The organism is Listeria sp. MAN/IMW/UF464 (assembly GCF_058683955.1).
Window position 1 is genome coordinate 346,030 of the sequence record NZ_JBZWZP010000001.1, and the last position, 230,686, is coordinate 576,715.

Consider the following 230,686-nt stretch of genomic DNA (forward strand, 5'->3'; position numbering starts at 1 on the left):
GTTTTTCCATTTCAGTACTAATTTCTTTTTCATACTGAATAATATCTTCAATGGTTTTACCGTATTTACGTTTCAGTTGATTTAAATCATTCAAGCGTGATTCAATTTGATTCAGTTCTTCTGGTTGGAATTCAAGCTGATCAAGCGATTGTCTAATTTGGCTCATACTGTCTTCAAGCATATAGTAACTGGATGATATTGCTTCACTAACTGCTTTATAATCAGTATGAATACTCGCAGCGGCTTCCATCTGGCGCATTGCTTCTCCAATAAATTCAAGTCCGCCCGGTTCTCCTTGGATAGCTGTATACGCTCCTTGCAAGTTTTCATTTAACTTTTCAAAATTGGCTAAAACATTTTTTTGTTCTAATAAACGATCTTCTTCTCCAGCTTGCAAATTTGCATTTTCGATTTCTTGTTGTTGAAAACGAAGCATATCGAGCCGCTGTGCAAGTTCTCGCTCATTTTTCGTCCAATTTTGCCATTCTCTCAAAATAGTTTGGTACTCTTTAAAATTAGTTTGATATTTCGTTAAAGCGGGTTTAATTTTATCAGCAGCAAACCTATCTAGTAGCGATAAATGAAATTCTTCATTCATTAATTCTTGGTGTTCATGTTGACTATGAATATCTATTAATTTAGAACCGATTTGACGTAGCAACACCGTAGTTACTAGTTTTCCGTTAATACGGCAACTATTTTTACCGGAGCGAAATAAGCTACGTTCCAAAACGACCATATCATCCGAAGCATCTATTCCATTTTCCAAAAGCGCATTGCGGCAGGCAAGATTATCTTCTGCTAGGGCAAATAAGCCTTGCAGTTCCAAACGTTCCTCACCGTGGCGAATAAAATCAGTCGATCCCCGTCCGCCAACAAGAAGACCAAGCGCATCAATAATAATTGATTTACCTGCGCCGGTCTCCCCAGTTAATACCGTCATCCCTTCTTGAAAAGTTAAAGAGAGTGATTCGATGATAGCAAAGTTTTTAATTGTCATTTCTTGAAGCAAAATCCTTCACCTCCAACAATTTTTAAAGCATATCTATAAAACGATCTGTTAATGTTTTTGCATTTTCTTCTGAGCGACAAATGATTAAACAAGTGTCATCTCCGCAAAGTGTTCCTGCTTTTTCTGGCCAGTCTAAGTTATCTATTAGCGCACCAACAGAGTTCCCATTCCCTGGCATTACTTTTAAAATAATCATAAATTGCACTGTATCGATACCAATAAAGCAATCAATTAAAGCGCGTTTTAATTTTTGATGGGGGTTAAAGCTATTATCGGCAGGGAGACTATATTTATAGCCACCAGTTTGTGTTGGAACTTTGACTAGATGAAGTTCTTTAATATCACGGGAAACGGTTGCTTGGGTTACTTTAACATCGCGTTCTAACAGAAGTTCTACTAAATCTTCTTGCGTGTCAATCTCATTAGATGTAATCAATTCTCGAATAATAATATGACGATGACCTTTATTCATTCCTTCTTCACCTCACGATAATTTTCTACTTACATCTTATCCGAAAAAACGCATAAAGTCACGGAATTAATGCAAAATTATGCAATAAAGTCTAGTTTAATACTCTATACATTGAAAATACATGCTTAAATGAGTATAAACAGCATAGTAAAAGCAAAAACCGGAAAACATCGCTGCTTTCCGGTATACATTATTTATCTAATTTAGTATGTGCTTTTTTAATAAGTCTTGTAATTGCAGCTGGCTCTAAATGATTTTCACCAGTTTCTTTGCCAGTCCATTTAAGATGCGCGATAAATTCAATGTTTCCTTCTCCACCAGTTATTGGTGAAAAATCAAGCCCCATCAAGTCATAACCATTATCAAGCGCAAATAGAGCAATGTTTTCAACAACAGCTTCATGTACAGCTGGGTCGCGAATTATTCCTTTTTTACCCACCTGTTCACGCCCTGCTTCAAATTGTGGTTTGATTAAAGTCATCACATCGCCGCCTTTTACGAGCACAGTTCTAAGTACAGGTAAAATAAGTTTGAGTGAAATAAAGGAAACATCAATCGTTGCGAATTCCGCTAAGCCTTCCGTAAAATCAGCTGGCGTCACATGGCGAAAGTTAGTCCGCTCCATGACTGTAACCCGTTCATCATTACGTAATTTCCATGCAAGTTGATTATAGCCAACATCAAGCGCATACGAATGTCGTGCCCCATTTTGCAAAGCACAGTCTGTAAAACCACCAGTAGAAGCTCCAATATCAAGCATTAGTTTATCTTTCACATCAAAATTAAATACTTGTAATGCTTTTTCTAATTTCAAGCCACCACGACTCACATAAGGCATTTGTTTTCCTTTGACTTGCAGTTCGCTATCTGCTGGGATTTTTTCTCCAGGTTTATCGACACGTTCTTCTTTACGGTAAACAATTCCAGCCATAATGGCACGCTTTGCTTTTTCTCTTGTTTCAAATAGTCCTTGTTCTACTAGCAGAATATCTGCGCGTTCTTTTTTTATTGTCATAGTTTCTTCGCCCTTAACTTACTCGCTTTGTGCGAGCATTTCGTTTATTTTTAATACAATACCAGCTGGAGATATACCATATGATTCAAGAATTAGCGGGACAGAACCGTGACCAATGAATTCATCTGGCAATCCAATTCGATGGATAGTAACATCCGTATAATTATTTTCTTCCATAAATTCTAACACACTTGCGCCAAATCCGCCTTTTAATAATGATTCTTCTACTGTTAAAATAGGGATTTTTTGCTTGAAAATTCGGTGTAATAAAGCTTCATCTAGCGGTTTAATAAAACGTGCATTAATGACACCCACACGCTGACCTTGCTCCTCTAATTGTTCAGCTGCTTTAAGTGCCTGTTCGAGTGTTGGTCCAAAAGTTAAAATGACAGCATCAACAGGCTGAATAATCGTTTCCCATTCGCCAATTGGTATAAGCTTATTAGATTCAGAAAGCTCTTTACCTGGTCCATTTCCACGTGGGTAACGAATTGCAAAAGGCCCATCATCATAAGCAAAAGCAGTGTCCATTAATTGTCTAGCTTCTTCTTCATCTTTCGGCATCGTGATAATCATATTTGGAATACTATTTAGAAAAGAAATATCAAAAATACCTTGATGTGTTTCACCGTCTGCTCCAACAAGGCCAGCACGATCAATCCCGATAACGACATTTAATTTTTGCCGACAAACATCGTGAACCAACTGGTCATAAGCTCTTTGTAGAAATGTCGAATAAATAGCTAGAAAAGGCTTCATTGCTTGCGTTGCTAAACCAGCCGCCATTGTTGTTGCATGTTGCTCTGCAATTCCAACATCAAAAAAACGTTCTGGAAAAGCTTTAGCAAATTTTTCTAATTTTGAACCTACAGGCATGGCAGGAGTTATGGCAACGATACGTTCATCATTCGCTGCTAGACGCATTAATTCATTACTAATAACAGAACTCCATGAGGCGACAGTCTTAGCAGGCTTAATAAAGCTCCCTGTTTCGACTTTATATGGCCCTGTACCATGCCAGGTGCCACGGGAGTCTAATTCGGCAGGTTGGTACCCCTTTCCCTTTTTCGTGATGATATGGAGGAGTACAGGCCCTTTAGTCCGCTTAGCTATTTCTAAGTTGGTAATAACATCTTCTAAATTATGCCCATCAATCGGTCCTAGATACATAAAACCTAATTCTTCAAAAAAAGTACCCTCTACAAGCAAATGTTTTATGCTATCTTTTGCTTTTTCAGCAGTATCAGCTAACTTTTCACCGGCAGTTGGAATTTTTCGCATTAATTTATCTATATTTGTTTTTGTTTGTTGAAATGTATTCGACGTTCTTAATTTTCCAAGGACATTGTGGAGTGCTCCTACATTAGGCGCAATGGACATATCATTATCATTTAAAATAACGATCATATCTTTTCCCATGTCTCCTATATGATTCAAGGCTTCAAATGCCATCCCCCCAGTGAGCGCCCCGTCACCAATTATCGGAATAACATAAAAGTCTTCTTTTTTTATATCTCTAGCAATAACCATACCGGCTGCAGCAGACAAGGAAGTCGAGCTGTGGCCAGTTTCAAATACATCATGAATAGATTCTTTTCGTTTTGGAAATCCGTCTAGTCCGCCGTGCTGACGTAATGTACCAAATTGACTCGCCCTTCCAGTTAGGATTTTGTGCACATAAGACTGGTGGCCCACATCCCAAATAAATTTATCATTTGGACTATTAAAAGTATAATGCAGCGCAATCGTTAGTTCTACCACACCAAGATTAGGACCAATATGCCCCCCTGATTTGGAAGTAGAAGTAATTAAAAAAGCGCGAATATCCGCCGCAAGTGCTTCTAATTCTTGTATATCCAATTGTTTCATAAAGGAAGGATCCTTTATTTTTAAAAGATCCAAATAAAAACAACTCACTTTCCAAAGAGTCCACGCATGAATACGTGCAAAGTCTTTTTTCTCGATTAATTGTTCTTATTATAGCAAATAATTCTAGTTATACCAAACAAGGAAAGATGATTTTAGGCAAATAAAAAAGCAAATCACCGAAATGATTTGCTTTTTCTTATTCAAAAAATAGAATTACGCTTTTTGAACGTTAGCTGCTTGAGGTCCGCGTTGGCCTTCTTCAACGTCGAAAGTTACTGCTTGACCTTCGTCTAAAGATTTGAATCCGTCGCCTTGGATAGCGCTGAAATGTACGAATACATCGTCACCGTTTTCGCGTTCGATAAAACCAAATCCTTTTTCTGCGTTAAACCATTTTACTGTACCTTGTTCCATGTTCATGTTCCTCCTCGTGTGTTATGCACACTAATTATTTACTATTCTTGCTTAACGGCACGAGATGGAAAGTTGTTCACAATCGTATCTTTCACCCACAAAAATAATCTTACATTAGTATAACACGGTATTTTAAGAAAAGCAAATCAATTTGAATTATATATGTGAAAAATTTTTGAAATTACTAGATAATTATGATTAATTTTCTCTAAGTGCGATTAAATCAGCAAGTTTAAGGAGAATTTCATCGTCGAAATCATGTCCTGAAAGCGCTGACTTTGCAATTGAAACATGCTCATTTAATGCCCGTTTAGCACCTTCGAGTGTGAGTAATCCGGGATAGGTACTTTTATTCAGAAAAGCGTCCACCCCTGTCTTTTTACCCATTTTTGTTTCATCGCCAATTACGTCTAAAATATCGTCGCTAATTTGAAAACCAATGCCGATATTTTCTGCAAAAATTCGTAATCGTTTTGTTTGTTCTGGAGTTGCTTCAGCGATTTTTGCGGCTGAGGTTACTGCGAAAATTAATAGTTCACCAGTTTTGCGAGCGTGGATTGATGCTAGTTCTTCTAATGTGACTTGTTTATTTTCAGCTTCCATATCGGCTTGTTGCCCACCTACCATGCCTTCTGCTCCACTGCTATAACTAATTTGATTAATTAAAGCAATACGCGTTTCGAAAGATAGATTTTCATCTTCAGCTAAAATAGAAAAAGCGAGTGTTAACAAAGCATCTCCTGCTAAAATGGCTGTTGCATCACCGTATATTTTATGGTTCGTCCATTTCCCGCGTCGATAGTCATCATCATCCATTGCTGGTAAATCATCGTGAATCAAGCTATACGTATGAATCATTTCAAGTGCCGTAGCTGTTTTTAAACCGCGCATTGGCTCAATATTTAAGGCTTGAAGTGTTGCAAAAACAAGCATTGGACGAATTCGTTTTCCGCCAGCTTGTACTGAATATAACATTGATTCTTTCAACTTAGGTTCGATATTGCGCATATTTATTTCTTTAAAAAGCGATTCATCAAGTACTTTTTTATAATGATCTAGAAAAAGCGTCAAATCTTGCAAATTTATTCACCATCCGCTTCAAAAGGAATTTCTTCTCCTGCTTCTGTGACTACTTTAGCCATTCTTTGCTCGGCTGATTGCAATTTATCTTGGCATAATTTTGTTAATTCGATTCCTTTTTGATACATATCAAGAGAATCTTCAAGTGAGGCACTACCGTTTTCGAGCGCTTCTACGATTGTTTCTAGTTCTGCGATTGCTTCTTCAAAAGTTTTCTTTTTAGTTGCCACTTGTATCTTCCTCCTTTGCGGTAATGTGTGCGTCTATGTGTCCACCTTGCATTTTTACTTGAATATTATCGCCAATTTCCAATTCTTGAACGGTTTTAACTAACTCTCCTGCTTTATACGTTACACCAAAACCACGTTTCAATAAAGCGAGCGGGCTTAAATGTTCTAAAGCCTCGACTTGTCTAATAAAAGCTTGTTGTTTATCTTTAAGTTGTTGTTTCATTGCTTTATCTAGCGCTTGCTTACGTAATATTATTTGCTCTTTTTGTAAGGCTATTTCTTTCTTAGGATGGTAATAGTGTAAACGATCATTTAGTCGGTTAAAAGTAGTTTGTTTTAGCAATACTTGCTTGGAAAAAGCATTTTTTAGTCGTTCAGCAAAATAATCTGTACGTTCCATTTGCTGTTCTAATTGATGTTTTGGCCCATTTAAGATTAAATGTTGTTTTAGTTGCTCAAGGGTTCTTTCTTTACGTTCTAACAACTGCCTTGTAACTGCTAATAAGCGATATTTACGTTCTGCAAGTCGTTCTTCTAGATCGCGATAATCTGGAACCGCTAGTTCGGCTGCCGCGGTTGGTGTCGCTGCTCGAACGTCTGCTGAAAAATCACTGAGCGCAAAGTCTGTTTCATGTCCTACCGCAGAGATTACAGGTACATCAGAATCATAAACTGCTCGAACAACTGGCTCTTCATTAAAAGCCCATAGTTCTTCGAGAGAGCCACCACCACGACCGATAATCATTACATCAATGTCATTTCGTTGATTGATTCGACCAATGTTTTCTACTATTCGCTGTGCTGCCTTATCTCCTTGAACAACTGTAGGGTACACGATTACTTCCACCGAGGGCATTCTACGATGAATCGTTGTTAAAATATCCCTTACAGCAGCACCTGTTTTAGATGTAACTACCGCAACTTTGGACGGGAAAGAAGGAAGCACTTTTTTATGCGCTTCCGCAAAAAGTCCTTCCTTTTCTAATTGTGATTTCAGCTGTTCTAATTGAATATACAGTGCACCGACGCCATCTGGTTCCATATGTTCAGCATAAAACTGATAACGCCCAGCTTTTGTGAAAACGCCAATTCGCCCCGTGATAAGTACATTCATACCATCTTCTGGAACAAAACCAATCTTTTGAACTGCTTTTTGAAACATGACAGAACGAAGCATAGCAAATTCATCTTTCACCGTAAAATACAGATGTCCACTCGCTGGTTGTTTTAAATTTGAAATTTCTCCGCGCACGAATACTTGTTTCATATACGGATCAACTTCAAATTTCTTTTCAATATATTTGGTTATTGCGGCTACCGTTAAATATTTATCTTGTTCCATCATTTCACATCCAATTAATCAATTCATCTTCCAAATGCGTTTTGCAGCTTTTAATGTATTAGCAAGAAGCATGGTAATTGTCATTGGCCCAACGCCTCCTGGAACTGGAGTGATGAATCCTGCTTGCTCTTTAACATCATCAAAATCTACATCGCCACATAATTTATTGTTTTCATCGCGGTCCATACCAACATCAATAACAATTGCGCCTGGCTTAATGTATTCTTTTTTAACAAATTTAGCTAATCCTGTTGCAACAACTAGAATATCGGCTTCTTTTGCCACTTGAGGTAAATCTTTTGTACGGCTATGAGCTATTGTTACTGTAGCATTTTCATTTAATAATAATTGTGCTACTGGCTTACCTACAATATTACTTCTGCCAATAACGACTGCTCGTTTGCCTTCTATTTGAGTGCCGGTTGATTTAATTAACTCAATGATTCCTGCAGGTGTGCACGGAACGAAAGAATCTTTACCAATGAATAAGTTACCTACATTCACTGGGTGGAAACCGTCAACGTCTTTGTCAAAACTAATAGCATCAATGACTTTTTCTTCTGAAATATGTTTTGGTAAAGGTAATTGTACCAATATACCATGAATTGTATTATCTTCATTTAACTCTTCTACTACTTTTAGTAATTTTTCTTCTGTTACTGTTTCAGGGAGTTCAATTAAAACAGATTTCATTCCTGCTTCTTCTGTTCGCTTTTGTTTATTTCTAACATATGTACGAGAGGCTTGGTTATCTCCTACGAGCACAACTGCAAGACCCGGTTTTTTACCTTGTTTTACTAATTCAGCTACTTCTGATGTTACTTTCTCTTGGATTTCTTTGGCTAACTTTTTGCCATCAATAATTTCTCCCATGAGTTTGGCCCCCTTAAAATACTTTCCACGCTATTATGCTTAAAAATCGCGAAATAAGGGAGTGCAAGGAAAACCTTGCACTCAATCAAGTTTATTTATCTTCAGGTGCAATATTAGCAAGTACGCCATTAATAAATTTACTTGATTTTTCATCACTGTAAATTTTCGCAATTTCTATGGACTCATTTAAACTAACTCGATTTGGTACGTCATCCAAGTACTTAATTTCGTAAACGCTTAGTCGTAGCAAAGAAAGATCTACTTTGTTCAAACGATCGATGCGCCAATTATCCAAGTTAGGCTCAATAATTGCATCGATTTCAGCTTTATTTGCCATAACTCCTTCAACTAATTGCTCCATATAATCGTCTTGTTCGTCTTCCATGATGTTTTTAATGGCTTGATCTAACGACATTTCGTTTAATTCGATTTGGAATAATGCTTGAAGTGCTTTCTCGCGCGCTTCTCTTCTTTTCATGTTAAGGCTGCTCCTTTTTTTCCTTGAATTTTAAAGCTCAAAATCATCGAAGGAAAGTGTTTCTGTTTTTTCAAATTGTACGCCAACGATATGCACGTTGATTTCAAGAACATTCAACCCTGTCATATTGAAAATAGTATCTCGGACAGCATCTTGAATATTTTGAGCAACAAGTGGAATAGTTGCACCGAATAGTACAGAACAATAAAGTTCGATTAGAATACCTTCTTCAGTTAGCTCTACCTTTACACCTTTACGGTAGTTAACGGCACCACTGAATTTTTCGCGCATTTCTGTAGCAAAACCACCTTGCATATACGCAACGTTTTCGATTTCGCTCGCAGCAAGACCAGCAATTACACCAATAACCTCAGGCGCAATTTCAATTTTACCAAGTGGTGCATCATTTTGTTTTCTTAAATCTTTTGTGTAAGCCATTTTTAGCCCTCCTTAGAAAGATTCATTACATCATTTTGCTCCAAGAATTTTGTATTAAAGTCTCCTGACAGGAATACATCGTTATCTAACACACGTAAATGGAATGGTATTGTGGAAGGAATGCCATCAATAGCAAACTCCGAAAGTGCCCGTTTCATTTTTTGAACAACTTCTTCACGTGTTTCTGCATAACAGATTACTTTTGCAATCATTGAATCATAAAATGGCGGGATTTTGTAGTTTGGATATGCTGCTGAGTCAATTCGAACGCCTAAGCCACCTGGTGGAAGATAAAATTTAATTTCTCCTGGTGCTGGCATAAAGTTTTTCTCAGGATTTTCAGCATTAATCCGACATTCCATCGCCCAACCGGTTAATTTAACATCGGCTTGTTTGATTTTCAGTTCTTCACCTGAAGCCACTAAAAATTGTTGTTTTACTAAATCAATACCAGTAACAAGCTCTGTTACAGGATGTTCTACTTGGATACGAGTATTCATTTCCATAAAATAAAAATTATTTTCGTGATGATCAAAAATAAATTCGATCGTTCCTGCACCCGAATAATTCACGGCTTTTGCAGCTTTGACAGCAGCTTTACCCATTTTTTGGCGTGTCTTTTCATCAATAGCTGGTGAAGGTGATTCTTCAATTAGCTTTTGTAAGCGACGTTGAATACTGCAATCACGTTCTCCTAAATGAATAACGTTACCATGATTATCGGCAAGCACTTGAATTTCTACATGGCGGAAATCTTGAATGTATTTTTCTAAATAAACGCCAGGATCTCCGAAAGCTGCTTCGGCTTCTTGTTGTGTAGTTTGAATACCAGAAATTAGTTTTTCTTCGTTTTCTGCTACACGAATACCTTTACCTCCACCACCAGCAGTTGCTTTGATGATTACAGGATAACCGATTTTTTTAGCGATTTTTTTGCCATCTTCTACATCAGCGACAATTCCTTGTGAACCAGGTACGATTGGTACGCCAGCTTTTCGCATTGTTTCGCGAGCCACATCTTTTGTCCCCATTTGTGAAATTGCAGAGGCACTTGGCCCAATAAAAGTGATGTTACAGTCTTCGCACAACTCAGCGAAGTCAGCATTTTCAGCCAAGAATCCGTAACCAGGATGAATAGCATCACAGTTTGTTAAAACAGCAAGACTAATAATATTAGACATATTTAAATAACTATCTTTTGTTGCCGCGGGACCTACACAATAAGCTTCATCCGCTAGCTGAATATGTAGCGCTTCTTTATCTGCTTCCGAATAAATCGCCACTGTCTCCACTCCAAGTTCTTTTGCAGCGCGAATGATACGGACAGCGATTTCTCCACGGTTCGCTACCAGTACTTTTTTAATCATGTTTTTCGACCCCTTATTTTTTTCTAACTTTGAATAGTGGTTGTCCAAATTCGACTAATTCGCCACTTGAAACAAGAATTTCTGCAATTTCTCCGTCAATGTCAGCAGTAATTTCATTGAATAATTTCATTGCTTCTACAATACATACAACAGATTGTGCGGAAACTTTAGAACCAACACTAACGAAATTCGCATCCTCTGGTGAAGCAGATGCATAAAAAGTACCAACCATAGGAGAGGTGATAACTTCTAACCCTGCATCAGACGTAGTTGTTTCCGCTTGAGGTGCCGCCGCTTGTTCAGTTGCTTGTGCTTGAACTGGCGCTGGTGTTACAGCAACAGGTACTTCTACTTGAGGCGCAGAAACCACTGTTTTATTCTTCTTAAGCAAAATCTTACTATCCTTTGTTTCTAACTCAAATTCATCTAGAGTTGACTCGTCAATCAGCTCAATTAGCTGTTTAATTTCATCTATTGATAACATTCCATTTACACTCCTTAATAATACTAAAAATAAAAAATTGCATGAATCACGCATTGTCCTTATTGTACCATACTTTTTATTCAAAAGGTGTACAGGAAGCGCTAGCAAATAGAAAAAACAGCTGAAGAATTAACTCCAGCTGTAATGAACTCTTCTTTCTTACGCCCGAGAAACATATGCCGCTTCGGTTGTATTAATTACTAGTTTGTCTCCTTCATTAACGAAAAATGGCACTTGGACAACAAGGCCAGTTTCAAGAGTGGCTGGTTTAGAACCACCTGAAGAAGTATCACCTTTAATTCCAGGATCAGTTGCAGTAACAACTAATTCTACTGTGTTAGGTAAATCAATACCGATTGTTTCGCCTTGATACATGATAATATTAATTTCCATATTTTCTTTTAAGAATTTAAGCTCATGAGCAATTTGGTCTTCTGGAAGCTCAATTTGTTCATAAGACTCATTATCCATGAATACATGATTTGTACCATCAGCGTATAAGTAAGCCATTTTACGATTATCAATTTGCGCTTTTGCAACTTTTTCGCCACCACGGAATGTTTTTTCTTGGATTGCACCTGTACGAAGATTACGTAATTTGGAACGAACAAATGCTGCTCCTTTTCCGGGTTTTACATGTTGGAAATCTAGCACACGCCAAATACCATTATCTACTTCTATTGTTAACCCTGTTTTAAAGTCATTTACTGAAATCATGTTTTTCCTCCTGTAATTTGCAAAGTATCTTTATTTGGAGCATATTAAAACTGCTCATTCTTCCTTATTTAACCATAAAACACACAAAGTTACAAAGGAATTTTATAAAATAATTAATTCTTTTGGTGAATGAATTAAAATCTCATTACCAGTTTCTGTAATTAAAAGATCATCTTCAATTCTAACCCCGCCAATTCCTGGCAAATAAATTCCTGGTTCATCTGTAACAACGTGACCAACTTCTAATTTTTGAGGGCTTTTGAATGATAAATTAGGTCCTTCGTGAATTTCTAATCCAATCCCGTGACCTAATGAATGTCCAAATGCATCGCCATAACCAAAGGAAGCAATATAATCACGTGCAATGGCATCTGCTTCAATTCCAGTCATACCTGGTTTTAAGCTATCAATTACTTTTAATTGCGCATCTAAAGTAATTTGATAAATTTCTTTTAATTTTTCAGCAGGTTCACCGACAGCAATTGTTCTTGTCATATCAGAGCAGTAACCGTCATAGTAACAACCGTAATCCATCGTTACAAAGTCGCCAACCTCAATTTTTTTATCAGAAGCAACACCATGCGGAAGTGCAGAGCGAACACCCGAAGCAACAATTGTATCAAACGAAGATGATGTAGCTCCAGCACGTCTCATAAAGAATTCTAGTTCATTGGATACTTCAATTTCTGCCATTCCTGGTTTAATGAACTTAATAATATGCGCAAATGCAGCATCCGCAATGTCACATGCCGTCCGAATAGCTTTCAATTCGCTCGCTGTTTTTACTTTACGCATTTCTTCAAAAAATCCAGTAAGAGGAATTAATTGACGATTAAACACGCGTTCCATTTGTTTAAATTCTGATACCGTTACATAATCCGCTTCGAAATGTAGCGTTTTTGTATCATTTTTAATTAGCAAATCTTCTACTGTATCAAAAATCGGTCCTTCATGTTTAACAATTTCGTATCCCTCAGCTTGTTTAGCCGCTTGTTCTGTATATCTGAAATCTGTTACAAAATATGCTTTTTCAGGCAAAATGAGTGCTACACCACTAGTTCCAGTGAAACCTGAGACATACCTTCTATTAAATTCACTTGTAACAAGAACCGCTTCTATCTTTTCCTTGCCAAGTGTTTCTTGAATTTTAGTTAATTTAGACATTTTTATTCCCCCACTTTTATTAAATTTTAAGCCTGCAAAAATCGCATTATTAAACGCGTTCGAAACTATTTTATCACAATTTAGAAAAAATAACTTTTTTTAGACGTTTTGCGCTATACGAAAAACAGTTTTTAGCGTAAAATAACATATTAGTAAACATGAATAGGCTGGTGAAAAGTTTGAGTAAACAAAACGTGCCATCATATGGTGGACAGGCTGTTGTAGAAGGCGTCATGTTTGGCGGCAGAAAACAAACAGTTACAGCTGTTAGACGTATAGATGGTTCATTAGAATATTTTTATTTAGAAAAACATAGCCCAGTTTGGGTCATGCGTATGAAGAAAATTCCTTTTTTAAGAGGTATTGTTGCTTTAATTGAATCTAGTGCTATCGGTTCCAAACACCTCGCTTTTGCGACAGACCGATATGATGAGGATCCAAATAACCCTGTTGAAGAAGAAAAAATCGAGAAGAAAGAATCGAAAATTGCGATGTGGTTAGGTGTTGCGGTAATCGGTATCTTATCTTTCGTTTTTGCTAAATTTGTGATGACGTTAATCCCGGTCTTTTTAGCAGAGTTATTTCGCCCTATCGTTCCAGGCGACACAGCACAAGTGTTTTTAGAGAGTTTTTTCAAATTGATTCTGCTATTAACTTATATTTTTGCAGTTTCTCAAACTCCAATTATTAAACGAGTTTTTCAATATCATGGATCTGAGCATAAAGTCATTAACTGTTACGAAGAAAATCTACCTTTAACAGTGGAAAATGTTCAAAAGCAGTCACGACTTCATTACCGCTGTGGTAGTAGTTTTATTTTATTTACAGTTATTGTAGGTATGTTTATTTATTTGCTAGTTCCAACTGACCCACTTTGGCTTCGGGTTGTCGACCGGATTTTACTTATTCCTGTTGTACTAGGTGTAGCATTTGAAGTTTTACAATTAACTAATAAATGCCGAAATATCCCAGTGCTTAAATATTTAGGTGTTCCTGGACTGTGGCTCCAACTTCTTACAACTAAAGAGCCGTCCGATGATCAAGTAGAAGTTGCCATTGCGTCATTCAACGAACTTTTACGTATTGAGAAAGAAGGCGCTCCAGTTGATGCGGCTGAACCTGAGAATCTGGAACTTTTAGAATAGGAGTTGATTCATAGTGAAGAAATATCCTCTTATTGTTATTATTTTACTCGCACTGGTTGGTATTGGGCTTTTAATGGGGGGGTTTAAATCATTTTTCATATTACTAATTTCGGTTTTAATTGGAACACTTATTTTCACCCTACTTCTAAGACTTTTTACTAATAGAAAAACAGATACAAACTACCAAAAAGCAGTGAAACAATCAAAGAATTTACATGAACCAAAGAAAAAAACGAAGAAAAAACGAAAATCTTCTTTTAAAGTGATTGATGGCGGCAAAAAATAAGTTATAATAGAAAAGGATGCTTTAAAAAAAGCAGTTTTCAGGATGAAAGGGGTTTACACAATTGATTAGTTGGATTATAGCAATTATCATTCTGGTTATTCTTTTAGGATACGAAATTTACCAGTTTGTAATGCGACGTAAAGCACTAAAAGTTTTAACAGAAGAAGAATTTAAAAAAGGTTATCGTAAAGCACAGTTAATTGATGTTCGCGAGCCAAATGAATTCGATGCTGGACATATTCTCGGAGCTAGAAATATCCCAGTTACACAAATGAAAAATCGGACAACAGAGATTCGTCAAGATTTACCAGTTTACTTATACTGCCAAACAGCACAACGCAGTAACCGCGCAGCTATTATGCTGTATAAACGTGGTTATAAAGATGTTTATCAGCTTAAAGGCGGCTATCGTAAATGGACAGGTAAAACAAAATCTAAATAAGAAAAAGCCTTGCCGTGAGATCCATGGCAAGGCTTCTTTTTTATACTTCTTTTTGATAACGTAACACTGGTTTTCTGGCAGCTCTTGTTTCGTCCAGTCGTTTCACATATGTGCTATGCGGCGCTTCTTGAACGATTTCAGGATTTTCTTCCGCTTCTTTAGCAATTTTCAGCATTGTATCAATAAAGGAATCCAGTGTTTCCTTCGATTCTGTTTCAGTCGGTTCAATCATAATTGCTTCACCAACAATTAATGGGAAGTAGACAGTTGGTGGGTGGAAATTATGATCTAGTAAGCGTTTTGCAATATCAACTGTGCGGACGCCAAGTTTCTTCTGTCTATTACCACTTAAAACAAATTCATGTTTGCAAACTTGGTCAAATGGCAAATCATAAGCGTCTTGTAATTTGCGCATCATATAATTGGCATTTAAAACAGCGTATTCTGTCACTAATTTCAAACCATCAGGCCCCATAGTGCGAATATAAGTATAAGCGCGCACATTAATACCAAAGTTACCATAATACGGTTTCACTCGCCCAATAGAATCAGGATAATTATAATCAAATGTGTAAACATCTTCCTTTTTCGTAAGGACTGGGGTTGGCAAGAATGGAATCAATTCTTTTTTAACACCAATTGGCCCCGAACCAGGTCCACCGCCGCCGTGAGGACCAGTGAATGTTTTGTGCAAGTTTAAATGTACTACGTCAAAGCCCATATCTCCTGGTCTAACTTTTGCCATGATTGCATTTAAGTTGGCTCCATCATAATATAGTTTTCCTCCAGCTGCATGGACAATTTCTGCCATTTCAACAATATCTTTTTCAAAAAGACCTAATGTATTTGGATTTGTAAGCATTAGTGCAGCTGTATCTTCACCTACTACTTTTTTCAAATCAGCAACATCGACAAGCCCTTTTTCATTGGATTTAACTGTAACGACATCAAAGCCAGCAACTGCCGCAGAAGCCGGATTAGTACCGTGCGCAGAGTCCGGAATGATTACTTTCGTACGTTTTGTATCACCATTTTTTTCATGGAAAGCACGAATTAACATTAAGCCAGTCCACTCACCGTGCGCCCCAGCAGCTGGTTGTAACGTTACTTCATCCATTCCAGTAATTTCAACTAAACTTGTTTGTAAATCATAAAGCAGCTCTAACGCACCTTGGACAGAACTTTCTGGTTGGTTAGGATGAATATTGGCAAACCCAGGGAATCTAGCTACTTTTTCATTAATTTTCGGATTATATTTCATCGTACAAGACCCAAGCGGATAAAAACCAGAATCTACACCAAAATTATGGTTGGACAAATTGGTATAATGACGCATAATTTCCAGTTCACTGAGTTCAGGTAAATCTGCTGGTGTGGAACGAAGATATGCTTCATCAAAATAGTCACCTGCATTTGTTTCGGGAACATCACTTTCTGGCAAACTAAAACCAATTCTTCCTGGAATAGAGCGTTCAAAGACTAATGGCATTGTTTCTTCTAAATTCATTTTACACCCTCCAAGCTTGCCACAAAGGCATCAATTTCTTCTTTTGTACGCATCTCTGTGACAGCTACAAGCATATGTTGTTCGTATTTAGCATCATAAAAACCGAGGTCATAACCACCAATAATGCCTTCATCTAGAAGCGATTCATTTACTTCTTTAATTGGTTTAGAAAGCTTAACAACAAATTCATTGAAAAAACCATCAGAAAATAATACTTCAAAGCCATTTTCGCGGAATTTTTGTTTAGCATAATGAGATTTATCAAGATTTTGTTTCGCCATCTCTACTAGCCCAGTTTTTCCAAGTGTCGCCATAGCAACTGAAGAAGCTAATGCATTTAAAGCTTGGTTTGAACAAATATTGGAAGTAGCTTTATCGCGGCGAATATGTTGTTCGCGCGCTTGCAATGTTAGAACGTAACCACGTTTTCCATTTTCATCTACCGTTTCCCCGACTAAACGTCCAGGAACTTTACGCATTAATTTATTTGTTACCGCAAAGAAACCACAGTGCGGTCCACCAAATGATTCTGGAATACCAAACACTTGAGAGTCACCAACAACAATATCCGCGCCAAATTCTCCTGGTGGCGTTAGTAAGCCAAGAGATAGCGGGTTACTTGAAACAAGAAGTAAAGAATTATTTTCATGAACCAATTTTTCTAATTCTGCTAAAGGTTCTACTTGGCCATAAAAGTTCGGATATTGTACAACAAACCCTGCAATATCATCGGAAAGAGCTTTTTTTAGAACATCTATATCCGTTTTGCCATCCACTTCAGGAATAACTTCAACTTCAATATGTTGACCTGTAGCGTAGGTTTTTAGGACATTAATGCTTTCTGGATGAACCGCCCCTGAAATAAGGATTTTTTTGCGTTTAGTATGTCCGCTTGCTAACATCGCTGCTTCGGCAAGAGCTGTTCCACCATCATACATGGAGGAATTCGCTAAATCCATTCCAGTTAATTCTGCAATCATCGTTTGGAATTCAAAAATCGCTTGTAGCTCCCCTTGCGAAATCTCTGGCTGATAAGGCGTATAAGCTGTATAGAATTCTGAACGAGAAATAACGTGATCTACCACAGTTGGAATATAGTGACTATATACACCAGCTCCTAAAAAGGATGCATATTCTGAAGTATTAGCATTTTTAGAAGCAAGTTTAGATAATTCTCGTAACAACGCCGGTTCTGATTTTGCCGGTTTTAAATCATAATCCCGCTTAAATCTAATTTTTTCTGGAATATCTTGAAATAAGTCATCAATCGACTTAACCCCTATCACTTCAAGCATTTCCTTCTCATCTTGTTCCGTCATTGGTAAATAACGATGTTTTGCCATATTATTTCCTCCTTTTTACTTTGCGCGTTTATAAAATGGTGTTTGTACTACTTTTGCTTTTACTTTCTTATTTCGAATTCCGACTTCTAGTTCTTGGTCTAATTCAGTATAAGCAGTATCTATTAACGCTAAACCGATATTGGTGCCAAGAGTTGGAGATTGGGTGCCAGAAGTGATAACTCCAATTTCTTTATCATTTAGAAATACTGGATAGTCGTGACGCGGCATGCCTCGCTCAATCAATTCAATCCCAACTAATTTTCTCGTTAGTCCCGCTTCTTTTTGCTTGATAAGTGCTTGTTTTCCGATAAAATCTGCTTCTTTTTTTAATTTCACTGCAAAATTAAGGCCAGCTTCAAGCGGAGTAATATCTTTACTCAATTCTTGACCGTAAAGTGCAAGAACTGCTTCTAGACGTAGCGTATCACGAGCTCCAAGACCAATTGGCGCTACACCTTCAGCCAAGATTGCCTCGAATACTTTTCCAGCATCCGCACTTTGCATGTATATTTCAAAACCATCTTCTCCAGTGTATCCACTTCTCGATATAATTGTTTTCACTCCGGCAACATCAGCATCTTCTATAAAACCAAAGAAACTTATAGAGCTTAAGTCCGCATCTGTTAATTTAGAAAGGATTTTTTCTGCATTTGGTCCCTGTAAAGCTAACTGTCCAAACTCCGAAGAGACATTTTTAACCGTAACATCCCCAACAATATTTTGAACCATCCACTCAAAATCTTTTTCTGTATTTGCCGCATTGACGACAAGTATGTATTCGGTTTCTGATTTCTTATAAACAACTAAATCATCTACTGTTCCGCCTGTTTCATAGCACATAATATTATATTGTGCTTTCCCTATTTTTATTTTCTCTATGTCGTTAGATAACAAATACTGTAAATAAGAAGTACTGTCAGGGCCTTCCACCAAAATTTCGCCCATATGGGACACGTCAAATAACCCTGCATCAGTTCGCACGGCCTCATGTTCTGCTTTTATTCCAGCAAATTGTACTGGTAAATCCCATCCGCCAAAATCAATGGTTTTCGCACCATATTTTGCATATAGTGGATGAATCGGTGTTTTAAGTAATTCCGTCATTATTATATCCTCCTTTTTCACATAACAAAAAGGCTTATATAGTTCATAAGCCCTGTCGTTACATAAAAATGACTCCAGAGTTGCGTCCCGTAAACATCCTTTTGCCTGAGAGTTTCACATAACTTATGCTTTCCCCGTCGGCGCTGCTTTTCACAGTCTCTCTGTTTACATTCACCCGCTAATTCTATTATTTATCTGCCTTTTCTATAGCTTATCACGAGTTGTATTGTTCGGCAAATAATTAGTTTTATTCCTAAAAAATTCTTATTTTAATAGCTTCGTTCGGAATGTAAGGGCTTTATCTTGATTTAAAGTTCTTATTATACGCTTGTTACATTACGCACAAAGATTGTGAAAATATAATAAATGTGAAAAAAGTTTTTTCTATGGGCTGAGATACACTAAAAAGATTTTTTAATAAAGCATTTTCTATCATCTGACTCTTTTTAACTAAGAAAATCGCTTTTTTGTTTTTGTGAAAAATCGTTTAACAAAGGATTTTAGACACAGTTGTAGAATATGACTTGTAAGGAGGTTGTTATGCCACAAAAACTAATGGATCATATTACATCTCAAGCACTTCGGGTTAATGCAAGCGATATTCATATCCACCCTTTAAGGAACCGTTATTTGCTTCGTCTCCGGGTCAATGGAACGCTAATACCACTTCTCTATCTTTCCTTCGATGTTGGAGAAAAGCTAATATCATTTCTCAAATTTCAAGCTGCTCTAGATATAAGCGAAAAACGAAAGCCTCAATCTGGTAGCTACGAGAAAGAAACTAAATCTGAAAAAATAGCTTTAAGGCTTTCTACCATGCCTAATAAAGACTTTCACGAAAGTATGGTAATTCGTATTTTTCGCTATAAATACCCAATCCCTTTTTTAAAGTCTTGTCTATTTCCTAAGGTAGCTAAACAAATTTTACAACTATGTAATAACCAAACAGGATTGTTTCTTTTTTCAGGGAGCACCGGTAGCGGAAAATCAAGTTCCATGTATAGTTTAGTTTCCTCTATAGAAAATAAAACTGAACTTCAAGTAATTACAATTGAAGATCCTGTCGAGCATTATTCTCCTGGTTTTCTCCAAGTGGAAATTAATGAAAAAGCTAATATCACTTATGCCCCCGTTGTTCGTTCTGTTCTTCGCCATGACCCTGATATTCTTATAGTTGGAGAAATTCGCGACTTTGAAACAGCAAAAATTGTAGTACGTGCTGCTCTAACAGGTCATTTGGTATTTAGCACTGTTCATGCTGGTGATACTTATGGAGTTTTATTAAGATTGCTTGAATTTGGCGTTAGCAAAGAAGAATTAGCTCAATGTTTACTTGGTATTAGTTTTCAACAATTATCCCATTTATATTGTGTCTATTGTGGTTCAAAGTGCCATCCACTTTGTAGCCATTTACAGCGAAAAAGAACAGCTATTTATGAAGTAATCACTAAAAAAGATATACAAAATTATTTTAATTCAAGTTATCAACAAAACAAACCTAAATATACATTAGATGCAATTTATCAGAAAGGGGTTGCTTATGGCTTTTTTTCACCGGATTAATTGGAAAGACGATGGCGAATTTTTAATAAGAATTGCTAGTTTACTTGATAAAGGCTTTTCGCTGGAGTCAGCTATTAGTTATTTAAGCATCACCACTCCTAAACATAGCGAGCGATATAGGCAAATTATCGCTTCCCTTGCAGTTGGCAACTCTTTTTCTTATGCCCTTAGACAAAGCGAGTTTCCAGAGTTTATTTGTTCTCAACTTCATTACGCCTCTAATCATGGTTTTTTTATTCAAACAATCCAAGAAACAGGCATTCATATGAAAAGAAAAGCTGAAGAAAAAAACGCCTTAATGAAAACATTTCAATATCCACTAGTTTTATTTTCAACAGTTATTGTAGTATTTTTCTTGCTTCGAATATTTCTTTTACCAAAATTCGAACTTTTATTTTTGCAACTTGCAAGTAATGGTTCACTTGGCACTAATTTCACTTATTTTTTGCTTGAAAAAATGCCGATTATATTAGGTGCTATTTTGCTCACTCTCTTTCTATTTGTTGGTTTTATTATTAGAAAGCAAAATAAAAAATCAGCTTATGAACGCGCTTATTTTTATTGTCGCGTCCCTTATATAAAACAGTTCGTCAAAATCCATTATTCGCAATATTTTTCACGAGAAATAGGTTACCTATTAAAAAGCGGCCTTTCTATTTCTCATGTTATGCAATTGTTTGCGCGAGATGACTCCCCGGCTTTTTTTCGTTCGATAGCCAAGCATATTATTCCTTCACTTGAAGCCGGTTTATCTTTAACAAACGCATTAGAAAAAATGCCTATTTTTGAAAAAGAACTATATTACATTGCTATACATGGAGAAAAAAATGGTAATTTAGCAGAAGAATTTTTATTCTATTACAATTTATGCCATCAAAAAGTATTACAAAAAACAGAAAAACTATTTTCATTTATCCAACCAATTGTTTTTATAATTATCGGAGTTTTAATCATATCGATTTATTTATCAATTTTATATCCAATGTTTTCCATGGTAAATCAAATTTAGAGGAGGAGTTCTAATGTATAAAATCAAAATAGACTGGAAAGATGATCGAGGCTTTACCTTAGTAGAAATGCTCATCGTTCTTTTAGTTGTCAGCGTATTATTACTTCTAACCATTCCAAATATCGTTACACAAAGTAAATCTATTAATAACAAAGGTTGCGAGGCTTTTATTTCGATGGTTCAAGGACAAGTTCAATCATACCAGCTAGACAAAAATTCGATACCGTCAGTAAATGACTTGGTTAGTGGTGGTTATTTGAAATCCACTCAAAAATCTTGTCCTAATGGAAAAAGCATTAAAATAGACAGTTCAGGAAATGTTTCTGAGAATAAATGAAAAAGAACGCCTTCACTTTACTAGAAATGTTACTCGTCTTATCCATTAGTCTCACTATGGTTACCCTAACTATTTATCCCATTTCAAGCACTATCTCTGCACTTACAGAGAAACAACTATTAGAGGAAGTAAAAGCCGCTATTTACCTTGCCCAAATAAATGCTATAACATCAAAACAAGATACTACCATTTCTTTTATTCCTAATGAAAATCAATTCATTGCGACTTATAACAATCAACCACTTATCACTATTCCATTTGGAACTACTTTAAGTTTACAACAAACCAAAATTGAGAATTATCGTTTTTCTAGTCTAGATGGTACTATCAATCGCTTTTCTACGATTCATCTTTCAGGAACAAATAAAAAGTATAAGATTATATTCCAAATTGGGAAAGGACGTTTTCGAGTTGAATAAGGTTAATGGATTCTCATTAGTAGAAAGTATGGTTTCTTTACTGCTTTTCTCTATTGTATGTAGTTTTTTGTTACCAATTTCTATGACTATTTTTCAAAAGCTAGATCAGCAGAAAGAAATTAGCCAACTATATCAACAAATTTTCGAACACAGCGAGCTACTACGTTTTAGAAGTGTTCCGATTATTTTCAGTGATGAGCAAATAAAAAGCTTTTATTATCAAGGAGGTATCCAAGTTTGTGCAAAAACTAATACAATTGAAAAATGTACATTATAGAAAGAGCACATCAGCCTTCACTTTGCTTGAAACAATTCTATCGATCACCATCGTTTTAAGTATCAGCTCTCTTATTCCATTATTTTTCGAATGTTATCATAAAACTATCCAGCTTAGTAATTTAGATCAAACAAGTGAATGGCAATTATTTTTGGTACAAACTCGGTTAGAATTAGAAAAAGCAACGAATATACAAGTAAATTCAGAAAAACTCTCTTTCAAAGTAAATGATAATCTCGTTACTTATTCAAAATACAATAACATTCTACGACGGCAAGTAAACGGTAAAGGACATGAGCCTTTATTACACAAAGTAACTAATTGGCAAATTACCAATGAGGAAAACCAGCTTATTTTAAAAGTTACTTTTTCCAATAATAAGTTCTATACTTCCAAATTCCCTCTGACGAAAGCGAATGAATTCTAATGAAAAATAATGGATTTACGCTCCCGTTTATACTTTTTATAGCGTTGATTACAATATTAATTGTGACAGGTAGCGCTTCAATTTTTAAGACTCAAATTCAATATGAAAAACAACTTCAAAACTATTATTTAGCATCTGCAGAGTTGAATTTAGCACTGTTAGTAGCAAAAGATGATTCGATGTTAGCCAACCAACTTAACATAAAGTACGGTAGCTCAATAATAGAATGTCAATCAACTGACGATACTTTATCTAGCTTTAGCTGCAAAATCACCCTAGAAAATGGTTATACGCTAACAAAAACAACGAACCCATAAGCAAGAGTTCGTTGTTTAAAAAGATTTAGTTGGTGTATTGATTAAATTATACATTTTACCAGTTTTCGTATCAATAACCTTATCAAATAGATAACCATAGAGCACTAAGTCTCCTGTTTCATACGATAAAATAGGTTGATTATCCATTAATTCGAGTACCGTTGTTTCTTTTTTGTTCGTCGGATCAACTTTTACCAATTTATATTCATGTGGCCCACTGCTTATTTTTTGACTCTTATATGGTACGAAAGTTAAAAAAGTATTTTTATCAAAATTTATATCAAAATACGGGATAAAAGTTCCTAATTCATCATACTCTCTTGCTGAATCATAAGAGAAAAAATTTTGAAAACCTATTGTTCTAAAAACATACAATAATTTTTCATTCGAAGATTTCTCAATCGTAAGTAAAACATTATCATGTACAGCAAATTGCATTATATTAGCAACAATTAAACTTTTAGTGGCATTATCTCTAATATCTTGTAAATATAAGTTCCCTAATTCATCATCTGGTTTATCTTTATTATTTGAAATAACCAAATTATCACCATACCAAGAGATAAACGGAGATACTAAATCTACATTATCAACTTGATTAGTTGTATAATCCCAGTTCTCAATATGAAAATTCCACTGAGGACTATAAGTCACAAACATTATTTTTTCAGGCGATTCATCATTCCAATAGAAAGTTGTCGTTAGCGGTTTAGTATCTCTAGCCGCCACTATTGATCCATCATTTAAGGCGATGATTCGCATGGTTGCTTTTTTGTCTGACTCAGCAGAATAAAGCAAAATATTTCGATAATCTGGACTAATTTGGACTTCTGAAATAGATTCATTTGTATTAAAGATAGCACGCTTTTTTTCATTATAAATATCTAATTCTTCAAAGTAGGTTGTCCCATGTTTTTTGGTTTGTAACAAAACAGTATCTTTTGACAACCAGCCAACAACACGTTGGAATTCTTTTGTTTTAATTTGAACACCCTGAACTTCTTTTGCAGTCTTTTTTGGCGTTTCTTTTTCCTCTGAGCAACCAAAAGAGATAAAAACCAAGCCCATTAACAAGGTAATTAGCAAAAAAGCTTTTGATTTTTTCATCTCTGGCCTCCAATCTCTCTATGCTAGAATTTTACCCTTTTCATAGTAAGCTAAAACAATGAGTGATAGAAAGATCATCTTAAGTAAGATAAGCTACAATAATGGAGTGTTATTGTAGCTTATAAAAATTATTAATCTTCAACTGGTAATGCTAACCAAGCAGCACCTATTATCCCAGCGTCATTCCCTTTTGTCGCAATGGATAATTTAGTGGATTCTTTAACTGCTGGAAATACCATTGTCTCAAAATAATTTCTGACAGGTGTTAAAAGTTGATCTCCTGCTGCTGAAACTCCCCCGCCGATAATGATTTTTTCAGGATTTAACATGTTGCCGATGTGACTAAGTGCTAGGGCCAAATAGAAAGAGATTTTATCAATCGTTTCATTTGCTAATTTATCATTTTCTGCACCTAATTCAAAAATTAATTTAGAAGTAATAGTTTCTTGTTTATTGATGGCTTCTTTAAGTGCTGATTCACCAGTAAATTCTTTTGCTAGATCTTTTGCTACGCGCACAATACCAGTTGCGGAAGCTACAGTTTCTAAACAACCTTTTTTACCGCAAGTACAATCATAGCCATTTTCTGGAACAACTGTTACGTGACCGATTTCACCTGCTGCGCCACGAATTCCGTGCAGAATTTTACCTTCTGCAAAGATTCCGCCGCCGACGCCAGTTCCAAGTGTTACAAATACAACATTCGCACCACCTTCACCAGCACCTTTCCAGCGTTCACCTAGTGCAGCAACATTCGCATCATTATCTAATTCTATTTTTAAGCCAGTAATTTTTTCTAAGTCTTCGCTAACATTTTGTTCTTCGGCCCAGCCAAGGTTATATGCACCTTTAACTGTTCCTGTTTCGTAATTTACTGTTCCTGGAGTTCCCATTCCAATACCGTAAAAAATGTCATTATCCAGCTGTAAGTCAGTTAATTTTTGATTAATAGAGTCACCGATGTCTTTTACAATATGAGCACCTTTATCCTCAATATTTGTATCGATAGTCCATTTTTCTTCAATGTCGCCTTCTTTTGTTAAAATAGCTAATTTTGCAGTTGTCCCACCTAAATCTACACCAATTAATTTTTTGTTCATTCTGCTGTTCTCCTTATAATCAATTTAATTTAAACTACTATTTTTTCGTTGTTCTTTGATTAATTCTTGTTTCAATATACTGCGAGCTCTAGCAAAAACTTCTCTATCTAAAATATTATGCTTAAAAAGTTCTGTGACTTCATATTCCATCATTTCGATGTCGTATTGTCGCTTTCCTAAATAAACAATTATGCCATGCTTTCGTAATAATTGAGCAACATCATAAACTGTTTTCATATTAAAAACCTCTTATTCTTTGCTTTTTTCTAACTCATCATAATAAGAATCAAAAAACGGATTACTGGATAATTGTTTAGCAGTATCGGCTTCTTTAAGGGCGCCCTCTATATTACCTTGTACTCTATAACAAAAAGATAAATAATAATGGGCTTCTGGGATGTCGTTATCCAGACTAATTGCTTCGTTCGCCATATCTTCTGCCTTATCTATTTGCTTATTTTGTAAAGCAATAGATGATGCATAAGTATAAGAATAGCCATCAGCACTTCCGCTTTCAATTAAATTATCTATAATTTTTGTAGCTTCTTCTTTGTTATGTTCTTGCAAATATTGTTGAACTGCTATATTGGCTGGCATAGGATCATAAGGCTGTTCCCCTTTTTGGAAACCAAAATATAAAAAGAGGATAGCTACTGCAACAAGGGATACTCCATAAGCAAGTCTACGCCAATGGAAAAATTGTTTCGGTAATGATAATGCTCCCGCGAGTAAAAATCCGCCAACTAATCCACCAATGTGGCCAGCAATATCAATTTGCGTAGAGAAGACATCTATCAGTAGATTAATCGCTACTAAGGAAGCAATACTTGTTCCAATTGTTTTCGCATAAAGATTTGGTTTTAATACAACTAAATATAACAGTGCACCCATTACAGCAAAAACTGCCGTGCTAGCCCCAACGGATAAATTCATATTTAACGCAAAGCTTGCTATGTTACCACAAATACCACCTAAAAGAAGTATAAGAATATATCGCCATTTACCATAAATACGCTCTGCCCAAGCACCAACAATATAGAGCATTACTGCATTGGATGCAAGATGAATTAGACCGCTATGGAGAAAAATTGGTGAAATAAAGCGCCACCATTCCCCGGCATAAATAAGTGGGTTGAATTTACCGCCCCATTTAATTAAGTTAAAAGTATCTGTTGAGCCACCTTGGAAGGTAACCCATAGAAATGCTGCAACTATAAGTCCAATAAATGAATACGTGACAATTGGTTTAGAATTTCTGGCTACTTTTTGTTCTTCATTTACTTTAGTAGTAATATAAGTGATTACTTGTTCGCGTTCTTTTGCTACCATTTCTTTTGTTATTTCATTAGGAAGAATAAATGCTTCTTCTGGTACATCTAGTTTTTTTATAAGTAATTCAAGGTGCTCCTGCATCTGCTCGTTTGCAAGTAATATATTTTCTAATTTCACTTTTTCGTTTGGAGACGCAATAGTTTGTCCAAAAAAAGGCGAAATATCACCCATAGGCTCAAATGGAGTTATATATATATTAACAAGAGGCAATTTTAAGCGTCCCATTTGCTTACGAAGGTTTTCAGTTACATGTAATGTGTGGGTCACATCACGTTCCACCACATTTGCCCAACTTAATTCTTTCATCTGAATACGGATGACTGGTCTTTTTTTCTGGCTGGTATTTTCTAACCAAAGTTCTTGTTTCTCCTCATGAAGATGGATCAAACGGTATTTTTCAACACCCAAGAAATAGTTAGTTAGGCGCCAGAAGACATATTGTTCTTGGAAGCTCAAAAAATTCCCTGCTTTCATTACAAATTATATTTACTACTATACGCAAAAAAAGGGGCGTTGTAAACAATCCACCCTATTTTCTATAGAATTATTTTTATCTATCCTTCAATAAGAATAGAAACAGGTTTATCATGGCTTTCTGGAGTGAATTCTATTTGTTGCTCATATAAACACAAAGAGACTGTTTCTCCTTTAAAATCGGCTAAAAATCTATCATAGAAGCCGCCGCCAAAACCTATTCTAAAATGTGCTTTATTAAAAACAACTCCTGGAACTATTAATAAGTCAATTGCATCTTTATCGACTGTTTCTGCTAACTCATGAGGCTCTAAAATACCAAATTTTGTTTTAATAAGCGGATGACTAGAATCCATTTTTTTAAATTCCATTTTTCTACTTGGGTAAAATGTTTTTGGAATTAAAACGGTCTTTCCTTCTTTTTTCGCTTGAAGTATTATTGTTTCCGTTTCAATCTCTGGATGTCTTGCTAGTGTAATCCCGATTACTTTTGCTTGATTCCACTCTGGTAATAGAAATAGTTTTTCTGCAAGTTTAATAGAACGTTCTCGGTGTTCTACTTTATCAATAGTGTTTAAATTACGCAAAACTTTCTCTCGAATAAGGTGTTTGTCTGCCATCTTGACTTCCCCCTTTTTTATAATAAAAAAAGCAACAGAATGGAGATCCTGCTGCTTACTTAGTTTCGCGGTGTAAAGTTACACGGCGCAATCTTGGACAATATTTTTTTAATTCAATACGTTCCGGATTTTCACGCTTATTTTTAGTAGTGATATAATTACGATCACCGCATTCAGTGCATTCTAAAGTAATATTAACGCGCATTATTTTTCCCTCCAACTCCGACTGACGAATTTATTTACTAAACCTGTATAATAATATCATTTTTACACAGTTGTTGCAAGGACTCTATGCATTTTCTTTTTATTTTCTTTACAAAACCTTATTTCGGATGGTGTTTTATGTTAAATTATGCTATAACTAGTAGTAGAGTTTATGGAAGAGAGGTGTTTATAAAACCCATGACCACAGTCATAATTATCTTATTAATTGCTGCTATTGCGCTGTTTGTCATTTCATTTTTACAAAAAGGCGATAATAAGCAATTAGAAAAAGAACTGGAAGATGTTGCTGCTCAGTGGATGCAAGAAAACTTTGAATTAAAACAACGTGTCTCTGAATTAGAAAAAGCAATGAAAATGGATGCCCCTACCGTTGAGGTTGAGCAAGTTCCTGAAAGTCCAAAAGTTCGCGAATTGATGAAAAAACAAGTGATTACCCTTTATACTTCTGGAATCGTAACTTCAGAAATTGCTGAACAGTCATCCCTACCTAAAGAAGAAGTAGAAAAAATCATTGAAGAATATTTAAAACATTGATTTAAATTTTAAAGGAGGAGCCTATCTGTGAAGAAAAACTTACGGATGTTGGCGCTAGGTTTCTTAATTTCTGCCGTTGTCTTACTGGTTTATAATCAGTTTTTCTCAACTCAGACCAAAGCAGATGAAACTAAAGTCACATCAAAAAAAACTGGTTCTGATGAAAACTCAAAAACATGGAAAAGCAAATACGAAAAATTATTAGCTCAACAAGAATTAGATAAACAAGCAGAAGCGGACGCAAAGAAAAAAGCCGAAGAAGCTGCTAAAAAGAAAGCTGAAGAAGCTAAAAAAGTAAAAAGCTATACATTAACGATTTCTAGAGGAGATCCCTCTTCCAAAGCTGGCGACGAACTTGAAGCAAATGGTATCGTTAAAAGTTCTTCAGAGTTCGATAAATACTTAAGAGATAATAATTATGAAAAATACATTCGTGACGGTAGTTATACGCTCAAGAGTGACATGGATTATGAAAAAATCGCAAAAATCTTGACACATAAAGATTAATTATTAAAAAAGGAAATGAGTCTAGAACTTATTTCCTTTTTTTGTTATTATTTAAGAAAGAAAGGATGATGAGATATGGAAAATGTAAAAATGAAAAACCTCATAAATAATACGGGGGTATTTTACCTATAGAATGCTCCCGACTTACAAAGGAGCGAAACAATTGATACTTGAAAAATATGGTTTTACAAGTTTTTTTGAAGAACAAAAAATTGCTGCTACTTCTTCATACGGGAGAGTTACAGCGGTATTTAGAGATTTTTATCGTGTTATAACGGAAAATGGGGAATTTTTAGCCACGCTTAAACGAGGAAATTTTTACGAATTATCCCCTTCTAATTTGCCAGCTGTCGGCGATTTTGTCGAAGTAAGCAATGAGAAACAAATTTTATCTGTATTACAAAGGAAAACAATTTTTTCTCGAATGACTAAGGATTCAGAGGAACAATTAATTGCCGCAAATTTTGATTATGCGCTTATTGTTATGAGTTTGAACCATGATTTTAATTTAAATAGGCTAGAACGTTATTTAACGGTTGCTTGGGATAGTGGTGCTACGCCAATTATCATTTTAACAAAAGCAGATTTAGTTGATGACCTTACGCCCTTCACTATGGAGCTCGAAACGGTCGCTTATGGCGTTCCTACTTATTATGTAGATAATTTATCGCACCGTGGTTTTGAAGCTCTGGAAGCTGATTTGAAGCCGAATAGCACCCTCGTTTTACTCGGATCATCCGGGGTTGGTAAATCCTCCTTTATTAATAGTCTTGCAGGAGCAGATCTGATGAAAACTTCGGAGATTCGCGAGGATGATAGTAAAGGAAAGCATACAACGACTCATAGAGAAATGCACTTGCTTGCTAATGGTTGGATTATTATTGATACGCCTGGTATGCGTGAATTCGGGATTGGTTTAAATCAAGCTGGTCTAGAAACTACATTTTCTGACGTAGAAGAATTAAGTAAAGATTGTCGTTTTCACGATTGTTCTCATACAAGTGAGCCTGGCTGTGCGGTTCAGGAAGCATTATCAGATGGGACGCTTTCGCTAAAACATTATGAAAATTGGCAGAAATTACAACGTGAAATGGCTTATCATGCTCGAAAAAACAGCCCTGCTTTAGCCAGACAAGAACGGGATCGCTGGAAAACGATTCAAAAATCACTTCGAACACATTTAAAAACACGACCAAAAAGATAATAAAAAAAGCAAGTAGTTAAAAACTACTTGCTTTTTTGCTATTATTTAGACTCAGGCTTTTTTGTTTTAGGGTAGAATTTTTTCTCTGCTTGAGGTTTTTTGTCGCCTTCTGGTTGTTCTTTTTTCTCTAGCAATGCTTTACGTGATAAGTTAACGCGGCCTTGGTGGTCTACTTCAATAACTTTAACTGTTACTTCATCGCCAAGTTTTAAGATGTCTTCCACTTTACCAACACGTTCATGTGCTAATTCAGAAATATGAACTAAACCATCTGTACCTTTGAATAATTCAACAAACGCGCCAAATTTTTCGATACGACGAACTTTACCAGTGTAAACTTCTCCAACTTCTACTTCACGAACGATGTCTTCGATGATAGCAATTGCTTTACGGTTCATCGCTTGATCTTGTGAAGCAATGTAAACTGTACCATCTTGTTCAATATCAATTTTTACGCCTGTTTCTTCAATGATTGCATTGATTTGTTTTCCACCAGGTCCAATAACATCTTTAATTTTTTCTGGTTTGATATTAAGCGTAATAATTTTTGGAGCATACGCAGAAAGTTCTTCACGAGGTTCGCTAATTGTGCTTGTTAAGTGTTCTAGGATATGCAAGCGACCTTCTTTTGCTTGTGTTAATGCTTCGTCTAAAATTTGACGACTTAAGCCATCAATTTTGATGTCCATTTGAAGTGCTGTAATACCATCTTTTGTTCCAGCAACTTTGAAGTCCATATCGCCAAAGTGATCTTCCATACCTTGAATATCAGAAAGGATTGTGTAGTCATCACCAAGTTTTACAAGACCCATTGCGATACCAGCAACTGGCGCTTTAATTGGAACACCAGCATCAAGCATTGCAAGTGTAGATCCACAAATACTTGCTTGAGAACTAGAACCGTTCGATTCAAGAACTTCTGATACTAGACGGATTGTGTACGGGAATTCCTCTTCGGAAGGAATAACATATTGTAATGCACGTTCACCTAACGCACCATGACCGATTTCACGACGACCCGGCGCACGACGAGGACCAGTTTCCCCAACACTAAATTGCGGGAAGTTATAATGGTGCATGAATCGTTTATATTCTTCTGTTCCTAAACCGTCAATGATTTGGTGTTCACGAAGCGGCGCTAGTGTACATACGCTTAAAGCTTGTGTTTGACCACGAGTGAATAAACCTGAACCATGGACACGTGGAAGCATACCAACTTCAGAAGAAAGTGGACGAATTTCGTTTACTTTACGACCATCTGGACGGATTTTATCTTGAGAAATTAAACGACGCATTTCGTCTTTTTCAATCATTTCAAGAATATGAGCTACTTCACCAAGAATTTCTGCTTCATTTTCTAATTCTTTTGCTTTATAGCTTTCTAAAATTTCTTCTTTTACTTCTTCAATTGCAGCTTCACGAGCTTTTTTCTCTTCTGTTTTGATAGCTGCTTTCATTTTACCTTCACTTGCTGCTTTTACTTCTGCTTCAAGTTCAGGATCGCTTACGAAAAGTTCGATTTCGCGTTTTTCTTTACCAACTGCAGCGATAATTTGTTGTTGGAATTCACAAAGGCGTTTAATTTCTTCATGTCCAAACATAATTGCTTCAAGCATTGCTTCTTCTGAAACTTCTTTTGCTCCAGCTTCTACCATGTTGATTGCATCATAAGTTCCTGCAACAGTTAAGCTAATATCACTTTTTTCTGCTTGTTCAATAGTTGGGTTAATAACGTATTTTCCGTCAATACGACCAACATCAACACCAGCGATTGGCCCTTCAAATGGAATATCAGAAATAACTAAGGCAACAGAAGATCCAAGCATTGCTGCCATTTCTGGAGAACAATCTTGATCCACACTGAATACAGTAGAAGTAATTTGAACTTCATTACGGAAACCTTCTGCAAATAATGGACGGATTGGACGGTCAATTAGGCGCGCTGTTAATGTTGCACGATCACTTGGGCGTCCTTCACGTTTTAAGAATCCACCGGGAACTTTACCCACGGAATACATTTTTTCTTCATAGTTAACTGTTAGTGGGAAAAAGTCGCCAGGACGTGGTTTTTTTGAACCAACTGCAGCTGTTAAAACGACAGTATCGCCGTAACGAATTAAGGCTGCTCCACTTGCTTGTTTTGCTAATTGACCTACTTCGACAGATAATGTCTTACCTGCCCATTCTGTTGAAAATACTTGTTTTTCAGACATATTTTAATCTCCTTTGATTAGGAAAAACACGAACCAGAAACTTTACCATGCATAAGAATGTTCACGCACACTTTAGATTTTCTAAAGCACACATGAATCCAAAAACCTGCTAAAAATAGCGATTTTTGAAGCACGTTTTTGGATTCATGCGATAAAGTTTCATTTCTTCGGCGTGTTTTCCAAAATTTAGTATAGTTAATACTCAAAAAAAAGCGGGAACTTTTGGTATCCCGCTTTCGTCTGGTTTTTATCGACGTAAACCTAAACGTTTGATAAGTTCGCGGTAACGTTGAACATCTTTTTTACGTAGGTAAGTTAATAGGTTACGACGGTGACCTACCATTTTCATTAATCCACGGTAAGAGTGATGGTCTTTTTTGTGTACGCGAACGTGTTCATTTAAGCTATTGATTTCAGCAGTTAATACAGCGATTTGTACTTCTGGTGAACCAGTATCTGTATCATGGACACGGTACTCTGCAATAATTTCATTTTTGCGTTCTTGAGTTAAAGCCATTTCTTTCCACCTCCTTCTAAAATATCCCCGATTACTGAGCCAAGCGTCGGTGAGTCGCAAAAGCCAAGTAATGGTTCTGTTCGTACAGATTTAAAGATACACTATTTAGCCTCCAAAAGCAAGCAAAAATAGTCGTTTAATCTTCTAAATTCGCAAAATAAGCTCTTGTATCTTCCTCGTCTTTTTCTAACTGAGCAATCAAACCTTCTACCCCATTAAATTTAAGTTCTGGGCGGAAAAATTGATACCATTCAATCTCTGCTTCTTCGCCGTAAATTTCGCGGTGGAAATCCAGAATATAAACCTCAATAGACAATGCTTGGTCATCTTTAAAAGTAATGTTATAACCAATGCTCGCCATACCAAGATGCGTTTCACCGTTCACACGGAATTTCACAGCATAGACACCAAGCTTTGGAATCAAATAATCTTCATTAACAAGTATATTTGCTGTTGGGAATCCAATAGTTCTGCCGCGTTTATCACCATGAATAACGGTTCCTTTTGTTGTATAAGGATAGCCTAGTAATTGGTTTGCTTCTTCCAGTTCGCCTTCTGTAATTGCTCGGCGGATGTTAGTTGAACTTATTTTATCACTAGCAGCTGTTTGTTTATCCACAATAGTTACTTCAAAACGACCATTTGCGTAGTTTTCTAATTCCGTCATTTTTCCTTCGCCTTTTTTTCCATACGAATAGTCGAAACCAGCTACAACATGTTCTACATTTAATGCAACGAGGTATTTATCAACAAACGCTTGGGGGGACAGCTCTGAAAACTGTGTAGTAAAGCGAACTACATACATTATATCAACGCCAAGATTAGCCATTTTTTCTGCTTTATCTTCGAGTGGCGTTAAATATTTCACTTGTTTCCGAATATTGCTTAAAACGACAGATGGGTGTGGATCGAACGTCAATACTGCTGTTTGAAGTCCTTTTTCTTCAGCAATCTGTTTCGCTTGTTTAATGACTGCTTGATGACCTAAATGAACCCCATCAAAGAACCCAAGTGCCATTACTTTTTTTACGTCAGTCCATTCATCCGTTGTAATTGGATGATGTAAGTATATCGTCTTCATTTTTTGCCACTTCTCCTCTAAATTCGAATTCCTCTAATATCATAATATAAGAAAGTTGCAGTCGCAATTACTATGCTTGTTGTAACTCAATGACTTTTTCCGGTTTAAAGAGATCTTGTTTCTCCGGGTGTGGTTTATAAATCGCCGTTAATTTCTCTTGAAAAATAAGTGCGACACGAGGTTCGTTTTCAACTGTTTGGAATAAAGATTTTGGTAATAATACACCGTTTAAAACTTTTGCGTGTATTTCTTCATCTATTTCTAGTTTTGCCATGGATTCAATGCCTTTTTCAAGCGGATATAAAAAATCAGTATCATTTGCTTGCATCTTTTCATCAATTTCTGCCAGGGTTAGACAATCTTCTTTTTTGAAAAAGCCGCTACGGGTCCGTTCTAGTTTGGACATATGGGCTGGATACCCCAGCAATTCGCCGATCATGACAGCTAATGTGCGGATATATGTTCCTTTACCACATGAAATTTCTAATTTAAAAGTCGGATTTGATTCAGTTAGCGGACTGACGCCATCTAAACGGACTAATGAATAAATATCCACTTGTCTGGATGGTCGTTCTACCTCTATTCCTGCTCTTGCATATTCATACAACTTCTTACCGTTAACCTTTACGGCTGAAAACATCGGTGGAATTTGTGTGATTTTTCCGGTCAGCTTTGTAAGGGCAGCTTGAAGTTCTTCTGCTGAAATTTCGGCTATGTCCTTTGTTTCAACCGTCTCCCCCGTGGCATCTTCTGTTGTTGTGGATTTTCCTAATGTTATTTCAGCTACATAAACTTTACCTTCATCTGTTACGTATTCCGCCAATTTTGTTGCACGTCCGATACAAATTGGGAGAACGCCTTCCACTTCTGGATCAAGAGTCCCGGTATGGCCGACCTTTTTTGTATGTAAAATTTTTCTTAATTTAAAAACGCAATCATGACTTGTCATTCCGCGTTCTTTCCACAGTGGGATAATGCCGTTCATCTAGCTCCTCCTTCTAAGAAAAAAAGTTTAAGACAATTCTCCACTTACATCCCGTTTGAATGAGAAGATAAAGGGATTGCCTTAAACTTTTATTTATTATTGATCGTTATTTAAGTCACGAAGCAATTCATCGATTCGATTTCCGTAAGCGATGGAATTATCTATTTCAAAAGACATTTCTGGAACTTTACGAAGTCGAATACGGCGACCGATTTCAGAGCGGATAAAGCCATGCGCTTTCTCAAGTGCGAGTAACGTATTTTCTTTTTCCTTATCGGTACCAAGAATGGAAATGAACACCTTAGCTTCTTGTAAGTCCCCAGTAACATCTACTCCCGTTACAGTAACAAAACCTAAGCGAGGGTCTTTGATTTTACGATTTAAAATATCGCCCAATTCTTTTTTCATTTGTTCACTGACACGATTTGCTCGTACGTTCAATTGTATTCACCTCTTTTATAACTTCTCCATTACTGTCTCAGCTCGCTCCCACTCTGGAAAAGAATCTAGAAAAGCAAGTACTTCTCTAGCTTCTTTTTCAGCTTGGATATGCGAGGCGGATACAACAGCAAAGCTAATTTCAGTTCGCTGCCATAAATCCTGATAATCTGTTTCTGCAATGGAGATATTAAATTTTTGCTTTGTTCTCGTTAAAATTCGTTGCAGTATAGCGCGTTTTTCTTTAAGGTTTTGTGGTTCCTGCATGAAAAATTCACTAATTACTGATTGAATCATTTTCTTTCAATTTCTTCCATAACGTATGCTTCGATTACATCGTCTTCTTTAATATCGTTGAAGTTTTGAACTGTAATACCACATTCGTAACCTTTTGCTACTTCTTTCGCATCATCTTTAAAGCGTTTAAGTGTTGCAATTTCGCCTTCAAAAACAACGATTCCGTCACGGATAATACGAACGCCACTATCACGAGTAATTTTACCATCTGTTACGTAACAGCCGGCAATTGTACCCACTTTAGAAACATTGATTGTTTGACGAACTTGCGCTTGACCAATAATTTTTTCTTGGAATTCTGGGTCAAGCATACCTTTCATTGCTGCTTCAATTTCATCAATTGCTTTATAGATAACACGGTGTAAACGAATATCTACACTTTCGTTTTCCGCTGCTTCACGAGCTTGTGTTGTTGGACGAACGTTAAATCCAATAATAATTGCATTAGAAGCTGCAGCTAGAGTAATATCTGATTCATTGATTGCACCAACGGCAGTATGAATAATTTTAACGTTAACGCCTTCTACGTCAATTTTGCGAAGTGACGCAGCAAGGGCCTCTACAGAACCTTGAACGTCTGCTTTGATAATAACGTTAACTTCTTTCATTTCGCCAGCTTTCATATGTTCAAATAAGTTATCTAAACTTACGCGGTTTGTTGCTGAACGTTGAGCTACAAGTGCGCGACTTGCGCGAGTTTCCCCGATGTTTCTTGCTGTTTTTTCATCTTCAAAAACAACGAAGCGATCGCCAGCTTGTGGCACATCATTTAATCCAGTGATTTCAACTGGTGTACTAGGTCCAACTTTTTTCACGCGACGGCCTAAGTCATTAACCATGGCACGAACACGACCAAAAGTATTCCCTACAACGATTGGATCCCCGATATTAAGCGTTCCATCTTGTACTAGTAAAGTCGCAACTGGACCACGGCCTTTATCAAGTTCTGCTTCAATAACAGAACCAATTGCACGACGATCTGGATTTGCTTTTAATTCTTCTACTTCAGAAACAAGTAAAATCATATCTAACAAGTTCTCAAGACCTTCACCAAATTTAGCTGAGATTGGTGCGAAAATTGTATCGCCGCCCCAAGCTTCTGGAACTAATTCATACTCAGTTAATTCTTGCATTACGCGGTCTGGATTTGCTTGTGGTTTATCAATTTTATTAACAGCAACAATAATCGGCATTCCCGCAGCTTTCGCGTGGTTGATTGCTTCAATTGTTTGTGGCATAACGCCATCATCTGCTGCTACAACTAAAATCGTAATATCAGTAATTTGCGCACCACGAGCACGCATTGCTGTAAACGCAGCATGTCCTGGTGTATCAAGGAAAGTAATTTTTTTATCGTGAATTTCTAGTTGATAAGCACCAATATGTTGTGTGATACCACCAGCTTCTCCTAAAGTAACTTTTGTATTACGAAGGGAATCTAGTAAAGTTGTTTTACCATGGTCAACGTGACCCATAATCGTAACAACTGGTGGGCGTTCAACAAGTTTAGACTCGTCAACAGCTTCATTTAGTTCATTTTCAAAGTAAACATCTAAGTCTGTTACATCGACTTTGATTTCTTCTTCTACTTGCACACCGTAGTCATCACAAATTAATTCGATTGCATCTTTATCTAATGATTGGTTAATTGTTGCAACAACACCAAGCATAAATAGTTTTTTGATTAGTTCAGATGGTTCTCTATATAATTTTTTCGCTAATTCCGCTACTGTTAGAGATTCGCTGAAAACGATTTTTTCAGGAAGTTCTTTTGGTTTCGGCGGTGTTGGTGGTACTGTACTGTGGTTTAATTTACCTTTTTTCTTCGTGTTACGGCCCTTATTGTTAAAATTGCCGCCACGATTCGGACGATTGTTACCGCCTGGACGGTTTGGATTGCCGCCTCCTGGACGATTACTGTTGTTATTGTTGTTGCGTTTTTGTCCGCCAGCTGGTTGCTTATTGCCGCTTGATTGTGTCTGATTACTTGTGTTTGCTGGTTTATTTGTCGCTGGTTTTGCACCTTGGCTTTTGTTTGCAGTTGCTGGTTTATTAGCTTGTCCTGCTGGTTTATTTGGTTTATTCGACTTTTCATTACTATTTGTCATATTTGGTTTGTTTGGCCCCTTACTATTTCCATTTTCGTTGCTAGTAGTTTCTTTCTTGGGTGCTTCGGCTTTTTTATTTGTACCATCGATAGCATTATCTAATTGTCTTAACGCATTTTCATTAATAGTGGACATATGGTTTGCCACTTCAATACCTAAGTCTTTTAATGCTTCAATGACTTTTTTACTTGATACTTGATGTTCTTTTGCATATTCATATACACGAACTTTACTCATGTCGTACACCTCCGTATAAGATTCAACCGAGTAATTCTGCTAACTTATTAGCAAATCCTTTATCAAGTATTGCAACTATTGCACGTGTATCTTTGCCGATTGCACCCCCTATCATTTCCCGGGTACCGGCCTTTTTCACGACAACATTGTAGTATTCACACTTGTTGCGGATTGTTTTCTCGGTTTTTTCGGATATATCTTCTGAAATGAGAACGAGTTCCGCTTTCCCATTTCTAACTGCTTTTAGTACTAATTCTTCACCAGTGGTAATTTTACGTGCTCGGTTAGCAAGGCCTAATAAGGAAAGTGCTTTTTTATCCATTAGTTGGTTCCTCGAGAGTCTTCACATAAGCAATTAGCTCATCATAAAAGGACTCTTGTTCCGGCATTTTTAGTTGATGAAAAATAGCGTTTTTCTTTTTCGCTTTTTCACAAGCTTCTACATTTTTAACAATGTAAAAACCGCGTCCAGGGGCTTTTCCAGTAGGATCTATCGTAAGCGCTCCGTCTTTCGAATACGCAATACGAAGAAGTTCGCCTTTTGGCAAGCGTTCACCGGTAATAATACATTTTCGAAGGGGGATTTTTTTATTACGCATGATAATTCTCCTTTTTACTCTTCATCTTCTGTAAAAGTTTCGCTCTCTGCTTCTTCAACTTCTGGCGCTTCTACGTCATTACGAGGATAGATGCCTAGTTCAGTTGCAACTGTTTCGCTTTTAATATCGATTTTCCAGCCAGTTAATTTCGCTGCTAAACGGGCATTTTGACCACGTTTACCAATTGCAAGTGATAACTGATAATCCGGTACGATAACGGTTGTAGCTTGGTCTGCTTCGTTTACAATAACATCTAGCACTTTGGAAGGGCTAAGTGCATTGGCTACGAATGTGAAAGGATCTTCTGACCATTCAACAATGTCGATTTTTTCGCCTTTAAGTTCATTGACGATTGTTTGTACACGTGCGCCTTTTGGTCCTACACATGCGCCAACTGGATCTACTTCTTCATTTGCTGTGTAAACAGAGATTTTTGAACGATCTCCAGCTTCACGAGCAACTGATTTGATTTCTACAACGCCATCATAAATTTCAGGTACTTCCATTTCAAAAAGACGTTTAAGTAAGCCAGGATGTGTACGGGATACAAAGATTTGTGGTCCTTTTGTAGTCTTTTCTACTTTTGTTAAATACACTTTGATGCGGTCATGTGCATGGTAAGTTTCGTTTGGCATTTGTTCGTTTTGAGATAAAATGGCTTCGATTTTACCAAGGTTTACATAGATAAAACGAGAATCTTGACGTTCAACAATACCAGTCATAATATCATCTTCACGGTCGATGAACTCATCGTAAATGATGCCACGTTCAGCTTCACGAACACGCTGAGTAACGACTTGTTTCGCTGTTTGAGCAGCGATACGTCCAAAATCTTTCGGTGTTACTTCAAGTTCCACGACGTCGCCTGGTTTGTATACTGGATTCAGTTTGTGCGCTTCTTCCATCGAAATCTCAAGACGAGAGTCAAATACTTGCTCTACCGCTTCTTTTCTAGCTAATACACGGATAGAACCGTTTTCCATATTTAAATCTACGCGTACATTTTGTGCATCTTTGAAATTTCGTTTATATGCAGAAGTAAGAGCAGCTTCAATCGCTTCCACTAAAACCTCTCTTGAAATACCTTTATCATGTTCTAACACATGAAGAGCATCTAATAATTCTGTGCTCATTTTTTATTCAGCTCCTTATTCTTTGCTTTTTAAAATTGAATTGCGAGTCTTGCTTTGGCTACTTTGTCTTTTGGAATTTCACAAGTGATTTTGCGTGTTTTATCTGTGATAGTAATGACAAGTGTCGTGCCGTCATAACTAACAAGCGTCCCTTCCCACATTTTACGACCATCAATTGGTTCATAAGAAGTCACATGGACATATTTACCTACCGCATTTTCAAAATCTTGCTCTTTCTTCAGCGGACGTTCAGCCCCTGGTGATGAAACTTCCAAAAAGTAATTTTGTGTAATTGGGTCAGATTCATCCATTTTTTCGCTAACTTTTTCACTTACAGCTGCGCATTCATCAATGTCTACGCCACCATCTTTATCAATAAAAATTCGCAAAAACCAGTTTGGACCTTCTTTTTCAAACGCAATGTCTACAAGCTCCAATTGAAGTTCATCCGTGATTGGCGCAACAATTGCTTCTACTTGTTCTAGTACTTTACTCATTTCAGCCTCCTTAAGAGATACGCTTTTCCAGCTAATTCGTCCCCTACTTCTGCCACAGGTGACTCTTTGACAGATTTGCAAAACGAAAGCGTGGGCATTGGCCCACGCTTGGCTGAGTTATCGTAGTATTTCTTAAATAAGTTTATCACAAATTGTGACTACAAGCAAGTTTTGCCCATTTTTAGAACAATGACAGCTGATTTTGATCAGGCAATCCTTCCAAGCATCCTTGGTCATCCATGTACTGAATAATCGTTTTTGATACTTTTCCGCGTTGTTGTAAGTCTTCTTTGGATAAAAATTCCCCATTTTCACGAGCGGCAACTATTTGTTTCGCTACGTTGGTTCCAAGGCTTGGAATCGCATTGAATGGCGGAATAAGTGAGTCTCCATCAATAATAAACTCATCAGCAGACGATTTATACAAATCGACTTTTTGGAAATGGAAACCACGAGCAAGCATTTCGTTCGCAATTTCTAAAACGGTTAGCAAGTTTTTCTCTTTCGTTGAAGCTTCCATACCTTTATCGTTTACTTCTTTCATTGTAGCTTTTACCGCTTCTTTCCCGTTTACCATAGACGTCAAATCGAAGTCGTCAGCACGAACGGTGAAATAAGTCGCGTAAAAATATAATGGGTGATGTACTTTGAAATAAGCAATCCGAACCGCCATTAAAACGTAAGCAGCGGCATGGGCTTTCGGGAACATGTACTTGATTTTTTTACAAGATTCAATGTACCAAAGCGGCACTTTATTTGCTATCATTGCTTCTTCCATTTCCTCGGTTAAACCTTTCCCTTTACGGACAGATTCCATAATTTTAAAGGCTAATGAACTTTCTAATCCTTGGTAAATTAGAAATACCATAATATCATCACGACAACCAATTACGTCTGGTAATTCGCATGTTTTATTTTTAATTAATTCCTCCGCATTTCCAAGCCAAACATCGGTACCATGGGAAAGACCAGAGATTTGTACTAACTCAGAAAATGTCGTTGGTTTTGTTTGTTCTAACATTTGTCGTACAAAACGAGTTCCAAATTCGGGAATTCCAAGCGTCCCTGTTTTTGAATCGATGTCTGCTGGTTTAACACCAAGCGATTCTGTAGAACCAAATAATTTCATTACATCTGGATCATCTGTTGGAATGGTTTTCGGATCAATACCGCTTAAATCCTGTAACATCCGGATAGCGGTCGGATCATCGTGCCCAAGTATATCGAGTTTAAGCACATTGTCGTGAATCGAATGGAAATCAAAATGGGTTGTTTTCCATTCTGAGTCCGTTGCATCTGCTGGGAACTGAACAGGAGTAAAATCATAAACATCCATATAATCAGGAATAACGATAATACCACCTGGATGCTGCCCAGTAGTCCGTTTAACACCCGTACATCCAGCAACAAGGCGATCCACCTCAGCCCCGCGGATGGTCATATTCATATCACGTTCGTAATTCCGAACATATCCAAATGCAGTTTTTTCGGCAACTGTACCGATAGTACCAGCACGGAAAACATAATCTTCCCCAAAAATTTCTTTTGTATAGGCATGGGCTACCGGTTGATAATCACCTGAAAAGTTCAAGTCAATATCGGGTACTTTATCCCCTTTAAATCCTAAGAAAGTTTCAAAAGGAATATCTTGGCCTTCTTTTTGGTAAGGCGTTCCGCAGTGCGGGCAATCTTTATCAGGTAAGTCAAAACCAGAACCAACTGAACCATCATCAAAGAACTCAGAATCCTTACAATTCGGGCAAAGATAATGTGGTGGAAGTGGGTTTACTTCGGTAATTTCTGTCATTGTAGCGACAAAAGAAGAACCAACCGATCCCCGAGACCCTACTAAATAACCATCTACAAGTGATTTTTTAACGAGTTTATGTGAAATAAGGTAAATAACCGCAAACCCGTGACCAATAATACTTTTCAATTCTTTTTCCAGTCTAGCTTCTACAATTTCCGGTAATTTTTCACCGTATAATTGGTGCGCCATCCCGTAACTCATATTACGCACTTCATCTTCTGCGCCATCAATTTTTGGTGTGTAAAGTTCATCTTTAATCGGTTTTAAATCATCCATCCAATCGACAACTAAATTGGAATTTGTTACGACGATTTCTTTTGCTTTTTCTTCTCCAAGGAAGGCGAATTCTTTCAACATTTCATCTGTAGAACGGAAATGAACATCTGGTAACTCCGCACGATTGAGAGGATTAGCTCCCCCTTGTGAATGAATCAAAATTTTACGGTAGATTTTATCAACTGGATCTTTGTAATGCACATTCCCAGTCGCAACGACAGGTTTTCCAGTTTTTTCACCAACGCGGACAATGTTTTTTAATATTTCTTCTAACGCTTTTTCATCACGAACAAGTTCACGTTCAATTAACGGAGCATATACGGGTTTAGGTTGAACCTCAATGAAGTCGTAAAATTCGGCTACCTTTTCAGCAGCTTGCATTCCTTTTTGCATCATTGCTTCAAATAATTCACCTTGACTACATGCTGTCCCGATGATTAAGCCTTCTCTCATTTTTTTCAACTGAGAGCGAGGGATTCGTGGTACTCGGTAGAAATAGTTAATGTTCGACATAGTGATTAATTTAAATAGGTTTTTCAAGCCTACATCTGTTTGCGCATAAATAGTTGCATGGAAAGGTCTAGCGCGTTTGTATGCATCGCCTTCTCCCATATAGTCATTTAAGGAATCATGAAATTCAATATCGTGCATTTCTTTTGCATCTTTAATTAGTTTCCAGGCTAAATATGCGGTTGCTTCAGCATCGAATACAGCCCGGTGATGTTGTTCAAGAATAATATTAAATTTCTTTGTTAACGTATTTAAACGATGATTTTTAAAGTGCGGATAAAGGAAACGAGCTAACTCCAAGGTGTCAACAACTGCATTATTTGCTTTTTCAAGCCCAACTTTTTCATAAGCGGTATTAATAAAGCCCATATCAAAGGAAGCATTGTGGGCAACAAGGATGTCGTCGCCGCTCCATTCCCTGAATTGTTTTAATACAACATCAATCGGATCAGATCCTTTTACCATATCATCCGTAATACCTGTTAGATTAATCGTAGTTGCTGAAAGTGGATGCCCCGGATCGATGAACGCTTCAAATTTATCAATAATTTCGCCGTTTTTCATTTTTACGCCTGCAAGCTCGATAATGGTGTCATAAACAGCGGATAAACCTGTAGTCTCAACGTCGAATACACAATAGGTTGCATCTTCTAAAGCGATATGTTGATCATTATATGCGATTGGTACTCCGTCATCAATAAGATTTGCTTCGATACCAAAAATTACTTTTAAGCCATATTTTTGACCTGATCCGTATGCTTCTGGGAAAGATTGCGCAACGGAATGGTCGGTAATAGCAATTGCTTTATGGCCCCAATCGGATGCTTGCTTAAACAGTGAATCAACTGATGAAGTCGCGTCCATTTGACTCATCGGTGAATGGAGATGAAGTTCTGCACGTTTTTCTTCGGCAGTATCAAGACGCTTCACTCCAGCAATTTCGTTGATGTCTTGAGCCATCATAATTAAATCGCGCACAAAGGTATCATTTTGAACACTGCCTCGTACTTTCACCCACATGCCTTTTTTCAAATTTTGGAACATGGCTGCGTCTTCATTATCACGCGAAAACATTTTTATAATCATCGAACTAGTATAGTCGGTAATTTTGAATTGCAAAAGACTACGACCACTACGAAGCTCGCGAATTTCTGTTGCAAAGATGAGCCCTTGAACAGTAATACGACGTTCTTCATCATAGACATCACCAAGGCGTTTGATTTCTTCATCATCCTTGATTTTATAGCCAATTTGAAATGGACCGGTAAGTGGAGCTGCATTTGCACTGCCGTTTTGTCCTTCTGCTTGACGTTTTTGCATTACTTGGACAGCTTCTGCGGCTTTTTTCTGGTCTTCTTCTTGTTTCGCCTGTGCAAAAGCTTTATATTCATCGGTTTCTGATTGATCTAGCATATGCATTTTCATTGCTAGTCGTGGAAAACCGGCTTTTCCGTAGTTTTCGATAATTTTCGCTTGGAATCGTTGTTGAATTGTCGCTTCTTCCATATCATTATGAACCGCTACTTCAATAAAATGCGGCTCTTTGAACGTAGGCTTTTGCTCCATTAAAAGTTTCCCGATCATTGGTGACTGTTTTCCAATTGGCTCAACAATCAAGTTCCAATACTCTTGAATAAGTGTTTCGTTAATCGTCTGATTTTCCGGAACTATTTGCATTTCTGTTTCTGCAATTTGGCTAAATGCACGCTTCATTCCAACATCCATCATATGAAAAAGTGCAGCTGGGAAAATTTGTGGTACGTGTAAATGAAATTGCCAAGTTTTATTTTTCTTATCGGCGACTAATTTTTCGATTTTAGCATCTTTCGTAAATTCTTCGTAAGTAGTTACATCTTGTAAACCAATTTGTGTCATTAACAGCTGAAATCGTTCTTGTTTTTCTTCCTCTTTTGCAGTCATTCCGAATAACACCCCTTTATCCAAATTTATAAAAGCCAGATGTCCCTCATAACCCGTTTTCACATGGAACGAGTGGAGTTTCATCTGGCACAATTGTATCAGTAATTATTTATCTCCAAAAAGAATTGGTAGCGTATTTAGCAGTTCATCTTGACGAACTTCAATCATTTCGCCTGTTTTTCTAATTTTCACTTCAACGATACCTTCTGCGGCTTTTTTACCAACCGTAATACGAATTGGTAGACCGATTAAGTCAGCATCCGCAAACTTAACGCCAGCACGTTCAGTCCGGTCGTCTATTAGTACACTAAATCCTGCTTTTTGTAACGAGTCATAAAGTGATTCTGCAAATGCAACTTGCTCTTCACTCTTCATATTAACAGGAATTAAATGTAAATCAAATGGACTAATTTGCTTATCCCATACAAGACCATTTTCATCATTGGATTGTTCAGCAATAGCAGATAAAATTCGAGACAAACCAATACCATAGCAACCCATGATAATTGGTTGTGCACGACCGTTTTCATCTAAAATAGTCGCATTCATTGCTTCACTATATTTAGTACCAAGTTTGAAAATATGACCAACTTCGATACCTTCTGCAAACTTGATAACGCCCTGACCATCAGGAGACAAATCGCCTGCTTGAATCATACGCAAGTCAAAATAACTTGTAACTTCAAAATCACGATTTGGATTAACATTAACATAATGATAACCATCTTCATTTGCTCCAGCTACAGCATTAACAATATCTTTTACTGCATTATCAGCAAAGACACGAATTTTTTCAGGAACACCGATTGGCCCAAGGGAACCAAAATTAGCACCGAGTAATTCAAACGCAACATTTGGGTCTACTAATTCGACATTTGTTGCATCTAAAGCATTTTTAATTTTAATATCATTTACTTCATGGTCACCACGAACTAAGACCATAATCACTTCTTCATCTACTTGATAAAGCATTGATTTCATTGTTTTCTCAATAGGAACTTCTAAAAATCCAACAATATCAGCAATAGTTTTTTGATTTTCTGTTGCTACTTTTTCAAGTTCTTTCTCAAGTTCATGCGATTTTTTCTCCATATATAAAACAGGAGCCATCTCTGTGTTTGCTGCATAGTCAGAAGCATCGCTATAAGCAATGGTATCTTCGCCAATATCAGATAATGCCATAAATTCTTTGGATTCATTTCCGCCAATTGAACCAGAATCTGCAATAACAGAACGGAATTCAAGGCCGCAACGACTAAAGATATTAGAATAAGCTTGGTGCATTAGCTCAAATGTTTCATCTAAGCTTTCACTTGTCGCATGGAATGAATACGCATCTTTCATAATAAATTCCCGTCCACGTAATAGACCGAAGCGAGGACGTTTTTCATCACGGAATTTTGTTTGGATTTGATATAACGTAATTGGTAAACGTTTATAAGATTTAATTTCATCACGTAAAAGGGACGTAATCAATTCTTCATGGGTTGGTCCGAGCACAAAATCACGAGCGGCACGATCTTTTAGACGCATTAGTTCTGGACCATAATCAGCCCAACGACCAGATTCATGCCATAGTTCCGCAGGTTGAAGCGCAGGCATAAGCATTTCTGCAGCGCCAATTGCTTCTAATTCTTCGCGGACAATTGCTTCAATTTTTCTTAATGTTAATGTCGCAAGTGGTAAATAACTGTAAATCCCACTCGCTACTTGTCTAATAAAACCAGCGCGAAGAAGTAATTGGTGACTCTTTACTTCCGCATCAGCTGGAACTTCTTTTAATGTTGGTATAAATGTCATCGTTTGACGCATTTAAAACACCCCTTTTTCCCTTTATTAGTCTTTCTCTTTTTAGAAAAATGCTCGTTGTATATCATTCCATGTCACAAGTATCATCAGAACCATCAAAAGTGCAAATCCAGCAAAATGGATAATACCTTCTTTTTTAGGATCGATTGGTTTCCCGCGAACGAGTTCGTATAAGAAGAACATCAAGCGTCCACCATCAAGTGCTGGTAACGGTAATAAGTTAACAATTCCTAAGTTAATACTTAAAACAGCAGTCCAGTTTAACACGGTCATAAATCCGTATTGAACTACTTGTTGCGTACTTGTATAAATACCAACTGGCCCATTTAGCATATCCAGTGAAAATCCACCAGTAAACATGTTACCCAGAATCGTAAATATTTGAACAATCCAGTTCCATGTTTGCGTGAAGCCATTGGTTATTTTAGCAGTAAATGAAGTGTCCATCGGTGTTTCTACTCCAATTTTCCCAACTTCTTTACCATTTTCTTTTTGCGTCGCCGGTTTCACATCAATATCTTGTGTTTTTCCATCGCGATCTATTTTGAAATCAAGTGTTTTTCCCGGGTTTTCAGAAACACTTTGAACAATATCTGTCCAAGACTTTGTTTCTTTACCATTAATAGAAAGAACCTCATCTCCTTTTTCTAGACCGGCTTGTGCAGCTGCCCCATCCGGCATTACGTTACCAAGTGTATTATCGGTACTCGGGACCCCACCTTGAACAAAAGCAAGTGCGGTAAAAATTAAAATTGCTAAAATAAAGTTGAACAGCGGGCCCGCAAAAATAGTCATCGCCCGGTTCCCTAAAGATTTTGCATTAAAAGAACGGTCATATGGCGTAATCATCGTTTCGATTTTACCATCAATAACAAGTGCATTACGTTCTACTTGGTACCGGACTTTCTTCGTGTCGTCATAGTCTTCATAGCCTTCGATAAATAGTTCTTTCTCTAAATCACATAGAGAAACTTCAATCGGTTGGGCGTTGACATATTGATCCTTACCGTTAACGATAATTTTGCTAACAGTTTCTTCTGGAGTTAATTCAAGCCCTACTCGGTAACCAGGTTTTAGCTCAATTTCTTCCCCGTCTTCCCCGGCCATTCGAACATAGCCACCAATTGGTAGTAAACGAATGGTATACTGCGTTTCTTTTTTCCGATAAGCAAAAATTTTCGGTCCGAAGCCAATCGAAAAATCTTTGACCATAATGCCAGCTCGTTTTGCAAACAAGAAGTGACCCAGCTCATGGAAAAATACAATCAGTCCGAAAACGAAAATAAAAGCAATAATAGTTGTCAAAATAGCTTCACCTCTATAAAAGTGTCTTTACATACGCTCGTGTTTCTTGATCAACTTGTAAAATAGTATCCAAGTTAGGATTAGAAATACTAGTATGACGGTTCATTGCATTTTCAACAAGCGCTTCAATATTATAAAAAGCGACTTGCCCATTTAAAAAGCCAGCAACAGCAATTTCATTTGCCGCATTCAAAACTGTCGGCATTGTTCCACCTATTTTACCAGCATTATACGCGAGTTTCAATGCCGGAAATCTTTCATAATTCACTTCTTCAAAATGAAGCGCTGAAAAATCAGTAATCCGGAATTCTTTTTCGTATGGAATAGAAAGTCTATCGGGATAAGTTAACGCATATTGAATAGGCATCCGCATATCCGGTGTGCCTAGTTGCGCAATAAAGCTTCCGTCCACGAATTGAACCATAGAATGAACAATACTTTCACGCTGAATGACTACTTCAATATCGTCATAATCCACACCAAACAGCCAGTGCGCTTCCATTACTTCTAAGCCTTTATTAAACATCGTAGCTGAATCAATGGTTAATTTATTACCCATGTTCCAATTAGGATGTTTTAAAGCTTCTTTTACTGTAACTTCGCTAAGTTGTTCCCGCGTTTTATCTCGGAAACTACCACCACTCGCAGTTAGAATGATTTTCTCAATTCTTTCCCGATTTTCACCGTTTAATGCTTGTAAAATAGCAGAATGTTCACTATCAACAGGTAGTAGTGAAATGTTCTTTTCTTTTGCAGCTTGCATAACTAAATGTCCTGCTGTAACAAGTGTCTCTTTGTTTGCTATAGCGATTGCCTTACCAGCTTCAATAGCATCTAGAGTCGGTAATAACCCAACACTCCCCATAACAGCATTTAAAAGAACGTCCCCATCTAGGTATGTTGCTACTTCTCTAAGTCCATCTAAACCATTAAAAAACTTCACATCTGGAAATTCAGATTCCAGTGTCACACGGTCTCTCGTATGCCAAACAGCTACCATTTTAGGTTTAAATTCTTGAATAATTGCCCGGCCGCGCTCAATATTACGTCCAAAACTAAAAGCAACAAGTTGAAATTTTTCCGGATTTTCTCGAATAATTGTAAGTGTTTGCGTTCCAATAGAACCAGTTGCGCCCAGTAAAATAATTTTTTTCATTATCCCATCTCCAATTAAATAATTTGAAGTATATGTAGCAGAGGTAATACGAATAACAAACTATCAAATCTGTCTAAAATACCGCCGTGTCCAGGTAAGATTTTCCCAGAATCTTTAACACCGTAAAATCGTTTCAAGGCTGACTCTACTAAATCTCCCAGTTGACCAAAAATAGATAAAAATACTAGAAGCGCTAAAACAAGTGCTATATTTCCTGGTAGTTCTGCAAAATAATAAAAACCTCCTGCAATTACAAGTGCGCAAACAATCCCACCGATAAAACCTTCTACCGTCTTATTAGGACTAACATTTGGTGCTAATTTATGCTTGCCAATTGCTTTCCCAATAAAATAAGCCCCCGTATCGGTTGACCACACAATAAATAATGCAAAAAGTACATACATTAATCCAGCTTCTCGAGTTAGTGCTAAATAATGGAACCCAAATCCAGTATAAAAAGCAGCTACCATACAAATTCCGACTTGATCAAAATGGAATTTATTGCGAGAAAACACCGTATTAGCAAGTAACAGAGCCATTAAAATAAAAATAACTTCCATTTCAGTAATATGCAGTTTATCTAAAAAGTCCAAATATCTATCTGGCACGACAACTAACCACATTAATAGTAATGTAATTATTCCATTCATCGAAAAAATTCGTTGTTTCGTCATTACAAGCACTTCATATAACGCAATAGTTGCAAGTAAAATACTTAATAATTCAAATGGAATTCCCCCGTAAACCACAAATGGAATAAAAAATATAAGCGCAACAACTGCAGTAATAATTCTCGTTTTCAATCTTTTTTCCTCCCTAGAGCCCTCCAAAACGACGCGACCGATTTTGATATTCAATAATCGCCTGTAAAAAATCTTCTTTTGAGAAATCAGGCCAATGTGTTTCTGTAAAATAAAATTCACTATAAGCAAGTTGCCATAACATAAAATTACTTAATCTCAGTTCCCCGCTAGTACGAATTAATAAATCAGGATCCCCAAGACCGTGACTCATTAAATGATCATTCAGTAATTCTTCTGTTAAGTCCTCAGATGATTTGCCCTCTGAAACAAGTTCTTTCATCGCTTCTTTTGCTGCTGTGATTATTTCTGAACGTCCACCGTAGTTAAGCGCAAAATTTAGCGTAAGACCTGTACAATGAGCTGTATCCGCAATTGCTTTTTCTACTGCACGCATTGTGTGTTCAGGCAAATTTTCTCGATACCCCATCACATTAACACGAACATTTTCTTCTATCAACTCTGGTACAAAAGAGTCAAAAAATTCTACAGGTAGTTTCATTAAAAAATCCACTTCATCTGTAGGTCGTTTCCAGTTTTCAGTTGAAAAAGCATAGAGTGTAAGAACATCAATGCCAATCGCGTTTGCATATCGTGTAACTCGTTTAACAACATCCATACCTTCTTTATGCCCTGCAATTCTCGGTAAGAAACGTTTTTTTGCCCATCTCCCATTTCCGTCCATTATAATTGCGACGTGACGTGGAATTGGCAAATCTTCTGCAAGTTCACTATTTAATATATTTTCATCTTGTCGAAATAGCTTTTTAAACATCATAAATCCTCCAATTGATACACTTCTTAGAGCATGTCTATACCTATAATAACAAAAAAGAATCAATTAATGTACTAAAAATTCCATGTGAACAGATGAGATTTTCATGAGAGAGATGGAATTGCCCATTAAAAAACATTCCTAACCCAACACATATGGAAAGAATTAGGAATGTCACTTCAACTTAAAAGGTGTTTAACCCTATTTGTTACTATTTGAAAAGTATCAATTAAACTTCTAAGATTTCCGCTTCTTTGTCTTTCGTGATGCTATCGATGTTCTTGATGCTTTCATCAGTTAATTTTTGAACGTCTTCACCGTAAGAACGTAAATCATCTTCAGTGATGTCGCCATTTTTTTCTAGTTTTTTCAAGTCTTCATTTGCTTCACGACGAATGTTACGAACAGCAACTTTCGCCTCTTCTGCTTCTTTTTTCACTTCTTTAACTAACTCTTTACGACGTTCTTCTGTTAATTGTGGAATAGATAAACGTAGTACAGAGCCGTCATTATTAGGTGTTAAACCTAAATCTGATTTTAAAATTGCTTTTTCGATTTCACCTAAAATAGTTTTATCATAAGGTGTAATAAGCAACATTCTGGCTTCTGGAACGCTGATAGATGCCATTTGGTTTACCGGTGTAGCTGCTCCGTAATAATCAACAGTTAAACGATCAAGTAATGACGCGTTAGCTCGACCAGCACGAATAGTACCTAATTGTCTAGTTAAAGCTTGTTCTGCTTTTTCCATTTTTCCTTTGGATTTAGATAATACTTCTTTACTCATTATTTTTTCCCCCTGACAGTAGTCCCGATTTTTTCACCTAAAATAACTCGCTTGATATTATTACCTTGTTCAGTAAATGAGAAGACGATTAATGGAATATCATTGTCCATACTTAGTGATGATGCTGTTGTATCCATTACTTCTAAACCTTCTTTAATAACATCAAGATAAGAAAGCTCTTCATATTTTTTCGCATTTTCATCTAATTTTGGATCGGCATTGTAGACACCATCTACATTGTTTTTCGCCATTAAAATTACATCTGCTTCGATTTCAGCTGCTCTAAGTGCTGCTGCAGTATCAGTAGAGAAGTACGGGTTACCCGTTCCACCTGCAAAAATAACTACGCGACCTTTTTCAAGATGACGAATTGCTTTACGACGAATGTACGGTTCAGCAATTTGACGCATATCAATTGATGTTTGTACACGTGTTGCAACTCCAATATTTTCAAGAGAATCTTGTAAAGACAAGGAATTCATAATAGTCGCAAGCATACCCATTTGGTCTGCTGCTGCACGGTCCATTCCCATTTCACTACCAAGTTTACCGCGCCAGATATTTCCGCCGCCAACTACGATAGCTACCTCTACTCCTAATTCTACTACTTCTTTGATTTGAGCAGAAATTAAATTGACCACGCTCGGGTTAATTCCAAAGCCATCATTTCCCGCAAGTGCTTCACCGCTTAATTTTAATACAACTCGTTTATAATCTGGGGTATCCATAATAGCCTCCAATTTCATATTCTATTCATAGACAGAAAACTTTTCCATCCACCATTATCTATTCTACTAAAAAGCTAGCTATTACAAAAGTGTTTTCTATCAAAAAGTGAAAAAACATTTTAAAATTCACAAAATCTCCAAATTTTATTAGCTAAATTACTTACTTTGTCATTTGTTAGACACCCAAAACAGTATTTTTTCACAATTAAAATGGTTTTGTAAAGTATCATAGCTGTATTTATGTTAAAATAAACACATAAATAGCTAAAAAATGAACGAAAATGACAAAACACACGGGAGTTTTAGATTTAATGGTAAAATGGAACAAAATTTATACATATAGCGAAAGAATTGAAGAATGGGAAAAACAAACAATTATAGAAATACCCTCTTATAGTGAATATGCGGGTTATTTTTTCTTATTGCCGCGAAAAATGGTATTTTCTGTTTCTCCGGATTATAGTTATTTTTATTTTCCAGATACATGGATTTTTACATTAAAAAAGCATACCGAAAAAAAGAGTATAGATGCAGCAACAATGATGCTCCTTTTTAAGCAGGAAAACGAAGAAATAATGCAACATTTTCAAACAAAAAAAATAAACGATAGTATCGTCAAAGTTCGTACACATATACCTAAAAAAATTGAAAAAGATGTGATAATTGCAAATGACCTTATTAGACAACCAAATACAAGCAATACAGAAACTTAAACAATATAATGTTGGCGCTTTATTTATGAAACCCGGTGCAGGCAAAACACGTGTAGCTTGCGAATTAATTAAGGAAGTAAGTCCTGATTATGTCTTGTGGATCACACCATTCCAGACGAAAGAAAATCTCGCTAATGAGATTAAGAAATGGGGCTATGAATTTCCACAAGATATTATTGGCATTGAATCCCTTTCCAACTCAGATCACTTATATCTAAAATGCCGGGATAAACTAAAGAAATCGTCTAACAGCTATATTATTATGGATGAAAGTTTAAAAATAAAAAATAAACACGCGCTCCGAACGCAACGAGCCATTAAACTTTCTCGATTAGCAAACTATCGACTAATCATGAATGGAACTCCATTAAGCAGAAATATTTTAGACTTATGGTCGCAACTAGAATTTCTCTCTCCTAAAATATTGAACTTAAGTTTTTCCCAGTTCAAAAAAACATTTTGCGAATATGTAACCATTACCCAAGTATCGAAAAACAAACAACAGTCAATGGACATTATTAAGAAATATCATAATTTAGAGTATTTATACCAATTAATCGCTCCTTTTACATTCTCTTCTTCGCTTGAATTAAAAGTTAATTGGCATTATATTCGTCACGATTTCACTATAGACGACGAACTTTTGCAAAAATATTATGAAATAAAAGATGATTACCTTCAAAAAGCAGCTGCTTACACAATTAATATTAATTTTCTAGAGATGTCCCAAGTGATGCAACATTGTTATTGCCTCTCTTCAGAAAAATTCACTATTGTCGAATCTTTAATTGCAGGAAAAGAAGCTACAACCATCATTTTTTGTAAATATAAGCGATCAGAAGAAGCATTAATTAAAGCGTTTCCTAATGTAAAAATTACCACTTTTGCTAAATCGTCTTACGGGCTTAATTTGCAATATTATAATCAAATTATTTATTTTGATAAAACATTTGATTATTCTCAGCGCGATCAATCAGAACGTCGGATTTACCGCACCGGCCAAACACAAGACTGTTACTATCATGATTTAAGCGGAAATGTTGGTCTAGATAACCTAATTGATTCAAACATTTCTAAAAAAACGAGTTTATTGCATGAATTTAAAAAAGAACTCTCACAAAAAAATTCTTTTGAGGTGATTATGGATGCTTTCTAAAACAGTCTTTGATGCTTCCCAAGAAAGAATGGAAGTTATTTTTTCCGAATTCGATAACATCATTGTGTCATTTTCTGGCGGTAAAGATAGTGCTGTGATGCTTCATTTAATGATTGATTATATAAGAAAAAATAATATTCAAAAGAAAATTTATGTATATCATTTGGACTATGAAGGTCAATATTCAGCGACGAGTGATTTTGTAGCTGAAATGTTAACCAGTAACTTAGATATTATCGAGCCGCTTTGGTGTTGCCTTCCTATTGCAGCCCAATCCGCAGTTTCGATGTATACCGACCACTGGATACCTTGGGAAAAATCAAAACAAGATATTTGGGTAAGAGAAATGCCTGATTATCCATCTGTGATAAATGAAGACAACGCCCCTTTTGATTTTGATTTCCATACAATTTGGGACTACGAATTCAACAAGAAACTTATCCACTGGCTGCATACTAAAAATAAAGCTGAAAAAACCATTGCCTTAATCGGTATTCGACAACAAGAATCGCTCAACCGCTATAATGCGATCCATAAAAAAGAACGCATGTATAAAAATTATAATTGGACTACTGAAATTTCCAAAAACATATATAACGCCTACCCGATTCATGATTGGTTAGTAGAAGATATATGGACTGCAAATGCTAAATTCGATTGGCCTTACAATAAAATTTACGATTTGTTTTACCATGCCGGTTTAACTTTAAACGATATGCGCGTCGCTAGCCCTTTCAATGATTCCGCAACCGAAAGTCTTAAGTTATATCGCGTAATTGAACCTGCGCTTTGGTCTAAATTAGTTGGTCGCGTGAACGGAGCCAATTTCACAGCTATTTATGGTGGAACTTCAGCGATGGCATGGAAAGAAATTAACTTACCTCCAAACCACACATGGAAATCTTATTTGGAATTTTTACTTACAACCTTACCGAGTTATACAAGAGAACGTTATTTAAAAAAATTTAAAACAAGCATTAATTATTGGACCGAAAAAGGCGGCGCTTTAAAAGTAGAAACCGTAGAGGAATTAAAAAACTTAAATGTACAAGCTGACTTCCTTGGAAAACCTCAAAATAAACGTACATATTCCAATCCCATGGAAATTGTTCGCTTTAAAGAATATCCAGATGACTTGAAAATCAAAGAATTCGCCAGCGTTCCAACATATAAAAGAATGTGTATCGCTATTTTAAAAAATGATTACACCTGTAAATATATGGGTTTTGGTCAAACCAAGCTTGAATTAGAGAAAAGAAAACATGCACTAGAGAAATATAATAATATTTTATGAGGTGATATAATGAATTATAAAAGCCCAGTATACAACGTCACTCCCATTCACTACACCAAACTTCAAGCAAATAATTATAATCCAAATACTGTTCCAGCCACGGAACTAAAACTACTAGAAAAATCTATTTGGGAAGATGGATTTACACAACCAATCGTTTGCTATCCCTTGGAAAACTCTGATAAATATGAAATAATAGACGGGTTTCATCGATATACTATCATGCAGACTTCTAAACGGATCCGCGAAAGAGAAAAAGAATTATTACCAGTAGTTATTTTAGAAAAAGATACCGTAAACCGGATAGCTTCTACTATTCGTCATAATCGTGCTCGCGGTTTTCATAACGTAGAACTTATGTCTTCTATTGTTGGTGAATTAGCAGATAGCGGCATGTCAGACAGCTGGATTATGAAAAATATTGGAATGGATGCAAATGAAATCTTACGCTTAAAACAAGTGAGCGGCCTTACTCACCTCTTCTTAGATAAAGAATTCAGTAAAGCTTCTGATTAATTGAAGAAAAGAGGAATTAAAATTGAAAGAAAATAAATACGATGACAAAGAATTTTTTGAACAATATAGTCAAATGCCTCGTTCTAAAAACGGACTTGCAGCAGCTGGAGAGTGGCATGAATTTAAAAAACTTCTCCCAGACTTTAATGGAAAGACAGTACTTGATTTAGGCTGCGGATTCGGTTGGCACTGTATTTATGCAGCCGACCATGGTGCGAAGAAAGTAGTTGGAATAGATTTATCTGAGCGCATGTTAACTGAAGCAAAACAAAAGACCACTTCAAATGCAGTTAATTATAAACAAAAAGCGATAGAAGATATGGATAATGAGCCAGAGATGTATGATGTTATTAGGAGTTCACTCGCTATTCATTATGTCGCTTCCTTTCAAGACATTTGTAAAAAAGTCCATACTAATTTAAAAACCGGTGGCGAGTTTATTTTCTCTGTCGAACATCCAGTTTTTACCGCGGATGGCAGACAAGATTGGTATACTGACGAAACTGGTAATAAGTTACACTGGCCAGTTGATCGCTATTTTAACGAATCGATTCGAACAACCCATTTCCTTGGCGAAGATGTAAAAAAATACCATCGCACCCTTACAACTTACATCCAGACACTCCTTCAAAATAATTTTGAGCTTAAAAGTGTTATTGAACCAGAACCAGCTCCAGAACTTAAAAATTTACCAGAAATGCAAGATGAATATCGTCGTCCAATGATGTTAATTATTTCGGCAACTAAAAAGTAATCAAAAACCCTTCTAAGTTATAATAGAAGGGTTTTACTTTGTTAAAAGATTATTTCTTTGCTTTTTTTGGTTTTTCTTTTTCTTGCTGTTTGTTCATCGCGCTCATCATTTGATTGATTTTCTTTTGTGATGGTTTTTGACCCATTTGCGCCATCATCATTTGTAACATTTGTTCGTTAATTGGCGGATTGTTTTTTAAATAGCTCATCATATAACGTCTTGCAATAAAGAATCCTCCCGCAAGACCAGCTAGTAAACAAATAATGCCGACAAGAATGTAAATCCACATAGTCTCTTTTCTCCTCCTTGAAACAAAATCCTCTTTTATTGTACTTGATTTATATTAAACAGACAATACTTTTCAAGAAAACTTATCATCTAGATCAATTTATCAATAAAAGCTGCAAACAACCTCGTAATTATACCATTAAAGGCACCCCTGCGCAATCTATAAAAGCATAAAAAAAAGACCGCCCTAGATAAATATACTAGACGCGGTCTGTTTGTTTAATTAAAGTGATTTTACTGTATTAACAACGTTTTCTACAGTAAAGCCATAATTTTTAATAACTGTTTCACCTGGAGCAGAAGCACCAAATTTGTCAATTCCAATCACTTTACCATCTAAACCAACATAACGTTCCCAACCAAAGCTAGCACCCATCTCTACTGCTACACGTTTTCTAACAGCATTTGGTAAGACGCTTTCTTTGTATTCTGCTGATTGTTTTGCAAATAGATCAAATGATGGCACGCTCACAACGGATACATCTGTTCCTTGAGCTTGAAGTTCTTTTTGCGCTTCAACAGCTAAATTAACTTCAGAACCACTTGCAAGAATAATTGCTTCTGGAACCTCACCTTTAGCTGGAGAGATAACATAAGCACCTTTTTTAACGCCTTCTGCAGATAATTTCGCAGAATTTGGTAAAGTTGGTAATCCTTGACGAGTAAGAACAAGCACATGTGGAGTATCTGTCGAAGTAATCGCTAGTTTCCAAGCCTCTACTACTTCATTTCCATCAGCAGGACGGATAACAGAAAGTCCTGGCATAGCACGTAAGCTTGCAAGTTGCTCGATTGGCTCATGGGTTGGACCATCTTCCCCAACAGCAATACTATCATGTGTCATTACGTATGTTACAGGTAAATGTTGGATTGCAGATAAACGAATCGCAGCACGTACATAGTCAGAGAATACAAAGAATGTACCTCCGTATACTTGTAGTCCGCCGTGTAGTGCCATACCGTTTAACGCTGCACCCATTGCAAATTCACGAACACCAAACCAGATATTTCTTTCTGCTGGTGTTTTTTTAGTGAATTCACCATCTGTTTTAATTGTTGTATTGTTAGAACCAGCAAGGTCTGCTGAACCACCAAAAATAGTAGGTATTTTCGCAGCTAATGCATTGATAACTTCACCACTTGAAGCACGGCTAGCAAGTGCTTTAGAATCGTCATATACTGGAAGATCTGCATCCCAATCAGCTGGTAACTTGTTATTTAAGCTATCTTCTAATTGTTTAGCAAGCTCTGGGTATTTCGCTTTATAAGAAGCAAATAATTCGTTCCATGCTGCTTCTGCTTTTTCACCGCGTTCTCCAATAGTTTCTTTAAAGCGAGTTGTAACTTCTTCAGGAACAAAGAATTTTTCTTCGTAGTTCCAACCATAAGCTTTTTTCGCTTCTAAAATACCTTCGTCACCTAGAGGAGCACCATGAACTTTACTAGTACCTGCATTAGGAGCACCAAAACCAATAACTGTTTTAACTTCAATCATTGTAGGTTGTGATGTATTTTGTTTTGCTTTTTCAATAGCAGCTAGGATTTCTGCTGTATCATTGCCATCTTTAACTAATAAATGTTCCCAACCATAAGCTTCAAAGCGTTGTTTTACATTTTCAGAGAAAGATTTGTCTAAATCGCCATCAAGAGAAATATCATTGGAATCGTATAAAACAACAAGTCTTCCAAGTTGTTGGTGACCTGCGTAAGAAGCCGCTTCAGAAGCAACACCTTCCATTAAGTCTCCATCTCCACATAGCGCATAAGTATAGTGATCCACAACTGGGAAACCATCTTTGTTATATTTTGCTTCAAGATGTCTTTCTGCCATAGCCATACCAACAGCCATCGCAATACCTTGACCAAGTGGACCAGTAGTTGCATCTACTCCATCAGTATAACGATATTCTGGGTGACCTGGAGTTTTACTTTCCCATTGACGGAAGTTTTTAAGGTCTTCTATTTCTAATTTGAAACCACTTAAATGTAATAAACTATATAAAAGCATTGAGCCGTGTCCAGCAGAAAGTACAAAACGATCACGGTTAAACCAATGTGAATTTTTAGGGTTTGTATTTAATACGCGAGACCAAAGTGCATAAGCCATTGGAGCCGCTCCCATTGGTAATCCCGGATGACCAGAATTTGCTTTTTGAATTGCATCAATTGATAATGTACGAATTGTATTTACTGCTAAACTATCTGTGTTATCGAACAAATGAAACATCCTCTCTTCAATATAATTTTAACTACTTTTAATAATAAGCCTAAAAAGCAATTAACACAACTAATAATTGCTTTAAATTGCTTAATTGATTGGTATTTTTGTTCATTTGCGCAAAAATGTTCATTTGGTACTAATTTTTACTTCTTATTTTTTCTCATTTGTTTTATTTTATGCGGTGTTACATCATTTCCTTTAGGGTCAATAATCGTAGTATTTTCGATTGTTCCCTTCATATGAGTGCGAAACGACTTAATATATTCTTTCCTTAATTTTTCTTGTTCTACTTTTTCATCAGCAGTTAGAGTCCCTGCTTTTTTCTTTTTAGAAAGTTCATTGATTCTATCTATTTTAGCTTTTTCTAGCATCACACTTCATCCTTTTCTTCATTATATTAAAATAAGAAAGTAGCTAAATCGCTACTTTCTTTATTATATCATAAACGACACTAAAATCGTTTCTACTGGTTTGCTAATTGAATAGTACTATCGCTTCTTTGTAACTTTGTTTCGTGTACTGGTATAACTACAGAATCCCCAGCTTTCACATGTCCATCTGTAAGGTTATTTTCTTTTTCAACCCAAGATACAAAATCTGCTTTTGCCATATCGCTCTTCGCTGCATATTGGTCTGCAAGTGCCCAAATAGAATCCCCTTCATTTACATCTACCTCAGAATACTCACTGCCACTCCCAATAACAGTGCACATCAATATAATTCCTAGAACTAAACAAGTTATTACAAATATAATAGAAACATAAAATTTATCCCAAATTAATTTTAAAGTCATTAATAATCCCTCCAAAAAAGAATGTACGTTCGCTTTTCTATATTATAGAACAGCCGTTCGCATATGTCAATAAAAAAACGAACCTTTGTTTGCATATTGGATTTTCTTTTGCTATACTTGATTTATAAAATAACCATTAAATCAATGAGGTGAAACCATGAAAATATCTAAACGTCAACAAGATATATATGAATTTATAAAATCAGAAGTAAAAGAAAAGGGTTATCCACCTTCCGTACGTGAAATCGGTGAAGCTGTTGGTTTAGCATCTAGCTCCACAGTCCATGGCCATCTTGCTCGACTTGAAGGTAAAGGACTAATTAGACGTGACCCTACGAAACCTCGTGCTATTGAAATTTTGTCTTTAGAAGATGAAGCAGAGACGCCGAATGTAGTCAATATCCCAATCATCGGTAAAGTTACTGCCGGAATGCCTATTACAGCGATTGAGAATATAGAAGAGTATTTCCCACTCCCTGAATATATGGCTGCAGGAGAAACCAATGTCTTCATGCTTGAAATCGACGGAGAAAGTATGATAAATGCCGGGATTTTAGATGGAGATAAAGTAATTGTTCGACAACAAAGTTCAGCAATTAATGGTGAAATTGTCGTAGCGATGACCGACGAAAACGAGGCGACTTGTAAACGTTTCTATAAAGAAGCGAATCATTTTAGATTACAACCAGAAAATGATGCACTAGAACCAATTATCTTAAATAACGTTACTATTTTAGGCAAAGTTATTGGCCTTTATAGAGATATTCACTAAAAGCTATATTTTGTTAGGCGGTTTTTATATTGATTTATTTTGAAACAGATAGACTAATTGCAAGAGATTATGTAGCAAGTGATTATGTTCCCTTTAGCGAAATGAACGGTGACAAAGTCGTAATGAAGTACTTTCCATCTACACTTTCAAAAGAAGAAAGTAATGCTTTTTTAGAAAGAAATCAACAAGAATTAACGGCACTTGGCTACGGACTTTTTGCCATTGAAGAAAAATCTACCGGCGAATTTATTGGTTTTACCGGTTTTCATGAAGCAACTTTTGAAGCTGCGTTCACCCCTTGTATCGAAATTGGCTGGCGCTTAAAGAAAAGTGTATGGAACCAAGGTTATGCAACCGAAGCCGCACTAGGAGCTCTCGATTTCGCCAAACAGAAAACAACTATTGATGAAATTTACAGTTTCACCGCTATGTTAAATAAGCCATCAGAACAAGTAATGAAAAAAATCCATTTTACAAAAGTAGCTACATTTATGCATCCTGCTTTAGCGGACGGACATCCTTTAAAGCCACATATTCTTTATAAAGCATAGGAAAAACCCTGTACAATTTTGTACAGGGTTTTCTTAGCTCCAAATAAGGAGTGAAATATAAAGTCCGACGAGTGTAATAAACAATACTGGAATAGTAATCACAATACCTATTTTAAAATATGATCCCCAGCTTATTTTTATACCCTTTTGAGCTAATACATGTAACCATAGTAACGTTGCAAGCGAACCGATTGGCGTTATTTTAGGCCCTAAGTCAGATCCGATAACATTTGCATAGACTAACGCTTCTTTCATCACTCCTGTAAATGAAGTATGATCGATTGCAAGTGCATTAATCATTACAGTTGGTAAATTATTCATTACAGACGACAATATCGCGGCAATAAAGCCCATCCCAATCGTACCTACGAAAAGCCCATAATGAGCAATATATGAAATAGCCTCTGCTAATAATTTAGTAATGCCAGCGTTTTGCAAACCGTATACGACGACATACATCCCAACCGAGAAAAACACAATATTCCACGGCGCCCCTTTTAAAATCTTCCTTGTAGAAACAGCATGACTCTTTCCACCAACTAGCAAAAAGATAAACGCTACAAGTAAAGCGATAAATGACACTGGAATGTCCAAAAAGCTACTTAAGAAATATCCAATCACAAGAATGATAAGTATTCCCCATGAAATCCGAAACATTTTTTTATCTTTAAGCGCAGAAGCCGGCTCACGAATTCCACTAATTTCATAAGTTCTAGGTAACGCTTTTCTAAAATAAATATAAAGAACAATAATACTCGCAACCAACGAAAAAAGCGTCGGAATCAACATCATTAATGCGTACTTTGAAAAACTAATGCCGAAAAAGTCAGCCGAAACAATATTCACTAAATTACTTACAACAAGTGGTAAAGACGTCGTATCAGCAATAAATCCACTGGCAATGATAAAGGGAAACACCTTTTTCTCATCAAAATTAAGCGCACGCACCATCGCCAAAACAATTGGAGTTAAAATCAAAGCTGCCCCATCATTCGCAAAAAGAGCTGCCACTAGTGCTCCCAAAATAGAAATAAGTACAAACATGAGTAATCCGTTCCCTCTTGCTAACCTTGCCATATGTAACGCTGCCCATTCGAAAAAACCAATCTCATCTAATATAAGTGAAATAATAATAATTGCAATAAAAGCGAGTGTTGCATTCCAAACGATGCCTGTTACAGTTACAACATCTGTTAAAGTGACAACGCCAAGTAATAATGCGAGTAATGCTCCAATACAAGCGGACCATCCAATCGACAAGTTTCTAGGTTGCCAAATAACAAATATAAGCGTTAAGGCAAAAACTAAAACAGCTAAAGTAATCTGCATACCTGCCCCTTTCCCTAGCAAATATTAATCCCTTTTGCTAACACATTTATAAATATATGCCTCAATCACCAAAACATCAAACATTTGATTTTCAATTGCATAAAAAAAGCTCGCTCCCAAGTCGGAAACGAGCTTTTTAATATTAATAAATTTCAAGATATTGTTCACGTTCCCACGGATGAACCGCTGTACGGAACATATCACATTCAATTGTTTTCGCTTCAATGAAATGTTCGAAAATATGTTCACCTAAGCCATCACGGATGATGTCATCTTTTTCAAGCTCGATTAAAGCATGACCTAAGCTTTCTGGTAAATCATAAATTCCTGTTGCTTCACGTTCCTCTTCGTTCATGCCGTAAATGTTACGGTCAACTGGAGCTGGAGGAGTTAGCTCATCTTTAATGCCGGACAAACCAGCTTTTAGAAGTACAGCCATTGCTAAATATGGATTAGCGGATGGATCCACACTACGTAATTCAAGACGAGTACTTAATCCGCGAGAACTAGGAACACGTACTAGTGGGCTACGGTTTTTACCTGACCATGCAATGTAACATGGTGCTTCGTATCCAGGAACTAAACGCTTGAACGAATTAATTGTCGGGTTAGTAACAGCTGTAAATCCACGAGCGTGTTTTAACATACCCGCTAAGAAATGATAAGCTGTTTTGCTTAATTCAAGTTCGCCTTCTTTATCAAAGAACGCATTACCTTCTTCTGTAAATAAGGACATATTGAAATGCATTCCTGAACCATTTACACCAAATAGTGGTTTCGGCATAAATGTAGCATGTAAACCGTGTTTGCGAGCAATTGTTTTAACTACTAACTTAAATGTTTGGATGCTATCACACGCAGTAATTGCATCTTCATATTTAAAGTCAATTTCATGTTGACCTGGAGCTACTTCATGGTGAGAAGCTTCAATTTCAAAGCCCATTTCTTCTAATTCAAGTACAATGTCACGACGACAGTTTTCGCCTAAATCAGTTGGTGCTAAATCGAAGTAACCACCGCTATCATTTAATTCAAGTGTTGGGCGACGATTTTCATCTAGTTTGAATAGGAAGAATTCTGGTTCTGGTCCTAAGTTGAATTCAGTGAAACCTAGCTCTTCCATTTCTTTAAGTACACGTTTTAAGTTGGCACGTGGATCTCCTGCAAATGGTGTCATATCAGGATTATAAATGTCGCAAATCATTCTTGCTACTTTCCCTTTTTCAGCTGTCCAAGGGAATACTACCCATGTGTCTAAGTCCGGGAATAAATACATGTCGGACTCTTCAATTCTTACAAAACCTTCTATGGAGGAACCATCAAACATAATCTTGTTATCTAGTGCTTTCTTTAGTTGGCTAACAGGAATTTCCACATTCTTTATTATCCCGAGAATATCCGTGAACTGTAAACGAATAAATTTTACATTTTGTTCATCTGCAAAGCGGAAAATGTCTTCTTTTGTATATTTTGCCATAATCTAAATTCCTCCTAAATAATCTTTTTATATTAACTTCTAAATAAAGTAAATACCTCTTCTAATCTTTTTAAAACCTTGGTAATTGTTGTTTTCCTGTGGCATCTTGTTTTACAAAGCGGCCGGCTTGTTGCATTTCTTTTCTAAGTATTTTGCGTACATCATCATCTGTCAAAGGTTCTTTTGATTCTTTTTGCTGCATTTGATACATTTTCTTAATTCCCGCAATATTCAGACCATCATTCAAATAATCTTTTATCTCTAGCAAAACATCAATGTCTTGAAGTGAGTACAAACGGTGATTTCCTTGATTGCGTGCTGGATGGATTAATCCTTGGTCTTCATAGTAGCGAATTTGTCTAGCGGTGAGATCGGTTAGCTTCATCACAGGCCCAATTGGAAACAGCGGCATCGATCTCCGGATTTCCTTTTCACTCACGACAATTCCCCCTCAAAACATAATTATTTTTTGATGATAGTAGCATTATAATGTACGTCAGATGTTTTGTCAAATTTATGTAAGATTATCTAACATTACTCACAAACCCATATATATCAACATTTTCACAACAAAAAAAAACACGATAGAAACTACCGTGGTAAAAAAATAAAAACTTTTTTTGAAAATGGATGTTACTTTTTTATAAAGAATTTTCTATTGCTCTAGTGACAGCAATTTTAACGTGTTCGTATGTTAAACCGCCTTGGACGTATAGTTGATAAGGTTCTCTAATCGGTCCGTCCGCTGTAAGTTCAAGGCTAGCTCCTTGAATAAATGTACCCGCTGCCATTATCACGTCATCTTCGTAGCCCGGCATATATGCGCCGATTGGCAAAACATGTGCATTAACTGGGGAGGCAGCTTGGATTGCTTGAGCAAAAGCAATCATTTTATCTTTGCTGTGGAAAGATACACTCTGGATTAAGTCAGTTCTTTTGGCATCCCAAAGCGGATCTGCTTCTACGCCGAATTCAGCTAACATAGCAGCAGTAAAACGAGCTCCCTTAATTGCTTGAGCAGTTACATGTGGTGCTAAGAAGAATCCTTGATACATTTCTAATAAGCTATAAAGAGATGCGCCCGCTTCTCTTCCTATCCCAGGAGTCGTCAACCGGTAGCCGCATAAATCGACTAAGGTATTTCTTCCAGCAATATAACCACCAGTTTTTGCCAAACCTCCACCCGGGTTTTTTATGAGCGATCCTGCAATAATATCTGCGCCTACTTCGGTCGGTTCTATTCGTTCCACAAATTCCCCGTAACAATTATCTACAAAAACAATGATATTGGGGTTGATGTTCTTTACAAAAGTAACCATTTCTTTTATTTTCTCTATTGTAAAAGAAGGTCGATCTGCATAGCCTCTAGAACGCTGAATACCAATCATTTTTGTGTTAGCGGATATTTTTTTAGATACTGCCGGAAAATCTATTTCGCCAATTGTTAGTAGCGGTACTGCATCGTAGCCAATTTGAAAGTCTTTAAGCGAGCCTTGACCTTCGCTTCTAATACCCACGATTTCTTCTAACGTATCATATGGCTCACCAGTTATATATAATAACTCATCCCCTGGGCGCAAGATTCCGAATAGAACGGTAGAAATTGCATGCGTACCAGAAATAATTTGCGGTCTAACGAGAGCCGCTTCTGTTTTAAATACGCTTGCATACACGCGTTCTAACGTATCTCTCCCTTCGTCATCATAACCGTAACCAGTCGATGGATTAAAATGAAAATCACTTACTTTATTTTCCTGGAAAGCATCAAGCACTTTTGCTTGGTTAAATTCGGCAATTTCATCAGTTTCGTTTTGTAATGAAGCAATTTGTTGTTCGACTTTTTTTCTTATTGTTTGAATTTCAGTCATTAGTAGTTTCCTTTCTAGGTCGATAACCCTCGATTCGGTAACATGCTTTTTCTTCCATATATTCAAGCTTTGTTATCCATGCTTGTTGTTTCAGTTGCGCTAATTCCTTACCTTTTTCTTCTGATAAATCTACTGTAAAGAAAGTCCAGTTTTTCTCAATTAGTTCAATCATTCGTTGTTTTATTTCTTTAGGAGCATCTTGATCTAATGCTGAAATAAGTAGGTGCTCTGGTCGATCAGGTACGAATGTAGACGGTGCTTTGTCCATTTTATTATAGACAATTAATGTTGGAAGGTGACTCATCTCAAGCTCTTCTAGCAAGTTTATTACAGTCGTTTCATGCTGTAAGTAATCTGGGTCAGAGGCATCCACTACATGAATTAAAACATCAACATTTGCGGTTTCCTCCAACGTAGAACGAAATGCTGCGATCAAAGTTGTTGGCAAGTCTTGAATAAAACCTACTGTATCTGTTAAAAGTGCTTGAAACCCGCCTTCAAATCGAATTTTTCTTGTGGTTGGATCGAGTGTTGCAAATAATTTATCCTCTTCAAGTGTCGTCTCATTTGTTAGACGGTTGAAAATGGTTGATTTTCCCGCATTCGTATAACCGATTAAACCAAAACGAAATACGGATTGGGTGTTTCTTCTATCAATAATACGCTTGCGATGTCGCTCGACGTGTGTTAATTGTGCTTTTATATCATGCATTTTTTCGCGGATATGACGTTTATCCATTTCTAGTTTTGACTCACCTGGACCTCTTGAACCAATTCCGCCCCCTAATTTCGAAAGCGAGGCACCTTGTCCACTAAGTCTAGGTAGTAAATATTTGTACTGAGCATAGGCGACTTGTAGTTTACCTTCTTTAGACTTAGCTCGCATCGCAAAAATATCTAAAATCAATTGTGTGCGGTCAATAATTCGTGCATCCACTATTTTAGAAATATTGCGCACTTGTGTAGCACTAAGTTCACTATTAAAAATAACGACATCCGCTTCATGCATTTCCACTAACTCTGAAAGTTCCATCAGCTTACCTGAACCTATGAAGGACGTCTGACTCACGCGTTCTAATTTTTGAATCAACTCATCCATAACTTCCCCGTTCGCCGTTTTAGCAAGGCTATGGAGTTCGCTCATGGAGTTCCAAAAAGCTTCTTCTGTTTTATTTGGCAATATGACGCCTACAAGTATTATTTTCTCCCGTTCCACAAGTACATCTCCCTTTTTCAGACAAAACTAATCGTAGCATACTTTTGGTATAAAAAAAAGGCATGAAACATCGCCAAAACGAGTTTCTTGCCTTTTAAAGGAATTGCTTATTCCGCATCAGGATTCAAAGCGACATTCTTTTGCGGGGAGAAAGTTGAAATTGCGTGTTTAAATACAAGTTGTTGTTTTCCTTCGACATCTAGTAGTACGGTAAAATTGTCAAAACTTACAACGCGTCCTCTTAACTGAAAGCCATTTGTTAAAAATACTGTTGCAAGAATTTTTTCCTTACGCAATTGATTTAAGTAATAGTCCTGTAACCCTTGTCCACCTTGTTTCATAATTTCCCTCTCCAATCTCTATCTTATACTAAAAAATTCCCAAACCCCAATGTAGTTTCATTGTGCAATTGGTTGGCTAATTTCAAATACCCTTTATTTCTTACTACCAAACAGAAAAGTGTTATTTAGATGCTAAAAAGGTCTTCACTTTTTCCATTGCTTCAGTGTCAGTTGTGCTAACACCCGCTTGAATCCAGTCAATATCCATTCTATTTCTAAACCACGTTAACTGTCTTTTCGCGAAATGACGCGAGTTTTTTTGAATTAATTCTTTTGCTTCTTCAAGCGAACTATTTCCATCAAAATAAGTAAATAATTCTTTATAACCGATGCCTCGTATGGCTGGAACATCGACTAAATGTTCATCATATAGCTTCGATGCTTCTGAAACTAGTCCTTCTTCAAACATTAGCTCTACGCGCCTATTGATTCGTTCATAAAGTAACTCCCTGTCTAAATCAAGTCCTAGAAAAAGAGGTTGATATGCTTCGTTTAACGTATGATGAACTTGATATTCAGAAAAAGGTTTTCCAGTCAAATGTATCACTTCTAGAGCCCTTATGACACGCCTTTTATTATTTTCATGAATAAGTTCTGCGCTTTTTGGATCAAGTTGATCTAACATTTGCCATAAAGTCGTTTTGTCCAATTGATCTAGTTCTCTTCGGTAAGCCTTATCTTCACTTGCATTTCCAAAACCATAATCATAAAAAACAGACTGAATATATAGTCCTGTTCCACCAACTATTATTGGAAGTTTTCCTCTATTATGTATGGATTCAATTAAGCCCCTTGTTTCTGCTTGGAATTTTGCTGCTGTAAAAGGAACAGCTGGGTCAGTTACATCAATTAGATAATGTTTTATCCCATCCATTTCTTCTGGTGTGATTTTTGCGGTACCAATATCTAATCCACGATATACTTGCATAGAGTCGCCGCTAATGATTTCTCCATCAAAATTCTTCGCTAAGGTAATACTAAGACTTGTTTTACCGACAGCAGTTGGGCCAACGATGACGATAACAGGAATCTTACTCAAAAAAAAACCTCCTTTTCGCCTGTAATCAATGTACCATGAAAATGGTTTCTTGAAAATAGCGAAAATGATTTTTTTCATAAAAAAAGCGCAAATCTGGAAGAAATGCGCTCTTTTTATAATTCTTTTATCTATCATGCCAGTCTGCTGGTTCTCTGGCATCATTAATTTGGATATTTAATTCTTCTATATAATTTTGTTTTACATCGTCGCTCCAGTGGAATTGTTTGGCCATTTCATCTACAACAGCATCTTTCCATTCAAGTAAATATGGCATATCAAACAGCAAGTAACCGGTACGGCGTAATAAGAAATCAATCGGCGTTGTTACAGCTTCATGTTGAATCGAATAGCGAAGTTCTGCATAAAGGCTATTTGGTAGAGTAGTTTCATTTTGGTCTTTGTGTTCTTGCGCGTAGGTAAATAATTGATCAATATTACTACCAAACCGTTTAGCAATTTCGCGACCTTCTTCTAGTGTCCAACCGAAACGATTATTTCCTTCTTTCGCTTTTTTCGAAAGGAATGCTTCTAATTGTTCTGAACCACCAATGTCTCCACCTGAGATAGGTAAATGTTTTGTTTGAACTGGTTTATATTTTTTACCAGTTTCTTTGGACAATGTTTTGGATACATCGTCTAGTAATTTTTCAGCCATTTTGCGGTAGCCTGTTAATTTACCACCAGCCATTGTGATTAAGCCACTTTCAGAGAACCAAACTTCATCTTTTCGAGAAATTTCAGAAGGATCTTTTCCTTCTTCGTAAATAAGCGGACGTACGCCAGCCCAGCTTGATTCAATGTCTTTTTCGCTAATATGCACATCTGGGAACATATAGTTGATCGCTTTAATAACATAATTATGGTCAGATTCGAGTGCTTTTGGATTAATTACTGCTTCATCATAAACTGTATCCGTTGTACCAACATACACTTTTTTATCACGAGGGATAGCAAAAACCATTCGACCATCTGGTGTATCGAAATAAACCGCTTGTTCCATTGGGAATTTTTGTTTATCGATAACTAAATGAATACCTTTTGTTAAGCGAAGATGTTTATTATTTGTAGCATAGTCGAGTTTTCTGACTTTATCTACCCATGGTCCAGCAGCATTAATTACGCGATGTCCTTTAATATCGTAAGCTTTGCCAGTTAGACGGTCTGTTACAGTCACGCCAACCACTTGTTTTTTATCATCATATAAGAAGTGTTCTGCTTTTGTATAATTAATTGCGTTTGCGCCAAGTTCAACGGCTTTTTTCATTACTTCAATCGTTAATCTGGCATCATCGGTCCGGTATTCTACATAGTAACCAGAGCCTTTTAAGCCATCTTTTTTAACAAATGGGTTTTTCGCTAATGTTTCTTTGGCGCTTAAGATCTTGCGGCGTTCATTTTTCTTTACGCCTGCTAAATAGTCATATAAACGAATACCAAAGGAAGCTGTTGTTTTACCCATATTTCCGCCTTTATGGAATGGCAACATCATCCATTCTGGAGTCGTAACGTGTGGACCATTTTCATAAACGATAGCGCGTTCTTTCCCAAGGTCTGCTACTTCTTTAATTTCAAATTGTTGTAGGTAACGTAAGCCACCGTGGACTAATTTCGTGGAGCGACTTGAAGTTCCGCTTGCGAAGTCACCCATTTCTACTAGCGCCACACTCATACCTCTGGAAGTCGCATCTAATGCAATTCCTGCTCCAGTAATACCACCGCCAACAATGACTAAATCGAATTTTTCTTCTTGTAAATTTCTTTCAATGGTTTCTCTATCAAAAGCTGAGAATAATTGTACCATTTTGTTTGCCCCCTTCAAATTGTTTACGTCTGATTTATGCCTTCTTGCTACTTTTCCACTATTCCAATGAACTGAAACGCTTTAAGTTATAAAAAAACAAAAAAAGAGACTGCAAATGAAGGCGATTGCGCTCGCCTTTTGCAGTCTCTCCGAATCTCAGACAATTTAATTATTAACTTACTTCGATTATAGCTTGTAATCTTTTAGAATGAAAGTGTTTTGCTCAGCGACTTGTTTTACTCTCTTTAATTGCTACAGCTCTTTCCGGAAAATCAGTCATAATTCCTTTTGCATGAATATCTATAAAATGAGATATTTCTGCTTCTTTATTCACTGTCCAAAAACGCGCTGGAATTTGTTGGAGAATTGGGTTGTTTTCCGCTTTTATTGGCGGATGAACCGCATCTAACTGAATTTTTTCATGTAGGGGAAGCACCTTGTCTAAATTGCCATGTGTGATAAGCGCTAACCTTGCTCCACTATCTAGTTCTCTAAGGCGAATCAGGGTATCAGGATTAAAAGAAGAATACATCCGCTCAACATTCGGAAACTGACTCGCTAATTCTAAAACTTTTCTCTCAATTCCTTCATATTCAAAGACGTCTGTTTTTAATTCAATATTGAGGCTTACTCCCGTGTGATTCACTAATTTAAATACTTCTTCTAAAGTAGGCACGCGAACTTTTCTAAAAAAGTGTTTGGCGGTATATAATTTTTTCACCTCAAGCAATGTAAAATCTTTTAAAAATCCAGTCCCATTAGTAGTTCTATCCACACGTTCGTCATGCATTACGATTAATTCTCCAGATTTTAGTACATGTATGTCTAATTCTATTCCATCAGCACCTGTTTCTATAGCTTTTTTCATAGCCGGCAATGTGTTTTCAGGATGTGTGCCACTACTTCCTCTATGAGCATAAATCTCTGTCAAATCGCTTCCCCCCAAACTATTTACTTATAATTACTATAACAAAAATAAGTAAATATACTCAAATTTTTAAAATCCATGTATAATTTCAGCTTTTTAAATTACTTCTTGATTTATCTATGGTATTATAGTATGGAGCTAAAAACAGATGGCTTTACTATCTCTGTCTAAGTTTACACACACATATTTATCACAAATAGGAGATGTTAATTTGAAAAGGACTACTCGCTACAGTAGAAAATATGTTCCGAGTATTGATGGACTTCGAGCACTCGCTGTTATCGCTGTAATTGCCTACCATCTGAACTTCAGTTGGGCTAAAGGTGGATTCATCGGCGTCGACATATTTTTCGTCTTATCTGGTTATTTAATTACGAATATTTTGTTAACACAATGGGAAAAAAATCAATCACTGCAGTTAAAGCAATTTTGGCTCAGACGTTTTCGACGACTGATTCCAGCTGTCTACGTGATGATTGTAGTAGTTGTGATTTATTCCGTGTTTTTCCATCCTGAAATTTTAAAAAACTTACGTGGTGACGCCATTGCTTCATTCTTTTATGTAAGTAATTGGTGGTTTATTTTCCATAATGTATCTTATTTCGATTCATTTGGACTTCCATCACCGTTAAAAAACTTATGGTCTCTTGCAATAGAAGAACAATTTTATATGGTTTGGCCTTTGTTTTTACTTGTATTCCTCAAGTGGGTTAAAAATCCTAAATTACTTTTAAAAATCGTTGTAGGATTAGGCCTTCTTTCTGCGATTTTAATGACTGTCTTATATGTCCCGGGAACTGATCCGAGTCGAGTTTATTATGGAACAGATACAAGAGCATTTGATTTACTAGCTGGTTGTGCACTCGCTTTTGTTTGGCCTTTCAACCGACTTAGCCCAGTTGTACCGAAGAAAAGTAAAGCTGCTCTTAATATTGCTGGAACAATTAGTATTCTTTTCTTCCTATTATTTACAGCGTTTGTTAGTGAATACCAACCATTTTTATACCGCGGTGGTTTGCTGTTAGTTGCTATTCTTGGCGTTATCATGATTGCAACTATCTCCCACCCAGCCTCTTATTTAAGCAGAATTTTTAGTTTTAAACCGCTTAGATGGATTGGGACACGTTCCTATGGTATTTATTTATGGCACTATCCAATTATTACTTTGACTACACCTGTTTTAGAAATCACGCAGCCCAATATTTGGCGCGCTATCTTGCAAGTTGCCGCAACATTTATTATCGCTGAATTATCGTTTCGTTTCATTGAAACACCTATTCGCAAAAACGGCTTCATTAATTATTTCAAAGGATTCAAAGATAAAAATTATTTTGTCTTGAAAAATAAACCGGTTGGCAAATGGCTTAGTATTGCTGGCCTTGTAGCTGTTTTAGCAGTGTTTGCGCTTGGGATGACAAATGTTCTTTCTGTAAATACTAACGCTGAAAAACAACAAACATCCGTTAAAACAACAACATCCACAAAAGATACTGAGAAAGAAACCAAAAAAGAAGCAGAAGAGAAAGAGAAAGAAAAAGAAAAAACAACAACGGATACAGAGAAAAAGAAAGAACCTGAAACAAATAAAGCTGCGGGACAAAATGATCCGACCCAACCAGATAATAAAGATAAAGCTGCAACCCCAACCCCTACGATTACTCAAACAGTAGCTATTGGTGATTCGGTAATGCTTGACATCGAGCCATACTTAAAAGAAGCAGTTCCTAATGTGACAATTGATGGTCTAGTTGGTCGACAATTGCGCGATGCTATAAATACTGCAACTGGTTATAAGAAGTTTAATAGCGAAAACAGCTCAGTAATATTAGAACTCGGCACAAACGGTCCTTTTACTGAAGATCAACTGAATACACTATTAGACCAATTCGATAAAGCAACAATTTATCTAGTCAACACACGAGTCCCTAGAGGATGGCAAAATGAAGTAAACAAGAGCATTGCTAACGCAGCCTCACGTCCAAACGTGACTGTCGTTGATTGGTATTCAAGGTCAAGTGGCCAGTCGCAATACTTCGCTCCTGATGGTGTTCATTTAACTAAATCTGGTGCTCAAGCCTATGTCGCGATGTTAACAAGTGTAATGAAAAAATAGTAAGCTGCCCTAATACGGGCAGCTTTTTTGTTTACTATATTTAAACCTTGTATATTGATAGCCAAAAAAACTACCCGCCACTATTTTGAGCGAGTAGTTTTTTGTTATTATTTTTTACGAGCAATTAGAACGCCTAATCCTAAAACTAAGAATCCTACTGCTACTCCAGTTACAGGTAAAGAATCACCTGTTTTTGGTAAACTTGCTTTGCTGGCTGTTACTAATGTTGAGTTACCAGAGTTAGCTTTTTTACTAGCTTTCGGAGTAGAAGAACTTGAATCTTCTGATGTTGAATTAGCTGGATCAGTTGAGTCCATTGAACCCGTTGAGTCAATGGATGTTCCAGGATCTTCTGCTGGCGCTGGATCGTTTGATGGATCAGGGTCAGATGCAGGGTCTGGTGTTGGTGTTGGATCTGGTGACGGTGTTGGATCCGGTGTCGGCGTTGGATCTGGTGCTGGCGCCGGTGTTGGATCTACAACTTTAACAGTAACTTTTAATGGTGTTGCTTTTTGTTTCGCTGTTCCTGCATTTAGTGTAACTGTATATTCACCAGCTGTTGTTAAATCAACAACTGTATCAAAGTCTGTCGTAATCGCAGCACTATTGTTCGTTACAGCATTAATATCCGCTAAAAAATCAGCTTCTGTTTTTGCGTCATTCATATTGTAACTAACTTCTGTTTCTGCGGTAATCACTGTTTGTTCTACGATAGTAACGGTTACTTGTACTGGATCAGCCGTTAAACCAGCTGAATTAGAAGCATTTAAAGTAACTGTATAAGTTCCTGGTGTAGAGAAATCTACTTTATCTGCAAAGTCGCTTGTAATTGTTCCACCATTGGCACTTGCATTAATATCTTTTAAGAATTGTTCTGGTGTTACGGTTTGTCCTTGCGTATAAGATACATTATCATCTGCTTCAATACTTACAGAATGATCGACGTCATATAATCCACCAGAAAGAATATTTGTTACATTATATGTTCCATTAGCTAAATTTGGTGGCGTTGCGATGTTATTTCCATCGAACATAGCGACTATATATAACATTTCCATGCCATCATAATTTTCTTTGGAAAAATTCTTTAGTGTAACACCTTCTTGTGAAATAGTAGTTTTATCATCCGTAAATTCATAACCAGAATCTATTTCAATCATTAAATTAGCAGGATTTGTATCGTAGGGTAAAATGGTTCCATCGTAGTTATAAATTGTTTGTTTTTCCAAAATTTTAAATGGTATAAATAGTGTTTGTTCTGCTTCATTAAATGTTAGCTCACTACTTTTAAGACTCTTGCTTGCTTCATCTTCAAATCTTTGATAAGTACCATTAAAATTTTCTAATTTCGGAAAATCTGCAATCCCTCTGAAATCGTCAATTTGGCAGCCCATAACTACTAAATCGGTTAAATTGGGAAGGCTTTTTAATGAACTTATATTAGTTATTTGCTTATTATAACCTATATTAAGGGTTTTTAAATTGGGAAGCGCGTTAATTTTAGGAAGTAACGAATTATCAAAATTTGATTCGTATAAATATAAATGTTCTAAATTAGTCATACTATTTAGATTAGGAATTTTATCAGAAGTAATATTAGAACCTGTGATAGTTAAATTATTAAGTTTAGGAAGTTTTGTTACTACGTCATAGGAAGCATTTATACCACGGAATGATATTCTAGTAATATTCTTTGCATACTCTAACCCAGTTAGGTCAGTAATACCTGAACTTAATGAAACATTATCTAGCCTACTCATTTCATCTTCTGTAATATCAGCAGTAGCTGGTTTCGACATATGAGAATTTAATTGTTTTTTTAGTTCTGGATCTGGAATATTTACTACATCTTGACTTGCTTGTAATCCTTGTTCTTCTGCGGCAAAACTAGGTAAAGAAACTTGAGATAGTGGTACCATAACCATGACACTACAAATCCCGACTTTCATAATTTTAGATTTAATCGACATACGCTGTTGTTCCTCTCTGTACTTAGATTAATTACAAATGTAATCGTCTAAAACGGCTGTCTGCTCGTCTTAACAATGTAAATTATAGTCCGGTATAGACCAAATACCAATGGACAAATTGTGAACATTCCACGATATATTAATCATATAATTAAAAAAGAACTATTCTAATCAAGAGGAATGGCTTAATAATGAGCTTTGGAAGAGTATTTTATTGAGTAGTAAACGAATCATAAAATATGGCGAAAATGTGACTTTTTGATGGAATACGCTTTCAAAAAAACAAGTATATGCCGCGAAAGGTCTCTACTAAGAAAAAAACTCCCTATTCACATAGAGAGATTTTTCCGTTTATTCACCAAAGACATTTTTCCATTCGCTTCGTTTCGCTAAGAATTCTTCTGCAAGCTCTTTGGCACCTTCTAAACTATGACTCGCTGCCCAACCGCATTGTACTTCATTGCATGCTGGAACCGAATCTGCGGCTAATACATCCGTTAAAGTAGTAGCTAAAATTTCTAAAGCGTCATCATAATCATTATGGTTGATAAATGACATATAAAAACCAGTCTGACAGCCCATTGGACTAATATCGACTAATTTATCAGTATGGTTTCTGGCAAGTTCAGCCATCAAGTGTTCTAGAGAGTGCAGTGCAGGCATTTCCATATGTTCTTTATTCGGTTGCTTAAAGCGAACATCATACTTATAAATCTCATCCCCATGCACACCAACTTTTGTTCCAGCAAGTCTAACAAAAGGCGCTTTTACTTTGGTGTGATCTAAATTAAAACTTTCTACGTTCATTTTTTCTGCCATCATTGTACCCTCCTTTTATTCTTAGTTATTATATCAAAAAAAAGAATCCTTGCATATTTTCTATGCGAGGATTCTTACTTTTATTCGTCTTTAGCGTCGGTTGTATCTTTTATTTCTGGTATATCTAGCCAGATAGAAGTTGGTTCACCTTCCATCGTTTCATCTAATACGAAAGAGCCATTAGAATAACGATCCGTTACACGAAGGTTCGCTACATCTATTTCTACAATTTGTTCTCTGTTAGTTTCAATAAACAAGTGGTCTTTACTATCAGCAAGCGTCAGACCGATGAAACGATGCGGATTACTTTTCAGTTCGCGAAGCATTAGTAAGCCGCGTTTTGCTCTTGAAATTGGTTCAAATTCACTTGCTTTCATTTGTTTCAAGGAGCCGCGTTGTGTGGCTAATAAGATATGTTTGTTATCATTCGGTGTAAGGACTACTCCGCCTATAACCACGTCACCTTGTTTCAGATTGATTGCTTTAACACCCGCAGTTCTAGCGCCTGATTCAGGAATTTCAGCGATTGGATAACGTAATCCGTAGCCATTCCTAGTAGCTAGAAAAATATCTTCAGTGCCATCAATTAAATATACATTCAAAAGTTCATCTTCTTTTAACTTAATGGCCATCATTGATTTAGAATAACGCTGCGGTTTGTAATTAGTAATAGCCGATTGCTTTGTCATACCATTTTTGGTGACAAATAAGAATCGTTTTTGTTCTGTAAAGGAATCGATAGCGATAACAGAGCGTATTTCTTCTCCAGCAGATAAATCACTAGCTAAGTGACTAACGTGATCGCCAAGGTTTTTCCAGCGAATATCAGGTAATTCGTGTACTGGTCGATAAATGAAATTCCCTTTATTTGTAAATAATAATAACGAATCAAGAGAATTCATTTTTTGAATGAAGATCGCGTGGTCTGCTTCCTTCATTGCTAACTCTGCACCATTTGAAGCCGCATAAGAACGCTGACTTGTGCGTTTAACATAGCCTTCTTTGGTTACAGAAACAATCACATCTTCATTAGCCACAAGTACTTCTGTGTCAATTTTGATTTCTGTAATTTCAGCTTGTACTTCTGTTCGACGAGCGGTTTTGTATTTTTTCTTAATATCAACTAATTCCGATTTTAAGACTGCAACAAGTTCTGCTTCGTCTCCAAGGATTTTTTCTAAAACACTAATTTGTTCTGCAAGTTCTTTTGCTTCACTTTGAAGTTCGTGAATATCTGTATTAGTTAAACGATAAAGTTGCAAGGATACAATTGCTTCAGCTTGTTTTTCACTGAAATCGTATGTTGTTTGCAGGTTTAATTTCGCATCACGTTTATCTTTAGAACCACGAATTAATTTAATCACTTCATCCAAAATAGAAAGAGCTTTGATTAAGCCTTCTAAAATATGTTGGCGAGCGCGTGCTTTTCGAATATCATATTCTGAACGTTTAGTAATAATTTCTTTTTGGTGTTCGATATAAGCATCAAGCATTGGGATAATTCCCATTAATTCCGGACGCTTATTATGAATTGCAACCATATTAAAATTATAACTTACTTGTAAATCTGTATTTTTAAAGAGGTAATTCAGTACGCCTTCCGCATTTGCATCTTTTTTAAGTTCTACGGCAATGCGCAGTCCGGTGCGGTCAGTTTCATCGCGCACTTCAGAAATTCCTTCGATTTTTTTCTCAATACGAAGTTCGTCCATTCGCTTAACTAAATTGGCTTTATTCACTTCATACGGAATTTCATGAATGGTAATTTGCTTCCTACCACCGCGAATATCTTCAATCTCTGTTTTAGAACGAACGACTACACGCCCTTTTCCTGTTTCATAAGCTTTACGAATCCCGTCAATCCCTTGAATAATTCCACCAGTTGGGAAATCGGGTCCTTTGACAATTTTCATAATATCTTCTGTTGTCGAAAATGGCTTATCAAGACGTTTAATTACAGCTTCAATAATTTCAGTTAAATTGTGTGGCGGGATGTCGGTTGCGTATCCGGCCGAAATACCAGTTGAGCCATTTACCAAAAGGTTAGGAAAACGCGCTGGTAAAACAGTTGGCTCACTGGATGTATCATCAAAGTTTGGGATAAAATCAACTGTTTCTTTTTCAATATCACGTAATAGTTCAGCTGATATTGGAGAAAGACGTGCTTCGGTATAACGCATTGCAGCTGGTGGATCACCGTCAACACTACCGTTATTTCCGTGCATTTCGATAAGCATATTGCGTACTTTCCAGTCTTGACTCATCCGTACCATCGCTTCATAAACGGAAGAATCACCATGCGGATGGTAATTACCGATAACGTTTCCGACTGTTTTAGCAGATTTACGGAAACCTTTTTCAGCAGTATTTCCTTCGACATTCATTGCAAATAAAATCCGGCGTTGTACGGGTTTTAGACCGTCTCGCACGTCTGGAAGCGCACGTTCTTGAATAATATATTTACTATATCTACCAAAACGGTCGCCCATAACTTCTTCAAGTGCTAAGTCTTGGATATGTTGTTCTGGATTACTCAAATGTCTTTCGCCTCCTCAACCATCATGTTTTCATTTTCTAAAATGTTTTGATTATCTTCCATAGAAAACTCCACATGTTTTTCAATCCACTGACGTCTTGGTTCTACTTTGTCGCCCATCAGTGTTGCTACGCGTCGTTCTGCGCGTGCGGAATCATCCACGCGCACACGAATTAACGTACGTGTATCTGGGTTCATTGTTGTTTCCCAAAGTTGGTCTGCATTCATTTCCCCAAGACCTTTGTAACGTTGAATCATATAGCCTTTACCGATTTTTTGAATAGCTGCATCTAATTCTTCGTCTGTCCAGGCATATTCAATCACTTCTTTTTTACCAGAACCACGGCTTACTTTGTAAAGTGGTGGTAAGGCAATAAAGACTTTTCCTGCTTCAACGAGAGGTCGCATATAACGGTAGAAAAATGTTAATAATAGTACTTGAATGTGAGCACCATCCGTATCAGCATCGGTCATGATAACTACTTTGTCATAGTTACAGTCCTCTACATCAAACTCAGTACCAACTCCGGCACCAACTGTATGAATAATGGTACTAATTTCTTCGTTTTTTAGAATATCTTGTAATTTTGCTTTTTCAGTATTAATTACTTTTCCTCGAAGTGGCAAAATTGCTTGGAAACGGCGGTCACGACCTTGTTTGGCAGATCCACCGGCCGAGTCTCCTTCGACAAGATACAGTTCATTTTTGTTAGGATTTCTTGATTGTGCTGGTGTCAATTTTCCAGAAAGAAGTGTTTCTGAACGTTTCTTTTTCTTGCCATTACGTGTTTCTTCACGGGCTTTTCTGGCTGCTTCTCTTGCTTCTCTTGCTTTAACTGCCTTTTTAACTAGAAGAGAGCTTGTTTCTGGGTTTTCAGCAAGGAAGTAAGCTAAATGTTCCGCCACAACTGCATCAACTGCTTGACGCGCTTCCTGTGTCCCTAGCTTCTCTTTTGTTTGACCTTCAAATTGAAGAATTTTTTCTGGTACGCGAATAGAAAGTACAGCGGATAAGCCTTCGCGAATATCGCTACCTTCAAGATTTTTATCTTTTTCTTTGAGTAAGTTTACCCGACGAGCGTAGTCATTGAAAATACGTGTCATCGCAGCTTTCATTCCAGACTCATGCGAACCTGCTCCACGAGTTCGAACGTTATTAACAAAACTCAAGATATTTTCAGAGTAGCCATCATTGAATTGGAACGCCATTTCTACTTCAATGGTCGCATTTTCTCCTTCAAAACTGACTACTGGGTGAAGTACATCTTTTCCTTCATTAATATATTCAACAAAGTTCTTCACACCTTCTTCAAAGTGGAAAGACTCTGCCATTCCAACACGTTCGTCGACTAATTGAATTAGCATGCCTTTAAGAAGAAATGCTGATTCTCTTAAACGTTCGGATAATGTTTCATAATTAAAGGAAGTTGTTGGAAAAATGGCTGGATCTGGTTTAAAGCGAATCGTAGTACCAGTGGCTTTAGATTTGCCGATTTTTTTAAGTGTTCCATCTGGTTTCCCGCCATCTTTAAATTTTTGCTGGTATGTTGCGCCGTCACGATTGATTGTAACAACTAGCCATTCAGAAAGTGCATTTACAACAGAAGACCCTACGCCGTGAAGTCCTCCACTTGTTTTATAGCCACCTTCTTGGCCAAACTTACCGCCAGCATGAAGAACGGTCAAAATAACTTCTACCGTAGATTTACCAGTTTTATGCATTCCAACTGGCATTCCGCGGCCTTCATCGCTAACACTAACGCTACCATCATCATGAAGCGTCACAACTATCTTTTTACCAAATCCTGCAAGGGTCTCATCGACCGAGTTATCTACTATCTCATATACTAAATGGTGCAGCCCGCGTACATCAGTTGAACCAATATACATCGCTGGGCGTTTCCGGACCGCTTCCAGTCCTTCAAGCACCTGAATAGAATCATCATTATACTCATTCCGATTCATATTTCAAAACTCCCTTCATTCCATCAATCTGCAACTTTACGTTGTTCTTCGCTTAAAACCACCTTATCAGAATAGCATTAACCAGCTAATTAATAAAGTGATAGTTTGGTGACAAATTCTTTTTCATAAAAAAACAGGCTCTGCTATAAGAACCTGCTTCTTTCAAAAATGGTTGTTAGTAATCCATTTCTTGATAAGCAACCTTAATGCAATAATCCATGACAGTAGAATATCCTTTTTCTGTCAAAAAATCAAATGCTTCCTGATTAACAATGCCAAGTTGTGCCCAAAACACGTCTGCGTCTATTTGGTCGAATTCCCGCGCTATGTCTGGTAAAAATTCCGAGCGACGGAAAACATTCACAATATCAACGTGTTCTTTAATGTCAGTTAATCTCTTTACAGCTTTTTCTCCAAGAATTTCATTTGCATTAGGATTTACTGGAATAATTTTATACCCAGCTTGTTGCATGATTTGGCTTACTCGGTAACTTGTGCGGTCTGGTTTATCACTCAAACCAACGACTGCGATTACTTTTGCTTCTCTTAAAATATGCGCTATTTCCTCTTTTGTTGGATTTTGCATTAGTCTAATCGCCCCCTACTATTCTTTCTAATCATAAGCTATTTTTGCGGTTTTTTCAACTTTTCATCGTGTTTTATCGGAACAATTTAGCCAAAAATCTTTTTTTTATGCTATAATTCTTTATGGAAAACATCATTTCTTCTTGAGGGGTTTAAAAATGACTATTAATTTAATTTTGCTTTCTTTGTTAGCTTATGTAATCGGTTCAATACCTTCTGGCTTATGGATCGGTAAAATTTTTTACAAAAAAGATATTCGTGATTTTGGTAGCGGAAATTTAGGAGCTACAAACTCCTTCCGTGTTTTAGGTGTAAAAGCGGGCAGTATTGTTACAGTGATGGATATTTTAAAAGGTACTGTCGCAACATTACTTCCATTCTTTTTCCAACTAAATGTTAATCATCATTTCTGGTTACTTACGGGAGCATTTGCGATTATCGGACATAGTTTCCCGCTTTTCGCAGGATTCAGAGGTGGGAAAGCAGTTGCTACTTCTGCTGGTGTTATCCTTGCTTATGCACCACTTTTGTTTGTAGCAGCACTAGTCGTTTTCTTATTAACATTAAAAATCAGCAAATATGTGTCGCTTAGTTCAATGATTGGAGCACTTGCAGCATTAATTATTTCTTTTTTCATGGGAGACTGGATTTTAATTATCCTCGTTGCTTGCATCGCTCTCTTTGTTATTTGGCGCCACCGAGCAAATATTACGCGCATTCGAAACGGCGAAGAACCAAAAATAAAATGGATGTAATAAAAACCCAGCAGAGCTATTTAGCTCTGCTGGGTTTTTATTTTAACCAATAGTAATTTTATATTCAGAAGCGAAAACTGCTTCTGGTTCTAGATGTTCAATACCTGCTTTATCTCGAAGCTCAACCGATTTTCCAGCACCATCTGCAATTCCGTACCAAGGTTCGATACATAAGAAAGGCGTTCCTGCTTTTGCTGTCCAAACCCCAACAAACGGGAACTCTGGAAATGACACTTTTACAAAATGTGGAGTTTTGTCTGATTTAATCGTAATTTCTTTTTGCTTTAATGCTTCAAAAATCAGTGCATCATTTTTAAATAAATCATAGCTTAATGGCAAATATCTTGCTGGTTCATTGACAACTTTTTCAATTTTACCACTGCGATAAGGACCTTCTAAACAAAGTGTTTCGAGATTCTCTTCTGTTCCAAAATCCAAATAATAATCTTCAAATGTAGTTCCGTCAGTAAGTGGTAAATTAAAGGCTGGATGCGCGCCGATGGAGAAATAGATGCGCTTATTGTCCGTATTTTCCACTTCATAAGAAACCGCAACTGAATCTTTTTCTAACGTATAAATAATCGATAATTTAAATTTGTACGGATAGATCGTTAATGAATCTTCATCCGCATCTAGTTCAAAGCGTACAGCGTTTTCTGTGTGCTCCACTACTTTAAAATCACGATCCCGCGCAAAGCCATGTTGCCCTAAGTGATACGGGTTACCATCTACAAAATAAGTATCCTCAACAAGTCTACCTACCGTCGGGAATAGAACTGGAGAATGACGCCCCCAAAAGGCACTATCTGCATTCCATAAATACTCTAACTTAGTATCTTTGTGGAAAATTCGTGTTAATTCAGCACCAGCTTCTTTCATTTCTACAAGTAGTAATTCATTTTCTAGTTTAATCATTGTTATTTCTCCTCCAAATGAAACCGCTCGATTTGTTCAAAGGCTTTTTCTTTTTTTAGTACAACGAGTTGCATCTCGCCAAACAAATCATAATGCGGAAAGTTTTTTCGACGGTTATCAATCCAATCTGGCGCTAAACCATATTGTTTTCCCCATTCTTGCAGTTTTTTCAAATCGACACATGCAACTTTGGTTACTGTTTTTGAATCAGGAAAACGATCATCTAGCCAGTAATGCGTAATAATCGCAATCTCGCCACGAGCTGCTTTTTCTTTCCATAATTCCATTTCATCGCGTTTTACACCAAAAGCCATTTTTCATCACTACCAGTCTTATTTATTCTAAAGCTTTTAGATAGGCTTCATGCCAATTCGGGAAAGTTCTTCTTAACGAAACAGGCCGAAAATCTTCTTTTGTTACACAAACATGCTCTGTTTCTCCAGTTATTGCTACTTCATTTGTTCCTTCATAGCAAATTTCATAACCATAAGTAACACGAAGTCCATCATACCCTTTTATCCATGTTTTTACAACTGCTTTCTGTCCGTAGCGCAGTGGTTTTCCGTAATGAATATGCACATCTAATACCGGAGAAAGGTACCCCGCTTCTTCCATATCAAAATAACGAAAACCTAATTGTTCAATTAATCTTGTTCGACCAATTTCCATCCAAACAAGGTAATTATTATGATAAACAACCCCCATTTGATCTGTTTCTGCATAGCGTACTTCAATGGTTGTTTCAGCAATTTCCATTCTAAATTCCTCCAGTCACAACTACTTCTTCCTTCTTATTTTACCAAAGCAATTAAAAAAAAGCTCTCCCTGAATATTTTCAGAGAAAGCTTTTTTGGTTTTTTAGTTATTTTTAAGTTTTTCAAGTTCTACTAGGAATTTATCATTGAGTACACGGATAAATGTACCTTTCATTCCTAATGAGCGAGAATCAATAACGCCTGCACTTTCTAATTTACGAAGCGCATTAACGATTACAGAGCGTGTAATGCCGACACGGTCTGCGATTTTAGAGGCAACAAGAAGGCCTTCTTTACCATTTAATTCATCAAAAATATGCTCAATAGCTTCTAATTCACTGTAAGAAAGAGAGCTAATTGCCATTTGTACAACTGCACGGCTACGAGCTTCTTCTTCAATTTCTTCTGCTTTTTCATGTAGGATTTCCATACCAACAACAGTTCCGCCGTATTCAGCTAATAACAAATCATCGTCTGTGAAATTGCTTTCTAAACGAGATAAGATAAGTGTTCCAAGGCGTTCGCCACCACCAACGATAGGTACGATAGTTGTTAAACCTTTAGTAAACAAATCACTGTTTTCGATTGGAAAAGCAGTATATTGACTTGATACTTCTAAGTTAGAAGAAGTTTCACCAACATTAAATAAACTTTGAGTATATTCTTCTGGGAATTGGCGTTCTGTAAGCATTTGTTTCATGCGGTCGTTTTCGATTGGTAATGCTTCAGAATAACCAAGTAATTTACCTTTACGGCTTACGATATACGTATTTGCTTCAATTACGTCTGTTAAAGTATCAGCCATTTCTTTAAAGTTTACTGTTTTACCTGCAGCGTTTTGTAACATAGCATTAATTTTTCTTGTTTTTTCTAATAAAGTCATTATTAGATCCTCCTAGTATTTTATAAAATAAATTGTGTTAAGTCTTTATTCGTCATTATTGGCGCAAGTTTTTCATTAACATAGTTTTCTGTTACTTTGATGGATTCCATATTAATTTCAGGTGCTTCAAAAAGTAAATCCTCTAGTAATTTTTCTAAAATGGTATGAAGTCTTCTTGCTCCGATATTATCTGAATCTTGATTAACTTGGAATGCAATCTCAGCGATTCTTTCTACAGCTTCTTTTGTAAAAATCAAGTCTATTCCTTCTGTTTTGAGTAAAGCTTTGTATTGTTTAATTAGCGCATTGTCTGGTTCTGTTAAGATTTTGTAGAAATCTTCTTGTGTTAACTTATCCAGTTCAATTCTAATTGGAAAACGACCTTGAAGCTCTGGAATTAAATCACTTGGTTTAGACATATGAAAAGCTCCAGCGGCAATGAATAAAATGTACTCCGTGTTGACTGTACCATATTTGGTAGAAATTTGCGACCCCTCAACGATTGGAAGAATGTCTCTTTGAACACCTTCACGGGAAACTTGCGCATTTCCGCCGCCTTCTTTACTAGCGATTTTATCAATTTCATCAATGAAAATCATACCCATTTGTTCTGCGCGATGAATTCCTTCTGCTGCGAGTTCATCTGAATCAATCAATTTAGAAGCTTCATCCTCAAAAAGAATTTTCTTCGCTTCACGAACGGTTACTTTGCGTTTTTTCTTCTTCGCTGGGAACATACCTGAAAGAGCATCTTGCATGCCGCTCATTTGGTCCATTCCAGTTCCACGCATCATATCAAACATCGGGTTTTGTTGCTCTTTTACTTCAACTGTTACTATTTCATCATCAAGCTCTCCGTTTTGAAGGCGCCATTCAATTTGGCTTCTTTTATTCTTTAATTCTTGGTCTACTTCTTCCTCAGCAGGTTCTTCAGGTTGGTTCATACTGCCAAAAAGCGCCTCTAGTGGATTTTGTGATGTTGTTTGCTTTTTCTTTTGACTTGGTGCTAGTAATTTAATTAGTCGTTTTTCGGCATTTTTTTCAGCTTTCACACGTACTAATTGCATTTTTTCTTCTTTTACTAAACGTACTGACACTTCAACTAAATCGCGAACCATTGATTCCACGTCGCGTCCAACATAGCCGACTTCAGTAAATTTAGTAGCCTCTACTTTTGAAAAAGGTGCGCGAACGATTTTTGCAATTCGGCGTGCAATTTCTGTTTTACCTACCCCAGTTGGGCCAATCATCAGAATATTTTTTGGAATAATTTCATCTCGGATAGATTCATCCATCAGTTGTCTACGATAGCGGTTTCTTAGTGCTACAGCAACTGATTTTTTCGCTCCGGTTTGTCCAATAATATATTGATCCAGTTTTTCGACAATTTGCTTTGGTGTCAACTGGTTCATTAACGTTAAATTTGTCAAATTAACCACTCCTTCAAAGCTCTTCTACTGTAATATGGTCATTCGTAAACACACAAATTTCAGAAGCGATTTCCAGTGCATGACGAGCTATGTCTTTAGCTTCCATTTGTCCGCCATTATGTCTTTTTAACGCTCTACCAGCAGCTAGAGCATAGTTACCACCAGAACCGATTGCTAAAATACCATCATCTGGTTCAATAACTTCACCTGTTCCAGAAACTAACAACAATGTATCTTTGTCCATTACGATCAACATCGCTTCTAATTTACGTAGAACACTGTCACTTCGCCATTGTTGTGCGAGTTCCACAGCAGCTCTTTCTAAGTTTCCATTATATTCATTTAATTTTGCTTCGAATTTTTCAAATAAAGTAAAGGCATCTGCAACGGATCCAGCAAAACCAGCTATTACCTTATCATGAAAAAGGCGGCGAACTTTTTTGGCAGTGTGTTTCATTACTACCGATTCCCCGAGCGTAACTTGACCGTCCCCAGCCATCGCAGCTTTACCATCGTGCTGCACAGCAAAAATTGTAGTAGCATGTAATTCCATTTTCCTTAACCTCCTCCAAATTTAAGCTCTCGGATGATGTTTCATATAAGTAGATTTTAAATGTTCTTTTGTCACGTGCGTATATATCTGGGTGGATGATAAGCTAGCATGTCCAAGCAACTCCTGTACCGTCCTCATATCCGCGCCGTTGTTAAGTAAGTCCGTTGCAAAGGTGTGGCGTAGCATATGCGGATGGATTTTTCGAGTTAATGAAGCTTTACTAATTATTTTCGTTAAACAATATCTAATCCCTCTTGTTGTAAGTGGATCTCCGTAATGATTAATAAGTAATGAGTCATGCGTTTTTTTGAAACGAGTCATTAATTCTGTTCGCCCACTTAAATAATCTGTTATCGCATCTTCCGCATAGGCACCAAACGGTACATAGCGTTCTTTATTCCCTTTTCCTCGAATCAGAATTGCTTGATAAGATGTATCTAAGTCAGAAAGCATGATTCCTGCACATTCACTCACCCGAATTCCTGTACCATAGAGCACCTCTAAAATCACTCGATCTCTCAGTGTAAGCGTTTCATTATCTTCATAAACCACTTGAAACAAAGCTTCCATTTCTTCTGAATAGAAAAATTTGGGAAGCCTTAGCTGATTTTTCGCATGTGAAACGTAGGTAAACGGATTTTCAGTAATCACATTTTCTCTTAAAAGAAAAGTGTAAAAACTCCGTAAACTTGAAATCTTTCGAGCTACAGTTGTTCTAGAAAAAGATTTTTGCTTTAATTCAGTTAAATAAATCCGAACGTCTAAAAATGTAACTTGTTGATACTCTATAATAGCTTGTTCATTTAAGAAGCGACGAAAATCACTTAAATCATTTTCATAAGCCGTACTAGTATGTTCTGAATAATTTCGTTCTGAGTGAAGATAGTCAAGAAATCGCTTCTCTAACTGCCCCTCTTGCGTCATGCGAATACACCTCTCAAACACTATCATGTTAACATAAGAATATGCACGTTGCAATAATTTTATACATTTTTCGCAACTTTTCGAATTAATCAGGATTTATAATCAATTCAATCTAATTAAAGCTTTTATGTGAAAAAGTCAACATTTATTAACGTGATTTGTCTAGACCATTCACTCGAAAGAAAAACTGCCTTTTCATCACTATCGAATCTCTTAAAAATATAAAAGCGATAATCGTGATGAAAAGAACAGCAAAGAATAGTCCTCAATTATTATAGTGTTTTTAAAGTTGTTCTGCAACCTTTTTTATTGCATCTAATGCTCTTTCAGCCAATTTTTCATTACGCTCTTGTTTAGCGCGAATCTTAGTTGGTAACTCCGGAAATAGACCGAAATTTACATTCATTGGTTGGAAAGATTTCTTACTAGCACTTGTAATGTAATTTGCTAAACTTCCAATCGCAGACTCAGGAGGGAAAACAATCGGCTCTTTGTCTTGTACAAAGTTAGCTGCATTGATTCCTGCTGCAAGTCCGCTAGCTGCTGACTCCACATAACCTTCCACACCAGTCATTTGACCAGCGAAAAATAAGTCATTTCTCGTTTTCAATTGATAGGTTGGCTCAAGTACAGTCGGGGAGTTAATAAATGTATTTCGGTGCATTACTCCATAACGAACAATTTCCGCATTTTCTAGGCCTGGAATTAAGCCAAATACACGTTTTTGTTCGCCCCATTTAAGATGCGTTTGGAAGCCTACCATGTTATAAAGCGTCCCTGCTGCATCATCTTGTCTTAATTGCAACACTGCATATGGTCTTTTGCCAGTTTTTGGATCTTCTAATCCGACTGGTTTAAGTGGGCCAAATAGCATTGTTTTAATACCACGTTTTGCCATTACTTCTATTGGCATGCATCCTTCAAAGAAAACTTCTTTTTCAAATTCTTTTAATGCGGCTGTTTCGGCAGTTACTAATGCTTCATAAAAAGTGTTAAATTCTTCTTCTGACATTGGGCAGTTTAGATAAGCTGCTTCCCCTTTATCATATCTTGATTTTAAATATACTTTATCCATGTCGATACTATCTTTTTCAATAATAGGCGCTGCTGCATCATAAAAATAAAGATACTCTTCACCCGTTAAGCGTTTAATTTCTTCTGCTAGAGCTGGGCTAGTCAGTGGACCTGTTGCAATGATGGTTGGTCCTTCTGGAATAGATGTGACTTCTTCAGTATGAATTGTAACGAGTGGATGATTTTTCACTTTGTCCGTGATATAGCCAGAAAATTCATGGCGATCAACTGCAAGTGCTCCTCCAGCTGGCACAGAAGCTTTGTCAGCTGATTCAATAATAATCGAGTCAAGTATCCGCATTTCTTCTTTAATTACACCCACCGCATTAGTTAAGCCATTAGCTCGCAGTGAATTGGTACATACTAACTCCGCAAATTTATCAGTATGATGAGCTGGTGTTTGCTTTACCGGTCTCATTTCGTATAAATCTACCTTTACACCTCGTTTTACAAGTTGCCAAGCTGCTTCACTGCCAGCTAATCCTGCTCCAATTACATTAACACTTTTTTCCATTTGTCCGCCTCCTCGCGCAACAATGGCAACACAGGAACTATCCGAGTGCTGCCATTTTTCCATTTATTGTTGTGTGGATTCTTTATAATCACAGTTTGTACATTGTACTTGTACGCCTTTTTTCAATTTCTTCTCTACTAATGCTCGCTTATTACATTTCGGGCAAGCTCTTTCGACTGGTTTATCCCAAGAAACATAATCGCAATCTGGATAACGATCACATCCGTAGAAAATACGTTTTTTCTTGCTTTTTCTTTCTATTACATGTCCTTTTTCACATTTCGGACAAGTCACGCCGATTTCTTTAACGATTGCTTTTGTATTTCGGCAATCTGGAAATCTGCTGCACGCAAGAAACTTACCATATTTACCCATTTTGTATACCATTGGTGCCCCGCATAGGTCACAATCGATACCGGCTGGTTCATCTTTAATTTCGATTTTTTCCATTTCGGCATCAGCTTTAATAACATTTGGTTCAAATTGTTTATAAAACTCATCGATAACTTTGACCCATTCAACTTCACCGTGCTCCACTTCATCTAATTCGCTTTCCATATTAGCAGTGAACTTCACATCTAAAATTTCAGGGAAATATTCCTCAATCATTTCATTGACGATTTCACCAAGTTCAGTTGGAACAAAACGTTTATTTGTTAGCGAAACATAATTTCTACGCTGGATTGTATCTAATGTCGGTGAGTACGTCGATGGTCGACCAATACCAATTTCTTCAAGTGTTTTTACTAATCTAGCTTCTGTATAACGTGGAGGTGGCTGTGTGAAATGTTGACGCTGTTCGAGTGATTCGGACTGCACCTTGTCTCCTTTTTTCAAATCCGGTAAAATATTTTCTTTTTCTTCCGTATTATCATCGTTACTTTCAACATAGACTTTCATAAAACCATGGAATTTGATTTTCGATCCGTTTGCTCTAAAGTTAACACCATTATTATCCAAATCAACTCGCATTGTATCTAGGACAGCTGGTGTCATTTGGCTAGCAATAAAACGTTCCCAGATCAAGCGATATAATCGAAGTTGATCTCGAGTTAGATATTCTTTCACTTCTTGAGGACTTCTCATAGCGCTTGTTGGACGGATTGCTTCATGGGCATCTTGTGCGCCTTTAGCATTTTTATCAGACCGTTTATGATTACGGGAAAATTCAGCTCCGTAAGTTTCTTTAATATAATTACTTGCTTCTAGAATAGCGGAATCTGCAATACGAGTAGAGTCAGTACGCATGTATGTGATCAAACCTACTGTACCTTGTTTTCCGAGCGTGATTCCTTCATATAGTTGTTGAGCAAGCATCATTGTTTTTCTAGTACGATAATTTAATTTTCGTGCTGCTTCTTGTTGTAAACTTGATGTAGTAAATGGTGCTGCTGGGTTTCTAAGTCGTTCTTTTTTAGTTACGTCAGTTACATCAAATGTTTTACCTTTAATTGCTGACATTACTTCTTTTACGTCATCAGCAGTGGAAAGTTTTCTCTTCTTACCATTCACGCCATAAAAATTAGCTTGGAATTTTTTCTTACCTTTTAGGAAGTTCCCGTCAATTGTCCAATATTCTTCTGGTTTGAAATTATTTATTTCTTTTTCGCGATCAATAATAATTCGTAGCGCAATCGATTGCACACGTCCCGCACTTAGACCTTTTTTAACTTTCTTCCATAAGATAGGACTGATATTATAACCTACTAAACGGTCTAAAATCCTCCGTGCTTGTTGAGCGTTCACAAGGTCCATATCAATTTTCCGTGGTGTCTTGAATGATTCTTTTACAGCTTCTTTTGTAATTTCATTAAACACAACACGTAATTTATCTGATTGATCTAAATCAAGACTGTTGGCTAAATGCCATGCAATTGCTTCTCCTTCGCGATCTGGATCGGCTGCGAGATAGACTTTTTTCGCTTTTTTAGCCGCTTGTTTTAAATCTTTCAATACAGGGCCTTTTCCGCGAATCGTAATGTAACGAGGTTCGTAGTCATGTTCAGTATCTACACCCATTTGACTCTTTGGTAAATCCCTAACATGTCCCATCGAAGCTTTAACTTTAAATTTCTTTCCTAAATACTTTTCAATTGTTTTTGCTTTTGCAGGTGACTCTACAATCACTAAATAATCTGCCATATCTATATATTCCTCCCTGATTTGGGTCAATACACGGGCTTAACTAGTTGCTATTATACTATTACAGTCTTAGCCTCGCGTTCAATAAGTTTGCATGCTGACTTTTCACATAATTCAGTAGTAAATATTAGCCCTTCCTACTGGGTTTGTCAATGACTTTTATTAAAAAATCCATTTTATGTGTTGTAAAACAGCTTTCTTTAGCAAACTTATCTTAAAAAATCAGGAATTGCAAGTCAAATCACTTAAAAAGGATAATTTGACTACTTTTATGGTTTAATTTGAAAAAATTCTTCTATTATATTGTTTGCATTTAAAACTAACTTCGCACCTTCTTGAATCAAACGGTTTGTACCTCTCCAAGTATCAATATAAATATTACCGGGAACCGCAAAAACTTGTCTATTTTGTTCCAAAGCAAAGTCAGCTGTTATTAAGGAGCCACTTCTCTCGGCAGCTTCAATTATAACCGTACCAAGAGCTAAGCCACTAATAATACGGTTGCGCTCAGGAAAATACCATCTTCTTGCTTCTTCATTTGGTAAATACTCGCTAAGAAGTAAACCTTGCGTGATTACTTCTTTGGCTAGTAGTTCATTCGTCCGAGGATAAATTTTATTTACTCCAGATCCAAGTACTGCAATGGTGGCGCCGCTATTACGGAGGCTAGCTTTGTGCGCTTCAGCATCTATTCCAAGCGCAAGTCCACTAACTATCGTAAAGCCATGGTTTGAAAGTTCAGCGGCAAGTGACGCGCATGCTTTTCTACCATACTCACTCATTCGTCGTGTTCCTACAATTGCAATAGCTTGTTTTTTTAATAGGTCTAGATTTCCTTTATAAAACAAAAGCGGTGGTGCTTCATATATTTCTTTAAGTAACTTGGGGTAGTTTTCATCAAGAATACAGACCACACTCGCTTCTTCTGGTGAATAAATTGCTGCTTCCTCTAATTCAGTAATTATTTGTTCTTTTTTGTCCGCAGTAAAAAAATGAGTTGCAATCTGTTCAATCGACATCTCCCAACAATTAAAAGTGGTAATTTTTTGCCAGATAACTGCCCTTTTTTTAGCGGAAATAGATTTACATGAAGCGATTCTTAACCAAGTTTCTCGTTTTTTAAAGTTCATCTTCTGCACCTCCGTGATAGTTATTCACAAGTGTACAAAGATTAGTCCTTTTTGTAAAATCGGTAAAATTTTCTTTTCAGCTCAAAAAAGCGTACTTTCTATTAAGAAAATACGCTTTTGCTTTAAGTATTTAGCTATTTTAGACTCTCAAAATGTAACTTTGCTTCTTTTACGGGAGAAAAGCTTAACCTGTGAATTGGACAAATTCCGATAGTATCTAAGCCATTCAAATGTTTTTTCGTCCCGTAACCCATATTTTTTGCAAAATCATACCCTGGATATAATTCATCATATTGTTGCATCATTCTATCTCTTGTAACTTTGGCGATGATAGAGGCAGCAGCGATAGAAATACTTTTCGTATCTCCTTTTATAAGCGATAACTCTGCTTCAGAATATTTCAGTGGCATCGCATCAATTAGGACGAAATCAGGCGCTGGATTCAACTCTTCTAAAGCTGTGCGCATAGCTATTTTTGTTGCTTCATAGATGTTTACTTGATCAATTACATCATGGTCAATAATTCCGATACCGATGGAGATGGCTTCTTCTTTTATAACATCAAAAAGTATATCTCGTTTAGCCTCATTTAGCTGTTTAGAATCATTGATCCCAACGACAGAGAAATCAGCTGGTAAAATGACTGCGGCAGCGACCACTGGACCTGCTAGCGGACCACGACCTACCTCATCTACTCCAGCGATATACTGAAAACCTTGCTTAAAAAGATCTGTTTCATAGCGTTTCATTTCTATTAATTTTGCAGCTAATGTTGCTTCTTTTTCCCATTTTTTTCGGATCGATTGAAGAAGTTTCTGTACACCTTTTCGTTCGTCTTGAGTGCAAAGTTGAAAAAAAGGGTCTTGTTCTGAGGTCACTAGGCTGAGTTTTTCTCGAATAACAGCGATAGATTCACTCATTCAGCATCGTCTTCCCAATTAGGGAAATCAAAAGACATTCTTCCTAATTTTTGTTGACGGATTTCTCGAACAACAGTCTCAGCTGCGCGTGAATAATCAGGATCATTATAACGATCTAGAAGTCCTCTTTTTTCAGCTATAAAAGCTAGTGTTTCAATTGGATCTTCTGAAACCTTCTCTACTTTTAGCCAGTTTTGAAGGCGATCGGGGTAATGTTTTTCTAAGAAACGTAATCCATAACCCGCAATTTCTTCCATTTGTAATAAATCGTCTTTAATCGCACCTGTTAAAGCTAACTTATATCCTATTTCTTGATCTTCAAATTTAGGCCATAGAATTCCTGGTGTATCAAGAAGTTCTAATGTTTTCCCTACTTTGATCCATTGTTGAGCTTTAGTTACCCCTGGTTTATTACCAGTTCGCGCAATATTTTTTTTCGCCAAACGATTAATCAATGTTGATTTTCCTACATTTGGGATTCCGAGTATCATCGCGCGAATTGCTCTTGGTTTCATTCCTTTACTTCTTAAACGTTCAAACTTTTCGGCCATTAATTTTTCAGCCGCTTGTTCGATTTTGAATAGCCCTTTTCCTTCTTGAGCATTTACTGCTACTGCTGGTAAGCCTTTCTCAGCAAAATAATCAATCCATTCTTTGGTTGTTTTCTCATCAGCTGTATCTGCTTTATTTAAAATAATCACTCGTCTTTTTTGGTGGATAATTTCTTCTAGCATTGGATTGGATGAGGATAGCGGGATACGTGCATCCACTAATTCAAAAATCACATCTACTAGTTTTAATTTTTCTGTCACCTCACGACGAGCTTTGGCCATATGACCTGGAAACCATTGAATTGTCATCATATACTCCTAATCTATTAGTTTTGCATCTTCAATTGGCCAATAACAAATTGGTGTTGTTCCGAGTACCTTACTTAGCGGAATCGGTCCTATTATCCGGCTGTCTTTACTCGCTCTCCGGTTGTCACCTAAAACAAAATAGGTATCTTTTGGAATTTTGCCGCCATCTAGTTGGTCTTTAGAACTGTAATCATCTGTTAAGTAGCCATCTTTCAGCTTTTCTTTGTAAGTATCTAAATACGGTTCATCATATTTTTTTCCATTGATGTAAAGTTGGTCTGCTTTATATTCTACCGTATCGCCAGGTAAACCAATCACTCGCTTAATGTACTCTTTTCCATCTGCTTCACGAAAAACAATTACATCAAAACGATCTACCTCGCCAAAACGGTTTATAATTACACGGTCATCACTATGAAGTGTAGGCATCATCGAAATTCCATCCACAAGAATAGGCACGAACAAATAAAAACGGATTATAACAGCTAATAACACTGCTAAAACAGCCGCCCAAATCCAAGACCATAACCGTTTTAAATTCTTCTCCTTCAAAAAACTGCACCGCCCTATTTTTTACTAACAGTCTTATTATAAACGAAAAAACTTTCATTTAATAGAGAAATCCGCGAAAAAGTAACTTTCACGGATTTCTTATTATTTCCCAAATTGAATTACAGTGCCGTTTACAGTTTTGTCATCAATAAATCCAAAAACTCGGCTATCCGAACTACCACCGCGATTATCCCCAAGAACAAATAGTTTGCCTTTAGGAACCGTACTTTCTCCCGTCATATCCTCTAACGTATAATCCGCTATGTAAGGCTTTTGGGTGGGGTCCGGGTTCCATAGTGTTAGTGTTCCTTCTGGCAAATAACTTTCAACTTTTCGCTTGCCATTTAAGTATAATTCGCCATTTTTAAAAGCAATTTTATCTCCCGGCATACCGATAACGCGTTTAATAAAATGTTCACCTGAGCCAATCATTGGCGGTTCATCAAATACAATAATATCAAATTGATCTGGATTTGTTATTTTTTCAATAAAAATTCGGTCGCCATCTTGATAGGTTGGAACCATAGATGTTCCTTCTACTTTTACTGGTGCAATAACAAAATTACGAATAACTAATGCTATTAAAAGTGCCGCTACGATAACAAGCACCCAGCTTAATAATTGATGCGCCCCACTTTTTTTCTTAGGCTTTTCTTCCAAATAATCTGCCATCTATGTCTCCTCCTAGAACTCTTCGCGGGTTTAAATTATCGCTGCAAAGACTTTCCAAACGAAATTACTTTCCCAAGAACTGTGTCTTGCGATATGAAGCCGATATAGCGACTATCCTTACTTACTTGACGATTATCCCCTAACACAAAAAGTTTGCCATCTGGAACGGTAAGTGAGCCGTCAGAGTATGGAATATCAGCCATTGTGAAATTAGGATCGCCCTTATCATCTGTAGTCAAATAACCACCTGTTAAAGCGCTTTTCTCAGAATCTAAATACGGTTCATCATACTTTTTACCATTAATATAAAGTTGGTCTTCTTTATACTCCACTTTATCTCCTGGAAGTCCGATTACGCGCTTAATATATTCTGCATTTTCTTCATCAGGAGCTGGAAATACAATAATATCAAAGCGTTTTGGGTCTGATATTTTGTTAATAAATAGATGTTCACCGTCATGTAGTGTTGGATCCATTGATTTCCCATTAACAGTAACTGGAGAAATTAAAAAATAGCGAATACCGAAAGCGAGTATGAGCGCAATGATAATTATTTTTATCCATCCAAATGCCCCAGAAAAAAATTTATTTTCACTTTTCATGTCTTTTTATCCTCTCCAATTATTATTAATAAAGTATAGCACGAAACAAGCTAGATGTTACAGTAAAACAAGCTAGATTGATAGAAAAAATGCGCGCCAATTACGACGCGCATTTCGAATCATGCTGATGTTTTAATAGGGATAATGGAGCCATCCTCTAATTGCAGTTGCGGCTCTTCTTCTCCGCGCGCTGCTTTCTCAGTAATAATACACTTAGTAATGTCATCACGAGAAGGGATTTCGAACATAACTTCTAACATGATTTGTTCAATGATAGAACGAAGACCACGTGCTCCAGTTTTACGTTCAATCGCTTCTTTCGCAATTTCAATTAAAGCTGTTGGTTCGAATTCAAGCTCTACGTCATCAAGCTCTAACATACGTTTGTATTGTTTTACTAAAGCATTCTTCGGTTCTGTCAAAATGGAAACAAGTGCTGCTTCATCTAATTGTTCAAGCGTTGCGATAACCGGCAAACGACCGATAAATTCAGGAATTAAGCCGAATTTCAGTAAATCTTCCGGAACAACACGAGATAGATAAGTTTCATCTTCTTTTAGTTTCGCATTATCAGTTCCAAATCCAATGACTTTTTCACCCATTCGATTCTTAACGATTTGTTCGATTCCGTCAAATGCACCACCAACGATAAATAGAATATTTCCTGTATCAATTTGAATTAATTCTTGATGAGGATGTTTTCTACCACCTTGAGGAGGAACACTTGCGACAGTACCTTCGAGAATTTTTAGTAATGCTTGTTGAACGCCTTCACCGGAAACGTCTCTAGTAATAGATGGGTTTTCGGATTTACGAGCAACTTTGTCGATTTCATCAATGTAGATAATACCTTTTTCTGCTTTTTCAACATCATAGTCAGCAGATTGAATTAGTTTAAGAAGAATATTTTCTACATCTTCCCCAACGTAACCAGCTTCTGTAAGTGAAGTTGCATCTGCAATTGCAAACGGAACATTAAGAATTCGCGCCAGTGTTTGGGCAAGAAGTGTTTTACCACTACCTGTTGGACCAATTAAACAAATATTACTTTTTGACAGTTCTACCTCGTCTTCTTTTGTTTCATTGGAATTAATTCGTTTGTAGTGATTGTAAACTGCTACAGCGAGTGCTTTTTTAGCTCGCTCTTGACCAATAACATAGTCACTTAATATATGACGGATTTCTTGTGGTTTTGGCACTTCGCCAAAATCAACAAATTCAGAAATACCTAGCTCTTCTTCAATAATTTCATTACAAAGCTCGATACATTCATCACAAATATAAACACCTGGACCGGCCACTAATTTACGTACTTGATCTTGAGTCTTTCCGCAAAAGGAGCATTTAAGTTGGCCTTTTTCGTCGTTAAATTTAAACAAAATATTTCACCCCTTCGCATAGGTATGTTGCTTATAGGCGATTTTTTCATCTCCTATGTGTGTTAATAATATCATTTGTTAATTAGAAATGCCAATCATCTGTATCCTTATTTCTACATTCAGAAGGACACGAGTATAACTCATGTCCCCCATTTTTTAATGAAATTATTAAATCATTCTTTGCTTATTTTTCTACTGCGCTATCTAGTAAAACGTCAATAGCTTTACGGATTTTAAGGTCTGATTTAAGTTCGCTCATATCGCCAAGAGCAGCACGAACAGCGTCTTTTTCCATACCATATTTTTCAGCTAATGTAGAAATTTCTTCGTCAATAGCTTCTTCAGTTGGCTCAATGTTTTCAGCTTCAGCAATAGCTTCAAGCACTAGGTTCATTTTCACGCGTTTTTCAGCGTCTTTTTCCATTTGTGCGTGCATTGCTTCTTCTGTTTGACCAGTGAATTGGTAATATAATTCAGGAGTTAGACCTTGTGCTTGTAAATCTTGTGCAAAATGATTCATTAAATGATCAGCTTCATGGTGAACCATTGCGTGTGGAATATCCACTTCTGCATTTTCAACAGCTTTAGCAATAACTTCTTCTTGTTTAGCTTGAGCAACAGAATCTTCTTTTGCTTCTTGTAGACGTTTAGAGATTTTTTCTTTTAGTTCATCTAAAGTTTCTACTTCTTCGTCGATGTCTTTTGCAAGTTCATCGTCAAGTGCAGGAACTTCTTTAGTTTTAATTTCGTGTAATTTCACTTTGAAAACGACAGGTTGTCCAGCTAAGTCTTCCGCATGGTATTCTTCTGGGAATGTTAACTCGATGTCAGCTTCGTCGCCAGCTTTTAAGCCAACTAATTTTTCTTCAAAACCAGGAATGAATTGACCGCTTCCAAGTTCTAGAGAATGATTTTCAGCTTGTCCGCCTTCAAAAGCTACGCCGTCTTTGAATCCTTCAAAATCAAGGATGACAGTGTCGCCGTTTTCAGCTGGAGCATCTTCTTTAACAACTAATTCAGCTTGACGCTCTTGTAATTGTTTTAATTCTGCTTCTAATTCTTCTGTTGTTAGTTCTGTTTCGCGTTTTTCAACTTCAAGACCTTTGTAGTCTCCAAGTTTAACTTCAGGTTTTACAGTTACATCTGCTGTTAGAACCCAAGTTTCGCCTTTTTCCATAGACTCAATATTTACTTGAGGAGTATCAACTGGATCAATTCCAGCTTCATCAATTGCTTGAGAATATACTTCTGGAAGCAAGATATCAAGTGCATCTTGGTAAAGAGCTTCTTCGCCGAAACGTTGGTTGAAAATTTGACGTGGAACTTTCCCTTTACGGAAGCCTGGTACGTTAAGAGTTTTACGTACTTTTACGAAAGCTCTATCTAAACCTTCTTTTACTTTTTCTTGTTCAATTTCAAAAGTAAGTTTTCCAACATTACCTTCTTGTTTTTCCCATTTTACTGACATGGTATAATTCCCTCCATCATCTATTTAGTTCAATTTAATTACTCTCATGACAAGTTTCAGCCATACTCACTAATAATAACACAGATATCCCTGACTTGAAAACAACAAATATCATTATATGAAATAATTTTGCTGTCTGATTTCTAACTCCTCAATAATAGAAATTGCTTCTTCTACTGCCGCTTGATTTACTGCATCTGAAATCAGACTAACATCACCGTACATCGAGTTGGCCCATTTAAAGTAGGCATTCACCCATACATCCACTTCTTTTGGCTCAAACTCAAACGGATAAAGCATAAATAAATGTTGTTGAATAATCCCAATTATTTGTTCTAATAAACTTGGATTACTATGTTCAAGTTTATCCGCAAGGCCAGCGAATAGTTCCGTTGCAAAAGCATTTTCGGCTAACATTGGTACCTCAGTCGGATTAAAAATACCATGCTTATCAATTTTCCGGACTTCTATTTCTTCATTCACTTCTTTTTCTTGCATCAGCTCAAAAATCATTGATTGCACAAACGGGGAAAAACTTTCGTCCGCTAAAAACATTTTAAAAGCCGGCAAAAAATCATCAATTTCTAGAAAACGAGCTTCTTGTAAAAACTCTAGCTGTTCAGCTGTTTGCCATGAAGCAAAATCACGGATATCTTTTCTAGGAACAAATTGTTTAGGAAATGGAATGACATTATTTGTGACTTCTTTTGTATCTTCCTGTTTTTCTTCTTCCATATAATGACGAACTAACGTGAAATAAGTATCCATATTATCTTCTTGCATGAAAGTTACAGATAACTCACCTAAAATTTCCTTGTTGTAGCCATTCATCGTTAAGAAATTTTGACCTATTTCTTGCGCTTTTTTGGTTTTATTCGTCTGATTATAAAATTGAATTAATCTATGTACAATTTCCTCGTTGCATGGTTCTTGATGATACGCATTTTCCAAATAATGTAGCGTACTCATTTTTTCTTCTTCGGTCAACGAGGCAATCCCTTTTTCCATAAATTTTTTAACGCTCATTGGAAAAAAAGCACCACTTTCACTCATCGTTTTATCTCCTTTTATTCGAAAAAGCTTTATTTATTCTAACTGGATTTACCCTTATTGTAGAAAGTCTAACCCTTTTCAACAAAAAAGTTGACTTGGATTTGATTCATTCTACTTGGATAGTTTAGTTCTGTCAAGTGAGTTTTGTGGTGTTTTATTGCGCAAAATCGTCTGGAATAAGCTTTAATTTTTATAAGCAGAAAGATAGACCTCGATTTTTATCTCGAGGTCTATCAAGTATCTAGATTACTTTATTTACTCACTATATTCTGTTAAAACTTCTTGATAGATTTCCTGATAAATTTCTTCTATATCCTCTGTTGCTTCTGTTGTTTCCCCGCCATCTAAGAATAATTCCTCTTTGCCCACTTCTTCAACCGGAAATTTACTTATTATAGCATTTGAAAGTATATAGTTGTCGCCATCCGGATTTTTCTCTAGGAAAAGTGTATATTCTTCCCCTTTTTCCATGTTTTTATAACCATCAATTGTTAAATCATATTTTTTGCCCTCTACCATAACGTTTTCTACGCTATACTCTAACACTTTAATTGTCGCATTCTCTGTTAGTTTTTCCGTTGTGTCTTTTTCGATAGAATTAATTTGTACATCGCTCATTGTATAAAAGTCGGTTGGAAATACATTTTCTTTCGTTTCTTTTGTCACTGTTGTTTTTTCGGATTTTTTAGTAGCTTTGATAATGATTGGGGCATCTTTTTCTAAAGCATCCATATTTTCCGCGAGTTCAAGATACTTACCGTGATAAGAAACAACGCCATTATTTGCTTTGACCGTTTCTGATGCGCTTTGTGTGGTTGCTTTTTCTTCTGATGGTTTTTCTTTTACACTTTGGCTGTTTGAGCAAGCAGTTAATATACTAAGACTTACTAAGCCTATGATCATCGTTATTTTTTTCTTCATCGTCAATCCTCCTTTTTACTTGTATAAGGCTTTGATGCCATTAAAATCGTCTTTTTGCGGTTTAGTTTTGTTGATAAAACCTTTATCTAGCATGATTGCATTTCTGCTTTTCACATGTCCTAAACCAAAGCCATGACCAAATTCATGCGCTACCGTTTCTATTTTATGATTATTTGAAAGTGAACGGAAGCCTTTGTATAGCGTAATTTCATTCTTCACGATTAATTTATTAGATTTGTAATAAGTTGTGTTACAAACTGCTAAGACGCTTCCTTTGTTCGTATTTGAACTACTGACAGTAAAGTTAGGTCTCACATCGTTTCCCATCGTTACCGTGTTTAAATACGGGGAAGGATTCCAAGATTTCGCCCCGTTAATAATGATATTTCTATATCCTCTCGCTGAACCATTAATATACACCTTAAAATTTTTGGCGCTAGCCTTTGTCATCACATATCCAAGTCTCGAATACGCGCTTGCATTAGTAGGTATAAATAACGAAACTAACACAATAAAAATAAGAAACATTACTAAAGTTTTTTTCCTCATGTTGTTTGCTCCTCTTTTTTAGTTTCACACAATGTGTGTATTTTATCAAAAATAAAGAAAAACACTCATTTTGTGTGCTTTTACTTTATTTTTCAACAAGCGTTATTCATAAAAACACTTTAAATCACACATTAGCACCTCACTCAAAATAACGGCATTTTTATGTGATAACCGTACGCTTCCTTTTTCGATATTACTATAACCTGATGTGTACTTATAACCCATTTTTCTTGCAATAAAAGCTTGTGTTATTCCCCGTTCTAATCGTAATTCCCGAATTTTGGCCGTGTTAATTTTTCTGCTGTCTATTGTTTTCATGTCATCTTCTCCTTATCTACACAGTTTGAGTTATTAATACAATAATACCAACTCGATAAGAGGTTGTCAATTGCAAAATAATTCACTTTGTGTTAAATTATAGCTAAATTGTGTAATTTATTGTATAATCAAACAAAAAGGAGTGAAATCATGCCAAATTTAAGTAATAGACTCACATTACTACGAGAAAAACAAGGCTGGTCAAAAGCTGAAACAGCAAGAAGATTAGGTTTGAAAGCACCTTCTACTTACGGCAACTGGGAGTATGGTATTCGCGAACCTGATTTAGATATGGTTACACAAATTGCAACACTTTACGATGTTAGTGTAGATTATTTACTAGGTCAACAAAGTATTCCTACTTATGCTCCTAGTGAACTTCAAGGTGAGAAAGATATTGCTAAAAGAATGATAAAAATTAGTGAAGATTTAAGATATGAAGATGATTTGAATTTAAACGGCAAGCCTTTGAATGATTCAGCTGCTCATTTTCTAGCTGATTCGATAGATTTCCTATATGAACAAGCGAAAAAACTTAATGATTAAATTCATCACCCGTTTAACTTTGACTTTTTTTGGGAATAATTAACAGAGTCAAACTAAAAAGTTAAAGGGGGAGTTTCATTTGTCAGAATGGTACTTCAAAAAGAACGAACAGAAAGTTGGGCCTTTTACTAATGTAGAGATGATAGCTCTATATAAAAAGAAAGAGATTAATGATTTAACATTGGTCCAAAAATCCCCTCATCCAGAGTGGGTCGCATTTAAACAAACAGAATTACATCAACATGCGTTAAATCACGGGAATTCAGAATTAAAAATTGGAAATCTTTTCTCTGCTGTGTTTAAAAAACACTCTAAAGAGGAAGGCGAAAAAGTATTTATCGCAGGGACAAAATATACGACGCCTGCAACTAGTGACATTCCCCATACTTGGCCTCATCCATGGGTGTTTTCTAGAGTATTCTTAGTTTTAATCATTACGTACTTTTTACTTCTTGCTTGTACATATTTGTTTGATAACAGCAATACCATACCTGGGCTGATGGTTATTGGCTCTTTTGCAGTTCCATTTTCGGTCTTATTATTCTTTTTCGAAACAAATGCACCGCGAAATATCAGCGTTTTTGATGTTGTGAAAATGTTTTTTATCGGTGGTGTCGCAGCACTTGTTGCAACACTTGTCATTTATTCGATTATTCCAGTTGGGAAATTAAACTACTTTAATGCTTTATTAGTTGGTTTTATAGAAGAAACCGGAAAAATGATTATCGTTGCCCTATTCATCCGCTCGCTTAATTCGAAGTATATTCTAAACGGCTTACTTATTGGTGCAGCTGTTGGGGCTGGATTCGCTGCTTTTGAATCGCTTGGATATGCATTTAACTATAGTGTCGATGCAGCATTTTTATTCAAGGATATTCATATTGCTGGTGAAACAATGATGAATGTTATCTTTAGTCGTGGTTGGCAGTCTATCGGTGGTCATGTTGTATGGGCTGCAATAACTGGTGCCGCACTTGTAATTGCTAAAGGAGATCAAAAACTAGGAATGAACCATATTTTCACAGGCTCTTTCTGGAAATGGTTTATTATTCCGATTGCTTTACATTTCGTTTGGGATTGTCCTTTCAACCCACTACCAGCTATTGCATTTAAACAAATTGTTCTAATCGTAATTGTTTGGTTCGTTATTTTACGTCTAATAAGTAAAGGATTAAAACAAGTTTCAGTCATCTCAGCTGCGAGTAAAGCTACAAAATAATAAAAAAGGATTCTAAGAAAATTTCTTAGAATCCTTTTTTTAGTGATTACTTGGCCAAACAACAATATATTATAGACATATCTCTATTTTCATGTAAAATAGAAGTATTATCTAATTAGCAGAGGGGTCATAGAAATGCGCGAATCTTTAAAAAATAGCAAGAGATTAGTTATCAAGGTTGGTACAAGTACATTAATGTATGGAAATGGCCATATTAATCTTAGAACTATCGAAAAATTAGCGATGGTTTTATCCGATTTACGTAATGAAGGAAAAGAAGTTATCTTAGTTTCTTCTGGGGCAATCGGCGTTGGCTGCCATAAATTACAACTTCCAGTGCGACCTACAAGCATTCCCGAACAACAAGCAGTTGCTTCTGTCGGTCAGAGTGAATTAATGCATATATATAGTAAGTTTTTTGGTGAATACGGACAAGTTGTTGGTCAAGTACTACTTACTCGAGATGTAACTGACTTCCCTATTAGTAGAGAAAATGTTATGAACACCCTCGAAAGTCTCTTAGAACGCGGAATTATTCCTATCGTAAATGAAAATGATACAGTTGCTGTTGAGGAACTAGAACATGTAACTAAATACGGCGATAACGACCTTCTTTCAGCTATTGTAGCTAAACTCGTGCAAGCTGATTTACTTATCATGCTATCTGATATTGATGGCTTTTATGGTAGTAATCCTTCAACTGACCCAGATGCAGTTATGTTTTCTGAAATCAATCAAATAACACCAGAAATCGAAGCACTTGCTGGTGGTAGAGGTTCTAAATTCGGAACTGGCGGTATGTTAACTAAACTTTCTGCTGCTTCTTATTGTATGAACGCTAACCAAAAAATGATTTTAACCAATGGCAAAAATCCTACAATTATTTTTGATATAATGCAAGGTGAACAAGTTGGGACTTTATTTGCAAGTAAAAAGGAGGAATTTTCCCATGACGGAACTCATTAAAAAAGGAAGTGCCGCTAAAGAAGCATCCCAATTTTTAGCGCAAGCATCAACTAAGCAAAAAAATGCAGCATTGCTAAATCTAAGCAATGATTTACTTGCTCATACAGCTTCCCTTCTACAGGAAAACAACAAAGATATTATACGTGCTCGGGAAAAAGGGACACCTGAAACAATGATTGATCGCCTCCGTTTAACAGAAGAAAGAATAAAAGAAATTTCTGATGCGGTTAAACAAGTTGTTGCTTTGAAAGATCCTATCGGTGAAGTAACAAATATGTGGAAAAATGAAGCCGAACTCACTATCGGAAAAACGAGAGTGCCACTTGGAGTTATAGGTATCATTTATGAATCAAGACCAAACGTTACAGTCGATGCTTCTGTACTTTGTTTTAAAACTGGTAATGCTGTTATTTTACGTGGTGGTAGTGATGCAATTGATTCGAATAAAGCTCTTATGTCCGTTATCCAGGATTCGCTTGAGGCATCTGGATTCCCTCGTTCTAGCGTTCAATTAATTGAAGATACATCTCGTGAAACGGCTCGTGATATGATGCGCTTAAATCGCTTTTTAGATGTTCTTATCCCGCGCGGTGGAGCTAAATTAATCCAAACAGTTCTTGAAAATGCTACTGTTCCAGTCATTGAAACCGGCACAGGAAATTGTCATATTTATGTCGATAAAGCTGCTGAAAAACAAATGGCCATCGATATTTTAGTGAACGCAAAATGTTCGCGTCCGTCTGTTTGTAATGCAGCTGAAACCTTACTTATTCACCGAGATGTGGCAGAAGCCTTTCTTCCTGAAATGGAAACCGCTTTAAAGGAATATAACGTTGAATTACGCGCGGATGAACGCGCACGAGAAATTCTAAAAGATTCTAAAGCAGCAACAGAGTCAGACTGGGAAGATGAATTTTTAGACTTTATTTTGGCCATTAAAGTTGTAGATTCAGTAGATGAAGCAATTAATCATATTAATAAATACGGGACAAAACATTCCGAAGCAATTATTTCGAATGATTATGCAACTGGACAAGCATTTCATCAAAAAGTCGATGCTGCGGCAGTATATATTAACGCTTCTACTCGCTTCACAGATGGTTTTGCAATGGGATTTGGTGCAGAAATTGGCATTAGTACTCAAAAACTTCATGCCAGAGGTCCAATGGGCTTAACGGAGCTTACTTCTACTAAATATATTATTTTTGGGGACGGTCAAATCCGCAATTAATGAAAAGGAAGCCTAATAGTTAGGCTTCCTTGTTTTTTGTATTCAACCAAGCAATAACGTCTTTAAAAACAGTTTCTTTACATAATTCATTGACAAGTTCATGGCGCGCATCTTCGTAGATTTTATAGGTAACATCTTCCACTCCAGCTGCTTCTAAAGCTAACGCAATTTTAGGCGTATCTTTTCCAAAATGGCCAACTGGATCATCACTGCCCGAGAGTAATAATATAGGCAAATCTTTCGGCACACTTTCGACAGTTTCTTTTTGCTGGCTTATTTTAACGGCTTCAAAAAGATTATGGAAAAATCCGCTCGTTCCCACTACTGGACCGCAAAACGGGTCGTTCTCATAAGCTTCATAAATCGCCACATCACGTGAAAGCCAACTGAAGCGATGATTTTCATTAAACGGCTTATTATAGCCCCAAAATGCTAATTTATTTAGAAATCCGCTTCGTTTCATTTCATCTTTTTTTACCCGTTGTTTCGTTATAATTTGCCCCATTTTCAGGAGAGGGATTGGTTGTAATCCGCTTCCGCTCAGTATTACTCCATCCACTTGATGTTTCGCCATAAAAGTTCTGATTACGAAACTTCCCATACTGTGTGCGAAAATAAAATAGGTCAGTCCGGGATAAGTTTCTTTTAAATAAGTTCGAACGACTACTTCATCTTGTATCATATTTTGAAAACCTGTTTCGCCGTCTAAATGACCCAAATAAGTTTCATCTATAGCTGATTTTCCAAACCCACGATGATCGTCTGCTACTACGATATATCCCGCTTCATTCAAATGTTCAGCAAACAAGCCATATCTAGCCCCATGCTCTGCCATGCCGTGAACAATTTGAACTACACCAACTGGATTTTCAACTTCATCCCATATATGTAAATGTAAATCTAGCCCATCTGTCGCTTTTAATTTCATTTGTTTGTACATGTGTCTCCCTCCCATTTCATCTTAATATTAGTATAACATCTGACAGTTATTTTCACTATTTCACTGCCTTTTATTAGGACTTTTGTATAACTAGTTAAAAAGTTACAGTTCCAACTATTCATTTATCTTAACTTGATTGTTCAAATAATCACAATGTGCTATAATAAACCCATAAGGAGATGACACACATGGATAACTGTTTAGCGCAATTACAAATGTATGATTATTTACTAAAAAAATACCGTAACAAAGAGGTTTTCCCCGATACGCGAATGATTGTTGAAATCGATGGAAAACTGTGGACAGGTGACTTCCTCCAACTTGACGATTGCCATATCATTGAGATTGATTGGGAAGATACTCGTTTTACAAGAATTGAACGTACAAAAGATGCTATCAATGATGAATTTAATGAAAAAGTAACGAACTCCAATGTGAATGTTAGTGAAAACCGCATTGATTCAAAAATTGGTAGTCTAAAAAATATTGAAATTTTGTATCAAGAAATTGGTAATTTTGTTCGCCAAGTCGAGAGCTCTACAACGACTTTAAAACCTTTACTATACAACGCATATTGCTTAGATACACGTGTTAAATTACCATTTTTAGACCTTAGCAAAAAAGAAATTACATTAGTATCTTTGACTAATTAAATGAACCCCCGCGAAACTTATATTTCGCGGGGTATTTTTATGCTGTTTATTGAATGTGTTTTATACGATCACTTGAAAGTTGAGCTAGTTCTGTTTGAAGGAATTTTGGCAATATTTCTATCTCGCTCACCTTGTCTATTTCAAACCATTTAAAATTTAACTCGTAATCTGTCTCCCCGTACTGCCCAAACTGTTCTATTTTTGTAAACGTCGAAAGTTCTAATAGTGAGCTGTTTGGATATAATTCCACAGCATAATAAAACTCAATACTATCAATTTCCTCGCCATGATATACAAAGCGATTTTCTGCGATAATTTTTAAATCGCGAATAATCACTTCTTCTCCAAGTTCTTCTCTCATTTCTCGCTGTAAGCCTTCGTTAGTTAACTCGTTTTCAACGGCACCACCCGGCAATGTCCAATAACTTTCATTCTTAGTTGTGTGGAGTAAAATTTTGTTTTGATGCCTGATAATCGCTGCTACTCTTATATGTTTCATAAACCTCTCTCCTTTTTTTAATTTTAGCATAAATAAAGTGGTTGCGCTTTCAAACGATTTATAGTATAGTAATGGCGAACAACTTGTATATACAAGTTAAAAAGGAGGAAATTTTATGGTTGACTATAAAAAGGATGCAAGCGCTCTCTTAGAATTAATAGGCGGCAAAGAAAATATTTCATCTGTTACACATTGTGCAACAAGAATGCGTTTTGTTTTGCTAGACCCTGATAATGCTGACGTGGAAGCTATCGAAGACATTCCAGCTGTAAAGGGAACGTTTACTCAAGCTGGGCAATTTCAAGTTATTATAGGTAATGATGTAGCTATTTTTTATAATGAATTTACAAAAATTAGTGGTGTGGAAGGTGTAAATAAAGAGGATGCCAAAGTAGATGCTAAGAAAAATATGAGCTTACTTCAACGTTTGCTTGCCGGATTAGCTGAAATTTTCACACCGTTAATTCCTGCAATCGTTGTTGGTGGTCTTATTCTCGGTTTCCGTAATGTTATCGGTGATATTAAATTTTTAGAAGACGGTACTAAGACGATTGTTGATGTGTATCCATTTTGGGCTGGTGTTTATAGTTTCTTATGGCTGATTGGTGAAGCTGTATTCCACTTCCTTCCAGTTGGAATTACATGGTCAATCGCGAAAAAAATGGGAACAACTCAAATTCTAGGAATTGTCCTTGGTTTAACGCTCGTTTCCCCGCAACTGCTAAATGCTTACAGTGTTGTTGAAACAAAAGCTGGCGACATTCCTGTCTGGGATTTTGGCTTTGCTCAAGTGCAGATGATTGGTTATCAGGCACAAGTTATTCCTGCAATAATGGCAGGTTTCTTACTAGCCTATCTCGAAATCTGGTTACGTAAATTTATTCCAAATGCAATTTCGATGATTTTTGTTCCATTCTTTGCCCTTGTTCCAACTGTTCTAGCTGCTCATGTCATTCTTGGACCTATTGGATGGAAAATTGGCGACGCGATTTCAAATGTCGTTTATGCTGGTTTGACTGGTGGACTAAGTTGGTTATTCGCTGCCCTATTTGGCTTCTTATATGCCCCGCTCGTTGTTACGGGACTGCATCATATGACTAACGCTATCGACTTACAATTAATGAGCCAATTTAAAGGAACAAATCTCTGGCCGATGATTGCTTTATCTAATATTGCTCAAGGTTCAGCTGTTCTTGCTATTATTTTCCTTCACCGCGGTAATGAAAAAGAAGAACAAGTTTCTATTCCTGCAACTATTTCTTGTTATCTTGGTGTAACTGAACCTGCGATGTTTGGTATTAACTTGAAGTACTTATATCCTTTCGTTGCTGCCATGATTGGATCAGCAATTGCAGCTGTCGTTTCCGTTTCTAGTGGTGTTATGGCTAACTCCATTGGGGTTGGGGGATTACCTGGAATCTTGTCAATTAATCCTAAATACTATGCAATCTTTGCTGTATGTATGTTGATTACAATTGTTGTTCCATTCGTTCTAACTGTATTATTCCGCAAATATAATATTTTAAACAAAGTAGATACTGCTCCAATTCGAACTTTTGGTAAAAAAGAATATCGTGGTTCTGCTAAATCAACCAATTAAAAAGTGAGGCTTCTCTTTATGACAAAGTTTGCTCAAAAAACTATTTATCAAGTGTATCCAAAATCTTTTTTTGATACGACTGGCGATGGTACTGGGGATATTCCTGGTATCACCGCTAAGCTTGATTACTTACAGGAACTCGGAATTGAGATGATTTGGATTAATCCTTTTTATCCTTCTCCGCAAAATGATAACGGGTATGATATTTCTGATTATACGGCTGTAGACCCGTTATTTGGAACTATGAATGATGTTACTACGCTTATTTCTGAAGCAAAGAAAAGAAATATCGGAATTATGATTGATTTAGTCTTAAATCATACTTCAACCGAACACCCTTGGTTTAAAAAAGCTCTCGCTGGTGACCCTTTTTATCGTGATTTTTATTATTTCCGTCCGGCAAAAGCAGATGGATCTCCGCCAACAAACTGGGAGTCTAAATTTGGCGGAAGTGCTTGGCAAAAGTTACCTAATTCATCTGAGTATTATTTGCATTTATATGACGTTACTCAAGCTGATCTTGACTGGGCTAACAAAAATGTACGTGAAGCGCTTTTTGATGTGGTGAACTTTTGGATTGATAAAGGTGTGGAAGGATTTCGTTTAGATGTGTTAAACGTTATTGCGAAACCTAAGTTTTTAGAAGATGATTTTGAAGGTAATGGTCGTCGTTTTTACACGGATGGGCCAGGCATTCACGCCTATTTAAAAGAGTTAAATGAGCGAACTTTTGGTGATAAGCCGATTGTAACTGTTGGGGAGATGTCTTCTACTGATATTGATAATTGTATCCGTTATAGCGACCCGAAAGAAAAAGAATTATCGATGGTATTTCATTTTCATCATTTAAAAGTGGATTATCCTGATGGGGAAAAATGGCGTTTAGCGGATGTGAATTTTGCTAATTTGAAATCGATTTTCCATACGTGGCAAGTCGCAATGTCTGAAGAGAATGGCTGGGATGCGCTTTTTTGGAATAATCATGATCAACCTAGAGCGCTCGGGCGTTTTGCTTCTGATCGTCCGGAACATTATTATCACTCTGCCACCCTGCTTGGTGCGACAATTCATTTTATGCGTGGAACTCCCTTTGTATATATGGGAGAAGAAATTGGCATGATGAATCCAAAATTCCCTACAATTGATGATTATGTCGATATTGAAACACTCAATCATTTTGGCATCTTACACAAAAACGGGCTAAGTGAACAAGAAGTAATGACTATTATTAAAGAACGTTCGCGTGACAATAGCCGGACACCAATGCAGTGGGATAATTCGAACAATGCTGGATTTACGACCGGCACTCCTTGGTTAAAAGTAGCAGATAACGCCAATGAAATTAATGTTCAAAAAGCGCTATCCGATAAAACAAGCATTTTCTACTTTTACCAAAAATTGATAGCTTTACGTAAAGAATATCCGGTCATTCAAACTGGTGATTATACGCCATATTTGACCGAGGAAGATTCGATTATCGCCTATAAGCGTTCAAATGAAACCGCATCGCTACTAGCAATTCATTACTTTGGAGCTACAAAGAAAAAAATACAACTTCCAAAAGAATTTTTGAACGGAAAGATATTACTATCAAATTATGACCGTAAAGAAATTAGTGCTGAGATAGAGTTATCGCCTTATGAAACATTAACTTTAATTCAATAAAAAAAGCCCGGGAATATTTCTCGGGCCTTTTAACGTCTTCTAGCAAAATCAATAAAACGAAATTTATCCAATCGGTGACGTGACTCTGTATATTGAAAAAGAGTTGTGTCTTTTAGAAATACGGTGCTTTTTACGACAACCACATGAGTATCACCGTGGAGCGCTAAGTATTTCTTATCTTCTGCGTTCAGCGGCTCAACCGTAATTTCTTTTTGAGCGTAACTGATTTCATAGCCTTTTTCATTTTCTAAGTACTGATAAAGAGAGTCTTCTAAAATCTCGGTTTCAATCGGATTGGTATTGTCTAATAAATAATCGTAGTCTAGAATGGTTGCTTCTCCTTCTAAATAACGAACTCTCAAGATAGCTAAACAAGATGATCCACGCGGAAGACCAGCGAAATCAGCAATACGATTTGGCAAGGTTGCTCGCTCGTTTCGAATTACTTTGGTGGTCGCATTCATATGTTCGGATTTTTGTAATTCTTTAAAACTAGTTAATCCCGAAACTGGAAATGAATATCGTTCCCTATCAATTACAATCGATCCTTTACCTTGGAGCTTTTGAATACAGCCGTTTTCAAGTAGTAAAACAAGTGCTTTTCTGATTGTTTCACGGGATACTGAAAAACGCTTGGCCAGGACATTTTCACTCGGAAGTAGTGTGCCTGCTGGATAAACGCCGGATGTAATATCTTGCTCTAATTCTAAATAAATGTCAAAAAACTTATTTTTTTTATTCAAATTAACTCACCCACCGCTATTGTAGCATATTTGCAGATAAATGTAACCGAAATTTGCTAGTCCGCTTTATTACCAAAATCACGTGAAATTTGTTACACTAATAGTAGTAAGATTTGTTCTTTTGTTTTGATTTAAGAGGAGGTATTTTCTATGACTAAAGTTATTTTAACTATTATCGCAATTATCGTTCCAGCATTTCTTGGATTTTTATTTGCTTATCAGATTTATAAGAAAAAAACTGCCACTTATATGCCACTAAAAAATGAATTTGTACACTGGGCAAAGTAAGCATCTAATAGGGAGGGAATCAAGGTGAAAAAAACAGAAAGTGAAAAACCGCTTGTCATCAAAATTGTTATTAGTGTTCTTGTTGGTTTATTTTTACTTAATTTAATGCCATTCTTAGCGATCTTCGGTTAATTTTTTTACTTAATAGTGCTTGAAGCAGCTTATTTTTTATAGTATATTGTAAATTGTGTTGAAATGAATAGCAATTTTTTATGGTGAGACAATTAATGACAGAGATGTCAGTTAATGCTTTTTTTATAAAAAGACTCCAGAGTGCCGATTTCGCGGTGTTCTTGGGTCTTTTTTTGTGTGGAAAGGAGAAATGGATATGAAAAATAAAACTGGTTGGAACATCGCAAAAATTATTGTTGGAGCGCTTATATTCTCGCTTGCGGTCAATGTTTTTGCAATCCCTAATAATCTTGGGGAAGGCGGCGTTACGGGGTTAACGATGATGCTTTACTACTTGCTTGGTTGGACTCCAGCGATTACGACGTTTATTTTTAATGGTATTTTACTTGTTATTGGTTATAAGTTTTTGGATCGCATGACGATTGTTTGGACGATTGTCGCGATTAGTTTCACTTCGCTATTCTTACATTTTTCTGAACCGCTTGCTTTTGTTGCAAGCCAATCTATCGTGGCAGCGATTTTTGCTGGATTAATGATGGGAATTGGTATGGGGCTTATTATGAACGGCGGCGGAACTACTGCTGGAAGTGCTATTTTAGCAAAAATAGCAAATAAATATTTAGGTTGGAATACTAGTTATGCGCTATTATTCTTTGATTTAATTGTCGTTATCCCTTCTGTTTTTGTTATTGGTTTTGAAAATATGCTATTTACGGTTGTTTCACTTTATATTTCTACAAAAGTGCTTGATTTCATCCTAGAAGGTTATAATCCTAAAAAATCTGTTACGATTATTTCTGACTACTATGAAGAAATTGCTACCGAAATCGATGCGAATTTGGAACGAGGTATTACGCTGTTTAACGGTCAAGGATTCTATATGCGTCAAGATAAAAAAATCCTTTATATCGTGATTAGTCGTGATCAACTTCTCCCACTAACAAAAATCGTGAATAAATATGACGAAAAAGCATTCTTTATTATTAATGACGTGCAAAGTGTTGTTGGAGAAGGATTCACAAAACAAATTACAAGCGAATGATGTTGTTTTATGAAACTTATGTTACAATGATGTGGAAATTATTTTTAATGTAAGTGAGGCGTCCTTATGAAAATATCTAAACCGGCATATATGGTTTTACTTGTTGTTGGCTTGGTTTTTGTTTTTTTGGGACTATCTAATATCGGAATTTCTATTTTTTGGGACTTTAGCGACTTAGAAAATATGCTGGTTGGCTCTTTGCTAATCATCATTGGGCTTATTACACTTAGAGTTCGATATACATTTAAAAAAAGAGGATAGAAAAGCACTGCAAATTATGATTGCAGTGCTTTTCTACTGTTATCCTTTAAAAAATTACGTTTTCTTGAATAACATCTAATTTTTTTATGATAATATAGCGATTTTTCATGGTGATGACGCCCTCTTTTTTTAATTGTTGAAAAATCCGATTGACACTGCTCGCTGAATTTATTCCGCAAAAGTGACCAATTTCTTCATTACTCACTAAAAAATCGATTAAAAATTGATCTTTTTCGATTTCCACGCCGAAAAGTGTATAAAGCTCGTATAACTGTGTGCAAATTGCGCCAAGTTTCCCGTTCATCAGCATTTGCTGCATTTTTTTGATGGATTGTAAAAGTCTTGTGCGATAATAATCTTTGACATAAATTTGCAGATCAACGTCACGGTTTACATCTTTCCAAAAACGTACTCGGTCTACTTGATATAGTTCTGCTGTGTCTGACTCCACACGAATATTGAACGGCGCATTGGCAAATTGAGAATACTCATCTTTTAAAAGTGAGATAATATCCATTTTATTAATGTAGTTTAAATTAAATTCCCTGCCATCCCTTGAGATAATACTCGTTTTAATAATCCCTTTTTTAAGTATGTACACATAAGAATCTTCAAGCCCTTCGTAAGTTAAATATTTACGTTTTCCCCTTGTAATAACTGGAAAATCATTTGTGCTTACATAATTATTAAGAATATTTTGTTTCATGTTCTTAACCTCCTTTTTGTCATTCCAGTTAAAGCATATTAATCATACAAAATACTATTCCCTATTTTTTCAACATATGTTATACAAATTTGTATATATCAGAAATAATTACCAAATTAAAAAGTCTACTCTTAAAATTTCGCCTATAATACTCTTTGTCGCTGAGATAAATCACACGTAGGAAGGGATTTTAATTTATGAAAGAAAAATTATTTAATAAGGGTTTTGTTTTAATAACATTGATTAACTTTGTCGTTTATCTTGTCTATTATTTGCTGATGGTGATTATTGCTGTCATTGCCCAAGAAGAGCTGGGTGCATCACTCGGCGAAGCGGGTTTTGCTTCTGGTATTTATATTATTGGTACGCTCCTTGCTAGACTTTATATGGGGAAAAAGCTTGAGTTATTTGGTCGCAAGCAAGTTTTAAGATTTGGTATTTTATTTTTCTTAGTAACGACGATGGCTTACTTATACATGCCGACGATTGCAATTATGTTTATTATTCGCTTTTTAAATGGGTTTGCATACGGAACAACTTCTACTGCAACAAACGCCATTGTCACTGCTTATATTCCTAATTCTAGAAACGGAGAAGGCATTAATTATTATGGTCTTAGTACGAGTCTTGCTGCTGCCATTGGACCATTTATTGGAATGATTTTGTTAAGCAAAACAAGCTTTTATACGATTATTATTTTTTCCACGGTCATTGTCTTATTAACTGCACTGCTTTGTTTCTATCTACCAGTAAAAAATATTGTTTTAACAAAAGAACATCGGACAGCATTACAAACTTGGACTGTCAAAAGTTTTATTGAAACGAAAGTTATTCCGATTACTTTTATTGCCTTTTTGATGGGGATTTCTTATTCAAGCGTACTTACCTTCCTTGCTTCGTATGCGCGAGAAATTAATTTAGTTAGCGCTGGTACTTTTTTCTTTGTTGTCTATGCGTTAGTTATTACTTTTACCAGACCTATGTCAGGGAAACTATTTGATGCAAAAGGTGAAAAATATGTCATGTATCCTAGTTATCTCTTTTTAGCAGTTGGTCTAGTTGTGCTTAGTACTGCAACATCAAGTATTGTTTTACTTATTTCAGGTGGATTAATTGGTTTAGGTTATGGAACTTTTATGTCGAATGGACAAGCTGTTTGTTTGAAAGTTTGTGAACCCCACCGTATTGGCATTGGTTTATCTACTTACTTTATTGGGCTTGATTTAGGCCTTGGTATCGGACCTTATATTATGGGTGAAATTCATCATGTTCTTTCATTCCAAGGGATTTACATTATCGCTGGTGCTATCGCATTTGTTTGCGTATTTATTTACATGTTTTTATCCAGAAAAAAAGTGTCCAGTGGCGCACATGAACAACTAAAAGGGAGCGAAGAATTATGAATAAATTATTACTCATTACCGCAGCAGGTTATATCGTAGGAGTCCGAGCGATTGAAAGTGAAAAAAATCATTCTATTTTGCTTAGCGATGTCTATATTAATAACCCATCGCAGCGATTAATTGATCATTTTGAAAGTCTAGAAATTGCGAAAGAACAAATTATCGGCCATAAAAAATTATCTACCGATGATGCTCAAAATTTAATTAGTAGATGGGAAGCTAATTATTTTACTACATCTTGATAAATGGAAGCATTGCGAATCAGCGCAATGCTTTTTTTATAAGACTTGATGGCTAATATGTAATAATGTATTTTCACGGTATTTTGTTGTAACTTCTATTCTCTTCAAATCATCCGGAACATGTTTGATCAGATAAGGTAGATTGTTCACTACACCAGTATTCTCTTGATTAAGTATCCATGATATTTTTTTAAAGTCGAGAATTCCTTCATCGGTTGCCAGCGGGGTTTGGTATATAAAGTCATCTTTCAGTTTAGCAACAAACAAATGCATGCCGCCAAGGTTCTCCCCTTCTACAAACCATTTCATTTCACCAATATCACGTATTTCGTAGTCGGCTGCATTAATTCCAGTCTCTTCTTTAATTTCACGTTTGATAGATTCAATGAGTGATTCTCCGGGCTCGATTTTTCCACCAACGCCGTTCCAACTTCCCATCCAAGGGGATTTTTGTCTGTTTAATAATAAAATTTCATCAGCTCTTTGGATAAAGCAGAGCGTGTATTTATACATAGTTTAACCTTCTTTTTTCGTTTTTATTAGTATAGCATATTTAACGGCATAAAAAATAACAGCATCCGTGTTTAGGTTGGGAAACGGATGCTGTCAGGTGAGATATTTCATTGAAAAAAAGGTTACTCTTAATATACCGAATAAATATGAAAAAAGTATGAACAAACTAAGAAAGTTCATTTTTAATTTTTTGAAGTAAATGATTACCTTGCTGCGTCATACTATAATATTTTTTATTATTATTATTTTCGTCACGTATGATAAAGCCATGAAATTCAAGCCAGTAAGTGCAGTATAACAACTCATTTCTCGTAGAATTGCCAACAATATCACTTTGCAGAAAATTGATGGTTAATGATTTTATATTGTATACAGGATTTTTGACAACTTCTAACACCATTATAATAAGTCGATTATCTGGCCTTTCCATTGCGTGACCTTCTTTGCTTTAAATTATCGTTTTCTTGCTTCGTTGACTTTGAGACGTCTGCCTTTCACTTTTCGTGAGCGCATCATTTCAAGGACAGCTGGGCCTTTTCCGTTTAAAATTTCGACAAAGGATACATGGTCTTCAATCGTAATAATACCAATATCTTCCGCTGTAATCCCTTCTAATTTAGAAATGGTTCCAACAAAATCTACCGCACGGATTTTTTTCTTTTTACCACCGTTAAAATAAAGTTTCATAATATTTTTATTTAGTTTTTCACCGCGAGCTTTCTTTATGGTTGGGCGTTTTTGTTGTTTTTTACGGAAAGCTTCTTCATTTGCTTTTACTTCGATGATAGTTGGTTTCCGCTTTTTCTCAATCGTAATATTTAGCATTTCTTCTATATCACGAAGAAGCGGATTTTCATTCGTTTTAACAAAACTGATAGCTTTTCCACTTTTTCCAGCACGGCCAGTACGTCCGATTCGGTGCACGTAGTTCTCTTTTTCAATTGGTAAATCGTAATTAATTACAAGCGAAACATTATCAACATCAATTCCTCGACCGGCTACATCTGTCGCAATTAAGAAACGTGATTTTCCGCTTTTGAAATCATCCATAGCGCGGAAACGATCTTCTTGTCTTAAACCGCCATGAATTTTACTAGCTTTTACATCGAGTAAATCGGTGAGTTCATCGACTTGATTTTTCGTATTGCAAAAAATAATTGCACTGTCAGGATTTTCAGTAATTAAAACATCTTTTAACGTTTTTTCTTTATTATCCGTTTGCATTTCCACATGAAAAATTGGATTTGTTTTTTCGGAAGCCATTTCAATTACCATCGGATTATCTTGATAGCGTTTAATTAAATCTTGCATTTCTTCAGGTAATGTCGCTGAGAAAAATAAGTTTTGACGCTGTTTTGGTAAACGGCTAAGAATATCTTCTACTTGGTCAATAAAGCCCATGCTTAACATTTCGTCTACTTCATCTAAAACTAAATGGGCTACTTTATCGACATTAAGTGATCCTTTTTCGATATGGTCCAGTAATCGACCCGGAGTTCCAACAACAATATGATTTTTTTGACTTAATTCTAATTTTTGTTTAGCAAAAGGTGATTGTCCATATATTGCTGCTGCTTTAATTCGTTTAAATCGCCCAATATTTGTACATTCAGTCTTCACCTGCATTGCAAGCTCTCTCGTTGGTACGATAATTAGCGCTTGTGGTTTGTTTTCTTCCCAAACAACCTGTTCTGCAATTGGAATCGCAAATGCTGCTGTTTTCCCGCTACCAGTTTGTGATTTAGCAACAATGTCTTCACCTGTTAAGGCAACTGGAATTACTGCTTTTTGAACAGGGGTAGCTTCTTTATATCCTAGTTCATTAATGGCTCTTTTAATTTCTTCACTTAATTTTAAATTATTCATGTCAGTCCTCATTTCCTCATATCATCATACCATATTTTTTCACAAATGACGGAACGAATTGTTTGTACTTCGCTCCTACTTCCTTTAAAATGGACTCTAAGCTTCCAAAATAAGGAGGAAACAATGAATTTAGATGATTTGAAGAATAAAGTTACCGAGTCCCTGCCCCTGGAAAATCTAGGAACACTGACAGAAGAGGCAACAACCAAAGCATCTGAGCTTGGCGAACAAGCAAGTAATGTCACTGAGAATCTGCAAAATGAAGCAACCAATTTAACAGAAAACTTACAGGATAAAGCGAGCGGCCTTACAGAAAACTTGCAAGATACAGCGAATGAGTTAACTGGTGGGTTTTTGGATAAAATAAAGAATTTGTTTCAATAAGAAAAAAGCACTCATTTACGAGTGCTTTTTTCATTTGGCGCTTTCTATATGTGTCTCTTTATCAAAATCATGATTAATAAAATTGACTAATGTGAATTGACCGTTTTCATATTCAAATTTTAAAATACAGCAGTTTTTTAATCCTGTTACTTTGCCAATTTTGCTCGTTTTTTCCCAGTAACGGGCAAACTGAGCGCAAGCGGCTCCGTGTGATACAGCGAGAACAGTATCATGGTCATCTTGGCTCATAATACTTTCCATTGTTTTCACTAAACGATCTCTAAAATCAGCTTCACGCTCGCCTCCAAAGGTCTCAAAGAAGTCACCATATGGCAGCGGCGGGTTTAAGTCTTCGCTCTCCCCTTCAAAAGTACCGAAATTCCATTCTTTTAATCCTTTTAGACGAGTGTATTCTTTTGTCGTAACAAGCTCTAAAGTGTCGCATGCACGCTCTGAAGTAGAACTATATGCTTTGTCGAATGTAATATTGTTTTCTTTAAAGTAACTTCCCGCTATTTTTGCCTGTTTAATGCCTAGTTCTGTAAGTGGTGCATCGCAAAATCCTTGAATTTTTTTGCGTTGGTTAAATAAAGTTTGACCGTGGCGCATTAAATACATTGTTTTTTTCATATAAATTCCCCGTATCTATATCTTATTTCAAGTCTATCACCTTGGAGTAGCTCTAAGTCAAGTAATAATTAGCTTAATTTTTCCTCTTTTTCATCGTATCTGCTATAATAAATACACCAAAATGAATAGAACTATAGCGAATAAAAATCGAGGAGGAATTCAAATGACGTTAAATGTTTACTTGAATTTTAGAACACAATCCAGAGATGCTATCGCGTTTTATGAAGAAATTTTTGGAACAAAGTGTACAGATTTGATGACATATGGGGAAATCGAGTCCGCTGAAGAACCTATAGAAGATTCGCTAAAAGATTTAGTAATGAATGCTAGTTTAGTACTCGATGGAGTAAAAGTCATGTTTTCCGATGTGCCGAAGTCTATGCCACTTACATTTGGAGACAATATCACACTCGTTATCGATACAACGGACGAAATAAAACTGACAAAACAATTCCATCAACTTGCGGAAGGCGGCAATATTATTATGCCACTCGGAAAAACATTTTGGTCAGAAAAATATGGTCAAGTTACTGATAAGTTTGGTATTGGTTGGCAGCTTAATTTATCCTAAAAGCAAAAGAACCTGGGATAAGTTTCAGGTTCTTTCTTTAAGTCATTTTGTCCTAAAAAAGCATATTTGTAAGAGGTAAAACAACACATATTTAAGATTAGAAAAGAGGTATTCTTTATGGCAAAGACAGAATTAAATCCCAAAGTAGATTCGTTCCTTAATAAACCTTCTACCTGGCAAGCTGAATTCAAAGCATTAAGAGAAATAGCTATCACATTTGAACTAGAAGAAGAATTTAAATGGGGGAAACCTTGTTACGCTCTTAATGGCAGCAACGTTTTCTTAATTCATGGTTTTAAAAACTACTGTGCATTACTCTTTATGAAAGGCGCACTACTCCGTGATCCGGACAATATTTTAGTGCAGCAAACAGAAAATGTGCAAGCTGCTAGGCAAATTCGCTTCACTAATTTACAAGAAATTCTTGATCAAAAAGAGATTTTAAAAAAATATATTCAAAATGCAATCGAAGTTGAAAAAGCTGGTTTAGAAGTAGCGCTTAAACCAAGAGCGGAAACGCCTATTCCAGAAGAGTTACTTGTGAAATTTGAGGAATTACCTGCTTTAAAAACAGCTTTTGAAGCGTTAACTCCTGGTCGCCAAAAAGCGTACTTGCTTTATTTTGCGGCTCCAAAGCAATCAAAAACGCGTGTTTCGCGCATTGAGAAATATGAAGCAACGATTTTAGATGGATTAGGACTTAATGATTAATAAAAAGAGGCGCAACTATTAAAAGTTACGCCTCTTTTTGTTTATTTAACTTCTTCAAAATCATAAAGCTGCCAGCTATTGTCAAAGGCTGGTTCGGTTGGTCCGTAAATACGGAAGTACGTGAACCAATTGGCATCAGGAACAGTTTGAATCCAAGGTAGCGACTCATCTTCTGGTGGATTTGGTCCAAAGTAAAGCGTTGTATTGCCGTCAGCATCTACTTCAAAGGTATCTTTAATTGAATTAAGCGCTGGCATAAACTGCTCAGTAACAATTTCTGAACGAGTATCCATATCATAAACAGTTACAGACCAGAAAATACTCGTTGGCACTGGTGTTGGTACTTTTAATGTATAATTTTTACCTCCATCCAGATAATTTCCTACTTTATCTTTCACCCCTAGCATATAAACGGAACCAAATCCGACTTTATGCATAAACATCATGTGTGTTTCGAGTGTCGCTTGATAGAACCAGCGCTCTCTTACAGGAAGGTTTAAATACGTTTTTTCATAGAAGTCATTATTCTCACCGTATACAGCCCATTCCCAGTTTTTCCCTGGCCAAACAATGGCTGCAGGATCATCTGTATTAAAGGAATTCACAAACATCATCTTATCTGCTTTTTCGGCAGCTTCAATTAACAATGCTTTTGTGTCTGAATCAGGATTAAATTCTTTATTTGGAGCCAAACCAATTGCTTTTAGTAAGCCATACATTTGGTAATATTCTGGATCTGTTTCATCATTATCCAGCGCCCATTTGATTACTTCCCAATAATCGAATTTTCCTTCCACATAATAAGGTGTTGAAATGGCTTTACGATGAGAAAAATCATGGAAAGTACTGGTTGGATTATTTTTTGCTTCTTTTAACGGATAAAATTTCACTGTTTTTAGTAACTCAAATGCTTTTTCATAATCACTTGCTTGGTGGACCATCGCCCGTAAACAAATTAAAAACCTAAAACTAGATGGTTTGCGAACTATGTATCCTTCTGGAATATCCCCGTCATAATTAGGAGGAAGATATAAATACTTGGCACCTTTACCTTCTTCATCCCCTGTTAATCCCATATTCGTAATAAATTTAAAATTAATATCATCCGCCACACCAACAATGGCACCCGGCGGTAATTCGATGACAACAGGACCATTCTCTGTGTTCCCTGTTCCAAGACAATACGGGGTATCTGAATTTTGTGTCAGTACATTTAAGTCAGGAGTCGTAAGTTGAATAATAAAATCGTGATTCTCGGTAATTCCTAAATCGTGTAATGCTTTAAAATTTGATACATTCGAAACGGTTGGATAGAAAAATCGGTATGCCTCCACAGCTCGATTTAAAAATCCTTCTTTTCTTATTGATTCTACTTTACTCTCAGGTAGCATTTTTTTCATGTAAAAATCCTCCTTCAATTAGCTTTTTTTAGAACACTTGTACAATACCCCTGTTTTTGGAAATTCAAGCGTAATATAAAAAAACTGCTAACCGTAAGAAGATTTTTGTAAGGAAGCGTATTATTCTAACTTAGTAGTGATTATATGAAATGACTCGCTGCTTTCACTATTTGATAGGTAAAATTATTTTAACAAACAAAAACTCTCCTTATTTTACTGTTTAACATTTTAAGAGCATCTGCCAATAGGATCGAATGCTCTAAAATATAACCGTTTTCTCCTCCGTTATGTCCGTTTTTTTGTCATGTTCGTAAATATTATAGCGACTATCACTAAACAAAAAACACTAGCCATCCATCCTACACTGGAAATGATGTTGAGAGCAAATAATGTACTTGCTATTATTACTAAGAGAATAAAAATAGCGTAAAAAAATCCTTTTTTCATGTTTTTCTCCCTCCTCCTAGTCTAGTTTCATCGTAATACAATAAGTTAATGTATAACCAAAAATATAATGAAATGTCCGTTTCTAGTCATGAACAACAAAAAAAGAGCTTACTTAAACTTTTTCTTAAACGACAGGTACAATATTGTGTATTAAATCACAAGATAACACGTAATATAGTTCATTATACACGATTTATGCTTTACTCTTATCGAATATCTCGAAAAATACATATTCATTTAAAATATATGTTGTTTTTTTAAATGAAATCCCCTTTTTTATTTAACTAATTAACTTATAAAATCAAACAAGAATTTCATATGATTTTTATCAGTCTTCACCTATATTATTTACTAAAAGACATATTAGAGTAGCATTTATTATTTCTAAGAGGCATTCAATGTTGTCTTCCCCTCTTAATAGATACAACTGCTTGAACACCATTATTTGAACTTCCGCAAATCAAAAAGCACCATAAACATTGTATTACCAACGTTTATGGTGCTTTATTTAACATCCTGAGAGGGATTCGAACCCCCGACCGACGGCTTAGAAGGCCGTTGCTCTATCCAGCTGAGCTATCAGGACAAATGGCACTGTTTTTTCAACAGCCAAATACCATTTTATGTTTAAATTGCTTGTTTGTCAATGGTTTTCTTTAAGTTATTGCATTTTTTCTTTTTTGGGTGTCTTTTGACCTAGTTGTGCTTTGTTAAAGGAAAAACTTGGGTTAGGTCAGTTAATTCGTTATCGTCACGATCCATGAAGCGAACTTTGATTCCTTCTGGCATAGAGTCGATGAGCGCGTATGTTTTGATACGAATGCGACCTCTTGGTAAGGAAATGCTTCCTGGGTTTAAAATGATAGTGTCATCTAGCATATCAACGCCTAGTTCATGAGAATGACCAAAGAATGCGAAATCAGCGTTTAATTCGCGAGCTCGGTAGCGTAAGTTCATAAGTGTCATTTTGATGTTGTAAAGATGTCCGTGTGTGGTTAAAATGCGATAGCCATCCACTTCCCCTACCCAATCATTTGGAAAGCCTCCGCCAAAATCACAGTTGCCTCGAACAGTATGAAATCCTTGAATCGCTGGATCATCAGCTTCTAATTCAGAATCCCCACAATGAATCATGGCATCGACTGTATTTTCGTATTTTTCTTTAAGATGGATTAAGCAGTCACGTTCTGAGTGGCTGTCGCTAACTACTAATAATTTCATTTTATTTCCTCCCCCTAGTGCTCTGTTACTTATTCTCTCACTTTTTAGTAACTTTTTCTACAACTTCTGCTAAATCTTTTTCTAGCTGTTTAATAGCATTAGCTCGGTGGCTGATTTCGTTCTTTTTCTCTGCTGGAATTTCTGCCATTGTAAGACCGAATTCTGGTAGGAAAAATAGTGGATCATAACCGAAGCCGTTTGTACCGCATAGTTGTTCTGCGATAATGCCTTCTACCTCTCCTGTATAGAAGCTTGTTTTCTCAGAGGGTGTAGCTACAGCAAGTGTACAGTGGAAACGAGCAGTTCTTTTTGCTGGTTCTACGCCTTCTAAATTTTTAAGTAGTTTTTCATTATTTTTTGCATCATCATGAGCGACTCCAGCGTAGCGTGCAGAATAGACACCAGGAGCCCCGTTAACCGCGTCTACAATTAAACCTGAATCATCAGCAATAACTGTTTGATTTAGCAAGCTAGCGACCGTTTCTGCTTTAAGAGCAGCATTTTCAGCAAAGGTCGTGCCTGTTTCTTCAATTTCACCAATTTCTGGAAAATCAGCAAGGGTAGCAACTTCGATATTAAACTTCGCAAAGATTTTTTCGAATTCTTTTGCTTTTCCTTTATTTGCGGTGGCAATAATAATTTTACTCATTTTTTATTCTCCTTTAATCCGCGCTGTGATTTTGTCGCCGAGTGTTTCTTTTTGGATTTCGATTAGTTCGCTTATTCCTTTTTTACCTAGAGCGATTAGTTCAGCAAGTTCGGCTTCTGAAAAAGTAGCTTCTTCGCCTGTTCCTTGGAGTTCTACAAAGGCTCCGCTACCAGTCATAATGATATTCATATCGACTTGTGCCGCGCTATCTTCTACGTAGTTAAGGTCAAGTACTGTTCCACCTTCTTCTAAAACGCCAACACTTGTAGCTGCAAGAAAATCTTTGACTGGGAATTTCGTGAACGGAACTTCTTCATCTAGTTTTGCAATCGCCATGACCATTGCAATAAATGCACCAGTAATAGAGGCTGTGCGTGTTCCTCCGTCGGCTTGGATAACATCACAGTCTAACCAAATTGTTCGTTCACCAAGTGCGTCTAAGTCAACCACGGCACGTAAAGCCCGTCCAATTAAACGTTGAATTTCCATTGTTCTTCCAGTCACTTTTCCTTTAGAAGATTCGCGGATATTACGTGTATTCGTTGCTCGTGGTAACATGGAATATTCAGCAGAAATCCAGCCACGACCTTCCCCGCGCATAAAAGGTGGTACTTTTGTTTCTACACTTGCAGAACAGATAACTTTTGTATTTCCTGATGCGATTAAAACAGAACCTTCTGGGTGCATTAAGTAATCAGGTGTTACTTCGATTTCTCGTAATGCATTCTTTTCTCTTCCATCAAATCTCATTAGTGGCACCTCTTATTTTCCTAATTTTATATGTTCTACTGTCATATCTGGCATATTTAACCAGTCTTTTGCAATATCTTTGAAAATTTGTGTGGAACCAGTGGTGAAAAAACGATGTTCAATTTCGTCGTCTGTCGCATCTAATAAATTATGGTAATCCAGTAAAGCACTGACTTCGCTAGCAGTTTCTTCGCCGGAGTTAATGACCGCAACGCCATCTCCCATAAAGTTTTCGATAATTGGTTTTAAAAGTGGGTAATGTGTGCAACCCAAAATCACCGTATCAATCTTGGTACTTTTCAGTGGTAAGAGCGATTCGGCTACAACTTTTTTTGCAATGGCGCTTTTATACTCGCCAGATTCTACAACGGATACAAATTTCGGACATGCGAGTGAATCTACTTCTACTCGGCGGTTTAGTCCTTTAAGCGCTGTTGGGTAAGCCATGCTTTCGACTGTGCCAAGCGTTCCTAATACGCCAATTTTGTTGTTTCTTGTTGCTTTAAGAGCTGCTCTTGAGCCAGGTTGAATAACTCCAATAACAGGAATATCCAGTTTTTCACGAATGTCATATAGTGCTGCTGCTGTTGCAGTATTACATGCAATAACGAGCATTTTGATGCCACGATCTACGAGAAAATTGGTCATTTCCCAAGTAAACTGAGCTACTTCTTCTTTGTCGCGTGGTCCATAAGGGCAACGTGCGGTATCACCTAAATAATATACTTGTTCATGGGGTAGCTGCTTTAGTACTTCACGCACTACTGTCAAACCGCCTACTCCCGAATCGATAAAGCCTATAGCTTGTTTCACAGTCTCGCCTCAATTTCTTTATTAATTTCCAAATTTTTTTATCTATACCTTCCATTTTCTTATTTTTTCGCTTTTTTCGCAAGTCTTTTTTGAGAAAAAAGGTTTTTTATAGAAATTTATTTATTGTGCTTTCCATTTTAGGGTTATTTTGGTTATAATGGTGTATGAAAGTGAGGTATCCGAAATGACAGAAAATGAACAGAATAATTACGAGGAAAAAGCACTCGTTCCAAGTTTTGGATTAGATGTACTGCGAGATTATTTAATTCCTGAAATCCTTGGAGATGAAGCGCCTCACATTATGTACTGGGCTGGGAAAGACTTAGCGCGTAAATTCCCACTTGAATCCATGGAAGAGATAAGAGAATTCTTTGAAGAAGCCTCTTTTGGGACACTTAGTATTTTAAAGGAAAAGAAAGATGAGTTGCGTTTACTTTTAGAAGGTGACATGGTTGTTTCGCGGTTCCGTACACAAGAAAATCCAACTTTTAAATTAGAAGCTGGTTTTATCGCAGAGCAATTACAAACACAGAAGAAGCTCTATACAGAAAGTTACGATGAAATAGATAAACGTAAAAAACAAGTGACGATTATCGTTAAATGGGATCGTAAAGAAACGATTGATAACGAAGAACGTTACTAAAAAGATAAGCTTGAAATAACTTGTCTACGCCCCTCTTAACTGGGATGTAGCTCGTTAATTCAAGCTTATTTTTATTTATCTAATTCAAATTGGTCATGTAAAACTTGTGCTGCTTCTACCATTTTACGTGCGGGAACAACAGTCGAAACTTTGATTTCTGAAGTGCTAATCATTTTTATTGGGATATTATTTTCAGTTAAAGCTTCAAACATTTTTGCAGCGACTCCAGGGTTACTTACCATACCGGAACCAACAATAGATACTTTCGCTAGTTCTTGCTCGGATTCTAGTTTTTCGATTTGAAGTAGTTCTTTACTTTCTTCTAAAACAGCTAGAGTAGCTAATAGTTCGCTTGTTTTAATGGTGAAGGATAAGTTGCCGTGACCAAGACCTGTGATACCTTGAATGATAATATCTACATCAATGTTATTTTCTGCTAGTTTAGTAAAAACTTTTGAAACGCGCATCGCTTCTTTTTGTTTCCAGTGAATGGTTACACGAGTAATTTGATCTTCAAAAGCAATTCCGCGGACTACTTTGGTATTTTCCATTGTTAAATCCTCCTCAATCATTGTACCTGGTTCTAGTTCATGACTCGCTCTTACTTCAAGCGGAATTCGGAAATTTTTCGCATATTCAACGGAGCGTGGATGTAAAACTCCAGCACCGAGATTGGCTAATTCTAGCATTTCATCATAGGTTAGTTGTTCTAGTTTTTGGGCTTTTTTAACGTAACGGGGATCTGTTGTGAATACGCCGACAACATCTGTACAAATAGCACATTTTTCTGCTTTTAAAGCGGATGCGATTGCTACTGCGGTCGTATCAGAGCCACCCCTGCCGAGTGTTGTAATTTCGCCGTCTGTAGTTATACCTTGGAACCCTGCAACAATAACAATTTGTCCAGCTTCAAGTGCAGACTCAATGCGCGCGCTATCAATATCAGCAATTCTTGCGTTACTATGTACTGCTTCTGTTTCAATTCCTGCTTGCCATCCTGTATAAGAAATAGCATCATGCCCTTTTTCTTTTAAAGTCATCGCAAGTAAAGCAATCGTGATTTGTTCGCCGGTGGAAAGTAACATATCCATTTCTCGCTTGTCTGGAGCTTCACTGATTTCTTCTGCCATCGCTACTAATTTGTCGGTTGATTTACCCATCGCGGAAACGACGACAATGACCTTATTACCTTGTTTTTTCTCGTAAATGGCTTGATCTGCTGTTTTGCCGATTTTATCTACGGTGCTAACAGAGGTTCCGCCAAATTTTAATACTACTAGTCCCAATCTCGCTCCTCCTGACTTTTTGGTGCTTTTTTATCAATGGTTTTATTTTAGCGCATTTATGTGTTGAAGGGAAGAGTGAGTTTCTTTTGTTTTTACTCCTAGCAAAAATCTAAGATGCTGAAATAAAAAAGCTAACACGCCAATAACTAAAAAATCATTGGTATGTTAGCTTTATCTAAAATCTATTTTTGTTCGGTATTTTTGGCTTTTTCGTTAAACGCGGTAATATGTTTATGCACTTCTTCTGCCACATTAAGTGGAACGCCAGCTTCTTTAATTTCTTCCACTGATGCTTCTTTTAATTTTTTCATGGAGCCAAAATGTTTCAGTAGTTTTTTCTTGCGGCCAGGTCCTACGCCAGGAATGCCATCAAGAATGGACTGGAAGCCTGTTTTGCTGCGTAGTTGGCGGTGGAATGTGATAGCGAAACGGTGGACTTCATCTTGCATTCGTTGCAGTAAATAGAATTCTTGGCTGTTTCTTTCGAGTGGAACTATTTCTAAAGGATCACCGAATAATAGTTGGCTAGTACGATGCTTATCGTCTTTTGCGAGTCCGGCTACTGGAATATCTAAGCCGAGTTCGTTTGTTAGGACATCTTTGGCGCTATCAATTTGTCCTTTCCCACCATCAATTAATATTAGATCTGGCATTGGTAGGCCTTCTTTAAGTACGCGCCAGTATCGACGGCGGATAACTTCTCGCATTGTTGCGTAATCATCCGGTCCTTCCACGGTTTTGATTTTGTATTTGCGGTAATCGTTTTTACTTGGTTTTCCGTCTAGGAATGTGACCATTGCAGAAACGGGATCTGTACCGTGAATATTCGAGTTATCAAATGCTTCGACGCGTGATGGTGTTGGAATCCCCATCGCTTCACCAAGTCGTTCAACTGCCCCGACTGTCCGCTCTTCATTGCGTTCAAGTAGCATAAATTTCTCGTTTAGAGCGATTTTGGCATTTTTGTAAGCAAGTTTCACGAGTTCTTTTTTGTTTCCGCGCTGTGGTACGATGATTTTTGTGTCGGGAACGACGGCTTGAACGGCTTCGCTATCGACATCATCTGGTAAATATATTTCTTTAGGTGGAATATGGTTTGCTTTTTGATAAAACTGGCCGATAAATGTGAGGAAGTCTTCATCAGCATCGTTGTAAAATGGAAACTGGGAAACATCGCGCTCAATGAGTTTTCCTTGGCGAATGAAGAATACTTGGACGCACATCCAGCCTTTATCAATGGCGTAACCGAAGACATCGCGGTCAACGAAATCGTTCATCGTCATTTTTTGTTTTTCCATTGTTGTTTCGATGGCGTTGATTTGGTCGCGGAATTCACCAGCTTTTTCGAATTCCATATTTTCTGCGGCTTCTTGCATTTTTTTCATTAAATCATTTTTAACGGTTTTATAGCCACCGTTTAAGAATGCCACAATTTCGTCTTGCATTTCTTTATACTTACTTGCTTCCACGTCAAATACACACGGGGCAAGGCATTGTCCGAGATGATAGTACAAACACACTTTATTTGGTAATGTACTACATTTTCGAAGTGGATACAGTCGGTCTAGAATGCGTTTCACTTCATTTGCAGCGTAGACATTTGGATACGGACCGAAATATTTCCCTTTATCTTTCTTTACTTGGCGGGTAATAATTAGTCGCGGATGTCGTTCGTTTGTAATTTTAATGAACGGATAAGTTTTATCGTCTTTTAAGCGAATATTGAAGCGTGGGTCATGTTTTTTTATCAAATTAATTTCAAGTAGCAATGCTTCTACGTTGGATGAAGTTACGATATATTCAAAGTCCACAATTTCTTGGACTAGACGTTGCGTTTTACTATCGTGCGTACCTGAAAAATACGAACGCACGCGATTTTTCAACACTTTTGCTTTCCCAACATAAATAATTGTTCCTTGTCTATCTTTCATCAAATAACAACCAGGTTGGTCCGGCAGAAGCGCTAATTTATTTTGGATATGTTCAGAAGACATTTTATCAACTCCAGTTACACATTTAAAAAGAAGCCTAGAATGTTTGTTCTAAGCTTCTTTCATTTTAGCATAATTTTAAACGTATTTGTTGATGACTTCATCCAGTTCTTCTTTTGGACGGTAGCCGATAATTGTTTCTACTACTTCGCCGTCTTTTTTAATAAGAAGTGTTGGAATACTCATAACACCAAAGCTTCCAGGTGTTTCTGGGTTTTCATCTACGTCCATTTTGACGATTTTAAGTGCTTCGCCGCGTTCTTCTTGTATTTCTTCTAAAACTGGAGCCACCATGCGGCAAGGACCACACCATGTTGCCCAGAAATCTGTTAATACTAAGCCTTCGCTAGTTTCTTGTTCAAATGTTGCATCTGTAATTTCTTTTACCATGATTTAATTCACTCCTTATGACTTTTGTACACACAGTATAGCACCTAGACCTATTTGGAGCCATGTTTTTGCTCAGTTGTTTACTTGAACTCAACGATTGTTACGCCGTTCCCGCCTTCTGCTGCGGCTCCGAAACGGATGGATTTAACCATACGATGATTCTTCAAATATTCCGTGACGCCTGTTCTAAGCGCGCCAGTACCTTTACCATGAATAATTGCTACTTGCGGGTATCCTGCGAGCAATGCTTCATCGAGGTATTTATCCACTTTTTGAATAGCGTCTTCGTAGCGTTCACCGCGTAGATCAAGCTCGCTTTTTGCTGGTGAGTCACTACTATGAACAGATGTGATAATGCGTTGTTTTTTCGGTTTTTCTGGCTCGATATATTCTAAATCGGTCGTTTTGATTTTCATTTTGATGATGCCGATTTGGACGTTCCATTCTTTATCACTAATTTTGTTTAAAAGTGTACCTTTTTGGCCAAGAGATAGGACGCGAACATTGTCACCTGCTTGGAAAACATGTGGTTTTTGTTTTGGTGCTTTTGGAATAGCTTTGTTAATTGTTTTTGGCTTAGCTTTTCCAAGTCTTGTTTTAGCATCGATTAGTTCATGTTCTTTGATTCCCGCTGCCCCGTTTAATTGCATTGTGCGCAGTTCGTGGATAATTTCTTCGGCTTCTGTTTCGGCTTTTTCTACGATTCCAGCAGCTTTTTCGTTTGCTTGTTCGAGTAATTTATCTTTTTGTTGATAATAATTGGTAATTTCTTTTTGTAAATCTTTTAAAAGAGCATCGGCACCGCGAGCTAGTTCGCGCGCTTCTTCATATTCTCGTTCTGCTAGATTTCGTTTTTCTTCTAGACTTGAAATCATATCATTTAAGTCTGCACTTTCGGTATCAACGAGGCTTCTTGCTTCTGTAATGATACTTTCACTTAAACCAAGGCGGCGTGAAATATCAAATGCATTGCTTCGTCCGGGTACGCCAATGAGTAGTTTGTACGTTGGACTAAGTGTTTCAACATTAAATTCAACGGAAGCATTGGTTGCATGTGCTCGGTTATAGCCATAAGCTTTTAGTTCAGGATAGTGAGTCGTTGCAACAACACTTGCGCCTTTTTTGTGACTTGCATCAAGAATGGCAATGGCGAGTGCTGCTCCTTCTTGCGGATCCGTCCCAGCCCCGAGCTCATCATATAAAATAAGTGATTTATGATTTACTTTTTCTAAGATCGAAACAATGTTTGTCATATGGGACGAGAAAGTACTTAAGCTTTGTTCAATGGATTGTTCATCGCCAATATCAGCAAATACGTTTTCAAAAACAGCGATAGTCGAATCTTCTTGCGCTGGGATTTGTAAGCCTGATTGCGCCATCAAAGTAAGTAAGCCTAATGTTTTTAACGTAATTGTTTTACCACCTGTATTTGGACCAGTAATAACAATCGTACTAAAATCTTCGCCTAAATAAATATCGTTAGCAACAACTTTCACAGCATCTAAAAGCGGATGTCTGGCTGCTATTAAATGAACGATTCCTGTATCGCTCAAATGTGGCGTTACTGCTTTCACCGCTTTCCCAAATCGAGCTTTTGCGAGAATGAAATCAAAACGACCTAGAATAAAGGTATTATGATGAATCTCATTAATCCAGCCAGCTAATGAAGCAGAAATTTCAGCTAGGATTCGTTCGATTTCTTGTTTTTCTTTCGCTTGAAGGGCTTTGCGTTCGTTATTTAAATCAACCACGCTTTGTGGCTCAATGAAGAGCGTTTGACCGGATGCAGACTGGTCATGAACGATGCCGCCGTAATGTCCTTTATATTCTTGTTTCACGGGGATAACATAGCGATCATTTCGAATCGTAATAACCGCATCACTTAGCATTTTTGAAGCGTTGCGATCACGTAAATAAGATTCTAGCTTTTCACGCACGCGGTCTTCTGTCCGGCGCAAAGTACGACGAATCGAGCTAAGCGCTTCACTAGCTGTATCTAATATTTTCCCACTTTCATCTATTGAAATGGCAATATCTTCTTCTACATCTTTTAATACTAAAAGTTCATCAGAAAGTGCGCCGAGTAATGGTATTTCGACCCCAATTTCTAGTAAATCGTTCATAAAGTTTTTCATTTGGCGGCTTACACGCAAGTTACTACCAATTTGGTAGATTTCTAGCCCGTTTAAATCGCCACCAATCTCTAGACGTTTCAAATGTGCAAAAACATCTGTTAGACCAGTAATTGGCGCGCTTCCCCGCAAACGAATAATTTTGGCTCCTTCTTCCGTTTCAAGTTGCGCTTTTTGTACGACTTGAAAATCTGTAGCTGGAGCAAGTTCGTAAATCGCTTGCTCCCCTAGTGAGGAAGAAGCAAATTCAGCAAGTTGTTTTTTTATTTTATCAAATTCTAAAATGGCTTCTACTTTTTTTTCCATTAGTCATCCTTCTTTTTAAAAGTTATTTATTCTGTAAAAATTGTTTGAATTCTACGGCTGATTTTGTATTCAGGATTGCAGATTTATCTAGCCAAGCTTTCGTTGCAGCACGGACTCCAATCGACATAAAATCGAGGTGTTTCGTATCGTGCGCATCCGTATTAATTGCGATAGGCACGCCTGCTGCATGGGCCATTTCTAAATGCTCCCGGTTTAAATCGAGGCGCTGTGGATTGGCATTTAATTCTAGCGCTGTGCCTGTATTTTTTGCAAGTTTGATTAGTTCTTTCATATTAACATGATATGGTTTTCTTTTCACGACAATTCTACCTGTTGGATGAGCAATCAGACGCACATATGGATTTTCACAGGCTGTTTTTAGTCGTTTCATAATCTCTTCTTCTGATTGTTGGAAACTGGAATGAATCGATGCGATAACGAAATCTAACTGTTTTAAAGTGTCATCATCAAAGTCCAGAGAGCCATCTGCTAAAATATCCATTTCAACGCCAGAATAAACGTCAATTTCTGGATAATTAGCAGCTACTTTTTTAATTTCTGCCTGTTGCTCAAGTAATCTCTTCTCATCCAGACCATTGGCTACTCGTAAAAATTTTCCGTGATCGGTAATTACCATGGACTCATAACCTTTAGCGATACAAGCTTCAATCATCTCAGGAATCGCGTAAGCTCCATCCGACCAAGTTGTATGCATGTGTAAATCACCGCGAATATCACTTAACTCGAGGAATTTCGTATCTTTTGTCACCCGTTCAATTTCTGTACCGTCGCGCCGTACTTCTGGAGGTAAAAATGGAATATGAAAGTGTTTAAAGAACGTTTCTTCTGATTCAAAGTGACGCATACTTCCATCTTCTTGCTCCACACCATATTCACTGATTTTTTCGTTCGATTGTTTAGCTAATTGGCGCATTTTGATATTATGATCTTTGGAACCAGTAAAATGGTGCAAAGTTGTTGCAAAAGCTTTCTTTTCTACTAAGCGAAAATCTACTGAAATTGTAATGTTATCTTCTAGAACAGCTGATACTTTGGTTTCCCCTGCCCCAATAACATCTGTAATCAGAGGAAATTCTAGTAATGCTTTTTGAACGTCTTCTGGTTTTTCAGTAGCAATAACGTAATCCAAATCTTTGACTGTTTCTCGTAATCTACGTAAACTGCCTGCTTGAGCAAAGGTTGCAATTGCATCTATGCTAGCAAGATAATCTTCTACTTTTTGAATGATTGGTAACACATCATTTAGTGGGTATCTATCAGGTCGTTCGCCCATTTCGCGCACTGCTTCTGCCATTTTTTCCGCAGACTTTTTACCGAAACCTTTTAATGCTTCAATGTGACCGTTTTCAGCCTCTTTAAGTAATGTATCTTTATCTACTACGCCTAATTCATGGTAAAGACGTGATAATTTTTTACCACCAAGCCCTGGTACATCTAAAAGTGGAACGAGGCCAGCTGGCACTTCTTTTTTTAGTTCCACGAGTTCTGGGCATTCGCCGCTGTCCAAATAGCGTTGAATAATCTCACCCGTCGTTTTTCCAATACCGTTAATCTTAGTAAAGTCTTCAATTTCCGACAGACTTCTGCTATCTAGTTCAATTGCTTGCGCGGCTTTTCGGAAAGCCGATATTTTAAAGCTATTTTCTCCTTTTAATTCCATATAAGTGGCAATTTCCTCAAGTAAACGAATGATTTCTTTTTTATTAGTAGCCATCTTAATTCCTCCCTCGCTTGGTCATTAAAAAATACCAGAGAAATCCTATCCAAAATTGGCTAAGAGTATACATCTGGTATCGAATGTTTCTTTTATTTTGGCAGAATATCTGTCATCCAGTCATAAAATTGTTCGGACAAAATTGGCGTATTTTCAAGCATCCACTGAGCAACCGTCGAGCTATCAATGAGGTTTTCAGACCAATTTGCCGGATAAATTGCCATGACGAACAAAACAATAAAAATAATTAAATAAGACTTAATAACACCAAAAACAGCTGCTAATAATCCATTGATTTGACGCAACACTGGGATTTTAGTCAAGCCACCAACAAGGGAAGCGAGCATATGCACAACAATGATTGCCACAATGAAAATAATCGCAAAGCCAAGTACATTGTAATAAGCTGTTTCTGTTCTTAATTCTTGTAAAATAATGGATAATCCATCTGAAGTATCACTACCTGGATAAGGTATAAAAGTTAAATGTGGCGCTAAATCTTCGTAATACGTATACGAGATAAAAAATGCCAAAATATAACCAAGTAATAAAATAAGTTGTTTGATTAGGCCTGTTCTAAATCCTGCGAAAAAGCCGCAAACAAGTAAAATTAAAATAATCGCATTTAAAATCATTAATCTCTTCCTTTAATTCGAGCCAGTTCTTGTTCCAACTCTAGATATTTTTGTTCTAGTTTTAAATAATCGTGAGTTGCATTCACAGCTGTTAATACCGCGAGCCTACCACTATCTAGCGCATGATTTTGGGAGCCAATTTCGTGCATTTTTTCATCAACTTGACGAGCTACTTTTCGTAAGTGGTCAGCTGTTTCTACGCCAACAATCGTATATTCTCTACCATAAATTGTTGTCACTACTTTATTTCTCTCATTTGCCACGTAAATTCCTCCTCGCCCAAATTCATTTAGGCCGCTACTTGTCATAATCTTATCACGAAAAAGCTGGAAAGAAAAGAGTCAACCACCCGTTTAACAGATATTCAGTCTTTCGTCGTAGTATGTTACAATAGAACTTTGAAAGGATGATGCCTTATCGCAAATACAGTTATCATAGTCGATCAATCAACACTCGAAAAAATGAAACAAACTTATCTTCCCTTTTCAAGCCCAAAACTCCCACCTGGAGCCGTTTTTGCGGCAAAAAAACCTGGTGTTTCGATTACTGGCTACAAATCTCGTAAAGTAATGTTCCAAGGAGTCAACGGAGAAGCTGAAGCAAAAAAATGGGTTGCGACTCTTCCAGAAGCAAAAACGAAGGCGCCGAGTGTTTCTAAAGGCGTTCTTCCAGCGAACTTTGCCGCCAAAAATGTTATTGGTTCAGATGAAGTCGGTACTGGTGATTTTTTTGGTCCAATTACAGTTTGTGCAGCTTATGTGGATGCTGAAATGATGCCGCTTTTAAAAGAGCTTGGTGTGAAAGATTCAAAAGCCATGAAAGACCCAGAAATTTGCCGAATCGCAGAGAAAATCATGCCAATCGTTCCACATAGTGTGCTACTTTGCCCTAATCCTAAATACAATGAACTTCAAAAAAGAGGCATGAACCAAGGCCAAATGAAAGCATTACTACATAACCGTGCTATTGAAAATGTCCTAAAAAAACTTGCTCCCATAAAACCAGAAGCGATTTTAATTGATCAATTTGCTGAAAAAAATACTTACTATCGATATTTAGCGAAAGAGCCAAGTATTATTCGAGAAGATGTATTTTTCGCAACGAAAGCAGAAGGACTTCATCTTTCAGTGGCAGCAGCTTCGATTATTGCTCGATATAAATTTGTGCAAGCCTTTGATGCTATGTCAAAAGAAGTTGGCATCCCGCTTCCAAAAGGTGCCGGACCACACGTGGACGTTGTTGCAGCAGAAATTATTGAACGATTTGGACTAGAAACATTAGCTAAATATACTAAACAACATTTTGCTAACACAGAAAAAGCCTTGAAAATTGCTAAAAAATGAAAAAACGCCTCGTCAGATAAAGACGAGGCGTTTTTAATTATATAGAAGGAATTTGCCAATCAATTGGTTTGATGCCATTTTGCTCTAGGAAGTGATTTGTTTTTGAAAAATGTTTGCATCCCATAAAGCCGCGTGAAGCTGAAAGTGGGCTTGGATGAACGGATGTGAAAGCAATGTGTTTTGGATTTGTGAGTAGTTGTAACTTCTCTTTTGCATTGTTTCCCCAAAGTAAAAAGACAACGGGCTCTTCTTTCTGGTTAATCATTTCAATAATGCGGTTTGTTAGCATTTCCCAACCTTGGCCACGGTGCGAATTGGCTTGACCAGCGCGAACGGTAAGAACTGTGTTTAGTAAGAGCACGCCTTGATCCGCCCATGGTATCAGATAGCCATTGTTTGGAATCTCACAATTTAAATCATTATGTAATTCTAAATAAATATTTTGTAACGATGGTGGAATTTGAACACCTTTTTGGACTGAAAAAGAAAGACCGTGTGCTTGCCCTGGTCCGTGGTATGGATCTTGACCAAGTATAACTACTTTTACATCTTTATAAGCCGTGTGTTTTAAAGCATTAAAAATATCATACATATCAGGAAATACTCTTTTAGTTTGGTATTCATTTTTTAGGAACTGGCGAAGTTTTAAATAGTATGGCTGGTTAAACTCATCTTTTAATAACTCATCCCAGTCATTTTCGAGTTTTATCATTTGCTTCCTTCCTCCTTTATTCATCTCTATACCCATCTTAGCAAAATAACTTTTTAAATTAAACTAAAAACCGCACTCCTCGATTAAAGGAATGCGGTTTGTTAATTATTTTTTCGGTGGTACGTTTTCTTGATGATCGCCTTTTCTTGTGATAAATGGCCACCAATTACCACGACCGAATAGTTTAACCATAACTGGTACGAATAGTGGTAAGATAACGATGGCGTAGAGCACTAAGCCAATCAGAACTACTGTTGCGATTTCAAGTAAGGAAAGGACACCTGCTGGCATCATAGCGGCGAATGTTCCACCGAGAATGATCACTGCGCTGAAGATAACGCCGCCCATATTTTTCATCGCTTTTATCATTCTATCACGAACGGAAAGCCCGTTATATTCATTAAATCGTGACATAAGGAATATCGAATAATCGATACCGAGTGCGACGAGTACAACAAATCCGAAGAATGGGGTTGCCCATGTTAGTCCACTATAGCCGAGAATTCGCATAAAGATTATTTCTGCAAATCCAAGTGCCGCAAAGTAAGTTAATACAAGTGATGCGATAAGGTAAATTGGCATTACAAGTGAACGTAAAACGATAACTAGGGTTACGAATACACTGGCTAGAACAATAACAAGTACTAAATGATAATCGGCTGTCGACATATCTCTTGTATCATAGTTAGCGCTAGTCATTCCGCCAATACCAATTTTGGCATTTTCTAGTTTTGTGCCTTTCATACTAGCTGCGAGTTGTTCATTAATGTCATCTATGGAATCCATTGCTCCATTCGAATATGGATTTTTTGTCAAAATAACATTAATCGTAGCTAGTTTTCCATCAGAAGAAATGTATTGGTCTAGTACTTTTTGGAAATCAGCATTTTTTAATAGCGCATCTGGTACGTAAATTCCAGAACTTGCGTAAGGAACTTTCGACCAATCATCAATAAGTCCGTTCGCTGTGTTTAGACCACTTTCAACTTTTCCTAATCCATCAGCTCCTGAAGTTAAGCCATTTGTTAGTTCACCCATTTGCCCGCTAATTCCGGCAAAACCTTCTTTTAGTGCACCTTGTCCTGCTGCAATTTGAGATAGGGCGTTAGAGATTTCAGGCATTTTAGAAACGACTTGACCTTGACCGTCTGCGGCTTGATTTAGACCGTTTTCTAATTGATCGAGTCCAGTTTCAATCTGACCAAGTCCAGTGCCAAATGCGCTTAGGCCGTCTGAAATTTGTTTGGACTGTTCATTTAATTGGTTCATTGCGGTTGCTAATTGTTGAATACCTTGATTTAGTTCTTTCATTTTTGCTTGAAGAGCGGCCATTTGTTGTCCTGCAGCTGTTTTTAGTTCATTACCAGCTGTTTGTAGACCTTGTATATCAGCCGCTAGTTTTTGGAATTTAGGATCATTTCTTACTTCTGGATGTGCTGCTGCGAACGTTTGGAACGATTCCCCGATTTTCTTAAACTGTGCTTCGAGCTTGGATGTGTCAATTGCTGGTGAATTGGGATTTCCAAAGCCTTTTAATTGATCTGCTACATTTTGCAAGTTTTTCTGAATTTCTGCATAACCTGCTTGAATTTGTGCTTCTCCATTTTGAAGGGAAGCGAGTTGTGACTTGGCTGCTGCTACTCCTTGTTTTAAGTCTCCTGCACCAGTTGCGCCACTTTCAATTCCTGTTTGAATTTGAGCGAGTGCAGCTTGAAGTTGATTGATGCCTTGCTCGGTTGCCACGGTACCTTTTTGAAGGTCGCCAACACCAGCAACTGCTTTATCAAGAGCTGGTTCTGATTTTTTAAGTTCTGAGCTAGCAGAATCTAAGCCTTTTTTGACTTCACCTACTCCGTCAGTTGCTTGTCCAACGCCGTCATTTACTTGTCCAGCTTGATTTTTAATGTAAATATCATCGACACGTTTTCCTGCTGGACGTGACGCGCTCATAACCATATCAATACCTTTTAAGTGAGATAAATCATCGGAAATTTTTTCGATTTGCGCAATGTATTCTGTCGTACGCATATTATCATCATTTTCGATAAAAACTTGTGTAGGCGCGACTTGTCCTGCTCCAAAACTATCTGAAACGATTTCAAATCCTTTTTTAGAAGGATACTTATCACTAATTTCATCTAATGAGTTAAATGATTCTGTTCCTGTATGCAGCAAAATTGGCGGCAATGTTATAGCTGCAACGATGAGTAAAGCAATCCACGGTCTCGCAAAAGTGAATTTCCCAGCAGCTCCCCACACTTTATTTTCTTTATGGCTAATATTTTTATTTAATGGCCAGAATAAATGGGTTCCGAGCGTACTCATAAAGAATGGTACGAGTGTATAAAGTGCTGCGAGTAAGACGACAATACCGACACCAACAGCGACTGCGGAACGATATAAATCAAATTGAACAAAATAAAGCGAAGTGAAGGCAACGAGTACAGCTACACCACTATAAATAACTGTTTTACCCGCTGTACGATAAGTTGCATGAACAGATTCTCGTGGATCTAGCCCTGCTCCCATTTCTTCTTTAAACCTACTCATTAAGAGAATACAATAGTCCGTCCCAATCCCAAACATAATACACACCATAAATATTTGCGTATAGGTCGAAACAGGAAAATTAAAGATGTCAATTAAGAAAGCGACCGTGCTTTGTGCAACGAGATAACTTATTCCTACAGTTAAAAGTGGAATGAACGGCGCTACTGCAGATCTAAATACAAGGAATAATACGACTAAAATAAAGACAACTGTGATGCCTTCTGTCTTATGTAAACCGTCTTCTGAACCTTGAACAACATCCTCTTGAATTAATTTATTTCCTGTTAAGTAAGTATCAACGCCTTTAACATCCATTTTTTTGTCTAAAGCGTTTCGAATGCTTTTAACAGAGGCATCTGTGTCATCTACAGTTAGACTTGCTACCATCGTTTTACCGTCTTTTGATAAGAATTTATCCTTTAATTCGGGTTGATTAAAACTTGATACAACGTTGGTTACGTGAAGTTCATCTTTATTTTTGTCAATGGAATCAAGTGATTTTTTAATATTGTTTAACTCAGTTCCAGTTAACTTATGGTCAGCTGTGTACACCGCAATGTATGCTGAACCTTTGTCATCCGGATTGTGTTTCTTTTGCATTTCTGTCGCAAGTGACGACGGATAACCATCAGGCAGCTTTAATTCGCCTTTTTCGCGTACAAGATCTGCCATGGGTGGTGCGATAAACATTAGTACGACTGCTGCTGCAAGCCAAAATGCTAAAATGGCCCAGCGGAGTTTCATAATCCATTTCATGCCAAATCTCTCCTTTTATTTTTTCGGTTTGACAACTGACTTGGTAATTTTTTGAAACAACTCAAAAAATTGTTCGCTGTCTTTTTCCCCTAGAATTTCAAGCCATTCATTTACGAGTAACTCTAATTGTTTTTCACACTCTTCGTAAACGCTATTCCCTTTTTCTGTGATGGTTAAAACAACGGCGCGTTTATCATGCTTGTTTCGTTCTCGTCTAATGTAGCCTTTTTCTTCTAGTTTTTTTAACTTTGGTGTAATTGCGCTTTTATTGACATTTAGACAAGCAGAAAGTTCTGTAGCACTTATTTCATCACCAGTAGCTATTTCTCGCAATACAAAAAATTGTTCAATCGATAAGTCTACTGTATTAGCTGAAATTTCAGAAATAGCCTGATGTATATGTGTCATCGCGAATATGTAAGTTTGTTGGTAACTCTTTATCAGTTGTTTCACTTTTTGCTTTTCCAAATAAAGTTCACCCCTTTAACTATTTCCAAGTTTAAGCTTTATTTATTTTGAAGTCAAATGAAAAGAACTTGCTTAAATAGCAAGTTCTTTTCAAGGTTATTCTACGGATTTAAGTGCTTCAATCATATCAATTCGTCTAAGTTTAATGTGCATCACAACCATGACGATGGATGCAAAAACAAGGGTAAGAATGCCGGAGAATAGATAGCTTGTCCAATCAATTGCAGGGCTGAACATCATTTGATCGACTTCTGCAGTCGTGATAATAAATCGGTGCAAGAAGAAGCCAAGGATAAATCCAGCGACAATGCCCATCAAGGTTAAAATGATATTCTCACGGTAAACATACATTGTCACTTCTTTTGGATAAAAACCGAGTACTTTGATAGTGGAAAGTTCCCTGATACGCTCTGATACATTAATATTTGTAAGGTTGTATAAAACGACAAAGGCTAGTAGCGCTGCCGATGTAATTAATACGACAATGACAATATTTAAACTATCTAGTGTATCCGTTAGCATCGAACTTATATTGTTTGAGAAAGTAATCGTTAAAATAGATTTACTATCTGTTAGTTTTTCTGCAAATTCAGTTTCTACTTTTTCAGAAGTGTCTTTAAGCATTAATAAATCTAAATTGTAACTAGGTTTTTCGTCAAATATTTGTTGATAATACGTTGGAGTCATGTAAATATAGTGCATTGCATAGTTTTCTGTAATAGCGCTAACTTTGATTTTGTACTTATCGTTTTGCGCATTTTTTACAGTAATCGAATCGCCTGGTTTTATATCGAATAATTTAGCTAGTTTTTCACTAATTATTGCGCCATCATCTGTTAGCTTTTCTGTTGTGTGACTAGCACGGTCACGCAACACGATATAGTCTGGTAATTCGTTTAAATTTTTAGGGACAATGATGGAACTCGCTTGTGCGGATTGCCCTGATTTGACTGCATCAATATTTGTTTGCGACATCGCTAGTTTACTTTTGATATTAGAATCTTCCATTAGGTTATCGTACGTTTCTTTTGCTGTAGGTGGAGCGCTCATATCTTGATAAACTGCTGCGTCATATTTCATTATTTGACCGTACTGCATTTTAGCTATATCACTAATGGAATTTCGCAGTCCAAAGCCAGTAAGAATTAGCGCTGTACAACCGGCAACACCGAGTACTGTCATTAGCATCCGTTGTTTGTAGCGGAAGAGATTTCTTGCTGTTACTTTGCTCGTAAAATTCATTCGTTTCCAGATAAAGCTAATTCGTTCTAAGAAAATTCGTTTGCCGATTTTTGGAGCTTTCGGACGCATTAATGTAGCTGCATTCGCTCTTAGTTCTGCCCGACACGCTGCATATGCGGTGAAAGTAGTACAGAATAATGCTACACAAATGGATAATAAACTGTAACTCCAATAAAATCCGATGTCGACAGCTGGCATTTCATACATTGTTTTGTAAGCATTAAAGATAATATTTGGGAAAAATTGGAAACCGATTATAATTCCAACGATACTTCCGCCAATACTTGCAATCGAACCATAAACAAGATATTTCAAAATGATGCTACCGTTTGAATAACCAAATGCTTTTAATGTTCCAATTTGCGTTCTTTGTTCTTCTACCATTCGAGTCATTGTTGTTAAACAAACAAGTGCTGCGATTAAGAAGAAAAAGATTGGAAATGCTGTGGATAAAGAAGTTAAACGATCGGCATTTTCTTTATATTCGCTATAACCTGGATTATCGTTACGATCAAGGACATAGTATTTCGGTAGTTTAAGTGCATCGAGTTTTTCTTGGCCAATTTTAACGTCTTTTTCGGCGCTAGCTAATTTGGCTTCGGCTGCCTTTTTCTCTTTTTCAAATAGTGCGAGGTTTTTATTGTATTCTGCTTGACCACTATTTAATTTTTTTAGCGCATTTTGTAATTCTACGGCGCCTGTCTCTTTTCCGTCAGCCAATTGTTTTTTAGCGAGGGAGATTTTTTCTTGACCGGCTTGATATTTTGCTACTCCTGCTTGATACGCTATTTTTGCTTGCTCAAGTTGTTGTTGTTTACTAGCTAGTGTTTTTTCGCCTTGCTCTATTTTATGTTTTTCTTCATCTAAAACTTTTCGAGCCGATTGATAGGCTTTTTCACCTTCAGCAACTTGTTTAAGTGCAGCGTTCAGAGCTTCCCGGATTTGTGCATCGCTAATGGCTCCATTTTCATAATCATCGAGCAAAGTATTAATGGCTTCTTCGTATTCGGCGAGCTCTTCAGCTGAAATATCAAGTTCTGAAGCCGCTATGTTGAATGCATTAGTTAAGCTTTCTCGGTCGATGTCAAAAGCTGTTAAATCAGGTTGTTTTAAAGCATTTTCTAAGGTTGATCGCGCATTTTTTAAGTATCCATTTGCTGTATTGAGGAGATTATTGGCCTCATTCCATGCAGCTAAGCCGTCTTCTAATTCTCTTTCAGCTTGTAAAATGGCTTCTTCGCCTTGATTAATCTGTATTTTTGCGGCATCTAATTGTTTTTTGGCATTCGCTAGTTCCGCTTCACCAGCAGCAATTTCTGATTCACCTTGTTTAATTTTGGCATCATAGCTAGCCTTGGCAGCATTATACTTGGAAAAGCCTTCATCCAATTGTGCTTTTGCAGCATCTAGTTTGGCTTGATTTTTTTGTAGTTCTGCTTTTCCTTTATTGATTTCAGCTGTGGCATCATCTAATTTTTTTTGTTCGCTCGTTTTAATTTTATTCAGTCGTTTTTCTGGTTGTCCTGCTAAAGCTTGCTCCACTTTTTTGTTATCTTTTTTCTCCGTGCGAATGTAAGCATCACTAAAAGCTTCTTTATCCGCTAGATTATTAAAAGTGAGACTGGCAATAGTGTATTCTGGCAAATCAAAATCTTGTTCTGGAATCACACCAAAAGCGTCTGTTTTTCCTTTTCCAACAGTACTTGATCCCCGTTCGGATTTTTGGATGTATGCGGGTGATCGAACAAAGCCAACTACTTTATACGTTGATTTTTTAAGTGTATGGGTTAATTCACTTCCATCATTTTTAACAAAAGTTACTTTGTCGCCGATTTTGATGTTGTCTTGAATAACTTTATTGTTATCCAGAGCTATCTCACCTGATTTTTCCGGCAAACGACCACTTACTACTTTATATTTATTTAAATTATCACTTGCAGAGCTTGAATATAATTTTGTAACGATGTTGTTTTCTTTCATTAAAGTATCTGCTGTATATCCTAAGTCTACTTGAGCGACTCCCGAAATACCTTCTAAAGCTTCTTTATCCGTATCATCTAGTCCATATGTTGACTGGACATTGAAATTGGCGAGTTGATACTTATTAAAATAATTGTCTGCTGTTAAAAGCATATCCGGTCCAGTTGCTTTTAGTCCGGAGAAAAAAGCAACACCTAACATTATCAGCATAAAAATTGAAATAAAGCGGCTTTTTGAATGCCATATTTCTCGGTAGATATCTTTCCATAAAGCTGAACGTTTCAATGCTTGCTCCTTTCTACCATTCTAAATCATCAATGGACATTGGTTCCGTATTTTCTTTGATGCTCCGAACTTTTGCATTATTAATTTCAATTATTCGGTCTGCAATTGGCGTAATCGCTGTATTGTGGGTGATAACAATAACTGTTGTACCAGTCTTTTCGCAAGTTTCTTGTAATAATTTTAAGACTGATTTACCCGTATCATAATCAAGGGCGCCAGTTGGTTCATCGCATAAAAGCAATTTGGGTGCTTTAGCTAATGCTCGAGCAATTGCAACCCGTTGCTGCTCACCGCCAGATAACTGAGCCGGGAAGTTATCTAATCTATGACTCAAGCCAACTTGGGTTAAAACGGTTTCTGCATCTAATGCATTTGGCGCTATTTGCGCTGCTAATTCCACATTTTCTTTGGCAGTTAAATTAGGCACTAAATTGTAAAATTGGAAAACGAATCCGACATCCGTGCGGCGATATTTAGTTAATTGTTTTGCGTTATATTGAGCAATATCCTGGCCATCTACCATGATACGCCCTTCACTGGCACTATCCATTCCACCAAGGATATTTAATACGGTAGATTTCCCAGCACCTGAAGGACCAACAATAACTACAAATTCCCCTTTTTTAATTCCAAAATTAATTTTATCATTAGCTGTAACAACATTTTCGCCCATTTGATAGAATTTAGATACGTCCTTCATTTCTACATAGGTCATTTTTTTCGTCCTTCTTTTGTTTGTCATATTTAACCATTATAACATGTGTTATTTTAGTTAGTGAAGTGTTAAAACAGGCAAGATTTCCACTGTACAAAAAAAAGAACCAAACTACTCGAAAATGTTTTCCAAATAGTTCAGTTCTTTTTAGTTAACTAGCGGATAATAGCATGTAGTTTTGCTTGTAATGCTTCTACTACTTTGTTAGTTGCTTTTTGTACATCTTCTTCGACAAGTGTTCTTTCGCTATCAAGGAAAGTTAACGTATAAGCGAGTGATTTTTTGTTTTCGCCTAAACTTTCGCCTTCGAAAATATCAAAAAGTTCAATGTCGACTAAGAGATTCCCGCCGTGCTCTTTGATTACTTGAGAGATTGTAGCATGGTCAGTATCTTTATCCACCAGTAAGGCCAAGTCGCGTGTCATTTCTGGGTAGCGTGGAATTGGATGATAAACTACTTTTTCTTTCGTTGCATCAAGTAACGCTTTTACATTAATTTCAAATACATACGTTTCTTTTAAATCGTAGCTTGCTTCCACTGCTGGATGAAGCGCTCCAAGATAACCGATTTCTTTTCCTTCTAACTGGATGCTTGCTGTTCTTCCTGGATGCAGTTCTTCTTTTTCGATTTGCTTCCAGTGCAGTTCGGCTTCGATTCCAAGTTTGTTCACTAAACCTTCTACAATTCCTTTTAAAACAAAGAAGTCTACTGGTTTTGGTGTTTTTTGCCAATCAGCCGTATGCCAATTTCCAGTAATTAAGCCAGCTAAATGCTCTTGTTCGATTGGTAAATTGTCACCTTCTGTTGCGTAGAACACTGTTCCCATTTCATAAAGTGCTACGTCCATATTTTTACGAGCTATATTATAACTTGCGCTACGAATTAATTGTGGGACGATACTTGTTCTTAAATGGCTATGTTCTTCACTCATTGGCATCGAAAGCGCCACTGTTTTTTCATCGGATAACGCTAAACGAGTCGCATCTTTTTTGGAAGTTAAGGAATATGTTAATGCTTGGTTAAGTCCCGCTCCTTCTAAATAAGCGCGCATTACACGACGAGCTTTTTGGCTGTCAGATAATCCACCAGTTGTGCTCGTTGCTGGAAGTGTGACAGGAATTTCATCATAACCATAAATACGTGCAACTTCTTCCAAAATATCCGCTTCAATTGTAATGTCCCAACGTCTAGTCGGTACTTCAATAATTAATGTGTCTTCTTTAACTTCTAATACAAATCCTAAGCGATCAAAAATCGTTTCTATTTCGGAAAGGGAAATCTCCGTTCCTAAAATACGGTTAATACGTGTTAAGCTTGTTTCGATTTTATTTACTGCTTTTGCACGATTATCTACTTCTACTACGCCGCCAACAAGCGTTCCGCCGCTAAGTTCAGCGATAAGTGCTCCGCCGTGTGCAAGTGCTTTTTCTACTTTCCAAGCATCAGAACCTTTATCATATCGAATACTTGCTTCTGTACGTAAATATAATTCGCGAGATGCTTTTCCAACAGATGAACTACTGAAAATAGCTCCTTCCAGTGCTACAGTTGTTGTCGTTTCAGTTACTTCGGAAAACTCTCCGCCCATAACTCCAGCAATTGCTATCGGTTCAGTTCCATTAGTAATAACAGTGTGCCCTGTTTGTAATGTTCTTTTCTCGCCATCAAGTGTTGTAATTTCTTCTTGGTCTTTTGCGGAACGAACGACGATTTTTTTACTACCGATTTTATCATAATCAAACGAATGCAGTGGTTGTCCGTATAATAAATTAATGTAGTTTGTTACATCGACTACGTTATTATGTGGACGGATGCCTGCTTTCATTAATTTTGTTTGAAGCCAAAGAGGTGATTCTTTAATTTCGATGTTTTCAACCATTTTAATAGCATAATAAGGTGTTTCTGTTGGATTTTCTACTTCTACAGAAATAAAATCGTCTGCTTTACCTTTTTCAGATACATCAGGCTCGGTTGGTTGCGCTGGTTTTTGATGGATAATTGCGCCTACTTCATGAGCTACGCCGTTCATGCTTAAAGCATCTGCGCGGTTTGGTGTAATTGCCATATCGAGAATCGCATCATCTAAGCCAAGTAAAGTAATTGCGCTCACGCCTGTTTCAACATGCTCTGGTAAAACGTAAATGCCGTCCGCATAAGCTTTTGGTACAACTTTACTTTCAAAGCCAAGTTCAGCAAGTGAGCAAATCATTCCTTCTGAAACTTCGCCGCGTAATTTTGCGCGTTTGATTTTAAGTCCGCCTGGAAGTCTTGCACCAACTTTGGCTACAATGACTTTTTGACCTGCAGCAACGTTTGGAGCTCCGCAAATAATTTGAACTGGCTCTTCTTCGTCAGTTTGGACAAGGCATTTGTTCAATTTTTCTGCATCTGGATGGCGTTCACATGATAATACTTCGCCTACCACGACATTTTTCAAACTAGCGCTTAATTCTTCTACGCCTTCAATTTCAATTCCGGTTCTTGTAATTGCTTCTCCTAGCTCTTCCGCCGTTAACGGGAAGTCTTGGAAAAATTCTTTGACCCAATTATATGAAACTAACATTAGATTTCCCCCGTTTCTGTGCTTTGGAATTGCTTCGTAAAGCGTAAATCATTCGTATATAAGTGGCGAATATCATCCACTGCGTATTTCAACATCGCAACACGTTCAGGTCCTAAGCCAAAAGCAAACCCGCTGTAACGAGTGGAATCAATACCGGACATTTCTAGTACGTTTGGATGTACCATACCGCTTCCTAAAATTTCAATCCAACCTGTTCCTTTACAAACGCGGCAACCTTTACCACCACATTTGAAACAAGAAATATCCATTTCAACAGACGGCTCAGTGAATGGGAAGAATGATGGACGAAGGCGAATTTCGCGTTCTTCACCAAACATGGTTTTAGCGAGAACAGTCAGCGTCCCTTTTAAATCAGCAAAAGTGATGTTTTCACCAACAACTAGCCCTTCGATTTGCGTGAATTGGTGGGAGTGAGTTGCATCATCGTTGTCGCGGCGGTATACCTTACCTGGACAGATAACTTTGATTGGTCCCTTAGAGAAATCATGTTTTTCCATCGTTCTTGCTTGTACAGGTGATGTTTGAGTACGTAATAAAGTATTTTCTGTAATATAGAAGCTATCTTGCATATCACGAGCTGGGTGATCTTTTGGAAGGTTTAATGCTTCGAAGTTATAGTAATCCAGTTCTACTTCTGGTCCTTCTGCGATTTCATAACCCATACCAATGAACATATCTTCCATTTCTTCAATTACTTGTGTTAGTAAATGTTTTGTTCCGATGCTTGGCGCTGTGCCTGGTAAAGTAACATCGATTGTTTCTGATTTTAATTTTTCATTAATTGCTGCTTTTTCCAGAATTTCTTGTTTGCTGGAAATCGCTTCTGTTAAGGCTGTTCTTACTTCATTAGCAAGTGAACCCATTTTTGGTCTTTCTTCTGCGGAAAGTTTCCCCATTTGTTTCATGATTTCGGTCATCGGGCCTTTTTTACCAAGGTATTTTACCCGTAAGTCGTTCAATGTTTTTAAGTCTGCTGCTTCGTTAATTTGCGTTTCTGCTTCACTTTTCAGCGTTTGTAATTGCTCTAACATACCGTTCACTCCTTCTTTTTAGACAAAATAAAAAAGCTCTATCCACAAAGGGACGAGACTTCTCGCGGTACCACCCTAATAAGAACAAAATTTGTTCCCACTCAAAATTCGATAACGGCTTAGTAACCGGACCACCTTCACACATAACGTGCTTCTCGGGGGGCGACTCCAGAGGTGAAATGTTCGCAAATTCGTTTGTAAAGTGGCTTTCAGTCTATGACCACTTCTCCCTATACAGACTCACTATGCTACTTGGCTCTTTCATTGTCTTTACTTATTTAGATAGTTTCTATTATAGTATGGTTCTACGAAAGATTCAAGCTAAAAAATAATCTCCCCATATTAGTTGGAGAGATTATCTCTTTTTAATTAGGTACTTCCACCCATTTATCCGCCCAACACTGGACTTCAAGCATTACTTCTTGGAGTGCTTTACCTTTTTCGGTTAGTTCATATTCAATGCGTACAGGAGTTTCTGGATAAACTTGTCTTAAGCAAATATCCATTTCCTCAAGTTCCTTCAAACGTTCTGCAAGCACCCGATCACTCATTTGTGGGATCTCAGCGGCAACTTGTTTAAACCTTTTTGGACCAGTCAGTAAGACATTGATGATAAGTCCAGTCCAGCGTTTACCTAATAGTTGGAACGCCGATTCAAACTTCGGACATACTGTATGTGCATCAGTCATAATTCTCACCTCTAACGTTATTGTACCATATCTATCATCAGAAAGTAACTAATAAATCTTTTGTTGCTTATATTTAGTAAGTTGGAATATAATTGACCAAAGTATCCTTCTGACTTAAAATATAAGTAAGATAGATTAATGAAGGAGGCGTCTCTCATGCCATCTATTCGCTACATTGTTAAAACAGATGTTTCAGAAACCTTCGAAATAATCAAAGCTGGTCAAGTAGGGTCAAATATTGTATTTTCCGAAATTAGAACATTTGATTTTGGAGAACTAGCGACACTTGCTTGCGAAAAATTTTACTTCCGTTCTTCTAATCGAGCGGCATTATTTGTTAACATTAATAATTTCCACGGAGAAACAGAAGTAACGATTATCTCAACAGGTAGTTCGAACGGCTTCTTTACTGGGATTGACTGGGGCGCTGCGTTTGATTATATGCATAGTGTCGTAACTGATTTAAAACGCGTCGCAATTCGTGAAGTAAAAATGGAAAAACAAGAAGAGATTTAAAAAAGTGGTTGATAAGTTCATTCCGACTTATCAACCACTTTTATTATTTTCTTAAACCATAAAGTAAAATTCCGGCTGCTACAGCTACATTTAATGATTCACTATCACCGTAAATTGGAATATACACTTTTTCGGAAAGCCGATCTTGTAATTCTTCTGATATGCCGTTTCCTTCGTTTCCAACCATTAAGGCTAATGTTTCACGCTTTGGCATATCATTGAGTGATTTGGCTTGGTCATCTAAAACTGCTCCAATCACTGGAACACCTTCTTCTTCTAAATTCGCCACCCACTCAAATAAATCTGCTTGAATGACAGGAATATGGAAGTGACTCCCCTGCGTGCTACGAATAACTTTTGGATTATAAAGGTCTGCACTGCCTCTGCCTAAAACGACACAATCATATCCAGCCGCATCAGCAGTTCGAATTAACGTGCCGACATTACCTGGATCTTGTACTGCATCTACGAGTAACAATTTCTTACCATATAATAGCATCATGTCAGGCTCTGAAATAGCAACGACAGCAAATACACCTTGTTCTGTCATTGTGTCACTAATTAGATGGCTGATTTCGGAACTAATTTCAAATACATCATAGTCGCCTTTTAACCACTCTTCTGGAACAGAAACACCACTTGAAATAAGCAGCTCCAGTACTAAACCATCTTGACGTAACGCTTCTTCCACTAAATGAAAGCCTTCCACCAAATAAGTTCCGGTTTTATCGCGGCCTTTTCTCGTTTGTAGTTTCTTCCATGTTTTGACACGGTCGTTTTTTACTGATTGAATCTGTTCCATAAAAGTTGTCCTCTTTTCTCGAAACTCAACCTAGGCGAATTTCTGTTACTTTTTCTTTATCTAAACGTTTAACTACTTCAGTAATTAGTTTTACTGCATTTTCAAAATCATCACGATGTAGCATCGAGGAATGAGAATGAATGTAACGTGTTGCAATTGTAATGGATAGAGACGGGATTCCGTTTCCAGTTAAGTGGATGGAACCTGAGTCTGTACCGCCCATAGGGATTGCTTCAAATTGGTAAGGAATAGATAGTTCGTCTGCTACGTCCGTTACAAAATCACGAAGGCCAGCATGTGCTACCATGGAAGCATCATAGATAACGATTTGTGGACCTTCCCCCATTTTACTCATTGCTTCTTTGTCAGTTACACCAGGAGTATCCCCAGCGATACCAACATCAACAGCAAAACCTATATCAGGTTGAACGAAATGTGCTGCTGTTTTGGCTCCACGTAAACCAACCTCTTCTTGGACTGTTCCAACACCGTAAACGATATTTGGGTGTGCTTCTTTTTGTAAGTTTTTAAGTACTTCGATAGCAATAGCAAGGCCAATACGATTATCCCAAGCTTTTGCAAGTAAGAATTTCTCGTTTTTCATTACGGTAAAATCAAATGCTGGCACAATCATATCACCAGGACGAATGCCGTAACTTTCAACTTCTGCTTTATCAACCGCACCAACGTCAATAAACATATCTTTAATATCAAAAGATTTTTGACGTTCTGCTGCTGTCATTACATGCGGTGGTTTAGAGCCAATAACACCGGTGATTTCTTCGCCAGAACGCGTCACGATTGTTACTTTTTGTGCAAGCATTACTTGCGAAACCCAACCGCCCACTGTTTGAAATTTAATAAAACCTTTATCATCGATTTGAGTCACCATAAAGCCAACTTCATCTAAATGACCAGCAATCATGATTTTTGGTCCATCTTCTGCGCCCACTTTTTTCGCAACGGCGCTACCTAAGCCGTCTGTTTCAAAACTATCAGCTAACGGTTCAATATATTCACGAAATACGTTTCTAACCGCACGTTCGTTACCGGGAATACCTTTTGCATCCGTTAGTGCTTTTAACATCTTTAATTGTTCATCCATATAAATAACCCTCCTTATAAACTCCTTTTACATTATAACAGTTTCTCTCTAAAATTCCTTTGAAAACGCAAAAAAAGCCGAAACAGCTATTCGACTTTTTTTGCGTTTTACTTACCAAGCAATTGACTGAACGTTTAATAAAGGTAGATTAAGTGCAGTTTTGCCCTTTGTGTCTTCCTTAGCTATTGTAGGTTTGTGCAGTTCTGATGTATCAAAATCCATATTAATTACTAAACGATTTTGATCATCGGTTTTAAGTAAAGCGTCGCGCGTTGGAGCATAATCTTCTAATTGATAGAATTTTTTTATAGAGGTGCTTTCAATCCAACCGATAGAATCGCCATTATGATGAATGTGATACCACGAAATATTGGAATCCGTTACTTTAACTTCTCTATTAATAGAAACTTGATGTCCAAAATATTTGGTTGTTTTTTCGACTGGATTTGCTCCTTTTGTTCCACCTGGCGCGGACCAAATAAAGGAATTATCTTTTATAGCTACTTCACCAGCAGCTTTAATTGCTTTATCAGATACTCGTTCACTATAAACTGTATCATATTTATCTAAATTTGCTTTTTTAATTAGGTCGATTAATTTTGCTGCATACTCTGGATCAGACGAATAGCCAGTTTTTCCAAGTGCAATAGCCGCTTTTTCAAAGTTATATTCTTTGATTAAGCCCCCGTATAAATGAGGGTTCCATGATGGGCCATTGACAAATAAAAGTGCGTGGTCATTCATCGATTCATACCAACCCGGGTATGCGCGGAAATTAGCATCGGTACCAACCCAAACAAGACCGTTGTGTTCTTTGGTTGGTAATTTAATAGAGGCTCCATTATAAGAACCTTTGATTCCAAATAAATTATTGCCATCTTTTGCTAGCATACTTTCTCCCCAATTGGATTCTAGTATAGCTTGCGAAATAGTGATACTTGCTAAAATACCATGTTCTCTTTGCACTTTTTGAGCATGCGGCGCAATTTCATTAATAAACCTCTCTTGCTTGGAAGTTAAGCCGTCCTCTAGACCAGCAGCTTGGGAGTGTATTGGTACTGCACATAATGTAATTGTAATTCCAAGACCAATTGTCACCAAATGCTTCTTTGCGAGTTGTAACATAATGATTTATTGCACATCCTTCTTTGAAATATCTTTCTGGCTTATCAAAACCAGAAACGTGTGTTCTTTAAAACAACCACTTCATTCTAACAAAACTTCTTTGTAATACACATTACTTTTACATTACTTATGTTACAAAAGGCCTTTAGCTATTGAATAGTAATCCTTTTGAGAGGTCGCTGTTATGAAAATAAAAAAGAAAAAGAGCTTCAAAAGGACTTTTTGCCTATAAATAAGACAAGTCATTTTAGCTCTTTTTCGGTTATTTCTTATTTTTTATCAATTAATTCTTGTTTTACCCAACCAATTGGATCATTTTTCACGGAAATTTGATACCAAACGCCACTATCTGTCTTTGCTTCTCGTAAAAGTTTCAAATCTTCTCGTTTGTAGTAGTTAATTTCTTCTACTTTTTGCGCTCCAGATAGTCCATATGGCCTTGTCCAAATTGCTCCAGAAACGTCTTTTTTTACGTTGCCATAACCAGTTGATTTTGCATCGTAGTATATCTTATCATCTATACGATCATATAAAGCTAAGTCATATTTTTCGATAATATTGATTAACTTCTCTGCATAACCTGGATCGGTTGCATAGCCTGCTGTTTGTAATTCTTCTGCAGCTTTTTTATAATCATCGGCTTTGATCACGCCATTATATTTATCTTTATTCCAGGAAGTTCCTTTTAAAAAGAGTTCTGCGTGTGCTTCTAATGATTCATTCCAATCTTTGTATTTTCGGAAGTTGGCTTTGATTTCAATCCATTTTCCGTCTACAAATTCTTTTGTCGTCATGTTTACCATCGGTTGTGGAGCTTTGCCTTTTACACCAAACAAATTATTACCTTGTTGCGCTAAATCGCTTTGACCCCAGTTAGATTCAAGGATAGCTTGTGCTAAAGTAATACTCGTTAAAATGCCGTGTTCTGCTTGAATTTCTTGTGCGCGAGGAGAAAGTTCATTAAGAAAGTTCTGCTCTTTTGAATGGAATGCTGGGTCCGGTTTCGGTGCTGTCATAATTAAATATTGTTGTCTGACTACAGATGCTATGACACCTACTAGAATAATCAGCAGTAAAATCCCTGCTATCCCAATTAGCCTTTTTTGTTTTTTCTTTTTGGATAATTTTCTATACTTCAGATGTCGTCACGCCTTTCTGTCTCCGAATCCCTTGATGCTTTTAGAATACGTTAATTTGAACACAATTGCAATCCATCTAAATGTCTTTTAAGAAATCTTTAACATTTTATGATAAGGCAAAAAGTTAGTTATAGATTCAATTTAATTTTATTTGATAACATTTGTTCTTCGTTTTGTAACATTTGCCATCATTTAGTCATATAAGTTCAGGATTAAATGGGATGATTTTAAAAAAATGCGAGTTTCTTCTATTATTAAATGGTTTAGTTGACGCCATCATAATTATCTTACATTCTGTTTTATAGATTTTTGTTCGCAAATTTATTTATTTTCCTCGTTAATTGGATAAACATCTTTCCATACAACCCGATGAGAATAATAAATAGAATAAAAATGAAAATAGTAATTACTGGATAACTTCCTACATTATTTAGGAAGAATAAATCTAACAATAAAAGAATACTCATTAATATGCCAAAAATCGTCCAGCGTTTCCGAATACTTCTATATAAATGAATATATGATACTTCATCTGAGAATATCGTTTCACTTCCTGCCTCTTCGGCCTGTAGTTTTCGGAAATACATCCAATTACCGTTTAATACTGGATAGCAGAATACATTATCCCAACCAGCATCAGCAAAGAGTGCTTTATACGAGGCTTCGTCGCCTTGATTCACTTTATAATCAATGGCATAGCGATATTTGTTCGGTTCCCCTTTTTCAAAATGGTACCTAAAAGATTTATATTCTTTAAATAACCAGCCTTTTTGAGCCATATCGTTTAAATAGGCTTCTTCTTTTTCCATATTATCTACAGTAAAAAACTTTAAGACTTTTTTCTCCATGATTAAACCTCCCTCGAATTTCTATACAATTCTTCTATGCGTGTTTTTTCTAACTGCAAAACCTCGGCACCGATTTCTGTGATTTGATAGATTTTTCGGTTGCTCTCCTCTTGGATGATTTGGATTAAATTGTCTTTGTTCATTTTGGATAAACTACCGTAAATAGTTCCTGGTCCAAGTTTAATCCGCTCATTGGTCATTTGGGCAACATTTTCAATTATCGCGTAACCGTGCTTCGGTTTAACTAGCGAAAGTAATATGTAAAAGGCAGTTTCAGTCATGGGAAGATAGGTTTTTCGTAGTTTTTCATCCATAATTATATCGCACCTCGATGTATTTGATACTCATAATATATCACGGCTCGATATAATTTGCAATATTTTTTGTTGAATTTCATGAAACGCTAGATTTTCTTTAATAATTAACCATTTAGCTGGATGTTGATTTATTTTTTCGTTCACTAATGGTTTAGTCCTTTGATCAAATAAATCATCCCAGTAAAACATTTTCTTTAGCATGCTGAATCGGACTACGTAGTGCGCTTTTTCGATTCGTAGTAATTGTTTGAATTGGCGTTTTTTAAGCTGAGAGCGGATTTGTTTTTTAGGTAAATCAAGATAAATAATAATATCTGCTTGTGAAAAGCTCTCGTCTATCCATTCTTCTAAATGTACCCCTTCGATAATCCAGTTATCCTTCTGGAGAATTGCATTTAACTCGGCTATTTTTTCTGAATCGCTTCGTCTCACTTCCGTTTCTTCTCTTTTCCATACAATTCGGTCTGTTTCAAAAAAATCTATTTGTAGCCACTTGGAAACTTTTTTTGCTAAAGTGGTTTTGCCGCTTCCAACAGATCCGATTATTCGGATTTTCATAAAAACACCTCGCTTTAAATTAAATACTATCTTTTTACCCCTCTTTTATTTTATAATTATCTCATTGTGATAAAAGGGAGGGAAATTTTTGATTATATTATTTATTGTATCAGGTCTACTAGCGGGGATGGTATTACCCGTTCAAACAGCCATCAATACACGACTTAGTACATATACGAAATCACCGTTTTTAGCTTCGTGGGTTTCTTTTATGGTAGGGACGACTGTTTTACTTATTGTTTGTTTATTTACACAAAAATCATGGCCAATATCTTCAGAAATGATTGCCTCAAATCCTTGGTACATATGGGTTGGCGGTGGAACATTAGGCGTTATTTTCTTAACAGCTAATATTTTACTTTTACCACGACTTGGCTCTGCGTTGCTTGTAATGATTACGGTGTGTGGACAAATGATTATGGCTATTGTAATTGATAACTTTGGCTTATTTCAAGTTCCGATGCATGAGATTAACATCGAACGACTGCTTGGTGTTATTTTAATGTTCGGCGGCATTTACTTGATGCAACGATTTTAAAAGGAGGAGAAATCATGACAAAAAGATCATCCAAATCATTATTACTATTTATGGCAATGGGACTTGTTTCTGGACTACTTTCACCGATTCAAACATCGATTAATAGCCAACTTCGGCTCACTGTCGGTTCTCCTTTTGTAGCATCATTTATTTCCTTTTTAGTTGGGACCACGCTACTTACGCTTGTTTGTTTAATTGTGGAGCGTCGTTTGACTTTTCAGCTAAAAGGCGTCGGTCGAATTCCTTGGTGGGTATTCACTGGTGGCGCACTTGGAGTATTATTTGTAACTTCAAACATTTTACTTTTACCATTACTTGGCTCTGCTATGACAGTAGTTTTAGCACTTTGTGGGCAAATGATTATCGCACTTATTATTGATCATTTTGGTTTTTTCGGGGTTATTCCTCATCCAATTAACCGTTATCGAATGATTGGTGTTTTATTAATGCTAATTGGTGTATTTTTAATTCAACGCTTTTAATAAAGAAAACCTCTCCGGATGGAATGTCTGGAGAGGTTTTTTGTTATTTCTTTTTATTTCGAAAAACTAATTCGGAATTTTTGTAGAAAATATCGGTTTCGCCTGCGCGATAATTCACGACTCTGGCAACAGCGAAAAAGTAATCAGATAAGCGATTTACATATTTTAATACTTCTTGGTTAGTGGAGGCGATTTTTAGCATACCAACAATTTCTCGTTCTGCTCTTCTTGCCACTGTTCTAGCCATATGAAGTAAAGAAGCTGCTTGAGTACCTCCTGGCAAAATGAATTTTTCAATTTCAGGTGGTTCATCGGCATAAATATCAATGCGGTCTTCTAGCCAAGCAACTGGCTCAGCTGTCAGTTTATAATCGCGCTTCCCTTCTTCTGTTGCGAGGTCACCTCCTGCATCGAATAATTGTTGTTGGATTTGCTCAAGTTCCGCTTGGATTTCGGGCTCATTTCCAAGGGTTGTAATGGTATAACCGATAAGCGAATTGAGTTCGTCGAGTGTACCATATGCATTAATTCGTATATTATCTTTACTTACTTTGCTTCCCCCGATAATTCTTGTCATTCCTTTATCGCCGGTTTTTGTGTAGATACGCATATTTTTTCTCCTTTCATAATCTTTTCTAGTTGATCCATTTGAATATTTGCTTCTAAAAGAGCCGCTAGTTTATCATATTCCGTTTCTTTATGTTCTTTTAGTTTGATAATTTCATGTGGATAAATGGATTTGTTTTTTTGTGTTAGCAGTTCATTGAATAGATTGCCTAAGAAAATATCATTATCGAAAATACCGTGGATGTATGTGCCGATAATGTTTTTGTTCGCGGAGATGGCACCGTCCTCGTGTGTTTCTTGGTTACCGTTGACTGCTTTAATTTTACAAAACGGTTGAGTATTCTCGCCGCGCTTAGTTTGGCCCATATGGATTTCGTATCCTTCGACTGGTTCCGAAGAAAATGTCACGCCAGTAATTTGTGTAGTGCGTTTTTGGTCGAGAAAGATTGTTTCAGTATCTAATAAGCCAAGTCCCGCAATTTCTACTTTTTCGCTTTCTACTTGATTTGGGTCAAGCATTCTTTTACCGAGCATTTGGTAGCCACCGCAAATCCCAATTACTTTCCCGGCATTTTCGGCATAGTTTTGAATCGCTTTTTTCAGGTCTGATTGTTCGAGAAAAGCCATATCTTCCAGCGTGTTTTTACTGCCAGGAATAATGACTAAATCTGGATTCCCAAAATCAGCTAAATTTCGTATATAACGCACACTGATGTCAGGTTGAATTTCTAGAATATGAAAGTCTGTAAAATTAGAAATTCGAGGCAAGCAAATAATGGCAATATCAAGTAACGCCGAACTATCTAGAACGTAATTTTTCCCGCTGAGTGAAACACTATCTTCTTCTTCTAGTTGTAGGTTAGCATAAGGGATAACGCCAATGACAGGAACGTTTGTCAGCTCTTCTATCATCTCAATTCCTGGTTGTAAAAGGGCTACATCACCGCGAAATTTATTGATGATTACTCCTTTAAGCCGCGCACGTTCTTCTTCTTTTAAAAGCATAATCGTGCCATAAATCGAAGCAAACACGCCGCCTTTATCAATATCAGCAACTAACACGACAGGCGCGTCGACCATTTTAGCCATACCCATATTGACAATATCTCGGTCATTCAAATTGATTTCGGCTGGGCTTCCGGCGCCTTCTAATACAATAATATCATTTTCATCAGCTAAACTCTGATAAACTGCCTGAATTTTTGGGATAAGTGTTTGCTTAAAATCGTGATAAGAAACAGCATCCATATTATCTAAAATCGCTCCCATAAAAATCACTTGCGACTGACGATCATTGGTCGGTTTAAGTAATACGGGATTCATTCGAACATCTGGAAAAACCCCTGCTGCTTCGGCTTGGAAAACTTGCGCACGTCCCATTTCATCACCTGTTGCAGTAATAAAAGAATTGAGTGACATGTTTTGCGATTTAAAAGGCACAACTCGCTTGCCTTTATTTTTAAATAAGCGGCATAAACCTGCGACTATTACACTTTTCCCCGCATCGGAAGCAGTACCTTGAATCATTATTTGCTCTACCATTAATTAATCACCTTCCCCGTATGTGCGAAAAAATCGGCTTCTTTTTTGAAAAGTGGGTAGCCAGCTTGTTGGTGTAATTTGATTAGCCATGGCTGCACTAACCCTGCTTGTTCGATATGACTTTTCTCTAAGAAAACCTCGCTCGTCTCCCCACTTGTTAAAACTGTTCCGTCTTTTAACATATAGACATAATCGCAAATCTCATAAATCAAATCGATGTCATGACTTGAAATGAGAATCTTTTTTCCTTGTTTTGCAAGACGTTCGATAATTTCCATCATAATTTTTTTACCAATTGGATCGAGCCCCGCAGTTGGTTCATCAAGTAGTAACCAATCTGTATCAAGAACAAGCGCTCCGGCAATAGCGACACGTTTTTTTTGACCATAACTTAAATATTGGACAGGTTTATGTTGAAATTCTGTCGCACCAACAGTTTCTAGTACATTTGTTACTCGCGACTCCACTTCCATTTCACTAACACCTAGGTTTCTAAGTGCAAAAGCCACGTCATCACGTACATTAGAATAGAAAATTTGTTGATCGGGGTCTTGGAAAACAATGCTTACTTTTTTTCGTAAAGTAAATAAGGCTTTTTTATTGTAAGCAAGTGGTTTTCCTTCAAAATAAACTGTCCCCGAAGTTGGCCTATTAATGCCTAAAAGCTGCATAAAAAGGGTCGATTTCCCGGAGCCATTCGCACCAATAAGGCCAATAATATTGCCTTTATCTAAATCGATTGAAACATCCGTTAAGGCTTGTTTGCCATCTTCGTATTGGAATGAAATATGTTCTGTTTTAAGCAAATTGGCTTCCTCCTAGATATGAAATTCTCCTTGATATAGCTTCACATCAAGTGTTATAACCATTTCATTATATCTTTTCATTACGCGATTGAATAAAGTATTTACGAGCATTCCAAATGAACGATAGCTATTTTTTATGCCGTGATAACCGAAACGTAGGCTCTGCGCTTTTCGAATTGCCGCCGCTTCTTCTAAGAAAATAAAGATGAACCGATAAATTAAAATCGTTAGTTCAATAAGCACTTTTGGAATAAAAATTTGCTTCATCACTTTCGTTAATTGTACCACGGGAACAGTTAAGACGAAAAAGTATGTTGCCGCTAAGCAAGCAATACTCCGAAAAAAAACTTGAGTTGCTGTCGTTATCGTCACATCAGAAATACCAAGATAAAAACTTCCAATAGAGATTGAAGCAAGAAAACTACTTGGATCTTTTGAAATTGAAATAAGAATCGAAAGCAAACTAAATAGTAGAAATGAAAATGGTAAAAGGAGCCATTTCAAATATTGTTTAAAGTGGATTTTAACAACATAAAGCGTCAGTGGCACCATGCATAAAAATAGTATCGCTTGTATGAGCACGGGGCCAGTTAACGCGAGTATTAGAATCGCGACATAAAATAAAGCTTTTAATGATGGCGAAAAAGCTATCCACCGGTTTTGATAAGCATATTTATCAATGGTTAACATCGTTCTCAGCTTTCCGCTTGCCACGACTTACACCAATGACATACGCAATGATTCCTGTTCCGATGCAACCTTGAAGCGTAAATAATAAGCTTTCAATTTCGCCACTTTTTGGTTCATAAAGAGGTTCAAACCATGGTTCATAGCTTGGATCGATTTTAGTGATTTCTGCTTCAGCTTCTCCGTCTGATCCCCCGTACTCACCTGTTTTATTGAAGAAAAACGGGCTCACCATTAACAAAACTACTAATAAAATTAAAATGATATTAATATTGATTTTTTTCATCGTAATTGTGCCACCTTTTCTGGTAAATTTTTGCTAATAAGATTGTACATAACTACAGTGAGTAAGCCTTCTGCAATCGCGATTGGAACTTGAGTGACACAGAAAATTGCCATGAATTTTAAAATAGAAGCCATCATGCCTGATGCTGGATCTGGGAAAACGACTCCGAGCTGGACGCTGGTGGTTAAGTAGGTTGCCAGGTCAGCTGTCATTGCACATAAGAAAATCGAAACACTTTTATTACAGTTTAGTTTACGAGCTAGTTTATAGACGACAAAACCAACCATTGGACCGATAACAGCCATCGACATTGCGTTTGCACCAAGAGTAGTAATGCCGCCGTGTGCAAGTAGTAACGCTTGGAAAAGCAAGACAATCACGCCAAGTACACTGACAACGAGCGGACCGAACATAACAGTTGCAAGTCCAACACCTGTCGGATGAGAACAAGATCCTGTAACGGACGGGATTTTAAGTGCAGAAAGAACAAAGATAAAGGCTGCACATAATGCCAACAGTAATTTATTATTTTTATCTAAAGCGATTAATTTACGAATACGAATTAAACCAAGTACAAGGAATGGGATAAAGACAATTAGCCAAAAGACTGCCCATTTAACGGGTAAAAAGCCCTCCATGATATGCATTGCATGTGCGGATTCTGGGTTCGTTAAAGTAAAATAAATAACGCCGATTAAAACAAATGGTAGAAACTTCCATAATTTTTTCATTTATATTGCTCCCTTCTTTTTTTCACGATAATCGTAGTAAAATATGACATTTTTTCTTCTGGATTTATCTCGCCCATGCCGTAAGTGATTTTTTCTGTCGCCATGGCAACATCACTTACTACAACAGCTGCATCAAGCAAATTCAGTTTTTTTAGTAATGTCGTAAGAAGGGGTAAATTGCTTGCTGCTTTCATTAAGACAATAGTGTCAAATAATGTGAGCGCTTGTTCGATTTTTTCAGCTCCTGCTGTTACAGGGATTACAGCAAAACTTTCCTCGTCCATTACAAGAGGCAGTTCTAATTTAGAGGCGATATTTGAAAATGATGAAATCCCTGCGAGTGTAACTGTTTCAATTTCACCTTTTAAAAGTTCTAGCAAATAACTATAAGTGCTATAGACCATTGGATCGCCAAGGGTAATGAAACCAACATCATGTCCGTTTTGAACATCTGTTTTGATTTCTTCAGCAATTTCTTTCCAAGCTTGCATTTTCTCTGTTTTGTTGTAACTCATTGGAAAATGACGTTCTTTGATGATAAGCGTGTTTTTTAAATATGGGTTAACGATTTTTTTTGCTAAACTTTCTCCACCTTTTTTAGATTGGGGAGTATAGAGAATCGCTAATTTCCCCAGTCTATCAGCAGCTTCCATCGTAACTAGCTTGCTGTCACCTGGACCTGTGCCAATGCCGTAAAATTTAGCCACGCGTGTTCACCCTTTCTGTTGCTACTTTGATATGATCGATAAATTGAGCTTGAATAAGTGGGTTTTCGCCTAGCCCTTGCAAGTGGCACTCGGTTTCAATACCAGCTTGCTCTAATATGCTCTTCCAAGAATCTTCGTCATCTGAAGCCATATCATTTGTGGCATGATCTCCTGCAACAAGCATAAACGGCATCAAATGGGCTTTTTTGATCTTTGCCTGTTTTAATCGTTCAATCACTTGATCAAGGCCGGGATAACTTTCTACGGCACAAAGATAAATCGGTTCGTTTAAAAGCATGTGGTCTAAGCAAGCATATGCGCTGAAAGCATGGTGTTTGGAGCCGTGACCCATGAGAATCAATGCTTCATTTTCTTTCAAAGGAGGCATTTGGTGGCGAATGGCTTCAATGGCTTTTTCGTAATCTTCTTTTGAATCAAGTAATGGTTGACTAATGATGATTGAATCAAAATCCGCTTTAAATCTTTCCACTTGAGCTGTAATTTTTTCAAATTCACCGCCATTAATAATATGTAGAGATTGAATAATGACTTCTTTGTAACCTAATTCTTTTAGCTGGTTTAAAGCCTGACTTGGTGTGTTAATGTGCATGTTATCGCGGGTTTTTAGTTTTTTAATAATTTTGTTGGATGTAAAAGCACGAAATACAGTGTACTCAGGAAATTCTTGGGCCACTCTTTTTTCACAAGCTTCAATGGTTTTTTCTCTTGTTTCTGGATAACTAGTGCCAAAACTAACGACTAATATGGCTTTTTTCATTGTGGTACTCCTTCTAATTTTGTTTTTTGAATTAGTTCAATTAAGCTCTCTGGTGTAGCATTCTCAGCTTCTTCAAATTCATTAATGCCAAATGACTGCAAGGTTGCGCTTGTGAATCTTCCAATTGAGAGAATCGTTTTCGTTTGTAAAATCGCTTTTTCTTCGGTTGTTAGTACATCGAGTAGATTTTGGACTGAACGAGAACTGGAAAAGCACACTTGTTCAAAACTTTCGAGGTCAAATGGGCGCTCTGTCACTGGACGCATATCGTACAATGGCATCATTTCGGTTGTTTTCACTTCGGATAAAATTGCACTAACTTCTGCTGTATCAACAACACTACCGATAATTAAGTTGTTAGCATTTTTTTGAAAACGAGCTATATGCTCTAAAATTAGTTCTGTGCTCCGTCTTTTAATAAAACTATCTGGAATGATTCCTTTTTCACTAAATGCTTCTTTCGTTTGTTTTCCGATAGCGGTAAGATGGGTATTTTTTAGGGAACGAATATCCAACTCAAGTGTTGCTAGATAATCGAAAAAGCGCTCTACAGCCTCTTTTGAAGTGAAAAGAAGTTCGCTAGTTTCACATAATTCTGCTTTTGTTTTCGTTGGCAGAATATCCAGCACTTGAATATTTGGATACATCGTTACTTCTCCGCCTAAATCGCGAATTTTTTCAGCGAGCATACTTTTACCTGCGCGTGCTCTTGGAAGTAATACTTTTGTATGGAAAAGTGGCATTTCTTCAAAAAAGTTAAGCTGTGGACGTAAGCTCACTACATCACCAACTACGATAAGCGCAGGAGATGAAATACCAGATTCTGCTACTTTTTGTTCGATTGTTTGCAAAGTTCCTGTAACGGTTAATTGCTTACCACGCGATGCCCACTGTACAATTGCCACGCCTGTCTCCGGTTTTTGTCCATTTGCTAGTAGATTGGCGCAAATGTTAGGTAAGTTTGTCATTCCCATCAGAAAAACAAGGGTTCCTTCGAGTCTTGCAAGTGCTTCCCAATCTAGTGGATCGCGCCCTTTTTTCAAGTGACCTGTAATCACATGAAAACTAGAAGCAAAATCACGGTGCGTGACCGGAATTCCCGCATAAGCAAGCCCGCCAATAGCTGAAGTAATTCCTGGGATGACTTCAAAAGGAATACCTGCTTTATGAAGTGTTTCGCCTTCCTCGCCGCCGCGCCCAAATACGTACGGATCACCCGCTTTTAAACGAACAACTAGCTCATTTGTTGCTGCTTCTCTTACAAGAATTTGTTCGATTTCATCTTGCGGGATTGGATGATGAAGTGGTTCTTTTCCGACATAAATTAGTTTACAACTAGCTTTTCGTTCTTGGAGCATCGCTGGTTCAACGAGGCGATCATAGACTATAACATCCGCTTTTTGAAGTGCGGCTAATCCTTTTACTGTTAGAAGTTGTGCATCACCAGGACCTGCGCCAATTAACATGACTTTTCCCATTAGTAGACCTCCAATTGAGTTAAAATTTCTGGTAGTTCGGTTAAATGATTTATTTCGATTGGATAATTTAATTTTTTTCGGCGAATAACGATAACAGGAATATTTAATTCTGCTGCTGCCGTGAGTTTTTCTTGAAATCCGCCTTGTTTTCCACTTTCTTTAGTAATTAATACGTCCGCTTGTGTCATTTCTAGCTGTGTGCGGTTGGCTTCTTTAGTGAACGGACCTTTCATGCCAATTATTTGGTCGGCAACGAGCCCAAGTTCTTCTGCTGAACGAATCACATCAGACACTGGCAAAATACGAGCGATAATATGTTGTTTTTCCAGCCCTGCCACAAATTCAGGTAAATTTTTGCTACCTGTTGTAAGAAAAATTCGTTGACCAAGTTTTGCAGCAACTTTACATGCTTCGTTAATATCATCTACTAAATAAGTATTGTCGGTTTGTTCGCTTGTTCGCTCAAAGCGGATGTATGGAATGCCCGCTTCTTTACATGCTTCCATGGCCGTTTCAGAAACGATTGTTGCAAAGGGATGGGTGGCATCAATAACGAGCTTTATTTGCTCTAACTGCCATTTTGCGAGCATTGCTTCTTTGGCTAATCGACCGCAAAACACCTTTTCCGCATGTTGCTTAGCTAAAGTTTCACCGTAATCTGTTGCTACTGAAAGAATAAATGGCCGTTTTGTTTCCGTTAACCAGTCACTAATTAACAAGCTATCAGAAGTTCCTCCAAGCACGAAAATCATAAAGAGTATCCTCTAGGTGTAATCATTTTGCCGTTTTTTACGTATGTTTCTTTGTTTCCGACAATAACCATCGTTGTCATGTCCACTAATTCATAGTCAATATCTTCCATTGTCGTAATGATTTTTCGTTCTTCTTTTCGACCGACATCTTTAACAATTCCAACGACAGTCTTTGGTGATTTGTGTTCCATCATCTTTTGAAAAGCATTGGCTAAATGATTGGCGCGCCCTTTACTTCTCGGATTGTAAAAACAGACAACAAAATCGGCCATCGCAGCATGTGTTAAACGCTTTTCGATTACTTCCCACGGTGTCATTAAATCACTTAAGCTAATATGGCAAAAATCGTGCATAATTGGCGCCCCGAGAACGGCTGCTGCCCCTATACTAGCTGTAATTCCTGGGATTACTTTAACTTCTAGCTCTGGGTTGCTTTTTTCGGCTAGTTCTAAAACCAATCCAGCCATTCCGTATATACCAGCATCTCCGCTTGAAACGACGGCTACTTTTTTTCCTGTTAATGCGATATTTACAGCTTCCTGGCAGCGATCGATTTCACGGCGCATCCCCGTTTTCACTACTTCTTTATCTTTAATTAATTCTTTGATTAGTTTGATATATGTTACATAGCCAACGATTACATCTGCGTCCGCAATTGCTTGCAGGGCTTCACCTGTCATTAATCGTTTATCTCCTGGGCCAATTCCGATTACATAAATCATTTTGCCACCTCATTATTTTTAATTAGTTTTCCTGCTGCGAATGTCACGCCATTTTCGGCAAATCGTTTCGTAATGACGTTTCCATTACTACCAATATCTGCTGATGATAAAGCGACATTTCCAACTTTTACGGTTTTTAGAACAAATTCTGACGTTGGATATTTTTCAGCTACCGTTTGTAATTCTTCTGCGGAATGAACAATAAAATGAATGTTCCACTTTTTCGCTAATTGCAAAATGGCTGGTTCTTCTGCTTTCAATGTAATGCTATGGATTTCACGAAAAGCGCGCGGATGTATGTTTTCTTGTTCACAAAAATGGGTGAAAACTTCCTCCATTGTTTTCGCTGAAACGCCTTTTCGACATCCAATACCAAGCACGAACTTCCTTGGTACTAGCTGAATTCTTTCTATTTTTGTATCTGGTAAATTGTATTTGGTCGAAATGAAAATTTGTGGACTAATTTCTTTATTTGTAAAACCTCGTGAATCTACTTCAAATGGCTCATCTATGTGCAAACTGACTTCTTTTCCAGCAGCGAGCAAGCCATTAATGCGTTTAGTCGTCGCTTTAAAATCGGGTAAATATCCGTCGATTTCTTTGGCGATATTATCAATTGCTGCCACATTTGCACGATCAGTAGCGGTTGTAATTACTGCGGCACCACCAGTAATTGCAGCAATTTGCTCCGTTAACTCATTTGCTCCACCAACATGTCCGGAGAGTAAGCTGATAATAAACTGACCATATTCATCCATTACAATTACTGCCGGATCCGATAGTTTATCTTGAATGACTGGAGCAAGCGTCCGCACCGCAATACCTGTTGCCATAATACAAATTAATGCCTGATGCGTCGTGAACATTTCACGCATTGCTGTACCAAAATTAGGCGTTAAAACAACAGTCTGTTCATTCTTGTGCTTTTCTGGGACAAAGACCGTTCCTGGTACTGTTTTTGTTAATGAAAGTGCTAAATCGCGCCCTCGTTCAGTAACTGCGATAATGGCAATTTTATCTGTATTCATGTTTGAAATCCTTATCATATAGCTTAGAATAATAAAACTCTTCGCCGAGAAAATCACCAACCATGATTAGGGCCGTTTTAGTAATTCCTGCTTCTGCCACTTTTTCAGCGATGTCTTTAAGTGTGCCAGTTACTTTTTTCTCTTCTGCCCAAGTTGCTTTATAAATAACAGCTGCTGGAGTTTCTGGTTTATAGCCACCTTTGATAAGTTCTGAGACTACTTTTCTGATACCTTGAACAGATAAGAAAATAACCATGGACGTTTGGTGCGCTGCGTAAGATCTGAGTGACTCACGTGATGGCACCGGCGTTCTTCCAGCCATTCGAGTAATAATCACACTTTGACTAACTTCGGGAACCGTATATTCAACGCCAAAACTACTAGCCGCGCCAAGAAATGAACTTACACCTGGCGTACACGTAAATGGAATCGAACGTTTTTTCATTTCCTCCACTTGTTCACGGATTGAGCCGTAAATAGAGAAGTCTCCTGTTTGCAGACGAACAACTTCTTTTCCAGCTGTTACACCCGCTTCCATGCAGTCAATAATTTCTATTAAGTTCATACTGGCACTATTATGGATTTCGCAGTCCGGTTTACAGTATTCTAGCAATTCCGGATTTACAAGTGAGCCAGCGTATATAACGACATCTGCTTTTTTTAATAATTGGTATCCTTTTAGTGTGATTAATTCTTTATCTCCTGGTCCTGCTCCGACGAAATGTACTTCTGCCATTTTCTTCACTCCTCTAGTTTTTTACAGCCAATAATGACGGTTGGGTTCTGTGGTTCAAAATAATGTCCAGCTCCGAGTTTATGCCAATTTGAAACTTGAATTTGCTTCATTGTCAATTCACTCACTGGTAATTTTTCTAAATGGTTCATTGCTTGTAAGGCATTTTCTAATAAAATAAAATTAAGTACCAAGCGACCGCCTAGTTTCAAATGAACCAACGACCAGTCGATAATATCGGTTAAATTCCCACCACTACCACCAATAAAAATGGCATCAAATTTCTCTTCCTGAGGTAATTCGATTGGTGCATATGCTTCGATGACTGCAACATTTTCTACGCCGAATTTGGCTTGGTTTTGTTTAATTAAGTCCACCGCATCTTTATTTCGTTCAATTGCGGTAACTTTGATGTGTGGAAAATTATAAGCTACTTGAAGTCCAACGCTTCCAGTTCCAGCGCCAACATCTAGCAGTTTTTTACTTGTATTATCTAATCCGAGTAAATCAATACTTATTGCTCTCACTTCGCTTTTTGTCATCGGAACTTTTCCGCGAATAAATACGTCATCTTTCATCGACAATCACCACAACATTCATATCGTATTTTTTTTCAACTTCCTCTGGTCTTAGCTTATGAATTCGTTCTTCTGTTGAACTTAAATTTTCACCGATAAACATGATTTTTTTTAGATTTCGTTTTGAGATTTCAGCAGCTATTTCGTATGGTCCAATAATGGAATCTGTTACCATTGCGACTTTTTCATGTTGGAGCAAAAAATCGAAATTTGGTGTTTTACCATGGCTGCTCGTTATAAAACAATCATTCATCGGCAGCTTGATTTGGTGAAACATCATCTGGATTGCACTGATTCCCGGGATAATATGAATATCTTCTGAAAAATTCGTCATCGCCCAGTTGCCAATCCCGTAGAGCAGTGGATCGCCTGATGCTAAAATCACGACGTTTTTATTTTGATGAGGAATATTTTTTAAATCTGCTAATTTTTTCGGTAACAATAGGCACGTTGCAGTTGTTAATTCAGCTATTTCTTGTAATTGTCTTTTCGATCCATACACTGAATCTGCTGAAGATAAAGCTTGTCTTGCTGCGTTTATTAGCAAATTCGTATCTCCTGGTCCGATTCCAACCACTGTAATCATCGCCATTCCTCCCGCAATACTTCTATGTCTTTCGTTGCAGCAAGTAAACCTCGTTCAGTTGAAAATGTAACGACATCAATTTCCACACTTGGCTTAGTGAATTTCAAGAAGCGTTCTGACCTTGCTTTGATTTTTTGTGCGATTACCTCATAAACTTGAGTGAAACCAGCTGCTTCAATTAATTCGCCTGCCGCTTCTGTCGTATTGCACTTCTCCACTTCTTGTAAAAGTGATAATGGTGCACCGAGTAAAGCCAAGTTAGCCACCAAGATTTCTGCCCGCGCATCCGCATCTTTGCTATAGGTCGTAAAAATACCAGCTGAAACCTTCACTAATTTGCCAAAATGCCCAACCATCAATACTTTCTTAAATGCGAGCCGTTGAGTTTCTTTCAACATGTAGCCAACGAAATTACTCATGGAAACGATGTTATCACTCGCAAAACCAAGCGTATTTTGAACAAAATCATCGCCGTAATTGCCGGGAACAAGAATAATTTGGTCCAGTCCTTGGTTCCGTTTCATTTCGAGCTCCATTGATAATGATTTTTTCCAGCCTTCATCCGACATTGGCGTGACAATTCCTGTCGTTCCTAAAATGGAAATCCCACCGATAATACCGAGGTTGCTATTCATTGTTCGTTTCGCGCGTTCTTCCCCTTCAGGAGCATATACTAAAATGGTTGCGCCACGATTTTCGCCAAGTGATTCGCGCACTGTAGCTAGAATATTTTTCCTTGGGGCTGGATTAATTGCCGCTTCACCCACTTCAACCGAAATACCTTTTTGTGTTGCGCGACCAATTCCAACGCCACCATCTAAAGTTACTTCCGGACTATCTGTTAATTCGACATCAACAAAAATCCACATGCCGTGTGTCGCATCAATATCATCGCCGCCATCTTTTTGAACAGCTGCAGTTGCCTTTTTTTCAGAAAACTGTTGATAGGCAACTGGGATTTCAAGAATAGTTCCACCTGTTGTCGTGACTTTTACCGCGTTCACTTCTTCTTGGTTTTCTATCATTTCGACACACGCTTTAGCCGCGGCAGCTGCACACGTTCCAGTTGTATAGCCTTTACGATATTTTTTGCCATTATAATAAATAAAATCTTCCACTGCTCGTCGCCTTCTTTACATCGTAATCAAGATTGCATTAATGATTGCCGCGGCAAGGTTACTACCGCCTTTTCTACCACGAGCGACAATTGCTGGAATGTCGGTTTCAAGAATTTCTTCTTTGCATTCAGCTGCCCCGACAAATCCGACAGGCACTGCAACGACCGCATCTGCTTGTAATTGCCCGCTTTCCGTCATTTCGATAATTTTATAAACCGCAGTTGGCGCGTTCCCTAGGACAAATATTTTCGGTCCATCTTTTAAAGAAGCAAGTTTAATTCCGGCCATTGAGCGCGTGATGCCATGCTGTTTGGCAATTTCGATCGTTTCTGGATCACTCACATAACAGTGATAACTACAGCCAAGTTCATCTAACAGCCGTTTATTAATACCACTAAGCGCCATATTAGTATCTGTAAAAATGGTTCCTTTATTTTTAAGAACATGAATAATTTTTTGGATAACGTCTTTTTGAAAAACGAGGCTATCCAAGTAATCAAAATCTGCTGTCGTATGTATCGCACGTTTGATAATGGCTTCCTCTAGTTTGTTTTGAAATGTATAATCTGGTCGAATATCGTCAATAATTTGTTGAATGATTTCAAAACTTTTCTCTTCAATTTTGGCTGGATTTTTAATGTAGTTCATTGTGCCACTCCTTTAAAATAGTATTAAATGTATACTGATAAAAATTAGAAAAGCAATAATGGAAGCTGTGTATAGTAAGTGAATTGTTTGACTGATTTCTTTTTGTGTAACGGCTTTTGTTCCACTGCCGATGGTTGGTTTAACAACTGTCTCGCCGAAATATTCATGGGTGCCACCAAGTGTTATCCCAAGCGCTCCTGCTACCGCGCCTTCTGGATATGCGCAATTGGGACTTGTATGATTTTTCCGGTCACGAAGCCCTATCCGCCATGCAGTGCGTCCATCATACTTCAAAATAAAACTCGCAATCACAAGGAAAAACCAAGATAGCCTTGCTGGAATGAAATTGGCCAAATCATCCATTTTTGCGGAAACAAAACCAATGGCGCGATATTTTTCATTTTTATAACCGACCATCGAATCAAGTGTGTTCACCGCTTTATACATCAGGGCTAGTACAGGACCTCCAATGAATAAGTAAAATAATGGTGCTATAACGCCATCTGCTGTGTTTTCCGCCACGGTTTCAATGGTGGCTTTACTAATTTGTTCTGCCGTAAGCTTATCTGTATCCCGACCAACTATCATCCCAACTTGTACTCTAGCCGCTTCTAAATCACCATCCGCTAGTGTTCGCTGAATTTTCCGCGCCTCCTTCGCAAGGCAAGTCATCGCAAGTGTCGTATACCCTAAGTAAATAAACAGCGCCGCATAAAGCCAAAAAGCAATTTTTGCACTAATATAAAGGATGAGCCACGAAATAATTCCCGTCATTCCAACTGTAAGAATGAATAACAACCCTCCAGCAAAATACAGTGATTTATCATGAAAAATTTTCCGCAAAGCGTTCGTTAATAATTGAATAAAGTTACCAATTACCTTGATAGGATGAGGCCAGCTGTAAGGGTCACCTAGTATGAAATCTAAAATAAACGATATGGTATAAAAGAGTACGCTCATCTCTTTCCAGCTCCAAACATCTGCATTAAAATGGCCGGATTTTGGTAGAAGTGGATATGGAGATAACTGGCAAAAGTATTGCCTTTTTGATAACCACCACGCCACTCTTTGACTATTTCACCATCACGTTTTTTTGAAAGTTTCATACAAGCTGTTTCAGTCGTTTCAAAAACAGAATGATGAAATTCATGCCCGCGAATCGACATCCCTTTTTTGCCGATTAACGTTTCTTCTAAAGGTTCTGCGATACAGTAGCCGAATTTCCGCAGCCTTGTTGTCATCTTACTAATACCGTTAAAAACTCCCACCATTTCATACTGTTTTCCTTCCATTTCTAAACTCGAACCAAGGTACATCAACCCACCACATTCGGCGTAAATTGGAATGCTTTTTTCGTGCGCAGCCAAAATTGACTTCCGCATAGATCTGTTGTCATTAAGCTGCTTGGCAAAAATTTCTGGAAAACCGCCGCCAATATAGATGAAATCTGCTTCCGGAACCTCGTTATCCTCAAGCGGGCTAAATGGAATTAACTCTGCCCCAGTCAAACGAATCAGATCCAAGTTATCTTGATAATAAAAGTGAAATGCTGCATCTAGCGCATAAGCGACACGAAGCCCAGAAAAATCTGCTACTTTCATTTGCGCTTTAGAAGTAGATAAGTTCTCACTAGATTTGCTTATTTCGAGTAATTTGTCTAAATCCACATGCGTGGTAATGAGGTCAGAAAGTAGCTCCCATTTTGCTTCGAGCTCAGTCATTTCTTCTTGTGGTACTAATCCTAGATGCCGTTCTGGAAGTGCCACTGCCGCATTTTTTGGCAAGTAACCTAACACTGGTACATCCGTATAACGCTCAATCGCCCCTTTGATTAAAGTAAAATGGTTTTCTGAGGCAACTCGATTAATAATGACGCCAGCAATTTTAAGTTCCGGATCAAAACGATTGAATCCGTCAACAATCGCCGCTGCTGAAGTCGAAATAGCTTTTCCATCCACAACTAAAATGACTGGTGTCTTTGTGCATTTGGCAATAAAGGAAGTACTGGCATTATCGCGATCAGTCCCAAGCCCATCAAATAATCCCATCACCCCTTCAATGACCGAAATATCAGCAGACTCCCCGTGCTTTTGAAAAAGGGACGCTAGCATCTCGTCATCATCAATGAGAAAACTATCTAAATTAATGGAAGCAACACCTGTAATTGCTTGATGATAGTTCGTATCAATATAATCTGGTCCTACTTTAAATGGCTGAACCGCGAAGCCTCTTTTTTTCAAAGCTTGCATAATTCCGAGGGTTACGGTTGTTTTTCCTGCACCACTTGATGCGGCTGCAATTAAGATTTTGTTCATCTTTTTTCACCTTTCGCTTTAGCCATAAAAAAAGACGCCAAACAGAACTTTGGCGTCTTTTAGAGATTTAACATCAATAAGAATTCTATGTAGCACAAAGAAACTTTCTTATCATGAAAATCTGTTTAATAAAGACAACTCGCTCCCTTAGAAGTTGTTTTTGGATATCGAATATACTAGCGGTCTCCTGACTTATCATCAACCTACTCACCAGTCTTCCCGGAATTTCTTCCAGTGACATATGTTTGGCTTTCGTCCGAATTACAGTAGCTAGGGCCTGTAGAGGATTTCCACCTCTTTCCCGGATTAATATATTCACCTATTTAGTTGTTTAGTACCCGGCAATTCGTCTTTTCCAGCGTTCTGGTAATACTTGGTAAACGACTTCTGCGACAAAAATGTTGCAAATCGAACCAATAGCTAGAACCGGAAATAACACAAATACCGCTTGATGCATTAATGGATAAAGCGCAAGTAATGATAACGGACAATTAAAAACAAAAGCGACAACACTAGAAGCACTAATAGCAACTAGTTGATTCTTTTCAGCTAGCTTGTGGCGCGTAAATCCATAAGCAATCATCGTTACGCCCATCATTCCAGCAACAATCAAATGAATCGGTAGTGTCAGCGGAAATCCCGCAAGTAAAGCTGATGTTAAATGACCGAAAATCCCAAGCACTGCACCGTACATCGGACCAAGCAGCAAAGTCCCAATAAAAGCTGGGGCTGCGTCAAATGCAACAGAACCCATTAATTTTATGTTTGCGCCAATTACACACATTGCAATCAACATCGCACATAATACTAATTTTTGAATCTTCAATTGAAAAGATCACCCTCTCGTGAAAGCGTTATTTCCATTTCATTATATCCCTGTTAAAACACTGGTACAAGGGCACTAACAGGCTAGAAAGCAAAATAGTGCAAGCTTTTAAAATCGTATTTTTTTCATTGTATACACTTAAAATAGCCACCAGTGTGAACTTTTTCTCAATTTCTCTAATTTACAAAGCAAAAATGACAATATTTTGTTATAAAAAAGAATTTATTGTTCTGTTTAAAATGCAGGATAAAACGTTATTTTAAGCGATTTTATGGTATAATTAGTGCAAGAATAAAATAAGGAGGGAAGATTTTTGGAGAAAGAAAAAGTAGTAAATATTCAACCTTTGATGAATAGTCAGGTAGAAAATCAATTTACCCAACAAATTCAAGAAGACTTCAATAAAAAAAATCCAGATCACTCTGCCCTACTTCATTCGCTCGAAACAGTCGAAGTACTTGATGTTTTAAGTGACTACTACACCGCTCACGAAAAACAAAAACAACCCAAAAAAGAAGCTGCCACATCCAGTAAAACGAGTGGTGAACATAAAGAAATCAAACAAGCTATTCGCTACATTAAAAAGAACATTCATCGTTCCATCACTCTAGAAGAAGTAGCCAATTATGTTTATTTAAGCCCTTTTTATTTAAGTAAATTATTTAAAAACGAATTGAATATCAATTTTATTAATTACGTCAATGAACAAAAAATGCTATATGCAAAGGAACAACTAGAAAAAAGTGACTGGGCCGTCCACACGATTGCAAAGAATTTAGGGTTTTCGCGTGCTAGTTATTTTTGCAAAGTCTTTAAGAAAGAGTTCGATATGACTCCTAAAGAATATCGCGATTCACTTAAATAAAAAAACGATTTCAGCAAATATTGCCGAAATCGTTTTTTTATGATTATTGTGACTGCCAATCAGCCGGATAAGTAACATAAATGAATCTTGCTTCTCCAGTTACAGAGAACTTAATTTGGCTTCCTTTTGGAATGAAAATCAGTTCGCCTGGTCCTGCAGAAACATTTCTACCATCGATGACAACATCTAGTCTGCCTTCAATAATATAATCTACTTCATCGTAATCTAAGAACCAATCAAATGTTGTATCTTTCATTTCCATTAGACCAAAACCTAGACGTTTACTTTCTTCTAGTGTTACTAAATCTTTTGTATAAACAACATCGCTAGGGTTACCAGTATCTAATCTGTCTTCTTCAGAAACTCTTACTTCTGGAAGTTTAACGGATAAAATACCACTTGGGTCAACGTGTTTGGAACTTTGACCCATTTTTTCTAGGACAACTTGTTTTACTAGCTGCTCAATTAATTCTTTACTAATATCAGCCATTATCTTTCACCGCCGTTTGTTCTTTTGCTTTATTTTTCTTCATCATTCGGTTAGCCATGTAGATACCGACAGCTACTGCAGTTACTCCTCCGACAAGTTTTCCGACAATCATCGGGAAAATCATATCTTGGGCAACCCCAGCTGTGAAACCTAGATGATCCCCTAAAACAAAGGCCGCAGATACTGCAAAAGCAACGTTAATAATTTTACCGCGCTCATCCATATCTTTTAGCATTTGGAACATTGGGATACTATTTGCAAGTGTCGCAACCATACCTGCCGCTGCAACTTCATTCATACCAAGTAATTTACCCATTTTCATAAGTGGTTTGTTGAACACTTTCGTAATAACAAAAACTAAACAGAAAGCTCCTGCTAGAACTAGTGCGATACCACCAACGATTTCGATACCTTCGCCAATTGGTGCAATTCCTGGAATAATAGTTAAACCAGTAAGTTGTTGAATAGCTCCAGCCACAAGTCCGATAGTAGCAACAATTACTACCCCTTTTCCGAAAATCGTAAAGCCTTTAATCATGCCTTCTGGTTTGAACCAAAGACCTAACATAATAAGTACAGCTACAAGAAGAATTGGTACTAAGTTTTTGAAAATCATGATTGGTGAAAATCCAGCTACAAGACCACCGATTAAACAACCGATTGGAATCGTAATAATACCAGATAGTACACCAGTCGCTAGGTATTTATGGTCTTCTTTTTTAATAATTCCAAGTGCTACTGGAATCGTGAAAACAATTGTTGGTCCCATCATTGAGCCTAAAATAGCTCCTGCAAAAAGACCAGCGTCAGGCGTTAGCGCAAGTTCTTGAGCTAGCGCAAAACCACCCATATCATTCGCAAGTAAAGTTGTAGCAAACATTGCTGGGTCAGCCCCAAGCGCTGTATAAATTGGTACAACAATCGGGCTTAAAATTTTCGCTAAAACTGGTGCTAAAGTAATAATACCGACCATAGCTAGAGTTAGCGATCCCATTGCCATAATACCTTCTTCAAATTGTGCTCCTAAGCCAAATTTGTTACCGATAATTTTGTCAATGGCTCCTAGAATCATAAAGATTACCATTAAATAAATAATAATTTCATTAATGCTCAAAAGTGTTCCTCCATTCTATAGATAGCGTTTTAAAAGTTCATCAGGAGAAGGAATGACCGTATGATGTATCACCTTTTTTGGTTCTGCGGTTTCGATTAGAATCCGCATCCCTTCTTGAATAGCACTAACTTCCCCTGTAAAAACAGCCACAAATTTCCCACCAATCGAAGCACCGAGCGTCATTCGTTTTAAATGAATAGCTGATTTTTTTAGCGCTTCATTCACCGCGTTTAGCCCAGCACCCAATTGACTGATTTCGATAATTCCTACTGCATCAACATCAACTTTAGGGTGTTTATTGTTTAGAAAAGCAAGTAATTCTTCGTGCGCCATATGCAAAATATAAGAAGAAACATGAAATTTCCCTGCTTCTTCTTTTGCATCTTGCATCGCACTAGTAAGTTCACCGGAAGCACCTTGCAAAATAATCAAAAATTTACCAGGACATGTCGGACGAAAAGTAAATAAAGTTACATTGCCAGCTTTTAAAAAAACATCGGCCATTTCGTAACCTTTACTTATGCTCCTGAGTTCAAGAATACCTAAGGACTGTTCAGCCATAACGTTCTACCGAGTCGATAATGCCGACGATACACGCGTCCACTGGTATTGTATTATCCCCAGTAGATGCTCGTGCTGCGCTACCAGTTGTAACGAGCACGAGATCACCGTTTCCTGCTCCGGCATTATCAGCTGCCACTATGGAATGTCTTTTATCTTCCACTTCATCGGTACAAATCTCTACTAGTAGTAGTTTTAAACCATTCAGTTTTTCATCTTTTCTTGTCGCCCATAAACTCCCGGTAACTTTTCCTATTTGCATGCCGCTCTTCCTTCCTAACTTTCTTTAATGCTAATTCGGTTTTCCTGTAAATAATCTTTTGCAAGTGGTGTTAAGAAACTTCCCTCTGGCAAAATGAATTCGCTTTTGTTCTTCGTGAGTTTAATCACATCTTGTTCGCTAATAACTTTGCTAGTTTTCACGGATTTCACCGGATTATCGATAAATTCTACGCCAAAACGAGCGAGTTTTTCTTCATATTCTTGAAGGAGCTGTCTGATACCATATTTAGCAGAACGTTTATAAGCATTTGCTTTAATTCCGCTTTTCATGATCCAAGTAGGACGTCCTTCTAAAAGATGATCTGTGATAAATTGTTCTTTTTTATTCATTGGTGCAAGCAAACTGATTCGAGCTAATTCAGCGATTTCCATTTCTTCTAATAATAAAATGTCACAGGTGCGTTCAGAACGATCATAAAGCGAAACTTGATATTCTTTTTGATAACACTGTCTGAGAGTGTGTTCTGAATCTTGCCCCATGATAATCATTTTTTTATCTGGAAGTTGTAATCGTCTCATGACTTCCTCGGTGACGGCTTTTATTAGAGCTTCCATTTCCATACTCATTTTGCCTTTGTTTTCTTAATTATTTGACCTCGAATTCCCTTTTTAAAGCCGCATGCGTTGGCTTCGTCGTAATCAATATGCATATATGTAGCAAAATCAGGGCTAATTCGAACGACCACATCGTCAAAAATCAGTGGTCTGTCGCCATTAATTTTCACTTGAACAATTTCACTTTGTGTTACTTGTTGTTTTGCTGCATCTTCTGGCGTCATATGAATATGGCGTTTTGCAACAATAAGTCCTTCAGTTAATTGAACACTGTTTTTAGCAGATAAAAGTAAAATTCCTGGTGTCCCGGCTATGTCTCCACTTTCGCGGACAGGTGCTTTAATACCAAGTGCGGTACCGTCTGTAGCACTAATTTCTACTTGTGTTTTTTTACGGATTGGTCCAAGAATTACTACGTTATGAATCACGCTTTTTGGTCCAACAATGCTAATTCTTTCTTTACAAACATATTGACCTGGTTGAGATAGGTCACGGAAATGAGTAAGTTCATACCCAGGTCCAAAAAGTGCATCAACTGTCTCACGATCTAAATGGACGTGACGACCGGATGCTTCTACTTCTACGCCAGTTTCAAGTAATGCGCGGCGAGTGACTTCTTCAATAAGGCTTGTTATTAACTCATTATTCATGAATAAGCCTCCTTACTTTTTATATTCACCAGTTCTTACGCGGAACATTAGTATCCAAAACAAACTGGATAACCGGTTGAGCGCTTGAATAATATCTGGTCTTTTTACCGAATAATCCGCTTCCTTAAATGCTGTAAAAGCAGTTAATTCCGTTTCACGAACCATCGTTCTTAATTTGTTTAACCGAATAACAGCATTCCCCATCGTATAATCGGGCATAAAATGTGTCATTTGGTAGTATTTTTTCGGATTATGACTACGTTCCCGCAGTTCTTTTTCGTCCATTCCAAGCAAATTAACTGTTTCGATTTGCTCGTTTAAAACTTCCGATCGTACAATATTTCTTACAAAGGTGAGGATTTCTTGTAAATCTTCCGCAAGATCTTTAAATTCACTAGCAACAGAACACTGGGTTTCCAGGATTTCAGCTTCAAGCGTATCTAATTTTCCGCGGAAAGCGATTTGAGGATGGTCTTTAAATACAAGCAAGTTGCCGCGTAAATGCGTCATATGTTCTGGCTTTTCATCTACTGAACCACCATAAATCGTTTGGAATTTTGCTCTAGTAGTTTCTTTTTTCACTGGCTCCACTACTACTTTTGTTTCTGAAATTTCATCAATATAATGAAGGTCGATTTTCTTTTCAGATAAAAAACTCTTAGCTGATGGAGTAATAATCGTTCCTTTTTTTATATCTAATTTTTTCTTTGTTTTTAAATCGGTGTGTAAGTAGGCTTTTCGTAACTCATCTTCTGTCAAAATAGCCAAAGAACCACATCCTTTTGTCCCATTTACAATTGGTGTTAGTAATGATGGGAAGCTTTGTCTTGCTTAAATCTGGTAAAAAGCGAAAGTTTTAGGCATTTTCCGAGTCTGATGGAACCCTTATGCCCTACGCTCACGCTTTTTCCTGATTTATGTTAGAAATTTTTCTTATTCAGCGCTTTTTGGTAGAATTGCGTCTACTTCGCTGTGTGGACGTGGAATTACGTGTACAGATAATAATTCACCAACGCGTTCAGCTGCTGCTGCGCCTGCATCTGTTGCTGCTTTAACTGCTCCTACATCACCGCGAACCATAACTGTTACTAGACCGCCACCAACTTGTTCTTTACCCATAAGTGTTACATTAGCTGCTTTCACCATTGCGTCTGCTGCTTCTACTGCTCCTACTAAACCTTTTGTTTCGATCATACCTAATGCGTTTGCGTTTGCCATTTTAAAATTCCTCCAATTAGTGTTTTATTTTTTATTTTAATTCTGCTAAAACTTTTTCTACTAAACTTTGGATGAGTGCGTCTGCATCAACCGAAAGTTCAGGTGTTGCTTGGTTTTCTTCTTTACGAATGTCTTCTAACTCTAAAACGCCTGTAGCAATGCGACGAATGTTGAATAGATTTTCAGGTCCGATATTATCAGATGATGAACTTCCTCCAACTGCCCCACAACCAAGTGTTAAAGCAGGTACAAGATTTGTTGTTGCGCCAATTCCGCCAAGTGCTCCTGGTGTATTAACTAAGAGACGGGAAACTGGTTTTTTCAGTGCGAATTCGCGGATGATTTCTTTATCTTCAGAGTGGATGATTAAAGTATGTCCAGCTCCTTCGTGATAAAGAATATCCATGCTAAGTTCACAAGCTTCTTGCCAAGTTTCCGCTGTGTAGAAAGCCAAGATTGGTGCTAATTTTTCTCTTGAATAAGGGATTTTAGCGCCAACTTTTGTTTCTTCAGCGATAAGTACTCTTGCGTCAGCTGGAACAGTTAGGCCAGCAAGGTTAGCGATATGTTGCACGCTTTTACCTACGATTGCTGGGTTCATGGATCCATTTGGACGTAAAATGAATTTACCAAGTTGAACAGCTTCTGCATCTGATAAGAAGTGTGCTCCTTGTTTTCTAAATTCAGCAATGACAGCTTCTTTATTCACACGTTCCACAACGACCGATTGCTCAGATGCGCAAATTGTTCCGTTATCGAATGTTTTAGAATCAAGAATATGTTTTACTGCGCGAGGGATGTTAGCGCTGCGTTCGATAAATGCTGGGCCATTACCTGGTCCAACTCCAATTGCTGGAGTTCCAGATGAATAAGCAGCTTTTACCATTGCAGAACCACCTGTTGCAAGGATAACTGCTGTATCTTTGTGTTTCATCAGTTGATCTGTTCCTTGGATTGTTGGAACAGTCATACAGCTGATAGCGCCTTTTGGACAACCAGCTTTTTCTGCTGCTTCACTAATGATTCTTACTGTTTCAAGAATTGCTTTTAGTGCGTTTGGATGTGGAGAAAATACGATACTATTTCCGGCTTTAATCGAAATTAGTGTTTTGTAAATAACAGTGGATGTTGGGTTTGTTGATGGAATTAATCCTGCAACTACGCCTAGTGGAACTGCAACCTCCATTACTTTCTTTTCGTTATCTTCTTTTAACATACCAATGGTTTTCATATCTTTGATGTAATTGTAGACGTGCTTGGAGGCGAAGACGTTTTTAATTACTTTGTCTTGCCAAATTCCAAAACCAGTTTCTTCATGTGCCATTTTTGCGAGTTTTTCGCGGGCATCATAACCGGCATCAGCAATCGCTTTTACAATTGTATCAATTTGTTGTTGGCTCATTGCAGCAAGTTCTTTTTGTGCTTTGTTAGCTGATTCAATGAGGTTACGAACTTCTTGGATTGAGCGTAAATCTTTATCTTCTAGTGCCACTAGTTTTCACTCCTTCCATAAATATCTTTTAGTGCGTGAACAAGTTTATCCTTGTTCGCATATTTAATCTTGCTTTTTGGGATAGGCACATTATCTAATGTGTAAGCAAGTTTCCTTAAATCAATAACTTTCATTTCGCGAAGTTTCTTTTCCGTTTCATCTGTAGTTGTTTTTACTTCTACGACTTCTTGGATAACTTCATTTGTTTCTTCTATTTCTTGCTCAGTTTTTACAAAGAGTGATTTCGTTTCTTCACTCATTCTTGCTATCACGTGACTAGAAATGAGGCAACCTAAGCTTTCTGTAGCTGCTTTTCCTGCTTCCACTGCTGCATTTACAGCACCAACATCGCCTGTTAATTCAACTGTTGTTAAGCCACCTTTAATGACTTCACATCTAATTAATTCAACATTTGCTGCTTTTAAACAAGTATCAGCGGCAACCACAGCACCAAGGAAACCAGTGACTTCAATTAAACCAAGTGCTTCATTTGGCATTTTTTAGCACCACCTTAATATTGAAGTGGATTTTCAGCCACATTTTCTACTGCCATTTTGAACGCATCACAAGCAGCTTTACATGCAGATTGACTACCTGTTAAAAGTGCTCCACCGAAGTTAGTTTCGGATGGTGGTCCGTAGAAAGTTCCAATTGTTACGTCTGCTGCTTTAAGAGCTGCATCTAGAGCATACATAGCTTCAAGTGGCGGTGCGATTAAGTAAGCAATCGCTTGTCCTTCTGCTACATTTGCTTCTTTTGAAAGGAAAGAACCTGTTCTTGATACACAATGTGCAAAGTAAGGTACGCTATCATCTTCATTTGCACTAACAAAGCTAGCACCATTTTCGATGAAGTCTACTGCTACTGAAAGGCCACTTTTTACTTCAGCTGGGCTTGGTCCGGCAATAATACCGATTACTTCACCAGCTAGTTTTGTGGATGCATTTCCAGCACCAGCATACATACTTTTCGCATAGACAACATCTACTTCTGCTGCTTTTGTTGCTTCATCAAGTGCTGTGTATGTAACATCATCACAATCAGATGTAATAATACCCAGACTTCTTTGATGCGGTTTTAAGTCAAGTTGTTTAAATAAACCATTGTCTACATTAGATACAACTTTGACGCTTAAAACGGATGCAGGTAATTTATCGTTTTTCATGAAGTTTCCTCCTCTAACAATTTTATTTTAAATCAATACCAGAACATTTTTTCTCAAGCATATTGTGAATTAATTCAGCAATATATGCGCCTGCTTCAACTGGTGGAGTTCCGCCGCTATGAATGTTAGAAATAACAGTACGACGAGCTTCTGGCATACCAACTGTTGGTTTATAAGCAATATAAGCACTCATAGATTCAGCAGTTACAAGACCCGGACGTTCGCCTACAAGTAAGCACACAACGTCAGCGCCAGTGATTTCGCCGATTTGATCCATGGATGGCACACGACAATGTTTTACAAAAATAATATTATCAAAGTCTAAGTTATACATTTTCAAACCTTGTTTAATAGAAGGTAAAATGTCTTTGATGTTTGCTTCAATGGCTGCAGAACTAAGTCCGTCACCGACAACGATTTGTAGTTTCGCGTTTTTCGTAGTATTCGCACGAATCACTTCCACCATTTCATCATCAAATTCACGACCTAAGTCTGGACGAGTTAAGTATTCGTCTTTATCATGACATTTCGTATTTACTGGGATGAAGTTCATTTCTTTGACTAAATCCTCTGAAACATAAGAGAACACGGAATCTTGTGCAACAGCATGGTCCGCACGGAAACGAAGAATTGTTTCTGTTTTATAACGTGGACCAGCGCGCCATAAACCAAGTCTTGCTGGGGTCATTTGTTTCATTTTCAAATAGCCTTCGCGGTCAGCTGGTTCTGGTACTAGTAATTGTTTTTTAATGTCAACTTCAGTAATATCCGGGATGCTACCTTCTGTTACAACTGTTTCAACTACAGATTTAGTTGGCGCAGCTGCTACTGTATCGGTTGTTTTACCACCGGACATTTCCGTTAAAATGCCTTCAATCATTTGTTTTAATTCTTGTTCGTTCATCGCTTAGTTCCTCCCTTCCTTATTTTAGGAAAATAGATGCATCTCCAGCACGGCTAGTTAATTTACCATTTTCGCTGAATCCCATTTTTTCCATCCACTGATCAAATTCTTTAATCGGTTTTAGACCAAATAATTCACGTAAAGTAGCTGTTTCATGGTAACCAGTTGTTTGGTAGTTAAGCATTACGTCATCACCATGAGGAATACCCATGATAAAGTTACATCCTGCTGCAGTTAGAAGCACGGATAAGTTTTCTACGTCGTTTTGGTCGGCTTTCATATGGTTGGTATAACAAACGTCACAACCCATAGAGATACCAGTTAATTTACCCATGAAGTGATCTTCTAGGCCGGCACGAATTACTTGTTTGGAATCGTATAAATACTCAGGTCCGATAAATCCAACTACTGTATTCACTAGGAATGGATCAAATTTCTTCGCAAAACCATAACAGCGAGCTTCCATTGTTACTTGGTCTACGCCGAAATGAGCGTCAGAAGAAAGTTCAGAACCTTGTCCTGTTTCAAAATACATAACGTTTGGTCCAGTTGCAGCACCACTTTGAAGAGCTAATTGTCTAGCTTCTTCAATCGTTGCTCCGTCAAAACCGAAAGCTGTATTTCCTTTTTCAGAACCTGCGATAGATTGGAATACAAGACCAGTTGGAGCGCCGCGACGCATTGCTTCCATTTGAGTCTTCACGTGCGCTAGTACACAAGTTTGTGTTGGCACATCCCATTTACTACGAAATTCTTCAAATTTATTAAGTAAACGAACAACGCTATCAGTAGAATCATCTACTGGGTTAAGTCCGATTACCGCATCCCCAATACCGTAAGTTAATCCTTCCATTAAAGAAGCAAGGATACCATCAGGATCATCAGTTGGATGGTTTGGTTGTAGTCTAGCGGAGAAAGTTCCTGGAAGACCGATTGTTGTGTTCGCATGTGCGATAACACGAATTTTTTTCGCTCCATAAATTAAATCTAGGTTGGACATTAATTTTGTAACAGCAGCAATAATTTCTGATGTTAGGCCGCGTGCAACACGTTTAATGTCAGCATCTGTTGTTTTATGGTCTAAAATCCATTCCCGTAATTCTTCCACTGTCCAGTTTTTAATGGAATCATGGATACGTTCATTTACTTGGTCTTGAATAATACGGGTTACCTCATCTGTTTCATATGGGACAACCGGATTATTACGTAAATCTCCAAGCGTCATTTTAGAAAGCACCACTTTGGCAGCTACACGTTCTTCTGCAGATTCAGCAGCAACTCCGGCTAAACGGTCGCCCGATTTTTCTTCGTTTGCTTTTGCCAACACATCAGTGATGGATTTGAACTGGTATGTATGGCCGAATAAATTCGTTTTTAAAATCATTCGATAAATCCTCCTCTCAAAATTAAAGCTATTTATATGGATCAGTTAAAGACTAAGGTTTTTACTACTACTGGTAGCACTTTCCCGTCAGCAACTGGTTTTCCTATATCAATATAATCACCGTTATCGACTTTGACACTATCCAAACAAATCAGTGGATAGCCGGCTGGTAAATGCCCGAAAATACTCTGTCCGAGCGCTTTTGCCATGTCGTGCCAAGTAATGATAATTAGTGGGTGACCAAGTGCAATCGGTTCTTTCATCCCCTCGCAAATGGCCTTTGCATATTCTGTTACTTGCTGGAAACTGGGGCTATTCTCCCCTTCAATTGCAAGTGCAATCCGTTCCATATCTTCATCTATTTTGAACCAGTTGAGTTTTTCCTTGATGACTTCTGCCATATTTTCATTTTCTTCTTGTTTGGCAAGTTTCAAAATAGGAATGTTTTTTACTGGGAAAATTTTCTCGGTATAAGTGATTGTGCTACCGCTAATTTCTGCTGTGTGTGAACCGGCTCCTACCACAGTTGCCCGTATGGTTTCGACAGATTCGATATACTTTTTTTCGGTCATCAAGCTAGATTCAGCTATTGACTTTCCGAGTAAAAGACCAATATCTCCGTATCTAAACGGATCACTTAAAGCACCAGTTGAAATACAATCAGCCACACCGCCTGAAAAAGAAATACATTCAATTTCAGCAAGGAATTTTAAGCCTTTATTCGTGATGATTGTTTCGTAAAAATCATTTGGAGCTCCAAGACCGACACTGTTTTTAAGTAACTCTACCATTTCACCTAGAATTGGTTGTAAATTTTCTGGCGAGGTTTTCTCACCTAGCGTGATTGGATAACCACGTTTTTCTATTAAAGCTTGAATTTTTGGCGCAATATAGGTGATTTTTCTTGTTTCACGGTCCACTTTGATTAACCGACCACCAATATCAAGGCATGCTGTATCAATAAGCTCACCGCGATCAAATAGCGATAAGTTTGTTGTCCCGCCACCTATATCCAGATTCACAACACAAGTACTATTTTCTTTAGAATAAGTGTGCGCACCTGCTCCTTTTCCAGCAATAATACTTTCTAAATCAGGTCCAGCTGTAGCAACGACAAAGTCTCCTGCAAAACCGCTCATCGCATCTAGAACGTTACTTGCATTATCTTTACGAGCCGTTTCACCAGTAATAATAACTGCCCCCATGCCGATTTCTTCTTTCTTAATCCCAGCATTCGCATATTCTTTCGTTACAAAATCACGAATTGCATCGACATCAATTAAATTATCAGCAAGAATCGGTGTAAAAAGAATCTCGCTTCTAAAAATGATTCGCTTATCTGAAATCACAATGCGCGGCACTGTGAAGCTTGATGCCATATTTTGAATTTCTAACTCGGATAAAATGAGTTGTGTTGTCGACGTACCAAGGTCAATCCCTACACTTAAAATCGTTTCCGTCAAAACCCTCACTCCTTTCTAGCAAAAAGAAAAAGCTTAAAGACAAATAACAGTATCGTTACTTGGCTTTAAGCTTCATCGCTTTTTTCATAGCTACTTCTTTGTAGCATGGATTGAATTGTATTTAAAATCGAACATTGTTTTAGTTCCATGTTCATTTGATTCAATTGTTACTTTACCGCGCAGTTTATCTTTGATGTAACTTTTGACAATGGAAAGTCCTAGGCTTTTTTCGGATACTTTCCGAACATTAAAGCCATGACCATTATCGCTTACTTCTGCGTGAATAATATTTTTTTCTTCTTTTATTTGTAGTAAAATTTCGCCTGATTCATTTGGATGGAAAGCATGATCATATGAATTTTGTAATAGTTCATTCATAACAAGTGCTAGTGCCACGGTTCGGTCACTATCCAAGTAAATCCGTTTATCAATATCCATTCTAACTGCAACTTGCGGACAATCGTTACAACATCTTTCAATATTATAGGCGACTGCTTCAATTACCATATATAAGTTGATGCCGTCTTCCATCTGCTTGGATAAAAGTTCATGTGTAGCTGCAATTGCAAGGATACGACTGACACTCTCATTCAAAACCTTCTGTGCTTCCACGCTTGTAGAACGTCTGCCTTGAATTCTCAGCAGTGAAACAACTGATTGTAAATTATTCTTCACACGATGATGAATTTCGCGAATTGCCACCGATTTTGAAACGATTTCTGCTTCTTTCACTTTAATATCCGTGACATCATGTAAGATAAGGATAAAACGACATTCTTGTTCATCCTCTTCTTTCACAAAAATTTGCTTCATAATAAAATAATTCCCGGCAATAACCACTTCTTTTTTTAATTGAACTGGCTGTTTTCCTGTTTCGATTTGATACATAATTGCATCAAACATCATCTGGTCGAGAGATAAATTATCATAATGCATTCCTTGGATATTTTCCATGTAGCCTAGTCGTTCATAGTACTGGTCAGCAGCGCAGTTTTTTTGTTGTAAAATACCGTTACGATCAAAAATCAAGATTGCGTCATCTAGTTGATCAGTAATAGAATCGGTTAATTTACTCATCGCGGAAAGTGTTGTAGAAACATCTCTATAAGCCGTTTCTTCATTGTCAATCTCAAAATGAGCTTTAATTTCTGCACTAATATCATTTTCTAGAATAAGTACGGCAATGACTCGTTGTTTGTTGCGGATAGGATACACTTTTTGACGAATTAATACGTTTTCTTGTGTTTTTGCAAGCAAGTCGTTGGAGTTCATACCAGTTTCAAGAGTTCTGAGTACACCTGGTTCATTACTACGAAGAGCAGTTTCTCCAACTACATTGTTTTTATAAAGTGACTTGGTTGATTTTGGCGGCGTATGATGAATAACAAGTGCTTCACTAGTAAGTTTGTTATAAACATCAATGAAAACATCTACATCTTGATACATCGAAGACTCGCTTAACGATTTTGCAGTATGTATTAATTCATCAATATCATATTCTGCCAAGTCCGTATAGCGTAAACACATTTCTCGAATCGTTTTAGTCATCGCTCATCACGATCGTTTCTGCGATTTCCATCATTGGACAACGTTTATCCATGCTTAGATTACGAATCATGTTGTAGGCTTCTTCCTCTGTGATGTTGTTCTCAATCATAAGCACACCTTTAGCTTTTTCAATCACTTTTCGTTCTTCTAATTTTTTTGTGAGCTTTTCTAATTGCTGCTCTAGTTTTCTTGTTTCTCGCCCTTTGGCAATACTCATTTCAACTGTTGGGATTAAACTTTTTTCATCAAGTGGTTTTACTAGATAACCTAATGCTCCGAATCCTTTTGCTTTTTCAGTGTTTTTTGGATCACTAAATGCGGTTAATAAAATAATACCGCCAGCAAGGCCTTCAGAAATAATCCGTTTCCCTGCTTTTAAACCGTCTAAGAGTGGCATTTGAATGTCCATAATAACAAGATCTGGTTGATGGCTTTTACAAAGTTCGATTGCTTCAAAACCATCTGTCGCTTCCCCTACAACATTGTAGTTCGCTTCTTCCAATATGTCTCGGATATCCATTCTTGTAATAGGTTCATCATCGACTATTACAATTCTTCCATTCATTCCTGTCACGTCCTCTTCTTCTGCTATTGATTGATTCGTAACAAAGTTCTACGAAATCACTCTATAGAAGCATATACTTGAGCGAAAGAGTTAAAGAGCTAGAGAAAAAATTCTCCCAGAAAATAGAAAGAGCCCCTTAAAAATATTGTGCAATATTTTTGAGGGAGCCCCGTTGCTCTGCTATATTTATTATTCCACACGTCTTTGTGCTCGGTTCTATTATAAAGTAGCATGAAAACGATGTCAATAGGTTATTTGTTTCCAGTTGTGAAATAAATAACTTTTAAGCCAACATTTTTTCGAGAATCGCACTAACATCTGTTTCTGTCGGTGTTCTTGGATTAGTTGCAGTACAACCATCATTCAGCGCACCTTCAGCGATTTGCGCAATATGCTCGTTTAAATCGGTACGACTAACACCACATTCAGATAAAGTCGTTGGCATATTAAGTTTCTTTTGAAGTTGTTTAATGGCGTTAATTAAGCTACGAACACCAAGACGTGTATTCGATGCTGGCATTTTTAGTAATTTGGCAATTGCTGTATAACGTTCTGCAGCACGGTTATCTGGATTGTTACCAAAATCACTTGTTAATCCAGCATTATAACTAATAACATGTGGCAAAAGTAAAGTATTCATACGACCATGTGGAATTTTAAACTTAGCACCGGCTGTGTGAGCGATACCATGGTTTAAACCAAGTGAGGTAATATTAAATGCCATACCTGCTAAACAAGAAGCATTATGCATTTTTTCGCGTGCTTCTAAATCATTTCCGTCTTTATAAGCGCGCTCCAAGTATGTGAATACTAATTGGATTACTTTTTCAGCCATTGCGTCCGAATAATCATTTGCTTTTGTGGAAACGTATGCTTCTAGCGCATGTGTGAGTACATCCATACCAGTGTCTGCTGTGATTGCAGGTGGGACAGATTTCACTAAATCCGCATCTAAAATCGCTTCATCCGGCAAAATAGCATCAGTAATAAGTGGATATTTAATTGCTTTTTCTTTATTCGTAATGACAGAAAAACTAGTAACTTCAGAACCAGTTCCACTTGTAGTTGGGATTACGATGAATGGCATTGCGCGCACCGTACCAAGTTTTTGACCAAAGAATTTCATCGCTTTCGCCGCATCAATCGCGGAACCACCACCGATAGCGATCATCAAGTTGGCATCACATTCGTTTAAAACTTCAATTCCAGCTACAACGTTTTCAATTGGCGGGTCAGGAATAATATCGCTAAAAATAGTATATGTATTCGACTTATCAATTTTTTCCGTGATAGCATTAATCATTCCTGAGCTCACCATAAATGGATCTGTTACGATGAAAATTTGTTTGTCTTTAAAATCCAGTAAACGATCTGTTGCTCCTTGGCCAATGTAAAGATCTGTTTTAAAACTAACTTTTTGCATGAGATTACCTCCTAATTTTTTAAAACTAAAAAAAGAAGCCTTGAGTAGAGAAATTTCCTCTTCCAACTCAAAGCTTCTTTGCTAAGTAAACAGTACGCCTTTGTACCGTAAAATATTTTATTTGTCCACTTTATTAAAAACCAAACACGTGGAAATGTCAAATCTTTTTTGTAAATAGGCAATGAAGATACGTTCCTTGTATCACTCTTTTCGTCGTTGAAAAGATCATTGCCCACCATAAAACTAAGCGGTGCACATCTTTGTGCGTATGGTGCTTGATAAAACGTAGCTTCGTCCAGCTTCTCGGCACCAAACCATTTACAGTGGGCTTATTTGTTTTAAAAACAAATAAAAAAGCCCCAGTGAGACAACTACACTGGAACCAAGAATTATACATGCTTTGCCTCGAAGCAGTATAACCAGTTAAAACAATTAGATAAAAGACCTGACTTAGAGTGTCTAACTCCTTACAGTGGCGGGACCGTGCTGGATTTTCACCAGACTTCCAGTATCTAACTGTTTGTATGAACGAATTCGTTTATCAAAGTTATTATAGCATAAATTAATCCGCTTGCAAGAAGAATTTGCTTTAAGAAATTATTTGAACCCCACCTCGAACGAGCTCCCTAAAGTAATATCTGCTGTAAAAAGTGGTGACATAGCGCCGTTCTAATTCGAATAAAATTTCTAGCGGGTCTATCTTGCCTAACTCATATAGTAAACCAACGACCGTCCCACTATGCGACACATTTATCCCTACTAGATTTAAACAACTCACCACTTCTAACAACTCATTCCAAAACGGTTTGGGTAAAATGATTTGATTGCTCGCTGCGCTAACTGTGGCGGCTTTTCCAAGCAAGTTGATTGATTTTTGGGCTGCCGCTTGGTTGAAAAATTGCACAGCTTTGGCTAATTGTTGTTCATTTTCCAGCAATTGTTCATGGTGGTCTTCTTGCCGATATGTTGCAGTTTCCAAAACAGTAAGTGGTTCTAGGACAACGACGCCCAGTTTCGGCATCCAGTTAGAACTTTCAATCACGGACCCTTTTAAATGATCAAAAAGTGTGAGTGACTTAAAAATCGTGCTATCTGTTGGTTCTAGTTGCAAACAAAGCTTGGCAATTTCAGTTTCTGTTATCGATTTATTTAACCATTTTGCAGTAGCGCCTATGGTTGCGGCAATATCAGCAGTAGAGCTTGCCATCCCTTTGGCGACCGGAATAGTCGATTTTACTAGTAACGATATAGGTGGACGTTCTTTTTTTGTCACGCCAAAATACTCGCAAGTTAGCTCAAATGCGAGCCATGCTTTGGTATGACCTTGGCTGTTTTGCCCTGATTTATCGGATAAAGTTACTTCGGAATACCAGTTGATTGGGTATGAAATCAATTTTTCGCCGCCAGTAATAAATCCTTGCAAAAGTTCGCCACATGAAGCGGGACAAGTTGCTTTAATTTCCACTAAAAATCACCTCGAGCGCTCTTATAAGCTTGGTATTATCACATCTAGCTTTCACCGCAACCCGGTAATAATTTTCAGTAAGTCCCCGGTAATTGGCGCAACTCCGTATAAAAATCCCTTTTAACAATAATTCTTTTCGTAAGTCAAGCGGTGTTTCAAGATGAAAAAATATGTAGTTTACACTTGGGCGGTACACGGTTAGTTCGCTAAAATTAGACAACTCTTGATATAAAAAATCTCGTTCAGCTGAAATCCAGTTGTATGTTTGAGAGATGTAGTCTGTATCATCTAGTAACACTTGGCCAGCCATATCGGCAAAAGTATTGATAGACCAAGGTTCACGCATTTGTAATAATGCTTCAGCTAGCAAATCATTTTTGGTCAACAAATAACCAAGTCTTAGCCCTGGAATTGCAAAAAATTTTGTGAATGCCCGGATAATTGCTAAATGTGGAAAGCTCTCTAAATAATTAATCATCGAAATTGTTTCATTGTCTTCTAAAAAATCCATAAACGCCTCATCAATGATTAAATATATGTTTCGTTTTTCACATAAATCTGCAATTTGAATCATTTCTTGCTGCGATATTAATTGTCCGGTTGGATTATTCGGGTTGCACAAACAAACCGCTTCAAGATCTGATTCGCGTTTAATCATTTCTAGTACCGTTTCCGCTGCAGCAAAATGAGTTTCTTTCGTTAATTCTGCATAAATAATTTCCGCATCAAAAAAAGCCCGTTCATATTCCGCAAAAGTAGGCGCAAGTAAGAGAACTTTTTGCGCCTTGGTTACTTTTGCGATTCCGAAAATCAGCTCAGTAGCACCGTTTCCTGGAATAACATTTGCTAAGTCAAGTTGATGAAACGAGGCAATACGCGCACGGAGCGCTAAGTAATCTGGTTCTGGATATTCCACCAGTTTATCCAAATTCGCTGTTATCGTTTGTTTCAAACTAGCTGGAACGCCAAGTGGATTAATATTCGCACTAAAATCCAGAATCATTTCTTTGGTTAATCCATGTTGTTTTGCTAGTTCGTTATAGTTGCCACCGTGCATTGCCGTCGTTATTTTCACATCAAATCGCTCCTTAACTTATCGTTTGTTTTGTATATTTTTCTACATCTCGAGCAATCATTAGTTCTTCGTTTGTTGGAATAATGCATACTTTGACCGCTTCGTCATCATTGCTAATTATCATATCACCTGCATTATTTTTTGTCACATTACATGTTACACCAAGATAACTCAGCTGTTCTGTAACCATTTTACGAATTAATGGTGAATTTTCACCAACTCCAGCCGTAAATAATAATGCATCACAACCATTCATGGCAGAAGCGTAAGCCCCGATATAATTACAGATTTGGCCAGTAAACATCCGAAGTGTTAATAATGCACGCGAATTTCCTTCATTCGCAGCAATTTCGATGTCTCTAAAATCACTAGAAATTCCGGATACACCAAGAACGCCAGATTCACTAGACATCATATGTGTCACTTCATCCAAGCTATAGCCTAATTCGTCAACTAAATAAGGGATGATTGTCGCGTCAATTGTACCAGAACGTGTTCCCATCATCAAGCCAGCATTTGGTGTAAAGCCCATGGAAGTATTCACTGACTTTCCAGCTTCAATCGCACAAACACTCGCCCCATTTCCTAAATGGCAAGAAATAATTTTTAATTTTTCTAAAGGTTTCTCGAGAACTTCTGCTGCTTTTCCAGCCACATATTTATGGCTTGTTCCATGAAAACCGTATTTTCGAATATGATGTTTTTCATAAAGTTCATAAGGGAGCGCATATAAAAAGTTTTCTTCTGGAATCGTTTGATGGAAAGCGGTATCAAACACTGCAACCGAAACGGCATTTGGTAGTAGTTCGCGGAATGTTTTAATGCCGATGATATTGGCTGGATTATGAAGCGGTGCAAGGCTTGTTACATTTTCAATCCCCTTTACAACATCATCCGTTACAATACATGAAGAAACAAAAGCTTCTCCGCCGTGCGCAACCCGATGTCCCACTCCTGTAATTTCATTTAGGTCATTAATTACTTGATGCGTCTTCAATTGCTCCAGTAGAATTTCCACTGCTTCTCCGTGATTATTTATCGCGCGAGTTTCCTTGATTTTTTCATTTTGAAAGGACATGTTGAATATGGCATCTGGTAAGCCGATTCTTTCAATTAAGCCCTTAACTAAGACTTCTTCTCCTGGCATCGTAAAAATTTGGAATTTCAGTGAAGAACTCCCTGCGTTTATCGCCATAATTTTGTGCATATAGCTCAGTCCTTTCTCATTTTTAAAGGAGTAAACAACTTACTTCTTGTTTACTCCATCCTATTTTTTATAATAAAATGTTAAATAGTCCAATGGCTAAGAGACCGCCAATGATTGGTCCGACAATTGGAATCCAAGCGTAACGCCAGTCTGATCCACTTTTATTTGGTACTGGTAGTAAAAAGTAAGCAAGTCTTGGTCCTAAATCACGAGCTGGGTTAATCGCATAACCTGTCGTTGGTCCAAAGCTCATTCCGATAGCAACTACTAGAAAGCCAAGGATTAATGGATTTAAACCATCTGTGAAACTGTTCGCTCCAATCATAAGTAAACCAAAAATGAAAGCAAATGTTGCGATAATTTCACTGATTAAGTTGAAAGGTGTATTTCTAATCGCTGGTCCTGTGGAAAAAATACCATGTGTATCAATTTCTGGGGGAGTCGCTTTAAAATGCGGATAGTAGTGTAAAATAATAATCGATGCTCCGACAAATGCTCCGGCGATTTGGGCGATAATGTACGGAACTACAGCTGCCCAAGAGAATGAACCTCCAACTGCAAGCGCAATAGTTACTGCTGGATTTAAGTGCGCTCCGCTATATGCTCCAGCGACATAAATACCAATCATTACAGCAAAACCCCAACCAAATGTAACAACTACCCAGTTTGCTCCTTGAGATAATGATTTATTTAATGTCAATCCTGCTAAAAGGCCGTTCCCAAACATAATTAAAACCATCGTTCCAATAAATTCCGCCAAATATGCTGACATAGTTTATCCTCCTTTTTAACGTAAATTCTAAATGATTTGTTCTAAAATTTCTTTTAGTTCTTGATGTGACGGTGTCGTAGGACTAGTTGGTAAGCAAGCATCTTTCAGTGCATTTGTTGCAATTTCGTCCATTTTTGCATAGACTTTTTCTTTTGCTACGCCAGCGTCAGTTAAGGTTCGTGGCATTTGCATGTGTTCCATCATTTGGACAATTCTTTCACGAAGCAGACGGACAGCGGTTTCATTGGAATCAGATCTAGAAGCCATTCCGCAAATCCGCGCCAGTTCAGCATATTTTTGTTCAGTATCACGATTTTTGAAGGCGTTAAAACGAATGACCGCATCAAGTAATATCGCATTAGCTAGACCGTGCGGCACGTGGAACTGTGCACCTAGTTGATGCGCAATACTATGATTTAAACCAAGATTGGCACAGTTAAAAGCCATCCCTGCCATGGTTGAAGCATTATGCATTTTTTCACGGTTAGCTAAATTACGACCATCGTCATAACAGCTCGTTAAAAAGCGTAGCGTTAATTGCACACTTTTTTCACCTAATGCATCCGTATAATCACTCGCAGCTTTAGAAACATAAGCTTCAATCGCGTGTGTTAATACATCCATTCCAGTATTCGCTGTAATCGCTGGCGGCACTGTGACAACGAGTTGCGCGTCAAGAATAGCCATATCCGGAATAAGTTCATCTAGGAAAAGTGGATACTTAATTTTTGTCGTTGGATCAGTAATAACGGTTGCAGCTGTCACTTCAGATCCAGTACCACTTGTCGTTGGAATCGCTATAAAAGTACTAATATTAATTTTTTCCAAGCGTTTTGCAAAGTAGTAAATTCCTTTTGCCGTATCAATTGCTGAGCCACCGCCAAAAGCAATCATGACTTGCGGTTGGATTTTGCCAGCCTCACTAACCCCTCCAGCTACTTTGGAAATAGGTGGATCAGGTACGACATCGGTGAAAATATGCACATTATTGGATGTATCCAATTGTCCAATTAAACCTTGAAGCCCTTCTCCATCCGCCAAAAAACGATCACAAATAATCCAAACATTTTTATTTTTAATTTCTTTTAAAACTTGTAAACTATTCGTACCAAAAGCTACTTTTGTCTTGATTTGAAAGCTATTCATTAACTTTGCCTCCTCTTAACGAATCGAAAAACCATCTGTTAAAACACAACGGCGGCGTCTAGCAAAATGACGTGCTGTAGTTGTTCCTTCTCCAGTAGGCGTTGCAATAGTGAAAGTAGTACTACCTTCTCCTCTAAAGCCTAATCCCGCAAAGGAAGAACCATTTTTGACAAAGATGGAAGTTTGCATATCTCTTGCAGCTTTGTTTAATCTCGAGATATTTTGTGAATGCATTGTTGCTGTATGATGTAAGCCTTGTTCGAGTTCAATAGCCACTTCAAGGGCTTCGTCAAAATCAGGCACTCTTACAACTGGAACGATTGGCATTAATAGCTCTACTGTTGCAAATGGATGAGATTTCTCCGTTTCCACAATGATTAAACGTGGTGTAAAATCACAAGCTATTCCTGCTTCTTTTAAGATTTCAGTTGCACTTTTTCCGACTAATTTTTTATTAGTTACACCTTTATCGGTAACGGCTACTTTTTCTAATTTTTGAATATCACTTGGATTAGTAACATGAAGAGCACCATTTTTTTCCATTTGGAATAACAAGAAATCAGCAATGCTATCAACAGCTACCACACTTTTTTCAGCAATACATAAAATATTATGATCAAAAGAGGCACCGTCTACGATGTCAGCAGCCGCTTTTTCGATATTAGCTGTTTCGTCAACAATAGAAGGCGGGTTCCCTGCTCCTGCTCCAATCACTTTTTTACCTGATTGCATCGCTTGGAGAACAACGCCCGGACCACCTGTAATAACAAGTAGCGGTACTTTTGGATGATTCATCATTTCTTGAGCTGCTTGAATGGATGGTTTAGCCACCGTTACAATAAGGTTATCAATACCACAACTTTCGCGAACAATTGTGTTTAGCTTTTCAATCAACCACAGTGAAATGTTTTTTGCCCCTGGATGAGGACTATAAAAAACGGCATTTCCAGCTGCGAGCATACCGATTGAATTACAAATCAATGTTTCCGTTGGGTTTGTGCTCGGCGCTACTGCACCAATTACGCCATATGGAGAGAGTTCATACAGTGTCATACCGTTATCACCAGTAGCTACTTCTGTATATAAATCTTCTACCCCTGGTGTTTTTTCAATTGCTAATGTGTTTTTCAAAATTTTATCTGCCACATTACCCATTCCGGTTTCTGCAACTGCTCTTGTCGCAATTGTTTCAATTTCTGGATAAAGTGCTTCACGAATTGCTTTTACAACATTGCGGCGTTCTTCAAGTGATTTTTCTTTATAGCAATTCTGCGCTATAACTGCTGCTTGAACAGCCTCGTCAACTGTATCAAAAACGCCACTTTTCGCGCCTTGTGTAGTTGTTTTTGTTGGTACTTCTTTTTGTTCTGCTAATTTTTCTAAGAGAACTTTTTTTACCAGTTGTTCGAGTTCTAATGATTCCATACAGAATTACCCCTTCTCTATCATTGATAATGCTTTTTTTGCAATGTGGATATCTTCTTCCACTGATCCGCCACTAATTCCCATTCCACCAATAATCGCTCCATCTTTTCCGTAAATTGGAACGCCTCCGCCAAAAGTAACAATGTCACCATTTGTCAGTGTTTCTAATTGATAAAGTGGGGCTCCTGGCTGAACTGCTTCTGTTAATTTTTCTGTACTTGTTTTCATCGCTACGGCGGAATATGCTTTTTTCGTTGCTAGTTCTGCACTTACTAAGAGAGCGTGTTCCATTCGGTAATTAAATCTTGCATTTCCGTGCGCATCAACTATTGCAAGTGTGACTGGAACGCCGACTTCTTCTGAGACAACCTGCACCTGATGCATTAGTTTTTCACAAAATGAAAAAGATAAATCGCTCGTCGTAGCAGGCTTTTGCTCTGTTTGCTCTAAGTACTTGGCAACAATTAGCTTAGTCGCTTTATCTAGCATCTGTCTAAAGTCTTCTTCTCGAGCAAGAATATACAAGAAATCAGATAAGCGATTGACGAATTTCAACAGCTCATTTCTAACTGCTGTTTGTTCTGAAAAACGAACTAATAATCGTTCCGCTCGTCTGGCAATCGTTCGCGCACTATGAAGAAACGCGCCGGCTTTACTTGAACCAGGAAGCACAAAACTATCAACTTTTGGCAACTTCAGAGTATAAGCATCAATAACTTTTTCAAGTTCGTTAATGTCATCTTCTGTAATGACAATTTTACTAAGAAGAGCAGATTCATCTTCTGTTGCAAGCTCTGCACACACATAAAACAATTGGCGCTCAACGTTTCTAAGCAAAGCCTTGTTTTCATTTGAGGTTACGAATTTTTCTGCTACACTAATTTCGGCATTTAGCTCATCAAACGAACCATATGTTTCGACACGGTCATCATATTTTTTCACACGATTTCCATCAAATAGTGCAGTCGTTCCTTTATCGCCGGTTTTTGTATAAATACTCACGAGTTATTCACTCCTTACTTATCAAAACTATCGACAATTGCTATAATTGCCGAATCAATCGCACTATTTGGTTCTGCAAATACGCTCCTAGCCGCATTTCCACGAGCAACAAGCACATACTCCCCGATTCCAGCGCCAACAGAGTCACATGCCACTTCTTCTGAGCGCACATGTTCTCCGTTCGCATCAATTGGTTGTACAATCATTAATTTCTTGCCTGTAAGCGAATCTTCTTTTTTTGTTGAGACTACGCTTCCAGTAATTTTCGCCATAAACATAACGTCACTGCCTTTCCCGCACTGCAATATTATTTTTAGTTAAATATTCATTTGCAAGCGGTGTAATAAGCTGCTTTTTAAATTTGCAAAGAGTACTTCCGCTTGGGATTAATGCGCTATCACTGTAACAAATCACTTCAGAACTTGGATGAAAAAGCCTCTCACCAGCGCTTGTAAAAACTGGATAGACTAGCTGACTGATCATTTTATAATCCAGCCAAGGTTCACCGTTATCATACAGTTCAAGTTCAATTGTTACCCCGTATTCTGCTGCAGTTTCAAGCCAAATAGTAAGTGATTCTGCTCGATTCCCGCCCAGTATCCGCTCAAGAAAATGTTTGTTTACTTGGGTTAACCGAACTGTCCCATTTTCCATAAAAATCGCAACTGGATCGCGAGGCATTTTGCTAACAGCGATGACTGTTTTATTTGCGGCACGAAGTTTCAAGCGTTTAACAATGATTTCAACTAATTTTTCTATCATAAATTTCCGCTCCCTGAACTCATGGCAATACCAAGAGGCGTGACATACTGCGGATAATTAGGTTGAAAAACAGGCATCTTCAAATAGCTTTCAAACGTATCTTTGAACTGGCTATAAGCAGAAGCACCACCAACAATATAAAGCGGTTCTGAGGGAGATTTTTCGAGATGAACACGGGTAATTTCTGCCATTTTTTCAACCACTGGACGCATGACAGAAAAATGCTCGCTAGAATCTTTTTGCGCGCGCTTATTTTGTTCAGCTTCTTCTACAGAGACACCGTAATATCCTGCTAGAACAAGCGTCATATGCGTTCCTCCAGTTGGTTCATCTGCGGTATAAATTACGTCACCGTCTTTAAAAACACTAATTCCTGTTGTGCCGCCACCAACATCTACAACTGCACCATCTTTTAAATCTAGTACTGCTGCAGCGGCTGTTGGCTCGTCAATTGTATAAAGTGCTTCCATTCCGGCGCTTTCTATCACGTTAGCAACCACTTTTTTGTTGTTCCCGGCTGTACCAGGTGGGATAGCACCAGAAGCATGGGTCAAATTTATTCCAAGGCTTTTTTCTGCTCTATCTTTAAGTCGTTTGACAACTTCTACGGACTCGCGGTAATTAACTACAAGCCCATCGCGAACAGCGTCAGCAAATTCAAACGCTCCAAAAAGCGGAACATTATTTTCATCCAACACAACGAAAACAATCGAGGAAGTCCCTAAATCGACGCCAACTTTTACTTTTTGATTAGCTGAAATTTTTTGTTTGGTATCTTTATTCATTAGTGCTGCAAGCTGTTCCATCCGTTCGTTAGCTGTTTGTAAAATATCCATTTCCACACCTCCTTATCAGGTCACGACTTGATTATTTTTGCAAAGCTATCGCCAGCAATATCTGCCGCGTTTGCTTCATCTGTATCAATATGCATTTCTGGGATAAATTGATTATTCACTCGAATCGTACAATGGTTTAACACGAGACTACGTATTTCCGAACCTACTAGGACAGAAACTTCATCACCTTGTTTCACACCGTATTCATTTGCTACACTTTCGGGTAAATGGATATGGCGTTTCGCAACAATTGCTCCTTTTGGTAAGAAGATTTCGCTATGTTTAGAAACGAGTTTGATCCCTGGTGTTCCTTCAATATCACCAGATACACGAATTGGAATCTTCATCCCTAACATCCGTGCATCCGTTTTAGAAAGCTCTACTTGCGAAAATTTTCGAAGTGGCCCTAAAATCCGAACCCGCTTTAACTCGCCTCTTTCTGAAACTACGGTGAGAGTTTGTTCAGCAGCAAATTCGCCAGGTTGCTTTAACCATTTTTTCACTTGAATAGGTTCATTTGGAAAAAGTTGGTTATAGTCTTTTTCTGTTAAATGAATGTGGCGGTTAGAGACTCCGATTGGAATCTCTGTCTCCGCACCACCATATTTATCTGTTACGATTTTTTTAATTATTGCTTTTAATTTTTCTCTTTCCACGGCTTATAAACCTTTTGGTAGCAACGTTTCTACATCATTGTGTGGACGTGGGATAACGTGGATAGATTGTACTTCTCCAACATTACGAGCTGCTGCTGCGCCTGCATCTGTTGCTGCTTTTACTGCGCCAACATCACCGCGAACCATAACAGTTACAAGTCCTGAACCGATTTTTTCATAACCTACAAGAGATACATTTGCTGCTTTTACCATTGCGTCAGCCGCTTCAATTGCGCCAACAAGTCCTTTAGTTTCAATCATTCCTAGTGCGTTATTCATAATTATTTCCTCCTCAAAATTAGGTTTACTTTTCTTCTTCAAAATGAATACAATCTTGTCTTGGATCACCTTTTATCCGTGGACAAAGTGGATCATGACATAGATTACAGGTCGCTTCTACCGGTGTTTCAGGTTCCGCGACGTCTTCTGTTTCAACAATTAATTCTGGTTCTTCTGGCACAATTTCTTCTTTTGGCCAAAATACTGTAAAAATCTCTTCCCCTGGTCGAGGAATGACTTTTTTCGCAATAAAGCTGTCTGAGGCTATTGCCGTTTGTTCTCCTGCTTCAAGAGCAGCATTGACGGCAGCAACATCTCCTTCCACTTTCACAGTAATCCAGCCAAAACCTTTTGCTTTTTCTGTGTCCACGATTTGGATGTTTGCTACTTTAGCCATTGTATCTGCTACAGTAATCGCTGAAGCAAGTCCTTTAATTTCAATAATTCCAATTGCTTGATGCATTCCTTCACCTCCTTATTTAAAAGGTACACCCTTGACGAGTCGCGCCGCATTCATTCCCATATTTCGTTGTTTTTCCAGGGTCGCTGCGCAAAAACGATATTCCGAAAATAGCGGCTGATCTGGCGGCAAATTACGATAATGAATCACTAAATGATCATTTTTGAGCGTAATTCCAACCAAAAGTGGCGAACTCGCTGAAGCTCGAAATGCGGCTTGCACTTCGTCTTTTAAAGGCATAATTTCTAATTCACATGGAATGCCTTCTTCTTCTATTCCAAATAATACTTGTTTAATACAGTCTGGATTCGCACTTTGATCTGCATGAAAATAAATAGCTGGTTTATTTACAACCGGAATCATACATCAGCACCACCCGACAGTATTAATCCTGTTGCAACTGCATTTCTAGGCCCTTCTTGTCCGCGAATATTTCCCCGTCCCGCAACTAAGGAATAATGAGATAATGCATCTGTGATTAATTGCGGAATTTCAAAATCAAGGGCTGATCCTCCGACAATAACGACAAATGGAATATCACGAATGTTCCCAGTTGGGCTGACATATTTTAATGCACGGATCGTATTCGTTACAAAAACGCGCTCTTTAGCCGAACGACGAATTAATTTAATTTTTTCAATCGAAACATCACCTGGAATTGGTACAAATCCGTCTGGTTTTACAATCACTACTTTCGCAAAAACACTTGGGGAAAGCGGCGTATCGAAAAATTGAACCGTACCATCTTCATGGCGAATATGAAAAATGCTTTCGACTTTAGCAAGTGGATATTTTTTTATATCTTCTGCTAAATACCGATCTTCAAGGCCAATTTCTGACTGGATAATCATCGTTACCATATCACCTGCTCCAGCTAAATGAGTAGCAATGATTTCGCCTTTTCCATTTATGATTGAAGCATCTGTTGAACCTGCTCCTAAGTCTAAAATAGCAAGTGGTGTATTGGTTCCTGGGGTAGTAAGTGCCCCGAGGATCGCTGCCTCAGCTTCTGCCCCACCAATTTTGACCGTTACATTTAGCTCTTGTTCGATTTCTGAAGCAATCGCAGCCATTTGTAAATGATCACTTTTTACCATTGAGGCAATTCCAACAGCTTGCTCCATGGAAAATTCACCCGCCAGACCACCTTGAACATCTACTGGAACAAACGTATCTACAGCCAGCAAATCTTGAATAAAAATATCTGCCGGTAATTTATCAGTAAGTCCAGCCATGGTTTGTCGTACTTTTTCTAGCATGCCGCCGATATTTGTTCCCGGTTCGCCGCTTGCATTATCAAGTTTTGGCAGTGACATAATCGCTTGCATGATTTTCTCGGAACCTTCCGCCACATTTACACGCTGCGTTCTAGTTCCTGATTGAAGTTCAATATGTCCGGCTGGTATTGTTCTAGCTTTTACGTCGCCTTCTGGTGTTTTAATCACAACTGCTGAACGATTACCAATTAATGCTCGAGCTACGGGAATGATGTTCTTCGTTTCATCAGAACTCAAACGGAAGACTGTCGCAATACCATACGGATTAGAAATCGTTTCAATGACTTTACCAGGAGCTGCGACTTCAACAGCCGCTAACATATCAACTGGAACTTTATCAATAAAACCAACTTCATCTACAATCGGGATTTTATGGTTTAATCGATTATGAACGAGCACCCCGTCGTCAGCTTGAAGGATCGCAGCAGTTATTTGATAGCCAAGTTCGGTATAATCATTAATCTGCTGTGCGGCATCTTCAAAGTCAACCGTTTTTGGGATAATCACGATATAATCAGTATCTTTTGATTTAGAAGCCACTTCATCCAAATGTACTGTAATTCCTGAACCCATTCCAAGCCCACCTGGTGTTTTAGGATTATGTCCAATCATGGTAGACTCTGTGATAATTGTTTCAGTAATTGTTTCCATTGCTACATCACCAATCACGGGAGTCGCTTCATTAATACGAATTTCAGCTAAATCCGCAGTTGTTGCATTTACTTTTTCTAAAGCTAGTTTTAACGCTTTAAAAATCCCGTGAAGATTTTGTTTTGTTCCTTTGATACCAGTTGTGTCTGTAATAGCGCTAGCAACAAACTCCGCATTATTTACCGAGTCGAGGATGGCAAGCGCCACTTCAGTTGTCGAGTTTCCGATATCAATACCTGCAATATACTTCATTCATTTCACCGCATTTCCTACATAATCATGAGCAAAGGTGAATTTTAATTATCGCCTTTTAATTTCTTACGCTCTTGATAAAGCTGTGCTGCTTCACGAACATAATTAGAACAAATTGTTGCTTGATACACATTTTCTAATTCATCCGCAATCGCAAGCAATTCTTCTCTTGAAGAACGGTATGGACGCATCGCATTGTAAATTTCTAAAATACGCTCATCTGGAACAACGGTTAATTCTGCTGCACGTTCAAAGTTGTTCGCGAGTGTAGCACGTCCTGCATCTCTTGCTACTTGCGCTTGCATTTTAAGCGTCTCTGCTGTTACACGAACATCTTCAGGTTTAATTGTGCCATCTAGAACACTTTTTAGCGTAATATCATCCAAAGATTTAGATGAAGCTGTTTTTACAAGTTCTGGACGTTTCGTACCAAGTGGGTAGTCGCGTACAGTCAGTGAATCTCCGCTTGCTTTTTGAGAAGTGGTTGTTGTTACTGCACCACTATTTACTTCTTGTAAAATATTTCTAACCATATTTTCTAGTGCTTCTTGATTCATCATTCTCACCTCACTATTAATTTACTTGTAGTTCGACTGCGTTTTTACCTTGAACAACATGTTTCGTTTCTTTGATATGAAGTAAAGCTGCTTTTGCTTGGAATTTTGGACGAGCCATTTGATCATTTACCATTGGGACTGGATTTGGTGATTCACCTTTTGCATATTTCGCAGCGTTTTTACCAATTGCCCGGTAAGTTTCGAGTGTGATTAGTGGTGCTTGTGGGAATAACTCTAGGTTCGAAAGTGGTTGTAAATCTTTTTGGTGGATTAATGCTGTACCGCGCGACTGAATGCCGATACAAATGCCAGAACCACTTAATTTGTCGCCTTCTACTGCGACGAAAGCTACGTCAGAAGAACGGAATACACGAACAACGCGTGCTTTTAATCCTTCTTCTTCAATACCTGCAATCACTTCTCGTAAAATTTGTTTATGTGGAACGCCAACAATGTTTTTCGTTTGATATTTACCAAAAGCTGGTGCGACCGCAATAACAACTTCATCTTTTTGTCTTCCTGGTTTCGCATCCCCAACTTCTGTTAAAAAGCTTTCATCTGAAACTGCAACACTTGGCTGTTCTTTTTGGAAAGAAACTTTATCTTCTTTAAGCTGTAATTCATCTAGTACTTCTGAGATAATTCCGCGAAGCACTTTTTCGTTAATTTCAACCATGTCTCTTAATCCTCCTTTATAAAAAATGGGAAGTAGCTTAATCTAATTCGTTTGCATCAACTGCAACAGCAATATCTTTTAATTTTTCCCAGCGTTCGCCTTCTAAGCGATAACCAGTTCCTGGGCCTGCGTAATCATTTAAATCGTTGACGGAACTAATGACATTCCAGTCTTTATCAATGATGGCAGATGTATGAAGGAAGTCTCCAGATACGCGTTGTTTCAGCATGTTTAGTACGCTTTCGGCAACATCGTCAAATCCACCAGCAGCTAATGCTTTTACAACATCCAGACCAGTTACGCCGCGGTCCATCATTTCTGCTGCTGCTTTAATATCTTCTACCATGTTACGTTCTGGCATATCGTTACTTCCACGTGCATAGGTTGCTGCTTCTACTTCCTCATCCGTTACAGCAGGAAGACCTAATTTATCAAAGACAACTTGGATTACTCGTGCAGCTTTATTTCTAACCGCTACAACTTCTTCCTCCGTCACTGGCGTTAAACCACCATCTACTTTTAAGTCACGTTGTAAAATATTGTAATCATCAAAATCATCTGCATCAAAATTGGAACCCGCAAACATATTGTCATAGTTTGGAGTCGCACTATATCCAGAGGAAATATAATCTGTTCCTGGTAAAAATTGCATTAGTAAACGAGCTGTACGACGAATATCCGAGTGAGAGAAAGTTTGGTCGTTACCAGAAGCTACTTCTAGATCTAACATAACGGCAATTAAATTCTCTGCAAGAACTGCTCTAATACCACTTGGTACGGCTCCCGGAATTCCGATACAACTAATCGACCCATTTTGTAACCCTTGAACACCAGCCGCTTTTGTAATAAAAATACAGCGCGATTCAAGGTAAAGCATGGATTTCCCTTCTGCATAACCCATTTGAACCTCAGAACCAGTTCCAGATGTGAAACGCATTTTTAGACCGCGAGACGCATAAGCACTTGCCAAAATACCTTTGGACCAAGGCGTGTCATCTCCGTCTGTAAATACAGGTTCTGTACCATAAACAGAAATCGTTTCCGCGTAACAAGTTAAACCACGCATACCTAGTTCTAATTCTGTTGCTTCTTCAAGAGAACATTGCGTTAATACGCCACCACGGCCAGTTTGCGAACCTATTAATAAGCTAAGCGCGTTAAAAGGTGCATAACGAACTACCGCAACGGTTGTTTCTTGCTCGTCAAAACCACGGATTGCTGCCTCTGCTGCATCCGCTGCAATTTGAACAGGATTATCACGCAAGTTTGTTACGTGGGCCTGGGTTGTTGGTGTTCTGCGAGAGCGCATTTTTTGCATCGACATCATCATTTCGACAACGTTCATTTGTGAAACTACTTCTACTATTTTTGCCGGTGTCATAGCTGTTGTAAGTAAAACGATTTTTTCCCGTGGTACATTTGGGTCGCAAAGCATGTTTGCAAGCTTCACAGAATCCATTTGCATAACTTCTTCTGCACGAGATAAATCGACGCCATATTTAGCGATGAAATGGTCAATTAAGTCAAAATCAGCTAATTTTTTGCTATCCATTTCGACTACTTTTCCATTTTCTATTTTAATGCTTGGTTTTGGATCATTCGGGCTTTCCATTGCGATTAGGCCTTCTTCAATCCATTCTTTTACAAAACCATCTTGATTGACCGGGCGTTTTGCTAATTCTTCAAAGCGTTTTGATTTCATCAGTCGTTACCCTCCGTTCTAAATGTAGGATGGACGATCGTTTTTCGGTTCATCCCCTAAAGCTCCAAGTAATTTTTTACCAATTTCACGTGCTGAAATAACAGCTTGACGAACTGCGCCAGAATCTCCAGAAATACAAAGAATAACTTCATTGGAGAAGCTTGTTCCATCTGCTGGTGAAGAATATGCAACTACATCTACATTGGCGGATTTCACTGCAGTATCAGCCATTACAACACCAATTCCAGCCGGTGCACCAACCATAAGTCCAAATGCTTTACCTACTGGTGCGCCAAATGCTGTATTAAGTGCGTGGCTTGCGCGAGCGGTATATTGGAGTTCAATATGCCCTGCTTCGTTACCGTATACATCTCCAAAAGTTTTATCTAATTCATTCAGTGCAACTTCCACTGCGCGTTTAACATCAGAAACATCATCACCACCAAAGATAATTAAAGAACCGTGACCTGCACCGCCTTTTGTATCACGTGGTAATTCGATTTTCACTACTTCTGTATTCGTTGCTTTTACAGCTTCATCTGCTGCCATAATATGTGGGCCTGCACCAGTACGGGCTCCTAAAATACCTATAGAACGGTAAGACTTCTCAAGCTTCATTGCTTCTAAAAGTTGTCCGTCTACATTCGCAATCACTAGGCCGATTGTATCTCCAATCGCTGTTCCTACAAACTCTGTTAATTGAACTGCTTTTTCACTCATTTGACGTGATCCTCCATCCTCTACTATTTTTTCCGGGGCATCATTGACCGTTTCCATTACCTGTTTTAGAATTTCGTCAATCAGTTTATTTTGCTTACTCATCTGACTTCACCCTCACTGGTAAAATTTCTTCCACATCAGTATGCGGACGAGGAATAACATGCGTACTCATTACGGTACCTACATTTCTTGCTGCTTCTGCTCCAGCATCTGTTGCTGCTTTAACTGCACCAACATCCCCTCGAACCATCACAGTAACAAGCCCGGATCCGATTTTTTCATACCCTGTTAAAGTTACATTAGCTGATTTAACCATGGCGTCAGCGGCTTCAATGGCGCCAACTAGCCCTTTAGTTTCAACTAAGCCTAGTGCTTCTTGCATGGGTGTACCTCCTTCTCAAAATAAGTATTTTACTCTCTCAGTATATGCAATCTAATATATAAATAGTTGCCGCTTACAATATAAAAAAAGAAGACGCGAATCGTGTTTTAACACAATTTTGCGCCTTCAAAAAAATAAACGACAAAAAGCCATCCAGTAGAGCATGGTTTGGGCTTTCTCTTATGAAATTTGTCTTAGCAATATATTGTTATCTTCATGGCAAGAAAATGTAAGCGCATTATAAATATGCTATACTAAGAACGACAGAAACACGCCAAGTATTGCCGAAAGGGGAATAGCTATGTTACTACAAACCAAAAGCAATGAAATGCTTCTTGAAAAAGTCATGGATGAGTTCTCAGCCGCTACTAGTCTAGCCTCAGTTGTTGTAGATATACACGGTACCGAAGTTTCAAGATTATGTAACTTTACTCCTTTTTGCCAACTCATTCGTTCTAACCCAAAATATCGCTCGCTTTGCCAAAAATGTGATATGTTTGGCGGGTTGGAAGCTTCTAAAACTGGGAAACCTTTAATTTATCGATGTCATGCTGGACTAACCGATTTTTCAGTCCCAATCGTCGTCGAAAACCAACTGAGCGGATTTTTACTCAGCGGTCAGGTTATTTGTGAAGAAAATAGTGAAGTTGGTAATATTCAAACAGAAGAAACGGATTGGAAAAACGATAAAGAACTAATTTCCGCGTTTCGCTCTGTCCCTGTTTTCAGCTCTAAAAAAATCAACTCTTCTGCCGAAATGCTTACAATTATCTCCCAGTATTACTTGAAATCTGAAATGGAAAAAAGCCGCGAAGAACAAAAACAAAAAATCGCCTTCCACCACAATAAACCAACACATCATGAAGATAATAAAGAAATTCGAAAAGCACTTAAGTATATTGAAAAAAATCTCAACCGTCCAATTACACTTGATGAAGTTGCAAGTCATGTCTACCTTAGCTCTTATTACTTCAGTAAATTATTCAAAAAAGAAATGAATGTTAATTTTATCAATTATGTAAACCAAAAGAAAATGTCGCTCGCAAAAGATATGCTGAAAAATCCGCGTTGGTCAATTGATAATGTTGCTCGTAACTTAGGCTTCACCCAAACGAGTTATTTCTGCAAAGTCTTCCGAAAAGAGTTTGACGTAACTCCAAAAGGCTACCGCGAAACCTTAAAATAAGTACTTTCCAAAGTCATATTCGATGATTATTTCAGAATATGACTTTTTTGCTGCCTGAAAAACAAAAAAACTTTCATCCAATATCGAATGAGAGTTTATGCACAGCAAATAAGCTATACTACCCGCATACGCTTTTTAGGACCCCGAAAAAGAGTTGCTTCCGTCTTATTTGGCGAGTATCCTGACTTGGCTTCGTCCAACAATTGAACCTTCCCATACGTCAAAAACGCACAGTGGTTATTTTCAATTCTTGTCCACCTTACAGTTGCGGGGGCAGTTCCGGCTTCACACCGAATTCCTCTTTCAGAAATGCAATCACATTCCACCAACATAAGACCTATTTAACTACCTACATCTTACCACAAACGATTTACAAAAAAAGCGTTTTCACCTGAAACAACAAAAATCTACTATTGATTAGAAATAAGAAAACTTTGAGACTTATTGTCCCAGAGCGAATAGCAACCTTGCTTAAAATCAGTATCCCAAAATTGTGCTATTTTTTGATCTTGTAGAAAAAGTGCAATGGCGCGTAATACACCAAGATGACCTACAAATAACACCGTATCGAGTTTCTGCCAATTTTCCCATTCAGCCTTAAATGTAGCTACCACTCGCTCATAAAAAACCGGAAAACTTTCCCCATTTGGAAACGGAGCTGTTTGCCAGTTACTACAATAGTCATCCCAGGCGGCAGGAAACTTTGTACTAATTTCTTGGTATGTATATCCTTCAAAATCGCCAAAATTCATTTCATTAAATGCAGGAAAACGAATTGGCTTTTTGTTACTTAATATTGCTGCAGACTGATTTACTCGCATTAAATCACTGGTAACGACTAAGTCAAATGAGTAATCAGTAAGTCTTTCTTGGAGTCGTTTCATTTGTCTTATACCATTTTCATTTAAAGCCACGTCCATTTGACCACAATATTTTTTTAGTGTGTTGCAGTCGGTTTCGCCGTGCCGAACAAAAATAAGTTGCAATTACATCAACCCCCAAATTAACACTAAACAAAATAGACACACAAGTTGTCCCATTTGCCCACCTGCACCAAGCGTATCCCCGTTCATTCCACCAATTCTATTATATACAAATAACCGGTAAATAATCGTAAATACTAACACGCCGGCGTAAGCAATTAGCCCAACATAAGAGAAAAACAGCGCTAAAACAATGAGAACAATCCCTTGGGCAATCATAATCGGCCACCAAGGAACACCTAGAAAAATAGAACCAAGCCCTTCTTTCGATCCTGCATAACTCATTTTCGCAAAAAGTAGCATTGTCACACCTTTTGCAACGATTGGTAAAACGAAAAACAACCAGCCAATCTGCTGTATATTTGGAACAGAAAGAAATAAAGCGCCATAGAAAAGAAAATAAAAGCAAATCGCAATTACACCATTGGCACCAACACGACTATCTTTCATAATTTCTAGCATCCGCTCTTTTTTACGCGAAGAAAATAATCCGTCAGCTGTATCTGCAAGCGCATCAACATGGAATCCGCCCGTAATAATAATTTCTGCAAAAAGTCCCGCGATAATCGCAACCGGCAAAGGCATAACAAGCGCTACTAAAGAAAAAACGAGCCAATTCCAAGCACCTATAACAACCCCAACAAACGGAAGAAGCGCGCTCCCTTTTTTCAAGTTAATCTCGTCCATATTTATTTGGATCGGTAGCGGAATTCGCGTAAAGAATTGAATTAATAAAATCAATGTTTTCATATTACTTCCACCTTTTCGGAATGCCGCTCACGACAAAATAAACTTCCTCTACTTCCGTTGCAATTTGCTGATTAATACGACCAATAATATCTCGAAAAACACGCGTTAACTTGTTTTCAGGTACAACCCCTAAGCCGATTTCATTCGTAACAAAAATATGTTTGGCTGAGGATTGCTCTCCTGCTTTTAAAATTGCGCGAACTTCCGATTGAATCGCCGCTTCTACTTCATCAGCAATCTCATTTGTTAAATCGCGCTCACCAAGCAACGAAAAAAATAAATTAGTTACTAACATCGTTACACAATCAAGCATTATTACATCATATTGATTTCCATGTTGCTCCAAATAAGTGGCAATCCCTTTAAACGCTTCAAAAGTATCCCAGTTCTCTGGACGGGTTGCTTGATGTTTTTTTATCCTAGCTTGAAACTCTGTATCATTTTGAAATGCAATTCCGGTCGCCACATATAAAACACGATCATATTTGGCAGCTTCTTTTTCAGCAAAATTACTTTTACCACTTCTAGCGCCACCAGTTACAAGCATCATTTCAGCCATGGTAATTCCTCAACTCTCCTAAACATTTAGCAGCTGGAAAGTCCTGCTCAAATGCTTTTACTTCACTTGCTTTAACTGCTACTAGAATAACCGAAGCTGGCCCCGCAGTTTTATTCATGGTCGCTTCATTAAAAACGCCACTGGCTTCGAAAACACAATCATTGAGCTGTGCTAAAGTATTTGCCTCATAAGCCATTCCTTTCGACCCGACCGGCACAACTTCAAGTACTCTGCTATCAGAAACTAACTGTTTGACCAAATGATAATCTGGCATCTCCGCCATCCTCTGCAAAACTTCTGCTCCAACAATCGGTTCGCCAAATGCAAATAAGACCGCAGCTTCATGCACATTTATGAGCTTAAGTGCAGCTTTAGTCGCAAAACCAGTTACAAGAACGCCTACACTAGTTTGTGTTACGTTCATATTTTCTTCAGTACTACCATTTAATTCAATATGACCTAAATCAGCCTTAATAAGTTCATCTTTTAGACCTGCGATAACACGTTTACCGGTCGGCTCCATTTCCGCTCCGATAACATCACTCACAGCCACTACTACAGCACCTGAAGCAATCATTTCTAATAGAGCAACTCTCAAGGTCAACCGAGCTGTGACTTCCGGCGCAACTCTTAAGCCATCATGCACTTTCTCACCAAACCCAGCACTAATATCACAGCTCGTCAAAACACAACCACCAGGCACATCAATTACAGATAAATCCCTCACTTGAGGCATAAAATAACCCCCACTTAGTTAAAATTAATCTTCCAAATATGCCCGAAGCTCCTCTATTCCAGTTTCCTCTACAGAAGAAATATAAAAAATATGCTTCGCGCCAGCCATACGTAATTCCCGCTCTGCTCGCTCGATGTCTTTGTCCGATTCCGCTAAATCCACTTTTGTAACAATCCCAATAACCGGTTTAGCAAAAATACTGGCAAACATCGGTGAAAACGTCTGCTTCTTCTCCGTTACACTTTGTAAAATCGCGATTACTGATGCATCAGTCGCAGTCACAGTGAGCGCACTGTAAAGTTGTCTATGCTGTACAAATTCGCCTGGTGTATCAATCATTTCTTGAAAATACTCCACAGCTTGTGTTTTTTTATATAAAATATCATATCCATGTAATTTCTGGCACAGCGTTGTTTTACCACAACCAACTGAACCCATTACCATCATTTTCTTCAAGTGACTCAGCTCCTAGTGATTTTTGGAATAGAAAAGTCCAAAATCTCATGTAATGAATAAACAACTTGTTGTAAAGCTGATTCAACAGAAGAAACATCACCAGTAAGTACAACGGAACCACTAAAACGATCAATAAATCCAATTCTTACGTCACCTGATTTAGTTGCAATGTCACTCGCAATAATCGAAGCCTCACTTGGCGTAATCGTTAAAATCCCAATCGCACTTGCGCCTTCTTCTAATCCTAATTTTGTATAAATATCACGGTTCGGATTGGCGATTAAATGCGCCAGCGTCACCTGTTTTCCCGGTACATATTCTTGTATTACGCGTTCTTTATTATCATCAAAACTCATTTTCTTCACTCCTCATCTAGACAAACTATCTCAAAATAATCCTATCATATTTAAGCGCCACTATTTTGTCAGATTGTTCAAAAGGCACGCAACCACAGTCAGTGCGTACCTTTTTCAAAAACTCTATGACAATATATTGTTATCTTTTTAATAGATTAAACTCTCAAAAACTTCTTTACGAGGTCTTGGTATAACTACTTTATTAATTAAAAGTGCTTCTTCTTTAGCAGCTGCAAGTCCCGCTTCCACGGCCGCTTCACATGCTGCTGTATCACCAGTTAAAACAACGAAAGATTTACCAGCAATCCCTGTTGCCAACCGAATATCCATTAACTGAACATCTGCAGCTTTTACCGCGGCATCTGCAGCAATAATTGATCCTGAACAGGAATAATACTCCATAACACCAACTGCATTCATCTCATCTGGCACTTCCGTTTTGTTAATTGCTTTGATTACTTGGTCGGACACGCGAGGAATGACTAAGTTCCCGACGATATTTGCCGCACCAATCTTCGTTCCCGCTTCAATTGATTGAGCTACAGAATCCACTGTACCGGCAATTAATATATAATACTTCCCAGGACAGCTTGCTTTAGCATAAATCAATTCTGAGTTGGCCGCTTTTAGCATTGTGTCAACCGCCTCGATGCCTTTCGAAATACTATTTAATTCGAGAAATCCTAATGTATCCATTTTCATGACATCACCTTCTTAATATGAACTTGTTCTTCGGTTATACGAATAATTTGACCGTCAATACTTGCATGGATATTTGCCCCAAGAGCAGTATCAGGAATTTTCGCAATTAAATCGCCTTTTTTCACGATGTCCCCTTCACTTACTACTGGAATAGACGGCGCACCAATATGCATTTTTGTTGGGATAAAAACTTCATCCACATCTAAATAATGCATTGTTTCTAAATGAACATCAGCGTATTGCTGTAAGCCCATTTTAATTAGAATATTTTTTGGAGCAATCGATTTATAATCGCGCATCGGGTCAGGCGTAAATTCTTTTTTATCAGTTTGATAACGAACACCTTGTTTTAAAAGCTCTTTTTTCACATGAATGTTTACTTGGCGCGGGGAAAGCCCCATCGGACAGGCAATTACTTCACAAATACCACATTCGCAACAAATCATCGCTTCTTCCCAGATCGGATCTGGTTTAATATCCGTTATATCTTCTGCAACCGCAAAATGGCGCATGACTTTATGCGGATGAATATCATGACCTAATTGTTGTCTCGGGCATAAATCCGAACAAAGCGAACACTGAATACAAGCCGACTTAGTTTCATTAAAAATTTGTTCCACTGTTTGGTAATGTAGCTTGTGCAGATAACCCGTATCCTCTGCCACAATCAAACCCGAAGTTGTTTTCGTTACAACTTTTTCAGCAATAGTGGACTGATCATTTAATTTCCCCATCATCGGTCCACCATCTAAAAATAAATACTCGTCTAAATTAGTTCCACCAGCTGCTGCTAAACATACTTCAAATGGCGTTCCAACTGGTACATCTAAAAGTTTTGGCTCTCCAACTGCTCCAGTTACTGTCAACTGTTTACGAATAACTGGCGCGTCATCTTGAATTGCATGAAAGACGTTCCACATTGTCGAGACATTCGATACAATACAGCCAACCATAAGTGGAATACCGCTCGGTGGAACAACGCGTCCAGTCACTTCAAAGACCATCACTTGCTCGTCGCCAGTTGGATAGACATTATCCATCTCATGTATTGTCACGCTTGCATTTAGTTCTGTAATTGCTGACCGTAAAGCCGCAATTTCTTCTGTGTAATACCGTTTTGTTGCAATAACGGCAAACTCTGCACCTACTTGGTTTTTAACCATTTCAATTGCTTTAATCGTTTCTACTGCATGGTTTCTCATGACAAAATGATCTGTTTTTAGGAGCGGTTCACATTCCGCTGCGTTAATAATTAAGTATTCCACTTCACCGCTAAATTTGGCATGGGTCGGAAAGCCCGCTCCACCACAACCAACAACTCCGGCATCTTTAATCTTTTCTAAAATGGACATTTGGCTCAGCACCCTCTTAATAGTTTTTCAGTATACTTCAATGATAGAGCGTTTACATTCCAAAATCTATAGTAAAATTTTGCAACCTAAAAGAGAGCAATATAATAGAATAAAAAACCTACTAAAATTAGCAGGTTTTATCTTTTTTATTACGATTTCCAATTTCTTCAGTTTCTAAATTTTCTACTAGCTGACTGACTTCACGTTTTACTTTCTTGGCGTATCCAGGATTACCGCCGCCCGTTGAAATACCGACTAGCAACTCATTTTTTGATACAGTTGCCATATTAAAAAAATCGGAATTCTTTTGTTCTGTCGTATCATTCACTAGTTGTTCTGGCAGATGATCTTTCAGTACCATTTGGTTTACTTCTGGGTTATTCGTACAAATAAATATCAAAAAAGCACCAGCTAGATGTTCGGCCCGGTAAGCTTCTTCTTTCACCTGCACTTGAAGCTCTTTAATCTCTGGCAAAACGTCTAACCCGACAATTAAAATATCTGCTCCGGTGTGAAGCAGACCCTTTACTTTACGAAGCGCCACCTTCCCGCCGCCAATTATGACAACCCGTTTCCCTGTAATATCAAGCATTATAGGATATTTCATCATCAAGCCCCCGCACATTTTTCTTCATTTTAACACATAATTGAAACATTTTTCGGGTATAGTTAAAATAATTCAAAAGGAGGTAAAATAAATGTTTAATCAAGCAAAACGAATCTCCACATTTTTCACTTTTAATGGTAATGGAGAGGAAGCATTTCAATTTTATTTAGACACTTTCCCTGATGCAAAAAAAGTTGGGCTAACTTACTTCACAAAACCAGAGCAAGGCGGCGATATTGGCAAAGTACTGAATGCTACTTTTGAAATTAAGGGAGCATCATTTATGATTATGGACATGACTAACAACGCCTCGCCTGACTTTAGCTGGGCCACAACAACCCTTTATTTCGCAGACACAGAAGATGAATTTGATACCCTTTTTGAAAAACTAGCTAAAGAAGGCACGGTTATGATGGGACCTGAAGAAGTTGAAGCGCTTCGAAAAGTGGCTTGGGTAACTGATAAATTCGGGATTACTTGGCAACTCGCATTCGTATAAAATTAAGAAGAGAACGCTATCCTAAAGCGTTTTCTTTTTGTATTCAAAATGTTTGACCATTTTCGACCATTATGATAAGATACCTGTATTACAAATAAACTAAGGCTTTTTAAGGAGGAATTTTTTCATGGCAGAGAATAAAAATAATGAAAATATCACAAACATCCTTACCCAAAAATTGATTGATACGCGCACAGTGTTAATTTACGGGGAAATCAATCAGGAGTTAGCCGAGGACGTTTCTAAGCAGCTTTTACTACTTGAATCTATTAGCAATGATCCGATTACCATTTTTATTAATAGCCAAGGTGGTCACGTGGAAGCAGGCGACACAATTCATGATATGATTAAATTCATTAAACCTACTGTTAAAATCGTTGGAACTGGATGGGTTGCAAGCGCTGGTATTACTATTTACTTGGCCGCTGAAAAAGAAAATCGTTATAGCCTACCTAACACGCGCTATATGATTCATCAACCAGCTGGCGGTGTTCAAGGCCAAAGCACAGAAATCGAAATCGAAGCAAAAGAAATTATTCGGATGCGCGAAAGAATTAATCGCCTCATCGCCGAAGCAACAGGTCAATCGTACGAAAAAATCTCCAAAGATACAGACCGCAACTTCTGGCTTTCTGTTAACGAAGCAAAAGATTACGGCATCGTAAATGAAATCATTCAAAATCGTGACGGCATAAAATAACACAAAAAGGTTCACTTACAATTTTGAAGTGAACCTTTTTTATTCCTTTAAAACGGAGGACTTACAATGGAATTAACAAAAGAAAATTTCCAAAAACTTGACCAAATACATTTATCGCTCGAAAACCGTCACTCCATGTCCGAAATTATCGATATTTTAAGCGAATCTTATATTGAAATCACGCAAAGTGGTGTTGTTAAAGACTTTTCCTATTACAAATCGCTAAAAACACTTGGCGATAGCGCTCTAGAAATCATGAATTATGATATAAAAATTTTAGATGAAACAAAGGTCTTATCATATTATAAACTTAAAAATCTAAGTGAAAACTCCTATACAATGCGAAGTAACATCTGGATTTTCGAAAATGGCTCGTGGAAACTCACCTTTCACCAAGGCACAAAAATCGTATAAAAAGGAATTTGACTAAAAGCCAAATTCCTTTTTTTATTTTCGTTTACGCAATAATACCAAACTAGAAACAGCTAGAATTAAACCGCCAACTAAACTAGAAGTCATTCCACTATCCCCTGTTTTCGGTAAATTTCTATTATCTTTAGCTACAATCGGATTAACGGATATCGTCTGTTTTATTAAAGTTTCAGTTGCTTGAAGAACTGACTTCACTGGATCAGTTGAATTTACTTGATTTGACGGGTCTACTGGAGTGATTGGATCTACCGGGTTTACTGGATCTATTGGGTCTACTGGGTCTACTGGGTCTACTGGGTCTACTGGGTCTACTGGATCTACTGGAGTAATCGGATCAACAGGCTTCTCCAACAGTGGCTGCGTAATTTTACCAGAATACGTTGTTGTTAACGAACCAATTGTTACGGGCAAATTATACTCGTAATTTAGAATATAATTACTTTGCAACCCTTCCCATGTAATCTCGCCATTCGAATAAATACCCGCATGACTCACTTTTGTCGGCTGTACTCTGTTGCCATTTTCATCAATTACTGGAGCGGGCAAAATTAATGGATTATCTACCTCAACCGCATCTAATACATGTGTTTGATTCTCAAGTTCTAACCTAGTTAAATTGCTCAAATTTTTCAGGGGTGAAATATCAATTATTTGGTTGAAACTAAGAGTTAATGTCTCGAGCGTAGTTGATGTTGCTAAACTACTAATATCGCTCACCTGATTCGCTTTTATATCGAAATCTTCAAGACTAGTAAGATTTTTAACCACACTCACATCCTTGATTTGATTCCCAAATAAACTTAAACCAAGCAGTTTGGACATATTTTTGAGCGGTGTAATGTCAGTAATATTATTTCTCCCCGCCCAAAACATCAGCATATTAGACAGATTTTCAACTGGCGATAAATCACTTACCTCACAGTCTCTTATAGTCAAAAATTCCAGTTGCGTCATGTTTTTAACGGCACTAATATCCGAAATAGGATTTGCGCTAACATTCAGTTCTAACATGTTCGTTAAATTTTTTATCGGTTCAATCGTTTGTAAATTATTAAATTCAAAATCAAGTGACATTAATGCCGTCAAATTCGAAATGGGTGTTAAATCACTTATTTGGTTTCTTGGCATCTGGATGATTTCGAGTTGCGTTAAATTACTTAATGGTCCTAGATCACTCACTTGGTTACCATAGCCAAATACTTGCGTGAGATTTTTTAAATACTCTACTCCTTCAAGACTTTGAACACCTTTTGAATCAAAGTGCAAAGATTTAACTGTATTCAATTGGCTTTGCGTAACCGCGCTAGTCGCTGATGGAAGCTTTAACCAATCCGCCACAACTTGCGCGAGCTTTGGATCAGAAAAAATTTCATTAATCGGCTTTGGATTTGTAAGTGAATAGACTGTTTCAGCTTCGACTGTATGCGGCTTAGTAAAATCCCCAACACTAAATACACAAGCAAAGCTCAAAAGTAAACTGGTTGTAATCTTGATCGTTTTTTTCATAGTATCCTCCTTGATTGTCAATCAACATAATACTCCGCTTATATAATCAAATCAACAGAATAAGGAGGCAATTTTTCTTATTTCAGGAAATTATTTTCCTTCCCTTTATTTGGAAGCTAATTCCTATTTGGCCTTGCTAATATTGCTTTCACTGGACTTATCACGCCCATTTATTCTTTATTAAAATGTGTCTAAAAAATGAATCAATATAAGAAATCGGCTTTTTTAACTACTAAAAAAGGTAAGTTAGACTTTTAAATCTAACTTACCTGCTAATTTTTTATAATTCCTCATGCACATCTTTCTTTACTCATTCAAAACTCCCCTCTGCTTGAGCACTCCATTTGAGCACCACCGTCCATTCTTTTTCTTCTATAATTTCGAAACCAGCTTTCATAAGAAACTCAATGCCAGCTACATTTTTCCGTCTAACTTCATCCAACAAAACTATCCCGCCGCAATCAGTTTGGAAAAAATCTAAGAATAATTGCAAAGCTTTTTGAGCGATTCGCTGGCCCCTATAACATGCAGCCACTTTAATATTTAAATGAGCTGTTCCTTTTTCAAAATCGCGAAAACTAACTTCACCAACAGATTCTGTACCTTTTTTTATAATAAAATAAGCATTGCTCGCTTTTAATTTTGATTTTAGCCAGTCCATTCGCGTTTCTTCTGGAAAAGAAAATGGTCCGCCGAGCACTTCTGTTGTTGCTAAATCTCCCCACAACCATTCAATGAAGGGAAAGTCAGCTGTTGTAGGTTGTTGTAATGTGATTTCCATGAAGTTCCTCCTTGTTTACTTGGTAGTAAAAAAGTTCACTAATGAACTTGATGATTATATTTTACAATGTTATCATTAAATTCAACATAAATTCAACCAAGCAGGTGTGCATCATGATATATTACAAAGACAAACTTAAAACAATCGGAACAGCTTTAACTTTTTTATCTTTTATTTTCATGTTTGGCTTACTAACTTTATTGTCAATAGAAAAACCAGAATCATTTTACTATGGTCTTATTACTCTTTTTTTTATAGGATATTTAATTGTTAAACTTCTACTCCCGCCAAAAGAATGGATCCAAGTCACCAAGAACGCTTTTATTATTCACACACGCAACAAAACAAAAACGATTCATCTTGCAAATGTAAAAAGAATAAGTTATAACTTCCAACCTTCTCGTCCAAGCTTTGGACATCCTATTCCAGAAACGATGGAACTATTCTTTCAAACAGAAGACAAAATGGAGAAAATAGACTGCGCCTTTATCGGCCGAAGCAATTTCGTTGAATTAATTAACCAATTTGATGCCAAATTAGCCTCATTAAGCGAAGATATAAAAAAACATGACTATAGCTATCCACGCGATTTTACATTCGGTATTTTTATTTTTGGTGTTGTCGTGCTCTTCTTGATGCTCATTCTTTTGTTTGGACGAGAATTTCTATTTGAACAAATTGGGAAAGTTTTTGTATAATACGTCAAATATAATAAAAAACCAGCTTCCATTTACTTTGGACATTATTTTCTATCAAATAGATAAAATATTTTGAGCGGTTCTGTAAAACGCGAATTATTTATATTGCACAGCAGATGAGCAGAACTTGACACGGTTGAATTTTTCGAAAGCTCAGAGAAAGTAGATTTATAAATAAAAAACAGCTTGTAAACTATACAAGCTGTTTTTATTTATTTTGCTACACTTTTCAATGCGCCATTTTCTATAAATAATTGTTCTTCTGCTAAGTCTAATGTTGTTGCTCGGTGAGAAATTACGAGCACCGTTTTATCTTGAATTTCTGAACGGAGCGTGTTTAAAATCGCTTTTTCATTAATATAATCCAAATTGCTTGTTGGTTCATCTAATAATAATAACGGGGCATCATGGAGAAATAGTCTAGCTAAGCCAATCCGCTGGCGTTCGCCGTCTGATAAATTTCGTGATTGCCCGCCAATGATCGTGTCATAACCTTCTGGCAAAGTCTCAATCCATGTATCGATAGCAGCTTTTCGGGCAGCCTCTTTAACTTCTTCCAAAGTAGCATCTTTTTTCCCTAAGCGAATATTATTACCAAGTGTGTCTTCAAACAAAAACGTATTTTGCTCCATTACCCCTTCCAGCCTATGAAGCGAAGACTCTGTAATTTCAGGGAGTGCGTTATCATTTAATTTAATCTGACCATCTGGATCCCAGTAACGCATCAGTAGTTTTACTAAGGTACTTTTCCCGCTGCCACTTTCCCCACCGATGCCGAGCCATTTCCCCTTAGGAAGCGCTAGCGAAATTTCGTTTAAAAGTGGTTGTTTTCCATCATGACTAAAACTCACTTTATCTAACTCCGCACTTTCAAAATCTGATAGTTCAAGCTGACCGTTAAATAATACAACAGGTTTTTCTTCAGTTAAAGTATATAATCGCTTACCACTAGCAAAAGTAGTTAACAGCGCTGTTCCTAAAGCGTTTAATGCCAATACCGATCCAAAAGAACTCAGACTAAGCACGGTTCCAATTAATACTGTTTCAAGCGGTAATTGCCAAAGACTACCTAGCACTAAAATTAAAGTCGCCGTACCAATTAGCACCCATTCACCAAATATTTGGAGCTCGCTTCCTTGTCGTATTCTTTTTTTATACTGCTTATTGAGCTTTTCACCTTGTTCTTCTAGTTTTCCTAAACGCTCTTCGCCCAATTTAAACTGGAATATATCTTGTAAACTTGCAATATTTTCCATTACCATCTGATTGAGTCCAACGAATTCTTTTTGATAAGCAGTTCCGATTTTTTTATTTCGTTTGTAACTAATCATCGGCAAAACGACACCAACCAAGATTTGTCCTAGCAAAAGTATCAGCGCTAAACCAACATCATAGGTCGCCAAAAAGCCAACAGTTACAATCGTCGTACCAACTGCAATAAAAACTGGTGAGATTGTATGCGCGAAAAACACTTCCAAAGCTTCGACATCCGTTGTAATCGCGGCAACTAAATCGCCACTTTTCTTCCCAGATAAACGAGCTGGTCCCAGTTTTCGCAAAGTCGCAAAAATACGTTCACGAATTATCGCAAGTAAACGAAAGGCAATATCATGATTTAAATATTGTTCCGAATATCGTGCCAAACCGCGAACCACACCACAAGCAACCATTACAAAGAGCCATTTATACGGATTCAGAGGTTGCTTTAAAATCACCGCGATAATGCCATACGTACCGATCAAAGAAATCATGATAACCGATAAATTACTTATAATACCAAGTAAAATTGCCAAAATCATCTTTCCTCGTAACGGCTTAACAAACTTTAATAACCAACCAATAATCGTCCATTCTGACATATCATGCTCCCCCTTTCAGCAACGCTTCTTCTTCTAAAAAGTAATTTTTGAAGTAATTGGATTCTTGTTGCAATCGTTCTGGGCTCGCCACTTCCACCAATTTCCCCGCGTCAAAAACGAGTACCTGATCCGCGTCCAAAACATTATATAAGCGATGCGAAATAAAGAGCACGATTTTTTCTTTAGCTAACTTCTGCAACACCAAAAGAATAATTTTTTCACTTTCCAAATCCACACCAGACGTAATTTCATCGAAAACAAAGACTTCAGCTTGACGCAGCAATGCTCTCGCTAGTAACAACCGCTGCCTTTGTCCACCAGATAAATTACTTCCGTTCTCTTCTAAATTCTCACTTAATTGCTCCGGTAACTTCCGAACAAAATCAGCCAAACTAACTTGCTCCAAAACATTCCACAAATCGCTATCATTAGCGGCTGAATTACCAATTAATAAATTTTCCCGAATACTATTTGCATAAAGATAACCATGATTATCTACTAACACAGCTTGTTTACGAATAGCTTCCCCGCTCAAACTAGCTAACGGAACATCATTCCAAATAATTTCCCCTTGATAACCAGGCAATTGATTTAATAACACTCGCACAAAAGTACTTTTTCCTGAGCCAGACTTTCCAACAAGTGCTGAAAAACTTCCTTTATTGAAATGAGCTGATATATCTTGAAGTGCTTTAGCTTTACCTTCTTCATATGTATATGTTAAATGACGAACTTCCATTTTTTCTAACGGTTTAGCTAATTCTTCTGAGCCATAAACTTGCTCTTTTAACTCTAAATAAGCGAACAATTTACTACATGCACTAATTCCATTCATCGCCACATGGAATAAAGATCCAAGTTGACGCATTGGAATAAAGAATTCGGCGCTTAGTAGTAAGAACATCAACATGCCAGTCATACTTATATTGCCATTTGTGAACATAATTAAAGACATACCAATACCAAGTGCCGCCCCACTATACGAAATAATATCCATAATCGTAATCGAATTCAGCTGCATCGATAATAAACTCATCGTAGCTTTACGGAAACGTTCCGCATCAGAAACAATTTCCTCTTGCTTATATTTGTCTTGGTCATAAGCCTTCAAAATACTCAAACCACTTAAATTTTCATGAAATTTGGTTCCTAAATTCGTATAATCCGACCAATAGCCGCTCAAAATCCGCTTAGCAATTTTCATCACTGCCATAATAACAATCGGAATCATCGGCATACAAATTAATAACACAATCGCCGGCTGCCACGCAAATCCAACTAAGCTTCCAAAAATCATCAAAGAAGCGATGAGACAATAAAATAATTGCGGTAAAAAACGTGAATAATAAATTTCTAATTGTTCGATCCCATCTACTGCGAGCTGCGTTAATGTTGATGCCGGTAGCTGTCCTTCGTTGTTGCCTAACCGAAAAGCTTTTTCCATCACAGCACGCCGCATTGATAAACGCAATTCCGCCGATGCTTGGTAAATTTGTTTCTCGGCTAATTTGGTAAGTATCGCTTTGCCAACTAAAACGACTAAAACCGTCCCAACAAGCCATAACCAATCGACACTTTGACCCTCTAAATAATGCGTTAATTGTTGAGCAAAAACAAGCCAAAGACCAATCATCAGCCCTAAACTAAGCACACGAAAAAGAATTAATAACACTAAAGATTTCTTTTCAACCAATTGAAACAAACGCTTATCAATCATTGTACTTCCCCCGAGTTACATTAAGGCTCGTTTCAAGATACCTTAATACTTTCTTTGATTTTTTGGCAGTATGAGCCATTTTCAATACTACTTTTCCCATTTGATCGCTAACCCCCATTAATAAATCTTTGTTTATTATATCACAAAAATCAGCGTTTGATAATGATTCTCATTGTCATTTGTTTTTTTATTTGACTGCGTGGTAACCACATAGTTTATACTAAAACTAAATCATAAGGAGGTTTTCAGATGCTTACCCTTTCCACTGGCGAAATCGCGCAACTTTTTCAAATATCTAAATATAAAATCCGTCATTATATCGATGAAGGTATTCTAGTTCCTAAACGAAATCCCGAAAATGGCTATTATTATTTTGAAGAAGCCGACATTTACCGTTTATATCAAATTATCCTTTTTAGAAAAATTGGCTTTTCTATTCAAGAAATCAAAGAAAGTTTGCTTAGTGAAAAAGTGACTCCGATGTTAGAGCAGGCTGAACAAGATTTGCAACAAAAAATAGAAGAGTTAGTAGAAATCCAAAAAACGATTCAAAAAATCATTCATTCGCAAAAAGAAATGCGTTTAAATGAAATCACATTTGTAGCTAAAGGCGACCGCTATTTTGAAAAAGTTCCTAACCAAATAATTGATAATAACACTATCAACTACGCCCAAGCCGCAAAACACAATCTACCGGATTTAGAGGAACCTTTTTACATTTTCTCCAAGCAAGACGCTGGTGTAATATGCCTTAAGAGCGTGAAAAAAAGGAGTGATTATACTTTTCCAGCCGGCGAATATGCTTGTAAATCTTTTATTGCCAAAGATGAAGCAACTATTGAAACGCAAATCCAACTGTTTTTAGAAGAATTAAAACATCCTACAACAAGCATGATATTATACGAAAACATCTACCCTTCACTCGCCTATCCGGATGCAATGGTTTACACAATGGAAGTGCCGTTATGACACTTTCCATTAAAAGCATTGATTCATTTGAAAAAAATAGCATCGTTGAAGAAGTAGCATCTTTAGTTTTCTCCGGGTTCAAATCAAAGTTCACAAAAGCGCTATTCAAAGAAACAGAAGCACATGAGATTATATATGCTTTTTGCCATTATATTTACACAGAACAAGGCGAAAACCTACTAATTGCAATACAAGATGAGCTAATTTGCGGTTGCATGTTTGTAACGAGCAAGAGTGACTCTCATCAAAAGCTATATCAAAACCTAAGAAAATTTTTATCATTTTCACAGTGCCTCAAATTGATTTTCTTCCTCAGTCTTCTATCACACAAACCTGTTCAAAATGAACGATATATTGACTTTATAACCGTTTCGCCAAATTTTCGTGGTCAAGGCATTGGAAAAACGTTAATTTCTCATTGCCTAGAAACTTTTCATGATGAACAGATAACTTTATACGTTGCCAAGAACAATAATGGCGCTTGCAAGCTGTATAGAACTATTGGCTTCCAAGTGATTCAAAAAGAAAATAGCACATTGATGGGAGTACTCACCGGTATTAAAGAATGGCAAAAAATGGAGTGGATACAATGAAACGTTGGAAAAAAATAACTATTGTAATAAGCGCAATCATCGTCATATTAGTAGCGATTCTTTTCATCGGAAACGATTTCGAAATGAACGAAACAAGAGTCGCAATCCCAACTACTGGTGGAAAACTTTCTGCGGTCGTGACAACCCCAAAACACGAGAAACCAAAAGGCATTATCGTATTTGTTCATGGTGACGGGGCACAAGAAGCAACTCAAAACGGTGGCTATAAACCGCTGATGGAACGATTTGCCAAACAAGGATATATATCTGTTTCATGGGATAAATTAGGCGTTGGTAAATCCTCAGGCAATTGGCTAAATCAGTCCATGGATGATCGCGCAAACGAAGTCAACCAAGTGATCGAATGGATGAAAATAAAATACCCAGACAGCACCACCAAAATCGGCTTATGGGGCGCTAGTCAAGCCGGTTGGGTGATCCCAAAAGCAATGAATGCAAATAAGGAGATTGACTTCTCAATCCTTGCCGCCCCTGCAATCAACTGGATGCGTCAAGGAGAATACAACACCGGCTGGCAAGCGAAAGAAGCTGGTAAAGCAACTAAAGAAATCAATCAAGCAAAACAAAATTTTCGCACCGACAGCGCCCTTATTTCTAAAAACAAAACCTACGAAAGCTACAAACAAAATGGCGGTAAAGAAGAAATGACCCCAGATCGCTATAACTTTATTCGCAAAAACATGAACCAAGATGCCACCCTAGACCTTTCAAAAGTAAAAGCAAAAATCTATCTCGTCTTAGCTGAAAAAGATAAAAATGTCGATTCAGCAGAAACAAAAGATGTTTACACCAAACAAATCAAAAAAGAAAACGTAGAAACCCAAACCATCCCAGACGTCTCTCACCAAATGATTAATCCTGCCATCGCTAATTCAGAGCTACTCATCAATATTGTTGGCTTAATGGTTCCAAAATTTTTTCTAGTAGACGATGCTTACTTAGATTACTGCGAGCAAGTAGTCTCTATACAATAAAAAGAAGACCAAATTAATGGTCTTCTTTTCTTATAGAATAATTTTTAAAATACGCCTGTTGCCAAGCTTGCGTTTTTTTCGCTGTTTTATTTAAATCCTGACACCACGTTGGATAAAATCTAGCAGCCATTTTTCCAATACCAACTTCACTAGTTAAAATTCCCTTTTCAATTAAACACTGCCTTGGAAAAACAAATAAACCGTTCAAATCACCATCAATAACAACAATACATAAAAAATCAGCGCTATCATTCTCATCAAAAGGACAATTCTTACCAAGTTCATCTTTCTCCCAAAAAGCAACAAAGTACCCTGTTTTTTTATCTGTTTTTTTCGCCAAACGCGTCCGAATCGTTGTGCCATCTTTAGCCGTTTTTACAATCATTCCTCGATATTCTTTGTTTTGTAGTTCTTCCCGAATTATTTCAAGTTCACCAAGTTCGCTTTGTAACAGCTGTTCATACTCCATTAACTCTCTCCTTCAGTTGCAATTGAAGAATTGGATAAGGCTTCCCAAAACCGTCCAAGTCACTTCTGGAAGAAACCACAAATCCATGCTTCAAATAAAATCTCGTGGCATTTTCATTTTGTTCATTCACATCCACCAGGTTTATCCGCTTATTTTCTATTAGCCAACCCAGAATCTGACTCCCATAACCATTACCCGTGGCTACCGGATCCAGAAACAACATATCTAGTTCCCGCTCGCTCGTCCCACTAAAACCAATGACCTCCTCACCAGCGAACCATAAGAACAGTTCCACATTATCTAGAAACAAAGGAATTTGTTCTTTGTAAAACTGCCTATCTTCCGCAGTTAAAAAATCATGCGTTACAATAACTGACTTTTCCCAAATCGCTAAAATTGTCTGGTAATCTTGTTTTTCCGCTCGTTTATTTATAAGTATCATTTTTTTCAACTTCCTATTTATTTTTTATTTACGCAAGTTCTTCGGTCAAGATTAATAAAGACTCCCCCTTTAGATGTATTTTTCAAATAGGAGGGAATCATCATTTTTCGTTTGATAGGTTTATAGTTTAATTATACTGTGTAAAACGCATAAATCAATTTAACTGTCATTTACAAATGAAACGACACTATCTTCCCTCTCCCAACAACACTCGCGCCCTCCATAACCATAAAAGACCTATTTGGCTGAATCTTACTATAACCAACGCCCTCTTGTTCATATAAAAAAGAACACATTGCATACCCCACCGAATCCAGCGTATCCACTTCTATATCATAAATTTCAACTCCTAAATATTCCCGATCCTCATCCAACTCCATCACAAAATGCGGCCGATACCCCGCTTCCGGAACCGTTTTTCTTGCATTAGAATAAAAGGTAACCTCTACCATAAATGTCTGCTGTGATTTCATGTTATTCCTCCTAATCTACTTTAATATTTTCAACGCACCACTAATAAAAAAGCCGAAAACCTATCAAACGATTTTCGACTTTAAATTCCTTTTTGAATAATACCGAATCAAGATTACTCTTCCACTGATTCAGCTAATTCATTATACCGTTCTTGCAATTCAGGAGGAAAACCATCTTCCCAATCCGCCGACTCAGAAACTTCTAGCCCTTTCAAAGGAACAAACATTTCGCTCGGAATTGCTCTTTTCATTTCCTCCTCTTGAAACTCGGCTGGAGGTGCGTAACCATAGACTTGATTTTGATAGAACCCAGCTAAGTACTTTTCTTCCAAACTAGCAACAATATCAAAATCTTCCGCATACCAACCGCTCTTTTCAACCATCGCTTCTCTTGTTTCAAATTGATAAGCAAAGTCCGGCTCCATTAACCAAAACAACATTAACGCAGTCCCTTTATCCGTTTTCGGCGAATTAGCAATCCAATAAATCGGTTTCTTCGGATTATCAAAATTCCATTCTACAACCACTTGATGAATCTCTTCAGGCGTACATTTTTCTAAATAATTAATAAACAACTCCGAAACCTGTTCTTCAAATTCTTCTTCTGTAATACTCATTTGATGATCTCCTTTTCATGCTGTCATTTTAGATATTATACTATCAAATTCATGAAAATAATACTGTTCTCTTTCTAAGCAGTATTAACGGGGCAACAGTTCACGTTCAATAATACTCTTCTCCAAATTCGAAACAAATTCTTTATTTCTATAGCCGCTTAATGTTTCACCCCGTAGCAATTCTTGAAAATGATTATTGAATCCTCTTTCGCAGATTATTAATTCGTTAATTATTTTCTCGTAAATTGTTGAGCTGGGAAGTATCCTTTCTCGTTCGATTTTAGTTAGCTTTCTGTTTAATAAATTATCTAAACTAAATTTACTGAGTGTCGAATTATCTAGTTTGAAATAATGCAAATCCACCCCGTCCGTGCTCCATCCTATACCTAAAGCATAATTTTCTCCGATGAAAGCAACTTCATTATTATCTATTTTAGTTAGCTTCAATTGATAATTTTGCTCATATCCTTTGAATGTTTTTTCAACTTCTTTGTAAAAATCCAATTGATCACAGTCCTTTTTTACTATAATTCCAGTTATTATTCTTTTAAGAAGTCTTCTACTATTTCTCTACTTTCTTGGCAAAATTGTAAGTTAGTAACTTTAGCATAATTTTTTTCAGCATAATCAAGTAACTCTAATATATTATCTAATTTATTCTGAGGAAACGGCGTCTGATTTCTTCTTACAAAAGCAATCCATCCAAGATTAAACATTTCATTTTCTTCCAAAAACTTTATATTAATATTACTTATATTATCATATCTTTCATAACCGATGACAAAAGCGATTTTTTTATTTGAAAATGTGATACTAGCGTCCGTTATTTCTATTAATTTAAAATTATTATGGAGTAGAAATTCACTTTTTTTAAGAATTATTTCTTTTGAGTTACTGTCTAATTTCATGCTTGAACTCCTCTTTGCTGCTACATTCTCAACATTTCTTGGTCAAATATATAAACTCAAACTATTCCTCAAGTCACCGATTACTTCTCTAGGAACTCCGGCTAATTCATATCGCTCATAATCTTCCAACCATTTGTCATCTCCATTAAGCACACTACTCCAATGACGCGGAAGACCTCTTGCAAGTATTAAAAACGAAATATCAACCCGTTCCTGCACAGAATTATATTTTGGCAAATTCTCCCTATCTTTATCATCAAAGACATGCAAAAAATAAGACCAGACATCATAACTAACGAGTGAATTATCTTTATCATGGCATACATAATTCAAAGAAACTTCATCAAAATGAACCAAAAAAACAAGCGCAAAATTAGAACCAAAAAGTGCTAGCTCCTCTTCAGATATAACTTTGTAATTTAACTGGAATTCTTCTATTAATGATTTGAGTCTATTTATAAAATCAGCCTCATATCTCATTTTGAAATCCTTCAATTTTTTTGCCATTGATATTTTTTATAATAGTTTGATAGGCTGAATACTCGTCTTTGTTAATAGCTCTCGGCTCATTATAAAACTTATTCTCATTAAACTTCTCTACCCAGTCATTTTGACCCGATAATAATTCAGGGAAATATTTACTTAAACCTTTTGCATGAATAAGTAAGCTATTAGAAATTTGGTTGGTCAAATTATTTGCAGGAGTTATATTGGCTAACAAATCTTTTTCATAATTTGAAAATAAGAAATTGGTTATTTTCACTTTTTCTAAGCTATGAAGAAACAGGTAATAAATATCAATACCTTCTCTACTTTTCCAAATAGTTAGAGCATAATTAGGATGTAACAACATTATTTCGTCTTCATTTACTTTAATTAAGTTAAATTGATATTCTTGAATTATATCCGCAAAGTTATTTTCTACTTCGTGCTTAAACTCCATTAATTTCACCAACTTTGTTATTTTTTATATTTCATTTCAGATGTTTTAGAATCAAATTCATAACCATGTTCTTTTAAATAAAAATATTCTTTACCAAAACCAGTCAATTCCTGTTCAAAAGTTTTTTCATTAAATCTATATAAGTTATCATTTATGGGCTTTGTAGCAATTTTTACAGGATCTCTTCTTTTAATAACCTCATCTAACCAAGGTTGATTATATTCATCCCAAAATTGCAAAGGAGTTATGTAAAACTCGTCAGGAGTATTCAATAAATTTAGCTTTCCTTTTTTCATTCCGAAGTTCACACTTTTCTTATTTCCAAGCTCAGTTAGTATATTTCGAGTATCTTCGGTATATGTGCCTAAAACAGTTGTAGTCTCCCATGGGTTTCCTTTTAGTTTAACTCCAGTGGTAGTTATATATTTTAATTTTTCCACTTGCCCAAACTCAGCATAAAAACCACTCACTCCAAAAGCTCCAACATATTGTAAAAACACCGACGAGCCATCTACTAGCCTTTCTCCGCCGCCAATCCTTTCAGCAGTAACTGCATCCAAACCATAAACCGCGCGATAAAAAGCTCCAACGCCAAACAACTCGCGCATACTGGTTTCATTTTGCCAATAAATCATCTGTTGATTAACTAAATCTAACGTCGCTTCCGTATTTAGTTTGCCGTTAGTCGTAACATATCCGGCACGATTTCCCTCTGGAATATAAGGGAGCATTCCAATATCTTCCATAGCTTTTACTTTGTCATCTATTGCTTTTTGAGAAGCGTATAAATCCACAAGTCGTTCAAAGTTTGAAGCATTTAATTTATCTACTTTGTACATCCCAGTTTGGCTATTAAAAGAAATGTTCGCCTGAATATCACGCACACCACGATTGATTGCTCGAGCTAAGTCACTTAATTCTTGAAAAAAATGACTATGAGCACGTTCAAAATCAAGAAATTTTTCTAAAAGTTGTTCTTTTTTATAATTGGCAAATATTTGCGTTTGAAGCGCATTAATTTCGCCCTGCCTAGAAACTGCTGTCATCGAACTTAATTCTAATTGAATGTGTTCTAATTTATTTTCTAAACGATTTATTTTCTGATCTAATTCATACAGACCTTCTGCATCAATTTTTGCACTTGGAGAACTATCTACTTGACTGTGAAAGTCGGTAATATATTTCCTTAAAGATTCCTCGCTGACATGTAGTGCTTGTTTGATAGAAGCACAAAGCGGTAAATAAGTCGCTGCATAATATCCTTTAGACGCACTAATTGCTTCTCCGGAGAGCGAATCATCTTGTAAATAAGCAATGATAGCATTTTGGATTGCCGTAATTTGTGTTTTAGCCTGTTGATTGGCTATTTTTAATTCATGTGAAAAATGGTTTACTTCAGCAATATCTATTCGAGTCATAAACGCATCTCCTTTGTGATATCCTGTTGTTTAGTTTCGAGCGCGTGGAGATTTTGTTGATGCTTTTTTTGCTCATTATTTAGTTCGGTTTGAATATCGGTAGTCATGCAAGCAGTTTTCCGGTTGTAATGATTTACCTCGTCTTCTATTTGCCAAAAAGTATCCTCTGCGTGTTCTCCTCGCCAAACTTCTTTCATATGATAAAGGATGTCATCCATTTCACGTCTAGCTTGATGAATATCTTCTTCCACATCCTCTAAATGTCTAATTTTATTTTTAATAGCGTATAGAGCGTCATCTTCTCGCTCCATCTCTTTTTTTATTTCACCTAATTCTTGGGTACGTTTATCCACTTAACGCACCTCCAAATTCATCTTCTGGCTGATGGATTTATCTTGTTTTGCAAAAGCTTCCCCCATTTGCTTGATTCGAGTAGCATCATCTTGCGCAACAGATCCTAAATTTTCGATGCCTTCAAGTAGTTCAA

248 protein-coding genes, 1 tRNA gene, 1 pseudogene, 4 riboswitches and 1 other annotated feature (2 of these 255 running past the window's edge) are annotated in these 230,686 nt (G+C 37.2%); of the genes and pseudogenes, 51 read left to right on the forward strand and 199 right to left on the reverse strand.

Features of this window, described 5'->3' with window-relative positions; all coding sequences use genetic code 11:
- From recN to AC4PG0_RS01785, 15 genes and pseudogenes are all read right to left on the reverse strand, one after another.
- On the reverse strand, positions 1-1,012 hold the 5' portion of the coding sequence (gene recN / locus AC4PG0_RS01715; RefSeq protein ID WP_003766795.1) for a DNA repair protein RecN. It extends 680 nt beyond the left edge of the window; only the first 1,012 of its 1,692 coding nucleotides appear in the window; its start codon is at positions 1,010-1,012; the stop codon falls past the left edge of the window.
- Positions 1,013-1,034: 22 nt separating this feature from the next.
- A complete protein-coding gene (gene ahrC, locus AC4PG0_RS01720) occupies positions 1,035-1,484 on the reverse strand; it encodes a transcriptional regulator AhrC/ArgR (protein WP_003766793.1) in 450 nt (149 codons plus the stop codon).
- Positions 1,485-1,674: 190 nt separating this feature from the next.
- A complete protein-coding gene (locus tag AC4PG0_RS01725; RefSeq protein ID WP_492167500.1) occupies positions 1,675-2,499 on the reverse strand; it encodes a TlyA family RNA methyltransferase in 825 nt (274 codons plus the stop codon).
- Positions 2,496-4,416 (reverse strand): annotated as a pseudogene (gene dxs / locus AC4PG0_RS01730) (1-deoxy-D-xylulose-5-phosphate synthase). Before dxs ends, AC4PG0_RS01725 begins: the two are co-directional and overlap by 4 nt.
- A gap of 165 nt (positions 4,417-4,581) precedes the next feature.
- A complete protein-coding gene (locus tag AC4PG0_RS01735; RefSeq protein WP_003719639.1) occupies positions 4,582-4,782 on the reverse strand; it encodes a cold-shock protein in 201 nt (66 codons plus the stop codon).
- 198 nt (positions 4,783-4,980) lie between these two features.
- Positions 4,981-5,862: a polyprenyl synthetase family protein gene (locus AC4PG0_RS01740; protein ID WP_003771729.1), complete on the reverse strand. Its 882-nt coding sequence runs from the start codon at positions 5,860-5,862 to the stop codon at positions 4,981-4,983.
- A 2-nt stretch (positions 5,863-5,864) separates the two neighbouring features.
- Positions 5,865-6,092, reverse strand: coding sequence for an exodeoxyribonuclease VII small subunit (locus AC4PG0_RS01745; protein ID WP_003762111.1), 228 nt, complete (start codon positions 6,090-6,092; stop codon positions 5,865-5,867).
- Positions 6,082-7,434, reverse strand: a complete 1,353-nt coding sequence (gene xseA / locus AC4PG0_RS01750; protein ID WP_045553023.1) for an exodeoxyribonuclease VII large subunit — start codon at positions 7,432-7,434, stop codon at positions 6,082-6,084. Before xseA ends, AC4PG0_RS01745 begins: the two co-directional genes overlap by 11 nt.
- Positions 7,435-7,452: 18 nt before the next feature.
- Positions 7,453-8,307, reverse strand: coding sequence for a bifunctional methylenetetrahydrofolate dehydrogenase/methenyltetrahydrofolate cyclohydrolase FolD (gene folD / locus AC4PG0_RS01755; protein WP_003771725.1), 855 nt, complete (start codon positions 8,305-8,307; stop codon positions 7,453-7,455).
- Between the two features lie 91 nt (positions 8,308-8,398).
- Positions 8,399-8,785 (reverse strand): transcription antitermination factor NusB, encoded by a 387-nt coding sequence (gene nusB, locus AC4PG0_RS01760; RefSeq protein WP_003762105.1) that lies wholly within the window; start codon positions 8,783-8,785, stop codon positions 8,399-8,401.
- Between the two features lie 30 nt (positions 8,786-8,815).
- Positions 8,816-9,223: an Asp23/Gls24 family envelope stress response protein gene (locus tag AC4PG0_RS01765; RefSeq protein WP_003722485.1), complete on the reverse strand. Its 408-nt coding sequence runs from the start codon at positions 9,221-9,223 to the stop codon at positions 8,816-8,818.
- A gap of 2 nt (positions 9,224-9,225) precedes the next feature.
- Positions 9,226-10,590 carry an acetyl-CoA carboxylase biotin carboxylase subunit gene (gene accC / locus AC4PG0_RS01770; RefSeq protein ID WP_003762104.1) on the reverse strand — a complete coding sequence of 455 codons (1,365 nt, stop codon included), beginning with the start codon at positions 10,588-10,590 and terminating at the stop codon, positions 9,226-9,228.
- Between the two features lie 13 nt (positions 10,591-10,603).
- Positions 10,604-11,074, reverse strand: a complete 471-nt coding sequence (accB, locus tag AC4PG0_RS01775; protein WP_003762103.1) for an acetyl-CoA carboxylase biotin carboxyl carrier protein — start codon at positions 11,072-11,074, stop codon at positions 10,604-10,606.
- A 159-nt stretch (positions 11,075-11,233) separates the two neighbouring features.
- The gene (gene efp / locus AC4PG0_RS01780) at positions 11,234-11,791 is read right to left on the reverse strand and encodes an elongation factor P (protein WP_003722482.1); all 558 of its coding nucleotides are present in this window, start codon (positions 11,789-11,791) and stop codon (positions 11,234-11,236) included.
- A gap of 102 nt (positions 11,792-11,893) precedes the next feature.
- The gene (locus AC4PG0_RS01785) at positions 11,894-12,955 is read right to left on the reverse strand and encodes a M24 family metallopeptidase (RefSeq protein WP_003766779.1); all 1,062 of its coding nucleotides are present in this window, start codon (positions 12,953-12,955) and stop codon (positions 11,894-11,896) included.
- 179 nt (positions 12,956-13,134) lie between these two features.
- Between AC4PG0_RS01785 and AC4PG0_RS01790 the strand changes: the two genes are divergently transcribed.
- From AC4PG0_RS01790 to AC4PG0_RS01800, 3 genes are all read left to right on the forward strand, one after another.
- Positions 13,135-14,100 carry a DUF1385 domain-containing protein gene (locus tag AC4PG0_RS01790; RefSeq protein ID WP_003762101.1) on the forward strand — a complete coding sequence of 322 codons (966 nt, stop codon included), beginning with the start codon at positions 13,135-13,137 and terminating at the stop codon, positions 14,098-14,100.
- 13 nt (positions 14,101-14,113) lie between these two features.
- The gene (locus AC4PG0_RS01795) at positions 14,114-14,386 is read left to right on the forward strand and encodes a hypothetical protein (RefSeq protein WP_045553020.1); all 273 of its coding nucleotides are present in this window, start codon (positions 14,114-14,116) and stop codon (positions 14,384-14,386) included.
- A gap of 61 nt (positions 14,387-14,447) precedes the next feature.
- Positions 14,448-14,828 carry a rhodanese-like domain-containing protein gene (locus AC4PG0_RS01800; RefSeq protein WP_003762099.1) on the forward strand — a complete coding sequence of 127 codons (381 nt, stop codon included), beginning with the start codon at positions 14,448-14,450 and terminating at the stop codon, positions 14,826-14,828.
- A 40-nt stretch (positions 14,829-14,868) separates the two neighbouring features.
- Here AC4PG0_RS01800 and gcvPB read toward each other — a convergent pair whose 3' ends face one another.
- Genes gcvPB through gcvT form a run of 3 tightly spaced genes read right to left on the reverse strand, consistent with a single transcriptional unit; the run spans position 14,869 to position 18,782 of the window.
- Positions 14,869-16,335 (reverse strand): aminomethyl-transferring glycine dehydrogenase subunit GcvPB, encoded by a 1,467-nt coding sequence (gcvPB, locus tag AC4PG0_RS01805; protein ID WP_003762097.1) that lies wholly within the window; start codon positions 16,333-16,335, stop codon positions 14,869-14,871.
- Positions 16,332-17,678, reverse strand: a complete 1,347-nt coding sequence (gene gcvPA, locus AC4PG0_RS01810; protein WP_003766769.1) for an aminomethyl-transferring glycine dehydrogenase subunit GcvPA — start codon at positions 17,676-17,678, stop codon at positions 16,332-16,334. The genes gcvPB and gcvPA overlap by 4 nt, the downstream gene beginning before the upstream one ends.
- Positions 17,679-17,693: 15 nt before the next feature.
- A complete protein-coding gene (gene gcvT / locus AC4PG0_RS01815) occupies positions 17,694-18,782 on the reverse strand; it encodes a glycine cleavage system aminomethyltransferase GcvT (protein WP_492167499.1) in 1,089 nt (362 codons plus the stop codon).
- A gap of 83 nt (positions 18,783-18,865) precedes the next feature.
- Positions 18,866-18,957: riboswitch (glycine riboswitch) on the reverse strand.
- Between the two features lie 365 nt (positions 18,958-19,322).
- Here gcvT and comGA point away from each other — a divergent pair.
- From comGA to AC4PG0_RS01850, 7 genes are read left to right on the forward strand one after another with little or no spacing between them, the layout of a single operon-like run.
- Positions 19,323-20,345 carry a competence type IV pilus ATPase ComGA gene (gene comGA, locus AC4PG0_RS01820; RefSeq protein ID WP_045553017.1) on the forward strand — a complete coding sequence of 341 codons (1,023 nt, stop codon included), beginning with the start codon at positions 19,323-19,325 and terminating at the stop codon, positions 20,343-20,345.
- Entirely contained in the window at positions 20,323-21,354 is a 1,032-nt protein-coding gene (gene comGB, locus AC4PG0_RS01825; protein ID WP_492167498.1) for a competence type IV pilus assembly protein ComGB, read from the forward strand. Before comGA ends, comGB begins: the two co-directional genes overlap by 23 nt.
- A 13-nt stretch (positions 21,355-21,367) precedes the next feature.
- A complete protein-coding gene (gene comGC / locus AC4PG0_RS01830) occupies positions 21,368-21,691 on the forward strand; it encodes a competence type IV pilus major pilin ComGC (RefSeq protein ID WP_003762085.1) in 324 nt (107 codons plus the stop codon).
- Positions 21,688-22,110, forward strand: coding sequence for a competence type IV pilus minor pilin ComGD (comGD, locus tag AC4PG0_RS01835; protein WP_492167497.1), 423 nt, complete (start codon positions 21,688-21,690; stop codon positions 22,108-22,110). Before comGC ends, comGD begins: the two co-directional genes overlap by 4 nt.
- Positions 22,103-22,387, forward strand: coding sequence for a competence type IV pilus minor pilin ComGE (comGE, locus tag AC4PG0_RS01840; protein WP_003771703.1), 285 nt, complete (start codon positions 22,103-22,105; stop codon positions 22,385-22,387). The genes comGD and comGE overlap by 8 nt, the downstream gene beginning before the upstream one ends.
- The gene (gene comGF, locus AC4PG0_RS01845; protein WP_003771701.1) at positions 22,350-22,814 is read left to right on the forward strand and encodes a competence type IV pilus minor pilin ComGF; all 465 of its coding nucleotides are present in this window, start codon (positions 22,350-22,352) and stop codon (positions 22,812-22,814) included. The genes comGE and comGF overlap by 38 nt, the downstream gene beginning before the upstream one ends.
- The gene (locus AC4PG0_RS01850; protein ID WP_003771699.1) at positions 22,814-23,131 is read left to right on the forward strand and encodes a hypothetical protein; all 318 of its coding nucleotides are present in this window, start codon (positions 22,814-22,816) and stop codon (positions 23,129-23,131) included. The genes comGF and AC4PG0_RS01850 overlap by 1 nt, the downstream gene beginning before the upstream one ends.
- A gap of 15 nt (positions 23,132-23,146) precedes the next feature.
- Here AC4PG0_RS01850 and AC4PG0_RS01855 read toward each other — a convergent pair whose 3' ends face one another.
- From AC4PG0_RS01855 to rpmG, 6 genes are all read right to left on the reverse strand, one after another.
- The gene (locus AC4PG0_RS01855) at positions 23,147-24,238 is read right to left on the reverse strand and encodes a YqgU-like beta propeller domain-containing protein (protein ID WP_003771697.1); all 1,092 of its coding nucleotides are present in this window, start codon (positions 24,236-24,238) and stop codon (positions 23,147-23,149) included.
- A gap of 131 nt (positions 24,239-24,369) precedes the next feature.
- Positions 24,370-25,338 (reverse strand): ROK family glucokinase, encoded by a 969-nt coding sequence (locus AC4PG0_RS01860; protein WP_003762078.1) that lies wholly within the window; start codon positions 25,336-25,338, stop codon positions 24,370-24,372.
- A gap of 24 nt (positions 25,339-25,362) precedes the next feature.
- Positions 25,363-25,575 (reverse strand): YqgQ family protein, encoded by a 213-nt coding sequence (locus tag AC4PG0_RS01865; RefSeq protein ID WP_003762076.1) that lies wholly within the window; start codon positions 25,573-25,575, stop codon positions 25,363-25,365.
- Positions 25,576-25,587: 12 nt separating this feature from the next.
- Entirely contained in the window at positions 25,588-27,126 is a 1,539-nt protein-coding gene (locus AC4PG0_RS01870; RefSeq protein ID WP_003766750.1) for a rhomboid family intramembrane serine protease, read from the reverse strand.
- A 98-nt stretch (positions 27,127-27,224) separates the two neighbouring features.
- Complete coding sequence (locus AC4PG0_RS01875; RefSeq protein WP_003762069.1) at positions 27,225-27,764, reverse strand: 5-formyltetrahydrofolate cyclo-ligase; 540 nt, start codon at positions 27,762-27,764, stop codon at positions 27,225-27,227.
- Positions 27,765-27,819: 55 nt separating this feature from the next.
- Positions 27,820-27,969: a 50S ribosomal protein L33 gene (gene rpmG, locus AC4PG0_RS01880; RefSeq protein WP_003719608.1), complete on the reverse strand. Its 150-nt coding sequence runs from the start codon at positions 27,967-27,969 to the stop codon at positions 27,820-27,822.
- A 197-nt stretch (positions 27,970-28,166) separates the two neighbouring features.
- Here rpmG and AC4PG0_RS01885 point away from each other — a divergent pair, with 197 nt between their 5' ends.
- The 3 genes from AC4PG0_RS01885 (at position 28,167) to rsgA (ending at position 30,234) form a co-directional block, all read left to right on the forward strand.
- Complete coding sequence (locus AC4PG0_RS01885) at positions 28,167-28,523, forward strand: hypothetical protein (protein WP_010991501.1); 357 nt, start codon at positions 28,167-28,169, stop codon at positions 28,521-28,523.
- Positions 28,524-28,550: 27 nt separating this feature from the next.
- Positions 28,551-29,030, forward strand: a complete 480-nt coding sequence (locus tag AC4PG0_RS01890; RefSeq protein ID WP_003762065.1) for an endolytic transglycosylase MltG — start codon at positions 28,551-28,553, stop codon at positions 29,028-29,030.
- Between the two features lie 163 nt (positions 29,031-29,193).
- Positions 29,194-30,234, forward strand: a complete 1,041-nt coding sequence (gene rsgA, locus AC4PG0_RS01895) for a ribosome small subunit-dependent GTPase A (protein WP_492167496.1) — start codon at positions 29,194-29,196, stop codon at positions 30,232-30,234.
- Positions 30,235-30,275: 41 nt separating this feature from the next.
- Here the strand turns inward: rsgA and pnp are convergent, their stop codons facing one another.
- From pnp to pyrH, 19 genes are all read right to left on the reverse strand, one after another.
- On the reverse strand, positions 30,276-32,447 hold the full coding sequence (gene pnp, locus AC4PG0_RS01900; RefSeq protein WP_003771683.1) for a polyribonucleotide nucleotidyltransferase: 2,172 nt from the start codon (positions 32,445-32,447) through the stop codon (positions 30,276-30,278).
- Between the two features lie 247 nt (positions 32,448-32,694).
- Entirely contained in the window at positions 32,695-32,964 is a 270-nt protein-coding gene (gene rpsO, locus AC4PG0_RS01905) for a 30S ribosomal protein S15 (RefSeq protein WP_003719603.1), read from the reverse strand.
- Between the two features lie 136 nt (positions 32,965-33,100).
- Positions 33,101-34,045, reverse strand: coding sequence for a bifunctional riboflavin kinase/FAD synthetase (locus AC4PG0_RS01910; RefSeq protein WP_194321254.1), 945 nt, complete (start codon positions 34,043-34,045; stop codon positions 33,101-33,103).
- Between the two features lie 70 nt (positions 34,046-34,115).
- Positions 34,116-35,030: a tRNA pseudouridine(55) synthase TruB gene (gene truB, locus AC4PG0_RS01915; RefSeq protein ID WP_492167495.1), complete on the reverse strand. Its 915-nt coding sequence runs from the start codon at positions 35,028-35,030 to the stop codon at positions 34,116-34,118.
- A 96-nt stretch (positions 35,031-35,126) separates the two neighbouring features.
- The gene (gene rbfA, locus AC4PG0_RS01920) at positions 35,127-35,471 is read right to left on the reverse strand and encodes a 30S ribosome-binding factor RbfA (RefSeq protein ID WP_010991497.1); all 345 of its coding nucleotides are present in this window, start codon (positions 35,469-35,471) and stop codon (positions 35,127-35,129) included.
- A gap of 15 nt (positions 35,472-35,486) precedes the next feature.
- The gene (locus AC4PG0_RS01925) at positions 35,487-35,765 is read right to left on the reverse strand and encodes a DUF503 domain-containing protein (RefSeq protein ID WP_003762053.1); all 279 of its coding nucleotides are present in this window, start codon (positions 35,763-35,765) and stop codon (positions 35,487-35,489) included.
- On the reverse strand, positions 35,762-38,110 hold the full coding sequence (gene infB, locus AC4PG0_RS01930; RefSeq protein ID WP_003771674.1) for a translation initiation factor IF-2: 2,349 nt from the start codon (positions 38,108-38,110) through the stop codon (positions 35,762-35,764). The genes AC4PG0_RS01925 and infB overlap by 4 nt, the downstream gene beginning before the upstream one ends.
- Positions 38,111-38,132: 22 nt before the next feature.
- Positions 38,133-38,432 (reverse strand): YlxQ family RNA-binding protein, encoded by a 300-nt coding sequence (locus AC4PG0_RS01935; protein ID WP_492167494.1) that lies wholly within the window; start codon positions 38,430-38,432, stop codon positions 38,133-38,135.
- The gene (gene rnpM / locus AC4PG0_RS01940) at positions 38,425-38,709 is read right to left on the reverse strand and encodes an RNase P modulator RnpM (RefSeq protein WP_003752263.1); all 285 of its coding nucleotides are present in this window, start codon (positions 38,707-38,709) and stop codon (positions 38,425-38,427) included. Before rnpM ends, AC4PG0_RS01935 begins: the two co-directional genes overlap by 8 nt.
- Before the next feature lie 14 nt (positions 38,710-38,723).
- On the reverse strand, positions 38,724-39,842 hold the full coding sequence (nusA, locus tag AC4PG0_RS01945) for a transcription termination factor NusA (RefSeq protein ID WP_003722453.1): 1,119 nt from the start codon (positions 39,840-39,842) through the stop codon (positions 38,724-38,726).
- A 29-nt stretch (positions 39,843-39,871) separates the two neighbouring features.
- Positions 39,872-40,339, reverse strand: a complete 468-nt coding sequence (rimP, locus tag AC4PG0_RS01950) for a ribosome maturation factor RimP (protein WP_003762048.1) — start codon at positions 40,337-40,339, stop codon at positions 39,872-39,874.
- A 181-nt stretch (positions 40,340-40,520) separates the two neighbouring features.
- On the reverse strand, positions 40,521-44,855 hold the full coding sequence (locus tag AC4PG0_RS01955; protein WP_492167493.1) for a PolC-type DNA polymerase III: 4,335 nt from the start codon (positions 44,853-44,855) through the stop codon (positions 40,521-40,523).
- A gap of 105 nt (positions 44,856-44,960) precedes the next feature.
- Complete coding sequence (locus AC4PG0_RS01960; RefSeq protein ID WP_492167492.1) at positions 44,961-46,667, reverse strand: proline--tRNA ligase; 1,707 nt, start codon at positions 46,665-46,667, stop codon at positions 44,961-44,963.
- 39 nt (positions 46,668-46,706) lie between these two features.
- Entirely contained in the window at positions 46,707-47,969 is a 1,263-nt protein-coding gene (gene rseP / locus AC4PG0_RS01965) for an RIP metalloprotease RseP (RefSeq protein WP_003771665.1), read from the reverse strand.
- Between the two features lie 13 nt (positions 47,970-47,982).
- Positions 47,983-49,125, reverse strand: a complete 1,143-nt coding sequence (locus AC4PG0_RS01970; protein WP_003762042.1) for a 1-deoxy-D-xylulose-5-phosphate reductoisomerase — start codon at positions 49,123-49,125, stop codon at positions 47,983-47,985.
- A gap of 14 nt (positions 49,126-49,139) precedes the next feature.
- Positions 49,140-49,928 (reverse strand): phosphatidate cytidylyltransferase, encoded by a 789-nt coding sequence (locus AC4PG0_RS01975; RefSeq protein ID WP_003762041.1) that lies wholly within the window; start codon positions 49,926-49,928, stop codon positions 49,140-49,142.
- A 13-nt stretch (positions 49,929-49,941) separates the two neighbouring features.
- Positions 49,942-50,700 carry an undecaprenyl pyrophosphate synthase gene (gene uppS, locus AC4PG0_RS01980; protein WP_003762040.1) on the reverse strand — a complete coding sequence of 253 codons (759 nt, stop codon included), beginning with the start codon at positions 50,698-50,700 and terminating at the stop codon, positions 49,942-49,944.
- A gap of 229 nt (positions 50,701-50,929) precedes the next feature.
- Positions 50,930-51,487: a ribosome recycling factor gene (gene frr, locus AC4PG0_RS01985; RefSeq protein ID WP_492167491.1), complete on the reverse strand. Its 558-nt coding sequence runs from the start codon at positions 51,485-51,487 to the stop codon at positions 50,930-50,932.
- Positions 51,487-52,215, reverse strand: coding sequence for a UMP kinase (gene pyrH, locus AC4PG0_RS01990; protein ID WP_003723449.1), 729 nt, complete (start codon positions 52,213-52,215; stop codon positions 51,487-51,489). Before pyrH ends, frr begins: the two co-directional genes overlap by 1 nt.
- A 311-nt stretch (positions 52,216-52,526) precedes the next feature.
- Here pyrH and AC4PG0_RS01995 point away from each other — a divergent pair, with 311 nt between their 5' ends.
- The 5 genes from AC4PG0_RS01995 to AC4PG0_RS02015 are packed head-to-tail and all read left to right on the forward strand — an operon-like array spanning position 52,527 to position 56,648.
- The gene (locus tag AC4PG0_RS01995; RefSeq protein ID WP_003762030.1) at positions 52,527-52,928 is read left to right on the forward strand and encodes a hypothetical protein; all 402 of its coding nucleotides are present in this window, start codon (positions 52,527-52,529) and stop codon (positions 52,926-52,928) included.
- The gene (locus tag AC4PG0_RS02000) at positions 52,879-54,084 is read left to right on the forward strand and encodes an SNF2-related protein (RefSeq protein WP_077904834.1); all 1,206 of its coding nucleotides are present in this window, start codon (positions 52,879-52,881) and stop codon (positions 54,082-54,084) included. Before AC4PG0_RS01995 ends, AC4PG0_RS02000 begins: the two co-directional genes overlap by 50 nt.
- On the forward strand, positions 54,074-55,378 hold the full coding sequence (locus AC4PG0_RS02005; protein ID WP_045553009.1) for a phosphoadenosine phosphosulfate reductase: 1,305 nt from the start codon (positions 54,074-54,076) through the stop codon (positions 55,376-55,378). Before AC4PG0_RS02000 ends, AC4PG0_RS02005 begins: the two co-directional genes overlap by 11 nt.
- Positions 55,379-55,387: 9 nt before the next feature.
- The gene (locus AC4PG0_RS02010) at positions 55,388-55,894 is read left to right on the forward strand and encodes an IbrB-like domain-containing protein (RefSeq protein WP_003762025.1); all 507 of its coding nucleotides are present in this window, start codon (positions 55,388-55,390) and stop codon (positions 55,892-55,894) included.
- A 22-nt stretch (positions 55,895-55,916) separates the two neighbouring features.
- Positions 55,917-56,648, forward strand: coding sequence for a class I SAM-dependent methyltransferase (locus tag AC4PG0_RS02015; RefSeq protein ID WP_492167490.1), 732 nt, complete (start codon positions 55,917-55,919; stop codon positions 56,646-56,648).
- Positions 56,649-56,697: 49 nt separating this feature from the next.
- Here AC4PG0_RS02015 and AC4PG0_RS02020 read toward each other — a convergent pair whose 3' ends face one another.
- The 4 genes from AC4PG0_RS02020 to yneA all read right to left on the reverse strand — a co-directional run bounded on the left by AC4PG0_RS02020 (position 56,698) and on the right by yneA (position 59,950).
- On the reverse strand, positions 56,698-56,937 hold the full coding sequence (locus AC4PG0_RS02020; protein WP_003723442.1) for a YneF family protein: 240 nt from the start codon (positions 56,935-56,937) through the stop codon (positions 56,698-56,700).
- Between the two features lie 222 nt (positions 56,938-57,159).
- Positions 57,160-59,154, reverse strand: coding sequence for a transketolase (tkt, locus tag AC4PG0_RS02025; RefSeq protein WP_010991490.1), 1,995 nt, complete (start codon positions 59,152-59,154; stop codon positions 57,160-57,162).
- Between the two features lie 146 nt (positions 59,155-59,300).
- Positions 59,301-59,528: a DUF896 domain-containing protein gene (locus tag AC4PG0_RS02030; protein ID WP_003771647.1), complete on the reverse strand. Its 228-nt coding sequence runs from the start codon at positions 59,526-59,528 to the stop codon at positions 59,301-59,303.
- A 92-nt stretch (positions 59,529-59,620) separates the two neighbouring features.
- Positions 59,621-59,950 (reverse strand): cell division suppressor protein YneA, encoded by a 330-nt coding sequence (gene yneA, locus AC4PG0_RS02035; RefSeq protein WP_003762011.1) that lies wholly within the window; start codon positions 59,948-59,950, stop codon positions 59,621-59,623.
- Positions 59,951-60,107: 157 nt separating this feature from the next.
- On the opposite strand from yneA, the gene lexA reads away from it, so the two are divergent.
- Entirely contained in the window at positions 60,108-60,722 is a 615-nt protein-coding gene (gene lexA, locus AC4PG0_RS02040; protein ID WP_003762009.1) for a transcriptional repressor LexA, read from the forward strand.
- 29 nt (positions 60,723-60,751) lie between these two features.
- Complete coding sequence (locus AC4PG0_RS02045) at positions 60,752-61,273, forward strand: GNAT family N-acetyltransferase (protein ID WP_003771645.1); 522 nt, start codon at positions 60,752-60,754, stop codon at positions 61,271-61,273.
- A gap of 33 nt (positions 61,274-61,306) precedes the next feature.
- Here the strand turns inward: AC4PG0_RS02045 and AC4PG0_RS02050 are convergent, their stop codons facing one another.
- The 9 genes from AC4PG0_RS02050 to AC4PG0_RS02090 all read right to left on the reverse strand — a co-directional run bounded on the left by AC4PG0_RS02050 (position 61,307) and on the right by AC4PG0_RS02090 (position 71,275).
- Positions 61,307-62,602, reverse strand: a complete 1,296-nt coding sequence (locus AC4PG0_RS02050; protein WP_185625272.1) for an arsenic transporter — start codon at positions 62,600-62,602, stop codon at positions 61,307-61,309.
- A 142-nt stretch (positions 62,603-62,744) separates the two neighbouring features.
- On the reverse strand, positions 62,745-64,079 hold the full coding sequence (glnA, locus tag AC4PG0_RS02055; protein ID WP_003762004.1) for a type I glutamate--ammonia ligase: 1,335 nt from the start codon (positions 64,077-64,079) through the stop codon (positions 62,745-62,747).
- A 70-nt stretch (positions 64,080-64,149) separates the two neighbouring features.
- Positions 64,150-64,518, reverse strand: a complete 369-nt coding sequence (locus tag AC4PG0_RS02060) for a MerR family transcriptional regulator (RefSeq protein ID WP_003719570.1) — start codon at positions 64,516-64,518, stop codon at positions 64,150-64,152.
- A 202-nt stretch (positions 64,519-64,720) separates the two neighbouring features.
- Positions 64,721-65,947 (reverse strand): methionine gamma-lyase family protein, encoded by a 1,227-nt coding sequence (locus AC4PG0_RS02065; RefSeq protein WP_492167489.1) that lies wholly within the window; start codon positions 65,945-65,947, stop codon positions 64,721-64,723.
- Positions 65,940-67,163, reverse strand: coding sequence for a GTPase HflX (gene hflX, locus AC4PG0_RS02070; RefSeq protein ID WP_003762000.1), 1,224 nt, complete (start codon positions 67,161-67,163; stop codon positions 65,940-65,942). Before hflX ends, AC4PG0_RS02065 begins: the two co-directional genes overlap by 8 nt.
- A 107-nt stretch (positions 67,164-67,270) precedes the next feature.
- Complete coding sequence (gene hfq / locus AC4PG0_RS02075; protein ID WP_003719566.1) at positions 67,271-67,504, reverse strand: RNA chaperone Hfq; 234 nt, start codon at positions 67,502-67,504, stop codon at positions 67,271-67,273.
- A gap of 121 nt (positions 67,505-67,625) precedes the next feature.
- Positions 67,626-68,543: a tRNA (adenosine(37)-N6)-dimethylallyltransferase MiaA gene (gene miaA / locus AC4PG0_RS02080; protein ID WP_010990931.1), complete on the reverse strand. Its 918-nt coding sequence runs from the start codon at positions 68,541-68,543 to the stop codon at positions 67,626-67,628.
- A gap of 124 nt (positions 68,544-68,667) precedes the next feature.
- On the reverse strand, positions 68,668-70,344 hold the full coding sequence (locus AC4PG0_RS02085; RefSeq protein WP_492167488.1) for a glycerol-3-phosphate dehydrogenase/oxidase: 1,677 nt from the start codon (positions 70,342-70,344) through the stop codon (positions 68,668-68,670).
- A gap of 223 nt (positions 70,345-70,567) precedes the next feature.
- The gene (locus tag AC4PG0_RS02090) at positions 70,568-71,275 is read right to left on the reverse strand and encodes a glycerophosphodiester phosphodiesterase (RefSeq protein ID WP_492167487.1); all 708 of its coding nucleotides are present in this window, start codon (positions 71,273-71,275) and stop codon (positions 70,568-70,570) included.
- Between the two features lie 208 nt (positions 71,276-71,483).
- Between AC4PG0_RS02090 and AC4PG0_RS02095 the strand changes: the two genes are divergently transcribed.
- Positions 71,484-73,385, forward strand: a complete 1,902-nt coding sequence (locus tag AC4PG0_RS02095; protein WP_010990928.1) for an acyltransferase family protein — start codon at positions 71,484-71,486, stop codon at positions 73,383-73,385.
- Positions 73,386-73,492: 107 nt separating this feature from the next.
- Here the strand turns inward: AC4PG0_RS02095 and AC4PG0_RS02100 are convergent, their stop codons facing one another.
- The 5 genes from AC4PG0_RS02100 to AC4PG0_RS02120 form a co-directional block, all read right to left on the reverse strand.
- A complete protein-coding gene (locus AC4PG0_RS02100; protein WP_492167486.1) occupies positions 73,493-75,355 on the reverse strand; it encodes a LapB repeat-containing protein in 1,863 nt (620 codons plus the stop codon).
- A gap of 351 nt (positions 75,356-75,706) precedes the next feature.
- Complete coding sequence (locus tag AC4PG0_RS02105) at positions 75,707-76,174, reverse strand: S-ribosylhomocysteine lyase (protein ID WP_010990926.1); 468 nt, start codon at positions 76,172-76,174, stop codon at positions 75,707-75,709.
- A gap of 80 nt (positions 76,175-76,254) precedes the next feature.
- Positions 76,255-78,711, reverse strand: a complete 2,457-nt coding sequence (parC, locus tag AC4PG0_RS02110; protein ID WP_003771624.1) for a DNA topoisomerase IV subunit A — start codon at positions 78,709-78,711, stop codon at positions 76,255-76,257.
- The gene (gene parE, locus AC4PG0_RS02115) at positions 78,708-80,675 is read right to left on the reverse strand and encodes a DNA topoisomerase IV subunit B (RefSeq protein ID WP_003771622.1); all 1,968 of its coding nucleotides are present in this window, start codon (positions 80,673-80,675) and stop codon (positions 78,708-78,710) included. The genes parC and parE overlap by 4 nt, the downstream gene beginning before the upstream one ends.
- Before the next feature lie 175 nt (positions 80,676-80,850).
- Complete coding sequence (locus AC4PG0_RS02120; RefSeq protein ID WP_003761982.1) at positions 80,851-81,261, reverse strand: CoA-binding protein; 411 nt, start codon at positions 81,259-81,261, stop codon at positions 80,851-80,853.
- Positions 81,262-81,418: 157 nt separating this feature from the next.
- On the opposite strand from AC4PG0_RS02120, the gene plsY reads away from it, so the two are divergent.
- Positions 81,419-82,015: a glycerol-3-phosphate 1-O-acyltransferase PlsY gene (plsY, locus tag AC4PG0_RS02125; RefSeq protein WP_003761980.1), complete on the forward strand. Its 597-nt coding sequence runs from the start codon at positions 81,419-81,421 to the stop codon at positions 82,013-82,015.
- 42 nt (positions 82,016-82,057) lie between these two features.
- Here plsY and AC4PG0_RS02130 read toward each other — a convergent pair whose 3' ends face one another.
- The 21 genes from AC4PG0_RS02130 to AC4PG0_RS02230 all read right to left on the reverse strand — a co-directional run bounded on the left by AC4PG0_RS02130 (position 82,058) and on the right by AC4PG0_RS02230 (position 101,629).
- Positions 82,058-82,930, reverse strand: a complete 873-nt coding sequence (locus tag AC4PG0_RS02130; protein ID WP_045553000.1) for an aldose 1-epimerase family protein — start codon at positions 82,928-82,930, stop codon at positions 82,058-82,060.
- Between the two features lie 2 nt (positions 82,931-82,932).
- On the reverse strand, positions 82,933-83,244 hold the full coding sequence (locus AC4PG0_RS02135) for a hypothetical protein (protein ID WP_003761975.1): 312 nt from the start codon (positions 83,242-83,244) through the stop codon (positions 82,933-82,935).
- A 22-nt stretch (positions 83,245-83,266) separates the two neighbouring features.
- Complete coding sequence (locus AC4PG0_RS02140; protein ID WP_003761973.1) at positions 83,267-83,686, reverse strand: acyl-CoA thioesterase; 420 nt, start codon at positions 83,684-83,686, stop codon at positions 83,267-83,269.
- 102 nt (positions 83,687-83,788) lie between these two features.
- Positions 83,789-84,568 (reverse strand): GTP-sensing pleiotropic transcriptional regulator CodY, encoded by a 780-nt coding sequence (codY, locus tag AC4PG0_RS02145; protein WP_003747412.1) that lies wholly within the window; start codon positions 84,566-84,568, stop codon positions 83,789-83,791.
- Between the two features lie 20 nt (positions 84,569-84,588).
- On the reverse strand, positions 84,589-85,998 hold the full coding sequence (gene hslU, locus AC4PG0_RS02150) for an ATP-dependent protease ATPase subunit HslU (protein ID WP_160463897.1): 1,410 nt from the start codon (positions 85,996-85,998) through the stop codon (positions 84,589-84,591).
- A 13-nt stretch (positions 85,999-86,011) separates the two neighbouring features.
- The gene (gene hslV / locus AC4PG0_RS02155; RefSeq protein WP_003761964.1) at positions 86,012-86,551 is read right to left on the reverse strand and encodes an ATP-dependent protease subunit HslV; all 540 of its coding nucleotides are present in this window, start codon (positions 86,549-86,551) and stop codon (positions 86,012-86,014) included.
- A 21-nt stretch (positions 86,552-86,572) separates the two neighbouring features.
- Complete coding sequence (gene xerC, locus AC4PG0_RS02160) at positions 86,573-87,475, reverse strand: tyrosine recombinase XerC (RefSeq protein WP_033533084.1); 903 nt, start codon at positions 87,473-87,475, stop codon at positions 86,573-86,575.
- 283 nt (positions 87,476-87,758) lie between these two features.
- Complete coding sequence (gene trmFO / locus AC4PG0_RS02165) at positions 87,759-89,063, reverse strand: FADH(2)-oxidizing methylenetetrahydrofolate--tRNA-(uracil(54)-C(5))-methyltransferase TrmFO (RefSeq protein ID WP_033533085.1); 1,305 nt, start codon at positions 89,061-89,063, stop codon at positions 87,759-87,761.
- A gap of 63 nt (positions 89,064-89,126) precedes the next feature.
- A complete protein-coding gene (gene topA / locus AC4PG0_RS02170) occupies positions 89,127-91,205 on the reverse strand; it encodes a type I DNA topoisomerase (RefSeq protein WP_003766673.1) in 2,079 nt (692 codons plus the stop codon).
- A gap of 269 nt (positions 91,206-91,474) precedes the next feature.
- On the reverse strand, positions 91,475-92,335 hold the full coding sequence (gene dprA, locus AC4PG0_RS02175) for a DNA-processing protein DprA (RefSeq protein WP_185324878.1): 861 nt from the start codon (positions 92,333-92,335) through the stop codon (positions 91,475-91,477).
- Positions 92,336-92,469: 134 nt separating this feature from the next.
- The gene (rnhB, locus tag AC4PG0_RS02180) at positions 92,470-93,255 is read right to left on the reverse strand and encodes a ribonuclease HII (protein ID WP_185324879.1); all 786 of its coding nucleotides are present in this window, start codon (positions 93,253-93,255) and stop codon (positions 92,470-92,472) included.
- The gene (gene ylqF, locus AC4PG0_RS02185) at positions 93,252-94,115 is read right to left on the reverse strand and encodes a ribosome biogenesis GTPase YlqF (RefSeq protein ID WP_003761952.1); all 864 of its coding nucleotides are present in this window, start codon (positions 94,113-94,115) and stop codon (positions 93,252-93,254) included. Before ylqF ends, rnhB begins: the two co-directional genes overlap by 4 nt.
- Before the next feature lie 9 nt (positions 94,116-94,124).
- The gene (gene sipZ, locus AC4PG0_RS02190; RefSeq protein ID WP_003771599.1) at positions 94,125-94,667 is read right to left on the reverse strand and encodes a type I signal peptidase SipZ; all 543 of its coding nucleotides are present in this window, start codon (positions 94,665-94,667) and stop codon (positions 94,125-94,127) included.
- Between the two features lie 102 nt (positions 94,668-94,769).
- Complete coding sequence (sipY, locus tag AC4PG0_RS02195) at positions 94,770-95,339, reverse strand: type I signal peptidase SipY (protein ID WP_003761950.1); 570 nt, start codon at positions 95,337-95,339, stop codon at positions 94,770-94,772.
- Between the two features lie 35 nt (positions 95,340-95,374).
- Complete coding sequence (gene sipX, locus AC4PG0_RS02200) at positions 95,375-95,941, reverse strand: type I signal peptidase SipX (protein ID WP_003771597.1); 567 nt, start codon at positions 95,939-95,941, stop codon at positions 95,375-95,377.
- Positions 95,942-96,060: 119 nt separating this feature from the next.
- Complete coding sequence (gene clpX / locus AC4PG0_RS02205; protein WP_003766662.1) at positions 96,061-97,320, reverse strand: ATP-dependent protease ATP-binding subunit ClpX; 1,260 nt, start codon at positions 97,318-97,320, stop codon at positions 96,061-96,063.
- Between the two features lie 184 nt (positions 97,321-97,504).
- Positions 97,505-98,788 (reverse strand): trigger factor, encoded by a 1,284-nt coding sequence (tig, locus tag AC4PG0_RS02210; RefSeq protein ID WP_003771581.1) that lies wholly within the window; start codon positions 98,786-98,788, stop codon positions 97,505-97,507.
- 114 nt (positions 98,789-98,902) lie between these two features.
- Positions 98,903-99,841, reverse strand: coding sequence for a hypothetical protein (locus tag AC4PG0_RS02215; RefSeq protein ID WP_003771578.1), 939 nt, complete (start codon positions 99,839-99,841; stop codon positions 98,903-98,905).
- Between the two features lie 255 nt (positions 99,842-100,096).
- Positions 100,097-100,762 carry a hypothetical protein gene (locus tag AC4PG0_RS02220; protein ID WP_003771577.1) on the reverse strand — a complete coding sequence of 222 codons (666 nt, stop codon included), beginning with the start codon at positions 100,760-100,762 and terminating at the stop codon, positions 100,097-100,099.
- Between the two features lie 15 nt (positions 100,763-100,777).
- Complete coding sequence (locus tag AC4PG0_RS02225; protein WP_045552995.1) at positions 100,778-101,311, reverse strand: matrixin family metalloprotease; 534 nt, start codon at positions 101,309-101,311, stop codon at positions 100,778-100,780.
- Between the two features lie 102 nt (positions 101,312-101,413).
- A complete protein-coding gene (locus AC4PG0_RS02230) occupies positions 101,414-101,629 on the reverse strand; it encodes a helix-turn-helix domain-containing protein (RefSeq protein ID WP_003761933.1) in 216 nt (71 codons plus the stop codon).
- 150 nt (positions 101,630-101,779) lie between these two features.
- Here AC4PG0_RS02230 and AC4PG0_RS02235 point away from each other — a divergent pair, with 150 nt between their 5' ends.
- From AC4PG0_RS02235 to AC4PG0_RS02250, 4 genes are all read left to right on the forward strand, one after another.
- The gene (locus tag AC4PG0_RS02235) at positions 101,780-102,175 is read left to right on the forward strand and encodes a helix-turn-helix domain-containing protein (protein ID WP_003771574.1); all 396 of its coding nucleotides are present in this window, start codon (positions 101,780-101,782) and stop codon (positions 102,173-102,175) included.
- Positions 102,176-102,254: 79 nt separating this feature from the next.
- Positions 102,255-103,394, forward strand: coding sequence for a PrsW family glutamic-type intramembrane protease (locus AC4PG0_RS02240; protein WP_194319863.1), 1,140 nt, complete (start codon positions 102,255-102,257; stop codon positions 103,392-103,394).
- Positions 103,395-103,529: 135 nt separating this feature from the next.
- Positions 103,530-104,360 carry a glutamate 5-kinase gene (gene proB / locus AC4PG0_RS02245; RefSeq protein ID WP_003761926.1) on the forward strand — a complete coding sequence of 277 codons (831 nt, stop codon included), beginning with the start codon at positions 103,530-103,532 and terminating at the stop codon, positions 104,358-104,360.
- Positions 104,344-105,591 carry a glutamate-5-semialdehyde dehydrogenase gene (locus AC4PG0_RS02250; RefSeq protein WP_185561288.1) on the forward strand — a complete coding sequence of 416 codons (1,248 nt, stop codon included), beginning with the start codon at positions 104,344-104,346 and terminating at the stop codon, positions 105,589-105,591. The genes proB and AC4PG0_RS02250 overlap by 17 nt, the downstream gene beginning before the upstream one ends.
- Positions 105,592-105,610: 19 nt before the next feature.
- Here AC4PG0_RS02250 and AC4PG0_RS02255 read toward each other — a convergent pair whose 3' ends face one another.
- Positions 105,611-106,531: an alpha/beta fold hydrolase gene (locus AC4PG0_RS02255; protein ID WP_492167485.1), complete on the reverse strand. Its 921-nt coding sequence runs from the start codon at positions 106,529-106,531 to the stop codon at positions 105,611-105,613.
- A gap of 188 nt (positions 106,532-106,719) precedes the next feature.
- Here AC4PG0_RS02255 and AC4PG0_RS02260 point away from each other — a divergent pair, with 188 nt between their 5' ends.
- Positions 106,720-107,184, forward strand: a complete 465-nt coding sequence (locus AC4PG0_RS02260) for a hypothetical protein (protein WP_003723558.1) — start codon at positions 106,720-106,722, stop codon at positions 107,182-107,184.
- 46 nt (positions 107,185-107,230) lie between these two features.
- On the opposite strand, the gene AC4PG0_RS02265 is transcribed toward AC4PG0_RS02260, so the two are convergent.
- Positions 107,231-107,683, reverse strand: a complete 453-nt coding sequence (locus tag AC4PG0_RS02265) for an NUDIX hydrolase (RefSeq protein ID WP_207578512.1) — start codon at positions 107,681-107,683, stop codon at positions 107,231-107,233.
- Positions 107,684-107,798: 115 nt separating this feature from the next.
- Between AC4PG0_RS02265 and treP the strand changes: the two genes are divergently transcribed.
- Together treP and treC are read left to right on the forward strand one after the other, a co-directional pair.
- Entirely contained in the window at positions 107,799-109,283 is a 1,485-nt protein-coding gene (treP, locus tag AC4PG0_RS02270) for a PTS system trehalose-specific EIIBC component (RefSeq protein WP_045552992.1), read from the forward strand.
- A gap of 18 nt (positions 109,284-109,301) precedes the next feature.
- Positions 109,302-110,948 carry an alpha,alpha-phosphotrehalase gene (gene treC / locus AC4PG0_RS02275; protein WP_492167970.1) on the forward strand — a complete coding sequence of 549 codons (1,647 nt, stop codon included), beginning with the start codon at positions 109,302-109,304 and terminating at the stop codon, positions 110,946-110,948.
- 29 nt (positions 110,949-110,977) lie between these two features.
- Here the strand turns inward: treC and treR are convergent, their stop codons facing one another.
- Complete coding sequence (gene treR / locus AC4PG0_RS02280; protein WP_003771559.1) at positions 110,978-111,691, reverse strand: trehalose operon repressor; 714 nt, start codon at positions 111,689-111,691, stop codon at positions 110,978-110,980.
- A 150-nt stretch (positions 111,692-111,841) separates the two neighbouring features.
- Between treR and AC4PG0_RS02285 the strand changes: the two genes are divergently transcribed.
- The 3 genes from AC4PG0_RS02285 to AC4PG0_RS02295 all read left to right on the forward strand — a co-directional run bounded on the left by AC4PG0_RS02285 (position 111,842) and on the right by AC4PG0_RS02295 (position 113,414).
- On the forward strand, positions 111,842-111,979 hold the full coding sequence (locus AC4PG0_RS02285; RefSeq protein ID WP_003761913.1) for a hypothetical protein: 138 nt from the start codon (positions 111,842-111,844) through the stop codon (positions 111,977-111,979).
- A 328-nt stretch (positions 111,980-112,307) separates the two neighbouring features.
- Positions 112,308-113,153, forward strand: a complete 846-nt coding sequence (locus tag AC4PG0_RS02290; protein WP_003766635.1) for a YitT family protein — start codon at positions 112,308-112,310, stop codon at positions 113,151-113,153.
- Positions 113,154-113,219: 66 nt separating this feature from the next.
- Positions 113,220-113,414, forward strand: a complete 195-nt coding sequence (locus tag AC4PG0_RS02295; RefSeq protein WP_003761910.1) for a hypothetical protein — start codon at positions 113,220-113,222, stop codon at positions 113,412-113,414.
- Between the two features lie 46 nt (positions 113,415-113,460).
- Here the strand turns inward: AC4PG0_RS02295 and AC4PG0_RS02300 are convergent, their stop codons facing one another.
- A complete protein-coding gene (locus AC4PG0_RS02300; RefSeq protein WP_003761907.1) occupies positions 113,461-114,120 on the reverse strand; it encodes a Crp/Fnr family transcriptional regulator in 660 nt (219 codons plus the stop codon).
- Between the two features lie 197 nt (positions 114,121-114,317).
- On the opposite strand from AC4PG0_RS02300, the gene AC4PG0_RS02305 reads away from it, so the two are divergent.
- Positions 114,318-115,523, forward strand: coding sequence for an MFS transporter (locus AC4PG0_RS02305; protein WP_003771551.1), 1,206 nt, complete (start codon positions 114,318-114,320; stop codon positions 115,521-115,523).
- Positions 115,520-115,765, forward strand: a complete 246-nt coding sequence (locus tag AC4PG0_RS02310) for a hypothetical protein (RefSeq protein WP_003761904.1) — start codon at positions 115,520-115,522, stop codon at positions 115,763-115,765. The genes AC4PG0_RS02305 and AC4PG0_RS02310 overlap by 4 nt, the downstream gene beginning before the upstream one ends.
- Before the next feature lie 36 nt (positions 115,766-115,801).
- Here AC4PG0_RS02310 and AC4PG0_RS02315 read toward each other — a convergent pair whose 3' ends face one another.
- From AC4PG0_RS02315 to dbpA, 3 genes are all read right to left on the reverse strand, one after another.
- Positions 115,802-116,278 (reverse strand): NUDIX hydrolase, encoded by a 477-nt coding sequence (locus tag AC4PG0_RS02315; RefSeq protein WP_010990837.1) that lies wholly within the window; start codon positions 116,276-116,278, stop codon positions 115,802-115,804.
- Positions 116,279-116,444: 166 nt separating this feature from the next.
- Entirely contained in the window at positions 116,445-116,708 is a 264-nt protein-coding gene (locus tag AC4PG0_RS02320; protein ID WP_033533095.1) for a DUF3116 family protein, read from the reverse strand.
- A gap of 23 nt (positions 116,709-116,731) precedes the next feature.
- On the reverse strand, positions 116,732-118,144 hold the full coding sequence (gene dbpA, locus AC4PG0_RS02325; protein WP_010990836.1) for an ATP-dependent RNA helicase DbpA: 1,413 nt from the start codon (positions 118,142-118,144) through the stop codon (positions 116,732-116,734).
- Between the two features lie 123 nt (positions 118,145-118,267).
- Here dbpA and AC4PG0_RS02330 point away from each other — a divergent pair, with 123 nt between their 5' ends.
- Positions 118,268-118,528, forward strand: a complete 261-nt coding sequence (locus AC4PG0_RS02330; RefSeq protein WP_010990835.1) for a hypothetical protein — start codon at positions 118,268-118,270, stop codon at positions 118,526-118,528.
- Between the two features lie 30 nt (positions 118,529-118,558).
- On the opposite strand, the gene AC4PG0_RS02335 is transcribed toward AC4PG0_RS02330, so the two are convergent.
- Positions 118,559-119,158 (reverse strand): histidine phosphatase family protein, encoded by a 600-nt coding sequence (locus AC4PG0_RS02335; RefSeq protein ID WP_033533096.1) that lies wholly within the window; start codon positions 119,156-119,158, stop codon positions 118,559-118,561.
- 163 nt (positions 119,159-119,321) lie between these two features.
- Between AC4PG0_RS02335 and AC4PG0_RS02340 the strand changes: the two genes are divergently transcribed.
- Complete coding sequence (locus AC4PG0_RS02340) at positions 119,322-119,729, forward strand: VOC family protein (protein WP_010990829.1); 408 nt, start codon at positions 119,322-119,324, stop codon at positions 119,727-119,729.
- Positions 119,730-119,846: 117 nt separating this feature from the next.
- A complete protein-coding gene (locus AC4PG0_RS02345) occupies positions 119,847-120,440 on the forward strand; it encodes a YdeI/OmpD-associated family protein (protein WP_492167483.1) in 594 nt (197 codons plus the stop codon).
- 41 nt (positions 120,441-120,481) lie between these two features.
- Here AC4PG0_RS02345 and AC4PG0_RS02350 read toward each other — a convergent pair whose 3' ends face one another.
- The 6 genes from AC4PG0_RS02350 to racE all read right to left on the reverse strand — a co-directional run bounded on the left by AC4PG0_RS02350 (position 120,482) and on the right by racE (position 125,720).
- Positions 120,482-121,840: a DUF1254 domain-containing protein gene (locus AC4PG0_RS02350; protein ID WP_045554105.1), complete on the reverse strand. Its 1,359-nt coding sequence runs from the start codon at positions 121,838-121,840 to the stop codon at positions 120,482-120,484.
- Between the two features lie 959 nt (positions 121,841-122,799).
- Positions 122,800-122,873: transfer RNA gene (locus AC4PG0_RS02355), tRNA-Arg, on the reverse strand.
- A gap of 110 nt (positions 122,874-122,983) precedes the next feature.
- Positions 122,984-123,508 carry a metallophosphoesterase gene (locus tag AC4PG0_RS02360; RefSeq protein WP_492167482.1) on the reverse strand — a complete coding sequence of 175 codons (525 nt, stop codon included), beginning with the start codon at positions 123,506-123,508 and terminating at the stop codon, positions 122,984-122,986.
- A 37-nt stretch (positions 123,509-123,545) separates the two neighbouring features.
- Entirely contained in the window at positions 123,546-124,157 is a 612-nt protein-coding gene (locus tag AC4PG0_RS02365) for an XTP/dITP diphosphatase (RefSeq protein WP_492167481.1), read from the reverse strand.
- 3 nt (positions 124,158-124,160) lie between these two features.
- Positions 124,161-124,907, reverse strand: a complete 747-nt coding sequence (rph, locus tag AC4PG0_RS02370; RefSeq protein WP_003761888.1) for a ribonuclease PH — start codon at positions 124,905-124,907, stop codon at positions 124,161-124,163.
- Positions 124,908-124,919: 12 nt separating this feature from the next.
- Entirely contained in the window at positions 124,920-125,720 is an 801-nt protein-coding gene (gene racE / locus AC4PG0_RS02375) for a glutamate racemase (protein ID WP_003761886.1), read from the reverse strand.
- Between the two features lie 148 nt (positions 125,721-125,868).
- Between racE and AC4PG0_RS02380 the strand changes: the two genes are divergently transcribed.
- The gene (locus tag AC4PG0_RS02380) at positions 125,869-126,363 is read left to right on the forward strand and encodes a YslB family protein (RefSeq protein WP_072218612.1); all 495 of its coding nucleotides are present in this window, start codon (positions 125,869-125,871) and stop codon (positions 126,361-126,363) included.
- Positions 126,364-126,434: 71 nt separating this feature from the next.
- On the opposite strand, the gene AC4PG0_RS02385 is transcribed toward AC4PG0_RS02380, so the two are convergent.
- The 7 genes from AC4PG0_RS02385 to zapA form a co-directional block, all read right to left on the reverse strand.
- Entirely contained in the window at positions 126,435-127,649 is a 1,215-nt protein-coding gene (locus tag AC4PG0_RS02385) for an aspartate kinase (protein ID WP_003761883.1), read from the reverse strand.
- Between the two features lie 182 nt (positions 127,650-127,831).
- Positions 127,832-129,643, reverse strand: a complete 1,812-nt coding sequence (gene uvrC, locus AC4PG0_RS02390) for an excinuclease ABC subunit UvrC (protein WP_003771538.1) — start codon at positions 129,641-129,643, stop codon at positions 127,832-127,834.
- A gap of 75 nt (positions 129,644-129,718) precedes the next feature.
- The gene (gene trxA / locus AC4PG0_RS02395) at positions 129,719-130,030 is read right to left on the reverse strand and encodes a thioredoxin (protein WP_003723853.1); all 312 of its coding nucleotides are present in this window, start codon (positions 130,028-130,030) and stop codon (positions 129,719-129,721) included.
- Positions 130,031-130,110: 80 nt separating this feature from the next.
- Complete coding sequence (locus AC4PG0_RS02400; protein WP_492167480.1) at positions 130,111-132,468, reverse strand: endonuclease MutS2; 2,358 nt, start codon at positions 132,466-132,468, stop codon at positions 130,111-130,113.
- A gap of 22 nt (positions 132,469-132,490) precedes the next feature.
- A complete protein-coding gene (gene polX, locus AC4PG0_RS02405) occupies positions 132,491-134,203 on the reverse strand; it encodes a DNA polymerase/3'-5' exonuclease PolX (protein WP_492167479.1) in 1,713 nt (570 codons plus the stop codon).
- 92 nt (positions 134,204-134,295) lie between these two features.
- Positions 134,296-134,838 carry a CvpA family protein gene (locus AC4PG0_RS02410; RefSeq protein WP_003766594.1) on the reverse strand — a complete coding sequence of 181 codons (543 nt, stop codon included), beginning with the start codon at positions 134,836-134,838 and terminating at the stop codon, positions 134,296-134,298.
- Complete coding sequence (gene zapA / locus AC4PG0_RS02415) at positions 134,838-135,101, reverse strand: cell division protein ZapA (RefSeq protein WP_003761872.1); 264 nt, start codon at positions 135,099-135,101, stop codon at positions 134,838-134,840. The genes AC4PG0_RS02410 and zapA overlap by 1 nt, the downstream gene beginning before the upstream one ends.
- A 153-nt stretch (positions 135,102-135,254) precedes the next feature.
- Here zapA and rnhC point away from each other — a divergent pair, with 153 nt between their 5' ends.
- Positions 135,255-136,181 (forward strand): ribonuclease HIII, encoded by a 927-nt coding sequence (gene rnhC / locus AC4PG0_RS02420; protein ID WP_010990821.1) that lies wholly within the window; start codon positions 135,255-135,257, stop codon positions 136,179-136,181.
- A 37-nt stretch (positions 136,182-136,218) separates the two neighbouring features.
- Here the strand turns inward: rnhC and AC4PG0_RS02425 are convergent, their stop codons facing one another.
- The 8 genes from AC4PG0_RS02425 to AC4PG0_RS02460 form a co-directional block, all read right to left on the reverse strand.
- Positions 136,219-136,893, reverse strand: coding sequence for a uracil-DNA glycosylase (locus AC4PG0_RS02425; protein ID WP_003761867.1), 675 nt, complete (start codon positions 136,891-136,893; stop codon positions 136,219-136,221).
- A gap of 105 nt (positions 136,894-136,998) precedes the next feature.
- Positions 136,999-140,199 carry an MMPL family transporter gene (locus AC4PG0_RS02430; RefSeq protein WP_185501613.1) on the reverse strand — a complete coding sequence of 1,067 codons (3,201 nt, stop codon included), beginning with the start codon at positions 140,197-140,199 and terminating at the stop codon, positions 136,999-137,001.
- Positions 140,200-140,214: 15 nt separating this feature from the next.
- Complete coding sequence (locus tag AC4PG0_RS02435) at positions 140,215-140,667, reverse strand: MarR family winged helix-turn-helix transcriptional regulator (RefSeq protein ID WP_033533107.1); 453 nt, start codon at positions 140,665-140,667, stop codon at positions 140,215-140,217.
- 96 nt (positions 140,668-140,763) lie between these two features.
- On the reverse strand, positions 140,764-144,174 hold the full coding sequence (locus AC4PG0_RS02440) for an FtsX-like permease family protein (RefSeq protein ID WP_492167478.1): 3,411 nt from the start codon (positions 144,172-144,174) through the stop codon (positions 140,764-140,766).
- A gap of 13 nt (positions 144,175-144,187) precedes the next feature.
- Positions 144,188-144,889, reverse strand: a complete 702-nt coding sequence (locus AC4PG0_RS02445) for an ABC transporter ATP-binding protein (RefSeq protein WP_003761859.1) — start codon at positions 144,887-144,889, stop codon at positions 144,188-144,190.
- 155 nt (positions 144,890-145,044) lie between these two features.
- Positions 145,045-147,453 (reverse strand): phenylalanine--tRNA ligase subunit beta, encoded by a 2,409-nt coding sequence (gene pheT, locus AC4PG0_RS02450; RefSeq protein WP_003771523.1) that lies wholly within the window; start codon positions 147,451-147,453, stop codon positions 145,045-145,047.
- Complete coding sequence (gene pheS, locus AC4PG0_RS02455; RefSeq protein ID WP_492167477.1) at positions 147,453-148,505, reverse strand: phenylalanine--tRNA ligase subunit alpha; 1,053 nt, start codon at positions 148,503-148,505, stop codon at positions 147,453-147,455. Before pheS ends, pheT begins: the two co-directional genes overlap by 1 nt.
- Before the next feature lie 45 nt (positions 148,506-148,550).
- Positions 148,551-148,779: a binding site (T-box leader), on the reverse strand.
- A 91-nt stretch (positions 148,780-148,870) separates the two neighbouring features.
- Entirely contained in the window at positions 148,871-149,194 is a 324-nt protein-coding gene (locus AC4PG0_RS02460) for a winged helix-turn-helix transcriptional regulator (RefSeq protein WP_003721618.1), read from the reverse strand.
- A 156-nt stretch (positions 149,195-149,350) separates the two neighbouring features.
- Here AC4PG0_RS02460 and AC4PG0_RS02465 point away from each other — a divergent pair, with 156 nt between their 5' ends.
- Positions 149,351-149,710, forward strand: a complete 360-nt coding sequence (locus tag AC4PG0_RS02465) for a DUF6054 family protein (protein ID WP_194321269.1) — start codon at positions 149,351-149,353, stop codon at positions 149,708-149,710.
- Positions 149,711-149,753: 43 nt separating this feature from the next.
- On the opposite strand, the gene AC4PG0_RS02470 is transcribed toward AC4PG0_RS02465, so the two are convergent.
- The 7 genes from AC4PG0_RS02470 to AC4PG0_RS02500 all read right to left on the reverse strand — a co-directional run bounded on the left by AC4PG0_RS02470 (position 149,754) and on the right by AC4PG0_RS02500 (position 155,604).
- A complete protein-coding gene (locus tag AC4PG0_RS02470; protein WP_003761853.1) occupies positions 149,754-150,512 on the reverse strand; it encodes a TrmH family RNA methyltransferase in 759 nt (252 codons plus the stop codon).
- Positions 150,513-150,537: 25 nt separating this feature from the next.
- Positions 150,538-151,617: a M42 family metallopeptidase gene (locus tag AC4PG0_RS02475; RefSeq protein ID WP_010990815.1), complete on the reverse strand. Its 1,080-nt coding sequence runs from the start codon at positions 151,615-151,617 to the stop codon at positions 150,538-150,540.
- Positions 151,618-151,728: 111 nt separating this feature from the next.
- Positions 151,729-152,742: a glucosaminidase domain-containing protein gene (locus tag AC4PG0_RS02480; RefSeq protein ID WP_221644601.1), complete on the reverse strand. Its 1,014-nt coding sequence runs from the start codon at positions 152,740-152,742 to the stop codon at positions 151,729-151,731.
- A gap of 269 nt (positions 152,743-153,011) precedes the next feature.
- Entirely contained in the window at positions 153,012-153,881 is an 870-nt protein-coding gene (locus AC4PG0_RS02485) for a glucosaminidase domain-containing protein (RefSeq protein ID WP_010990813.1), read from the reverse strand.
- Between the two features lie 299 nt (positions 153,882-154,180).
- Positions 154,181-154,729 (reverse strand): DUF2812 domain-containing protein, encoded by a 549-nt coding sequence (locus AC4PG0_RS02490; RefSeq protein ID WP_492167476.1) that lies wholly within the window; start codon positions 154,727-154,729, stop codon positions 154,181-154,183.
- A gap of 2 nt (positions 154,730-154,731) precedes the next feature.
- Entirely contained in the window at positions 154,732-155,043 is a 312-nt protein-coding gene (locus tag AC4PG0_RS02495) for a PadR family transcriptional regulator (RefSeq protein WP_010990811.1), read from the reverse strand.
- Positions 155,044-155,073: 30 nt separating this feature from the next.
- Positions 155,074-155,604 carry an AAA family ATPase gene (locus tag AC4PG0_RS02500; protein ID WP_492167475.1) on the reverse strand — a complete coding sequence of 177 codons (531 nt, stop codon included), beginning with the start codon at positions 155,602-155,604 and terminating at the stop codon, positions 155,074-155,076.
- 88 nt (positions 155,605-155,692) lie between these two features.
- Here AC4PG0_RS02500 and AC4PG0_RS02505 point away from each other — a divergent pair, with 88 nt between their 5' ends.
- Both AC4PG0_RS02505 and AC4PG0_RS02510 read left to right on the forward strand, forming a co-directional pair.
- On the forward strand, positions 155,693-156,142 hold the full coding sequence (locus tag AC4PG0_RS02505; RefSeq protein WP_003761842.1) for a DMT family transporter: 450 nt from the start codon (positions 155,693-155,695) through the stop codon (positions 156,140-156,142).
- Between the two features lie 14 nt (positions 156,143-156,156).
- The gene (locus AC4PG0_RS02510) at positions 156,157-156,624 is read left to right on the forward strand and encodes a DMT family transporter (protein ID WP_003729724.1); all 468 of its coding nucleotides are present in this window, start codon (positions 156,157-156,159) and stop codon (positions 156,622-156,624) included.
- A gap of 43 nt (positions 156,625-156,667) precedes the next feature.
- Here AC4PG0_RS02510 and AC4PG0_RS02515 read toward each other — a convergent pair whose 3' ends face one another.
- The 20 genes from AC4PG0_RS02515 to cblT all read right to left on the reverse strand — a co-directional run bounded on the left by AC4PG0_RS02515 (position 156,668) and on the right by cblT (position 173,512).
- The gene (locus AC4PG0_RS02515; protein ID WP_003761841.1) at positions 156,668-157,234 is read right to left on the reverse strand and encodes a cob(I)yrinic acid a,c-diamide adenosyltransferase; all 567 of its coding nucleotides are present in this window, start codon (positions 157,232-157,234) and stop codon (positions 156,668-156,670) included.
- On the reverse strand, positions 157,198-158,733 hold the full coding sequence (locus tag AC4PG0_RS02520) for a cobyric acid synthase (RefSeq protein WP_492167474.1): 1,536 nt from the start codon (positions 158,731-158,733) through the stop codon (positions 157,198-157,200). Before AC4PG0_RS02520 ends, AC4PG0_RS02515 begins: the two co-directional genes overlap by 37 nt.
- Positions 158,733-159,539, reverse strand: coding sequence for an ATP-binding cassette domain-containing protein (locus AC4PG0_RS02525; protein ID WP_045554097.1), 807 nt, complete (start codon positions 159,537-159,539; stop codon positions 158,733-158,735). The genes AC4PG0_RS02520 and AC4PG0_RS02525 overlap by 1 nt, the downstream gene beginning before the upstream one ends.
- A 12-nt stretch (positions 159,540-159,551) precedes the next feature.
- On the reverse strand, positions 159,552-160,229 hold the full coding sequence (locus tag AC4PG0_RS02530; protein ID WP_003771501.1) for an energy-coupling factor ABC transporter transmembrane protein: 678 nt from the start codon (positions 160,227-160,229) through the stop codon (positions 159,552-159,554).
- A complete protein-coding gene (locus AC4PG0_RS02535; RefSeq protein ID WP_003761837.1) occupies positions 160,216-160,512 on the reverse strand; it encodes an energy-coupling factor ABC transporter substrate-binding protein in 297 nt (98 codons plus the stop codon). Before AC4PG0_RS02535 ends, AC4PG0_RS02530 begins: the two co-directional genes overlap by 14 nt.
- Complete coding sequence (locus AC4PG0_RS02540; protein WP_010990808.1) at positions 160,509-161,159, reverse strand: energy-coupling factor ABC transporter permease; 651 nt, start codon at positions 161,157-161,159, stop codon at positions 160,509-160,511. Before AC4PG0_RS02540 ends, AC4PG0_RS02535 begins: the two co-directional genes overlap by 4 nt.
- A gap of 80 nt (positions 161,160-161,239) precedes the next feature.
- Entirely contained in the window at positions 161,240-161,950 is a 711-nt protein-coding gene (locus AC4PG0_RS02545; protein WP_003761835.1) for a cobalt-factor II C(20)-methyltransferase, read from the reverse strand.
- A complete protein-coding gene (locus AC4PG0_RS02550; protein WP_203574045.1) occupies positions 161,943-162,728 on the reverse strand; it encodes a sirohydrochlorin cobaltochelatase in 786 nt (261 codons plus the stop codon). Before AC4PG0_RS02550 ends, AC4PG0_RS02545 begins: the two co-directional genes overlap by 8 nt.
- Entirely contained in the window at positions 162,725-164,206 is a 1,482-nt protein-coding gene (cobA, locus tag AC4PG0_RS02555) for a uroporphyrinogen-III C-methyltransferase (RefSeq protein ID WP_492167473.1), read from the reverse strand. Before cobA ends, AC4PG0_RS02550 begins: the two co-directional genes overlap by 4 nt.
- Positions 164,206-164,958 carry a precorrin-6A reductase gene (gene cobK / locus AC4PG0_RS02560; protein WP_070753283.1) on the reverse strand — a complete coding sequence of 251 codons (753 nt, stop codon included), beginning with the start codon at positions 164,956-164,958 and terminating at the stop codon, positions 164,206-164,208. The genes cobA and cobK overlap by 1 nt, the downstream gene beginning before the upstream one ends.
- Positions 164,955-165,680, reverse strand: coding sequence for a precorrin-3B C(17)-methyltransferase (gene cobJ, locus AC4PG0_RS02565; protein ID WP_003771493.1), 726 nt, complete (start codon positions 165,678-165,680; stop codon positions 164,955-164,957). The genes cobK and cobJ overlap by 4 nt, the downstream gene beginning before the upstream one ends.
- Positions 165,677-166,708: a cobalt-precorrin 5A hydrolase gene (cbiG, locus tag AC4PG0_RS02570; protein ID WP_003761827.1), complete on the reverse strand. Its 1,032-nt coding sequence runs from the start codon at positions 166,706-166,708 to the stop codon at positions 165,677-165,679. Before cbiG ends, cobJ begins: the two co-directional genes overlap by 4 nt.
- Positions 166,695-167,444 (reverse strand): cobalt-precorrin-4 methyltransferase, encoded by a 750-nt coding sequence (locus tag AC4PG0_RS02575; protein WP_033838125.1) that lies wholly within the window; start codon positions 167,442-167,444, stop codon positions 166,695-166,697. Before AC4PG0_RS02575 ends, cbiG begins: the two co-directional genes overlap by 14 nt.
- A 5-nt stretch (positions 167,445-167,449) precedes the next feature.
- Positions 167,450-168,019, reverse strand: coding sequence for a decarboxylating cobalt-precorrin-6B (C(15))-methyltransferase (locus AC4PG0_RS02580; RefSeq protein WP_003771484.1), 570 nt, complete (start codon positions 168,017-168,019; stop codon positions 167,450-167,452).
- On the reverse strand, positions 168,009-168,605 hold the full coding sequence (locus AC4PG0_RS02585; RefSeq protein ID WP_003771482.1) for a cobalt-precorrin-7 (C(5))-methyltransferase: 597 nt from the start codon (positions 168,603-168,605) through the stop codon (positions 168,009-168,011). Before AC4PG0_RS02585 ends, AC4PG0_RS02580 begins: the two co-directional genes overlap by 11 nt.
- Complete coding sequence (cbiD, locus tag AC4PG0_RS02590) at positions 168,602-169,723, reverse strand: cobalt-precorrin-5B (C(1))-methyltransferase CbiD (RefSeq protein WP_003771481.1); 1,122 nt, start codon at positions 169,721-169,723, stop codon at positions 168,602-168,604. The genes AC4PG0_RS02585 and cbiD overlap by 4 nt, the downstream gene beginning before the upstream one ends.
- Positions 169,724-169,738: 15 nt before the next feature.
- Positions 169,739-170,371, reverse strand: coding sequence for a cobalt-precorrin-8 methylmutase (locus tag AC4PG0_RS02595; RefSeq protein ID WP_492167971.1), 633 nt, complete (start codon positions 170,369-170,371; stop codon positions 169,739-169,741).
- A gap of 12 nt (positions 170,372-170,383) precedes the next feature.
- On the reverse strand, positions 170,384-171,331 hold the full coding sequence (cbiB, locus tag AC4PG0_RS02600; RefSeq protein ID WP_153648203.1) for an adenosylcobinamide-phosphate synthase CbiB: 948 nt from the start codon (positions 171,329-171,331) through the stop codon (positions 170,384-170,386).
- On the reverse strand, positions 171,328-172,686 hold the full coding sequence (locus AC4PG0_RS02605; protein WP_492167472.1) for a cobyrinic acid a,c-diamide synthase CobB: 1,359 nt from the start codon (positions 172,684-172,686) through the stop codon (positions 171,328-171,330). The genes cbiB and AC4PG0_RS02605 overlap by 4 nt, the downstream gene beginning before the upstream one ends.
- Positions 172,687-172,847: 161 nt before the next feature.
- Positions 172,848-173,043: riboswitch (cobalamin riboswitch) on the reverse strand.
- Positions 173,018-173,512 (reverse strand): alpha-ribazole transporter, encoded by a 495-nt coding sequence (gene cblT, locus AC4PG0_RS02610; protein ID WP_003761812.1) that lies wholly within the window; start codon positions 173,510-173,512, stop codon positions 173,018-173,020. It overlaps the preceding riboswitch by 26 nt.
- 313 nt (positions 173,513-173,825) lie before the next feature.
- On the opposite strand from cblT, the gene AC4PG0_RS02615 reads away from it, so the two are divergent.
- Positions 173,826-174,377, forward strand: a complete 552-nt coding sequence (locus AC4PG0_RS02615; RefSeq protein WP_003771472.1) for a helix-turn-helix transcriptional regulator — start codon at positions 173,826-173,828, stop codon at positions 174,375-174,377.
- 43 nt (positions 174,378-174,420) lie between these two features.
- On the opposite strand, the gene AC4PG0_RS02620 is transcribed toward AC4PG0_RS02615, so the two are convergent.
- The 37 genes from AC4PG0_RS02620 to pduA (AC4PG0_RS02800) all read right to left on the reverse strand — a co-directional run bounded on the left by AC4PG0_RS02620 (position 174,421) and on the right by pduA (AC4PG0_RS02800) (position 206,493).
- The gene (locus AC4PG0_RS02620) at positions 174,421-174,867 is read right to left on the reverse strand and encodes a cupin domain-containing protein (protein WP_003761805.1); all 447 of its coding nucleotides are present in this window, start codon (positions 174,865-174,867) and stop codon (positions 174,421-174,423) included.
- Positions 174,860-175,981 carry an ethanolamine utilization protein EutH gene (gene eutH, locus AC4PG0_RS02625; RefSeq protein WP_003761804.1) on the reverse strand — a complete coding sequence of 374 codons (1,122 nt, stop codon included), beginning with the start codon at positions 175,979-175,981 and terminating at the stop codon, positions 174,860-174,862. The genes AC4PG0_RS02620 and eutH overlap by 8 nt, the downstream gene beginning before the upstream one ends.
- Before the next feature lie 15 nt (positions 175,982-175,996).
- Positions 175,997-176,542, reverse strand: coding sequence for an ethanolamine utilization microcompartment shell protein (locus AC4PG0_RS02630; RefSeq protein ID WP_003761802.1), 546 nt, complete (start codon positions 176,540-176,542; stop codon positions 175,997-175,999).
- Complete coding sequence (locus tag AC4PG0_RS02635; protein WP_003761800.1) at positions 176,535-176,804, reverse strand: EutN/CcmL family microcompartment protein; 270 nt, start codon at positions 176,802-176,804, stop codon at positions 176,535-176,537. Before AC4PG0_RS02635 ends, AC4PG0_RS02630 begins: the two co-directional genes overlap by 8 nt.
- A gap of 14 nt (positions 176,805-176,818) precedes the next feature.
- Positions 176,819-177,391, reverse strand: a complete 573-nt coding sequence (locus AC4PG0_RS02640) for a TIGR02536 family ethanolamine utilization protein (RefSeq protein WP_033533128.1) — start codon at positions 177,389-177,391, stop codon at positions 176,819-176,821.
- Positions 177,388-178,029, reverse strand: coding sequence for an ethanolamine utilization phosphate acetyltransferase EutD (eutD, locus tag AC4PG0_RS02645; RefSeq protein WP_003761796.1), 642 nt, complete (start codon positions 178,027-178,029; stop codon positions 177,388-177,390). Before eutD ends, AC4PG0_RS02640 begins: the two co-directional genes overlap by 4 nt.
- Before the next feature lie 12 nt (positions 178,030-178,041).
- Entirely contained in the window at positions 178,042-178,797 is a 756-nt protein-coding gene (locus AC4PG0_RS02650) for an ethanolamine utilization cobalamin adenosyltransferase (RefSeq protein WP_003761794.1), read from the reverse strand.
- A 165-nt stretch (positions 178,798-178,962) separates the two neighbouring features.
- The gene (locus tag AC4PG0_RS02655; RefSeq protein WP_003719393.1) at positions 178,963-179,247 is read right to left on the reverse strand and encodes a BMC domain-containing protein; all 285 of its coding nucleotides are present in this window, start codon (positions 179,245-179,247) and stop codon (positions 178,963-178,965) included.
- Positions 179,248-179,278: 31 nt separating this feature from the next.
- Entirely contained in the window at positions 179,279-180,739 is a 1,461-nt protein-coding gene (locus AC4PG0_RS02660; protein WP_003761793.1) for an acetaldehyde dehydrogenase (acetylating), read from the reverse strand.
- Positions 180,739-181,236 carry a BMC domain-containing protein gene (locus tag AC4PG0_RS02665; RefSeq protein ID WP_045553370.1) on the reverse strand — a complete coding sequence of 166 codons (498 nt, stop codon included), beginning with the start codon at positions 181,234-181,236 and terminating at the stop codon, positions 180,739-180,741. The genes AC4PG0_RS02660 and AC4PG0_RS02665 overlap by 1 nt, the downstream gene beginning before the upstream one ends.
- A 14-nt stretch (positions 181,237-181,250) precedes the next feature.
- The gene (gene eutL, locus AC4PG0_RS02670) at positions 181,251-181,904 is read right to left on the reverse strand and encodes an ethanolamine utilization microcompartment protein EutL (protein ID WP_003761789.1); all 654 of its coding nucleotides are present in this window, start codon (positions 181,902-181,904) and stop codon (positions 181,251-181,253) included.
- A gap of 22 nt (positions 181,905-181,926) precedes the next feature.
- Positions 181,927-182,808, reverse strand: a complete 882-nt coding sequence (eutC, locus tag AC4PG0_RS02675) for an ethanolamine ammonia-lyase subunit EutC (RefSeq protein ID WP_003761788.1) — start codon at positions 182,806-182,808, stop codon at positions 181,927-181,929.
- Between the two features lie 19 nt (positions 182,809-182,827).
- Entirely contained in the window at positions 182,828-184,192 is a 1,365-nt protein-coding gene (locus AC4PG0_RS02680) for an ethanolamine ammonia-lyase subunit EutB (RefSeq protein WP_003761786.1), read from the reverse strand.
- A 41-nt stretch (positions 184,193-184,233) separates the two neighbouring features.
- The gene (eutA, locus tag AC4PG0_RS02685; RefSeq protein ID WP_033533129.1) at positions 184,234-185,655 is read right to left on the reverse strand and encodes an ethanolamine ammonia-lyase reactivating factor EutA; all 1,422 of its coding nucleotides are present in this window, start codon (positions 185,653-185,655) and stop codon (positions 184,234-184,236) included.
- Between the two features lie 90 nt (positions 185,656-185,745).
- A complete protein-coding gene (locus AC4PG0_RS02690) occupies positions 185,746-187,203 on the reverse strand; it encodes a sensor histidine kinase (RefSeq protein ID WP_003761781.1) in 1,458 nt (485 codons plus the stop codon).
- A complete protein-coding gene (locus tag AC4PG0_RS02695; RefSeq protein ID WP_492167471.1) occupies positions 187,196-187,777 on the reverse strand; it encodes an ANTAR domain-containing response regulator in 582 nt (193 codons plus the stop codon). Before AC4PG0_RS02695 ends, AC4PG0_RS02690 begins: the two co-directional genes overlap by 8 nt.
- Before the next feature lie 274 nt (positions 187,778-188,051).
- Positions 188,052-189,191 (reverse strand): 1-propanol dehydrogenase PduQ, encoded by a 1,140-nt coding sequence (locus AC4PG0_RS02700; RefSeq protein WP_003761778.1) that lies wholly within the window; start codon positions 189,189-189,191, stop codon positions 188,052-188,054.
- Positions 189,192-189,575: 384 nt separating this feature from the next.
- Positions 189,576-189,725: riboswitch (adenosylcobalamin (AdoCbl) riboswitch) on the reverse strand.
- A 55-nt stretch (positions 189,726-189,780) separates the two neighbouring features.
- The gene (locus tag AC4PG0_RS02705; protein ID WP_194318300.1) at positions 189,781-190,656 is read right to left on the reverse strand and encodes a GHMP family kinase ATP-binding protein; all 876 of its coding nucleotides are present in this window, start codon (positions 190,654-190,656) and stop codon (positions 189,781-189,783) included.
- Complete coding sequence (gene cobD / locus AC4PG0_RS02710) at positions 190,646-191,731, reverse strand: threonine-phosphate decarboxylase CobD (protein WP_194318299.1); 1,086 nt, start codon at positions 191,729-191,731, stop codon at positions 190,646-190,648. Before cobD ends, AC4PG0_RS02705 begins: the two co-directional genes overlap by 11 nt.
- 13 nt (positions 191,732-191,744) lie before the next feature.
- The gene (locus AC4PG0_RS02715) at positions 191,745-192,938 is read right to left on the reverse strand and encodes an acetate/propionate family kinase (RefSeq protein WP_492167470.1); all 1,194 of its coding nucleotides are present in this window, start codon (positions 192,936-192,938) and stop codon (positions 191,745-191,747) included.
- Positions 192,939-193,005: 67 nt separating this feature from the next.
- The gene (locus AC4PG0_RS02720; protein ID WP_003771449.1) at positions 193,006-193,710 is read right to left on the reverse strand and encodes an MIP/aquaporin family protein; all 705 of its coding nucleotides are present in this window, start codon (positions 193,708-193,710) and stop codon (positions 193,006-193,008) included.
- Between the two features lie 27 nt (positions 193,711-193,737).
- Entirely contained in the window at positions 193,738-194,856 is a 1,119-nt protein-coding gene (locus AC4PG0_RS02725; protein ID WP_492167469.1) for a 1-propanol dehydrogenase PduQ, read from the reverse strand.
- 15 nt (positions 194,857-194,871) lie between these two features.
- Positions 194,872-196,281, reverse strand: a complete 1,410-nt coding sequence (locus tag AC4PG0_RS02730; protein WP_492167468.1) for an aldehyde dehydrogenase family protein — start codon at positions 196,279-196,281, stop codon at positions 194,872-194,874.
- A gap of 6 nt (positions 196,282-196,287) precedes the next feature.
- Positions 196,288-197,283, reverse strand: a complete 996-nt coding sequence (locus AC4PG0_RS02735; protein WP_003771443.1) for a cob(I)yrinic acid a,c-diamide adenosyltransferase — start codon at positions 197,281-197,283, stop codon at positions 196,288-196,290.
- A gap of 14 nt (positions 197,284-197,297) precedes the next feature.
- A complete protein-coding gene (locus AC4PG0_RS02740; protein ID WP_010990786.1) occupies positions 197,298-197,561 on the reverse strand; it encodes a EutN/CcmL family microcompartment protein in 264 nt (87 codons plus the stop codon).
- 4 nt (positions 197,562-197,565) lie between these two features.
- Positions 197,566-198,045: a PduM family microcompartment protein gene (pduM, locus tag AC4PG0_RS02745; protein WP_045553375.1), complete on the reverse strand. Its 480-nt coding sequence runs from the start codon at positions 198,043-198,045 to the stop codon at positions 197,566-197,568.
- Positions 198,042-198,881 (reverse strand): ethanolamine utilization protein EutJ, encoded by an 840-nt coding sequence (gene eutJ / locus AC4PG0_RS02750; RefSeq protein WP_203574506.1) that lies wholly within the window; start codon positions 198,879-198,881, stop codon positions 198,042-198,044. Before eutJ ends, pduM begins: the two co-directional genes overlap by 4 nt.
- A gap of 20 nt (positions 198,882-198,901) precedes the next feature.
- Positions 198,902-199,537 (reverse strand): phosphate propanoyltransferase, encoded by a 636-nt coding sequence (locus AC4PG0_RS02755; protein WP_492167467.1) that lies wholly within the window; start codon positions 199,535-199,537, stop codon positions 198,902-198,904.
- Between the two features lie 3 nt (positions 199,538-199,540).
- Complete coding sequence (gene pduA, locus AC4PG0_RS02760) at positions 199,541-199,816, reverse strand: propanediol utilization microcompartment protein PduA (RefSeq protein WP_003719364.1); 276 nt, start codon at positions 199,814-199,816, stop codon at positions 199,541-199,543.
- A gap of 25 nt (positions 199,817-199,841) precedes the next feature.
- Positions 199,842-200,279, reverse strand: a complete 438-nt coding sequence (locus AC4PG0_RS02765) for a BMC domain-containing protein (RefSeq protein ID WP_033533135.1) — start codon at positions 200,277-200,279, stop codon at positions 199,842-199,844.
- 12 nt (positions 200,280-200,291) lie between these two features.
- The gene (locus AC4PG0_RS02770) at positions 200,292-200,639 is read right to left on the reverse strand and encodes a glycerol dehydratase reactivase beta/small subunit family protein (protein ID WP_003761750.1); all 348 of its coding nucleotides are present in this window, start codon (positions 200,637-200,639) and stop codon (positions 200,292-200,294) included.
- On the reverse strand, positions 200,636-202,456 hold the full coding sequence (locus AC4PG0_RS02775) for a diol dehydratase reactivase subunit alpha (protein WP_112119780.1): 1,821 nt from the start codon (positions 202,454-202,456) through the stop codon (positions 200,636-200,638). The genes AC4PG0_RS02770 and AC4PG0_RS02775 overlap by 4 nt, the downstream gene beginning before the upstream one ends.
- A gap of 44 nt (positions 202,457-202,500) precedes the next feature.
- Positions 202,501-203,013, reverse strand: coding sequence for a diol dehydratase small subunit (locus AC4PG0_RS02780; RefSeq protein ID WP_010990781.1), 513 nt, complete (start codon positions 203,011-203,013; stop codon positions 202,501-202,503).
- A 16-nt stretch (positions 203,014-203,029) separates the two neighbouring features.
- Positions 203,030-203,689, reverse strand: coding sequence for a propanediol/glycerol family dehydratase medium subunit (locus AC4PG0_RS02785; RefSeq protein WP_003721553.1), 660 nt, complete (start codon positions 203,687-203,689; stop codon positions 203,030-203,032).
- A gap of 37 nt (positions 203,690-203,726) precedes the next feature.
- A complete protein-coding gene (locus tag AC4PG0_RS02790; RefSeq protein WP_492167466.1) occupies positions 203,727-205,391 on the reverse strand; it encodes a propanediol/glycerol family dehydratase large subunit in 1,665 nt (554 codons plus the stop codon).
- 18 nt (positions 205,392-205,409) lie between these two features.
- Positions 205,410-206,213 carry a propanediol utilization microcompartment protein PduB gene (gene pduB / locus AC4PG0_RS02795; protein ID WP_010990779.1) on the reverse strand — a complete coding sequence of 268 codons (804 nt, stop codon included), beginning with the start codon at positions 206,211-206,213 and terminating at the stop codon, positions 205,410-205,412.
- On the reverse strand, positions 206,206-206,493 hold the full coding sequence (gene pduA, locus AC4PG0_RS02800) for a propanediol utilization microcompartment protein PduA (RefSeq protein WP_003761739.1): 288 nt from the start codon (positions 206,491-206,493) through the stop codon (positions 206,206-206,208). Before pduA (AC4PG0_RS02800) ends, pduB begins: the two co-directional genes overlap by 8 nt.
- A 301-nt stretch (positions 206,494-206,794) precedes the next feature.
- Here pduA (AC4PG0_RS02800) and AC4PG0_RS02805 point away from each other — a divergent pair, with 301 nt between their 5' ends.
- On the forward strand, positions 206,795-207,679 hold the full coding sequence (locus tag AC4PG0_RS02805) for a PocR ligand-binding domain-containing protein (protein WP_003761737.1): 885 nt from the start codon (positions 206,795-206,797) through the stop codon (positions 207,677-207,679).
- A 154-nt stretch (positions 207,680-207,833) separates the two neighbouring features.
- Positions 207,834-208,025: riboswitch (cobalamin riboswitch) on the reverse strand.
- 64 nt (positions 208,026-208,089) lie between these two features.
- On the opposite strand, the gene cobC is transcribed toward AC4PG0_RS02805, so the two are convergent.
- The 9 genes from cobC to AC4PG0_RS02850 all read right to left on the reverse strand — a co-directional run bounded on the left by cobC (position 208,090) and on the right by AC4PG0_RS02850 (position 214,180).
- Positions 208,090-208,665 (reverse strand): alpha-ribazole phosphatase, encoded by a 576-nt coding sequence (gene cobC, locus AC4PG0_RS02810; RefSeq protein WP_492167465.1) that lies wholly within the window; start codon positions 208,663-208,665, stop codon positions 208,090-208,092.
- The gene (gene cobS / locus AC4PG0_RS02815; protein ID WP_492167464.1) at positions 208,666-209,412 is read right to left on the reverse strand and encodes an adenosylcobinamide-GDP ribazoletransferase; all 747 of its coding nucleotides are present in this window, start codon (positions 209,410-209,412) and stop codon (positions 208,666-208,668) included.
- 1 nt (position 209,413) lies between these two features.
- A complete protein-coding gene (gene cobU, locus AC4PG0_RS02820) occupies positions 209,414-209,971 on the reverse strand; it encodes a bifunctional adenosylcobinamide kinase/adenosylcobinamide-phosphate guanylyltransferase (protein WP_492167463.1) in 558 nt (185 codons plus the stop codon).
- Positions 209,964-210,707 (reverse strand): alpha-ribazole kinase, encoded by a 744-nt coding sequence (gene cblS / locus AC4PG0_RS02825; protein WP_492167462.1) that lies wholly within the window; start codon positions 210,705-210,707, stop codon positions 209,964-209,966. Before cblS ends, cobU begins: the two co-directional genes overlap by 8 nt.
- 24 nt (positions 210,708-210,731) lie before the next feature.
- Entirely contained in the window at positions 210,732-211,163 is a 432-nt protein-coding gene (locus tag AC4PG0_RS02830) for a EutP/PduV family microcompartment system protein (protein WP_492167461.1), read from the reverse strand.
- Positions 211,164-211,168: 5 nt separating this feature from the next.
- A complete protein-coding gene (gene eutS / locus AC4PG0_RS02835; RefSeq protein ID WP_003724686.1) occupies positions 211,169-211,519 on the reverse strand; it encodes an ethanolamine utilization microcompartment protein EutS in 351 nt (116 codons plus the stop codon).
- Between the two features lie 147 nt (positions 211,520-211,666).
- Positions 211,667-212,221, reverse strand: a complete 555-nt coding sequence (locus AC4PG0_RS02840; RefSeq protein ID WP_003719346.1) for a BMC domain-containing protein — start codon at positions 212,219-212,221, stop codon at positions 211,667-211,669.
- Entirely contained in the window at positions 212,218-213,582 is a 1,365-nt protein-coding gene (locus tag AC4PG0_RS02845) for a 4Fe-4S dicluster domain-containing protein (protein WP_072218564.1), read from the reverse strand. Before AC4PG0_RS02845 ends, AC4PG0_RS02840 begins: the two co-directional genes overlap by 4 nt.
- 118 nt (positions 213,583-213,700) lie before the next feature.
- The gene (locus tag AC4PG0_RS02850; protein WP_003761726.1) at positions 213,701-214,180 is read right to left on the reverse strand and encodes a precorrin-2 dehydrogenase/sirohydrochlorin ferrochelatase family protein; all 480 of its coding nucleotides are present in this window, start codon (positions 214,178-214,180) and stop codon (positions 213,701-213,703) included.
- Between the two features lie 91 nt (positions 214,181-214,271).
- Between AC4PG0_RS02850 and AC4PG0_RS02855 the strand changes: the two genes are divergently transcribed.
- The 3 genes from AC4PG0_RS02855 to AC4PG0_RS02865 all read left to right on the forward strand — a co-directional run bounded on the left by AC4PG0_RS02855 (position 214,272) and on the right by AC4PG0_RS02865 (position 215,793).
- On the forward strand, positions 214,272-214,679 hold the full coding sequence (locus tag AC4PG0_RS02855; RefSeq protein WP_045554074.1) for a VOC family protein: 408 nt from the start codon (positions 214,272-214,274) through the stop codon (positions 214,677-214,679).
- Positions 214,680-214,806: 127 nt separating this feature from the next.
- Positions 214,807-215,379, forward strand: a complete 573-nt coding sequence (locus AC4PG0_RS02860) for an ATP-dependent Clp protease proteolytic subunit (protein WP_010990769.1) — start codon at positions 214,807-214,809, stop codon at positions 215,377-215,379.
- Between the two features lie 66 nt (positions 215,380-215,445).
- Positions 215,446-215,793, forward strand: coding sequence for a nuclear transport factor 2 family protein (locus AC4PG0_RS02865; RefSeq protein WP_185482169.1), 348 nt, complete (start codon positions 215,446-215,448; stop codon positions 215,791-215,793).
- A 33-nt stretch (positions 215,794-215,826) separates the two neighbouring features.
- On the opposite strand, the gene AC4PG0_RS02870 is transcribed toward AC4PG0_RS02865, so the two are convergent.
- On the reverse strand, positions 215,827-217,317 hold the full coding sequence (locus AC4PG0_RS02870; RefSeq protein WP_492167460.1) for a leucine-rich repeat domain-containing protein: 1,491 nt from the start codon (positions 217,315-217,317) through the stop codon (positions 215,827-215,829).
- A 310-nt stretch (positions 217,318-217,627) separates the two neighbouring features.
- Positions 217,628-218,098 carry a GNAT family N-acetyltransferase gene (locus tag AC4PG0_RS02875; RefSeq protein ID WP_492167459.1) on the reverse strand — a complete coding sequence of 157 codons (471 nt, stop codon included), beginning with the start codon at positions 218,096-218,098 and terminating at the stop codon, positions 217,628-217,630.
- Between the two features lie 113 nt (positions 218,099-218,211).
- Here AC4PG0_RS02875 and AC4PG0_RS02880 point away from each other — a divergent pair, with 113 nt between their 5' ends.
- Complete coding sequence (locus AC4PG0_RS02880) at positions 218,212-218,796, forward strand: hypothetical protein (protein WP_194318292.1); 585 nt, start codon at positions 218,212-218,214, stop codon at positions 218,794-218,796.
- A 212-nt stretch (positions 218,797-219,008) separates the two neighbouring features.
- Here the strand turns inward: AC4PG0_RS02880 and AC4PG0_RS02885 are convergent, their stop codons facing one another.
- Both AC4PG0_RS02885 and AC4PG0_RS02890 read right to left on the reverse strand, forming a co-directional pair.
- Positions 219,009-220,655, reverse strand: a complete 1,647-nt coding sequence (locus tag AC4PG0_RS02885) for an amino acid ABC transporter ATP-binding/permease protein (RefSeq protein ID WP_492167458.1) — start codon at positions 220,653-220,655, stop codon at positions 219,009-219,011.
- Position 220,656: 1 nt separating this feature from the next.
- Positions 220,657-222,372 carry an ABC transporter ATP-binding protein/permease gene (locus AC4PG0_RS02890; protein ID WP_072218587.1) on the reverse strand — a complete coding sequence of 572 codons (1,716 nt, stop codon included), beginning with the start codon at positions 222,370-222,372 and terminating at the stop codon, positions 220,657-220,659.
- Positions 222,373-222,621: 249 nt separating this feature from the next.
- Here AC4PG0_RS02890 and AC4PG0_RS02895 point away from each other — a divergent pair, with 249 nt between their 5' ends.
- The 3 genes from AC4PG0_RS02895 to AC4PG0_RS02905 are packed head-to-tail and all read left to right on the forward strand — an operon-like array spanning position 222,622 to position 224,929.
- Positions 222,622-223,341 carry a MerR family transcriptional regulator gene (locus AC4PG0_RS02895; RefSeq protein WP_492167457.1) on the forward strand — a complete coding sequence of 240 codons (720 nt, stop codon included), beginning with the start codon at positions 222,622-222,624 and terminating at the stop codon, positions 223,339-223,341.
- Complete coding sequence (locus tag AC4PG0_RS02900) at positions 223,338-223,934, forward strand: GNAT family N-acetyltransferase (RefSeq protein ID WP_492167456.1); 597 nt, start codon at positions 223,338-223,340, stop codon at positions 223,932-223,934. Before AC4PG0_RS02895 ends, AC4PG0_RS02900 begins: the two co-directional genes overlap by 4 nt.
- Positions 223,907-224,929 carry an alpha/beta hydrolase family protein gene (locus tag AC4PG0_RS02905; RefSeq protein WP_492167455.1) on the forward strand — a complete coding sequence of 341 codons (1,023 nt, stop codon included), beginning with the start codon at positions 223,907-223,909 and terminating at the stop codon, positions 224,927-224,929. Before AC4PG0_RS02900 ends, AC4PG0_RS02905 begins: the two co-directional genes overlap by 28 nt.
- A gap of 13 nt (positions 224,930-224,942) precedes the next feature.
- On the opposite strand, the gene AC4PG0_RS02910 is transcribed toward AC4PG0_RS02905, so the two are convergent.
- From AC4PG0_RS02910 to AC4PG0_RS02960, 11 genes are all read right to left on the reverse strand, one after another.
- Complete coding sequence (locus AC4PG0_RS02910) at positions 224,943-225,398, reverse strand: MepB family protein (protein ID WP_492167454.1); 456 nt, start codon at positions 225,396-225,398, stop codon at positions 224,943-224,945.
- On the reverse strand, positions 225,388-225,840 hold the full coding sequence (locus tag AC4PG0_RS02915) for a GNAT family N-acetyltransferase (RefSeq protein WP_003761694.1): 453 nt from the start codon (positions 225,838-225,840) through the stop codon (positions 225,388-225,390). The genes AC4PG0_RS02910 and AC4PG0_RS02915 overlap by 11 nt, the downstream gene beginning before the upstream one ends.
- 170 nt (positions 225,841-226,010) lie before the next feature.
- Entirely contained in the window at positions 226,011-226,313 is a 303-nt protein-coding gene (locus tag AC4PG0_RS02920) for a hypothetical protein (protein WP_045553392.1), read from the reverse strand.
- Between the two features lie 113 nt (positions 226,314-226,426).
- Positions 226,427-226,930 (reverse strand): DUF4274 domain-containing protein, encoded by a 504-nt coding sequence (locus AC4PG0_RS02925; protein ID WP_270908211.1) that lies wholly within the window; start codon positions 226,928-226,930, stop codon positions 226,427-226,429.
- Positions 226,931-227,014: 84 nt separating this feature from the next.
- Positions 227,015-227,434 (reverse strand): hypothetical protein, encoded by a 420-nt coding sequence (locus AC4PG0_RS02930; RefSeq protein ID WP_045554064.1) that lies wholly within the window; start codon positions 227,432-227,434, stop codon positions 227,015-227,017.
- Between the two features lie 35 nt (positions 227,435-227,469).
- Positions 227,470-227,838 carry a hypothetical protein gene (locus tag AC4PG0_RS02935; RefSeq protein WP_003771368.1) on the reverse strand — a complete coding sequence of 123 codons (369 nt, stop codon included), beginning with the start codon at positions 227,836-227,838 and terminating at the stop codon, positions 227,470-227,472.
- Positions 227,839-227,880: 42 nt separating this feature from the next.
- Entirely contained in the window at positions 227,881-228,318 is a 438-nt protein-coding gene (locus AC4PG0_RS02940; protein ID WP_033838102.1) for a hypothetical protein, read from the reverse strand.
- On the reverse strand, positions 228,308-228,781 hold the full coding sequence (locus AC4PG0_RS02945; protein WP_003771365.1) for a hypothetical protein: 474 nt from the start codon (positions 228,779-228,781) through the stop codon (positions 228,308-228,310). Before AC4PG0_RS02945 ends, AC4PG0_RS02940 begins: the two co-directional genes overlap by 11 nt.
- 17 nt (positions 228,782-228,798) lie before the next feature.
- Complete coding sequence (locus AC4PG0_RS02950) at positions 228,799-230,199, reverse strand: T7SS effector LXG polymorphic toxin (protein WP_492167453.1); 1,401 nt, start codon at positions 230,197-230,199, stop codon at positions 228,799-228,801.
- Positions 230,196-230,552: a hypothetical protein gene (locus AC4PG0_RS02955; RefSeq protein ID WP_112119766.1), complete on the reverse strand. Its 357-nt coding sequence runs from the start codon at positions 230,550-230,552 to the stop codon at positions 230,196-230,198. The genes AC4PG0_RS02950 and AC4PG0_RS02955 overlap by 4 nt, the downstream gene beginning before the upstream one ends.
- Positions 230,553-230,686, reverse strand: the final stretch of a protein-coding gene (locus AC4PG0_RS02960; protein ID WP_187124994.1) for a DUF3130 family protein. 151 nt of this gene lie beyond the right edge of the window; 134 of the gene's 285 nt are visible here — the last part of the coding sequence; its start codon lies off the right edge, out of view; its stop codon occupies positions 230,553-230,555.

Bases quoted from the DNA above. Each gene is read 5' to 3' on its own strand.
- AC4PG0_RS02020 (WP_003723442.1), bottom strand. From the start codon at position 56,937: ATGTGGATTTACATTCTTGTCGGCATTATTTGTTTACTAGCTGGTCTT.
- AC4PG0_RS02445 (WP_003761859.1), bottom strand. From the start codon at position 144,889: ATGACCTATGTAGAAATGAAGGACGTATCTAAATTCTATCAAATGGGC.
- AC4PG0_RS01860 (WP_003762078.1), bottom strand. From the start codon at position 25,338: ATGAACAAAAAATTAATTGGTGTAGATTTAGGTGGGACAACTGCAAAA.
- xseA (WP_045553023.1), bottom strand. From the start codon at position 7,434: ATGGAACAAGATAAATATTTAACGGTAGCCGCAATAACCAAATATATT.
- AC4PG0_RS02535 (WP_003761837.1), bottom strand. From the start codon at position 160,512: ATGAAAAAAATCAATATTAATATCATTTTAATTTTATTAGTAGTTTTG.
- pduB (WP_010990779.1), bottom strand. From the start codon at position 206,213: ATGAGTAAGCAAAATAAACTGATTGACGAAATTCTAAAACAGGTAATG.
- AC4PG0_RS02925 (WP_270908211.1), bottom strand. From the start codon at position 226,930: ATGAGTATTACAGAAGAAGAATTTGAAGAACAGGTTTCGGAGTTGTTT.
- AC4PG0_RS02690 (WP_003761781.1), bottom strand. From the start codon at position 187,203: ATGACTAAAACGATTCGAGAAATGTGTTTACGCTATACGGACTTGGCA.
- AC4PG0_RS01865 (WP_003762076.1), bottom strand. From the start codon at position 25,575: ATGAAAACAGTTTATGATGTTGCTCAATTATTACGAAAGCATGGCATA.
- cblS (WP_492167462.1), bottom strand. From the start codon at position 210,707: ATGCCTCAAGTGAGGGATTTATCTGTAATTGATGTGCCTGGTGGTTGT.
- AC4PG0_RS02250 (WP_185561288.1), top strand. From the start codon at position 104,344: ATGACGGAACTCATTAAAAAAGGAAGTGCCGCTAAAGAAGCATCCCAA.
- eutL (WP_003761789.1), bottom strand. From the start codon at position 181,904: ATGAAAAACGATAAATTACCTGCATCCGTTTTAAGCGTCAAAGTTGTA.
- AC4PG0_RS02490 (WP_492167476.1), bottom strand. From the start codon at position 154,729: ATGGAGAAAAAAGTCTTAAAGTTTTTTACTGTAGATAATATGGAAAAA.
- sipY (WP_003761950.1), bottom strand. From the start codon at position 95,339: ATGGCAGATTATTTGGAAGAAAAGCCTAAGAAAAAAAGTGGGGCGCAT.
- AC4PG0_RS02575 (WP_033838125.1), bottom strand. From the start codon at position 167,444: ATGGCAGAAGTACATTTCGTCGGAGCAGGACCAGGAGATAAAGAATTA.
- AC4PG0_RS02860 (WP_010990769.1), top strand. From the start codon at position 214,807: ATGGCAGAGAATAAAAATAATGAAAATATCACAAACATCCTTACCCAA.
- AC4PG0_RS02915 (WP_003761694.1), bottom strand. From the start codon at position 225,840: ATGATACTTATAAATAAACGAGCGGAAAAACAAGATTACCAGACAATT.
- AC4PG0_RS01995 (WP_003762030.1), top strand. From the start codon at position 52,527: ATGGTAAAATGGAACAAAATTTATACATATAGCGAAAGAATTGAAGAA.
- dbpA (WP_010990836.1), bottom strand. From the start codon at position 118,144: ATGAATAATTTAAAATTAAGTGAAGAAATTAAAAGAGCCATTAATGAA.
- AC4PG0_RS01970 (WP_003762042.1), bottom strand. From the start codon at position 49,125: ATGAAAAAAATTATTTTACTGGGCGCAACTGGTTCTATTGGAACGCAA.
- comGB (WP_492167498.1), top strand. From the start codon at position 20,323: ATGGCTTTTTTTCACCGGATTAATTGGAAAGACGATGGCGAATTTTTA.
- AC4PG0_RS02620 (WP_003761805.1), bottom strand. From the start codon at position 174,867: ATGGCTGATATTAGTAAAGAATTAATTGAGCAGCTAGTAAAACAAGTT.
- AC4PG0_RS02730 (WP_492167468.1), bottom strand. From the start codon at position 196,281: ATGGAATCATTAGAACTCGAACAACTGGTAAAAAAAGTTCTCTTAGAA.
- pheS (WP_492167477.1), bottom strand. From the start codon at position 148,505: ATGTTAGAGCAATTACAAACGCTGAAAAGTGAAGCAGAAACGCAAATT.
- AC4PG0_RS02640 (WP_033533128.1), bottom strand. From the start codon at position 177,391: ATGAGTATGGAAATGGAAGCTCTAATAAAAGCCGTCACCGAGGAAGTC.
- AC4PG0_RS02515 (WP_003761841.1), bottom strand. From the start codon at position 157,234: ATGCGTATCTACACAAAAACCGGCGATAAAGGAATGACAAGAATTATC.
- AC4PG0_RS02320 (WP_033533095.1), bottom strand. From the start codon at position 116,708: ATGGAAAGGCCAGATAATCGACTTATTATAATGGTGTTAGAAGTTGTC.
- AC4PG0_RS02865 (WP_185482169.1), top strand. From the start codon at position 215,446: ATGGAATTAACAAAAGAAAATTTCCAAAAACTTGACCAAATACATTTA.
- comGD (WP_492167497.1), top strand. From the start codon at position 21,688: ATGAAAAAGAACGCCTTCACTTTACTAGAAATGTTACTCGTCTTATCC.
- AC4PG0_RS02100 (WP_492167486.1), bottom strand. From the start codon at position 75,355: ATGTCGATTAAATCTAAAATTATGAAAGTCGGGATTTGTAGTGTCATG.
- treP (WP_045552992.1), top strand. From the start codon at position 107,799: ATGGTTGACTATAAAAAGGATGCAAGCGCTCTCTTAGAATTAATAGGC.
- AC4PG0_RS02135 (WP_003761975.1), bottom strand. From the start codon at position 83,244: ATGGCTTTTGGTGTAAAACGCGATGAAATGGAATTATGGAAAGAAAAA.
- AC4PG0_RS02740 (WP_010990786.1), bottom strand. From the start codon at position 197,561: ATGTTTATGGCGAAAATTACTGGAAGCGTAGTCTCAACAAAAAAAGAA.
- AC4PG0_RS02220 (WP_003771577.1), bottom strand. From the start codon at position 100,762: ATGAAGAAAAAAATAACGATGATCATAGGCTTAGTAAGTCTTAGTATA.
- AC4PG0_RS01725 (WP_492167500.1), bottom strand. From the start codon at position 2,499: ATGACAATAAAAAAAGAACGCGCAGATATTCTGCTAGTAGAACAAGGA.
- AC4PG0_RS02500 (WP_492167475.1), bottom strand. From the start codon at position 155,604: ATGAAAATCCGAATAATCGGATCTGTTGGAAGCGGCAAAACCACTTTA.
- nusB (WP_003762105.1), bottom strand. From the start codon at position 8,785: ATGAAAAGAAGAGAAGCGCGCGAGAAAGCACTTCAAGCATTATTCCAA.
- gcvPB (WP_003762097.1), bottom strand. From the start codon at position 16,335: ATGAATTTAGAAGAAACAATGCCATTAGTCTTTGAACGCTCTATTCCA.
- comGC (WP_003762085.1), top strand. From the start codon at position 21,368: ATGTATAAAATCAAAATAGACTGGAAAGATGATCGAGGCTTTACCTTA.
- truB (WP_492167495.1), bottom strand. From the start codon at position 35,030: ATGAACGGCATTATCCCACTGTGGAAAGAACGCGGAATGACAAGTCAT.
- AC4PG0_RS02950 (WP_492167453.1), bottom strand. From the start codon at position 230,199: ATGACTCGAATAGATATTGCTGAAGTAAACCATTTTTCACATGAATTA.
- AC4PG0_RS02765 (WP_033533135.1), bottom strand. From the start codon at position 200,279: ATGCATCAAGCAATTGGAATTATTGAAATTAAAGGACTTGCTTCAGCG.
- parE (WP_003771622.1), bottom strand. From the start codon at position 80,675: ATGAATCGGAATGAGTATAATGATGATTCTATTCAGGTGCTTGAAGGA.
- AC4PG0_RS02770 (WP_003761750.1), bottom strand. From the start codon at position 200,639: ATGATTCCGGTTGTAAATAAACCAGCTATTTATTTTCATGCAGATCAA.
- rnpM (WP_003752263.1), bottom strand. From the start codon at position 38,709: ATGCGTAATAAAAAAATCCCCCTTCGAAAATGTATTATTACCGGTGAA.
- nusA (WP_003722453.1), bottom strand. From the start codon at position 39,842: ATGAGCACAGAATTATTAGATGCTCTTCATGTGTTAGAACATGATAAA.
- AC4PG0_RS02785 (WP_003721553.1), bottom strand. From the start codon at position 203,689: ATGGTTGAAATTAACGAAAAAGTGCTTCGCGGAATTATCTCAGAAGTA.
- AC4PG0_RS02510 (WP_003729724.1), top strand. From the start codon at position 156,157: ATGACAAAAAGATCATCCAAATCATTATTACTATTTATGGCAATGGGA.
- AC4PG0_RS02585 (WP_003771482.1), bottom strand. From the start codon at position 168,605: ATGATTACAGTGGTTGGAATCGGACCAGGAGATACGAATTTGCTAATA.
- AC4PG0_RS02340 (WP_010990829.1), top strand. From the start codon at position 119,322: ATGACGTTAAATGTTTACTTGAATTTTAGAACACAATCCAGAGATGCT.
- pyrH (WP_003723449.1), bottom strand. From the start codon at position 52,215: ATGGATACCCCAGATTATAAACGAGTTGTATTAAAATTAAGCGGTGAA.
- AC4PG0_RS02290 (WP_003766635.1), top strand. From the start codon at position 112,308: ATGAAAAATAAAACTGGTTGGAACATCGCAAAAATTATTGTTGGAGCG.
- tig (WP_003771581.1), bottom strand. From the start codon at position 98,788: ATGTCAGTAAAATGGGAAAAACAAGAAGGTAATGTTGGAAAACTTACT.
- cbiB (WP_153648203.1), bottom strand. From the start codon at position 171,331: ATGAGCGTACTCTTTTATACCATATCGTTTATTTTAGATTTCATACTA.
- AC4PG0_RS02345 (WP_492167483.1), top strand. From the start codon at position 119,847: ATGGCAAAGACAGAATTAAATCCCAAAGTAGATTCGTTCCTTAATAAA.
- AC4PG0_RS02890 (WP_072218587.1), bottom strand. From the start codon at position 222,372: ATGATTGATAAGCGTTTGTTTCAATTGGTTGAAAAGAAATCTTTAGTG.
- AC4PG0_RS02425 (WP_003761867.1), bottom strand. From the start codon at position 136,893: ATGATAAAACTCGAAAATGACTGGGATGAGTTATTAAAAGATGAGTTT.
- cobS (WP_492167464.1), bottom strand. From the start codon at position 209,412: ATGAAAACATTGATTTTATTAATTCAATTCTTTACGCGAATTCCGCTA.
- cobK (WP_070753283.1), bottom strand. From the start codon at position 164,958: ATGATTTTCGTGCTTGGAGGAACTTCTGATAGCTTGTTAATTAGTGAC.
- infB (WP_003771674.1), bottom strand. From the start codon at position 38,110: ATGAGTAAAGTTCGTGTATATGAATATGCAAAAGAACATCAAGTATCA.
- polX (WP_492167479.1), bottom strand. From the start codon at position 134,203: ATGGCTACTAATAAAAAAGAAATCATTCGTTTACTTGAGGAAATTGCC.
- AC4PG0_RS02260 (WP_003723558.1), top strand. From the start codon at position 106,720: ATGGATAACTGTTTAGCGCAATTACAAATGTATGATTATTTACTAAAA.
- AC4PG0_RS02365 (WP_492167481.1), bottom strand. From the start codon at position 124,157: ATGAGTAAAATTATTATTGCCACCGCAAATAAAGGAAAAGCAAAAGAA.
- rimP (WP_003762048.1), bottom strand. From the start codon at position 40,339: ATGAGTAAAGTACTAGAACAAGTAGAAGCAATTGTTGCGCCAATCACG.
- rpsO (WP_003719603.1), bottom strand. From the start codon at position 32,964: ATGGCTTTAACTCAAGAACGCAAAAATGAAATTATTGCAGAGTACCGT.
- pnp (WP_003771683.1), bottom strand. From the start codon at position 32,447: ATGTCTGAAAAACAAGTATTTTCAACAGAATGGGCAGGTAAGACATTA.
- AC4PG0_RS02665 (WP_045553370.1), bottom strand. From the start codon at position 181,236: ATGCCAAATGAAGCACTTGGTTTAATTGAAGTCACTGGTTTCCTTGGT.
- AC4PG0_RS01875 (WP_003762069.1), bottom strand. From the start codon at position 27,764: ATGGCAGACAAACACCTTATTCGAGAGAAAGTTTTGCGTAATTTAAAC.
- accC (WP_003762104.1), bottom strand. From the start codon at position 10,590: ATGATTAAAAAAGTACTGGTAGCGAACCGTGGAGAAATCGCTGTCCGT.
- AC4PG0_RS02775 (WP_112119780.1), bottom strand. From the start codon at position 202,456: ATGAAGTATATTGCAGGTATTGATATCGGAAACTCGACAACTGAAGTG.
- AC4PG0_RS02360 (WP_492167482.1), bottom strand. From the start codon at position 123,508: ATGAAATTATTAGTAGTTAGCGACAGCCACTCAGAACGTGACTGCTTA.
- AC4PG0_RS02050 (WP_185625272.1), bottom strand. From the start codon at position 62,602: ATGCAGATTACTTTAGCTGTTTTAGTTTTTGCCTTAACGCTTATATTT.
- comGA (WP_045553017.1), top strand. From the start codon at position 19,323: ATGCCACAAAAACTAATGGATCATATTACATCTCAAGCACTTCGGGTT.
- lexA (WP_003762009.1), top strand. From the start codon at position 60,108: ATGAAAATATCTAAACGTCAACAAGATATATATGAATTTATAAAATCA.
- AC4PG0_RS02225 (WP_045552995.1), bottom strand. From the start codon at position 101,311: ATGAGGAAAAAAACTTTAGTAATGTTTCTTATTTTTATTGTGTTAGTT.
- AC4PG0_RS01785 (WP_003766779.1), bottom strand. From the start codon at position 12,955: ATGTCTAAATTAACTAAAATTCAAGAAACACTTGGCAAGGAAAAGATA.
- AC4PG0_RS01925 (WP_003762053.1), bottom strand. From the start codon at position 35,765: ATGATTCAATCAGTAATTAGTGAATTTTTCATGCAGGAACCACAAAAC.
- AC4PG0_RS02700 (WP_003761778.1), bottom strand. From the start codon at position 189,191: ATGCAAAAAGTTAGTTTTAAAACAGATCTTTACATTGGCCAAGGAGCA.
- AC4PG0_RS02400 (WP_492167480.1), bottom strand. From the start codon at position 132,468: ATGGAAAAAAAAGTAGAAGCCATTTTAGAATTTGATAAAATAAAAAAA.
- AC4PG0_RS02875 (WP_492167459.1), bottom strand. From the start codon at position 218,098: ATGGAAATCACATTACAACAACCTACAACAGCTGACTTTCCCTTCATT.
- AC4PG0_RS02315 (WP_010990837.1), bottom strand. From the start codon at position 116,278: ATGTATAAATACACGCTCTGCTTTATCCAAAGAGCTGATGAAATTTTA.
- AC4PG0_RS02005 (WP_045553009.1), top strand. From the start codon at position 54,074: ATGCTTTCTAAAACAGTCTTTGATGCTTCCCAAGAAAGAATGGAAGTT.
- AC4PG0_RS02655 (WP_003719393.1), bottom strand. From the start codon at position 179,247: ATGGCAAACGCAAACGCATTAGGTATGATCGAAACAAAAGGTTTAGTA.
- gcvT (WP_492167499.1), bottom strand. From the start codon at position 18,782: ATGACGGAATTACTTAAAACACCGATTCATCCACTATATGCAAAATAT.
- eutS (WP_003724686.1), bottom strand. From the start codon at position 211,519: ATGAGTTTTGATGATAATAAAGAACGCGTAATACAAGAATATGTACCG.
- eutJ (WP_203574506.1), bottom strand. From the start codon at position 198,881: ATGGATATTTTACAAACAGCTAACGAACGGATGGAACAGCTTGCAGCA.
- AC4PG0_RS02945 (WP_003771365.1), bottom strand. From the start codon at position 228,781: ATGGAGTTTAAGCACGAAGTAGAAAATAACTTTGCGGATATAATTCAA.
- folD (WP_003771725.1), bottom strand. From the start codon at position 8,307: ATGGGAGAAATTATTGATGGCAAAAAGTTAGCCAAAGAAATCCAAGAG.
- AC4PG0_RS02475 (WP_010990815.1), bottom strand. From the start codon at position 151,617: ATGGATGAACAATTAAAGATGTTAAAAGCACTAACGGATGCAAAAGGT.
- AC4PG0_RS02120 (WP_003761982.1), bottom strand. From the start codon at position 81,261: ATGCAAAATCCAACAAAAGAGGAAATAGCGCATATTTTAAGAGAAGCA.
- hfq (WP_003719566.1), bottom strand. From the start codon at position 67,504: ATGAAACAAGGTGGACAAGGGTTACAGGACTATTACTTAAATCAATTG.
- AC4PG0_RS02920 (WP_045553392.1), bottom strand. From the start codon at position 226,313: ATGAAATCACAGCAGACATTTATGGTAGAGGTTACCTTTTATTCTAAT.
- pduA (WP_003761739.1), bottom strand. From the start codon at position 206,493: ATGCAAGAAGCACTAGGCTTAGTTGAAACTAAAGGGCTAGTTGGCGCC.
- AC4PG0_RS02350 (WP_045554105.1), bottom strand. From the start codon at position 121,840: ATGAAAAAAATGCTACCTGAGAGTAAAGTAGAATCAATAAGAAAAGAA.
- sipX (WP_003771597.1), bottom strand. From the start codon at position 95,941: ATGAAAAGTGAAAATAAATTTTTTTCTGGGGCATTTGGATGGATAAAA.
- AC4PG0_RS02635 (WP_003761800.1), bottom strand. From the start codon at position 176,804: ATGCAAATAGGAAAAGTTACCGGGAGTTTATGGGCGACAAGAAAAGAT.
- rpmG (WP_003719608.1), bottom strand. From the start codon at position 27,969: ATGCGCGTTAATATTACTTTAGAATGCACTGAATGCGGTGATCGTAAT.
- pduA (WP_003719364.1), bottom strand. From the start codon at position 199,816: ATGAATAACGCACTAGGAATGATTGAAACTAAAGGACTTGTTGGCGCA.
- AC4PG0_RS02595 (WP_492167971.1), bottom strand. From the start codon at position 170,371: ATGAACTACATTAAAAATCCAGCCAAAATTGAAGAGAAAAGTTTTGAA.
- AC4PG0_RS02855 (WP_045554074.1), top strand. From the start codon at position 214,272: ATGTTTAATCAAGCAAAACGAATCTCCACATTTTTCACTTTTAATGGT.
- AC4PG0_RS02495 (WP_010990811.1), bottom strand. From the start codon at position 155,043: ATGGATGAAAAACTACGAAAAACCTATCTTCCCATGACTGAAACTGCC.
- AC4PG0_RS02725 (WP_492167469.1), bottom strand. From the start codon at position 194,856: ATGAATAGCTTTCAAATCAAGACAAAAGTAGCTTTTGGTACGAATAGT.
- AC4PG0_RS02480 (WP_221644601.1), bottom strand. From the start codon at position 152,742: ATGTTACAACTCGCAAAGAAGCATTTGGTGACAATTGGTCTTGGAATT.
- accB (WP_003762103.1), bottom strand. From the start codon at position 11,074: ATGTTATCAATAGATGAAATTAAACAGCTAATTGAGCTGATTGACGAG.
- cobJ (WP_003771493.1), bottom strand. From the start codon at position 165,680: ATGATTTATGTAATCGGAATTGGCCCAGGAGATAAACGATTAATGACA.
- AC4PG0_RS02430 (WP_185501613.1), bottom strand. From the start codon at position 140,199: ATGAAATGGATTATGAAACTCCGCTGGGCCATTTTAGCATTTTGGCTT.
- AC4PG0_RS02410 (WP_003766594.1), bottom strand. From the start codon at position 134,838: ATGATTTTAAATGCGATTATTTTAATTTTACTTGTTTGCGGCTTTTTC.
- AC4PG0_RS02850 (WP_003761726.1), bottom strand. From the start codon at position 214,180: ATGAAATATCCTATAATGCTTGATATTACAGGGAAACGGGTTGTCATA.
- AC4PG0_RS02895 (WP_492167457.1), top strand. From the start codon at position 222,622: ATGCTTACCCTTTCCACTGGCGAAATCGCGCAACTTTTTCAAATATCT.
- uppS (WP_003762040.1), bottom strand. From the start codon at position 50,700: ATGTTTAAAAAGCTATTTCGACAAGATGAAAATATATTAAATAGTGAA.
- efp (WP_003722482.1), bottom strand. From the start codon at position 11,791: ATGATTTCAGTAAATGACTTTAAAACAGGGTTAACAATAGAAGTAGAT.
- AC4PG0_RS02840 (WP_003719346.1), bottom strand. From the start codon at position 212,221: ATGAAAATGGATACATTAGGATTTCTCGAATTAAATAGTATTTCGAAA.
- AC4PG0_RS02910 (WP_492167454.1), bottom strand. From the start codon at position 225,398: ATGGAGTATGAACAGCTGTTACAAAGCGAACTTGGTGAACTTGAAATA.
- AC4PG0_RS02010 (WP_003762025.1), top strand. From the start codon at position 55,388: ATGAATTATAAAAGCCCAGTATACAACGTCACTCCCATTCACTACACC.
- ylqF (WP_003761952.1), bottom strand. From the start codon at position 94,115: ATGACAATTCAATGGTTTCCAGGTCATATGGCCAAAGCTCGTCGTGAG.
- AC4PG0_RS02905 (WP_492167455.1), top strand. From the start codon at position 223,907: ATGGCAAAAAATGGAGTGGATACAATGAAACGTTGGAAAAAAATAACT.
- AC4PG0_RS01935 (WP_492167494.1), bottom strand. From the start codon at position 38,432: ATGGATAAAAAAGCACTTTCCTTATTAGGCCTTGCTAACCGAGCACGT.
- AC4PG0_RS02265 (WP_207578512.1), bottom strand. From the start codon at position 107,683: ATGAAACATATAAGAGTAGCAGCGATTATCAGGCATCAAAACAAAATT.
- AC4PG0_RS02550 (WP_203574045.1), bottom strand. From the start codon at position 162,728: ATGAAAAAAGCCATATTAGTCGTTAGTTTTGGCACTAGTTATCCAGAA.
- AC4PG0_RS01765 (WP_003722485.1), bottom strand. From the start codon at position 9,223: ATGGCTTACACAAAAGATTTAAGAAAACAAAATGATGCACCACTTGGT.
- AC4PG0_RS02940 (WP_033838102.1), bottom strand. From the start codon at position 228,318: ATGAGATATGAGGCTGATTTTATAAATAGACTCAAATCATTAATAGAA.
- AC4PG0_RS02140 (WP_003761973.1), bottom strand. From the start codon at position 83,686: ATGGAAATTGCTGAAACAACCATTGAAGTACGCTATGCAGAAACAGAT.
- AC4PG0_RS02235 (WP_003771574.1), top strand. From the start codon at position 101,780: ATGCCAAATTTAAGTAATAGACTCACATTACTACGAGAAAAACAAGGC.
- AC4PG0_RS01910 (WP_194321254.1), bottom strand. From the start codon at position 34,045: ATGAAGACGATATACTTACATCATCCAATTACAACGGATGAATGGACT.
- AC4PG0_RS02130 (WP_045553000.1), bottom strand. From the start codon at position 82,930: ATGATTAAACTAGAAAATGAATTACTACTTGTAGAAATGAAAGAAGCT.
- AC4PG0_RS02885 (WP_492167458.1), bottom strand. From the start codon at position 220,655: ATGTCAGAATGGACGATTATTGGTTGGTTATTAAAGTTTGTTAAGCCG.
- treC (WP_492167970.1), top strand. From the start codon at position 109,302: ATGACAAAGTTTGCTCAAAAAACTATTTATCAAGTGTATCCAAAATCT.
- AC4PG0_RS01855 (WP_003771697.1), bottom strand. From the start codon at position 24,238: ATGAAAAAATCAAAAGCTTTTTTGCTAATTACCTTGTTAATGGGCTTG.
- AC4PG0_RS02715 (WP_492167470.1), bottom strand. From the start codon at position 192,938: ATGCACAAAATTATGGCGATAAACGCAGGGAGTTCTTCACTGAAATTC.
- frr (WP_492167491.1), bottom strand. From the start codon at position 51,487: ATGAGTAAAGAAGTATTATCTAAATCCAAAGGAAAAATGGAAAAAGCA.
- uvrC (WP_003771538.1), bottom strand. From the start codon at position 129,643: ATGTCTTCTGAACATATCCAAAATAAATTAGCGCTTCTGCCGGACCAA.
- pheT (WP_003771523.1), bottom strand. From the start codon at position 147,453: ATGTTAGTTTCATATAATTGGGTCAAAGAATTTTTCCAAGACTTCCCG.
- AC4PG0_RS01735 (WP_003719639.1), bottom strand. From the start codon at position 4,782: ATGGAACAAGGTACAGTAAAATGGTTTAACGCAGAAAAAGGATTTGGT.
- AC4PG0_RS02720 (WP_003771449.1), bottom strand. From the start codon at position 193,710: ATGTCAGCATATTTGGCGGAATTTATTGGAACGATGGTTTTAATTATG.
- AC4PG0_RS02900 (WP_492167456.1), top strand. From the start codon at position 223,338: ATGACACTTTCCATTAAAAGCATTGATTCATTTGAAAAAAATAGCATC.
- eutD (WP_003761796.1), bottom strand. From the start codon at position 178,029: ATGAATAATGAGTTAATAACAAGCCTTATTGAAGAAGTCACTCGCCGC.
- yneA (WP_003762011.1), bottom strand. From the start codon at position 59,950: ATGACTTTAAAATTAATTTGGGATAAATTTTATGTTTCTATTATATTT.
- AC4PG0_RS02530 (WP_003771501.1), bottom strand. From the start codon at position 160,229: ATGTTAACCATTGATAAATATGCTTATCAAAACCGGTGGATAGCTTTT.
- AC4PG0_RS02780 (WP_010990781.1), bottom strand. From the start codon at position 203,013: ATGAATCAAGAAGCACTAGAAAATATGGTTAGAAATATTTTACAAGAA.
- rnhB (WP_185324879.1), bottom strand. From the start codon at position 93,255: ATGAGTGAATCTATCGCTGTTATTCGAGAAAAACTCAGCCTAGTGACC.
- AC4PG0_RS02300 (WP_003761907.1), bottom strand. From the start codon at position 114,120: ATGAAACAAAATATTCTTAATAATTATGTAAGCACAAATGATTTTCCA.
- dprA (WP_185324878.1), bottom strand. From the start codon at position 92,335: ATGAACTTTAAAAAACGAGAAACTTGGTTAAGAATCGCTTCATGTAAA.
- AC4PG0_RS02305 (WP_003771551.1), top strand. From the start codon at position 114,318: ATGAAAGAAAAATTATTTAATAAGGGTTTTGTTTTAATAACATTGATT.
- cbiG (WP_003761827.1), bottom strand. From the start codon at position 166,708: ATGAATACAGATAAAATTGCCATTATCGCAGTTACTGAACGAGGGCGC.
- AC4PG0_RS02230 (WP_003761933.1), bottom strand. From the start codon at position 101,629: ATGAAAACAATAGACAGCAGAAAAATTAACACGGCCAAAATTCGGGAA.
- AC4PG0_RS02310 (WP_003761904.1), top strand. From the start codon at position 115,520: ATGAATAAATTATTACTCATTACCGCAGCAGGTTATATCGTAGGAGTC.
- trxA (WP_003723853.1), bottom strand. From the start codon at position 130,030: ATGGTAAAAGAAATTACAGATGCAACATTTGAACAAGAAACTAGCGAA.
- AC4PG0_RS02870 (WP_492167460.1), bottom strand. From the start codon at position 217,317: ATGAAAAAAACGATCAAGATTACAACCAGTTTACTTTTGAGCTTTGCT.
- pduM (WP_045553375.1), bottom strand. From the start codon at position 198,045: ATGATAGAAAAATTAGTTGAAATCATTGTTAAACGCTTGAAACTTCGT.
- AC4PG0_RS02605 (WP_492167472.1), bottom strand. From the start codon at position 172,686: ATGAACAAAATCTTAATTGCAGCCGCATCAAGTGGTGCAGGAAAAACA.
- AC4PG0_RS02285 (WP_003761913.1), top strand. From the start codon at position 111,842: ATGACTAAAGTTATTTTAACTATTATCGCAATTATCGTTCCAGCATTT.
- rph (WP_003761888.1), bottom strand. From the start codon at position 124,907: ATGAGATTTGATGGAAGAGAAAAGAATGCATTACGAGAAATCGAAGTA.
- AC4PG0_RS02520 (WP_492167474.1), bottom strand. From the start codon at position 158,733: ATGGTAGAGCAAATAATGATTCAAGGTACTGCTTCCGATGCGGGGAAA.
- AC4PG0_RS02630 (WP_003761802.1), bottom strand. From the start codon at position 176,542: ATGGCTGAACAGTCCTTAGGTATTCTTGAACTCAGGAGCATAAGTAAA.
- AC4PG0_RS02335 (WP_033533096.1), bottom strand. From the start codon at position 119,158: ATGAAAAAAACAATGTATTTAATGCGCCACGGTCAAACTTTATTTAAC.
- AC4PG0_RS02330 (WP_010990835.1), top strand. From the start codon at position 118,268: ATGAATTTAGATGATTTGAAGAATAAAGTTACCGAGTCCCTGCCCCTG.
- AC4PG0_RS02295 (WP_003761910.1), top strand. From the start codon at position 113,220: ATGAAAATATCTAAACCGGCATATATGGTTTTACTTGTTGTTGGCTTG.
- glnA (WP_003762004.1), bottom strand. From the start codon at position 64,079: ATGGCAAAATATACAAAAGAAGACATTTTCCGCTTTGCAGATGAACAA.
- cobU (WP_492167463.1), bottom strand. From the start codon at position 209,971: ATGGCTGAAATGATGCTTGTAACTGGTGGCGCTAGAAGTGGTAAAAGT.
- codY (WP_003747412.1), bottom strand. From the start codon at position 84,568: ATGACTTTATTAGAAAAAACAAGAAAAATTAATGCTATGTTACAAAAC.
- AC4PG0_RS02030 (WP_003771647.1), bottom strand. From the start codon at position 59,528: ATGCTAGAAAAAGCTAAAATAGATAGAATCAATGAACTTTCTAAAAAG.
- AC4PG0_RS01960 (WP_492167492.1), bottom strand. From the start codon at position 46,667: ATGCGTCAAACGATGACATTTATACCAACATTAAAAGAAGTTCCAGCT.
- plsY (WP_003761980.1), top strand. From the start codon at position 81,419: ATGACTATTAATTTAATTTTGCTTTCTTTGTTAGCTTATGTAATCGGT.
- hslV (WP_003761964.1), bottom strand. From the start codon at position 86,551: ATGGAATTACATGCTACTACAATTTTTGCTGTGCAGCACGATGGTAAA.
- proB (WP_003761926.1), top strand. From the start codon at position 103,530: ATGCGCGAATCTTTAAAAAATAGCAAGAGATTAGTTATCAAGGTTGGT.
- eutC (WP_003761788.1), bottom strand. From the start codon at position 182,808: ATGAACGAACAAGAATTAAAACAAATGATTGAAGGCATTTTAACGGAA.
- AC4PG0_RS02105 (WP_010990926.1), bottom strand. From the start codon at position 76,174: ATGGCAGAAAAAATGAACGTAGAAAGTTTTAATTTAGATCACACCAAA.
- AC4PG0_RS02470 (WP_003761853.1), bottom strand. From the start codon at position 150,512: ATGGAACAGATTCAATCAGTAAAAAACGACCGTGTCAAAACATGGAAG.
- AC4PG0_RS02255 (WP_492167485.1), bottom strand. From the start codon at position 106,531: ATGTACAAACAAATGAAATTAAAAGCGACAGATGGGCTAGATTTACAT.
- AC4PG0_RS02465 (WP_194321269.1), top strand. From the start codon at position 149,351: ATGCCATCTATTCGCTACATTGTTAAAACAGATGTTTCAGAAACCTTC.
- AC4PG0_RS01885 (WP_010991501.1), top strand. From the start codon at position 28,167: ATGACCACAGTCATAATTATCTTATTAATTGCTGCTATTGCGCTGTTT.
- AC4PG0_RS02580 (WP_003771484.1), bottom strand. From the start codon at position 168,019: ATGAAAGATGACGTATTTATTCGCGGAAAAGTTCCGATGACAAAAAGC.
- AC4PG0_RS02935 (WP_003771368.1), bottom strand. From the start codon at position 227,838: ATGAAATTAGACAGTAACTCAAAAGAAATAATTCTTAAAAAAAGTGAA.
- AC4PG0_RS02085 (WP_492167488.1), bottom strand. From the start codon at position 70,344: ATGGTACAATTATTCTCAGCTTTTGATAGAGAAACCATTGAAAGAAAT.
- AC4PG0_RS01850 (WP_003771699.1), top strand. From the start codon at position 22,814: ATGAAAAATAATGGATTTACGCTCCCGTTTATACTTTTTATAGCGTTG.
- ahrC (WP_003766793.1), bottom strand. From the start codon at position 1,484: ATGAATAAAGGTCATCGTCATATTATTATTCGAGAATTGATTACATCT.
- AC4PG0_RS01955 (WP_492167493.1), bottom strand. From the start codon at position 44,855: ATGACTGCAAAAGAGGAAGAAAAACAAGAACGATTTCAGCTGTTAATG.
- gcvPA (WP_003766769.1), bottom strand. From the start codon at position 17,678: ATGGCAAAACATCGTTATTTACCAATGACGGAACAAGATGAGAAGGAA.
- AC4PG0_RS02215 (WP_003771578.1), bottom strand. From the start codon at position 99,841: ATGAGTGAAAGTGGTGCTTTTTTTCCAATGAGCGTTAAAAAATTTATG.
- AC4PG0_RS02540 (WP_010990808.1), bottom strand. From the start codon at position 161,159: ATGCATATCATGGAGGGCTTTTTACCCGTTAAATGGGCAGTCTTTTGG.
- xerC (WP_033533084.1), bottom strand. From the start codon at position 87,475: ATGACGCAAGAGGGGCAGTTAGAGAAGCGATTTCTTGACTATCTTCAC.
- AC4PG0_RS02680 (WP_003761786.1), bottom strand. From the start codon at position 184,192: ATGATTTTAAAAACGAATTTATTCGGCCATACATACCAGTTCAAATCC.
- AC4PG0_RS02460 (WP_003721618.1), bottom strand. From the start codon at position 149,194: ATGACTGATGCACATACAGTATGTCCGAAGTTTGAATCGGCGTTCCAA.
- trmFO (WP_033533085.1), bottom strand. From the start codon at position 89,063: ATGGAAAAAAGTGTTAATGTAATTGGAGCAGGATTAGCTGGCAGTGAA.
- cobA (WP_492167473.1), bottom strand. From the start codon at position 164,206: ATGGGAAAAGTCATGTTAATTGGCGCAGGTCCTGGTGATGCACAACTT.
- topA (WP_003766673.1), bottom strand. From the start codon at position 91,205: ATGGCAGATTATTTAGTGATTGTAGAGTCACCTGCAAAAGCAAAAACA.
- AC4PG0_RS02805 (WP_003761737.1), top strand. From the start codon at position 206,795: ATGTTACTACAAACCAAAAGCAATGAAATGCTTCTTGAAAAAGTCATG.
- AC4PG0_RS02790 (WP_492167466.1), bottom strand. From the start codon at position 205,391: ATGAAATCAAAACGCTTTGAAGAATTAGCAAAACGCCCGGTCAATCAA.
- AC4PG0_RS02880 (WP_194318292.1), top strand. From the start codon at position 218,212: ATGATATATTACAAAGACAAACTTAAAACAATCGGAACAGCTTTAACT.
- AC4PG0_RS02065 (WP_492167489.1), bottom strand. From the start codon at position 65,947: ATGACTGAAATTCAAACAATAAGAAAAAAAGTCGAACAACAAATTGCT.